Annotated in this window: 209 protein-coding genes, 1 tRNA gene, 2 other RNA genes, 3 pseudogenes and 1 riboswitch (2 of these 216 cut by a window edge); of the genes and pseudogenes, 90 read left to right on the top strand and 125 right to left on the bottom strand. The window is 62.0% G+C overall.

Features of this window, described 5'->3' with window-relative positions; genetic code table 11:
• On the top strand, positions 1–299 hold the 3' portion of the coding sequence (locus VH564_RS11055; RefSeq protein ID WP_423339869.1) for a CASTOR/POLLUX-related putative ion channel. The gene continues 1,600 nt to the left of window position 1, outside the view; the window shows 299 of its 1,899 coding nt (coding positions 1,601–1,899); its start codon lies off the left edge, out of view; its stop codon occupies positions 297–299.
• Between the two features lie 160 nt (positions 300–459).
• On the opposite strand, the gene VH564_RS11050 is transcribed toward VH564_RS11055, so the two are convergent.
• Positions 460–1,689, bottom strand: a complete 1,230-nt coding sequence (locus VH564_RS11050) for a PLP-dependent aminotransferase family protein (protein ID WP_423339868.1) — start codon at positions 1,687–1,689, stop codon at positions 460–462.
• A 210-nt stretch (positions 1,690–1,899) separates the two neighbouring features.
• Between VH564_RS11050 and VH564_RS11045 the strand changes: the two genes are divergently transcribed.
• The gene (locus VH564_RS11045; RefSeq protein WP_423339867.1) at positions 1,900–2,109 is read left to right on the top strand and encodes an AbrB/MazE/SpoVT family DNA-binding domain-containing protein; all 210 of its coding nucleotides are present in this window, start codon (positions 1,900–1,902) and stop codon (positions 2,107–2,109) included.
• Positions 2,109–2,486 (top strand): type II toxin-antitoxin system VapC family toxin, encoded by a 378-nt coding sequence (locus VH564_RS11040; RefSeq protein ID WP_423339866.1) that lies wholly within the window; start codon positions 2,109–2,111, stop codon positions 2,484–2,486. The genes VH564_RS11045 and VH564_RS11040 overlap by 1 nt, the downstream gene beginning before the upstream one ends.
• Positions 2,487–2,574: 88 nt before the next feature.
• Here the strand turns inward: VH564_RS11040 and ilvC are convergent, their stop codons facing one another.
• From ilvC to VH564_RS11025, 3 genes are all read right to left on the bottom strand, one after another.
• Entirely contained in the window at positions 2,575–3,594 is a 1,020-nt protein-coding gene (ilvC, locus tag VH564_RS11035) for a ketol-acid reductoisomerase (protein ID WP_423339865.1), read from the bottom strand.
• Positions 3,595–3,637: 43 nt separating this feature from the next.
• Entirely contained in the window at positions 3,638–4,303 is a 666-nt protein-coding gene (locus tag VH564_RS11030; protein WP_423339864.1) for a TetR/AcrR family transcriptional regulator, read from the bottom strand.
• A 120-nt stretch (positions 4,304–4,423) separates the two neighbouring features.
• The gene (locus VH564_RS11025) at positions 4,424–5,332 is read right to left on the bottom strand and encodes an AraC family transcriptional regulator N-terminal domain-containing protein (RefSeq protein ID WP_423339863.1); all 909 of its coding nucleotides are present in this window, start codon (positions 5,330–5,332) and stop codon (positions 4,424–4,426) included.
• 194 nt (positions 5,333–5,526) lie between these two features.
• Here VH564_RS11025 and VH564_RS11020 point away from each other — a divergent pair, with 194 nt between their 5' ends.
• A complete protein-coding gene (locus VH564_RS11020; RefSeq protein ID WP_423339862.1) occupies positions 5,527–6,573 on the top strand; it encodes an NAD(P)-dependent alcohol dehydrogenase in 1,047 nt (348 codons plus the stop codon).
• 328 nt (positions 6,574–6,901) lie between these two features.
• Here the strand turns inward: VH564_RS11020 and VH564_RS11015 are convergent, their stop codons facing one another.
• Positions 6,902–8,164, bottom strand: coding sequence for an NAD(P)/FAD-dependent oxidoreductase (locus VH564_RS11015; protein WP_423339861.1), 1,263 nt, complete (start codon positions 8,162–8,164; stop codon positions 6,902–6,904).
• 318 nt (positions 8,165–8,482) lie between these two features.
• Between VH564_RS11015 and VH564_RS11010 the strand changes: the two genes are divergently transcribed.
• From VH564_RS11010 to VH564_RS11000, 3 genes are all read left to right on the top strand, one after another.
• On the top strand, positions 8,483–8,740 hold the full coding sequence (locus VH564_RS11010; protein ID WP_423339995.1) for a hypothetical protein: 258 nt from the start codon (positions 8,483–8,485) through the stop codon (positions 8,738–8,740).
• Between the two features lie 228 nt (positions 8,741–8,968).
• Positions 8,969–9,586 (top strand): TetR/AcrR family transcriptional regulator, encoded by a 618-nt coding sequence (locus VH564_RS11005; RefSeq protein ID WP_423339860.1) that lies wholly within the window; start codon positions 8,969–8,971, stop codon positions 9,584–9,586.
• Positions 9,587–9,636: 50 nt separating this feature from the next.
• Positions 9,637–10,854, top strand: coding sequence for an MFS transporter (locus tag VH564_RS11000; RefSeq protein WP_423339859.1), 1,218 nt, complete (start codon positions 9,637–9,639; stop codon positions 10,852–10,854).
• Positions 10,855–10,869: 15 nt separating this feature from the next.
• On the opposite strand, the gene VH564_RS10995 is transcribed toward VH564_RS11000, so the two are convergent.
• A complete protein-coding gene (locus tag VH564_RS10995; protein WP_423339858.1) occupies positions 10,870–11,289 on the bottom strand; it encodes a winged helix-turn-helix transcriptional regulator in 420 nt (139 codons plus the stop codon).
• A 138-nt stretch (positions 11,290–11,427) separates the two neighbouring features.
• On the opposite strand from VH564_RS10995, the gene VH564_RS10990 reads away from it, so the two are divergent.
• Entirely contained in the window at positions 11,428–12,309 is an 882-nt protein-coding gene (locus VH564_RS10990) for an SDR family oxidoreductase (protein WP_423339857.1), read from the top strand.
• A 192-nt stretch (positions 12,310–12,501) separates the two neighbouring features.
• Here VH564_RS10990 and VH564_RS10985 read toward each other — a convergent pair whose 3' ends face one another.
• The 3 genes from VH564_RS10985 to VH564_RS10975 form a co-directional block, all read right to left on the bottom strand.
• Positions 12,502–13,254 (bottom strand): pyridoxine 5'-phosphate synthase, encoded by a 753-nt coding sequence (locus VH564_RS10985; protein ID WP_423339856.1) that lies wholly within the window; start codon positions 13,252–13,254, stop codon positions 12,502–12,504.
• Positions 13,255–13,369: 115 nt separating this feature from the next.
• The gene (locus tag VH564_RS10980) at positions 13,370–14,497 is read right to left on the bottom strand and encodes an ATP-dependent DNA helicase (protein ID WP_423339855.1); all 1,128 of its coding nucleotides are present in this window, start codon (positions 14,495–14,497) and stop codon (positions 13,370–13,372) included.
• A gap of 117 nt (positions 14,498–14,614) precedes the next feature.
• A complete protein-coding gene (locus VH564_RS10975; protein WP_423339854.1) occupies positions 14,615–15,208 on the bottom strand; it encodes a LysE family translocator in 594 nt (197 codons plus the stop codon).
• Positions 15,209–15,582: 374 nt separating this feature from the next.
• Here VH564_RS10975 and VH564_RS10970 point away from each other — a divergent pair, with 374 nt between their 5' ends.
• On the top strand, positions 15,583–16,428 hold the full coding sequence (locus VH564_RS10970) for an aldo/keto reductase (RefSeq protein WP_423339853.1): 846 nt from the start codon (positions 15,583–15,585) through the stop codon (positions 16,426–16,428).
• Between the two features lie 20 nt (positions 16,429–16,448).
• Here the strand turns inward: VH564_RS10970 and ilvN are convergent, their stop codons facing one another.
• Together ilvN and VH564_RS10960 are read right to left on the bottom strand one after the other, a co-directional pair.
• Positions 16,449–17,021: an acetolactate synthase small subunit gene (ilvN, locus tag VH564_RS10965; RefSeq protein ID WP_423339852.1), complete on the bottom strand. Its 573-nt coding sequence runs from the start codon at positions 17,019–17,021 to the stop codon at positions 16,449–16,451.
• 91 nt (positions 17,022–17,112) lie between these two features.
• Positions 17,113–18,906, bottom strand: coding sequence for an acetolactate synthase 3 large subunit (locus VH564_RS10960; protein ID WP_423339851.1), 1,794 nt, complete (start codon positions 18,904–18,906; stop codon positions 17,113–17,115).
• 326 nt (positions 18,907–19,232) lie between these two features.
• On the opposite strand from VH564_RS10960, the gene VH564_RS10955 reads away from it, so the two are divergent.
• Positions 19,233–21,272, top strand: a complete 2,040-nt coding sequence (locus VH564_RS10955) for an ATP-binding protein (protein ID WP_423339850.1) — start codon at positions 19,233–19,235, stop codon at positions 21,270–21,272.
• 12 nt (positions 21,273–21,284) lie between these two features.
• On the opposite strand, the gene miaA is transcribed toward VH564_RS10955, so the two are convergent.
• Positions 21,285–22,178: a tRNA (adenosine(37)-N6)-dimethylallyltransferase MiaA gene (gene miaA, locus VH564_RS10950; RefSeq protein WP_423339849.1), complete on the bottom strand. Its 894-nt coding sequence runs from the start codon at positions 22,176–22,178 to the stop codon at positions 21,285–21,287.
• Here miaA and serB point away from each other — a divergent pair.
• Together serB and VH564_RS10940 are read left to right on the top strand one after the other, a co-directional pair.
• The gene (gene serB / locus VH564_RS10945) at positions 22,177–23,067 is read left to right on the top strand and encodes a phosphoserine phosphatase SerB (RefSeq protein ID WP_423339994.1); all 891 of its coding nucleotides are present in this window, start codon (positions 22,177–22,179) and stop codon (positions 23,065–23,067) included. The two genes, miaA and serB, sit on opposite strands and share 2 nt — an antisense overlap.
• A gap of 34 nt (positions 23,068–23,101) precedes the next feature.
• On the top strand, positions 23,102–23,671 hold the full coding sequence (locus VH564_RS10940) for a GNAT family N-acetyltransferase (protein WP_423339848.1): 570 nt from the start codon (positions 23,102–23,104) through the stop codon (positions 23,669–23,671).
• Between the two features lie 3 nt (positions 23,672–23,674).
• Here VH564_RS10940 and VH564_RS10935 read toward each other — a convergent pair whose 3' ends face one another.
• The 4 genes from VH564_RS10935 to VH564_RS10920 all read right to left on the bottom strand — a co-directional run bounded on the left by VH564_RS10935 (position 23,675) and on the right by VH564_RS10920 (position 28,420).
• Positions 23,675–25,402: a Do family serine endopeptidase gene (locus VH564_RS10935; protein WP_423339847.1), complete on the bottom strand. Its 1,728-nt coding sequence runs from the start codon at positions 25,400–25,402 to the stop codon at positions 23,675–23,677.
• A 191-nt stretch (positions 25,403–25,593) separates the two neighbouring features.
• Complete coding sequence (hflC, locus tag VH564_RS10930; protein ID WP_423339993.1) at positions 25,594–26,565, bottom strand: protease modulator HflC; 972 nt, start codon at positions 26,563–26,565, stop codon at positions 25,594–25,596.
• Positions 26,566–26,567: 2 nt separating this feature from the next.
• On the bottom strand, positions 26,568–27,671 hold the full coding sequence (gene hflK, locus VH564_RS10925) for an FtsH protease activity modulator HflK (protein WP_423339846.1): 1,104 nt from the start codon (positions 27,669–27,671) through the stop codon (positions 26,568–26,570).
• Positions 27,672–27,904: 233 nt separating this feature from the next.
• Positions 27,905–28,420: a dihydrofolate reductase gene (locus VH564_RS10920; protein ID WP_423339845.1), complete on the bottom strand. Its 516-nt coding sequence runs from the start codon at positions 28,418–28,420 to the stop codon at positions 27,905–27,907.
• A 250-nt stretch (positions 28,421–28,670) separates the two neighbouring features.
• On the opposite strand from VH564_RS10920, the gene yghU reads away from it, so the two are divergent.
• The gene (yghU, locus tag VH564_RS10915) at positions 28,671–29,540 is read left to right on the top strand and encodes a glutathione-dependent disulfide-bond oxidoreductase (RefSeq protein ID WP_423339844.1); all 870 of its coding nucleotides are present in this window, start codon (positions 28,671–28,673) and stop codon (positions 29,538–29,540) included.
• A 66-nt stretch (positions 29,541–29,606) separates the two neighbouring features.
• Here the strand turns inward: yghU and VH564_RS10910 are convergent, their stop codons facing one another.
• Complete coding sequence (locus VH564_RS10910; RefSeq protein WP_423339843.1) at positions 29,607–29,990, bottom strand: c-type cytochrome; 384 nt, start codon at positions 29,988–29,990, stop codon at positions 29,607–29,609.
• A gap of 130 nt (positions 29,991–30,120) precedes the next feature.
• Here VH564_RS10910 and VH564_RS10905 point away from each other — a divergent pair, with 130 nt between their 5' ends.
• The 3 genes from VH564_RS10905 (at position 30,121) to VH564_RS10895 (ending at position 32,751) form a co-directional block, all read left to right on the top strand.
• Positions 30,121–30,690 (top strand): type 1 glutamine amidotransferase domain-containing protein, encoded by a 570-nt coding sequence (locus tag VH564_RS10905; protein ID WP_423339842.1) that lies wholly within the window; start codon positions 30,121–30,123, stop codon positions 30,688–30,690.
• Between the two features lie 144 nt (positions 30,691–30,834).
• A complete protein-coding gene (gene nhaA, locus VH564_RS10900) occupies positions 30,835–32,049 on the top strand; it encodes a Na+/H+ antiporter NhaA (RefSeq protein WP_423339841.1) in 1,215 nt (404 codons plus the stop codon).
• Between the two features lie 228 nt (positions 32,050–32,277).
• The gene (locus VH564_RS10895) at positions 32,278–32,751 is read left to right on the top strand and encodes an NUDIX hydrolase (protein ID WP_423339840.1); all 474 of its coding nucleotides are present in this window, start codon (positions 32,278–32,280) and stop codon (positions 32,749–32,751) included.
• 60 nt (positions 32,752–32,811) lie between these two features.
• On the opposite strand, the gene VH564_RS10890 is transcribed toward VH564_RS10895, so the two are convergent.
• Complete coding sequence (locus VH564_RS10890; protein ID WP_423339839.1) at positions 32,812–33,756, bottom strand: thymidylate synthase; 945 nt, start codon at positions 33,754–33,756, stop codon at positions 32,812–32,814.
• Positions 33,757–34,001: 245 nt separating this feature from the next.
• Between VH564_RS10890 and ssrA the strand changes: the two genes are divergently transcribed.
• The 4 genes from ssrA to VH564_RS10870 all read left to right on the top strand — a co-directional run bounded on the left by ssrA (position 34,002) and on the right by VH564_RS10870 (position 35,529).
• Positions 34,002–34,363: a transfer-messenger RNA gene (ssrA, locus tag VH564_RS10885) on the top strand.
• A gap of 119 nt (positions 34,364–34,482) precedes the next feature.
• Positions 34,483–34,989, top strand: a complete 507-nt coding sequence (locus tag VH564_RS10880) for an SspB family protein (protein WP_423339838.1) — start codon at positions 34,483–34,485, stop codon at positions 34,987–34,989.
• A 39-nt stretch (positions 34,990–35,028) separates the two neighbouring features.
• Positions 35,029–35,220, top strand: coding sequence for a DUF4169 family protein (locus VH564_RS10875; protein ID WP_423339837.1), 192 nt, complete (start codon positions 35,029–35,031; stop codon positions 35,218–35,220).
• Positions 35,221–35,307: 87 nt separating this feature from the next.
• Positions 35,308–35,529, top strand: a complete 222-nt coding sequence (locus VH564_RS10870) for a ribbon-helix-helix domain-containing protein (RefSeq protein ID WP_423339836.1) — start codon at positions 35,308–35,310, stop codon at positions 35,527–35,529.
• Between the two features lie 225 nt (positions 35,530–35,754).
• Here VH564_RS10870 and VH564_RS10865 read toward each other — a convergent pair whose 3' ends face one another.
• Entirely contained in the window at positions 35,755–39,669 is a 3,915-nt protein-coding gene (locus tag VH564_RS10865; RefSeq protein ID WP_423339835.1) for an AsmA family protein, read from the bottom strand.
• Between the two features lie 88 nt (positions 39,670–39,757).
• Positions 39,758–41,170 (bottom strand): FAD-binding oxidoreductase, encoded by a 1,413-nt coding sequence (locus tag VH564_RS10860; protein WP_423339834.1) that lies wholly within the window; start codon positions 41,168–41,170, stop codon positions 39,758–39,760.
• A gap of 319 nt (positions 41,171–41,489) precedes the next feature.
• Here VH564_RS10860 and VH564_RS10855 point away from each other — a divergent pair, with 319 nt between their 5' ends.
• The 4 genes from VH564_RS10855 (at position 41,490) to VH564_RS10840 (ending at position 44,381) form a co-directional block, all read left to right on the top strand.
• Entirely contained in the window at positions 41,490–42,284 is a 795-nt protein-coding gene (locus tag VH564_RS10855; RefSeq protein WP_423339833.1) for a transporter substrate-binding domain-containing protein, read from the top strand.
• 66 nt (positions 42,285–42,350) lie between these two features.
• Entirely contained in the window at positions 42,351–43,022 is a 672-nt protein-coding gene (locus tag VH564_RS10850) for an amino acid ABC transporter permease (RefSeq protein WP_423339832.1), read from the top strand.
• On the top strand, positions 43,019–43,678 hold the full coding sequence (locus VH564_RS10845; RefSeq protein WP_423339831.1) for an amino acid ABC transporter permease: 660 nt from the start codon (positions 43,019–43,021) through the stop codon (positions 43,676–43,678). The genes VH564_RS10850 and VH564_RS10845 overlap by 4 nt, the downstream gene beginning before the upstream one ends.
• The gene (locus VH564_RS10840; protein WP_423339830.1) at positions 43,656–44,381 is read left to right on the top strand and encodes an amino acid ABC transporter ATP-binding protein; all 726 of its coding nucleotides are present in this window, start codon (positions 43,656–43,658) and stop codon (positions 44,379–44,381) included. Before VH564_RS10845 ends, VH564_RS10840 begins: the two co-directional genes overlap by 23 nt.
• Positions 44,382–44,395: 14 nt before the next feature.
• On the opposite strand, the gene VH564_RS10835 is transcribed toward VH564_RS10840, so the two are convergent.
• The gene (locus tag VH564_RS10835; protein ID WP_423339829.1) at positions 44,396–45,430 is read right to left on the bottom strand and encodes an aldo/keto reductase; all 1,035 of its coding nucleotides are present in this window, start codon (positions 45,428–45,430) and stop codon (positions 44,396–44,398) included.
• 91 nt (positions 45,431–45,521) lie between these two features.
• On the opposite strand from VH564_RS10835, the gene VH564_RS10830 reads away from it, so the two are divergent.
• Positions 45,522–46,427: a LysR family transcriptional regulator gene (locus tag VH564_RS10830; protein ID WP_423339828.1), complete on the top strand. Its 906-nt coding sequence runs from the start codon at positions 45,522–45,524 to the stop codon at positions 46,425–46,427.
• On the opposite strand, the gene VH564_RS10825 is transcribed toward VH564_RS10830, so the two are convergent.
• Positions 46,424–47,308, bottom strand: a complete 885-nt coding sequence (locus VH564_RS10825) for an AraC family transcriptional regulator (protein WP_423339827.1) — start codon at positions 47,306–47,308, stop codon at positions 46,424–46,426. The genes VH564_RS10830 and VH564_RS10825 overlap by 4 nt on opposite strands.
• A gap of 35 nt (positions 47,309–47,343) precedes the next feature.
• On the opposite strand from VH564_RS10825, the gene VH564_RS10820 reads away from it, so the two are divergent.
• Positions 47,344–47,751 carry a DUF2000 family protein gene (locus VH564_RS10820; protein ID WP_423339826.1) on the top strand — a complete coding sequence of 136 codons (408 nt, stop codon included), beginning with the start codon at positions 47,344–47,346 and terminating at the stop codon, positions 47,749–47,751.
• A 181-nt stretch (positions 47,752–47,932) separates the two neighbouring features.
• A complete protein-coding gene (locus VH564_RS10815; RefSeq protein ID WP_423339825.1) occupies positions 47,933–48,637 on the top strand; it encodes an SDR family oxidoreductase in 705 nt (234 codons plus the stop codon).
• A gap of 219 nt (positions 48,638–48,856) precedes the next feature.
• Here VH564_RS10815 and VH564_RS10810 read toward each other — a convergent pair whose 3' ends face one another.
• Together VH564_RS10810 and VH564_RS10805 are read right to left on the bottom strand one after the other, a co-directional pair.
• Positions 48,857–49,003, bottom strand: a complete 147-nt coding sequence (locus tag VH564_RS10810; protein ID WP_423339824.1) for a hypothetical protein — start codon at positions 49,001–49,003, stop codon at positions 48,857–48,859.
• Between the two features lie 118 nt (positions 49,004–49,121).
• Positions 49,122–50,405, bottom strand: coding sequence for an MFS transporter (locus VH564_RS10805; RefSeq protein WP_423339823.1), 1,284 nt, complete (start codon positions 50,403–50,405; stop codon positions 49,122–49,124).
• A 100-nt stretch (positions 50,406–50,505) separates the two neighbouring features.
• Here VH564_RS10805 and VH564_RS10800 point away from each other — a divergent pair.
• Positions 50,506–50,718, top strand: a pseudogene (locus VH564_RS10800) (IS66 family transposase); the annotation flags it as partial.
• Positions 50,719–50,788: 70 nt separating this feature from the next.
• Entirely contained in the window at positions 50,789–51,199 is a 411-nt protein-coding gene (locus tag VH564_RS10795; protein WP_423339822.1) for a hypothetical protein, read from the top strand.
• Between the two features lie 210 nt (positions 51,200–51,409).
• Here the strand turns inward: VH564_RS10795 and VH564_RS10790 are convergent, their stop codons facing one another.
• Positions 51,410–52,078, bottom strand: coding sequence for an OmpA family protein (locus VH564_RS10790; RefSeq protein ID WP_111222878.1), 669 nt, complete (start codon positions 52,076–52,078; stop codon positions 51,410–51,412).
• Between the two features lie 330 nt (positions 52,079–52,408).
• On the opposite strand from VH564_RS10790, the gene VH564_RS10785 reads away from it, so the two are divergent.
• Both VH564_RS10785 and VH564_RS10780 read left to right on the top strand, forming a co-directional pair.
• Positions 52,409–54,880, top strand: coding sequence for an ATP-dependent helicase (locus VH564_RS10785; protein ID WP_423339821.1), 2,472 nt, complete (start codon positions 52,409–52,411; stop codon positions 54,878–54,880).
• Positions 54,881–54,970: 90 nt separating this feature from the next.
• On the top strand, positions 54,971–55,351 hold the full coding sequence (locus tag VH564_RS10780) for a hypothetical protein (protein WP_423339820.1): 381 nt from the start codon (positions 54,971–54,973) through the stop codon (positions 55,349–55,351).
• A 908-nt stretch (positions 55,352–56,259) separates the two neighbouring features.
• Here VH564_RS10780 and VH564_RS10775 read toward each other — a convergent pair.
• The 3 genes from VH564_RS10775 to VH564_RS10765 all read right to left on the bottom strand — a co-directional run bounded on the left by VH564_RS10775 (position 56,260) and on the right by VH564_RS10765 (position 58,460).
• A complete protein-coding gene (locus VH564_RS10775; protein WP_423339819.1) occupies positions 56,260–57,042 on the bottom strand; it encodes a class I SAM-dependent methyltransferase in 783 nt (260 codons plus the stop codon).
• Between the two features lie 237 nt (positions 57,043–57,279).
• Positions 57,280–57,819 (bottom strand): AAA family ATPase, encoded by a 540-nt coding sequence (locus VH564_RS10770; protein WP_423339818.1) that lies wholly within the window; start codon positions 57,817–57,819, stop codon positions 57,280–57,282.
• Positions 57,820–58,040: 221 nt separating this feature from the next.
• Positions 58,041–58,460, bottom strand: coding sequence for a GNAT family N-acetyltransferase (locus VH564_RS10765; protein ID WP_423339817.1), 420 nt, complete (start codon positions 58,458–58,460; stop codon positions 58,041–58,043).
• A 355-nt stretch (positions 58,461–58,815) separates the two neighbouring features.
• Here VH564_RS10765 and VH564_RS10760 point away from each other — a divergent pair, with 355 nt between their 5' ends.
• The 4 genes from VH564_RS10760 (at position 58,816) to VH564_RS10745 (ending at position 62,523) form a co-directional block, all read left to right on the top strand.
• Positions 58,816–60,093: a sugar MFS transporter gene (locus tag VH564_RS10760; RefSeq protein WP_423339816.1), complete on the top strand. Its 1,278-nt coding sequence runs from the start codon at positions 58,816–58,818 to the stop codon at positions 60,091–60,093.
• A gap of 106 nt (positions 60,094–60,199) precedes the next feature.
• Entirely contained in the window at positions 60,200–60,826 is a 627-nt protein-coding gene (pncA, locus tag VH564_RS10755; protein WP_423339815.1) for a bifunctional nicotinamidase/pyrazinamidase, read from the top strand.
• A 74-nt stretch (positions 60,827–60,900) separates the two neighbouring features.
• Positions 60,901–61,986 (top strand): glycosyltransferase family 4 protein, encoded by a 1,086-nt coding sequence (locus tag VH564_RS10750; protein WP_423339814.1) that lies wholly within the window; start codon positions 60,901–60,903, stop codon positions 61,984–61,986.
• Positions 61,987–62,022: 36 nt separating this feature from the next.
• The gene (locus VH564_RS10745; RefSeq protein WP_423339813.1) at positions 62,023–62,523 is read left to right on the top strand and encodes a DUF3617 domain-containing protein; all 501 of its coding nucleotides are present in this window, start codon (positions 62,023–62,025) and stop codon (positions 62,521–62,523) included.
• A gap of 48 nt (positions 62,524–62,571) precedes the next feature.
• On the opposite strand, the gene VH564_RS10740 is transcribed toward VH564_RS10745, so the two are convergent.
• Complete coding sequence (locus tag VH564_RS10740) at positions 62,572–63,972, bottom strand: hypothetical protein (RefSeq protein ID WP_423339812.1); 1,401 nt, start codon at positions 63,970–63,972, stop codon at positions 62,572–62,574.
• Between the two features lie 466 nt (positions 63,973–64,438).
• Here VH564_RS10740 and panC point away from each other — a divergent pair, with 466 nt between their 5' ends.
• Both panC and panB read left to right on the top strand, forming a co-directional pair.
• Complete coding sequence (panC, locus tag VH564_RS10735; protein WP_423339811.1) at positions 64,439–65,314, top strand: pantoate--beta-alanine ligase; 876 nt, start codon at positions 64,439–64,441, stop codon at positions 65,312–65,314.
• A gap of 1 nt (position 65,315) precedes the next feature.
• Complete coding sequence (gene panB, locus VH564_RS10730; protein ID WP_423339810.1) at positions 65,316–66,137, top strand: 3-methyl-2-oxobutanoate hydroxymethyltransferase; 822 nt, start codon at positions 65,316–65,318, stop codon at positions 66,135–66,137.
• Positions 66,138–66,146: 9 nt separating this feature from the next.
• On the opposite strand, the gene VH564_RS10725 is transcribed toward panB, so the two are convergent.
• Positions 66,147–66,401 carry a DUF2164 domain-containing protein gene (locus VH564_RS10725; protein ID WP_423339809.1) on the bottom strand — a complete coding sequence of 85 codons (255 nt, stop codon included), beginning with the start codon at positions 66,399–66,401 and terminating at the stop codon, positions 66,147–66,149.
• Between the two features lie 123 nt (positions 66,402–66,524).
• Here VH564_RS10725 and VH564_RS10720 point away from each other — a divergent pair, with 123 nt between their 5' ends.
• Both VH564_RS10720 and VH564_RS10715 read left to right on the top strand, forming a co-directional pair.
• Entirely contained in the window at positions 66,525–67,247 is a 723-nt protein-coding gene (locus tag VH564_RS10720; RefSeq protein ID WP_423339808.1) for an AzlC family ABC transporter permease, read from the top strand.
• Between the two features lie 2 nt (positions 67,248–67,249).
• A complete protein-coding gene (locus VH564_RS10715) occupies positions 67,250–67,561 on the top strand; it encodes an AzlD family protein (RefSeq protein WP_423339807.1) in 312 nt (103 codons plus the stop codon).
• A gap of 23 nt (positions 67,562–67,584) precedes the next feature.
• Here VH564_RS10715 and VH564_RS10710 read toward each other — a convergent pair whose 3' ends face one another.
• Positions 67,585–69,420, bottom strand: coding sequence for an aminopeptidase P family protein (locus VH564_RS10710; protein ID WP_423339806.1), 1,836 nt, complete (start codon positions 69,418–69,420; stop codon positions 67,585–67,587).
• A 285-nt stretch (positions 69,421–69,705) separates the two neighbouring features.
• On the opposite strand from VH564_RS10710, the gene VH564_RS10705 reads away from it, so the two are divergent.
• Positions 69,706–69,870, top strand: a complete 165-nt coding sequence (locus VH564_RS10705) for a hypothetical protein (RefSeq protein WP_423339805.1) — start codon at positions 69,706–69,708, stop codon at positions 69,868–69,870.
• A gap of 193 nt (positions 69,871–70,063) precedes the next feature.
• On the opposite strand, the gene VH564_RS10700 is transcribed toward VH564_RS10705, so the two are convergent.
• From VH564_RS10700 to VH564_RS10690, 3 genes are read right to left on the bottom strand one after another with little or no spacing between them, the layout of a single operon-like run.
• Positions 70,064–70,942, bottom strand: coding sequence for a 50S ribosomal protein L11 methyltransferase (locus VH564_RS10700; RefSeq protein WP_423339804.1), 879 nt, complete (start codon positions 70,940–70,942; stop codon positions 70,064–70,066).
• Between the two features lie 18 nt (positions 70,943–70,960).
• Positions 70,961–72,088, bottom strand: a complete 1,128-nt coding sequence (locus VH564_RS10695) for an FAD-dependent oxidoreductase (RefSeq protein WP_423339803.1) — start codon at positions 72,086–72,088, stop codon at positions 70,961–70,963.
• Between the two features lie 7 nt (positions 72,089–72,095).
• Complete coding sequence (locus VH564_RS10690; RefSeq protein WP_423339802.1) at positions 72,096–72,701, bottom strand: SCO family protein; 606 nt, start codon at positions 72,699–72,701, stop codon at positions 72,096–72,098.
• Between the two features lie 225 nt (positions 72,702–72,926).
• Between VH564_RS10690 and VH564_RS10685 the strand changes: the two genes are divergently transcribed.
• Positions 72,927–73,391, top strand: a complete 465-nt coding sequence (locus VH564_RS10685) for a chemotaxis protein CheW (protein ID WP_423339801.1) — start codon at positions 72,927–72,929, stop codon at positions 73,389–73,391.
• A 358-nt stretch (positions 73,392–73,749) separates the two neighbouring features.
• Here the strand turns inward: VH564_RS10685 and VH564_RS10680 are convergent, their stop codons facing one another.
• Both VH564_RS10680 and VH564_RS10675 read right to left on the bottom strand, forming a co-directional pair.
• Positions 73,750–74,238: a CreA family protein gene (locus tag VH564_RS10680; protein WP_423339800.1), complete on the bottom strand. Its 489-nt coding sequence runs from the start codon at positions 74,236–74,238 to the stop codon at positions 73,750–73,752.
• 64 nt (positions 74,239–74,302) lie between these two features.
• On the bottom strand, positions 74,303–74,893 hold the full coding sequence (locus VH564_RS10675; RefSeq protein WP_423339799.1) for a 3'-5' exonuclease: 591 nt from the start codon (positions 74,891–74,893) through the stop codon (positions 74,303–74,305).
• A 269-nt stretch (positions 74,894–75,162) separates the two neighbouring features.
• Between VH564_RS10675 and VH564_RS10670 the strand changes: the two genes are divergently transcribed.
• Positions 75,163–75,693, top strand: a complete 531-nt coding sequence (locus tag VH564_RS10670) for a GNAT family N-acetyltransferase (RefSeq protein WP_423339798.1) — start codon at positions 75,163–75,165, stop codon at positions 75,691–75,693.
• Between the two features lie 23 nt (positions 75,694–75,716).
• On the opposite strand, the gene ligA is transcribed toward VH564_RS10670, so the two are convergent.
• The 8 genes from ligA to VH564_RS10630 all read right to left on the bottom strand — a co-directional run bounded on the left by ligA (position 75,717) and on the right by VH564_RS10630 (position 87,248).
• Complete coding sequence (gene ligA, locus VH564_RS10665) at positions 75,717–77,867, bottom strand: NAD-dependent DNA ligase LigA (protein ID WP_423339797.1); 2,151 nt, start codon at positions 77,865–77,867, stop codon at positions 75,717–75,719.
• 329 nt (positions 77,868–78,196) lie between these two features.
• The gene (gene recN, locus VH564_RS10660; RefSeq protein WP_423339796.1) at positions 78,197–79,870 is read right to left on the bottom strand and encodes a DNA repair protein RecN; all 1,674 of its coding nucleotides are present in this window, start codon (positions 79,868–79,870) and stop codon (positions 78,197–78,199) included.
• A gap of 13 nt (positions 79,871–79,883) precedes the next feature.
• Positions 79,884–80,756, bottom strand: coding sequence for an outer membrane protein assembly factor BamD (locus VH564_RS10655; RefSeq protein WP_423339795.1), 873 nt, complete (start codon positions 80,754–80,756; stop codon positions 79,884–79,886).
• A gap of 222 nt (positions 80,757–80,978) precedes the next feature.
• Positions 80,979–81,935, bottom strand: a complete 957-nt coding sequence (gene lpxC, locus VH564_RS10650) for a UDP-3-O-acyl-N-acetylglucosamine deacetylase (RefSeq protein ID WP_423339794.1) — start codon at positions 81,933–81,935, stop codon at positions 80,979–80,981.
• A 297-nt stretch (positions 81,936–82,232) separates the two neighbouring features.
• On the bottom strand, positions 82,233–83,975 hold the full coding sequence (gene ftsZ / locus VH564_RS10645) for a cell division protein FtsZ (RefSeq protein WP_423339793.1): 1,743 nt from the start codon (positions 83,973–83,975) through the stop codon (positions 82,233–82,235).
• 98 nt (positions 83,976–84,073) lie between these two features.
• On the bottom strand, positions 84,074–85,405 hold the full coding sequence (ftsA, locus tag VH564_RS10640) for a cell division protein FtsA (protein WP_423339792.1): 1,332 nt from the start codon (positions 85,403–85,405) through the stop codon (positions 84,074–84,076).
• Positions 85,402–86,334 (bottom strand): cell division protein FtsQ/DivIB, encoded by a 933-nt coding sequence (locus VH564_RS10635; RefSeq protein WP_423339791.1) that lies wholly within the window; start codon positions 86,332–86,334, stop codon positions 85,402–85,404. The genes ftsA and VH564_RS10635 overlap by 4 nt, the downstream gene beginning before the upstream one ends.
• On the bottom strand, positions 86,322–87,248 hold the full coding sequence (locus VH564_RS10630; RefSeq protein WP_423339790.1) for a D-alanine--D-alanine ligase: 927 nt from the start codon (positions 87,246–87,248) through the stop codon (positions 86,322–86,324). The genes VH564_RS10635 and VH564_RS10630 overlap by 13 nt, the downstream gene beginning before the upstream one ends.
• Positions 87,249–87,753: 505 nt before the next feature.
• Between VH564_RS10630 and VH564_RS10625 the strand changes: the two genes are divergently transcribed.
• The gene (locus VH564_RS10625; RefSeq protein WP_423339789.1) at positions 87,754–89,058 is read left to right on the top strand and encodes an MFS transporter; all 1,305 of its coding nucleotides are present in this window, start codon (positions 87,754–87,756) and stop codon (positions 89,056–89,058) included.
• Positions 89,059–89,497: 439 nt separating this feature from the next.
• Here VH564_RS10625 and murB read toward each other — a convergent pair whose 3' ends face one another.
• From murB to VH564_RS10540, 17 genes are all read right to left on the bottom strand, one after another.
• Positions 89,498–90,472: a UDP-N-acetylmuramate dehydrogenase gene (murB, locus tag VH564_RS10620; RefSeq protein ID WP_423339788.1), complete on the bottom strand. Its 975-nt coding sequence runs from the start codon at positions 90,470–90,472 to the stop codon at positions 89,498–89,500.
• Positions 90,469–91,884, bottom strand: coding sequence for a UDP-N-acetylmuramate--L-alanine ligase (gene murC, locus VH564_RS10615; protein ID WP_423339787.1), 1,416 nt, complete (start codon positions 91,882–91,884; stop codon positions 90,469–90,471). The genes murB and murC overlap by 4 nt, the downstream gene beginning before the upstream one ends.
• The gene (gene murG, locus VH564_RS10610) at positions 91,881–93,005 is read right to left on the bottom strand and encodes an undecaprenyldiphospho-muramoylpentapeptide beta-N-acetylglucosaminyltransferase (protein WP_423339786.1); all 1,125 of its coding nucleotides are present in this window, start codon (positions 93,003–93,005) and stop codon (positions 91,881–91,883) included. The genes murC and murG overlap by 4 nt, the downstream gene beginning before the upstream one ends.
• 4 nt (positions 93,006–93,009) lie before the next feature.
• Positions 93,010–94,164 (bottom strand): putative lipid II flippase FtsW, encoded by a 1,155-nt coding sequence (gene ftsW / locus VH564_RS10605; RefSeq protein WP_423339785.1) that lies wholly within the window; start codon positions 94,162–94,164, stop codon positions 93,010–93,012.
• 1 nt (position 94,165) lies between these two features.
• Entirely contained in the window at positions 94,166–95,578 is a 1,413-nt protein-coding gene (gene murD, locus VH564_RS10600) for a UDP-N-acetylmuramoyl-L-alanine--D-glutamate ligase (RefSeq protein ID WP_423339784.1), read from the bottom strand.
• A gap of 6 nt (positions 95,579–95,584) precedes the next feature.
• A complete protein-coding gene (gene mraY / locus VH564_RS10595) occupies positions 95,585–96,685 on the bottom strand; it encodes a phospho-N-acetylmuramoyl-pentapeptide-transferase (protein WP_423339783.1) in 1,101 nt (366 codons plus the stop codon).
• 29 nt (positions 96,686–96,714) lie between these two features.
• Positions 96,715–98,148: a UDP-N-acetylmuramoylalanyl-D-glutamyl-2,6-diaminopimelate--D-alanyl-D-alanine ligase gene (locus VH564_RS10590; protein ID WP_423339782.1), complete on the bottom strand. Its 1,434-nt coding sequence runs from the start codon at positions 98,146–98,148 to the stop codon at positions 96,715–96,717.
• Positions 98,145–99,608 (bottom strand): UDP-N-acetylmuramoyl-L-alanyl-D-glutamate--2,6-diaminopimelate ligase, encoded by a 1,464-nt coding sequence (locus tag VH564_RS10585; protein WP_423339781.1) that lies wholly within the window; start codon positions 99,606–99,608, stop codon positions 98,145–98,147. The genes VH564_RS10590 and VH564_RS10585 overlap by 4 nt, the downstream gene beginning before the upstream one ends.
• A 66-nt stretch (positions 99,609–99,674) precedes the next feature.
• Entirely contained in the window at positions 99,675–101,426 is a 1,752-nt protein-coding gene (locus VH564_RS10580; protein ID WP_423339780.1) for a peptidoglycan D,D-transpeptidase FtsI family protein, read from the bottom strand.
• Positions 101,426–101,917 (bottom strand): cell division protein FtsL, encoded by a 492-nt coding sequence (ftsL, locus tag VH564_RS10575; protein WP_423339779.1) that lies wholly within the window; start codon positions 101,915–101,917, stop codon positions 101,426–101,428. The genes VH564_RS10580 and ftsL overlap by 1 nt, the downstream gene beginning before the upstream one ends.
• A gap of 1 nt (position 101,918) precedes the next feature.
• The gene (rsmH, locus tag VH564_RS10570) at positions 101,919–102,944 is read right to left on the bottom strand and encodes a 16S rRNA (cytosine(1402)-N(4))-methyltransferase RsmH (protein WP_423339778.1); all 1,026 of its coding nucleotides are present in this window, start codon (positions 102,942–102,944) and stop codon (positions 101,919–101,921) included.
• A gap of 17 nt (positions 102,945–102,961) precedes the next feature.
• The gene (gene mraZ / locus VH564_RS10565) at positions 102,962–103,399 is read right to left on the bottom strand and encodes a division/cell wall cluster transcriptional repressor MraZ (RefSeq protein WP_423339777.1); all 438 of its coding nucleotides are present in this window, start codon (positions 103,397–103,399) and stop codon (positions 102,962–102,964) included.
• 396 nt (positions 103,400–103,795) lie between these two features.
• Positions 103,796–104,192: RNase P RNA component class A (rnpB, locus tag VH564_RS10560), an RNA gene on the bottom strand.
• 67 nt (positions 104,193–104,259) lie between these two features.
• Positions 104,260–105,453 carry an NAD(P)/FAD-dependent oxidoreductase gene (locus VH564_RS10555; protein ID WP_423339776.1) on the bottom strand — a complete coding sequence of 398 codons (1,194 nt, stop codon included), beginning with the start codon at positions 105,451–105,453 and terminating at the stop codon, positions 104,260–104,262.
• A 98-nt stretch (positions 105,454–105,551) separates the two neighbouring features.
• A complete protein-coding gene (locus VH564_RS10550; RefSeq protein WP_423339775.1) occupies positions 105,552–106,109 on the bottom strand; it encodes a lytic transglycosylase domain-containing protein in 558 nt (185 codons plus the stop codon).
• Positions 106,110–106,390: 281 nt separating this feature from the next.
• Positions 106,391–107,152 (bottom strand): N-acetylmuramoyl-L-alanine amidase, encoded by a 762-nt coding sequence (locus VH564_RS10545; protein WP_423339774.1) that lies wholly within the window; start codon positions 107,150–107,152, stop codon positions 106,391–106,393.
• A complete protein-coding gene (locus VH564_RS10540) occupies positions 107,149–107,856 on the bottom strand; it encodes a TerB family tellurite resistance protein (RefSeq protein ID WP_423339773.1) in 708 nt (235 codons plus the stop codon). Before VH564_RS10540 ends, VH564_RS10545 begins: the two co-directional genes overlap by 4 nt.
• A 226-nt stretch (positions 107,857–108,082) precedes the next feature.
• Between VH564_RS10540 and VH564_RS10535 the strand changes: the two genes are divergently transcribed.
• From VH564_RS10535 to VH564_RS10520, 4 genes are all read left to right on the top strand, one after another.
• Entirely contained in the window at positions 108,083–108,958 is an 876-nt protein-coding gene (locus tag VH564_RS10535; RefSeq protein ID WP_423339772.1) for a DMT family transporter, read from the top strand.
• An 83-nt stretch (positions 108,959–109,041) separates the two neighbouring features.
• Positions 109,042–110,253, top strand: coding sequence for a pyrophosphate--fructose-6-phosphate 1-phosphotransferase (locus tag VH564_RS10530; RefSeq protein WP_423339771.1), 1,212 nt, complete (start codon positions 109,042–109,044; stop codon positions 110,251–110,253).
• Between the two features lie 57 nt (positions 110,254–110,310).
• Positions 110,311–110,946 carry a LysE family translocator gene (locus VH564_RS10525; RefSeq protein WP_423339770.1) on the top strand — a complete coding sequence of 212 codons (636 nt, stop codon included), beginning with the start codon at positions 110,311–110,313 and terminating at the stop codon, positions 110,944–110,946.
• A gap of 112 nt (positions 110,947–111,058) precedes the next feature.
• Complete coding sequence (locus tag VH564_RS10520; protein ID WP_423339769.1) at positions 111,059–112,204, top strand: transglycosylase SLT domain-containing protein; 1,146 nt, start codon at positions 111,059–111,061, stop codon at positions 112,202–112,204.
• Positions 112,205–112,379: 175 nt separating this feature from the next.
• On the opposite strand, the gene VH564_RS10515 is transcribed toward VH564_RS10520, so the two are convergent.
• Positions 112,380–113,759, bottom strand: coding sequence for a serine hydrolase domain-containing protein (locus VH564_RS10515; RefSeq protein ID WP_423339768.1), 1,380 nt, complete (start codon positions 113,757–113,759; stop codon positions 112,380–112,382).
• A gap of 176 nt (positions 113,760–113,935) precedes the next feature.
• Between VH564_RS10515 and VH564_RS10510 the strand changes: the two genes are divergently transcribed.
• From VH564_RS10510 to VH564_RS10490, 5 genes are all read left to right on the top strand, one after another.
• Positions 113,936–115,183, top strand: a complete 1,248-nt coding sequence (locus VH564_RS10510; protein WP_423339767.1) for a DUF3419 family protein — start codon at positions 113,936–113,938, stop codon at positions 115,181–115,183.
• Entirely contained in the window at positions 115,180–115,851 is a 672-nt protein-coding gene (locus VH564_RS10505; protein ID WP_423339766.1) for a class I SAM-dependent methyltransferase, read from the top strand. The genes VH564_RS10510 and VH564_RS10505 overlap by 4 nt, the downstream gene beginning before the upstream one ends.
• 137 nt (positions 115,852–115,988) lie before the next feature.
• Positions 115,989–116,780, top strand: a complete 792-nt coding sequence (locus VH564_RS10500; protein ID WP_423339765.1) for a GH25 family lysozyme — start codon at positions 115,989–115,991, stop codon at positions 116,778–116,780.
• Positions 116,781–116,858: 78 nt separating this feature from the next.
• Positions 116,859–118,088 carry a lytic murein transglycosylase gene (locus VH564_RS10495; RefSeq protein ID WP_423339764.1) on the top strand — a complete coding sequence of 410 codons (1,230 nt, stop codon included), beginning with the start codon at positions 116,859–116,861 and terminating at the stop codon, positions 118,086–118,088.
• A gap of 159 nt (positions 118,089–118,247) precedes the next feature.
• Complete coding sequence (locus tag VH564_RS10490) at positions 118,248–119,168, top strand: DMT family transporter (RefSeq protein WP_423339992.1); 921 nt, start codon at positions 118,248–118,250, stop codon at positions 119,166–119,168.
• 407 nt (positions 119,169–119,575) lie between these two features.
• Here the strand turns inward: VH564_RS10490 and metF are convergent, their stop codons facing one another.
• The 4 genes from metF to VH564_RS10470 form a co-directional block, all read right to left on the bottom strand.
• Positions 119,576–120,481 (bottom strand): methylenetetrahydrofolate reductase [NAD(P)H], encoded by a 906-nt coding sequence (gene metF / locus VH564_RS10485; RefSeq protein ID WP_423339763.1) that lies wholly within the window; start codon positions 120,479–120,481, stop codon positions 119,576–119,578.
• 1 nt (position 120,482) lies between these two features.
• A complete protein-coding gene (locus VH564_RS10480; protein WP_423339762.1) occupies positions 120,483–121,508 on the bottom strand; it encodes an ArsR/SmtB family transcription factor in 1,026 nt (341 codons plus the stop codon).
• 193 nt (positions 121,509–121,701) lie between these two features.
• Entirely contained in the window at positions 121,702–123,351 is a 1,650-nt protein-coding gene (gene ettA / locus VH564_RS10475; protein WP_423339761.1) for an energy-dependent translational throttle protein EttA, read from the bottom strand.
• Between the two features lie 209 nt (positions 123,352–123,560).
• A complete protein-coding gene (locus tag VH564_RS10470) occupies positions 123,561–124,301 on the bottom strand; it encodes a ribonuclease T2 family protein (protein ID WP_423339760.1) in 741 nt (246 codons plus the stop codon).
• A 166-nt stretch (positions 124,302–124,467) separates the two neighbouring features.
• Between VH564_RS10470 and VH564_RS10465 the strand changes: the two genes are divergently transcribed.
• From VH564_RS10465 to VH564_RS10450, 4 genes are read left to right on the top strand one after another with little or no spacing between them, the layout of a single operon-like run.
• The gene (locus VH564_RS10465; protein WP_423339759.1) at positions 124,468–125,400 is read left to right on the top strand and encodes an alpha/beta fold hydrolase; all 933 of its coding nucleotides are present in this window, start codon (positions 124,468–124,470) and stop codon (positions 125,398–125,400) included.
• Between the two features lie 15 nt (positions 125,401–125,415).
• Positions 125,416–126,375, top strand: a complete 960-nt coding sequence (locus VH564_RS10460) for a DMT family transporter (protein ID WP_423339758.1) — start codon at positions 125,416–125,418, stop codon at positions 126,373–126,375.
• 17 nt (positions 126,376–126,392) lie between these two features.
• The gene (locus tag VH564_RS10455) at positions 126,393–127,595 is read left to right on the top strand and encodes a CaiB/BaiF CoA transferase family protein (protein WP_423339757.1); all 1,203 of its coding nucleotides are present in this window, start codon (positions 126,393–126,395) and stop codon (positions 127,593–127,595) included.
• Positions 127,592–129,244, top strand: coding sequence for a thiamine pyrophosphate-binding protein (locus tag VH564_RS10450; protein WP_423339756.1), 1,653 nt, complete (start codon positions 127,592–127,594; stop codon positions 129,242–129,244). The genes VH564_RS10455 and VH564_RS10450 overlap by 4 nt, the downstream gene beginning before the upstream one ends.
• A 62-nt stretch (positions 129,245–129,306) precedes the next feature.
• On the opposite strand, the gene VH564_RS10445 is transcribed toward VH564_RS10450, so the two are convergent.
• The 4 genes from VH564_RS10445 to VH564_RS10430 form a co-directional block, all read right to left on the bottom strand.
• Positions 129,307–131,028 carry a peptidoglycan D,D-transpeptidase FtsI family protein gene (locus VH564_RS10445; RefSeq protein WP_423339755.1) on the bottom strand — a complete coding sequence of 574 codons (1,722 nt, stop codon included), beginning with the start codon at positions 131,026–131,028 and terminating at the stop codon, positions 129,307–129,309.
• Positions 131,029–131,216: 188 nt separating this feature from the next.
• Positions 131,217–131,561: a RidA family protein gene (locus VH564_RS10440; RefSeq protein WP_423339754.1), complete on the bottom strand. Its 345-nt coding sequence runs from the start codon at positions 131,559–131,561 to the stop codon at positions 131,217–131,219.
• A gap of 79 nt (positions 131,562–131,640) precedes the next feature.
• Entirely contained in the window at positions 131,641–131,979 is a 339-nt protein-coding gene (locus VH564_RS10435) for a TIGR01244 family sulfur transferase (protein ID WP_423339753.1), read from the bottom strand.
• A gap of 49 nt (positions 131,980–132,028) precedes the next feature.
• The gene (locus tag VH564_RS10430) at positions 132,029–132,907 is read right to left on the bottom strand and encodes a DUF4432 family protein (RefSeq protein WP_423339752.1); all 879 of its coding nucleotides are present in this window, start codon (positions 132,905–132,907) and stop codon (positions 132,029–132,031) included.
• A gap of 248 nt (positions 132,908–133,155) precedes the next feature.
• Between VH564_RS10430 and VH564_RS10425 the strand changes: the two genes are divergently transcribed.
• A complete protein-coding gene (locus VH564_RS10425; protein ID WP_423339751.1) occupies positions 133,156–134,604 on the top strand; it encodes a L,D-transpeptidase in 1,449 nt (482 codons plus the stop codon).
• Positions 134,605–134,685: 81 nt separating this feature from the next.
• Here the strand turns inward: VH564_RS10425 and VH564_RS10420 are convergent, their stop codons facing one another.
• From VH564_RS10420 to VH564_RS10390, 7 genes are all read right to left on the bottom strand, one after another.
• Positions 134,686–135,402: an AAA family ATPase gene (locus VH564_RS10420; RefSeq protein WP_423339750.1), complete on the bottom strand. Its 717-nt coding sequence runs from the start codon at positions 135,400–135,402 to the stop codon at positions 134,686–134,688.
• 210 nt (positions 135,403–135,612) lie between these two features.
• A complete protein-coding gene (locus tag VH564_RS10415; protein ID WP_423339749.1) occupies positions 135,613–136,761 on the bottom strand; it encodes an iron-containing alcohol dehydrogenase in 1,149 nt (382 codons plus the stop codon).
• Positions 136,758–138,143 carry an aldehyde dehydrogenase family protein gene (locus VH564_RS10410; protein ID WP_423339748.1) on the bottom strand — a complete coding sequence of 462 codons (1,386 nt, stop codon included), beginning with the start codon at positions 138,141–138,143 and terminating at the stop codon, positions 136,758–136,760. Before VH564_RS10410 ends, VH564_RS10415 begins: the two co-directional genes overlap by 4 nt.
• A 20-nt stretch (positions 138,144–138,163) precedes the next feature.
• Positions 138,164–138,406 carry a PIN domain-containing protein gene (locus VH564_RS10405; RefSeq protein ID WP_423339747.1) on the bottom strand — a complete coding sequence of 81 codons (243 nt, stop codon included), beginning with the start codon at positions 138,404–138,406 and terminating at the stop codon, positions 138,164–138,166.
• A 76-nt stretch (positions 138,407–138,482) separates the two neighbouring features.
• Complete coding sequence (locus tag VH564_RS10400; RefSeq protein WP_423339746.1) at positions 138,483–139,853, bottom strand: glutamine synthetase family protein; 1,371 nt, start codon at positions 139,851–139,853, stop codon at positions 138,483–138,485.
• Between the two features lie 115 nt (positions 139,854–139,968).
• Positions 139,969–141,540 (bottom strand): amino acid permease, encoded by a 1,572-nt coding sequence (locus VH564_RS10395; RefSeq protein WP_423339745.1) that lies wholly within the window; start codon positions 141,538–141,540, stop codon positions 139,969–139,971.
• A 117-nt stretch (positions 141,541–141,657) separates the two neighbouring features.
• The gene (locus VH564_RS10390; protein WP_423339744.1) at positions 141,658–142,425 is read right to left on the bottom strand and encodes an N-formylglutamate amidohydrolase; all 768 of its coding nucleotides are present in this window, start codon (positions 142,423–142,425) and stop codon (positions 141,658–141,660) included.
• A gap of 178 nt (positions 142,426–142,603) precedes the next feature.
• Here VH564_RS10390 and VH564_RS10385 point away from each other — a divergent pair, with 178 nt between their 5' ends.
• From VH564_RS10385 to VH564_RS10350, 8 genes are all read left to right on the top strand, one after another.
• Entirely contained in the window at positions 142,604–143,476 is an 873-nt protein-coding gene (locus VH564_RS10385; RefSeq protein ID WP_423339743.1) for a MurR/RpiR family transcriptional regulator, read from the top strand.
• A gap of 236 nt (positions 143,477–143,712) precedes the next feature.
• Positions 143,713–144,768: an ABC transporter substrate-binding protein gene (locus VH564_RS10380; RefSeq protein WP_423339991.1), complete on the top strand. Its 1,056-nt coding sequence runs from the start codon at positions 143,713–143,715 to the stop codon at positions 144,766–144,768.
• A gap of 77 nt (positions 144,769–144,845) precedes the next feature.
• Complete coding sequence (locus tag VH564_RS10375; RefSeq protein ID WP_423339742.1) at positions 144,846–145,742, top strand: ABC transporter permease; 897 nt, start codon at positions 144,846–144,848, stop codon at positions 145,740–145,742.
• Positions 145,739–146,527 carry an ABC transporter permease gene (locus VH564_RS10370; protein WP_423339741.1) on the top strand — a complete coding sequence of 263 codons (789 nt, stop codon included), beginning with the start codon at positions 145,739–145,741 and terminating at the stop codon, positions 146,525–146,527. Before VH564_RS10375 ends, VH564_RS10370 begins: the two co-directional genes overlap by 4 nt.
• Positions 146,528–146,538: 11 nt before the next feature.
• Positions 146,539–147,600 carry an ABC transporter ATP-binding protein gene (locus tag VH564_RS10365; RefSeq protein ID WP_423339740.1) on the top strand — a complete coding sequence of 354 codons (1,062 nt, stop codon included), beginning with the start codon at positions 146,539–146,541 and terminating at the stop codon, positions 147,598–147,600.
• An 87-nt stretch (positions 147,601–147,687) separates the two neighbouring features.
• Positions 147,688–147,850: riboswitch (FMN riboswitch) on the top strand.
• Between the two features lie 91 nt (positions 147,851–147,941).
• Positions 147,942–148,421 (top strand): 6,7-dimethyl-8-ribityllumazine synthase, encoded by a 480-nt coding sequence (locus tag VH564_RS10360; RefSeq protein WP_423339739.1) that lies wholly within the window; start codon positions 147,942–147,944, stop codon positions 148,419–148,421.
• 138 nt (positions 148,422–148,559) lie between these two features.
• The gene (locus VH564_RS10355) at positions 148,560–149,903 is read left to right on the top strand and encodes an MFS transporter (RefSeq protein ID WP_423339738.1); all 1,344 of its coding nucleotides are present in this window, start codon (positions 148,560–148,562) and stop codon (positions 149,901–149,903) included.
• A gap of 31 nt (positions 149,904–149,934) precedes the next feature.
• Positions 149,935–150,240, top strand: coding sequence for an NIPSNAP family protein (locus VH564_RS10350; protein WP_423339737.1), 306 nt, complete (start codon positions 149,935–149,937; stop codon positions 150,238–150,240).
• Positions 150,241–150,402: 162 nt separating this feature from the next.
• Here the strand turns inward: VH564_RS10350 and VH564_RS10345 are convergent, their stop codons facing one another.
• Positions 150,403–150,636 carry a hypothetical protein gene (locus VH564_RS10345; RefSeq protein WP_423339736.1) on the bottom strand — a complete coding sequence of 78 codons (234 nt, stop codon included), beginning with the start codon at positions 150,634–150,636 and terminating at the stop codon, positions 150,403–150,405.
• 102 nt (positions 150,637–150,738) lie between these two features.
• On the opposite strand from VH564_RS10345, the gene VH564_RS10340 reads away from it, so the two are divergent.
• Positions 150,739–151,602: a LysR substrate-binding domain-containing protein gene (locus tag VH564_RS10340; RefSeq protein ID WP_423339735.1), complete on the top strand. Its 864-nt coding sequence runs from the start codon at positions 150,739–150,741 to the stop codon at positions 151,600–151,602.
• A gap of 25 nt (positions 151,603–151,627) precedes the next feature.
• Here VH564_RS10340 and VH564_RS10335 read toward each other — a convergent pair whose 3' ends face one another.
• The 5 genes from VH564_RS10335 to VH564_RS10315 all read right to left on the bottom strand — a co-directional run bounded on the left by VH564_RS10335 (position 151,628) and on the right by VH564_RS10315 (position 156,990).
• On the bottom strand, positions 151,628–152,650 hold the full coding sequence (locus VH564_RS10335) for an ABC transporter ATP-binding protein (RefSeq protein WP_423339734.1): 1,023 nt from the start codon (positions 152,648–152,650) through the stop codon (positions 151,628–151,630).
• A 12-nt stretch (positions 152,651–152,662) separates the two neighbouring features.
• Complete coding sequence (locus VH564_RS10330; protein WP_423339733.1) at positions 152,663–153,727, bottom strand: Gfo/Idh/MocA family protein; 1,065 nt, start codon at positions 153,725–153,727, stop codon at positions 152,663–152,665.
• Entirely contained in the window at positions 153,724–154,563 is an 840-nt protein-coding gene (locus VH564_RS10325) for a carbohydrate ABC transporter permease (RefSeq protein WP_423339732.1), read from the bottom strand. The genes VH564_RS10330 and VH564_RS10325 overlap by 4 nt, the downstream gene beginning before the upstream one ends.
• Positions 154,564–154,573: 10 nt before the next feature.
• Positions 154,574–155,527, bottom strand: coding sequence for a carbohydrate ABC transporter permease (locus VH564_RS10320; RefSeq protein WP_423339731.1), 954 nt, complete (start codon positions 155,525–155,527; stop codon positions 154,574–154,576).
• A gap of 203 nt (positions 155,528–155,730) precedes the next feature.
• Entirely contained in the window at positions 155,731–156,990 is a 1,260-nt protein-coding gene (locus VH564_RS10315; protein ID WP_423339730.1) for an ABC transporter substrate-binding protein, read from the bottom strand.
• A 461-nt stretch (positions 156,991–157,451) separates the two neighbouring features.
• Between VH564_RS10315 and VH564_RS10310 the strand changes: the two genes are divergently transcribed.
• From VH564_RS10310 to VH564_RS10300, 3 genes are read left to right on the top strand one after another with little or no spacing between them, the layout of a single operon-like run.
• Positions 157,452–158,336, top strand: a complete 885-nt coding sequence (locus VH564_RS10310; RefSeq protein ID WP_423339729.1) for a BadF/BadG/BcrA/BcrD ATPase family protein — start codon at positions 157,452–157,454, stop codon at positions 158,334–158,336.
• A complete protein-coding gene (locus tag VH564_RS10305) occupies positions 158,333–159,097 on the top strand; it encodes a GntR family transcriptional regulator (RefSeq protein WP_423339728.1) in 765 nt (254 codons plus the stop codon). Before VH564_RS10310 ends, VH564_RS10305 begins: the two co-directional genes overlap by 4 nt.
• A gap of 59 nt (positions 159,098–159,156) precedes the next feature.
• A complete protein-coding gene (locus tag VH564_RS10300) occupies positions 159,157–159,411 on the top strand; it encodes a type II toxin-antitoxin system prevent-host-death family antitoxin (protein WP_423339727.1) in 255 nt (84 codons plus the stop codon).
• 538 nt (positions 159,412–159,949) lie between these two features.
• Here VH564_RS10300 and metH read toward each other — a convergent pair.
• The gene (metH, locus tag VH564_RS10295; protein ID WP_423339726.1) at positions 159,950–163,726 is read right to left on the bottom strand and encodes a methionine synthase; all 3,777 of its coding nucleotides are present in this window, start codon (positions 163,724–163,726) and stop codon (positions 159,950–159,952) included.
• Between the two features lie 219 nt (positions 163,727–163,945).
• Between metH and VH564_RS10290 the strand changes: the two genes are divergently transcribed.
• The 3 genes from VH564_RS10290 (at position 163,946) to VH564_RS10280 (ending at position 167,497) form a co-directional block, all read left to right on the top strand.
• Positions 163,946–165,052, top strand: coding sequence for a cache domain-containing protein (locus VH564_RS10290; RefSeq protein ID WP_423339725.1), 1,107 nt, complete (start codon positions 163,946–163,948; stop codon positions 165,050–165,052).
• A 3-nt stretch (positions 165,053–165,055) separates the two neighbouring features.
• Positions 165,056–166,126, top strand: a complete 1,071-nt coding sequence (locus VH564_RS10285; protein WP_423339724.1) for a neurotransmitter-gated ion-channel ligand-binding protein — start codon at positions 165,056–165,058, stop codon at positions 166,124–166,126.
• A gap of 120 nt (positions 166,127–166,246) precedes the next feature.
• Entirely contained in the window at positions 166,247–167,497 is a 1,251-nt protein-coding gene (locus VH564_RS10280; protein ID WP_423339723.1) for an AGE family epimerase/isomerase, read from the top strand.
• A gap of 46 nt (positions 167,498–167,543) precedes the next feature.
• Here the strand turns inward: VH564_RS10280 and VH564_RS10275 are convergent, their stop codons facing one another.
• The gene (locus tag VH564_RS10275) at positions 167,544–168,038 is read right to left on the bottom strand and encodes a heme-degrading domain-containing protein (protein WP_423339722.1); all 495 of its coding nucleotides are present in this window, start codon (positions 168,036–168,038) and stop codon (positions 167,544–167,546) included.
• Positions 168,039–168,218: 180 nt separating this feature from the next.
• Between VH564_RS10275 and VH564_RS10270 the strand changes: the two genes are divergently transcribed.
• From VH564_RS10270 to VH564_RS10255, 4 genes are all read left to right on the top strand, one after another.
• A complete protein-coding gene (locus tag VH564_RS10270) occupies positions 168,219–169,184 on the top strand; it encodes a polysaccharide lyase (RefSeq protein WP_423339721.1) in 966 nt (321 codons plus the stop codon).
• A 159-nt stretch (positions 169,185–169,343) separates the two neighbouring features.
• The gene (locus VH564_RS10265) at positions 169,344–169,562 is read left to right on the top strand and encodes a hypothetical protein (protein WP_423339720.1); all 219 of its coding nucleotides are present in this window, start codon (positions 169,344–169,346) and stop codon (positions 169,560–169,562) included.
• Positions 169,559–169,702, top strand: coding sequence for a hypothetical protein (locus tag VH564_RS10260; RefSeq protein WP_423339719.1), 144 nt, complete (start codon positions 169,559–169,561; stop codon positions 169,700–169,702). Before VH564_RS10265 ends, VH564_RS10260 begins: the two co-directional genes overlap by 4 nt.
• A 146-nt stretch (positions 169,703–169,848) precedes the next feature.
• Complete coding sequence (locus tag VH564_RS10255; RefSeq protein ID WP_423339718.1) at positions 169,849–170,055, top strand: hypothetical protein; 207 nt, start codon at positions 169,849–169,851, stop codon at positions 170,053–170,055.
• 90 nt (positions 170,056–170,145) lie between these two features.
• Here the strand turns inward: VH564_RS10255 and VH564_RS10250 are convergent, their stop codons facing one another.
• From VH564_RS10250 to VH564_RS10230, 5 genes are all read right to left on the bottom strand, one after another.
• Positions 170,146–170,508 (bottom strand): hypothetical protein, encoded by a 363-nt coding sequence (locus tag VH564_RS10250; RefSeq protein WP_423339717.1) that lies wholly within the window; start codon positions 170,506–170,508, stop codon positions 170,146–170,148.
• Positions 170,509–170,655: 147 nt separating this feature from the next.
• A complete protein-coding gene (locus VH564_RS10245) occupies positions 170,656–171,078 on the bottom strand; it encodes a pyridoxamine 5'-phosphate oxidase family protein (protein WP_423339716.1) in 423 nt (140 codons plus the stop codon).
• A gap of 113 nt (positions 171,079–171,191) precedes the next feature.
• Positions 171,192–171,542 (bottom strand): CAP-Gly domain protein, encoded by a 351-nt coding sequence (locus VH564_RS10240; protein WP_423339715.1) that lies wholly within the window; start codon positions 171,540–171,542, stop codon positions 171,192–171,194.
• A 140-nt stretch (positions 171,543–171,682) separates the two neighbouring features.
• Complete coding sequence (locus tag VH564_RS10235; RefSeq protein ID WP_423339714.1) at positions 171,683–171,844, bottom strand: hypothetical protein; 162 nt, start codon at positions 171,842–171,844, stop codon at positions 171,683–171,685.
• A gap of 95 nt (positions 171,845–171,939) precedes the next feature.
• Complete coding sequence (locus tag VH564_RS10230) at positions 171,940–172,356, bottom strand: hypothetical protein (RefSeq protein WP_423339713.1); 417 nt, start codon at positions 172,354–172,356, stop codon at positions 171,940–171,942.
• A gap of 341 nt (positions 172,357–172,697) precedes the next feature.
• Between VH564_RS10230 and VH564_RS10225 the strand changes: the two genes are divergently transcribed.
• Both VH564_RS10225 and VH564_RS10220 read left to right on the top strand, forming a co-directional pair.
• A complete protein-coding gene (locus tag VH564_RS10225) occupies positions 172,698–174,236 on the top strand; it encodes a tlde1 domain-containing protein (protein ID WP_423339712.1) in 1,539 nt (512 codons plus the stop codon).
• A 196-nt stretch (positions 174,237–174,432) separates the two neighbouring features.
• Positions 174,433–174,801 (top strand): response regulator, encoded by a 369-nt coding sequence (locus VH564_RS10220; RefSeq protein WP_423339711.1) that lies wholly within the window; start codon positions 174,433–174,435, stop codon positions 174,799–174,801.
• 162 nt (positions 174,802–174,963) lie between these two features.
• Here VH564_RS10220 and VH564_RS10215 read toward each other — a convergent pair whose 3' ends face one another.
• From VH564_RS10215 to VH564_RS10180, 8 genes are all read right to left on the bottom strand, one after another.
• Positions 174,964–176,820 carry a methyl-accepting chemotaxis protein gene (locus VH564_RS10215; protein WP_423339710.1) on the bottom strand — a complete coding sequence of 619 codons (1,857 nt, stop codon included), beginning with the start codon at positions 176,818–176,820 and terminating at the stop codon, positions 174,964–174,966.
• 55 nt (positions 176,821–176,875) lie between these two features.
• Positions 176,876–177,931 (bottom strand): HD domain-containing phosphohydrolase, encoded by a 1,056-nt coding sequence (locus VH564_RS10210; RefSeq protein WP_423339709.1) that lies wholly within the window; start codon positions 177,929–177,931, stop codon positions 176,876–176,878.
• A gap of 10 nt (positions 177,932–177,941) precedes the next feature.
• On the bottom strand, positions 177,942–180,146 hold the full coding sequence (locus VH564_RS10205) for an ATP-binding protein (RefSeq protein ID WP_423339708.1): 2,205 nt from the start codon (positions 180,144–180,146) through the stop codon (positions 177,942–177,944).
• On the bottom strand, positions 180,143–180,646 hold the full coding sequence (locus VH564_RS10200; protein ID WP_423339707.1) for a molybdopterin-dependent oxidoreductase: 504 nt from the start codon (positions 180,644–180,646) through the stop codon (positions 180,143–180,145). The genes VH564_RS10205 and VH564_RS10200 overlap by 4 nt, the downstream gene beginning before the upstream one ends.
• A gap of 252 nt (positions 180,647–180,898) precedes the next feature.
• Entirely contained in the window at positions 180,899–181,960 is a 1,062-nt protein-coding gene (locus VH564_RS10195; protein ID WP_423339706.1) for a PAS domain-containing protein, read from the bottom strand.
• Between the two features lie 172 nt (positions 181,961–182,132).
• Entirely contained in the window at positions 182,133–184,064 is a 1,932-nt protein-coding gene (locus VH564_RS10190; RefSeq protein WP_423339705.1) for a HAMP domain-containing methyl-accepting chemotaxis protein, read from the bottom strand.
• 189 nt (positions 184,065–184,253) lie between these two features.
• On the bottom strand, positions 184,254–185,054 hold the full coding sequence (locus VH564_RS10185; RefSeq protein ID WP_423339704.1) for an NYN domain-containing protein: 801 nt from the start codon (positions 185,052–185,054) through the stop codon (positions 184,254–184,256).
• A gap of 212 nt (positions 185,055–185,266) precedes the next feature.
• Positions 185,267–185,342 (bottom strand) — tRNA-Ile (locus tag VH564_RS10180).
• A 216-nt stretch (positions 185,343–185,558) separates the two neighbouring features.
• Between VH564_RS10180 and VH564_RS10175 the strand changes: the two genes are divergently transcribed.
• Positions 185,559–186,236: an SIMPL domain-containing protein gene (locus tag VH564_RS10175; RefSeq protein WP_423339990.1), complete on the top strand. Its 678-nt coding sequence runs from the start codon at positions 185,559–185,561 to the stop codon at positions 186,234–186,236.
• Between the two features lie 92 nt (positions 186,237–186,328).
• Here the strand turns inward: VH564_RS10175 and VH564_RS10170 are convergent, their stop codons facing one another.
• From VH564_RS10170 to VH564_RS10140, 7 genes are all read right to left on the bottom strand, one after another.
• Positions 186,329–186,679: a hypothetical protein gene (locus tag VH564_RS10170; protein ID WP_423339703.1), complete on the bottom strand. Its 351-nt coding sequence runs from the start codon at positions 186,677–186,679 to the stop codon at positions 186,329–186,331.
• 283 nt (positions 186,680–186,962) lie between these two features.
• Positions 186,963–187,268 (bottom strand): hypothetical protein, encoded by a 306-nt coding sequence (locus VH564_RS10165; RefSeq protein ID WP_423339702.1) that lies wholly within the window; start codon positions 187,266–187,268, stop codon positions 186,963–186,965.
• Between the two features lie 123 nt (positions 187,269–187,391).
• Positions 187,392–187,814 carry a secondary thiamine-phosphate synthase enzyme YjbQ gene (locus VH564_RS10160; protein WP_423339701.1) on the bottom strand — a complete coding sequence of 141 codons (423 nt, stop codon included), beginning with the start codon at positions 187,812–187,814 and terminating at the stop codon, positions 187,392–187,394.
• Between the two features lie 139 nt (positions 187,815–187,953).
• Entirely contained in the window at positions 187,954–188,766 is an 813-nt protein-coding gene (locus VH564_RS10155; protein WP_423339700.1) for a siderophore-interacting protein, read from the bottom strand.
• Positions 188,767–188,777: 11 nt separating this feature from the next.
• Positions 188,778–189,419: a PadR family transcriptional regulator gene (locus VH564_RS10150; RefSeq protein WP_423339699.1), complete on the bottom strand. Its 642-nt coding sequence runs from the start codon at positions 189,417–189,419 to the stop codon at positions 188,778–188,780.
• A 458-nt stretch (positions 189,420–189,877) separates the two neighbouring features.
• On the bottom strand, positions 189,878–190,906 hold the full coding sequence (ftsZ, locus tag VH564_RS10145) for a cell division protein FtsZ (protein WP_423339698.1): 1,029 nt from the start codon (positions 190,904–190,906) through the stop codon (positions 189,878–189,880).
• A gap of 259 nt (positions 190,907–191,165) precedes the next feature.
• Positions 191,166–192,266: a branched-chain amino acid aminotransferase gene (locus VH564_RS10140; protein ID WP_423339697.1), complete on the bottom strand. Its 1,101-nt coding sequence runs from the start codon at positions 192,264–192,266 to the stop codon at positions 191,166–191,168.
• Positions 192,267–192,484: 218 nt separating this feature from the next.
• On the opposite strand from VH564_RS10140, the gene VH564_RS10135 reads away from it, so the two are divergent.
• Positions 192,485–193,255 carry a pyrroline-5-carboxylate reductase gene (locus VH564_RS10135; RefSeq protein WP_423339696.1) on the top strand — a complete coding sequence of 257 codons (771 nt, stop codon included), beginning with the start codon at positions 192,485–192,487 and terminating at the stop codon, positions 193,253–193,255.
• Between the two features lie 22 nt (positions 193,256–193,277).
• On the opposite strand, the gene VH564_RS10130 is transcribed toward VH564_RS10135, so the two are convergent.
• The 3 genes from VH564_RS10130 to VH564_RS10120 all read right to left on the bottom strand — a co-directional run bounded on the left by VH564_RS10130 (position 193,278) and on the right by VH564_RS10120 (position 195,550).
• On the bottom strand, positions 193,278–193,820 hold the full coding sequence (locus tag VH564_RS10130) for a GNAT family N-acetyltransferase (protein WP_423339695.1): 543 nt from the start codon (positions 193,818–193,820) through the stop codon (positions 193,278–193,280).
• Complete coding sequence (locus VH564_RS10125; RefSeq protein ID WP_423339694.1) at positions 193,813–195,039, bottom strand: MFS transporter; 1,227 nt, start codon at positions 195,037–195,039, stop codon at positions 193,813–193,815. The genes VH564_RS10130 and VH564_RS10125 overlap by 8 nt, the downstream gene beginning before the upstream one ends.
• A gap of 202 nt (positions 195,040–195,241) precedes the next feature.
• Complete coding sequence (locus VH564_RS10120; RefSeq protein WP_423339693.1) at positions 195,242–195,550, bottom strand: ArsR/SmtB family transcription factor; 309 nt, start codon at positions 195,548–195,550, stop codon at positions 195,242–195,244.
• 420 nt (positions 195,551–195,970) lie between these two features.
• Here VH564_RS10120 and VH564_RS10115 point away from each other — a divergent pair, with 420 nt between their 5' ends.
• A complete protein-coding gene (locus VH564_RS10115) occupies positions 195,971–197,815 on the top strand; it encodes a methyl-accepting chemotaxis protein (RefSeq protein WP_423339692.1) in 1,845 nt (614 codons plus the stop codon).
• Positions 197,816–197,854: 39 nt separating this feature from the next.
• On the opposite strand, the pseudogene VH564_RS10110 reads toward VH564_RS10115, so the two are convergent.
• Positions 197,855–198,372, bottom strand: a pseudogene (locus tag VH564_RS10110) (GNAT family N-acetyltransferase).
• A 151-nt stretch (positions 198,373–198,523) separates the two neighbouring features.
• Positions 198,524–199,861 (bottom strand): DUF930 domain-containing protein, encoded by a 1,338-nt coding sequence (locus tag VH564_RS10105; RefSeq protein WP_423339691.1) that lies wholly within the window; start codon positions 199,859–199,861, stop codon positions 198,524–198,526.
• A 388-nt stretch (positions 199,862–200,249) separates the two neighbouring features.
• Between VH564_RS10105 and VH564_RS10100 the strand changes: the two genes are divergently transcribed.
• A complete protein-coding gene (locus VH564_RS10100) occupies positions 200,250–201,092 on the top strand; it encodes a hypothetical protein (protein ID WP_423339690.1) in 843 nt (280 codons plus the stop codon).
• Positions 201,093–201,181: 89 nt separating this feature from the next.
• On the opposite strand, the gene rpoD is transcribed toward VH564_RS10100, so the two are convergent.
• From rpoD to dnaG, 9 genes and pseudogenes are all read right to left on the bottom strand, one after another.
• A complete protein-coding gene (rpoD, locus tag VH564_RS10095; RefSeq protein ID WP_423339689.1) occupies positions 201,182–203,236 on the bottom strand; it encodes an RNA polymerase sigma factor RpoD in 2,055 nt (684 codons plus the stop codon).
• A 449-nt stretch (positions 203,237–203,685) separates the two neighbouring features.
• On the bottom strand, positions 203,686–204,777 hold the full coding sequence (locus VH564_RS10090) for a ComEC/Rec2 family competence protein (protein ID WP_423339688.1): 1,092 nt from the start codon (positions 204,775–204,777) through the stop codon (positions 203,686–203,688).
• Between the two features lie 70 nt (positions 204,778–204,847).
• Complete coding sequence (locus VH564_RS10085) at positions 204,848–205,339, bottom strand: hypothetical protein (protein WP_423339687.1); 492 nt, start codon at positions 205,337–205,339, stop codon at positions 204,848–204,850.
• 179 nt (positions 205,340–205,518) lie between these two features.
• Positions 205,519–205,914: pseudogene (locus VH564_RS10080) on the bottom strand (HRDC domain-containing protein); the annotation flags it as partial.
• Positions 205,896–206,186 (bottom strand): type II toxin-antitoxin system RelE/ParE family toxin, encoded by a 291-nt coding sequence (locus tag VH564_RS10075; RefSeq protein ID WP_423339686.1) that lies wholly within the window; start codon positions 206,184–206,186, stop codon positions 205,896–205,898. The pseudogene VH564_RS10080 and the gene VH564_RS10075, both read right to left, overlap by 19 nt.
• Positions 206,183–206,428, bottom strand: coding sequence for a CopG family ribbon-helix-helix protein (locus tag VH564_RS10070; RefSeq protein ID WP_423339685.1), 246 nt, complete (start codon positions 206,426–206,428; stop codon positions 206,183–206,185). Before VH564_RS10070 ends, VH564_RS10075 begins: the two co-directional genes overlap by 4 nt.
• A 297-nt stretch (positions 206,429–206,725) precedes the next feature.
• Positions 206,726–208,582, bottom strand: coding sequence for a DNA helicase RecQ (gene recQ / locus VH564_RS10065; RefSeq protein WP_423339989.1), 1,857 nt, complete (start codon positions 208,580–208,582; stop codon positions 206,726–206,728).
• A 417-nt stretch (positions 208,583–208,999) separates the two neighbouring features.
• The gene (locus VH564_RS10060) at positions 209,000–210,388 is read right to left on the bottom strand and encodes a GntP family permease (protein ID WP_423339684.1); all 1,389 of its coding nucleotides are present in this window, start codon (positions 210,386–210,388) and stop codon (positions 209,000–209,002) included.
• Between the two features lie 553 nt (positions 210,389–210,941).
• Positions 210,942–212,948, bottom strand: a complete 2,007-nt coding sequence (gene dnaG, locus VH564_RS10055; RefSeq protein WP_423339683.1) for a DNA primase — start codon at positions 212,946–212,948, stop codon at positions 210,942–210,944.
• A 183-nt stretch (positions 212,949–213,131) separates the two neighbouring features.
• Here dnaG and VH564_RS10050 point away from each other — a divergent pair, with 183 nt between their 5' ends.
• The 3 genes from VH564_RS10050 to VH564_RS10040 all read left to right on the top strand — a co-directional run bounded on the left by VH564_RS10050 (position 213,132) and on the right by VH564_RS10040 (position 214,149).
• On the top strand, positions 213,132–213,425 hold the full coding sequence (locus VH564_RS10050; protein WP_423339682.1) for a BrnT family toxin: 294 nt from the start codon (positions 213,132–213,134) through the stop codon (positions 213,423–213,425).
• A complete protein-coding gene (locus tag VH564_RS10045; protein ID WP_423339681.1) occupies positions 213,388–213,720 on the top strand; it encodes a BrnA antitoxin family protein in 333 nt (110 codons plus the stop codon). Before VH564_RS10050 ends, VH564_RS10045 begins: the two co-directional genes overlap by 38 nt.
• A gap of 252 nt (positions 213,721–213,972) precedes the next feature.
• Complete coding sequence (locus VH564_RS10040) at positions 213,973–214,149, top strand: hypothetical protein (protein WP_423339680.1); 177 nt, start codon at positions 213,973–213,975, stop codon at positions 214,147–214,149.
• A gap of 180 nt (positions 214,150–214,329) precedes the next feature.
• Here VH564_RS10040 and VH564_RS10035 read toward each other — a convergent pair whose 3' ends face one another.
• Positions 214,330–214,782 carry a GatB/YqeY domain-containing protein gene (locus tag VH564_RS10035; protein ID WP_423339679.1) on the bottom strand — a complete coding sequence of 151 codons (453 nt, stop codon included), beginning with the start codon at positions 214,780–214,782 and terminating at the stop codon, positions 214,330–214,332.
• Positions 214,783–215,069: 287 nt separating this feature from the next.
• Between VH564_RS10035 and carA the strand changes: the two genes are divergently transcribed.
• Entirely contained in the window at positions 215,070–216,275 is a 1,206-nt protein-coding gene (carA, locus tag VH564_RS10030) for a glutamine-hydrolyzing carbamoyl-phosphate synthase small subunit (protein WP_423339678.1), read from the top strand.
• A 167-nt stretch (positions 216,276–216,442) separates the two neighbouring features.
• Here carA and VH564_RS10025 read toward each other — a convergent pair whose 3' ends face one another.
• Together VH564_RS10025 and VH564_RS10020 are read right to left on the bottom strand one after the other, a co-directional pair.
• Positions 216,443–217,849, bottom strand: coding sequence for an MATE family efflux transporter (locus VH564_RS10025; RefSeq protein WP_423339677.1), 1,407 nt, complete (start codon positions 217,847–217,849; stop codon positions 216,443–216,445).
• Between the two features lie 218 nt (positions 217,850–218,067).
• Positions 218,068–218,979, bottom strand: coding sequence for a LysR family transcriptional regulator (locus tag VH564_RS10020; protein ID WP_423339676.1), 912 nt, complete (start codon positions 218,977–218,979; stop codon positions 218,068–218,070).
• Between the two features lie 158 nt (positions 218,980–219,137).
• Here VH564_RS10020 and VH564_RS10015 point away from each other — a divergent pair, with 158 nt between their 5' ends.
• Complete coding sequence (locus VH564_RS10015) at positions 219,138–220,985, top strand: tetratricopeptide repeat protein (protein ID WP_423339675.1); 1,848 nt, start codon at positions 219,138–219,140, stop codon at positions 220,983–220,985.
• Here VH564_RS10015 and VH564_RS10010 read toward each other — a convergent pair.
• Positions 220,982–221,836, bottom strand: coding sequence for a helix-turn-helix transcriptional regulator (locus VH564_RS10010; protein ID WP_423339674.1), 855 nt, complete (start codon positions 221,834–221,836; stop codon positions 220,982–220,984). The genes VH564_RS10015 and VH564_RS10010 overlap by 4 nt on opposite strands.
• A gap of 93 nt (positions 221,837–221,929) precedes the next feature.
• On the opposite strand from VH564_RS10010, the gene VH564_RS10005 reads away from it, so the two are divergent.
• A complete protein-coding gene (locus VH564_RS10005) occupies positions 221,930–222,820 on the top strand; it encodes an SDR family oxidoreductase (protein ID WP_423339673.1) in 891 nt (296 codons plus the stop codon).
• A gap of 91 nt (positions 222,821–222,911) precedes the next feature.
• On the opposite strand, the gene ypfJ is transcribed toward VH564_RS10005, so the two are convergent.
• Entirely contained in the window at positions 222,912–223,835 is a 924-nt protein-coding gene (ypfJ, locus tag VH564_RS10000) for a KPN_02809 family neutral zinc metallopeptidase (protein ID WP_423339672.1), read from the bottom strand.
• Between the two features lie 93 nt (positions 223,836–223,928).
• On the bottom strand, positions 223,929–224,414 hold the full coding sequence (locus tag VH564_RS09995) for a DUF2306 domain-containing protein (protein ID WP_423339671.1): 486 nt from the start codon (positions 224,412–224,414) through the stop codon (positions 223,929–223,931).
• 182 nt (positions 224,415–224,596) lie between these two features.
• Here VH564_RS09995 and VH564_RS09990 point away from each other — a divergent pair, with 182 nt between their 5' ends.
• Complete coding sequence (locus VH564_RS09990) at positions 224,597–225,631, top strand: zinc-dependent alcohol dehydrogenase family protein (protein WP_423339670.1); 1,035 nt, start codon at positions 224,597–224,599, stop codon at positions 225,629–225,631.
• A gap of 161 nt (positions 225,632–225,792) precedes the next feature.
• Positions 225,793–229,062: the 5' portion of a carbamoyl-phosphate synthase large subunit gene (gene carB, locus VH564_RS09985; RefSeq protein ID WP_423339669.1), read on the top strand. The gene runs 219 nt beyond the window's last position; 3,270 of the gene's 3,489 nt are visible here — the first part of the coding sequence; it begins with the start codon at positions 225,793–225,795; its stop codon lies beyond the right edge, outside the window.

Raw genomic sequence — 229,062 nt, 5'->3', positions numbered from 1 at the left:
TGCTCGCCCAGGCCTCCGAGAACCCCTACATGGCGGCGATCTTCGGAGAGCTTCTCGACGAGGACGGCTCCGAGATCTACATGCGCCCGATCACCGACTATGTCGCGATCGACAATCCCGTCACCTTCTACACGATCTGCCTGGCGGCGCTCCGGCGCGGCGAGATCGCCATCGGCTACCGCCAGCAGGCCGACAAACCCGATCCGCGCAACCTCGGCGGCGTCATCGTCAACCCGAACAAGGCGCAGCCGATCAGCTTCACGCCGGAAGACCGACTGATCATCCTTGCCCGGGAGTGAGAAGGCGACCATAGGCCGCTGGCCGTCCGCATTTCGCAAGGCCTGAGCTTGTCTCGGGCTGCGACAACGGCTTGATACCGGCGGGTATCACGGACCCCCGGCCGGAGGCCGGGGATGACACTCAGCGCGAGTCGCCGGGCCAGAGCGGCTCAGGTGCCGTTCAAGCAGCTCGGGAGATCATTTCGCCGGCAATCAGCCCGCCGAGACGGCGAATGCCTTCCTCAATCGACTGGTCGTCGGCGCGCGAAAAGCTCATGCGGAAGGTATTGGCGCCCGAGCCGTCGGCGAAGAAGGCCTGGCCGGGCACGAAGGCGACCTTGGCCGTCTCCAGCGATTTCGCCAGTAGCGCGGCGCCGTCCATGCCCTCCGGCAGCGTCACCCAGATAAACATCCCGCCCTGCGGTTTGGTCCAGCTCGTTCCCTCCGGCATGTATCGCGCAAGGGCCGCCAGCATGCAGTCGCGGCGACGACTGTAGACCTTGCCGATCTTGGCAACCTGGGCATCGAAACCGGCTTCGGCGACCCTGTGCGTGGCCATCTGGTTGATGGTGGAGGAATGCAGATCGGCGGCCTGCTTCATCAGCACCAGCTTGCGAATGACGGGCGCATTGGCGACGACGAAGCCGACCCGGAGACCGGGCGCCATAGTCTTGGAAAAGCTGCCGCAATAGATCGTCCGCGTTGCTCCGATGTCGCCCTTGCGGGCGATCTCCAGCGAAAGGATCGGCGGGATGGCATCGCCGTCGTAGCGCAGCGACTGGTAGGCGGCATCCTCGATGATGGCGATGTCGAGATCGTCGGCGAGGTCGATCAGCCTCTCGCGCGCCGCAAGATCGATCGTCTCGCCGGTCGGGTTGGCGAAATCCGGCGACAGATAGGCGAACTTCACCCGCCCGCCGGCCTGCTCGGCCGTTGCGCGGTAAGCCTCCGGCGTGCGGTTGCCATTCGGCGTCAGCCGATCGTAGCTGGGCTCGTAGGCATTGAACGCCTGCAGCGCACCGAGATAGGTCGGCGCCGTCACCAGCGCGGTATCATTCGGCGACAGCATCAGCTTGCCAAGATAGTCGAGCGCCTGCTGCGAGCCGGAGACGATGAACACATTGTCGAGTTCGCAGGGAACGCCAAGGCCGGCCATCTGCTTGACCAGCCACTCGCGCAGCGGCTTATAGCCCTCGCTGACGGAATATTGCAGCGCCGCGTCGACGCTGGAGCCATCGAAGATATCGGCATAGGCCTGCTTGAACGCTTCCTTCGGAAACAGCTCCGGATCGGGAATGCCACCGGCAAACGAGATGATGTCAGGACGGTCTAGCAGCTTCAGCAATTCACGGATTTCGGAGGCGCGCATTCGGCTGGAGCGCGTCGCAAAGATGTTTTCCCAATTGAACATGGGGCTTCCTCGTAATTTTTGGTCTTTAGAGGAGATAACCACGCAACAAATGATAAGTCAACAATGCTGACCTATTTTCCTTGCCAGTCGCAGTTCTGCCAAGTGCCATGGGAACAGGACTGCCGCCTTACCGACTTTATAAATCCTGTTTCGACTGGCGCAGTCGATGTGTTACTCTTACCTAGTAGAGATCGATGAGGTAATGGTAAGATGGCGACCGCGACACTATCCTCGAAATTCCAGATTTCCATCCCCAAGGAAGTCCGCGACCAGCAAGATTGGGCTGCGGGTCAGGAGTTTGTCTTCATCCCGAAAGGCAAGGCGGTGCTGCTAATGCCGGTGCCGACACTCGAGGGCCTTAGGGGGATTGCAGCCGGGGCAGATTCGGAAGGCTATCGCGACCGCGACGATCGCCGCTGATGCGGATCGTCGACAGCTCGGCCTGGATCGAGTGGCTCCTCGACAGCCCAACCGGGCAGAGCTTAAGCAGCCGGATGCCCGAGCGGCATCAATGCGTCGTCCCGACCATCGTACAGCTCGAACTTGCCAAATGGTTGGGTCGCGAAAAAGGTGAGGACGCGGTCGACCAGTTCTTCGCATTCACAGCCACATGCATCGTCGTACCTCTGGATACGACGATAGCGCGCCTCGCGGCCGAAACGGCCACCCGTCACAAGCTTGCCATGGCAGATGCGATCATCCATGCAAGCGCCGAGCTATACGACGCAGACATTTTGACCTGCGACGCTCATTTCAAAGGCCTGGAGCGTGCAGTCTACATCGAGAAAATCGGCTAGCCGACGCTGGTGTCCGCTCCAAGCTGCAAGCCCGAAAAAAGGCCGGAGCTCTCGCCCCGGCCTCCTAAAATCAAACAATCAAGCAAGCTTAGTTGACGCTCTTGTCGACCAGCTTGTTCTTGCCGATCCAGGGCATCATGCCGCGCAGCTTGGCGCCGACTTCCTCGATCTGGTGGTTGTCGTTCATGCGGCGGATGCCCTTGAAGCGCGAGCCGCCGGCGCGGTATTCCTGCATCCAATCCGAGGTGAACTTGCCGGTCTGGATGTCGGTGAGGACGCGCCTCATTTCAGCCTTGGTTTCGGCCGTGATGATGCGCGGTCCGGTGACGTATTCGCCCCATTCGGCCGTGTTCGAGATCGAGTAGTTCATGTTGGCGATACCGCCTTCATAGATCAGGTCGACGATCAGCTTCACTTCGTGCAGGCATTCGAAATAGGCCATCTCAGGTGCATAACCGGCTTCCGTCAGGGTCTCGAAACCGGCGCGGATAAGTTCGACCAGACCGCCGCAGAGGACGACCTGCTCGCCGAACAGGTCGGTTTCGCATTCTTCTCGGAAATTGGTTTCGATGATGCCCGAACGGCCGCCGCCGACGCCGCAGGCGTAGGAGAGCGCGAGTTCAAGCGCGTTGCCCGAAGCGTTCTGGTGAACGGCAACGAGGCAAGGCACGCCGCCGCCCTTCTGGTATTCGCCGCGAACCGTGTGGCCCGGGCCCTTCGGTGCGATCATGACGATGTCGACGGAAGCCTTCGGCTCGATCAGGCCGAAATGGATGTTGAGGCCGTGCGCGAAGGCGATGGCAGCGCCGTCGCGGATGTTGGCGGCGATGTCGGCCTTCCAGATGTCGGCCTGCAGTTCGTCTGGGGTCGCCATCATCATCAGGTCGGCCCAGGCGGCCGCTTCGGCAACGGTCATGACCTTGAAACCGTCGGCTTCGGCCTTCTTCACGGTCGGCGAGCCGGCCTTCAGCGCGATGACCAGGTTCTGGGCGCCGCTGTCCTTGAGGTTCAGCGCATGGGCACGGCCCTGGGAGCCGTAACCGATGATGGCGACCTTCTTGGCCTTGATGAGATTGAGATCGGCATCACGATCGTAATAGACGCGCATTTGATTTGTCCTTCCCTTGTTTGTCGATTTTCGTTTGAAACCATCAAACGGATGCGGCAGCATCCGCTGAAACTTTTTCCGTGCCGTACAGCCGCAGGAAGGCACTGACCGCCCTCTCCGCCTGCTGGGCACCATTCTTGATGCTCGGCTCGCCGAGCAGCATGCGCACGTGCAGGTCGGAAACGACCAACCCGTATAGCGTATGGTAGGCCTCGTCGGCGTCGCCGAAGCGCAACAGTCCGGCCCGCTTGCCGGCGTCGATCAGGCCGCTTGCACGCCGGTCGATCTGGCGCCGTCCGCGCTCGAGCAACAGCTTGCCGAGCTTCGAGCCATCCCGGTTCGACTGGCCGATCGCCAGCCGGTTCAGCGCCAGCGACACGTCGCCTGCCAAGACTTCTAGAAGGTCGCGGGCAAAGATCACCAGATGATCGTGCAGGCTGGTCGCCGTCAGCCGCTCGCCGTTGCGCTCGAAGGTGCGCACCTTGCTCGCCTGATGGGCAATCATCGCCGACAGCAGCCCGTCGCGATCGCCGAACCACTTGTAGAGGCTTTCTTTGGAACAATTGGCAGCGCGCGCCACGCCCGATGTCGTCAGCGCCTTCTCGCCGCCGTCCACCAGCAATCGCAGCGCCTGCTCCAGAACAGCGTTCTGGCGCGGCGAAAACTCCGATGTCTGCAGTGCGTCGCTCGGCACAATGGCCACTCCCATTTGCGTACCGTACGGTACGGTTCGCATGCTTTATGCAGCAGGGCGACAGGCGCGTCAAGTATCTTGGAAGGGGTCTCCGGAGATTTTTTAGCAGCCCGCTCGCCGTCGATGGGGCAAGCGCTACTCGGCAGCGATGGGCGCGCGCATACCTTCGACATCTCGCAGCGGCGACAGGCCGTAGAGCCGACTGTACTCGCGGCTGAACTGCGACGGACTCTGGTAGCCGACCCTGTGGCCGGCGGTGCCGACATCGAGCCGCTCGATCAGCATCAGCCGGCGCGCCTCGTGCAGCCGCAGCTGCTTCTGGTACTGCACCGGCGTCATCGCCGTGATCGTCTTGAAGTGATGGTGAAACGAGGAAACGCTCATGTTGACGTGCTCCGCCAGATCCTCGATGCGCAGCGGCCGCGCGAAATTCTCCCGGAGCCAGGCGATGGCGCGGGCGATGCGATGGCCGTGATTGTCGGCGACGGCGATGTTGATGAGCTGGCCGCCGGCTGGGCCGGTCAGGATGCGATAGAGGATCTCCTGCTCGACCAGTGGCGCCATGGCCGCGATATCGTTCGGATTATCGAGCAAGCGAAGCAGTCGGACAGCAGCATCCATCAGCTCGGGCGTTGCGATATTGACGACCATCCCTCGCTGCCCGGAGGCCGGCTCGACCGGACGAGGAAGATCGACGCGACCGAGCAGATCGAGAAGCTTTTCCGGGCTTATGGCCAGCGTGATGCAGAGGTGCGGCACCTCGGGGCTCGCCTCCACCACGCGCCAGGCCACCGGCAGATCGAGCGAGGTCAGAAGATAGTCGCCGGCGCCATAGTTGATTGTGTCGGTTCCGAGTTGCAGGCTTTTCGCACCCTGGATGACCATCGCGAAACAGGGGCGATAGCTGCTGTGACAGGGTGCGCTCGGCGTCGAACGGCGGCTGATGCCTAGACTTTCGATCTCTGTCTGGAACGCTCCATCGCCCGGCGCGTAACGGGCTGCGATCGATGCGATTTCGTGATATTCGTTAAACAGCAGGGTCATGCGGCACTCTGGATGAAGGGGCGAGACTGTCGCGCCGGATCGCTTCTATTTAAGCTACATTGCGCTTTCGGCAAACTGCAGCCCGGCAGATTTTTGCAGGATCGGGCAAAAAGCCAAGAGGATCGCTCTAACGCCGGTGACAGGATCCGGGGCATAAAAGAGCATCACTTCGCAGACCGGAAAAGGAACATCCCATGACAATCGCAAAAGGCTACGCCGCGACGGACGCGTCCAAACCCCTCACCCCCTTCACCTTCGAGCGGCGCGAGCCGAATGCGGACGACGTCGTCATCGACATCAAGTTCGCCGGCATCTGCCACTCCGACATCCACACCGTACGCAACGAATGGAAGAATGCGGTTTTCCCGATCGTACCCGGCCATGAGATCGCCGGCATTGTGTCCGCCGTCGGCGCCAATGTGACGAAGTTCAAGGTCGGCGACCATGTCGGCGTCGGCTGCTTTGTCGACAGCTGCGTCGGCTGCGCCAGCCGCGATGTCGACAACGAACAGTACATGCCGGGCCTCGTCCAGACCTACAACAGCGTCGAAGCCGACGGCAAGACGGCGACACAGGGCGGCTACTCCGACCATATCGTCGTCAAGGAAGGCTACGTCCTGTCGATCCCGGACAACCTTCCGCTCGACGGCGCCGCTCCCCTGCTCTGCGCCGGCATCACGCTCTATTCGCCGCTGCACCACTGGAAGGCCGGCCCCGGCAAGAAGGTTGCCATCGTCGGAATGGGCGGCCTCGGCCACATGGGCGTGAAGATCGGCGCGGCGATGGGTGCCGACGTCACCGTTCTCTCGCAGACCCTTTCGAAGAAGGAAGACGGCCTGCGTCTCGGCGCCAAGGAATACTACGCCACGTCTGACGCCTCGACCTTCGAAAAGCTCGCCGGCACCTTCGACCTGATCATCTGCACGGCCGGCGTTGCGATCGACTGGAACGCCTATCTCGGCCTGCTCAAGGTCAATGGCTCGATGGTCATCGTCGGCGCGCCGGAACATGCGATCCCGGTTCATGCCTTCTCGCTGATCCCGGGCCGCAAGAGCCTGTCGGGCTCGATGATCGGCTCGATCAAGGAAACGCAGGAAATGCTCGACTTCTGCGGCAAGCACAACATCGTCTCGGAAATCGAGAAGATCAACATCCAGGACGTCAACGAAGCCTATGAACGCGTCCTGAAAAGCGACGTCCGCTACCGCTTCGTCATCGACATCGCCTCGCTCGCAGCCTGAGATTTTTACGCGAGACGAATAAGGAAAGGCGGCTCCTCGGGGCCGCCTTTCTGCTTACTGCCGCCACCCAGGGACCGTTCGTCATACTCGGGCCTGTCCCGAGCATCCAACCCGGCGTATTGGTTGGCCAGGCAGATCCTCGGCACAAGGCCGAGGAAGACGACGGAGAGCGCTCAGTCTGCCGACTTATAGGCGCCCCTTTAGCCCACCCGAGCGCGCGGCTCGAAGCCCTCAAGCCGTTTGATGGCAAAAGAGGCGCTTCGCGGGTTACTCTGCGCTTTTCGCACTATCCCACGAGTGCCACCCGGCATCGCGCCAAGTACCAGCTTCACTCCTCGCGCGGCACTTCCTTCTGCGTAATCAGCCGGGCGCTGTGCTGTCGGCTAAGGTAGATCCATAGCCAGCTCCAGGCGACGCTGAAGCGTGACCGTGTGCCGATCAGGAAGTAGATGTGGGCGAGCCCCCAGATCCACCAGGCGAGCCTGCCCTTGAGCTTGAGCCAGCCGAAATCGATGATCGCCGCCCCCTTGCCGATCGTCGCGAGGTCCCCCTGGTGGCGATAGCGGAACGCGGCAGGCGCGGCATTGCCCGAGAGGCGGGCCTTGATGACCTTGGCGACGAACGCGCCCTGCTGCTTGGCGGCGGGTGCCACGCCCGGCACGGGCCTGCCATCCTCCCGCTGGACCGACGCCGTATCGCCCACGACAAAAATGTTCTCATCGCCCGGCACCGTCAGATTGCTCTCGACAACGGCACGACCGGCGCGGTCGGCCGGTATCCCCAGCCAGGCGGCGGCCCCCGAGGCCTGGACGCCGGCGGCCCAGACGACCGTCCGGCATGGAATGAAGGTATCGCCGACGACAACGCCGTCTGCCGTGCAGGAGGTCACCGCCTGCCCGGTGCGGATATCGACACCGCCGCTCTCGAGCCTGCGATGGGCGTAGGCCGACAGGTCTTCGACGAAGGCGGACAGAATGCGCGGCCCTGCTTCGACGAGGATGACGCGGGCTTTCGTGGTATCGATCCGGCGAAATTCCTTTGCCAGCGTCTCATGCGCGAGTTCGGCGATGATGCCGGCAAGCTCGACGCCGGTCGGCCCGGCCCCGACGATGACGAAGGTCAGCAGCGCCTCCTGCACAGCAGGATCGGTCTCCATCTCGGCGCGCTCGAAGGCCAGCAGCAGGCGGCGGCGGATCGTCGTGGCATCCTCGAGGGTCTTCAACCCGGGGGCGACCGGCTCCCATTCGTCATGACCGAAATAGGCGTGCGTTGCACCGGTCGCCAGCACCAGCGTGTCGTAGGGAACCGTCTGGCCACCGGCGAGAGCGACCGTGTTTGTCTGCCTGTCGATACCAACGACCTCGGCCAGCAGCGTCGTCACATCAGGTCTTTCCCGGAAGAGGCCGCGAATCGGCCAGGCGATCTCGGAGGTCGACAGGAGCGTCGTGGCCACCTGATAGAGCAGAGGCTGGAACAGGTGGTGATTGCGACGGTCGATCAGGGTGATGCTGACCGGCGCTCCCTTGAGGTCGTTGACGATTTGCAGACCGGCGAAGCCGCCGCCGACCACGACGACACGATGTTGCCCCATGACAATACTCCTTCAACGCGCCTCCCATCCCCTCAACTGGGCCTATCTTGCGCATGCAACAAACGCTGTTTGCGCATGGCTCCCTTGCACATCCTCAATTTCGTGGGTTGCGAGGCGCTGACATTGCGGCGGGGGTTCTGCGCTGGCCTGTTGCGACAGTTATGGATAGGATGGCTGTTCCGCATCACGGACGGGATATCGATGGCATCCGGCACCAGTCGTATTGAAAGAGAAACAACAGTGGTCGCCTCTTCAAAAAAGGACCTGTCGTCAGCACCGAAGGCCCTCGCCCAGCACATCCTGCCAACGTCCGGAACGATGATTGGCATCTGCACGACGCTGATCGGCTTGGTGAAGGTCGTCGAAGGCCGAATCGGGCCAAGCCACGTTGACGAATATGCGGCCTGCGCATCGCTGCTGTTTCTCGCCAGCGCCCTCACCTCCTATCTGTCGATCCGCTATTCGCACAGGCAATGGTTAAGCCGGCGGCTGGAGACGGTTGCCGACCAATGCTTCCTTGTGGGTTTGTTGGCGATCACGGCAATTGGCCTGCTCTTCGCTTATGAGGCGATCTGAAGATCACGGCAGAGAACGCGCACCTGTGGAGCCTCCACCCGGTGCGGACGTCGATCCAATGCCTTGGGAAGACAACGATCTTAGGCGCCAGTCTCTCCCGGATCGGTTTCTCCAACTGCTGCCGGTTCGCAACCGCTTGCTCGCCGACTGCTCCATTGCAACGATCAACGAATTGTGCGTCGCAAAATAACACTTGATTTGGAAACGATCATTTCCTAATTAGCGGAAATGGAAAACGCTACTCTCCCGGATTCAAACCGCCCACGCGGCAGACCGCGCGAATTCGACATGGACGAAACGCTCGACAAGGCGTTGGCAGTCTTCACCGCACGCGGCTACCACGCAACCTCAATCAGCGACCTGACGGACGCGATGGGTCTGACGGCAGGCAGCGTCTACAAGGCCTTCAAGGATAAGCGCGGTGTCTTTCTGGCCGCCTTCGATCGCTACCGCCTGCTCGGCCGGAGGCGATTGAAGCAGGAAATCGCCAAGGGCGACAACGGTCGCGACAAGGTCCACCGCGTGCTGATGTACTACATCGACCGCTCCTATGGCGAACCTGGGCGCAGTGGCTGCCTCGTCGTCAGCGGCGCCAATGACCTGGCAGTTCTCGACGATGAAGCCGCGGCACGGGTGGCGGCCGCTTTCGAGGCCGACCAGAGCCTCATAGCCGACCTCATCCGCCTCGGTCAGTCTGACGGGACGATCAGCACCACCGTCGATCCGGACGCAGGCGCCTTGACGCTGCTCTGCCTGACCAAGGGTGCCCGGGTGATCGGCAAGACCGGCCGCCGACGCGAGGAGATGACCGCCGTCGCTGACATGGCCATGACAATGCTGCGCTGACACAGCCCGCCGCGCCACAACTTAGCATTCCAAGCCTTCAGGAAATCCCGATGAGCACCCAAGCACTTGCCACCGAGGACCGTGTCCTCCCGCAATCGACCATATCTCCCTGGATGACCTTCACCTTCGCCGCCGCCTGCGGTCTGGTGGCGGCCAATCTCTACTATGGCCAGCCTCTCGCCGGACCGATCAGCGCGGCGCTCGGCTTTTCGCCTTCGGCTACTGGGTTGATCGTCACGATGACGCAGATCGGCTACGGCCTCGGCCTGCTGCTGGTGGTGCCACTCGGAGATCTCCTGGAAAATCGGCGGCTCGTCCTGTCGCTGATCATCGTGGCCGCCGTTGCCCTGCTCGCAGGCGCTTCTTCTTGGTCGCCGTCGCTGTTTCTGCTGGCGTCGCTCTGCATCGGCATCGGCTCCGTCGCAGTCCAGGTTCTAGTTCCCTTCGCAGCCCACATGGCCCCGGATGCCAGTAGGGGACAGGTGGTGGGCAACGTCATGAGCGGTCTGCTCTGCGGCATCATGCTGGCTCGACCGGTCGCCAGTGTCATCGCCGAATATTCGTCCTGGCACGTGGTCTACATCATGTCGGCTCTTCTGATGGTGGCCCTCGCCATCGGGCTGCGCATGCTCCTGCCGACCCGTGTTCCGCAGACGAGCTTGCGCTACGGCCAGCTACTCGCCTCCATGGGCCATCTCGCCCTTCACACACGGCTGCTGCAACGGCGGGCGATCTATCAGGCCTGCATGTTCGGCGCCTTCAGCCTGTTCTGGACCACAACGCCACTACTTCTGGCAAGCCCGGTCTTCGGCCTCAGCCAGAACGGCATCGCCCTCTTCGCGCTCGCCGGTGCGGCCGGCGCCATCGCCTCGCCGATCGCCGGACGGTTGGCCGACCGGGGGATGTCCCAAGCCGCCACGGCTGCGGCCATGCTGCTTGCCATCGGCGCACTGTTGCTGGCGCACTGGTCGAGCAGCGGCTCGACGATGGCGCTGGCAATGTTGACGCTCTCCGGGGTCCTGCTCGACTTCGGCGTCCAGACCAATCTGGTCATCGGCCAGCGGTCGATCTACGCCCTGAGTGCTGCCCACCGCAGCCGCCTGAACGGCCTCTACATGGCAACCTTCTTCTGTGGCGGCGCTATCGGATCGGCTCTCGGCGGATGGGCCTATGCGACCGGCGGCTGGGGGCTGACCTCCTGGATCGGGATCTGCTTCCCGGTGGCCGCCCTGCTCATCTTCGCCACCGAGCGCCGCACGAACGGATAACGCCGCGTCAAGGCCTCAGCTGGCGGCATCATCGAAGCGCGACCGCGCGGCTCTCACCTTCTCATGATTGGCATCGGCCCAGTTCAAAAGCTGGGCCAGCGGCTCGAAAAGCGAGCGACCGAGATCCGTCATGCGGTATTCGACGCTCGGCGGCTTTGTGGGAAAGACTTCGCGATCGATATAGCCGTCGCGCTGTAGTTCGCGCAGCGTCTGCGTCAACATCCGCTGAGAGATGTCGGGCACGAGGCGCTTGAGCTCCCCGAACCGATAGGGGCGCTGCGACAACGCATCCAGCAACAGCGTCGACCATTTTCCATTGATCTGCTGCATCACGTCGCGGACGGGGCAATTGCTGAAGTCCAGCTTGGTCAGGTTGACAGCCCGGCCTTTTTCGCTACTATTCTTGTTGCGCAATTGCACGACAGTGCCACTCATGGGCGGTTCCTTTTCGGTAACGTAGGGTGGAAAAACTGCCTCCTTTACTTCGGCCTGTCAATCTCTATTCTAGCCTAAGTCTCTTTTTGAGACTGCGATGCCGGTCGTTCAACCCGGCCCATGATTAGAGGAACGTTCATGACAATTCTCGTCACCGGCGCGGCCGGTCAACTCGGCCAGCGCGTCATTCATCATCTGCTCGAAACCTACAAGATCGCGCCCGCCGATATCGTCGCCGCAACTCGCAGTCCCGACAAGCTCGCGGAGCTTTCCGCCAAGGGCGTCGTCACCCGCAAGGCTGACTTCGATGACGCAGCGAACCTGGCGCAGGCCTTCGCCGGTGTCGATCGCCTGCTGATCATCAGCACAGATTCGCTCGACACGCCGGGCAAGCGCCTTGCTCAGCATATGGCAGCCATCGATGCTGCCAAGGCTGCCGGCGTCAAGCATATCTTCTACACCTCCATGCCGAACCCCGACAAATCGCTGGTCACCTTCGCGCCAGACCATCTCGGCACCGAAGCTGCCATCAAGGCCAGCGGTCTCGGCTACACGATCCTGCGCGATGCCTGGTACATGGACAATTTCATGATGTCGCTGCCGCACAACCTGCAGGGTGGCAAATGGTATACCGCGACAGCAGGCGGCAAGGCGCCCTACATCTCCCGCGAAGACTGCGCACTGGCAATTGCCGCAGCCCTCGCCTCCAGCAATACGGACAGCACGACCTACACGCTGACCGGCTCCACATCCTACTCCATTACCGACATCGCCTCGACGGTGTCAGCCATCACCGGTCGTCCGCTGGAGGTTGTCGATGTCACCGACGAACAGCTGGCCGGTGGCATGACTGGCGCAGGTTTGCCGCCTTTCGTCGTGGATATGCTGGTCTCCGCCGACGCCAATATCCGGGCCGGTAACTTCGATCAGCTCACCGCCGACTTCACGACACTGACCGGCAAAGAGCCGCAGACGCTGAGAAGCTTCTTCGAGGAAAGAAAAGCGGCCCTGGCCGGCTGATGCTGCGTCGTCACTCCTATTTCTGGGAGCGATGGGATCACGAATGCAAGGGCGCGCAATTAACGGGAAGTCACGCAGGCTCCACGGTAGCGCGCCCTCGTCGACAAGGCGACATAGCCTCGGATAGCAAGTCTCCAGGGTACGGTACCGAGTACCGTCACCCTGGCCTCATTGTCACGCAGCAGACCGGTGTCAGATCGACTGGCCGCAGGCGCGTCGGAAGCGGCGGACGGTTTCCGCCATCCCGAATTCAAGCGCTTCGGCTGTCAGAGCATGGCCGATCGAGGCCTCTGCCAGTTGCGGAATGCGTCGAAGCAAGGCCGGCAGATTGCTGACGGTGAGATCGTGGCCGGCATTGACACCGAGCCCGAGTGCGGTTGCGGCATCGGCCGTCTTGCCGAGCCCGTCGAGCACGACAGCGGCCTGCTCCGGCGCATCGTAGCAACCGCCATAGGGGCCGGTGTAAAGCTCGATGCGATCGGCTCCGATGGCTTTTGCGATCGCCACAGCTTCGGCATCACCGTCGCCATCGGCAAATAGCGAAACGCGGCAGCCCATCTTCTTGTAGGGCCCGATCACCCCGGCGAGGAAGTCCTGGTGCTTGCGGAAATCCCAACCGTGATCCGAAGTCGCCTGCGACGGATCGTCCGGCACCAGCGTCACCTGGTCAGGCTCGACGCCGGCACAAAGGTCGAAGAATTCCTGGGTCGGGTATCCCTCGATATTGAACTCCGCATCCGGAAACTCATCGTCGAGGAGCGCGCGGATGACCGGCAAGTCGGAGAAGCGGACGTGGCGCTGGTCGGGCCGCGGATGCACCGTCAACCCGGATGCCCCCGCTTTGAGCGCGATCCGACCCAGCGCCTCGACACTCGGCCACGGCAGGTCGCGGCGATTGCGTAGCATGGCGATGGCATTGACATTCACGGAAAGCTTTGCGGGCATCTGTCGGATCCAGGTTCACGAACAACGTGCCTGCGCTTTTAATCCCATCGCACGCCCAAGGCCAATGACATTCGCATGGGAGAGTCATGCAAAATATTGATGGGAGTGAGGGCTGTCAGCGAACGATGGTCAGCGTCTCGGCAGCGCGGGTGATCGCCGTGTAAAGCCAGCGTTCGCGCGTGTCGCGGAAGGCCCAGCTTTCATCGAACAGGACCACCTTGTTCCACTGCGAACCCTGCGCCTTGTGCACGGTCAGCGCATAGCCGTAGTCGAACTCGTCATAGCGCTTGCGGGTCGTCCAGGGAATTTCCCCCTGAACCTCTTCGAAGGCGGTCTTCAACAGCTTGATCTTGGCCGCACCCCGATCCATGTCGTCGTCTTCCGGCCGCACGAGCAAGTTGATGCCGGGCTTGGTGGTCTCCTTCGACGAGGTCATCACCTGCCACAGAGAGCCATTCAGCAAACCCTTGGCCGGATCGTTGCGCAGGCAGACGAGCTTGTCGCCGGACTGCGGATAATCGGTATTGAAGCCCTTCAGTTCCCGCAGACGCTGGTTGTAGCGCTTGCGCGTCTTGTTGGTGCCGACCAGCACCTGATCGGCGTCAAGCACAAGCGGCTGCGTGACCTCGCCCTTGGAGATCACCTGCACTGTGCCGTAATCGCCGTGCATGATCTCCTTGCCTTCGCGCACCTGCATGGCGAGCTGGATGATCGGGTTGTCGCGCGCCTGCCGGTGGATGTCGGTGAGCAGGTAATCCGGCTCTTCGTTGGTGAAGAAACCACCGCCTGATATCGGCGGCAGCTGGCCGGGATCGCCGAGCACCAGGATCGGCGTGCCGAAACTCATCAGGTCCTTGCCGAGCGCCTCGTCGACCATCGAGCATTCGTCGACGACGATCAGCGCCGCCTTGGACACGGGGCTCTGCCGGTTGACGGTGAACATCGGCGTCATCGAACTCTTGCCGGTCTCCTCGTCCTCGACCGCCTCCTCGCCGCGCGGGCGATAGATCAGCGAGTGGATGGTCCGGGCGTTGCTGGCACCGCGCGAGCGCAAAACCTGAGCCGCCTTGCCGGTGAAGGCGGCAAACAGCACTTCTCCATCGACATTTTCGGCGAAGTGGCGGGCAAGCGTCGTCTTGCCGGTTCCGGCATAGCCGAACAGGCGAAACAGCGGCGACCGCCCGTCCTTCAGCCATTTGGAAACAGCCTTCAGCGCTTCGTCTTGTTGTGGGGCAAATTGCATGGCCGGACTTGGCAGGATTCGTGTCTTAGAGGCAACCGTAAAAATCTGCGGATACCGGGAATAAAGCCGCAGACGCAGCGCGTCGCCGGCGGATCGATGCCGGCAAGGCCCTATCCTCTATTTCAGCATCGGCCACAAGCTGAGCACGAGCAGGACGGCCATGGTGATGTTAAACCACTTCAGCCGCACCGGCACGGCGAGCCAGTCGCGAAGGACCGAGCCGAAACCTGCCCAGGTGGACACGCTGGGAAAATTGACGGCGGCGAAAGCCACGCCAACCATGACGACGCTGGCGTAGTACATATCCGGAGTGGTGTAGGTCGCCATCGCCGAGACAGCCATCACCCACGCCTTCGGGTTGATCCACTGGAAGGCGGCGGCAGAAAGGAGCGACATCGGCTCCGCGCCGCCTTGCCGCTCGCTGATCGTGCGCGCCGAGCCGATCTTCCAGGCGACCCACAGCAGGTAGGCGCCCCCGGCAAACTTCAGCGTCGTATAAAGCACCGGCACGGTGTGCAGGATTGCGCCGAGCCCGAGGCCGACGCCCAGCAGCAGCGACAGGAAACCGGCGCCGATGCCGATCATATGCGGAATGGTGCGGCGGAAACCGAAGTTCACGCCCGACGCGAACAGCATCATGTTGTTCGGCCCCGGCGTGATCGATGTGGTAAAGGCAAACAGCAGCAGAGTCAGGAATGTGTCCAGCGGCATGATATTCTCCTCCGATATCGACCATCGCTCTCTGCAGCGGGATCATATCCTCCGCCGGCAGCGCCTGCACGCTATGAACGACCTAACCCCGGGACGCGACCCCGCGATTGTGCCGGTGACAAGAATGTCCGGGCGCTCCCAGGCTAGCACTTAAGCGAACATCCGGCTGCTCGACTCTATGCCTCATGCCGGAGGTGGCCGGCCCGCGGGAATTGGAGCCGCCGCTCACCCGCGGGCTTCACCACGCCAGGCCGAAAACAGGTCGCCATTCTGTCCACCCACTTGGAAACATCGGCCTGCGCCATACTTTCTCTCGCGAAAACCGGCATATAGCTTCCCCCTGAAGCACAGCAATGATGCGGAAAGGCAGACCCATGATCGACGACATTCCCACCATCAGCCTGAAGCACGGCCCAGCGGTGCCAGCCCTAGGCCAGGGCAGCTGGAACATGGGCGAGAAGGCATCCGAGGCGAAAGCCGAAATCGAAAGCCTGCGGGCCGGCCTCGACCTCGGCATGACACTGATCGACACCGCCGAAATGTACGCCGACGGCGGCTCGGAGCGGATCGTCGGCCGGGCGATCGAAGGCCGTCGAGACGAGGTGTTCCTGGTCAGCAAGGTCTATCCCCACAATGCCAGCAGCGAAGGCACGATCGCCGCCTGCGAGCGCAGCCTCCAGCGACTGGGGACCGACCGTCTCGATCTCTACCTGCTGCACTGGCGCGGCAGCTACCCCCTGGCCGAGACAGTCGCGGCGTTCGAGAGGCTGAAGGCAGACGGCAAGATCGGCGCCTGGGGCGTGTCGAACTTCGACGTCGACGACATGGAAGAGCTGCTGGGCGTCCCGTCGGGCGAAAACGTCGCCACCAACCAGGTGCTGTACAATCTCAGCCGGCGCGGCATCGAGTTCGATCTCCTGCCCTTCTGCCAAAAGCACCGCATTCCGGTCATGGCCTATTCGCCGATCGAACAGGGACGCCTGCTCCGCCAGCCCGCAGTCGTCAGGATCGCCAAGACCTATCAGGCAACGCCGGCACAGGTGGCGCTTGCCTTCGTCCTCGAACGCGACGGCGTCATCGCCATTCCGAAGACCTCGCAGGCGGCGCGCGTAAAGGAAAACCGCGACGCCGTGTCTCTCGACATCGCCGACGAGGACTGGGCGGAACTGGACGCCGCCTTCCCGCCACCCTCGAGAAAAACGCCGCTGGAGATGCTGTAGCCCCGGCGGCGCGAGACTTCCTACATGCCCTGCGGGCCGCGGTTCATGGCGGCGATGCCGGTACGGCAGACCTCGATCAGCCCGAGCGGCCGCATGATCGCCACGAACTGGTCGATCTTCGACGACTTGCCGGTAATTTCCAGAATGAAGTGCTCGACGGTCGCATCGACCACTTTGGCATGGAAGGCATCGGCCAGCCGCAGCGTTTCGGCGCGCGTCTCGCCGGTGCCGCCGATCTTGATCAGGGCGACCTCGCGCTCGATCGGCCGCTCTTGGCCGAGTTCGCGGGCCCGCACCGTCAGGTCGACGACCCGGTGGACAGGAACGATGCGCTCCAGCTGAGCCTTGATCTGCTCCAGCACCTGCGGCGTGCCGCGGGTGACGATGGTGATGCGCGACAGATGGGCCTGGTGCTCGGTTTCCGAGACAGTCAGGCTCTCGATATTGTAGCCGCGCCCTGAGAACAGGCCGATGACGCGCGCCAGCGTGCCGGGCTCGTTGTCGACCAGAACCGAAAGCGTATGATTCTCGGCAGTCGCTGTCTCCGGCGAGATGAAATAGGCGGAGCCGGTGGGTTGTAGGTGTGCATTCATGATCTTGGATCCGTTTCCTGACAATCTTGTTGAGCTCGACCGCTGATCGAGCCTTTGGTCGAGGCGGCAGACCTGCCGCCTCCGGCCCAGATCAAACCAGCGCCCGCCCCTTGGCGTCGATAGCGTCGGCGACGGCTTCGTCGGTTGCTTCGTCCGGCAGCAGCATCTCGTTATGTGCCTTGCCCGATGGGATCATCGGGAAGCAGTTGGCGAGATTGGCGACGCGGCAGTCGACGATGACGGGACGCTTGACGTCGATCATCTCCTGGATGGTCGCATCGAGATCGCCGGGCTTTTCGACGCGCAGGCCGACGCCGCCATAGGCGTCCGCGAGCTTGACGAAATCAGGCATCGCCTCGGTGTAGGAGTTCGACAGGCGGTTGCCGTGCAGCAGCTGCTGCCACTGGCGGACCATCCCCATGTACTGGTTGTTGAGGATGAAGATCTTGATCGGCGCATTGTGCTGCACCGCCGCCGACATTTCCTGGATGCACATCTGGATCGAGGCATCGCCGGCGATGTCGATGACCAGTGCGTCCGGATGGGCGATCTGGACGCCGAGTGCTGCCGGCAGGCCATAACCCATCGTGCCGAGGCCGCCCGAGGTCATCCAGCGGTTCGGCTGCTCGAAGCCATAGAACTGGGCTGCCCACATCTGGTGCTGGCCGACTTCGGTCGTGATGTAGGTATCGCGATGCTTCGTCAGCTCATAGAGCCGCTGGATCGCATATTGCGGCATGATGACGTCGTTGCTGGTCTTGTAGGCGAAGGAATTGCGGGCCCGCCAGCGGTTGATGTCGGTCCACCAGTCGGACAGTTGCGCCGGCTCCGGCTTTTTCGGCAAGGCGCGCCACAGGCGGACCATGTCTTCCAGGACATTGCCGACATCGCCGACGATGCCGATATCGACAGGCACGGTCTTGTTGATCGACGACGGATCGATGTCGATGTGGATCTTCTTCGAGTTCGGGGCAAAGGCATTCAGGCGGCCGGTGATGCGGTCGTCGAAGCGGGCGCCGATACAGACCATGACGTCGCAATCGTGCATCGCCATGTTCGCCTCGTAGGAGCCGTGCATGCCGAGCATCTTCAGCCAGTTCTTGCCTGAAGCCGGATAGGAGCCGAGGCCCATCAGCGTCGAGGTGATCGGGAAGTTGGTCAATTCGACCAGCTCGCGCAGCAATTTGGAGGCTTCCGGCCCCGCATTGACGACGCCGCCGCCGGAATAGATGACGGGACGGCGGGCGGTCGCCATCAGCTCGATGGCCTGCTTGATCCGGTTGATGTCGCCCTGGACCTGCGGCTGGTAGCTCTTCTGGACGGCATGCGCTTCCGGCGGCGTGTAGGTGCCTGTCGCGAACTGGACGTCCTTCGGGATGTCGACGACAACAGGACCGGGACGGCCGGTCTGGGCGATGCGGAAGGCCTCGTGGATGACGGCCGCCAGCTTGTTGACGTCCTTGACCAGCCAGTTGTGCTTGGTGCAGGGCCGGGTGATGCCGACGGTATCGCATTCCTGGAAAGCGTCCGAGCCGATCAGCGTCGTCGGGACCTGGCCGGTCAGGCAGACAAGCGGGATCGAATCCATCAGCGCGTCCTGCAGCGGCGTGACGGCATTGGTGGCGCCCGGTCCTGACGTGACCAGCATTACGCCGACCTTGCCGGTCGAGCGGGCATAGCCTTCGGCCGCGTGGCCGGCGCCCTGCTCGTGGCGCACGAGGATGTGCTTGATGTCATCCTGCTGGAAGATCTCGTCATAGATCGGCAGGATCGCGCCGCCCGGATAGCCGAAGATGTGCTCGACGCCGTTGTCCTTCAGCGCCTGCAAGACGATTTCCGCGCCGGTCATCCTGTTGTCGGTGGTCTGCTTGTCTGTGCCCGTCATTGCTAAATTCCGTTGTCTGCTTGAGTGTCTTGGAAGCGGGGCGCCCGATTTTGGGCATAAAAAAAGGCTCCTTGGGGAGCCTGTTGTCTAGCGCATGGGTGGCTATCGCCGGATGGTTACACCATCCTGCCCATGCGCTGTCCCACCACAATAAGAATTGCCGCTATCTTCATGACCAAAATTGATAGACAGAAAATTTCGTAGCGTCAACGCTTTCGGCAACAAAAACTCAACAGCCAAGGCAGCACCTCAAAAGAATCAACCAAATCAAGAGGATTTTATTAAGTCTCCCGTTCTATCCTCTGTCCGTATTAGGAGCACTCCCTTTGCTGAACAACGATTTGCAAACCTCCGGCAAGGCAGGCGAACAGGAACGTCGCGACACCTTGGCTCCCGGGAACAGGTTCCTCGGTCGAGTCGTCGCCTGTAGCGGCGCCCACGTCACGATTGCCGCCACGGCAGCCGACGGTGGCACCGACCTCACCGAGCTTTGGTCCGTCGGCAGCCTCGTCTCGATCAGCGTCGGCAGCAACCGGGTGGCCGCCCTTGTCTACTCGATGGACACCGGCAGCAAGGCGTGGGGTGAAGGCCAGGACAACCTGTTCCGCATCGAGGCCGAGCTACTTGGTGAAGTGCGCGTCGATGCCGACGGGCGCGAGGAATTTTCCTCCGGCATATCGCGCTATCCCTATCTCGGCGCCATCGCCCATCGCATCCGCGCCCGCGATCTCATGCGCATTTTTGATTCCGGAAAGGATAGCAGCTGCGTCATCGGCAAGTTGACGCAGGACGAGACGCTGGACGCCACCATCCATATCCCCTCGATGCTGTCGAAGCATTTCGCCGTGGTCGGTTCGACCGGTGTCGGCAAGTCGACGGCCGTATCGCTGCTGCTACACAAGGCTATTGCGACAGATCCGAAACTGCGGGTCCTCATCCTCGATCCGCACAATGAGTTCGCCGCAGCCTTTCCCAATGACTCGGTCGTCATCGACACCGACACGCTCGACCTGCCCTTCTGGCTGATGCGGCTGGAGGAGTTCGCCGAAGTCGTCTTTCGCGGTCGCCCGCCGGTGCCGGAAGAGCTCGACATGTTGCGCGACATCATCCCCGATGCCAAGCGCGCCTTCCGGGGCAGCGATTCGCCGTTGATGCGACGGCAGACGGAAAAGAGCTCGATGACGGCGGACACGCCGGTTCCCTACCGCATGGCCGACTTGCTGGCGCTGATCGACGAGCGCATCGGCAAGCTCGAGGGCCGGCACGAAAAACCGCATCTGCGCTCGCTGAAGATCCGCGTGATCTCGGCGATCAACGATCCGCGCTATCATTTCATGTTCTCCAACAACACGATCAGCGACACGATCATGGAGACCATCGCCGAAATTTTCCGCATTCCCGGCAACGACCGGCCGATCTGCACCTTTCAGCTGGCGGGCATCCCTTCGGAAGTGGTCAACTCCGTTGCCTCGGTGCTTTGCCGTATGGCCTTCGAAATCGCTCTGTGGAGCGATGGGGCGATCCATATGCTGGTCGTCTGCGAGGAAGCGCACCGCTATATCCCCGCCGACCCCAACCTCGGCTTCGTGCCCACCCGCCAGGCGATCTCACGCATCGCCAAGGAAGGGCGCAAATACGGCGTTTCGCTGGGCATCATTACCCAGCGCCCAGGCGAACTCGACCAGACCATCCTCTCGCAGTGCTCGACACTGTTTGCCATGCGGCTTGCCAATGACCGCGACCAGGAAATCATCCGATCGGCCATCCCCAATTCGTCGATGTCGACCACCAGCTTCCTGTCGTCGATCGGCAATGGCGAGGCAATTGCTTTCGGCGAGGCGATCGCCGTGCCGATGCGCATGCGCTTTACCCGTGTCGCGGAAAACCTCATTCCAAAGGCCAACGGGCTGGCCGAGCATCCCGATGAGACAACACCAGACAATGTCGACCTGCGCACCATCGTCGGCCGCATGCGCTCGATCTCCGGCCCCGATCTTTCCGCCTTCCAGGAAAGCTATGCCACCGGCGTGCAGAAAGCCGGGACCGAGGAGCGCGACGCATATATGCAGGACGAGGGTGATGCGCGATATCCGCAGGCCGCCGGTCGGCCTGCCACCACGCCGATCGAGCCCTACCGGCCGGACATGCTGTCGGGCCTCGGAGCGCCCAGCCGTCCGGCAGCGCCACCACCGCAGACCTCCATCGACAGCAAGCTTGCCGACCTGCGCCGCGACTACAGGCGCGAGGATGCGAGCCGCGCCAACCTCGGCCAGGAGGGCATCTCGTCACTTCGCCGCGAACCGGGACCGTCGCTGCGCGAGAGCGTGTTGAAAAAGCCGTTGGGCTCGCTGTTCAATAGGGACTGACGGCCACCGTCGTCAGCCGATCCGTTCCCAGCTCTCGTCCATCTGGTTGCGGAACCAGGTCATCTGTCGTTTGGCATATTGCCGTGTGGCGGCGGCTCCGAGCGCAAGGACATCGGAACGGCTGATGTCGCCCCGCAGCATCGCCGCGATCTGCGAGACGCCGATCGCCTTCATGACAGGCTGCTCAGGCGCCAGATCGAGCGCCAGCAGATCCACGACTTCCTGCTCGGCGCTGGCTGCCAGCATCTTTTCAAAACGGCCGTCGATGCGCTCGTGCAAGACCCGCCGCTCCGGCAGCACGACGATCTTCCGCGCGCGGGCGGGATCGACGATGACAGGCCCGGCAAGCCCCTGCAGGGTTGTCAGCGACTGGCCTGTCGCATCGAGCACCTCCAGCGCCCGCACGATGCGCTGTCCATCCTGCGGCTTCAGGCTGGCCGCCATGGGCGGGTCACGGAGCGCCAGCTCGCGGTACAAGGGCTCCGCGCCCTCCGCGATCAGGCGTTGTCGAAGCCCGTCGCGAATCTCGGCGGGCACGTCGGGCATTGGTGAAAGCCCGCCCGTCAAAGCCTTGAAATAGAGCCCTGTTCCGCCCACGATCACCGGCATCGCTCGTTGCTGGCGCAGCTGCTCGAGCAACCTGGAAATCTCTCTGAGCCAAATCCCGGTGGAATAGGCAGCCTTGGCAGCCACATGCCCATAGAGATGGTGGGGAATGCCCTTCATCTCTTCCTGCGACGGTCGTGCCGTCAGGATCTGCAGGGTGTCATAAACCTGCATGCTGTCGGCGTTGATGACGACGCCGCCATGTCGGCTCGCAAGCTCCACCGCCAGCGCGGACTTGCCGCTGGCGGTTGGCCCGGTTATCAGGATCGCGTCGATGTCGTTCACAGGGTTTCCCATCATGGCCTTCGTTGCCACGCTTATTGCCAATACGTCAAACCCCGTTCTTGGTCCGAGCCTTGCGGAAAGAGCAGCGGACGCGGTTGCGGCCTCCGGCCTCTACTGGCTGGCGGACGGCATTGCCTGCGATATCGCGCTACGCGACGGCACGGATTTACCGGCTGCAGAAGCGAGGCTCCGCGCGCTGATCGGCGGCACCGCGATCGACCTGGTGATCCAGGAGGCGGAGAGCCGGCGCAAGAAATTGCTGATCGCAGACATGGATTCGACGATGATCGCGCAGGAATGCATTGACGAACTGGCAGCTGAAGTCGGCCTCAAGGATCATGTCGCGGCAATCACCGCCCAGGCGATGAACGGCGAAATCGCCTTCGAGCCGGCCCTGCGCGCCCGCGTCGCCTTGCTGAAGGGCCTGCCGGTGTCGGTCGTCGACGAGGTGATCGCCAAGCGCATTACGCTGACGCCGGGCGGCCCCCAACTGATTGCCACCATGAAGTCGAAGAGCTTCCATACCGCGCTCGTCTCCGGTGGCTTCACCGTCTTTACCAGCCGCATCGGCGCCACTCTCGGCTTCCATGAAAACCGCGCCAATATTCTCCTGGAGGAGAATGGACTGCTGACCGGTCTTGTCGCCGAGCCTATCCTCGGCAAACAGGCCAAGGTCGACGCCCTCACGGAGATTGCTTCGACCCTCGGAATATCGACCGCTGACGCCTTGGCTGTCGGCGACGGAGCCAATGATCTCGGCATGCTGCAGGCGGCCGGCAGTGGTGTGGCGCTGCATGCCAAGCCGGCAGTTGCCGCGCAGGCAAAGATGCGCATCGACCATGGCGACCTGACGGCACTGCTTTACATTCAGGGCTACCGGAAGACGGATTTCATCGACGCCTGAGACGGGGCGGAGAACCAACAGGAGGTGGAACGCCATGATCATTCTCGAAACCGACCGCCTCATCGTCCGCAACTGGCGGGAAGCTGATCGGGACCTGTTCTACGAGATCAATTCGGACGAAACGGTGATGACCTTCTTTCCCTTTCGCAGGGACCGGGAGAGTTCGGATACGTTCTTCAACCACGCCCGGACGATGATCACGGAGACGGGGCTCGGCTTCTACGCGCTCGAAGTGAAGGCGAGCGGTGAGACGATTGGCTTCTGCGGACTGGTTGCCACCGACCACGAGCCCGCTATTCCGAAAGGCACCATCGAGATCGGCTGGCGCCTGGCAGCGCGGTACTGGGGCAAAGGCTTTGTCACCGAAGCGGCCACGGCACTGCTGCGCCATGGTTTTGAAACGCTTGGGCTGAACGAAATCGTCTCCTTCGCTGTCCATGACAACCATCGCTCAACCGCCGTCATGCGGCGCATCGGCATGCATCGCAACCCCGACGACGATTTCGATCATCCCCGCGTTCCCGACAGCATGCCGGCCCTGAAGCGCCACGTGCTCTACCGCCTGACGGCGAAGGAATGGCGCGCCGCCGAGGGGCTGAAGTAAGCGCTACTCCAGCGGCACAGCAATGAAGCGCAGGTCGCCGTTCGGCGCGGCGATCATCATCTGCGCGTTGCGACGTCCGTCTTTCTTCAGCGAAGCCACCTTCGTCGAGACGGAAACCGCGCTCTTCATGAATTCCTGCGCCACCTCGACGATCACGTCGCCCGGCTTCAGCCCCTTTTCGAGGGCCGCCGATCCCGGCGTCAGCTGCAGGACCACGACGCCGTCGACGCTGTCGGCGATCCCAAAGGTCTTGCGATTCTCCGCATTCAGCCCGGCCAGCTGCATGCCGAGCACGGTCTGGACGGTATCGGCATCCGGCGCCGGCACCTGCGTTGGATCGCCCTGCTCTTCCTGATCGTCCATGCCGTCGTCATCCCCGGCGCCGTCGCCGTCAGGATTGATGATGCCCTTGTCGGTTTCGCCGCCCGGGGCAGCGCCTGGCGCAGGAGCCTTGCTCGCCTCGGCAGCGGCCGTATCATCGAGCTTGCCGAGCGTCACCTTCACCGTCTGCTCCTTGCCGCCCCGCATCACAACCACGTCGACGGCCTTGCCAACCGGGCTTTCGGCAACCACGCGCGGTAGGTCGCGCATTTCGTTGACGGCCTTGCCATCGAAGGTCAGAATGACGTCACCGGCCTGGATCGAGCCGTTGTCGACCGGACCGCCCTTGATCACCCCCGCCACAAGCGCGCCCTTGGCTGCCGGCAGACCCAGGCTTTCCGAAACGTCGTCGGTAACCGGCTGAATGCGAACACCGAGCCAGCCGCGACGAGTCTCGCCAAAATCCATCAGCTGCTTGACGACGCCGCCGGCAATTTCGGAGGGCACCGAGAAGCCGATGCCGATCGATCCGCCGCTCGGCGAGATGATCGCCGTGTTGATGCCGATGACTTCACCATGCATGTTGAACAGCGGCCCACCGGAATTTCCCTTGTTGATCGCCGCATCGGTCTGGATGAAGTTGTCGTAGGGCCCGGCATTGATATTGCGCCCCCGGGCCGACACGATGCCGACGGTCACCGAGCCGCCGAGGCCGAAGGGATTGCCGACCGCCATGACCCAGTCGCCGATGCGCATCTGGCTGGAATCGCCGAAATGGACGGATTTCAGCGGCTGCTTGGACTCGACCTTGAGAACCGACAGGTCGGTCTTGGTATCGGTACCGACCAGCTTGGCCTTCAATTTGGTGCCATTCGGGAAGATCACTTCGATATCGTCGGCGCCTTCGATCACATGGTTGTTGGTAACGACATAGCCCTTGGGATCGATCACGAAGCCGGAGCCGAGCGAACTGACCTTGTGGTTGTTGCTCTGGCCGGGCTTGTCCTTGAAGAAATCATTGAACAGGTCCTGGAAGGGCGAGCCATCCGGCATCTTCGGCGTCGCCACCGTCCCCTCGCCCTTGACCTTCTGCGAGGTTGAGATGTTGACGACGGCATCGAGCAGCCCGGCGGCGAGATCCGCGACCGACGCCGGACCGGCAGCACCGGTCATCGGCGCGGGGCTGGCACCTGCGGCCGGCGGCATGACTGCAGGCGGAACCGGTGCGGCAACAGGCGGCACCGGTGCGACCGGAGCCGCGGGCACGGCGCCCTGGACGCCGGACAGGACATTCGTCGCGCCTTCCGCATAAGCGCGCTCGAAGCCGTTAAGGGTGGAGCCGGCAACAATGGCCGCGCCAGCCAGAAGGGCAAGCGAACGTCGAAGGGTCGGGCATGCGGTCGAGGCCATCAGGCATCCTCATCAAGTGTGCAGGTCGTCTATTGCACCATCAGCATAGGGCGGAATGATGGAGGGTGGAATCGTCTTTTTCGCTAATCCCCGCCCGTGATGGTCGCAGGCCTGGCGGCTGCCATAAAAAAATCGGGCCTCCCTGGGGAGGCCCGACCTTTTGGATCGATTGTCTTCTGCTCAGCGGTCCGTCAGTTGGCGGCCGGTGCTCCCGGAAGCGACAACGGCGCATTGGCCGATGGCGCCGCCAGCGCAGGCGCGCCCGGCTGCGGCGCCGGAGGCGTGCCGTTAGGGCTCTGGAAATAGCGGAAGAAATCCGAGGTCGGCGACAGCACCATCGTGGTGGAGCCGGAGCCAAGCGCATTGTTGTAGGCTGCCATCGACCGATAGAATTGGAAGAAGGCAGGATCGCGCGAGAACGCATCGGCAAAAACGCGGGCCCGTTCGGCATCGCCCTCACCGCGCAGAACTTCGGAATCCCTGCTGGCATTGGCGAGGATTTCGACGACCTGGCGGTCGGCGACAGCGCGGCGACGCTGGCCCTCTTCGGTACCGTCGGCGCGCAGCAGCTCGGCCTCAGCCAGACGTTCGGCCCGCATGCGGTCGTAGGTCTTCTGCGAAACGTCCTGCGTCAGGTCGGTGCGGCGGATGCGGACGTCGTCGATCTGAAGGCCGAGCGTTTCGGCGTCGCGATGCAGGTCATTGCGGACCTCGAGCATCATCGAGACACGCTCGTCTGACAGCGCAGCGTCGAATTCACGCAGACCATAGACACGCCGCAGCGACGAATCGAGGCGCGTGCGCAGCCGGGATTCGGCGGCCGTGCGGTCGCCGGAGACGGTTTCGCGGAACTTGCGTGCATCGGCGATCTTGTAGACGACGAAGGCGTCGACGTCGAAGGTGGCGCCGCCCTTCACCTGCACACGGATATTGTCGAGATCGAAGCGCAGGGCCTGCTTCTCGACATACTGGACGCGGTCCGCGTCGGCAAAGGCAAACGGCAGCTTGAAGTAGATGCCGGGCTCTGACTTGACGGACTGGATCTGACCGAAGCGGACGACGATCGCCTGCTGACGGGCATTGACCACGAACACCGACGAATAGACGATGAACAGGATCACGGCGACGGCGATGACGATCGCCGGCAGACGGCTGGAGGACATGTTCATTTCACTTCCTCCGCCTTGGGCAGCGGCGGAACCGCGGCCGTGCCGACACCATTCAGCGGAAGGTAGGGCAGCACGCCCTGCTTCTGGTCGATGATGACCTTGTTCGAATTCTTCAAGACGGATTCCATGGTTTCAAGGAACAGGCGTTCGCGCGTAACGTCGGGTGCCTTCACATACTGGTCGTAGACAGAGACGAAGCGCTGGGCCTCACCTTCGGCTTCCTTGACGACACGGTCCTTGTAGGCCGCCGCTTCTTCGCGGTTCTGTGCCGCCTGACCGCGTGCGCCACCGAGCTTCTGGTTGGCGTACTGGTTGGCTTCCTCGACGAGGCGCTGCTTATCCTGGTCGGCGCGCTGCACTTCTTCGAAGGCATCGGCCACTTCACGCGGAGGCGCGACGTTCTCGATGTTGACGCTGTTGATGCCGATACCGGCACCATAGCGGTCCATTGTCCCCTGAATGATGTTCTGGACTTCGCTGGCAATCGCCTGGCGGTTGTCGCGGAACGCATCCTGTGCAGGACGACGGCCGACAACTTCACGCATCGCGCTCTCGGAGACCTGCTGCAGCGTTTCCGCCGGGTTCTCGAGGTTGAACAGGTAGGCCTTCGGATCGGTGACAGTGAACAGAACGGTGAACTGGACGTTCAGGATGTTCTGGTCGCCCGACAGCATCAAGCCAGCGGTAGCATTCGCATTGCCACGCCCGCCGATGCTCTGCAATTGCTCGGTGACCTTGACGATATTGATCTGGTCCATCGGCCAGACGTGGAAGTGCAGGCCAGGAAGAGAAATCTCTTCCTTCGGCTTGCCGAAGCGCAGCTCGACGCCCCGCTCATCGGGCTGGACGGTGTAGATGCACTGGATGAGCCAGAAGACGACGAGGACCGCCGCGATAATCAGAAAAATGCCGCTGTTGAAGCCGCCGGGAATGAAACCCTTCATGCGCTCCTGACCGCGTCGGATGATCTCTTCCAGATCGGGAGGTCCGCCGCCGCCATTGCCGCGCGGACGTTGTGGTCCCTTGCCCCAAGGCCCTGGTTTGTTTCCATCGCCGCCGCCCCCCCAGGGACCGCCGCCATTCTGATTACTCCAGGGCATTAAAACCTCATCGTTCGTGGAAATATTGACACATCGTCCGGCACTGGCTCCCCCGCGCGGCAACGATTGTCCTCGTTATAGGTATCGCCGATGTCGCTTTCAACGCAACCTGCAGAAGTTGGGCACCATTATTGGAAAAATAGTTGATTTTTGAGGGGATTTTCCGTCGTTGGAAGTCAAAAGGCAGCTTTTCGAAACTATCCCTGCTAAGGCTTCGTAAGCATCATGCTTCGCTATTGACGGCGCTTGTAGGTCACGAAACGGGTGGGCAAGCTGTCACGCTCGCCTGCCGGCACCAGCATCTCGGTATCCGCACTCCATATCGAAGGATCGATTTCTGGAAAGGCTGTATCGCCTTCCACATCCGCCTCGACATGCGTGACATGCAGAATATCGGCGCCTTCGATCGCCTGCCGATAGATCTCGCCACCACCGATAATGCAGATTTCGTCCAGACCATCGCCAAGCGCGACCTCGGAAGCCTGCGCGATGGCGTCATCCAGAGAGTTGGCAACCGCGACATCGCCCGGATGGTAACTTGTGTCGCGGGTAATGATGACATTCGTCCGTCCCGGTAGCGGCTTGCCGATCGACTGGAAAGTCTTGCGGCCCATGATCACCGGCTTGCCGAGCGTCAATGCCTTGAAGCGCTTGAGGTCAGTGGAAAGCCGCCAAGGCATATCGCCGTCGCGACCGATGATGCCGTTGCGCGAGACGGCAACGACGATGACCTTCCTGACTGCGGACAAGGTAACCTCCACTCATGCAACCTCTGACAAGGAAGCTCCGCGAAGATCTGCTTGCCACGCGAACCATTGTCATTGAAGGGTCGCGAGCGTCAAGCATCGTTGAGGCCTGATGACGTCTTCGTGCTTCCATGCCAATAACGGCATGGCTTGAAATCGGCTGTGCTTTCGGCAAGTTGGATCTTGCATCGAAGTTGTGCCAACCCATTTCCGATGCCTGGCCAACGTCGCCACCCCTACCTGGAGTTTACCAATGACCGAGACTACCGAATACAAGCCAGCCAGCGTCTGGACCTGGGACAAGGAGAGCGGCGGACGGTTCGCCAACATCAACCGGCCGATCGCCGGCGCCACCCACGACAAGGCGCTGCCGGTCGGCAAGCATCCGCTGCAACTCTACTCGCTGGCCACGCCCAACGGCGTCAAGGTCACGGTCATGCTCGAGGAACTTCTGGCCCTCGGCCACGAAGGCGCCGAATACGACGCCTGGCTGATCCGCATCAACGAAGGCGATCAGTTCGGCAGCGACTTCGTCGACATCAATCCGAATTCGAAGATCCCTGCCCTGATGGACCGCAGCGGCGAAACGCCGGTGCGTGTGTTCGAATCGGGCTCGATCCTCTTCTATCTCGCGGAAAAGTTCGGCTCCTTCCTGCCCACGGAACAGCCGGCCCGTACGGAATGCATGTCATGGCTCTTCTGGCAGATGGGCAGCGCGCCCTATCTCGGCGGCGGCTTCGGACATTTCTACGCCTACGCCCCGACCAAGATGGAATATCCCATCAACCGGTTCGCCATGGAAACCAAGCGTCAGCTCGATGTTCTCGATCGCCGGCTTGCCGACAACGAATATCTGGCCGGCAACAGCTATACCATCGCCGACATCGCCGTCTGGCCCTGGTACGGCGCCCTCGCGAAGGGCTGGCTCTACGAGGCAGCCGAATTCCTGCAGGTGAAGGAGTACAAGAATCTGCAGCGCTGGACGGACCATATCGGCGAGCGGACTCCCGTGCAGCGCGGCCGGATGGTCAACCGCGTCTTTGGCGAGCCCGCAAGCCAGCTGCACGAACGCCACGACGCCAGCGACTTCGATACAAAGACGGCCGACAAGACACCGGCCTAGGATCCTCGGATCGGCGCGTCGGCCATTACCCGATCACGGTCATCGTCCTGTGGCGCTCGGTCGTTCCTACGGATTGGCGCGCAGGTAGGCGATGACGTCTTTAATTTCCGACTGGCTCCACAGTCCCCAGAACGACATGCTCGTTCCGGGGATTTTTTTCTTCGGGCTGTAGAGAAATTCCGACAGCGCTTCGTCGTTCCAGACCAGCCCGGCAGCCCCTGCATCCGTCATTGCCTTGGAATAGCGATAGCCGGGCACGCTGCCGGCGGGTCGGCCGACGACGCCCTTGAGATAGGGACCGAAGCCGTTCGTCTCGCGGTCCAGCACATGGCACTGCGTACAGAGTTGGAAGACGCGCTTGCCATGCTGAAGGTCTTCGGCCGACCCCGAAGCGGCCATCAAGAGCCATGACAAGACAGCGAACAGCACCTTCAAGTTAGTCTGCGACATGATGGATTTCGGGCGCTCCAGATGAGATGACGGTCTTCGACTTAGCACATAGAGCAGGAACTTCGATAACCGTTGGTCGTTAACGGGTGGCAGCCGAGTGCTGCGGCTCACAACAAAGACGGAGACTAAAATGAACCTCGCCGGCAAGAAAATCGCCATTCTGATCGCCCCGCGCGGTACCGAAGAACCCGAATTCGCAAAGCCCAAGCAAGCCGTCGAAGGCGCCGGCGCGACGGTCACGGTCATCGGACTGGAAGCCGGACAGGCGCAGACGGTCAACAATGATCTCGACCCGGGCGCGAGCTACACCGTCGATAAGACGGTCGCGGATTGCTCCGCCGATCAGTTCGACGGCCTCGTCATTCCGGGCGGTACCGTCGGCGCCGACAAGCTGCGTGCCGACGAGGCGACGGTGTCCTTCGTCCGCTCGTTCTTTTCGCAGGCAAAGCCCGTCGGCGTCATCTGCCACGGTCCCTGGGTGCTCGCCGAAGCCGGCGTGCTCGAGGGCCGGACGGTGACTTCCTTCGCATCGATAAAGACCGACCTTGAAAATGCCGGCGCCAGCTGGGTCGACAAGGAAGTGGTGGTCGACAAGGGTCTGGTGACCAGCCGCAGCCCGAAGGATCTGCCGGCATTCTGCGCCAAGATCGTCGAGGAATTTGCCGAGGGCAAGCATCCTGAACAGGCCCGCAGCGCCTGACCCGAAAGCCTGGTCGCAGCCACGCCTGCGGCCAGCCCCCTCCTGCGGCGCCCGATGCCGCCATTCACGCTCAAAGCACACAGAAGTTTGTGAAATCCCCTGTTTTGGCTGGATTCGGCGGCGCCGATGGTTCAAAAACGAGGGATGAAAACAACCAAAGATTCCCTTTTGCCAAGGCGCCCGATCTCATTCCTGCGGCATTTCCTGCAGAGTTCGTCGGCCGGCGGCATTGTCCTCATGGCCTCTGCGGTGATTGCGCTGCTGGTGGCCAACTCTCCGCTCTACCCGGTTTACGCCGATATCCTCCACCGCTACGTGGCCGGCCTCTCGGTGCTGCACTGGGTCAATGACGGCCTGATGGCAATCTTCTTCCTGATGGTCGGCCTCGAGATCAAGCGCGAGGTGCTCGACGGCCAGCTCTCGACCTGGTCGCGACGGGTCCTTCCGGGAGTAGCCGCGCTTGGCGGGATGATCGTCCCCGCGCTTATCTACCTCGCCTTCAATCTCGGAGAATCCGGACATCCGAATGGCTGGGCCATCCCGTCGGCGACCGACATTGCCTTTGCCCTCGGTGTCCTGTCGCTGCTCGGGCCCCGGGTGCCGCCATCGCTGCGCATCTTCCTGACGGCCCTGGCGATCATCGACGATCTCGGTGCCGTATTGATCATCGCCTTCTTCTATTCTGGCGACCTCAACGTCTATGCCTTGGGTGGCGCCGCCGTTGTCCTCATCGCGCTTGTCGCCCTTAACCGGCTTGGGGTCTCCCGCCTGCTGCCCTATCTGCTGCTCGGCGCGATCCTCTGGTTCCTGACGCTGCAGTCCGGCATCCATGCAACCCTTGCCGGTGTTGCGCTCGCCTTTACCATTCCGCTCAGCGCCTTCAGCGTCAAAGCGGAAACCGAAGTCTCGCCTTTGCTGAAACTCGAACATGGGCTCCAGCCTTGGGTGAACTTCATGGTCGTACCGGTGTTCGGCTTTGCCAATGCCGGCGTCTCCTTCGCGGGGCTATCGCTCGCCGCCTTCGTCGACCCGGTGCCCCTGGGCGTGGCGCTTGGCCTGTTTCTTGGCAAGCAGCTCGGCGTCTTCGCCTTTTCGGCTGCCGTCATCCGCATGGGCTGGGCCGAGCTTCCCAAGCATGCCAGCTGGCTGCAGCTCTATGGGGTGGGGCTTCTCTGTGGCATCGGCTTTACCATGAGCCTGTTCATCGGCCTTCTAGCCTTCGCCTCAGACCCGCTCCTGCAGGACGAAACGAAGCTCGGCGTGCTCCTGGGCTCGCTGCTGTCGGCGCTCGCAGGTGCTATCGTGATCAAGAGAGCCTGCCGCGACCCCTCGCCGCCGGCCAGCGGAGATGCCGCCTGAGATTAAGCGGCAGCGGTCGTCCAGACCGCCGCCGCAACGACTGGCCGACGCGGGACGAGGACTGGCATCGCTCCGCACGATCTTTCCCACACAGCGTGCAGAGAACGGCCTCCCACCCTCGTCATCATCGTGTCGTTGCCGTAAAGCATAAGCGCAACAACCCACTCCATGGAAGGCGAGCGATACACGCAGTGCCCCATTCTAACGCCGGATCAGGAGGTGGCTCCCATGCGTGAAGCTACGCCGAAAACATCTGAAGCCGACCTCAATGCAAAGGCGGCAGGCGGCGTCTTCGTCGAGCAGGCCGGCGCAATCTGCTATCGCAAGATATCTAGGGAAGTGCTACTGATCACCAGCCGCCGCAGCGGCCGCTGGGGAATTCCAAAGGGTAACATCGAGGTTGGGGAGACCTCACTCCAGGCGGCGGAACGTGAGGCCTTCGAGGAGGCCGGAATACGTGGCGCCTGCGCTGTCGATAGGCTCGGCACCTTCCGCTATCGTAAGGATGGCGCGAGCGCCGTTTACCGCGTCTCGGTGCACGTCCTCGACGTCCAGCTGGCATTGACCGAATTCCCGGAAACGGACCAGCGCCTGTCGAAATGGGTCGGTATCGGCGACGCCGCCGACGCCGTCTACCAGCCGGAACTGAAAGAGCTTCTTCAAATCCTCGCCACGCTTGAAGCGACCGCCGACACTTTCTGACGGCGGCGAAACCGTGCTGGCGCGTGGACCTGACGGCAAAACTCTGGAAGCGTTGGGGCGCTAGACCGCGACAGGCGCATCGATGGCCGGATGCGGATCGTAACCCGTCACTTCAAAATCCTCGATCCGGTAATCGTCGATGCTGTCCGGGTGCCGCAGGAGGCGAAGCTTCGGAAAGGGGCGCGGCTCGCGGCTGAGGATGGTGCGCGCCAGATCCATGTGGTTGAGATAGAGGTGGACATCGCCGCCGACCCAGATGAGCTCGCCCGGCGTCATGTCCACCTGCTGCGCCACCATGTGAACCAGTGCCGCCTGCTGCGCGAGGTTGAAAGGATTGCCGAGACCGACATCGCAGGATCTCTGCCCGACCAGCAGCGACAGCTTCCCGCGCTTGCCCGATCCCTTCACCGCTTCTGCGTTCTCCCCATCGGCGATGTTGCTGACATAAAACTGGTAGGTCATGTGGCAAGGGCTGAGCGCCATCCGGTCGAGTTCGCCGACATTCCAGGCGTGGAACAGCATGCGGCGGCTGGCCGGATTGGACTTCAGCGTCTCGATGACGTTGGCAATCTGATCGTGCTCCTGGCCATCCGCATCCAACCAGCGACGCCACTGTTTGCCGTAGACGGGTCCGAGATCGCCCCATTCAAGGGCGAAGGCGTCGTCCGCCAGCACCCGCTCTTCGAAAGCCTCCTGGGAGATGGCGTCGCCGGTCGCCTTGCGATACTTGTCGAGCGGCCAGTCGGTCCAGATCCGGACGTTTTCGCGCAGCAACGACTGGATGTTGGTCTGCCCCGTCAGGAACCACAGCATCTCCTTGACGGCCGTTTTCCAGAACACCCGTTTGGTGGTGTAGACCGGGAAACTTCCATCGGACAGATCGAAACGCATCATCGCGCCGAAGGTCGACAGTGTGCCGACGCCCGTCCGGTCGATGCGGCGATCGCCCTTTTCGAGCAGGTGCTCCAGCAGGTCCAGATATTGATATTCGGGATGACGGGCCATTTCCAAATCCTTCTGCTGCCGACCGCGCGGGCGCTCCAGTGACGGTCCTGCCCAAGGTCTGCCCTGTGAGCCTGCGGCACCGCAGGCGCCTCAGGCGTCGAGAGAGTGGCCTCGGCCTTAGCCGATTCTTGCCTCCAGTTCCTTACGGACAAGATGCGGCAAAACCAACGTTTTGCTGGCGGCCTTCCTGAATTCTCCCCCGCTTTCACAGGCGCGTTGGAAATTGCTGGCGAAATTTGCGCTTCGCTCTTCCCTCCGCGATCGGAAGACACTATATCGGTGTTGCCGGTTTTCGGACCGGCTATGGCGATAAATGAGCGATGTAATAAACCTATTGGACCCGGGGGCGGTACCCGGCGCCTCCACCAAAAACCGGCCTGGCTAAGACCGGCTTTTGATGGGGGCGAAACAGGATCGACAAGGGTGTAAAGATCTACTTTTTGCTCGGCATTGTACCACCGTTATCGGACTAAATCTGTAGTTGCAAACACCAACTATGCGGAAGCTCGTCTCGCTGCTTAATCGCAGTGTGACACTTCAAATCAAGTCCTAAAGGTTCGCACCTGAAGGCGGGGTTCGGAGGTACCTGGCAACAGAAACCTCCACTTTCTCCCTTTTTTTGCTATGATCTATGGTCACGGGACATAACTCTGATGTCGGGGGGTTTTCCGAATCCGCCTGCCGTGGCATACAGCCTCGACGAGAGACAATGAAAGACGAGAAAGCATGGGGCAGGATCATATCCGCTACGATATTCTGGCACAGGACGCGCTGCGCGGAGTTATCCGTAAGGTATTGACCGAGGTCGGAACGACCGGCCGCCTGCCCGGCGACCATCATTTCTTCATCACCTTCCTGACCGGCGCCGCTGGCGTGCGCATTTCCCAGCATCTCAAATCCAAGTATCCGGAGCAGATGACCATCGTCATCCAGCATCAGTTCTGGGAACTCAAGATCACCGAAACCCATTTCGAGATCGGCCTGTCCTTCTCGGACGTGCCGGAAAAGCTGGTCGTCCCCTTCAACGCCATTCGCGGCTTCTATGATCCCTCGGTGAATTTCGAGCTGGAATTCGATGTTCCGCTCAGCGACGAGGAAGAACTGCCGAGCGGCGAGATCACCGCATACCCCGTCAATACGGACCTGCCGGGTCAGCCGGCCGTAATCGTCGAGGGTGAAGAGAAAAAGCCCGGATCTGTCATCTCGCTCGACTCTTTCCGCAAGAAGCAATGAGGTCGGCGGGTTAGGCGGAACAGCAACGCGAGCGGATCCATGGCGGACATCGTCAACCTGAAACAGTTCCGAAAGAAGCAGGCCCGCTCCGAGAAGGAGAAACAGGCCGAGCAGAACCGTTTGACCTTCGGCCGCACCAAGATCGAGAAGCAACAAACCACCAAGCTCAATGACAAGGCTGCCAAGGCTCTGGACGACGGCCATATCGAGCCCAAGCCCGTTGATGAATGAAGCCTGCCGCTCGTTCGCGCTAACCCCGGCACTGAAAGACAAACGCGCTCGACACGGGTGTTGCCCCGACCATCAGGCCATCCGCCCATGATCCGCAAGCACTCGGCCACGCTGCACGGACACCGCACAAGCTTCACGCTGGAAGACGGCTTCTGGGATGAACTTAAGGCGATTGCCGCAGCGCGCGGCCTGTCGCAAGCCGCCCTCATTGCTGAAATCGACGACGCCCGACCGCCAGAGAGCAACCTCTCCTCGGCACTCCGCCTGTACGTCCTCCAATGGCTGAAGGACGCTCGCCTGCCATCCTGATCCGGCGCAGGCCAGATCGCTGGCCAACACATCCCCACGAACCTTCCCGCGCAAGGGCGTATCTTACCGCGGGACGGCCGACAGCCTGCCACCCGAGCCATTCTCAGCCTTGCGGGGCATTGCCCTAATTAGGGAATGTCGGCTTGTCGTGGGGATACTGTAACCTCTTTGCCGAATAGGGTGGCGGCTAAACCGTGTCGAAACAGGCCTTAGCCCGCCGGCCCATCAGAACTTGGGCGGCGCGCTGAAATCTGGCACTGTCAGGGGCGGCACCGGCGGTGAGCTGGCGGGAGGCGCCGCCTCCTGTGCTTTGGCCTTCGCATCGGCATCGGCCTTTGCCTTGGCGTCAGTTGCAGCCTGCGCGCGCGCCGCTTCATTGGCCTGGAAACGGGCCAAGGCTTCCGCCCTCGCCTTGATCGCCGCGTCGATCTTCGCCTTCAGTGCGGCATCCGCCTTGGCTTTTGCTTCGGCTGCGGCCTGGGCGTCGGCCTCCGCTTTTGCAGCTGCCTCGGCCTGAGCCTTTGCCGCCGCGTCCGCCTCGGCCTTCTGCTTTGCCTTCTCTGCCGCCTCGACCTGACGTTGCGCCTCGGCCTGCTGAGCCAATTGCCTGAGGCGCTCTTCCTCCGCCTTGCGTTGCTGCTCGATGACGGCATCGCGCTGGCGCTGGATCTCGCGCTCGCCGGCAGCATATTTGGAGAGGGACACCTCGCGTCGCAGCCGCTGCTTCTCGAGTACTGCCGATTGCAGCCGCTCGACCCGCCGCCGCTCGCGCTCGAAGGCCCGCAAGGATAGGAAGCTGGTGATGTCGCTGGCGTCGAGGCTGCGTGTCGGGGTCGCGAGCGGCCCGGTAAAGCTCAAGCGCAGTGCCGGTTCGGCACCGCTGACGGCATCGGCCCCGGCGTTGAGGTTTATGCCGAGCGTTCCCCGCACCGCTTCGCTGGAGAGATTGATCTCACCGTTGGCGGCAATTTGCGCCATATCCGTAGTCGCCTTGACATTGTCGAAGCGCACCCTGCCGCTGGCAATATTGAGCGGAATGGTCATCGGCTTCAGCACCGCCTCGCCGTTGTTCAGCAGCGTCCGGACGATCGGTTCGATCTTGTCGACCGTGACCTCTCCCTGGATCTGGTCGGTAGCTGACAGAAGCGAAGGGAGGATGCCGAGGTTGAGACCGCGAATCCGGGTCTCTCCCAGCGTCACTTGTCCGGACCCGGTGGCCGTGCTCGCGAGATCGCTGGCACTTTGCCCGCTGGCCTCGAGGCTGAGCGCCAGTCCGGCGCGGCCTGACGCGACAGGCGCGCCGTCGCGCTGCCATCCGACGACGGCAAGATCGGTATTCGCCAGGTCGAGCTTCGTCTGCAAAAGCGCCGTGCCGTCATTGTTTGCGAGGAGCAGGCGCCCGCCGATTGTACCGCCGCTCCAGCCGCCAGCCATGTCGGTGAGCTGCAACGCATCGCCTTTGTAGGCGAGGTTCGTGGTAAAGTCGGACACGGGCCCGAAGACGCCGGGCCACAGCTGTTTGGCCGAGAGCTTGACGTTGATATCCGTGCCCGTGAACATCGGCAGGCCAAGCTTGGCCTTGGTCAGCCCGCCTGTGATCGGGTCCATCATCGGCCCGTAGATAGCTTCGCCGAGCCATCCGAGATCGACCTCGCTCAAGGCGAGTTCGCCGTTGGCCTTGATGGTGGGCGCCTTGCGATCGAAGGTTAGCTTGCCGGTCATGCCGTTGTTGGCGAGCTGGGCCTTGATATCGGACAAGGCCACCTTGTCGGCATCGATGGTCGCCGTCGTCTGGAACTTGACCGGCAGGCCGGTGCCCATCTGCGGCATGCCGATGCCGTTCATGACCAGATACGGATCGAGATCGGCGCTTTCGAGCGACAGCGCCATGGTGCCGTTGAGGAAGTTCGCGGGCCGCACATCGATCTTGCCGTTTGCCGTGAACGAGGTCTTGTCGGTCGCAAATGTCAGCGCCGCATCCGCCGGATCGTTGTCGGTTGCCGAGACCTTGAGCGTCAGGCGGCCATTCGCATCCGCTTCGACCGGCAGCGGGTCCAGCCCTGCCTGGCCGAACAGGATGGAGGTCACCGAGTTTTCAAGCGTTCCCTCGAGCGTCGTCGTGCCCTTGCCTGTCAGCGCCAGAAGATCCGACATGCGGTAGTCGAGATTGACACGGCTGCCGTTCGACACGCCGGCAAGTGTCAGCGACAGACCATTGCCTTGATCGCCGCCGAGCGCCAGCGCCCCGCGCAGCGCCGTGTTTCCGTACCAGGCAGCATTGCGCACCAGCCGATCGACCACGGGATGATGCGGCAGGTGCTGGCTGAGCATGGTGAAGAACGGCCCCGGATCGGCCGCCTTGAAGGTGATCTCGCCCGAGCCCTTGTATTCGAGCATCGAGCCGGAAGCCCGTCCCGTCGCCGTTATCTCGGCGCCGGCGACATCGCGGACGAAGAGCTTGTCGAGCTTCAGGGACCCGTCGGCAATGCCGAAGGTCGTCTCGACATTGCTGGCCGCAATGCCATTGGCCGAAAAGCTGTCGGCTTTCAGATGGGCGTTGATCTTGTGGTCGAGAATGTTCTCGCCGGGCTCCTGTCCGGTAAAGAGACCGGTGAGCGCGCGCAGAGCATCGAGGTCGAGCGCGTCGCCGGTCAGATCGACCGCCAGCGTCGGCGCCTGGTTCTCCGTCAGGGTCCTGTCCAACCTGCCCTTCAGGGTCGCGCTGCCGATGGCGATCTCGAGATTGTCGAAGCGCTGGCGGAGATGCGTCAGATTGACGTCGGCCGAAAAGCCCGCCGCCTTCAGCTCGCGGATGGACGGATCGACCGTGCCCGATAGCCATGCAGCGAGCCCCGAAGGCTGGCTGGAGGCGACGATGAGACTGCCGGTGAATTTGGTGTCGCCCTGAAGCAGCAGGCCACCCTTGGCTTCCACCTGGGTGCGGCCCGGCAGTGTGCCGACTGCCTTGTCCACCGTCCAGCCGGCGCCCGCCGGTTCAAGGTCGAGCTGCACGTCACGCAGCGTCGTGTCGCCGGCGACGATCGCCGGCAGTCGCACCGTTGCCTTGCCTGGCACCTGCGGCACCGGGATTTCGGCGGCGATGGCAATCAGGCTGCTGAGCCGCTGGCGGGCCGATACGGACGGATTGCGCGTCGTCTTGCCTTCGCTGCCCTGGTTGCCCAGACGGTTGACATCGATCTGCTGACCGTCCGCCGTCAGCAGGAACTCGGGCTTCGGACCCGTGTCGAGCGTCGCCTCGCCGGTAATGACATAGGGATCGTCGATGGCGCCGAGTTCAAGACGATATTCCGGTATGCGAATGCGGTCGTTGGTCAGCTCGAACTTGCCCTTGGAGCGCGGCGCGGTGGATTTTGCGTCGCCCGAAAGCCTGCGCGCCTGGCTTGTCTCGATGCCAGCCGAGAAGGTGCCAAGGTAGACCGGCTTGCTGCTGACCAGCTTCAATTCGCCATCGAGATCGACGCTGACGGGATGGCTCTGCGGCGCCAGGCGGGTATGGACCCGGAGCACGCCGTCGTCGTCGGGCTGGCTGCTAGTCACGGTGAAGTTGCCCCGCTCGCCATCAAGCGCACCATCGCCCTCGACGCGCCATGGGCCGGCCAGGGACTTTGCCGACATCTCCGCGTTGAGATCGGTGACATGCCGGGTGCGGCCCGACTGTTCGTCGATGAACTCGACCTGGCCGCCCTCGACATGAACGTTTTCCAGCACCACCGACTTCGCCGTAATTTCCGAGCGGCTGCCGCGCATCCAGTCGAGCGTTCCATCCTTCAGCAACCGCAGGCGCACCTTCGGCTGCGAGATGCGCATGTCGAAGATCAGCGCTTCGCCGGAGAGAAACGGCGCCAGCTCGGCGTCCATGGCGAATTCGGAGATCTGCACCTGCGGCGTCCCGTCCGGCTCCTGCCCGACCCGCACATCGTGCATCGTGACGGAGGGAAAGGGCAGCAGGCGCGCATCGACAGACCCGTAGACGGTGACCTTCTTGCCGATGATGCGGCTGGCCTGATCTTCAAAGCTCTGCCGGAATCCGGTCCAGTCGATGAAGAGCGGCGCCAGCAGTGCCACGAACAGCACCACCACCAGGACGCCACCCAGAAAGACCAGGACCTTACCTAACAACGCGTTGACTCTCCATTCCGCATGCCTGTCACGACACTAGCGCCATTCAGGCCGGGGGCAAGGCAAACTCATGGTAATATTCCATTTTTCAGTCAGCATGGAAGATTTTGCCGGGGTTGAATATGCCATCGGGATCGAGACCGCGCTTGACTTGCCGCATCAGCTCGACGGCGCCGCCGAGTTCCTGCTCGAGAAAGCTCATCTTGCCCTGGCCGATCCCATGCTCGCCGGTGCAGGTGCCATCCATCGACAGCGCCCGGGCATTGAGGCGCGCCACGAAACTCTCGGCCGTGGCTATGCCTTCGGGCGTCTTGTCGTCGAACAGCAGCAGAACGTGGAAATTGCCATCGCCGGCATGTCCGACAATTGGACCCAGCAGACCATGCGCCTCGATATCGGCCTGGGTCTCGACCACGCATTCCGCCAGCCGCGAGATCGGCACGCAGACATCGGTCGACAGGGCTGCCATGTCAGGCGCGAGCGCCCGGCAAGCCCAATAGGCGTCGTGGCGGGCCTTCCAGAGCTTGTTGCGCTCCTCCAGGTTTACAGTCCAATGGAACTCGCCGCCGCCGCACTCGGCGGCAATCTCGCCGAAGTCGACCGACTGCAGCGCCACCGTCTCCTCCGTTCCGTGAAATTCCAGGAACAATGTCGGCTGCTCGGCCAGGGACAGTCCGGAATAGCGATTGCAGGCGCGCACCTGCATGCCGTCGAGCAATTCGATGCGGGCAACCGGAATGCCCATCTGGATGGTCATGATGACAGCATCACAGGCGGCCTTGATCGTCGGAAAGGCGCAGACGCCGCCGGCAATCTTCTGCGGGATTCCCTGCAGCCGGAGCGTGATCGACGTCAGGATGCCGAGCGTGCCCTCGGCGCCGACGAACAACCGCGTCAGGTCGTAGCCGGCCGACGACTTGCGCGCCCGGCGGGCCGTGCTGATCTCTTCGCCCGATGCCGTCACGGCGGAGACCGCAAGCACATTATCTTTCATCGTCCCGTAGCGAACGGCATTGGTACCGGAGGCGCGGGTCGAGGTCATGCCGCCGATCGAGGCATTGGCGCCGGGATCGATCGGGAAGAACAGGCCGGTGTCGCGGAGATAGACATTGAGTTCCTCCCGCGTAATGCCGGGCTCGACGACGCAGTCGAGATCCTCGGCATTCACCGCAAGAACCTTGTTCATCCGGCTGAAATCGATCGATATTCCACCACTTGGCGCATTGACCTGCCCTTCGAGCGAAGAGCCCGTGCCGAAGGCGATGACCGGCACCTTGTGCGCGACGCAGACCTTGACCGCCGCCTTCACATCTTCGCTGCTTTCGGCAAACAGGACGCCATCGGGGAGTTGCGCGGGGATATAGGTGGTTGTGTGTGCGTGCTGGGCACGAAAGGCTTCGCCGGTCTGGAAGCGCTCGCCAAATGCCTGCTTCAGGATGTCGAGCACGGCAAGCACGCCGACCTCGTTCCGCAGTCCCGCCTTTGCATCCGCCAACGCCATTCGCGCAATCTCCCCTGCGATTCTGGCCAAGGCCAATCAAGGCCCGGCGGGTTTCTATGAGACAAGCCAACCCTCCTGTCCAGCCAAAGAGTGGATGTCCGGTGACCTGATCGAAGCAGCGTGCTTAGGGTCGACCCATGCGCTGTCAGTCGGCCTGTGGCCGAACGCACCAACGTGTTGCACAAAATGACGGCAGATGCGTGACCGGGAGGGATCGGGCGACGGATTGATGGCTTCCGGAGCGACTTCTGTCGCAGTCAGGGCTTGGCATGCAACTTGCGTCGACCGGTGGAAGTCTTCGAATGAAAAGGATCCACAAATGATACGCAGACAGTTCCTCGCGATGGCCGGCATTGCGGCAATGGCCATGGGGACGATGGCAGCACCCCACGCCGCCCGCGCCGACGCCCTCGCCGACATCACTGCCCGCGGCTCGATCCGCGTTGCCGTCCCGCAGGACGCCCCGCCCTTCGGCACCGTCGGCCCGGACATGGAACTGCAGGGCCTCGACATCGACATGGCCAAGCTCATCGCCGAAAAGCTCGGCGTCAAGGCTGAGCTGGTGCCGGTGACGCTGCCGAACCGCATCCCCTACCTGCAGACCAACAAGGCCGACATCGTCATCTCCAGCCTCGGCAAGAACCCGGACCGCGAGAAGGTGATTGATTTCACCTCGCCTTATGCACCCTTTTTCAACGGTGCCTTTGCCCCGGCCGACATCAAGATCGCGTCGGCCGCCGATCTGTCCGGCAAGACGGTTGCCGTGGCGCGCGGCGCCATCGAGGACCTGGCGCTCACCAAGATCGCCCCGCCCGATGCCATCATCAAGCGCTTCGAGGACAATAACGGCACCATCTCGGCCTTCCTCTCCGGCCAGGTCCAGGTCATCGTGACGGGCAACGTCATTGCTGCGGCGATCCTCGAGAAGAACCCGCCGAACCGTCCGGAACTGAAATTCCTGATGAACAAGTCGCCCTGCTACATCGGCCTCAACAAGGGCGAGGATGCGCTGAAGGGCAAGATCAACGAGATCATCGCGGCCGGCAGGGCCGACGGCTCGATGAACAAGATCACCCAGAAATGGCTGCACCAGGACATCCCGGCCGATCTCTAGGCCCTCTCTCGCCCCGGCTGGCGCCTCACCGGCGCCGGCCTTCCGGTGGATAGCAAAGGAACCTGAATGCGCTATCATTTCGATTTCGCCTGGCTCGGCGAATACTACCCGATGCTGATCAAAGGTGTCGGCATCACGCTGGAGCTGACGGCGGTCGGCGCAGTCTTCGGCATCGCACTCGCCATCGCCTGCGCCTGGGCCCGCGCGCTCGGCCCCCGCTGGCTGAGGCTCCTGATCGTTCCCTATGTCGAACTGATCCGCAACACGCCCTTCATCGTCCAGCTGTTCTTCATCTTCTTCGGCCTCCCCGGCATCGGCATCAAGCTCGGCGAAATGCCGGCGGCCAATCTCGCCATGGTCATCAATCTCGGCGCCTACGGCTGCGAGATCATCCGCGCGGGCATCCAGGCGACGCCGCGCGGCCAGTTCGAGGCCGGCGCGAGCCTCGCCATGACGCCGTTCCAGACATTTTGGCATGTCATCCTGGTGCCGTCGCTGCAGCGCATCTGGCCGGCCCTGTCGTCGCAGATCATTATCGTCACGCTCGGATCGGCCGTCGTCTCGCAGATCGCCGCCGAAGACCTGACCTTTGCCGCCAATTTCATCCAGTCGCGCTCCTTCCGCGCCTTCGAGGCCTATTTCGTCTCAACGACCATCTACCTGTTGCTGGCCATCATCCTGCGCCAGCTCCTCTCTGGCCTTGGCCGCGTCCTCTTTCCGCGCAGGAGCGTCCGATGATCCAGTTCACCACCTGGGATATTCTTCGCAACCTGCTCTACGCTACCCGCTGGACCATCCTCCTCTCGCTGGTGTCCTTCATCGGCGGCGGCCTGCTCGGCATGGTGCTGCTTTACTTGCGTACCGGCAGGCGGCGGGCGGCACGGATTTTCGTCAAGTACTACGTCGAGCTGTTCCAGGGCACACCGCTGCTGATGCAGCTGTTTCTCGCCTTCTTCGGCCTCGGCCTGTTCGGCATCGACGTGCCGGCCTGGCTTGCGGCCGGCACCGCGCTCATCCTCTGGTCCGCCGCCTTCCTCACGGAAATCTGGCGCGGCTGCGTCGAATCGGTCGTCAAGGGCCAGTGGGAGGCCTCCGCCAGCCTCGGCATGGGCTATGCCCAGCAGATGCGCCACGTCATCCTGCCGCAGGCGATGCGGGTGGCCGTGCCGCCGACGGTCGGCTTCTCCGTGCAGGTGGTAAAGGGCACGGCGCTGACCTCGATCATCGGCTTCGTCGAGCTGTCGAAGGCCGGCACCGCCATTACCAACGCCACCTTCGAGCCCTTTACTGTCTACGGCTTCGTCGCCCTCATCTATTTCGCCCTCTGCTGGCCGCTGTCGAAAAGCAGCCAGATGCTTGAAAGGAAGCTGAATGTCGCTCATCGAAATCACTGAGGTGCGCAAGAGCTTCGGCAGCAATGAGGTCCTGAAGGGCATCACCCTCAACGTCGAGCCGGGCGAGGTCATCGCCATCATTGGCAAGAGCGGCTCCGGAAAATCCACTCTGCTGCGCTGCATCAACGGCCTGGAAGTGATCGACGACGGAGCGATCTCCGTTGCCGGCGCGCAGTTCCTGCCCGATGAACTGCACCTGAAGGCGTTGCGGCTGAAGGTCGGCATGATCTTCCAGCAGTTCAACCTGTTTCCACACCTGACGGCCGGCGGCAATGTCATGCTCTCCCAGAAGGTGGTGCGCAAAACGCCGAAGGCCGAGGCCGAAGCCATGGCGCGAAAAATGCTGGAGCGCGTCGGCCTTGCCCACAAGTTCGACGCCTATCCCGACGAGCTCTCCGGCGGCCAGCAGCAGCGTGTTGCCATCGCCCGGGCGCTGGCGATGCAGCCGATCGCGCTGCTCTGCGACGAGATCACCTCGGCGCTGGACCCTGAACTCGTTGCCGAGGTGCTGGCCGTGGTGCGCGAACTGGCCGCCGAAGGGATGACGCTGCTGATGGTCACCCACGAGATGAAGTTCGCCCGCGACGTCTGCTCCCGCGTTGTCTTCATGCACGAAGGCCGCGTCCACGAGATCGGTCCGCCCGAACAGTTCTTCAGCAACCCCAGAACGCCCGAGCTGAAGCAGTTCCTGGGGATGCTGTAGGGTCGAATGCTGGCTCAGACCAGCGGCGGATTGAGGCGCGCGAATCCCTCCTGTCGGCGGTAGGGATAGTACGGATAGGGAGCCGACACCGCGCTCGCAGCATCGAGTCGGGCGACCTGCTCCGGCGTCAGGCTCCAGCCGACGGCGCCGAGATTCTGCCTGAGCTGCGCCTCGTTGCGCGCACCGATGATGACACTGGCAACGGTCGGCCGGCGCAGCAGCCAGTTGATGGCGATCTGCGGCACGGAATGTCCCGTTTCTTCGGCCAGAGCATCCAGCACGTCGACAATATCAAAAAGCTTGTCATCGTCGACCGGCGGCCCGAACTCGGCCGTCTGGTGTAGCCGGCTGCCTTCCGGCAAGGGCTGGCCACGGCGGATCTTGCCTGTCAGCCGCCCCCAGCCGAGCGGGCTCCAGACCAGGGCGCCGACGCCCTGATCTGCACCAAGTGGCATCAGCTCCCACTCGTAGTCCCTCCCGACCAGCGAATAGTAGACCTGATGGGCAACATAGCGCGGATGGCTGCCACGGTCGGCGGCGGCAAGCGATTTCATCATTTCCCAGCCGGCAAAGTTGGACGCACCGATGTAGCGGACCTTCCCCGACGAGACCAACTGGTCCATCGTTGCCAGCACCTCTTCCACCGGCGTATGGGCGTCGAAGGCGTGCAACTGCAGGAGGTCGATATAATCCGTTCCCAGGCGGCGCAGCGCATCTTCCGTCGACCGGATCAGGCGGGACCGGGAACTGCCCGCCTCGTTCGGCCCCTCGCCCATCGGCAGCGACATTTTGGTCGAGATCAATACCGCGTCCCGACGCCCGCGGATCGCCTCGCCAAGCACCTCTTCCGAGGCGCCAGCCGAGTAGACGTCGGCCGTATCGAAAAGATTGAGGCCCGCCTCGAGGCAGATGTCGATAAGGCGACGAGCCTCTGTGACATCCGTCGTTCCCCATGCACCGAAGAGCGGGCCGGTGCCGCCGAAGGTCGCCGCACCGAAGCTGAGAGCCGGAACCTTGAGGCCGGACCTGCCGAGATATCTGTATTCCATTGTCGATCTCCTGTTGTGCACCAAGGGTAGATCGCCGTTGAAGGATGAACTAGACCATTACAAAGAACAGCTTTCATGAGTTGAATTCACAATGAGCAGACAAGACGTCAACCGATCCGGGGAAATGGACGTGTTCGTGCGGGTCGTCGATCTCGGCGGTTTCTCCGCTGCCGCCCGTGCCTGCCGGATGACACCGTCAGCGGTCAGCAAGCTCCTGACCCGGCTCGAGGCGCGGCTAGGCACCCGGCTTCTCAACCGCTCCACCCGACGGTTGCAACTGACATTGGAAGGGGCGGCGTTCTACGAGCGCAGCAAACGGATCCTGTCCGACATAGCCGAAGCCGAACGCTCGGTTTCCACAGGCGAAGCGCCTTCCGGCCGCATCCGCATCAACACCAGCGCCTCCTTCGCCCACCAAATTCTCGCCCCGCTCGTTGCCAATTTCCTCCAGCGCTTTCCCGCCGTAACGCTCGATATCACTGTTACCGACGCTGTCGTCGACCTGATGTCCGAGAAGGCCGATGTGGCCATCCGCGCTGGCCCGATGAAGGATTCGCAGCTGGTCGCCCGCAAGCTCGGCGGCACCCGCATGGCGATCGTCGCAGCACCCTCCTATATCGAAGCGCATGGCCGGCCGTCCTCGCCCGATGACCTCGCCCATCACCGCAAGATCGCCTTCTCCTACCAGCGGGCGGTGTCCGGATGGCCGCTGCTGATCGATGGGAAGCGGGTCGCCAGGAAGCCGGACAATGCCCTGGAAGCCAGCGACGGCGAGACCATCCGGCAACTCTGCCTCGGCGGCGCGGGCCTGGCCCGGCTGGCTGGCTTCACCATCCGCGACGATCTTGCCGCCGGACGTTTGGTTCCGGTCCTCGAAGACTTCAATCCCGGCGACATCGAGGAATTCCGCGCCGTCCATATCGGTCGCGGCGGTCCCGTCCCCGCCCGCATCCGGGCGCTTCTCGACTTCCTGGCCGAGACCGTTGAACTGTCCTAGGTCGTAAAACCCGCACTGCGCAAACCACGTCCTTGCCCGAGCATCGACGCCCAGGCGCCGGGCGCCATGCCGAAGGTCTTCTTGAAGTGGCGGGTCAGGTGGCTCTGGTCGGAAAAACCGGTGGCAGCGGCGGCATCGGCGAGAGGGCTGCCCTCGGCAATCAGGGTACGGGCCATCTGCAACCGGCGCATCAGCAGGAAGCGATGCGGACTGGTGGCGAAGGCGGCGCGAAAATGGCGCGAGAGGGCAAAGCGGTCGAGGCCCGTCAGCCGCTCCAGTTCCTCCGAGCGCACAACCCGGGTCGCATGGGCCGCGAGATAGTCGCGAGCGACATCGACCTGGTGGCGAGCGATTGTGCCGAGCGGCTTTGTCGGCTGCGTTGCATGGCGAGCAAGGCTTGGCGCCAGCCGTGCGAGAAAATCATCGACAAACAGCTCCTCCAGCATACCGTCGAGCGCACCGAAAGCCTCGAGCAGCAGCGCCGCAAGCCTATCATCGGAGACGACGGGATCATCGACAAAGGGCAGCCCCAGGCGCGTCACACCGAGCAGCATCGACGGCTCCAGATAGAGCATGCGATAGATGAGCCCCTCCTCCGTCGCCGCCCCACCGTCGTGCAACTCGTCCGGATGAAGGACGATCACCCGCCCCGGCAGGCTGTAGCGCCGCTCGCCGCGATAGTGAAATGTCTGCACACCGCCGAGCGTGAGGCCGAGCCCATAGGTATCGTGCCGATGCGGCTCGAAGACATCGCCGCGAAACCGGGCCTGAATGCGCTCGATGCCCGGATAGCCGGGCGCCGCGATGATCCCGTCGCCACCGGGCGCCGCGCACAAACGTTCAAGACCGAGGTGAAGCGGGCTGGCAATGGTCTGGCCCATGGAAGTCCTTGAGTGCAGTTTGAAAGAGACCGAGCATGTTTGATACCAAAATCGCCGTCGTCCTGCGCGACAATCTTGCCTCGTGGCAGGCACTCAATGTGACCGCCTTCATGGTCAGCGGCATCGTCGGACAACATCCCGGCATCATCGGCGCCCCCTATCGCGACCACGCGGGCAATCTCTACAACCCCTTGTCGGTGCAGCCGATCATTGTCCTTTCCGCCGATGCGGCAACACTCGGCATGATCCACCGCCGCTCGCTGGAGCGCGGCGTCACAACCTCGCTCTTCATCGAGGAGATGTTCACGACCGGCCACGACGAAGCCAACCGAGAAATCTTCGCGCATTTCGCCCCCGAGGACGCCAGCGTCGTCGGCATCGCCTTGCGGGCAGACAAGAAGATCGTCGACAAGATCACCCGGGGCGCAAGGATGCATGGGTGACCTTCCCGCCCCAGTGAGGCCTTCCAAATCCCCTCCCCGGCGGTTGCCGGTGGCGACAGCCATGGTCGACCTGCCTAGACAAGATTTCGCGCAGGAAACGCTTCAATATCGCTCGGAAAAAATGCTATCTCAGGTGCGAAGCCGTCCATCTCAGGCATGACGCAGTTAGCGAGGATTGATCATGACGCCCGATAAAGTAGCCATCGTCACGGCAGGCGGAAGCGGCATGGGTGCCGAATGCGCCAGACGCCTCGCCGCCGACGGATACAAGGTCGCCATCCTGTCGTCCTCCGGCAAGGGCGAGGCGCTTGCGCAGGAACTGGACGGTATCGGCATTACCGGCTCCAACCAGTCGAACGACGATCTCAAGCGCCTTGTCGATGCCACGGTCGAAAAATGGGGCCGCATCGATGTGCTGGTCAACAGCGCCGGACATGGCCCGCGCGCGCAGATCATCGAGATTACCGACGAGCAATGGCATGCCGGAATGGACGTCTACCTGATGAACGTCATTCGCCCCGTGCGCCTCGTCACGCCGATCATGCAGAAGCAGAAATCCGGCGCGATCGTCAACATCTCCACCGCCTGGGCCTTCGAGCCATCCGCGATGTTCCCGACCTCGGCCGTCTTCCGCGCCGGTCTGGCCGCCTACACGAAGATTTTCGCCGATACCTATGCGGCCGATAATATCCGGATCAACAACGTCCTGCCGGGCTGGATCGACAGCCTGCCCGCGACCGAAGAGCGCCGCGATGCCGTGCCGATGAAACGCTACGGCACCAGCGCCGAAGTCGCCGCCACCGTCGCCTTCCTTGCCTCCGATGGGGCGGCCTACATCACCGGACAGAACATCAAGGTAGACGGCGGTCTCACCCGTTCGATTTGAGCGGAACTCCGGGAGCCCGCACCGTATTATCAGGTCGCGGGTTCCTAACGAAAGCGACGTATCAGCCCTCTCAAGTCACCGACGGCGGATGCCGACGATCTGACCCAGCGTCAGTGCGTTGACGGGATATCTCCCCCTCAAGAGACCGACGATCTGGCCGGACAGGGCCAAAGAGCCCTGATTGTTGACAAGGCCGCAAACCTGACCGCGTACCTCGGCCTACCCGCCTTCGTCGATGGTGAGTGTGCCGACGATCTGGCCGGCTGACAAGAGAAGACGCCCACCGCTCGCGACGTGCACCTTGCCGAGGATCTGGCCCTTCAGCTCTTTGCGGTCGTTGATAAGAATATGTCGGAAATTCTGCATGGAGATCGCCCATTGGACTGTCAGCGCGATCGACAAGTTTACAGCCGAAAATGATGTCAGCCTGAACGGCAGCCACTCGGCATGGGCCGACCGACTGTCGCAGCGGGCTAGCGTCGTCCTATTCCGGGCGCTGCGGTACGGTTCGGGCAAGCATCCGGCCGACGACGATCACCAAAACCCCGGCAATGGCAAGGCAAGCCGCGAGGAAGAACATCGGCACGATCTTGCTCCCGCTGACGTCGTTGATCCAGGGCACCACGTTCTGCGCGATGAAACCGCCGAGATTGCCCACCGAGTTGATGGCCGCAAGGCCGGCTGCGGCGCCGGCGCCCTTCAGGAAGCGGGATGGCAGGCTCCAGAACACCGGCTGACCGGCGAAAATCCCGGCTGCGGCAACGCAAAGGAACACGAACTGCAGCAGCGGCGACGTCACCAGCGCCGAGAGCGTCAGGGCGATCGCGCCGACAAAGGCCGGACCGACGATATAGGGTGTCTTCGACTCCGTCTTGTCGGCGGCGGCAGGCACCACCCATAGGGCGACGGCGACGATCACCCACGGAATGATGTTGATGAAACCATTGGTGGTGTTCGACACACCGAACCCCTTGACGATGGTCGGCAGCCAGTAGCTGAGGCCGTAGGCCGCCAGCGGAAAGCCGATGTAGCAGAGCGCCAGCAGTAACACGCGCGGATTGACAAGCGCCTTGAAGCCGTTGTCAGCCGTTGCATCCATGTGCTGGTTTTCCTGCGCCAGCCGGTCCTTCAACCAGAGCTTTTCCTCATCGCTGAGGAAGGACGCCTTTTCAGGCGTATCGTCGAGATAGAAGAAGGTCGCGATGCCGGCGAGCACGCCGGGAATACCGGTGGCGAGGAACACCCATTCCCAACCGGCAAAGCCGAGCAGGCCATCGAGATCGAGGAGCACGCCGCCGAGTGGCGCGCCAACGGCATTGGCAACGGCGCTGAAGATCATGAACAGCCCGACCATCCGGCCGCGATAGTCCTTTGGAAACCACAGCGTTAGCAGATAAAGCACGCCGGGGAAAAAGCCGGCTTCCGCCACGCCCAGAAGAAAGCGCAGGACGTAGAACATCGTGACGTTCTGCGTGAAGGCCAGTGCGATTGTGACCAGACCCCAGGTCACCATGATGCGGGCGAACCAGACATGGGCACCAAACCGTGTCAGAAAGATATTCGCCGGCACCTCGAAAAGAAAATAGCCGACGAAGAACAGCGAGGCGCCAAGCCCATAGGCGTACTCGCTCATGCCGAGCGCATCGACCATCTGCAGCTTGGCGAAACTGACATTTTGCCGATCGATATAGGCAATAAGATAGAGAAACCCGAGGAAAGGCATCAGCCGCCAGGTGATTTTCGAGATAATTGCCTTTTCAGAAACCATGCCGCTTCTCCCCGTCGTGTATCTTGAGCTTCCGTCACCTAGTGCTGTGACGGAAACTGGCAAGATGGCAGGGCAGACTTACAGTTGTCTTGAGCATGCCGCGGCGGGCAATACGAATGCGCTCTTTGCTGGTCACGACATCGGGGCCGAGAACTGGGCGACCGTCGCCTGGCTGGTCGAGATGTCCAAACTCACCGCGCTAAATCCACTCGCCTGCTTGATCGCCGCGCTCACCGCCACCGTCAACGGTCAAAAACAAAACCGGATCGACGATCTGATGCCGTGGAATTATTCGGGGCGAACAAACGGCTGAAGTCTGCTTCCGGCCATTGCGGACATCGGGGATAGGCTGGCAAGGTAGAATCATTTCGATGGGACAACGCATGACGATCATCCCGAAGTTGATTTCGCCCATTTCCTCGTCTGTAGTTGCGGTCGTTGCGCTATTCGCTGTCGATAGCGCCTACGACAGAGAAAATCTGTTCCAAACGCATAAGATGGGCGTCTCCCTGGATGCAGGTGTTCGGGCGGTAGTAATGATGAATAAGCTGCAAACCAGTCCAGGCCAACTGAGGTACGAACATCCGGCCTGCTGCAAAGTATACCCTTTTGTTCGCGGTGTCGCTCCATCTACAGGCGACCGCCGATCGATAGCGTCGGTGATGGCGGATAGGTTGTCTTCTTTGCTTTGGCTTGATGCCTATCTTGTCAGGGTTTCTCTTACAACAGAGGGACGCGTGATTGACGCTTCGGTAGTCACCACGGCTTCGGGCGCCATTATCGATTATCTCTGAGCAATCCGAAAAAGCAAATGACCGCTTCTCGCGCGCTCCTGCAATCAATGTCAAAGCGGTAGTTTTTTAGGAACGGTCCTTCGCACTACTTCGATGTGGGAAGAAGACAGCGCTTACTGCAGTACCGCAAGATCGATCATGCGGTACTGCTCAGCGTTCTCAAAGGTGGGCAGCAAGGCCCGAGCGTTATGACCCGGCCCGCGCGTCCGATCAGCCGTTCTGGGTGATCGGCGCGATCTGGATTTCGACGCGGCGGTTCTGGGCGCGACCGGCTTCGGACGCATTGCTGGCGACAGGCTGGGTCGGGCCGAAGCCGACGGCGGAGACGCGGCGGGGATCGATGCCCTGGGTGCCGAGATAGCCGGCCACCGAATCGGCGCGGCGCTCGGAGAGCTCCTGGTTATGCTGCATGCTGCCGGTCGAATCCGTGTGGCCGTTGACGTCGATCAGCGTCTTGTTGAACTTGCGCAGCACGATCGCCACGGAATTCAGCGTCTGGTCGAACTCGGGCTTGACGAAATACTGGTCGGTATCGAAGGTGATGGCCGACGGCATGTTGAGGATGATCCGGTCGCCGGTGCGGGTGACCGATACGCCGGTGCCCTGCAACTGCTGGCGCAGCTCCGATTCCTGCTGGTCCATGTAGTTGCCGATCGAGCCGCCGGCGAGCGCACCGATGCCGGCACCAATCAGGGCCGCATTGCGCCGGCCGACCGGCGAGCCGCCGACAGCCAGACCCGCAATCGCGCCGAGACCAGCGCCGATCGCCGCGCCACCGGCCGTATTCGAAACCTTCTGCTCGCCCGTATAAGGATCGGTGGTCGTGCAGGCGTTGAGGAAAGCAGCCGAAACGGCGAGAAGGACGAATTTTTTGATCATGGACGGGAGGCCTCTGGTTCGATGACGAGACGTGTATCAAGGAATACGGCATTATCATGAAATAAATGGCAGGCGCTCTTGTCTGCGGCAAATTTCGCCCTAGGGCGCGAAATTCTTATGCCTGCTCCGCAGCCGCGCGTGAGCAGCCGCTTTCCACCGGGCCGGACGAGCTCAGGTCAGAGGCTAGAGCGCCCATCCGCGCCGACAACCTCCGCAAGACAGCATCATCCGCCGGGCCGAGCAGCCGGCGCAAGCGTCCCCGCAAACCGCAGGAATGAAAGCAGAACATCTTTTCTGGCCTTTCGATTCCGAATCACTACATTACGCGACATGACGATAGGACATGACGACATTCCCTTCTTCGACGAAGAGCCCGACCACGCCGAGACGCGGCGACCGGAGCCAGCCGCGCCGCGCCCGCAGGCTACCGGCGGTATCGCCGCCCGCGCCATGGCCGCGCGCGATGTCGGTCGCACGCCGGATTATCTCGCCGGCCTGAACCCCGAGCAGACCGAAGCCGTCGAGACGCTCGAGGGGCCTCTGCTGGTGCTGGCCGGCGCCGGCACCGGCAAGACCCGCGTGCTCACCACCCGCATCGCCCATATCCTGTCGACCAACCGCGCCTTCCCCAGCCAGATCCTGTCGGTGACCTTCACCAACAAGGCGGCCCGCGAGATGAAGGAGCGCGTGGCGCTGCTGGTCGGCGGCGCTGTCGAAGGCATGCCCTGGCTCGGCACCTTCCATTCCATCGGCGTCAAGCTGCTCCGCCGCCACGCAGAGCTGGTCGGCCTCACCTCGGATTTCTCCATCCTCGATACCGACGATGTCGTGCGGCTCATCAAGCAGCTGATCCAGGCCGAAGGCCTGGACGACAAGCGCTGGCCGGCAAAACAGTTCGCCGGCATGATCGACGGCTGGAAGAACAAGGGGCTGACGCCGCCCGATATCGCCGAGGGCGACGCCCGCGCTTTCGCAAATGGAAAAGGCCGCGAGCTCTATGCCGCCTACCAGGCCCGGCTGAAGACGCTGAATGCCTGCGATTTTGGCGACCTGCTGCTGCATCCGATCACCATGTTCCGCAAGAACCCGGATGTGCTGAAGGAGTATCACCAGCGCTTCCGCTATATCCTCGTCGACGAATATCAGGACACCAACACCGCCCAGTACATGTGGCTGCGGCTCTTGGCCCAGCGGCCGAAGGGCGAAATGCAGAATGTCTGCTGCGTCGGCGACGACGACCAGTCGATCTATGGCTGGCGCGGCGCCGAGGTCGACAACATCCTGCGCTTCGAGAAGGATTTTCCGGGCGCCAAGGTGATCAAGCTGGAGCGCAACTACCGCTCGACCGAACACATCCTCGGCGCCGCCGCCCACCTGATTTCCCACAACGAGGGCCGGCTCGGCAAGACCCTGTTCACCGAGCGCAGAGACCCGGACGATGCCAAGGTGCAGGTCCACGCCGCCTGGGATTCGGAAGAGGAAGCCCGCGCGCTCGGCGAAGAAATCGAGCAACTGCAGCGCGGCGGCCATGCGCTGAACGACATGGCGATCCTCGTGCGTGCCTCGTTCCAGATGCGCGAGTTCGAAGACCGCTTCGTCACCCTCGGCCTCAACTACCGCGTCATCGGCGGCCCGCGCTTCTACGAGCGCATGGAAATCCGCGATGCCATGGCCTATTTCCGCCTCGTCTGCCAGCCGGCCGACGACCTCGCCTTCGAGCGCATCGTCAATACACCCAAGCGCGGCCTCGGCGACACCACGGTGCGCGCCCTGCACGACTACGCCCGCGCCCGCAACATTCCGATGCTGGCAGCAGCCGGCGACATCGTTGAGACCGACGAGATGAAGCCGAAGCCGCGCAAGGCGCTCTACGACGTGGTGATGTCGTTCCGCCGCTGGCAGGAGCGGCTGGAAAACACGCCCCACACGGAACTCGCCGAGCAGATTCTCGAGGAATCCGGCTATACCGACATGTGGAAGAACGACAAGTCGGCGGAAGCGCCGGGCCGCCTCGACAACCTGAAGGAACTGATCCGCTCGATGGACAGTTTCGAGAGCATGCGCGGCTTTCTCGAGCATGTCTCGCTGGTCATGGATGCCGAAACCAACGAGAACCTCGACGCGGTGTCGATCATGACGCTGCATTCCGCCAAGGGTCTGGAATTCAAGACCGTCTTCCTGCCCGGCTGGGAAGAAGGCCTGTTCCCGCACCAGCGCTCCCTCGACGAAACAGGCCGCGCCGGCCTCGAGGAAGAGCGCCGGCTTGCCTATGTCGGCCTGACCCGGGCAAAGCGCCTCTGCCACATCTGGTTCGTCTCGAACCGCCGCATCCACGGCCTCTGGCAATCCACCCTGCCCTCGCGCTTCCTCGACGAGCTACCGAACGACCACGTGTCCGTTGCCGAGACCGAGCAATCCTATGGCGGCTACGGCAGAAGTGGCTACGGCCAGTCCCGCTTCGACAAGGCCGAGCCCTTCTCCAACAGCTATTCCACGCCCGGCTGGAAGCGCGCCCAGGCCAACAAGACGGATGCGACGCGCGACAACTGGGGCTCCCGCTCCGGCCACGCAGTCGAGCGCATCGGCTACGGCGAAAGCGGCCCGAAGGCCCGGACCATCGACGGCGAACTGGTGGCGAAATCGACGACGGACACGCCCTCGCGCTTTGCCATCGGCGAACGCATCTTCCACATCAAGTTCGGCAACGGCAATATTTCGGCTATCGAGGGCAACAAGCTGACGATTGAATTCGACCGGGCTGGGCAGAAGCGGGTTTTGGATGGGTTTGTGGAGAGGGTGTGAGGGCGGGAGGTTTTTGTGGGGCATCTATCTTTTGGCCGCTCTCGGCCCTAAGCGGCCATGCCACTTATTGCCACGTTTGACACATAAGCCGTGTTTGAAGAGGTGGGCGTTATTAAACTGACAGTCGCTGCAATCATGGTTGGAACTCTTGCGACGCCTGCCTATGGGCAAGGCTCGGTCGGACAGGTGCCCGAAGTCGATGATCGTTTATTTCAATGCGGGGCAGCTTTTGCGATTATGTCGGAGGTCTATAAAGCGGCTGGCAATGCTGAGCTTTCGACATCTTACGCGTTACAATTCAATAGGCTTGCGGAACAGGCCGAGGGCATTTTTGCCCGGTCGAACCGATCCAAAAGCGACGCGCAAGCCTATATGCAACGACACGTACAGACCCTTTCTGCGGTAGCTGATAAGGACGCTAAGCTAGTGATTGGGTTAGCTCAGGTGTGTGAACAACGCTACCGGAGCTAATGACCGCTCAACGGGCCGTGGCCGCTGTCGGCCTTGGTGCTAACGCCTTCTCTGGCGGCGCTTCCGGAACCATAAGCTTTAAGATCATCTGAACGCCCTGACCGCTGTTTGCGCCTGCTGGCACAACAATGATGTATAGGCGACCATCCTGCTTACCAACACTCACGGCTGCAGGCGCTAGTCTCGCATCGAACGTCCACATTCCTTCTCCGTTAGCCAAGAAACCTGCTCCCCGAGGGTCTAACGCTCCTGCGGACCATCCGTCTTTGCTGAAGACGAATACCGTTCGGCCGAACTGGATGACACCGACGGAATTAGCGCCGTCCCCCCACCGTCCAGAAAGCCGATGTTCGGCAGCGGCGGCGGTGTTGGTCCACACCAGTGCGGTCGCAAGGACGGCTTTTCCATAAATGCTTGCTATCAACGACAGCGGATCCAACCTCGATAGATCTAATCTTCTACGTCGATTGCGTTTTTATGATAAGATCGCGATGTCCCCCATCGGCCCTTTGCGGACTGCGATCATGCAACCGCAAAAAATCTAACGAAAAGGACTGTCCAAGGGATCAATCCGATCCATCCAGCCATTGGGGCTTGGCACAGAAAGCAACCTTTTCGTCACGCTTGAAGCCCGCCCAGTTGAAACCCGTTTCATTCGACGAAACCAGTTCAACTTGCACATTTCCTAGAGCTATTATTGGGAGCAAAATCCGTGCTGTCGCGTACCCAGTGACTTCAAGAACAAAATCTACAAGCAGCGTGTTAGGTCCCTCGCGGTAGACGGATAGAATATTGGGACTCAATGCCGATGCTGCAACATAAGTTTTTCTTGTTCTCGACACTTTCGTCGCGTTTCAATGGATGTCCGGTGTCGGCGGAAGACGAAGACCGCCAGTGGCGCTAAGGGATCATGCTCGCCTAGCCATAACCAGCAAGAGAAAGCCTCCCAGGTCGCGCCAACGCGAGAGACGTGGGAGGGCTTCGCAAGCGGCGGGAGACGGTTGAGGCTCTCCGATGTACGTTATGACGAAACCAGCCGAGGCTACGGCGTTCAGGTAGTCGCTTATCGTGCGTGGGAACCTTGGAACTGAAAAAGAGAGAACTTCTTCGTCCTTGGGACGATTTCCAAAGCGCCAGCGCTCTGTAAAAGGCGATCTATCGAAATAGCGAGCTACCCGAAGGCCACTTGTTCTTCCTTCAGCGTCTTTTTCCCAGCCTAGGCCAGGGGTGATGAAACAGGGATGCAGGACACTGAAGAGTATGAAGCCGCCAGGTCGCAGAAGCCGGTACGCCTCCGACATGGCACCAGGTAAATCCGGTCCATCCATCAGTGCCATGGTCGAGAGAACCGCGTCGAAGGATGCATCTGGCATCCCACAGTGGTCGCTATAAGAGGTCAAATGGTAACGGACGCCAAGCGGTTCGGCTTCCTCCACGCTCTTCGCATGCTCGATCATCCGACTTGACAGATCGATCCCAGTCACACGTGCGCCCAACCGAGCGAAGGCACGCGTGTTCGTTCCCTCACCGCATCCGAAATCGATGACATCGTGTCCGTTGATTGGCGGCAGCGCGCCAAGGAAAGCTTGGAACGTGAAATGGTCCCGGTAAACATCGAAACCAGCGCGAACGTCTTGCGTCCACTGGTCCGCATTGTCGTTCCAATGCTTCGCGACATCGATACTAGGCATGTCACCTTCCATGAGCTAGACCTCCGCAGCCTGTCGTAAAGCTCCGACCATAACGCCATCGTTCGGAATGCGGCAATGACTGCTCTCGGCCCAAAGCAGACAAGCGAATGTAAACTGACTCGGCGTCCATCCCGCGACAAACTTTTCAAAATGACTGGCTACGATACCGCAGTGTCTGAGCCGAGACATTCATCTAGCCGGCCATGTCCAAATCCGGAAAATTGGCGAGGCTTATGCTTACTGAATGCGGTGGAGATTTGACTGCAGCGCCGCAATCACCATTTGAAGGCTTCCCTGCTGATCTTTACCGCTGACGGAGAGCACCTTGGACTCATAAGACCCGAGATCAGCGAACTGTGCGTGAAGGTCAGCAACTACCTGCGGATCGCTCAAACTATCTCCACCACGAGCAGCACAACGCCTGACAGCTTCGGAGGCCGTGGTGCGGAGCAGGATATAGTGAAGAGGCAGACCATGAGCCTGGAACGCCGGGAGCCAATTTGGTCGGACAACGCCATCAAGAACGACGAAGTAACCGTGGCTGGCATAGTGGGCCGAGACATCGGCCGCGATCTGCATGATAATTCGGTTTTGGTGATCGGATTCGGGAAGCCATGGATCGATATGTCCATGCTTGATGTAGCCCCAGAAATCGTCTGAATGGATATGCACCTTCGGCAACCCTGGCAAATGCGCTAGCGCTTCGGCGATAGTGGTCTTGCCTGAACCCGGAGGTCCCGAAAGAATGACAATATGTCCTGCAAGATCATCCATCATCACCTCCATGCTGCTTTTAGCAGAGGGCCAGTTGGGCTGTCACTACCGTGATGAGGTAAAAGCGCTAACTGCAATTAACGTAGTTGGCGCAATCCGGCCAGGACTGCAACCGGCCCATTCCGACCATCACCACCACGCAGAGTCAGGTTTACCGATCATCATCCATTGGACCTGTCCCGCGTTCAGCGGCCCTGCTGCAGAACGGCGAGATGAGACACCGATCACAGCATCTTGCGCAAGAAAAACCGCTGCGTTTCGCCGGGGTAGTGATCGAGCACCCCGAAGACCGAATAGCCTTGCTTCTCGTAGAAGCCCGGCGCCTGAAAGCTGAAGGTATCCAGCCATACGCCAACGCAGCCTTGCTCTTTTGCCCAGCGTTCCGCCTGCTGCAGCATTCGGGCACCAAGACCTTGGCCACGCGCCGCCTCGGGGACCACGAGCAACTCCACGAAAAGCCAATCATAGCAGTAGCTGGCCCACAGACCACCCTGCACTGCGCCATCCTCGCCGCGCAGCAGGATGGCGAGCGGCCCCCAGGGGCCATCCACCTTCGACGCGTTGTAGTCGATCAGCGGCTGGCGAATGGCGTTGTGATCGTCATCGCTGGGCTGGGTAACAAGCTCTAGCTCAAGGGCAGACATGTCGTTCTCCTGTCGGTCAGCATAGGCGATACACGCCCACATTTGCTGGCCCGATGCAATTCCGGCTGGCGCATTCCCCAAGGCCCAGCCAACTGTCATAGGGCCGGATACCAGAGTCGATCCCGTCTCCCCGCCCGCCCTCCACCACCCCCAAGCCTCAATCCCAACGCTATGCTGCAATGCAAAAAACACAATGCTGCGGTGCTACCAAATGTCGCTGGCTGGTTTATATCGTCCCCCTGCGGCCCATGCCTTCCGCTTTCCCTGCGGTTTCCATGCGGGGCCGTTGCCGAACTGCCTCCCGGCAGGGCCCCCTTTTCGGGCGCGGCGATAACAGTTTTGAGGATCAAATAAAGTGGCTGGGATAACAACAAGCAGCTCTGCCCCGGCAGGCGCAAAAGCGCCCGCAGGACAGAACCATCAATTCGCGCTCATCGCGCTCACCTCACTCTTTTTCATGTGGGGCTTCATCACCTGCCTGAACGACATTCTGGTGCCCCACCTGAAGAATGTCTTTCAGCTGAACTACACGCAGTCGATGCTGATCCAGTTCTGCTTCTTCGGCGCCTATTTCATCGTCTCGCTGCCGGCAGGCGCGCTGGTCAAGCGCATCAGCTACAAGTGGGGCATCGTCGTCGGCCTCGCCATCTGCGCCGTCGGCTGCGTGATGTTCATCCCGGCTGCCAGCTACCGTGTCTATGCGCTCTTCCTCGCAGCCCTCTTCGTGCTCGCGGCCGGCGTCACCATCCTGCAAGTCGCCGCCAACCCCTATGTGACCGTGCTCGGCCCGCCGGACACGGCCGCCAGCCGCCTGACGCTGACCCAGGCTTTCAACTCGCTCGGCACCACCATCGCGCCGATCTTCGGCGCGCTACTCATTCTCTCCGCAGCCACCGTTGCCGTCACCAACGCAACGCCTGAGCAGCTCGACGCGATCCATGCCGCCGAAGCGGCGACGGTAAAATTCCCCTATCTGATCCTGGCAGCCGCCTTCCTGGTGCTCGCCGTGATTTTTGCGGCGCTCAAGCTTCCCGATGTCGACGACGAAGAAGATCTCGACCCGATGCATGGCGGCGGCTCTGCCTGGCAGTACCGCCATCTCGTGCTCGGCATGATCGGCATCTTCGTCTATGTCGGCGCTGAAGTCAGCATCGGCAGCTTCCTGGTCAACTTCCTCAGCCAGCCCGATATCGGCGGCCTGCAGGAATCAGAGGCAGCCCACTACGTGGCCTATTTCTGGGGTGGCGCCATGGTCGGCCGGTTCATCGGCGCCGTGGTCATGCGCTACGTCGACGATGGCAAGGCGCTGGCCTTCAATGCCCTCATCGTCGCGATCCTGCTTGTGGTGACCGTGATGACCACAGGCCATGTCGCCATGTGGGCCATCCTTGCGGTCGGTCTCTTCAACTCGATCATGTTCCCGACGATCTTCTCGCTGGCGCTGCACGGCCTCGGCCGCTTCACCAGCCAGGGCTCCGGCATCCTTTGCCTCGGCATCGTCGGCGGCGCGCTGCTGCCGGTTCTGCAAGGCGTGCTGGCCGATACGATCGGCATCCACCTCGCCTTCCTGATGCCGATCCTGTGCTACGCCTACATCGCCTATTACGGCATCAAGGGCCACAAGCTCCGCTAACCCCATGAACGCCTTGCGCCCCGCGACCACTGCGGGGCGCAAAAGACTTGATCCTTTCGCCCCGGCTTGGCATCGTGCGCCCGGACACGGATGAAAGGACATGCCGATGAAGGCCCTGTTGCTGATCGATATCCAGACCGGCTTCTGCCCGGGCGGAAACCTGGCGGTGCCCGAAGGCGACCGGATCGTTCCCATTGCCAACCGGCTGATCGACAGTGGCCAGTACGACCTCATCGTCGCCTCGCAGGACTGGCATCCCGAAGGCCACGGCAGCTTTGCCTCCTCCCATCCCGGCAAAAAACCCTTCGACATGGGCGAGCTCTCCGGCAAGCCGCAGATGATGTGGCCCGACCATTGCGTTCAGAACACATCCGACGCCGCCCTCCATCCCGATCTCCACACTGATGCCATCGACTTCATCCAGCAGAAGGGCCAGAACCCGGCCGTCGACAGCTACTCCGCCTTCCGCGACAACGACCAGTCCGCGCTGACCGGCCTTGCGGACTATCTGCGCAACCGCGAGGTCACCGAGCTCGATCTCTGCGGTCTTGCCACCGACTATTGCGTGAAATTTTCCGCCATCGATGCGGTCGAGATGCTTCCCGGCGTCAAAGTGCGTTTCATCGCGGACGCCAGCCGCGGCATCGATCCGGCAGGTGTCGCGGCGGCGATCGACGAGATGCGCTCGCGGGGCGTCGCGATCATCGACAGCGCCGAGGCGCTCGCGGGCTGAGCGCGTTCCCCATGCGCTAAGCCTTCCTTCACGAAAATCACGGATGGTGCCCGAAACGCCATGGGGCCATTGCCGTGCAGACCATCACCATCAACGGCCGCTTTCTCACCCAGCCCCTGTCCGGCGTGCAGCGCTTCGCCCGTGAACTGACGATGGCACTCGACGCCCGGATTGCCGCCGGCACCGTGCCGGACGGGCTGAAAGACGTGACTTGGCAGCTGGCGGTTCCGAACGGCACCACGGTCGACCTAAACCTCAAGGTGATCGGCGTCGACAGCTTCGGCTCCGGGCCCGGCCATCTCTGGGAGCAGACCGCACTCTACGCCCACGCCCGAGGCAGACGTCTCCTCGGCTTTGGCGGCAGCGGGCCGCTGCTGCACCGGCGCCAGGCCGTCGTCATCCACGACGTGACGATCTTCCGCCATCCCGGCTCCTTCAAGCGCAGCTACCGCATGCTGCACGGCGCCCTCGGCTTTGCCCTGACGCGGACCGCCAAGATCGCCACCGTCTCCGAGTTTTCACGACAGGAGCTCGCCTCGGTCTTCAAGGTGCCGGCTACAGGCATCGACGTGGTCTATAACGCCGTCGACCACTTCGCAGCTATCGCGCCGGACGAGCGGATCATCGACCGCCTCGGCCTTTCGACCAACGGCTTCTTCCTGCTGGTCGGCACGATGAAGCCCAACAAGAACCTCGACTTCGCCATTTGCGCCTTCGAAGCGCTGGGCGACACCGGTCGCAAGCTGGTGGTGGTCGGCGGCAGCGCCCCGACGGTCTTCAAGTCCAAGGACACGGCCTCGACCGGCAGCATCCTCTATCCCGGCCGGCTGACCGACGCCGAGATCGTCGCCCTCGAACGCCATGCCACCGCCTTCGTCTTTCCGAGCCTCTACGAGGGTTTTGGCATCCCGCCGCTGGAAGCGATGACGCAAGGCTGCCCGGTGCTAGCCTCCGACATCCCGGCAGTGCGCGAGGCCTGCGGCACGGCGGCCCTCTATTTCGACCCGACCCGACAGGCTGAACTCACCGCCGCCATCAGGCGCATCTGCGACGAGCCAGCGTTGCGGCAATCGCTGAAGGATGAAGGCCGGCTCAATGTCGGTCGCTTCTCCTGGGACCGAAGCGCGGTTAGCATCCTCGACATGCTCGCAGCACTCTGAGCTGGCGCACCGCAGCTACCCAACAGGAGACGATCTATGACGGCAAGACGGGCGATGGCGGCACTCTTACGGATGGCACTGTGGACCACAGTCGCATTTTCCGGCTTCACAGCCGCCATGGCCGAAGAACCGGTCCAGCGGCTGCAACGGGCAACCGGATTGTGGAAGATCACGCCGGAGACATCGCCTTTTTCATGGGACATCTGCGTCGATCATGCAAAGGATCGCCTTATCGACGACGACCTCTGGAGCGACTTCGAGAAGGAATGCAGGATCGGCTCGCAACAGCGCGACGGTGACCGATACAGTTTCACCGCCAGTTGCCCCGGCGCCGAACTGACGGGCAAATATGCTGGCAATCTCGACAAGGCCTATACCCTGACAGGCGACGTCACCTTTCAGGTGAATGGCAAGACCGAGGTCCAGCACCATGTCCTGAAGGCCAGCTTCGAAGGCGAATGTCCGGCAGACCTGCGTCCGGGAGAGAAGAAAATGCGCGGCGGCATGGTGATGAAGTCCCTCTACGAAAACCGGTAGGCGGAGGGAACGCCTGGCATCAGGGGCTCCTGGACGCTTTCACCGCAGTCAAAGCATCTCGTTTTCGAGCGCAACCGGACTGCGGAAAAGCCGGATGAAATAGCTGTACAGCCCAGCCACGCAAAATGCGCCGCCGCCGACGATGCCGATGGTGACGGAGAGCCACAGCGCATGACCGAACCCTGACGTCGCCAAGACCGGGATGGCAAGCCCGACGGCTGCGAAAGCCACCGGCTGCCAGACGAAATCGAAGGGCAAGGTCATCAGCACCCTCACCCCGTAGAGCATCGCCAGCAGCGCGCCGACCATGGCGCCGACCATCAGGCTGGCGCTCGCCAGCCCGAACAGCGTCCCGGCCGCCACCGCACAGCCGTTCAGGAGCAGGCAGTCCACCGCCGACAACAGAAAGATCGAGCGCAGCCGGTGGCGCAGATGCGCAGGCGTCGGCAGCATGTTGAGCGTCAGGGCCCGGCACACGGACAGGCCGACGACGAAGGGCGCGGCATCGAGAAAGCCCACGCGCAACGCCGGTGCGATGACGAACAGGCCGACAGGCTGCAGCAGGGCAAAGATGCCGGCGGCCGTCATCAGCGTGAAACCCGTCAGCAGCGAGTAATAGGCGCCAAGCCGCGCCCGCAGCGCCGCAGTCTCGCCGTCGCGGTCGAAGAGCGACACAACGTCGGGATACTGGATGGCCTGCAGCGCCGAGACGATCAGCACGAAGGGCCGCTGCAGCAGGTCCAGCGCCAGCAGCGCGCCGGCGGCACCACCGGCACCCAGAGCGGCCGTGAGAATAGACTTCAGCCCGAGCGGCGCCAGCAAGCCGACGACCGAGGCACCGGCAGCGACGCTGCCGTAGACGAAGTGCTTGCGGACAACGGCAGCATCGAAGCGCCCCTCCGACACCCCGGCCCCACTGCGGCTGATTGCTATGGCCAGAAGCGTATAGACGGCGTAGCCGGCCAGCAGGCCACCGACGGTGGCAAGGAATGTCGGGTAGACAAGCGCGCCGCCGAGCGTGCCCAGCGCCAGGATCGTCGCCCGTGAGCCCTGTAGCCGCGAGAAGCTGCGAAACTCCTGGCGGAAGCGCAGCATCGTCAGGTGAAGGTCGCTGGCACCCTGGAAGATCGCCACCAGGCTGCCAACCAGCGCCACCGGCCACGGCACGCCGAACGGGATGGCAACGCAAGCGGCCGCGATGCAGAGGAGTGCGCAGGCCGCAAATTCCCGCTTCAGTGCCGCCCGCTCCGCCGCCTCGCTGCCGGGCAGGCCGGGATAGAAGCGGCTGCAGGCAAAGCGGATCCATTCGAAGCCGAAGATTGCGACAAACTGGCTGATGGAGATGAACAGCGAATAGGCGGAATAATCGGCCGGCGCCAGCCAATGGGCAACGACGACGAGAAGCCCGAACGCCACCGCCGCCTGATAGAAATATGCCGCCAAAGCCACGATCTTCGCCATCAGACGAGATAAGCGCAAAAAGCTGACGAAAATGCTAAGTCAGCGCCATCCGGCGCCCAGACTGCTGGCAAAGGTATTATCTCAAAACTCTGCAGGTCACTTGGGAAACTGATCCGCTTACCAAACTCCCCTCGTCCTCGCCCTTATGGCGGGAATCCAGTCACGCCAAGTCCTTCAGCCGAAAGATCCTTTGACCCGACAGACGTCGTGTCGCTGGATCTCCGCCACAGGGGCGAGGATGTGTATGGCCTCGCTCTCTTCAAACAAGCTTCCTCAGGGTTCGTCAGCAGTCTGAGCGCCATATCGCGCCAAACGCAATGGGTGCCTCGTAAGAATAGCTGCCGAATTGCCTTTGGCTGCGCGGCGCGTTAGGAGAGCCTGCCGTTTTGGGGATGGGACGAAGGGTGGCCTGGGTGCGGTTGCAGCACGGCCGCCATCCGTCGGGAGATAAACTATGGACGTGACCAGCACTATCGCCGACCTGCGTGCCAGACTCGCGCCCGGCATCCGCGCCGGACGCCGCATCGGCCTCGTGCCGACCATGGGCTACCTGCATGCCGGGCACCTGGAACTGGTGCGCCGCGCCCGCAGCGAAAACGACATCGTCGTCACCTCGATCTTCGTCAATCCGCTGCAGTTCGCCGCCGGCGAAGACCTGTCCAGCTATCCCCGCGATTTCGAGCGCGACAGCGCCATGCTGCGAACGGCTGGCGTCGACCATCTCTTCGCCCCCACCCCGTCGGATATGTATCCGCGTCCGATGCAGGCCGTCGTCGATGTGCCTGCGCTGGGCGCCGAACTCGAGGGTTCCGTGCGCCCCGGCCATTTCGCCGGCGTCGCCACCGTGGTCACCAAGCTCTTCAACATCGTCCAGCCCGACAACGCTTATTTCGGCGAGAAGGATTTCCAGCAGGTCACCCTGATCCGCCGCATGGTCGAGGATCTGGCCCAACCGGTTACCGTCGTCGCCGTGCCGACCGTGCGCGACAGCGACGGCCTGGCGCTCTCCTCGCGCAACAGCTACCTGACACCCCAGGAGCGCGCGGCTGCCGTGATCGTGCCTCAGGCACTGGCGGAAGCCGAGCGGCTTTACGACACCGGCCTGCGGGACCCCGCCGCGCTGGAGCGCGCTCTTACCGACTTCATCGCGCGCGAGCCTCTGGCCACCGCCGAGGTCGTTGCCGTGCGCGATCCGCAGAGCCTGAAGCCCTTGCAGGCCATCGGCGAAAGCCCGATCCTTGTGGCCCTGTTCGTACGGATCGGCGCCACCCGCCTGCTCGACAACCGGATCATCGGGCAAAGCAGCGCTCGCATTGAAGAGGCCGCCTGATATGAGTGCCACAACCCCTGCCAAGCGCACCACCCCTGCCCGGATCGAAGCGATGAAGGGCACACGCCCGATCGTGGCGCTGACCGCCTACACGACGCCGATGGCCCGGCTGCTTGATCCCCATTGCGACCTGCTGCTGGTCGGCGATTCGCTCGGGATGGTGCTTTACGGCCTACCAACGACGGTCGGCGTGACCATGGAAATGATGATCGCCCATGGCCAGGCCGTAATGCGCGGCGTTTCCCATGCCTGTGTCATCGTCGACCTGCCGTTCGGCTCTTACCAGGCATCGAAAGAGCAGGCCTTCACCAGCGCCGCTCGCATCATGAAGGAAACCGGCTGCGATGGCGTCAAGCTGGAGGGCGGCGCGGAAATGGCCGAAACGGTCGCTTTCCTGACGGCGCGGGGCATCCCGGTCTTCGGCCATGTCGGACTGATGCCGCAACTGGTCAACACGAACGGCGGCTACCGCGCACTTGGCCGCTCCGACCGGGAGGCCGACAAGATCCGCGCCGATGCGGCCGCGATCGGCAAGGCCGGCGCCTTTGCCATCGTCATCGAAGGCACGGTAGAGCCGCTCGCCCGCGAGATCACCGCGAGCCTGTCGATCCCGACGATCGGCATCGGCGCCTCGCCTGCCTGCGACGGTCAGGTCCTCGTGTCCGACGACATGCTCGGCCTGTTCAGCGACTTCAAGCCGCGCTTCGTCAAGCATTTCGCCAACCTCGCGCCGCTGATCTCGGAGGCGGCTTCGGCCTATGCTGAAGACGTGAAGTCGCGCTCCTTTCCCGGGCCGGAACATACCTTTCTGCCGAAAAGCTGATTCGATACTTCAGCCCTGGTCGATGCGCTCACGCTCGAGCAGGTAGATAGCCTCGCCGAAATCTTCCATTTGCCGGGTCAACGCCGCATGCGCATCGCGCAGGCCCTGATTGTAGAAAAAGGCACCGATATCCCTGGCGAAGAAGTCGAGCAGGAACTCCGCCGGCAACGCGCCGATCGTCTGATCCAGCTCATCGGAAAAATACTGCCGGATGCGGGCGATGGCGGCGGCCTTCTCCTCCTTCGGCAACACGATCTTTTTCATGCTTTGTCTCCTGTCTCGTGGGTTAAGTTCAGCGAAATCGATGCTCCCATCAAGGGAATTGAGTTGCCGCTTCCATGCCTTCGCCCTAAACGGGAGCCGGGAATCGATAAACAAAGGCTTGCCATGAATCGCGCGGATTTTCTTCAAGGGTTGCGCGGCGGAATTTTGGTGGGCCTGGCCTCCGTTCCATTCGGAGCCTTGTTTGGTGCCGTTGCGCAAAGTCATGGCCTGTCGCTCGGGGAACTGACCCTGATGAGCGGCATCGTCTATGCCGGCGCCAGCCAGCTGGTCGGCCTCGATCTCTTCGGCCACGACGTGGCCGCCTGGATCATCGTCCTGTCGATCCTGGCCGTCAATTTTCGCCACATCCTCTATTCGGCAGCCATCGCTCGCTATATCAGGCACTTCAGTGGCGTCCAGAAAGCTTTCGCCTTCTTCCTGCTCGTCGACCCGCAGTTTGCAGAGACCGTCAAACGCGGCGAAGCCGGGAAGACCGTAAGTTTCTCCTGGTACATGGGCCTCGGCGTAGTGATCTACATTCCCTGGGTTCTGGCCAGCCTTATGGGTGGCATGCTCGGCAGCCTGATCGGCGATCCCCGCACGATTGGCCTCGATGTCCTCCTGCCCGTCTATTTTCTCGGCATCGTCATCGGCTTCCGCAAGCGCGACAACTTCCTGCCGGTCGTCGTTGCCAGCGCTGTCGTCGCCATCGTCGCCTACCGGATCGTCGGCTCGCCCTGGCATGTCAGCATCGGCGCGCTCGCCGGCGTGGCGCTGGCGGCACTGCTGCCGCCGGCAAAGAGCAACCGCAAACCCGACCTTGCAGTCGAAAACCACGAGGTCTGACGATGACGACTTTCGACCCGCATATGCTGCTGCTGATCTTTTCCGCTGCCGTCGTCACCTACCTCACGCGCATCGGCGGCTATGTGCTGATCACGAGAATGACACGCATTCCACCGCGCATGGAGGCAGCGCTCAACGCTGTGCCTGCGGCCGTGCTCACCGCATTGATGGCGCCGACCTTTTTCAGCGGCGGCATCGACCTCAAGGTAGCGCTGGTGGCCGCCGCTGTGGTCGGCCTCTACCTGCCGGCCAGCGCTATGCTGGTCACCGGCTGGCTCGTCGTGATGGCCTGGCGCCACCTGCTGGTGGGTTGAATCCCGGCAGGAAACAATGCCGCTCAATGGACGAGCGGCAGCGTCGCATTCTCAAGCCAGGCGCGCACCTCGGCGTCGTGGATCAACGGCATCAACGCCTCGCGGGTGCGCAGATGATAATCGTTTAGCCAATGCAGCTCGTCATGGGTCAGAAGCTCGGCAATGATCAGGCTGCGATCGATCGGGCAAAAGGTCAGCGTCTCGAAGCCGAGCATATCGAGGTCTCCGCCGTCGACGGGCTCGGCGTCGCGAACATAGACGAGATTCTCGATACGAATGCCGAACGAGCCCGGGCGATAGTAGCCTGGCTCGTTGGAGAGGATCATGCCGGGCAGCAGCTCCTGCATCGACATCCGTGAAATACGCTGTGGCCCTTCATGCACCGACAGGAACGAGCCGACGCCGTGGCCGGTGCCGTGGGCGTAGTCAGCCCCGGCATTCCACAGGGCGATGCGGGCCAAGGGGTCGAGATCGCAGCCACGGGTCCCGACCGGGAAGCGGGCCATGCTGATGGCGATCATTCCCTTCAGAACCAGCGTGAAGAACCGCCGCTGCTCTTCGGGCACGGCACCGATGGCAACGGTGCGGGTGATGTCGGTGGTACCGTTGATGTACTGCGCACCGGAATCGATCAGGTAGAGTTCGCCCGCCTGCAGCAGCCGGTCGCTCTCGGTGGTGACGCGGTAATGGATGATGGCGCCATGCTCACCCGCCCCCGAGATCGTATCGAAGGAAAGGTCCTTCAACGGGTTCTGCATCGCCTGTCCGACCTCAGCGCGGATCGCCTCCAGCCGCTCGGCCGCCGCAATCTCCGAGACGGTCGCAGGCTTGCGGGTCTCGAGCCAATGCAGGAAGGCCACCATCGCCGCGCCATCCTGAAGGTGCGCCGCCGCCGAGCCGTTGAGCTCGGCCTGGTTCTTCCGCGCGCGCGGCAGCTTGGCGGGGTCGCTACCCTCGACGACCTCGCCACCGGCATTGCGAATGATGTCCGTCAGCGCCTGCGATGCGAGGTCGGGGTCGACCATGACGCGCGCGCCATTAGCGGAGACTGCGGCCAGCCTGTCGGCAAGATCGGCCGGCGACAGTTGCGTGCAGAGCTGCGCCAGATAGGCTTCCGCCTCGATATCGGTCTTGCGGTTGTCGAGAAACAGCTCCGCCCTTCCGCCGGCGTGGATGATCGCGCGGGCAAGTGGATGCGGGGTGTGCGGCACGTCGTTGCCACGGATATTGAAGATCCAGGCAATGGACGAGGGATCCGTCACCAGCAGTGCTGCGCAGTTTTTCTCCACGAGATGCGTGGCGATGGCGCCAATCTTTTCGCTGGCAAGGACACCGGCCTGGGCCACGGTCTGGATCGTCACCGCACCGAGCGGCGCCTCCGGACGGTCAGTCCACAGGCGGTCGAGCGGGTTGTGCGGCAAGAGCACCAGCGCGCCGCCGATCTCGGCAAGCGCCTTTTCCAGCCTGCGTACTTCCGCCCCGCTGTGCAGCCACGGATCGATACCCAGCCGCATGCCCTTGGGACCATGCTTGCCAAGCCACTGATGCGGCGGCTCGCCGACAAGATCGCCGCCGGAAAACACCGATGTGTCGACCTGGTCGAGAAGCTGCGTCGTATAGCGACCGTCGACGAAGACGATCGCCTGTGACCGCGTTACCAGCGCAATGCCGGCCGACCCCGTGAAACCGCTGAGCCAGGCCAGCCGCTCCGCGTAGGCAGGCACATATTCGCCCTGGAACTCATCGGCCCGAGGCACCAAAAATGCATCGATCGCGAGCGCGTCGAACGCCGCCCGCAGGGCCATCACCCGTTCGTGGCCGAATTGCGGTGTGGAGGTGACTTCAAAAGACTGGAACATGAGATATCCGAATGCTGAAAGGCGAATCCGCCTTGGGTCATGGCTGCATGTTAGCGCAATTTGCTCCTATTGCGAGCCAGGGCGTCTTATTAATGACCATTAACGGCAATTAACGACTGCGCCTAATTCGTGGGCAAAAAATCCGCATTATGACTCAATCACGACAATACCCATATCATTAATGCATAGCTCCCATTCGACATTAAATCTGTGCTGCAGTGCGGGATAGTTTATAAGAGGTTCATCAAAAGGGTTCAAACGGACCCACCGAAAAGGAATACGACTATGGCAACTCCCCGTTTCGCATACAGCAGCCCGATGCAGGCTGGCGAACGCCGGACCGTCCGTCACGTTATCGGCGCCCTGCGCTCGGTCGAGACTGAAGCATCGCGGATCATCGGCGTCAGCCGTGGCGACGTTCGCAACATCAACACCAGCTACGCATTCTAAGATCGCTCGATCCGGCTTCTCCTCCCGGCCGGTCCGCGACGAATGCGCTTAGTCCGCTTGAGCAACTCCTCCCCTCGGCTCGCGGGCACAATGATCAGGTAATACTGATCTGCAAGGCGGCACCCCTGGTGTCGCCTTTTGCATTTTTTGTGAAATCAATGACTTGGTGAAAAGCCCGGATTCGGTTTGACAGCTATGGCCGATCGAGGTGAATCGTGACCCAGCCATTGCGCCAGATGGTGCGCACATGGCGCAGGCGTGCGCCGTTATAGGCTGCAATCACTTTCCAGCGTTGTGCGGCCAGGATGCCAGACAGAATGACGGAGCCGCCCGGCGCCAGATGATTGGCCAACTGCGGCGCCATGCGGATCAGCGGGCGCGCCAGAATGTTGGCGATGATCAGGTCGAAGGGGCCATGCCGCGAAAAAGCCGTCGAATGAAAGCCCGGAGCGGTCTCGAGGCTGATTCCCGACACAATGCCGTTGCGTACGACGTTTTCGCGGGCGACCCTCACGGCAATGGGATCGATGTCGGTGGCCAGCACCGGAATGTTCTTCAATTTGCGCACGGCGATGGCAAGGACGCCGCTGCCGGTGCCGAGGTCAAGTGCGTTGCGGACGCGGCGGCTGCGCACGACCGTTTCGATGGTTTCCAGGCAGCCTGCGGTGGTGCCATGATGGCCGGTGCCGAAGGCCTGGCCGGCGTCGATCTCGATGGCGATCTCGCTGGCACGAATCTTGTCACGGTCATGCGATCCATGCACGACGAAGCGACCGGCATGGACGGGTTTCAGGCCATCCAGCGACCGGGCGATCCAGTCGACGTCGGGAATGATCTCCTTGTCGATCGCAAGGCCCGGATAGGCTTCGGCCAACAGCGCCTCGAAGCGCGGCCGGACATCCTCTTCCTGCTCGGCGTAGAGATAGATGGAGGCTTCCCAGATGTCTTTCTTCTCGTCGATCTCGGACGTTGCGATCGGCAGTTCCTCGTCCTCGAAGACAGGCGTCATCAGGTCGAGGATCCGCTCGGCGTCGCGCTCGGTCGTCGTCACGTAAAGGCGAATCTCATTCAACGCTTTGGTCTCTCATCGTCAGAAGGCCCCGCTGATCCACGGCGGCTTTGCCGTGTCGTACCCCGCGATGCTGCGCAAAAGCAAGCGGCGGACGGCCGGAACCCGAAAAAGCAGTGGCACCAACCGGTCCCGCACCGCTGTTGCCAGCGGCTGCTGCATCGTGACCAGGCGCGTCAAGCGACGGGTCTGCTTCAGCACCTGCCGGACGGCGGGCATGCGCAGGTCCGAATAATCCCGTTCGCGGCCCTCGGAAATGAGGTGGGCGAGCCAGCAGGCGTCCTCGATGCCGAGGTTCATGCCGCGCGCCCCGGCCGGCGAATGGATATGGGCGGCATCGCCCGCGAGAAAGACATTGCCCTTCGACATCGCAGCAACATGGCGGAAATGGATCTGGAACTGCGACGACCAGGTCTTTGCGAGAATGGCGTCCGGATGCACGATCCGACGCTCGAAATCCGGCAGCGTCGATATGAAGCGCAACGTATCCGCTGAAACCGGAAGCCGCCCGATCATGCCGGGATCGTAAAGGCTGATCTCGGCGAAATGCGAATCGACCGGCTGCCCATAGCGGAAATCGGCGAGATAGAAATGCGCCTCGAGCGCCTGGCCCGGAAAGCCGAGGCCGATCGCCTTGCGCACTGCCGAATGGGCTCCGTCGGCGCCAATGAGGATGTCGACGGAGAGGGCCTGCTCAGTGCCGTCGTGGTGACGCAGCCGCACACCGGGCCGGATCGCATCCGGCGCCGTCACTGAAACGCGCGTCTGCCACTCCGGCACGATGCCATAGCCTGCAAGTGCCGACAGGAGAATCCGCTCGGTGGCACCCTGCGACAGTCCGCGGATCGCGGAAAAGCGGCCCTTGATGACATGGGTGTCGACCTCGGCCAGCAGTCGGGTTCGTGAGCGCACCCGGAAGTGGGCGATGTCCTGCGCCTCAGCCAGGATCCGATCCGCCACACCAGACGGCGACAGAAGCGTCAGCGTGCGCGCATTGATCCCGAGGGCACGGCTTTCCGCGAGCGGCGTCGGCCCTTCGCCATCATCGACCAGCCGCGGCGAAAATCCGCGCCGCGCCAACTCCAGCGCTACTGCCAGACCGACCGGCCCGGCACCGACGACAAGAATGTCCCTGCTTCCCCCGGCCATGGCGCCCCTATCCCTTCTTGATCAGGTTCTCCAGCTTCTTCACCGCCGTTGCCGGGTCCTCCTGGTAGGAGATGGTCCCGGCAAAACGTCCCTGCCCGTCGAGCAGATAGACCGAGGCGGAATGATCCATGGTGTAGTCGCCGCCGGGATCCTTGTCGTCGGCCGGCACCTTGACCGCATAGACGCGGAAACCGTGCACCATGTCAGTAACCTTGTCGACTGGGCCCGAAATCCCGGTGATCCGCTTGGAGACGTTGGAAACATACTCATTCATGATAGCAGGCGTGTCGCGCTCGGGATCGACGGTGACAAAATAGGCGCCAAGCCTGGAGCCGTCCGGATCGACCTTCTTCAGCCAGCCATCCATCTCGAACAGCGTTGTCGGGCATACATCGGGGCAATGGGTGTATCCGAAGAACACCGCCGACGGACGGCCGCGAAACGCCTGCTCGGTGATCGGCTTGCCATCCTGCGCCACCAGGGTGAACGGCACGCCGAACGGACCGCCGGAGTTCGCCGTTTCCGGAGATCTGGTGAAATAGAAGGAGCCGGCGCCGAGGAAGGCGGCCATCAGCACGACCAGAACCCAAACAGCAATCCGCAATTTCTTCATACCAGTCTCCGATGCCGATCCGCCGCGCACGAGATGCTCGCCTTGACAGTCCGCGTCATACCGTTTGGTACGGAATGCCGCAATTCAACTTCAAGTATGAAATATTGAATTAGGGAGGGGTAATAGACTTAAGCAATGTTAAGCTGTTCGTAATATCTATCGGTCAACATCCTCGGCAAAGGCTTAATGCCACGAATCACATCCGTCGCTCTGGAAAGAACGCACATGTCGAACGCCATCAAACAATCGGGTGCTTACCTGGAAATCGTCTCCTTCCACCTCGCCGATCAAGAGTTCTGCATCGACATCATGGCGATCCGCGAAATCCGCGGCTGGGCGCCAGTCACCCCGATGCCGCATACGCCGAGCTATGTCCTCGGCCTGATCAACCTGCGTGGCGCCGTCATTCCCGTCATCGACATGTCCTGCCGCCTCGGCATGAAGATGACCGAGCCGTCCGAGCGCTCCGCCATCATCGTCACCGACATCGCCGGCAAGCTGGTCGGCCTGCTTGTCGAGCAGGTGTCGGACATGATGACCATCAAGAGCGAAGACCTGCAGCCGGCCCCGGAAATCATCCCGGAAGCCCAGCGCGCCTTCTGCCGCGGCATCGTCGCTCTGGAAAAGACCATGGTCTGCTTCCTCAACCTCGACACCGTCATCGCCGACGAACTGGCCCAGGCCGCCTGAGCCAGTCATCTGGCGCGACGCGAATCATGCGCACCGATCGTCTCTGGCGCACCGATCGTCGCTTCCCCGCCGATCGTCATCCTCGGGCTTGACCCGAGGAACTATCCCGCTCCCTTTCGTCGACCTGCAGATCCTCAGCACAAGGCCGAGGATGACGGCGGCTGACTGTTGTCGGCCACGCGCCTGCGCAGCCGGGCGCCTTGGCAATCTCACGTCCCGTCATCCTCGGGCTTGACCCGAGGATCTATCCCAATCCCTTTTCGTCGACCTGCAGATCCTCGGCACAAGGCCGAGGATGACGTGCGGATTGCGGCCGGTCCTTAGCTAAGGCCGAGACCAATACCGTTTTCCCAAGGACTCACGGAGCTGGCTTGCCCTTCGTCCACGTCACCTGCTGGCCATAAAGCGGGATGGTCGAGATCGACATCTTGGCCGAGCCGTCCGTCAGTTCGCGGCTATGGGCGAGATAGATCAGCGTGTCGTTCTTCTTGTCATAGATGCGGTTGACGACGAGCTTCTTCCAAATGAGCGACATGCCCGACTTGTAGACCTCCTCGCCGCCCTGCGAGAGATTAATGTCGCCGACCTGGATCGGCCCGGTCTGGCGGCAGGCAATCGAATTGTTGGACGGGTCTTCGAACCACTTGCCCTTGCGCAACCGGTCGATGACGCCCCGGTCGAAATAGGTGACATGGCAGGTGACGCCGGTCACTTCCGGATCGGCGACGGCATCGACGAGAATGTCGTTGCCCGTCCAGTCGACGCCGACCTTGCCGACGACCTCGGCCGATGCCGAGCCGGCGATGAGCGTGAAAACGGAAACGGCGGCAAGAGCAAAGCGGCGCATGGAAAACTCCCTGTTGTTCCGTCGCCGAAGATAAGTCTCAGGCGCAGCTTTGCAAGGAGAGAGGTCAGCGCTTGCGGCAGGTGCAGGGCTCGTAGCCGCGAGACGTCAGGCGGCCAATCTTCATGCCGATCGCAGCTGGGATGCCGCCGACGTCGATAGCCTTGACAGCCCTTGCCATCTCGATGGCCGCCGACGCGCAGATGGCGGCGTCTTCGGCGGCATTGTGGTGCTTGAAACGCAGGGCCAGATGCTCGGCGATGACATTCAGCCGGTGCGAGAGCAGCTGCGGCCAGATCCGCTGCGCCATCTTCAGGCTGCAGAGATAGGAGAGCTCCGGATAGGACTGGCGGTAATGATCGAGGCTCGCCCGCCAGACGCTGAAATCGAAGGAGGCATTGTGGGCGATCATCGTCGCGCCGCGAAAATCGTCCTGGAACTCTTCCATCACTTCCGGAAAGGACGGTGCATCCTCGACATGCTCCGGCCGGATGCCGTGGATGGCGATGTTGAAGCCGGAAAAGCGCATCTCCTTCGGCCGGATGAGCCGCTCCTCGACCCGGCTCACCCGCCCGTCCTCGATCCACGCGAGCCCGACCGAACAGGCACTGCCGCGCTGCTCGTTGGCCGTTTCAAAGTCGATGGCGATGGTTTTCAAGGGGTGGTTCCGATTCGTCCGATGCCCGCTTGTAGCGGGGCTCAACCTCTGAATCAATTTGACAGTATCATTGACATTCGCCGGCGGATGTCGAAAACTTTCCGCATGATCGGTTCGCTCAAAATCACCATGCTTCACATCACCACCACCACCCACCCAGGGTGTGGGGATGCGTTGCCGGGCTAGAACCCGACCGATTGTCCCGACAACCCTGCCCGAGGCGAGCAGGGTTTGGGAACCGGCTCTCCTCTTTTCAAATGGAGAGAACCGTGAACGATATCGAGAAACAAGACCCCACAAAAACGCCGCCCGCCGGCCTGTGTATCCGTGCCGCAGAGGTCGGTGATGCCGAGGGCATCGCCGCGATCGCCAACCTTCCCGGCTACCGCGCCGGAACGCTGCGTCTTCCCTATCAGACGATAGAAGATACACGGCGCTGGCTGTCAAAAGCCCAGTCCAACTCACCAAATCTGGTTGCCGTGCTTGAGGGAAATATCGTTGGAAACGCCGGACTGCGCCGGCTCGAGGGGCGAAGGCAGCACGTCGCCGGCATCGGCATGGGGGTGCATGATGCGTTTACCGGCCGACGTATTGGCAGTGCGCTTCTGGCTGCCCTGACCGACATGGCCGACAACTGGCTGAATATCCGCCGCCTGGAACTGACGGTATATACCGACAACGATGTGGCCATCGCGCTCTACCGCCGATTCGGATTTGTCGAGGAAGGCCGGTGCAAGGATTTCGCCTTCCGCAATGGCTCTTATATCGACGCCCTGTCGATGGCGCGCCTGCGCGGTTGAGGAGGGACGAGGGGCTCGTCCCCTCACCCGATCAGCGCCAGCCATTCGTCCTCGTCCATCGTCTGGACTCCGAGTTCGCTGGCCTTGTCGAGCTTGGAGCCGGCGCCGGGGCCGGCGACGACGATGTCGGTCTTCTTGGAGACCGAGCCGGACACCTTGGCACCGAGGCTTTCGGCGGTGGCCTTGGCCTCGTCGCGTGTCATCTTTTCCAAGGTTCCGGTGAAGACGACAGTCTTGCCAGCGACCGGGCTGTTGGACGCCCTCGGCTGTTCGGCAGCCTGCGGGCGGACTTCCCTCAGCAGGCGGGCGATCACCTCGCTGTTGCGCGGCTCCTTGTAGAACTCGACGATGGCGCGGGCCACCACCTCGCCAATGCCCTCGATGGCGTTGAGATCGTTCCAGGCGTCGCCGGAGAGTGGCGCCGCCTCGCGCATCGCCTCGCCGAAGGCCTCGTAGGTGCAGTAGGAGCGCGCCAGCAGCTTGGCATTGGTCTCGCCGACATGGCGGATGCCGAGCGCGTAGATGAAACGCTGCAGGGCGATCTCGCGGCGCCCGTTGATGGCGGCATAGAGCTTGCCGACGCTGACCTTGCCGAAGCCGTCGATGTTCTCGAGCTTGGTAAGCGATGCCTTCTGGCGTTCCTCCAGCGTGAAGATGTCGGGCGCCGTGCGGATCTGCAGCGCGGGGTCGTCGCTTTCGAAGAAGAAATCGATCTGCTTGGCACCGAGCCCCTCGATGTCATAGGCATTGCGCGAGACGAAATGCTTGAGGTGCTCCTTGGCCTGCGCCTGGCAGGCAAAGCCGCCGGTGCACCGGGTGACGGAATCGAGCTTGCCGGTCTTCTCGTTGAGTTCCCGCACCGCGTGGCTGCCGCAGACAGGGCAGACCTTCGGAAACTCGTAAGGAACGCTCGACGCATCCCGCTTCTCCAGCACCACGTCGACGATCTGCGGGATCACGTCGCCTGCCCGCTGGACGATGACGATATCGTTGATCCGGATGTCCCGCCCCTCGCGCAACATCTCGCCGCCATTGCCGATACCCTTGATATAGTCCTCGTTGTGCAGCGTCGCGTTGGTGACGACGACGCCGCCGACGGTGATCGGCTCGAGCCGCGCCACAGGCGTCAGCGCCCCGGTCCGGCCGACCTGGATGTCGATGGCCGTCAGCCGCGTGAACGCCTGCTCGGCCGGAAACTTGTGCGCAGTTGCCCAGCGGGGCGAGCGCGAGCGAAACCCGAGCCGGGCCTGCAGGGCCAGTTCGTCGACCTTGTAGACGACGCCGTCGATATCGTAGTCGAGGTCGGCACGTTTGAGGCCGATCTCGTCGTAGTGGCTGAGGATATCGGCGACCGATTCCAGCCGCTTCATCAGCGGATTGACCGGAAAGCCCCAGCGCCCGAAGGTCTCGACCATGCCGAATTGCGTATCGGCCGGCATCTCAGACATCTCGCCCCAGGCATAGGCGAAGAAGCGCAGCTTGCGGCTTGCCGTCACCTTGGCGTCGAGCTGGCGGAGCGAGCCTGCAGCCGTGTTGCGCGGGTTCACATAGGTCTGCTTGCCCTCCGCCTCCATCTGGGCGTTCAGTGCCAGGAAGTCGCTCTTGGCCATATAGACCTCGCCGCGCACCTCGACGATATCTGGCGCGTCCTCCGGCAGCGTATTTGGAATTTCCTTGATGGTGCGGATATTGGCCGTGACGTTCTCGCCGGTCGTCCCGTCGCCGCGCGTCGCGGCACTGACCATCCGGCGATTCTCGTAGCGGATAGACATCGACAGCCCGTCGATCTTCGGCTCGGCGGTGAAGGCGATCGACTGGTCCGGCAGACGTCCGAGGAAGCGGTAGATACCGGCCACGAAATCCTGCACGTCCTCTTGCGAAAACGTGTTGTCGAGCGACAGCATCGGCCGGGCATGGGTGATCTGGGCGAAGGTTTCGGACGGGGCAGCCCCCACATGCCGCGACGGACTGTCCATGCGCACCAGCGCCGGAAAGCGCGCCTCGATGGCATCGTTGCGCCGCTTCAGCGCATCGTAGTCGGCATCAGAAATCTCCGGCGCGTCCTTGCCATGATACAGCGCGTCGTGATGGGCGATCGCTTGTGCCAGCCGCTCCAGCTCAGCGGCTGCATCGGCCTCGGTCAGGTCCTCGACGGATAAAACTTCGCTCGGCATCGATATCACTCCACAGATTCTGCGGATCTTTTTAGAGCAATTTCACGCGATGGAAAGATGCACTGCGACAGCAGCACTCAGACTGCTGACAAACCCTGAAGAAGCTTGTTTGACGAGAGCGATACCCTACTCTCCCTCATTCTCACCCTTGTTGCGGAGATCCAGCGACACGACGTCTGCCGGGTCAAAGACGCTTTCAGCTCAACGACTTGAGTAGACCGGATCTCCGCAACAAGGGTGAGGATGAGCGGAGTTTGCCAACCGGCTCAATGTCCCGAGTGACCTGATATTACCTTTGTCCGCAGTCTGATGCCCTGCGACAGCAGCGCTCAGCCGTTTCCTGATATCAGCCGGGCAGCGGCCGCCCTCGCCTCATCCGTGATCGATGCGCCGGCCAGCATGCGGGCGATTTCTTCGGTCCGGTCCTCCGGCGCCATGGTCGCCACTCGCGTCGCAATCTTTTCCGAACCGTCGGCTGACGGCCCCTTGGAGATCAAAAGGTGCGTCGCCGCCCGTGCTGCCACCTGCGGCGCGTGGGTGACGGACAGAACCTGCACCTTCTCCGACAGCCGCTTCAGCCGCTGGCCGATGGCATCGGCCACGGCACCGCCGACGCCAGTGTCGATTTCGTCGAAGACCAGCGTCGGTGCCGAGCCCCGGTCGGCCAGCGCCACCTTCAGCGCCAGCAGGAATCGCGACAGCTCGCCGCCGGAGGCAACCTTCATGATCGGTCCAGGACGGGTCCCAGGATTGGTCTGGACATGGAATTCAACGACATCGATGCCCTCGGCCGTGGCCGTCCCCGTGTCGCTGGTGATTTCGACCATGAAGCGGGCCCGCTCGAGCTTCAGAGCCGGCAGTTCCGCCATGACGGCGTCGCTGAGCGCTGACGCCGCGTTGTGGCGCTTGGCCGACAGCTGGCCTGACGCCGCGTCGAAATGGCCCTTTGCAACCGTCAGCTCGGCATCGAGCTTGGCGAGCTTCTCCTCGCCGGCATCGACCTCGGCCAGATCGGCCATCATCTTTTCGGCAAGGTCCGGCAAACCGGTGACCGGCACCGAATATTTGCGTGCCGCGCCGCGCAGCGCAAACAGCCGCTCCTCGACGCGCTCCAGCTCGCGCGGATCGTATTCCGTCTTGCGCAGTGCCGTCTCGACTTCCATCTGGGCGTTCGACAGCTGGTCGAGGGCCGCATCCAGCAGCGCCACGGTATCTTCCAGCAGGCCGGGCGCCTCCTGGCTCTTGCGCTCGAGACGGCGCACCAGCGAAGCGATATGCGGCACCGGCGAGGCATTGCCGTTCAGGAATTCGGAGGCTTCCGAAATATCGCCGGCGATTCGCTCGGCCTTCATCATCTTCGAGCGCCGTTCGGCGAGATCGTCCTCTTCCCCATCCTGCGGTGACAGGGCTTCCAGTTCCTCCACAGAAGCGCGCAGGTAATCGGCCTCGCGGGCGGCAGCCTCGATCTTCTCGCGGTGCCTCTTGAGCGCCCGCTCGCTGTCTCGCCAGATGCGGTAGAGGCCGGAGACAGTCTGAACCTCTTCGGTGAGACCGGCAAAGGCATCGAGCAGCGTGCGGTGGGCATTGGTGTCGACCAGCGCGCGGTCGTCGTGCTGGCCGTGGATCTCGACCAGCAGCTGTCCGGCCTGGCGCATCAGCTGGACGCTGAGCGGCTGGTCGTTGACATAGGCCTTGGTGCGGCCGTCGGCGGATTGGGTGCGGCGGAAAATGAGGTCGCCATCGTCGTCGATGCCGTTTTCGCGGAGCAGCTTGCGGGCACCGTGGTCCATGGCGACGTCGAAGACGGCAGTGATCTGGCCGCGTTCCTCGCCATGACGCACAAGCCCGCCGTCACCACGGCCGCCCATGGCCAGCGACAGGCTGTCGAGCAGGATCGATTTGCCGGCGCCTGTCTCTCCGGTCAGGACAGACAGGCCCTTTTCAAAGGCAAGGTCCAGCCGTTCGATCAGGACGATATCGCGGATCGAAAGCTGGACAAGCATCTCTTCTTAAATCTCAACTGCTGCCAAGAACAAGCTTCTTGCCGGCGCGCGCAATCCACGATCCGCCATTTTCGCGGGGCTCGACACCGCCGCTCTTCAGCAGCTTGAAGGAGTCTGCGTACCACTGGCTGTCCGGGTAATTGTGACCGAGCACGGCGGCGGCTGTCTGCGCTTCCTCGACGATACCCATCGCATAATAGGCTTCGACGAGACGCGCCAGCGCTTCCTCGATCTGGTTTGTTGTCGGATAGTTTTCGACGACGACCCGGAAGCGCGAGATGGCGGCCAGATAATCCTTGCGCTCCAGATAATAGCGCCCGATCTGCATTTCCTTGCCGGCGAGCTGATCCTTCGCGAAACGGATCTTCGTCTGCGCGTCGTCGACATATTCGGACTTCGGATAGTTGTCGACCACCTTCTGCATCGCCTCGATGGTCTGCTGCGAAGCGCGCTGATCCTGGGTGACGCTGACGATCTGCTTGGCGTAGGACGCGCCGATCAGATACTGCACATAGGCGGCATCGTCCGAGCGCGGGTATTGTTTCATGTAGGTGTTGCCGGTGGTCACGGCATCGTCGTAGTTGGCGGTGCGATACTTGACGAAGGTGCTCATAACCAGGGCCTTGCGGCCCCAGTCGGAAAACGGCTCCTGGCGGGTGATGGCATCGAATTTCTTGCCGGCCTCGCCCATGTTGCCCGCCTTGATGTTGGCAAGCCCCTGATTGTACAGCTGCTCCGGCGGATCGAGATCGACGCCGAGCTTGGTGATGTCGATGTCCTTGTCGGACTGGCAACCGGAAACGAACGCGCTGGTCCCTGCGAGGAGAAGCGTGACGAGCAGAGCCCGCGCTGTAATCTTCATGCTTTCAGATCCTGCAAAACCCATTCGGAAAATCCCAATTACCGCCAAGACAAAAAACGAGTGCTACCGGCCCGCGTTTCTATCCACAAAAGCGTCGTCAGGGCAACGCAATGATGAACCATTAATGCATTTTTGTGGCGCGCAAGCGATATAAAAGCACTTCCCTCACCTGCCCGTTTGGTTCACCCCAAGAAAAAGCCGCCCCCTTTCGGAGGCGGCCGCCTTGGTCAAAACATTATCTGGAGGTCATGCGGACCAAGGCGCAAATTCGGGGGCGTTGACGGTGACAAAGTCACGCGCGGCCGGCTTGCGGCGCGGTGCCGACGTCTCGACAACTTCGTAGGCCGAGGTGTCGTTGAGCAACGCCTTCAGGGCATTGGCATTCATCTTGTGGCCACCGCGATAGGAGCGGTAGCAGCCAATGAACTGCGTCCCGGCCAGCGCCAGGTCGCCGACGGCATCGAGCGTCTTGTGGCGCACGAACTCGTCCTTGGCATAGCGCAGGCCTTCGACGTTGATGACGGTGTTGTCGTCGGAAATCACGACCGAATTCTCGAGCGAAGAGCCGAGCGCGTGGCCGGATGCCCAGAGGCGTTCGACATCGCTCATGAAGCCGAAGGTGCGGGCCCGCGAAAGTTCGGCCTTGAACGTCTTGGCGTTCATGTCGCCTTCCCACTTCTGGCGACCGATCAGCGGGCAATCGAAGTCGATCTCGACTTCGAAGCGCGTGCCGTCATAGGGGCGGAATTCGCACCAGGAGCCACCGGATTCGATACGCACGGGCTTGACGATGCGGATGTAGCGGCGCTTGACGCCGAGCGGCACGATGCCGGTCTGCTCGAAGGCTTCGACGAAAGGATAGGAGCTGCCGTCCATGATCGGCATTTCGGCGCCATTCACTTCGATCAGCACGTTGTCGAGACCCATGGCATAGATCGCAGCCATGACGTGCTCGACGGTCGCTACCGAACGGGCGGCGGAAAAACCGAGAACGGTGCAGAGATCGGTGTTGCCGACCTGCGAGGACACGGCGCGGAGCTCGGTCACATCACCATTGTCGTGCATGCGCTGGAAGACGACGCCGGTATCGGCCTCGGCGGGCAGGAACGTGATCGACACGTTGGCGCCCGAGTGAACGCCGATTCCGGACAGTGTCAGGGGGGCTGCAATAGTCGTCTGAAAGCCCAGCAATCCAATTGCCATTTACGTTCTGCCTTATCTTACGGTACCTAACGCACATCCAAGTAGAGGCTGGTTATGTGTCTGCCCGGTCAATTAGTGCATGAAATCGAAATGCTATCCGTCTGCAGATTCGATTACATGCGTCTCATGGCACCTACATACGCGCCACGCCGCACCATTCCAAATCACTGTTTCTTTCGCTGTGTAACGGAATCAGGTCACTGAAATGAATGGGGAATTGGGAAGAGTCCGGCCTCCAAAAAAAAGTACCCGGCGCGAAGATTCACGCCGGGTGCCAATGGCTGCTAGCCTGTTCGCTTAGTTAGACTGCCGACGAAGGAAGGCAGGGATTTCGAGCTGGTCGTCCTCATTGCTGACCCGCGCCTGCGGCTGCTGACGGCCGTGATCGTCGAGTTGGCCACGACGCGGTGCGTAGAGGCTGGCTTCGGCCGACAGCGGACGACGCTGCTGGGAAGCAGCCGTCGGAGCCGGCGCCGTCATGTCGGCGGAGACATCGTCCTCGTCGCGGCGGCCGAGCGAATTGGTGATTCGCTTCAGCAGGCCCATCGGACCACGCTCTTCCGGGGCAACCGGATGCGGCTGGGCGCGATGGTCCATCTCGGCTTTGACGACCGGCGAGAAGTCCTCGACCTTCGGCATGCGGACCGGCTCAGGCGCCTGACGGATTGTCGGCTCCTGGCGCATCGGTGCCGGCTGCGGAGCCTGCATGACAGGCTGCTGCATCACCGGAGCCGGCTGCGGAGCCGCTGCCGGCTGGCGCAGGACGGGGGCTGCCTCAGGGGCCGCGGCAAACAGACGGCTCTGCGGACGGAAGGTTTCTTCCTGCACGACCGGCTGATGGGCGACCGGCTGCTGAGCCGGGGCCGGCTGACGGGCGGAGAGCATTTCCAGCTCGCGTTCCATGTCTGCTTCAGCCATGCGAATGGTCTGGGCGATCGGATCGGCGGCCTTCGGTGCCTGCGCGACAAAGGCAGGCTGAGCAGCGGCCGGTGCCGGAGCAACGGCCGCGGAAGGACGGACAATCGGCTTCGGCATGGAGCGCAGCTCCATGTTGCGTTCGGCCGCCATGTTCATCGCGCGGTCGATGCCGGTGGCCACGACGGAGACGCGGATGATGCCCTCAAGCGATTCGTCGAAGGTCGCGCCGAGGATGATGTTGGCGTCCGGATCGACTTCCTCGCGGATGCGGGTCGCGGCTTCGTCGACTTCGAACAGCGTCAGGTCGCGACCGCCGGTGATCGAGATCAGCAGGCCCTGCGCGCCCTTCATCGAGGTTTCGTCGAGCAGCGGGTTGGCGATCGCAGCTTCGGCGGCCTGCATGGCGCGGCCGTTGCCGGATGCTTCGCCGGTGCCCATCATCGCACGGCCCATTTCGCGCATGACGGAGCGAACGTCGGCGAAGTCGAGGTTGATGAGGCCTTCCTTGACCATCAGGTCGGTGATGCAGGCAACGCCCGAGTAGAGAACCTGGTCGGCCATGGCGAACGCATCGGCGAAGGTCGTCTTGTCGTTGGCGATGCGGAACAGGTTCTGGTTCGGGATGACGATCAGCGTGTCGACCGACTTCTGCAGTTCCTGGATGCCCATTTCGGCCAGACGCATGCGGCGACCGCCTTCGAAGTGGAACGGCTTGGTGACGACGCCAACGGTCAGGATGCCCTTGTTGCGGGCGGCCTGGGCGACGACGGGAGCAGCACCGGTGCCGGTGCCGCCGCCCATGCCGGCGGTGACGAAGCACATATGCGTGCCCTGCAGGTGGTCGACGATCTCGTCGATGCACTCTTCAGCGGCAGCGCGACCGACTTCCGGCTGCGAGCCGGCGCCGAGACCTTCCGTGACGTTGACGCCGAGCTGGATGATCCGCTCAGCCTTCGTCATGGTCAGCGCCTGGGCGTCCGTGTTGGCAACCACGAAGTCGACGCCCTGGAGGCCGGCCGTGATCATGTTGTTGACGGCATTGCCGCCACCGCCACCAACACCGAACACGGTGATGCGGGGCTTGAGCTCGGTGATGTCTGGCTTCTGCAGCTTGATCGTCATGGTACCGTTCCTTCTTGTCTATGACCGCGTCGCCACGCCAGCCAATTCACTCAATGTGCTCACCCGTGCCGGAAGGCGCTGCCGCCCGGCCCGGAAATTCAAAAACTTTCCTTCAGCCACTGCCCTACCCGGGCAATGCGGCTGTTGTTGCCGCCGAGCGACGAAAGCAGTCCGCTGCCGCCCATGTGGGTTTCAAGATCCGCCACCTGCGGGTAGATCATCAGGCCCACTGCCGTCGAAAAGGCCGGTCCCTTGGCTGCCGTCGGCAGGCCGGAGACGCCCATCGGGCGGCCGATGCGAACGTTGCGCGCCAGGATATGCCGGGCCACCTCAGGCAGGCCGGTCAGCTGGCTGGCACCGCCGGTCAGAACGACGCGCTTGCCGACGATCGGGCTGAAGCCCGAGCGCTGGATGCGGTCGCGGATCAGCTCCAGCGTTTCCTCGATACGGGCGCTGACGATGCGCGACACCAGCGCACGCGGCACCTGGGTCGGCTGGTCGCGGTCATCTTCGCCGATCGGCGGGATGGAAATCATTTCGCGGTCGTCGCCCGGATTGGGCAGCGCCGAGGCGTGCACGACCTTCAGCCGTTCCGCATCCTCGATGCGCGTCGACAGGCCGCGGGCCAGATCGGTGGTGACGTGATGGCCGCCGATGCTGACGGCATCCGTGTGCACCAGCTTGCCTTCGGCGAAAACCGAGATCGTTGTCGTACCGCCGCCCATGTCGATGGCGGCGCAGCCGAGTTCGACCTCGTCGTCGACCAGAGCCGCAAGACCGCTGGCATAAGGCGTCGCCACCATGCCCTCGACCGAGAGATGGGCGCGGTTGACGCTGAGCTCGAGGTTGCGCAACGCCGAGCGTTCGGCCGTTACCACATGCATGTCGACACCGAGCGCATCGCCGAACATCGACAGCGGATCGCGCACGCCGCGCTCGCCGTCGAGCGAATAACCGGTTGCCAGCGAGTGCAGGATGGCACGGTCCTGGCGCAGCGACTGCTGGCAGGCGGCCGTCAGAACCTTCTTCAAATCGTTGGCTTCGACTTCCTGGCCGCCGAGATCGATGGTGGCGGTATAGATGTCGCTGCCGAGGCGCCCGGCCGAGACGTTCACGATCAGGCTTTCGACCGTCAGGCCAGCCATGCGCTCCGCAGCGTCGACGGCGAGACGAATGACGCCTTCGACCGCGTCGAGATCGGCGATGACGCCGGTCTTGATGCCGCGCGAGCGCTGATGACCTATACCGATGACCTCTACGTTATGCGTGCGGCCGGGAAGTACCTGCGTCTCCTCGCGCGGCGTCAGCCGCCCGATCATGCAGACGATCTTGGTCGAGCCGATGTCCAGCACCGAAACGATATGCGACCGCTTCGACGAAAGCGGCTTCAGACGCGGCAGACCGAAATGGGACGAACCGAATAAGCTCATGTGTCTTGTCCCGCCTTTTTCAGAGCCTTGGTTCTCAAATCCAGCGCCGCCTGGCGACGCACCATTGCATCCGGCGTCAACTCGACCGTCGTGCGATCTTCCAATCGAAGATCGACAGCGGCGATGTCGCGCGCCAGCAGATTTTGCTCCTTGTCGAGCTTCGCGAGCTTGGCCAGCGCCTGCGAGAGGCCGTCTTCCGGCAGCTTGATGACGATGCCGCTGTCGAGATAGAGATCCCAGCGGCGACCGGCGACGCGCACGAACGCCTTGACGTGGCTGCGAAGATCCGGCCAGGCGGCAAACATGTCACCAACCGAGGTCGCGGCCGTTTCCGCATCGCGGCCGACGAACAACGGCAGGGTCGCAAACTTGTTGTCGCGAAGCGGCGCGATCACGGTGCCGTTCTGCTCGATCAGAGACAGTTCGGCTCCATGCTGCCAGATGCCGTAAGCGGCCTTTTCCTTGAGCTTCACTTCGATCGTCTTCGGGTAAACCTTGCGGACCTCGACGTTCTCGACCCATGGCAGGCTGGCAATCTTCTGGCGGGCAGCATCGACATCGAGCGCCACGAGCGAGGTTGTGCCATCGAGGCCGAGCAGCTGCAGGATCTCGATTTCCGAGGTCTGATCATTGCCGGAAACCTTGACATCTTCGATGGCAAAGCCGGCAGCAGCGGTCGTCGCCTGGGCAACCGTCTGGGTGTGACCACCGAGCGACATGCCGTAGAGACCGGTCGCCGCAAAGAATGCCAGCGCCGAGACAGTACCGAGGTGCGCCGGCACATAGATGCGCCCTGAACCGAGACTCACCAAGAAACGCACGGCGCGGCGGAGCGGCCGCGGCAGGACGAACAGGTCCTCCGGCAAATCCGTCACCACCGGAGCGCGGTGGCGCGAATGCTTCATCCTCTTGACCGTCAGCGCAAACATGACGCGTCCTCCACCATCCACCGGAGAAATTCGCCAAACGAGTAGCCGGCGTGGCCGGCCATTTCCGGCACAAGTGAAGTCGGGGTCATTCCGGGCTGCGTGTTGATCTCCAGCCAGATAAGCTCACCATCTTCGGAAAAGCGCTCGTCGTAGCGGAAATCTGATCGTGTGACCCCGCGGCAGCCGATTGCTTGATGCGCCGTTAACGCTAATCTTTGTATTTTTTGGTAAATATTTGGTGAAATTTCCGCCGGAATTACGTGCTTCGATCCCCCGGCGGCGTATTTCGAGTCATAATCATAGAAGCTGTGACCCTGCGGCACGATCTCGGTGACCCCGAGCGCGACATCGCCCATGACGCCACAGGTGAACTCGCGGCCGCCGATGTAACGCTCCACCAGAACCTCATCGCCGTAGCGCCATTCCGACGACGTGATAACCTGCGGCGGATGCGCCTGACCCTCCTGAACGATGACCACACCGAAGCTCGACCCTTCGCGGACCGGCTTGACGACATAGGGCGCCGGCATCGGATGTTCGGACCCGAACGCGAAGCGGTTCATGACAAGCGATTCGGCCACAGGAACGCCCGCGTCCCTGGCGACCAGCTTGGCGCGCGCCTTGTCCATCGCCAACGCCGAGGCGGCAACGCCGGAGTGTGTATAAGGAATTTGCAGATATTCGAGGACGCCCTGAATGGTCCCGTCTTCGCCGAATGGCCCATGCAGCGCATTGAAGACGACATCGGGGGCAAGCTCAGCCAGACGGGCGGAGATGTCGCGCTCGACGTCGACGAGCGAAACCTTGTAGCCCTGCCCTTCTAGAGCTGCAGCGCATGCCTTCCCCGAGGAAAGGCTCACCGGCCGCTCCGAGGAAAAACCGCCGAACAGGACGGCAACATGCTTCTGGCTCATCAATACACCCCAAAGAAAACATCAGTCCCTAGGCCGGGACGCTTGCCCGAAGCTTTTACCGGGCGACTCCACCCGCTTCGTTACAGCCCCATTAGAGCCCGATTATAGTTAACGAAGCGTTTACTTTCGTTAACCTCCTGCATCTTTCGGCCTCTCCAGCACAAAAGAATCAAATCGAAGCACCCGATTTCCCCTCTTGGAATCAGAGGTTTAAGCCTGTGGCAAGAGCGACTTATCAATTTTCCGGAAATGAGACTGCCCGCGTTCAGCTCATCCGGGGCTTGGGGCCGATGGCGCCGGTGCCGGCCTTCGACAAAAATGCAGATCGGTTTCTCCCCGCGCTTATCGCGGAAAGCACCGCGGCCATGCAAACAAACCAGACGCGACATTTTTGTGCGGCGCACCAACGATTTCGGCCGGAAAATTGCCACTTTTGCGTTTGCGCGGACCTTAAATTGCGTTATGGGCCGTTAAGTTGAACTTAGCATTCCGGATTGGTTAGAACATGACACAAGCGATATCGCCGCTATCGCCGGCTCCCTCGTCGCAAAACAAGACTGCCTTGAATTCGCCCGCGCGCGTCCTGCTGGCGAGCCTGATCGGTACCACGATCGAATTCTTCGACTTCTATGTCTATGCGACAGCTGCTGTCCTGGTGTTCCCGACGCTGTTCTTCCCGAGCAGCGACCCGACCTCGGCGGTGCTCCAGTCCTTCGCTACCTTCTCGATAGCCTTCTTCGCACGGCCAATCGGCGCCATCGTCTTCGGCCATTTCGGTGACCGCATCGGCCGCAAGGTGACCCTTGTCGCCGCCTTGATGACCATGGGCGTTTCGACCGTACTTATCGGCTTTCTTCCGTCTTACGCCTCGATCGGCGTCGCAGCACCGCTGCTGCTGGCGCTCTGCCGGTTCGGCCAGGGCTTTGGCCTCGGTGGCGAGTGGGGCGGCGCGGTGTTGCTGGCGACTGAGAATGCCCCTGAAGGCAAGCGGTCCTGGTACGGCATGTTCCCGCAGCTTGGCGCACCGGTCGGCCTGTTTCTGTCATCCTCGGTCTTCTGGCTGCTGCTGCACTTCATCTCCCAGGAGGACTTCATCACCTGGGGCTGGCGCGTCCCGTTCATCGCCTCGATCGTCCTCATCGGCATCGGCATGTGGGTCCGCCTGTCGATTACCGAGACGGCGGAATTCAGCGAGGCTGTCGCCAAGCACGAACGCGTCGCCGTTCCCGTGGTCGAGATTTTCAAGAACCACAAGCGCAGCCTGATACTCGGCACCTTCGTGGCGCTGGCAACCTTCGTGCTATTCTACATCGGCACCGCCTATCTCCTCTCCTATAACGTCAAGGTCCTGAAGATCAGCTTCCTCGATGCCCTGCTGGTGCAGATCGTTGCCTCGGTGTTCTTCGGCATATTCTGCCCGATCGCCGGCAAACTGTCGGATATCTTCGGTCGCCGGACGGTGCTGGTCGCAACGACTGTCGGCATTGGCCTGTTCTCGTTCTTCCTGCCAACGCTCCTGACCGGCGGCATCACCGAGATCTACATCTTCGCTGCTCTCAGCATGGCCCTGATGGGCATGACCTACGGACCGATCGGCACGGCGCTCGCCGCGCCGTTCCCGACCGCCGTGCGTTACACCGGCGCTTCCATCACCTTCAACTTCGCCGGCATCTTCGGCGCCTCGCTGGCCCCCTACATCGCCACCTGGCTCGCCAGCACCTACGGCTTGGCCTATGTCGGCTACTACATGGCAGTCGCGGCCCTGATCACGCTGGTCTGCATCCTCTTGTCGGGCAACGAAGAAATCTGACAACGCCGAGCTTCAACGAAAAAGGCCGCGAAACTCAGGTTTCGCGGCCTTTTTTGTTGAAGGAATTAAAGCCTAATTCCCAGTCGGCGGGCGCTTGTTTGTATCTTGGCGAGGCTCTGTAATAAGAACAGCCGCCCATACACTGCCGGCAATGACCACAGGCAAGATATACAGGAAGAAAAACGTCGCTGAATTCATGGCTGCAACCTCCCGAGTAGGTGTCTTCCACACAAATGTAGGATCACAGCCATAAAAAGCCAAGTGATCGTTGAGATGACGATCGGCCATGACAGCGCGGGAAATGCTCCACCATTAGACAATGATACGGCTGGCGCAACGAAGCCTGCCGCAGCACAGGCTGTAGACAAACGATCGATTGCCTGCGCCGAAAGCTTTATACGCTCATTGTATACCAAGGCCATGAACGCCCCCGCTGTCGCTACTCCGCCGTAACACCCTGAAACGGGCGCACCTCCCGGCCATCCATGAAGGTGCCGAGGCGCTTGATTTCCCATTCGAGCTTGACGCCCGACTTCTCGAACACCTCGCGGCGCACCTGCTCGCCGAGATATTCAAGGTCATAGCCGGTCGCCTGGCCCATGTTGATCATGAAATTGCAATGCAGCGACGACATCTGCGCACCGCCGATGACCAGGCCACGGCAGCCCGCCTCGTCGATCACTTCCCAGGCCGAAAGCCCAGGAGGGTTCTTGAAGGTCGAACCGCCTGTCTTTTCACGAACCGGCTGCACCGTCTCGCGGTGACTGCGGACGGCGTCCATGTCGGCCCGGATTTTCGCCTTGTCCTCGGCATAGCCCTCGAACACCACGTCGGTAAAGATCAGGTCCTTCGGCGCCGAGGAATGCCGATAGGTATAGCCCATCTCGGCGTTGGTGAGCACATGCCTGTCGCCGTTGCGGTCGACCGCGTGCACCTCGACCAACCGGTCGCGGGTCTCGACACCATTGGCGCCGGCATTCATGCGCGCTGCGCCGCCGATCGATCCGGGTATGCCATAGAAAAAGTGAAAGCCACCAATGCCGTGGTCCATGGCCATCGCCGCGACATGCTTGTCGGGGCAGATGGCGCCAGCCTTGATCCTGTTCTCGCCGACCAGCTCCACGCCACCAAAACCCTTGGCGGAAAGCCGCAGCACCACGCCGGGTATGCCGCCGTCGCGCACCAGGATATTGGAGCCGACGCCCACGACCGTGAGCGGAACATCCCCCGGCAGGATCTTCAGGAAGGTGACCAGGTCGTCGGCATCATGCGGCTGGAACATCAGTTCCGCCAGGCCGCCGGCGCGAAACCAGGTGACGCGATCCATCGGCGCGTCGGGCGTCAGCCGTCCACGGATATCCTTGATGCCCTCGCCCAGAGACGCGAGGAGCTTTTCACCATTCACCTGTTTCATGCGGATTGACCCGAAATGCTTTCCAATTCCTGCGGCAATGCTGCTGCCCAGTAGGTTATGCTGCCAGCCCCTAACAAAACCACAAAATCGCCCGGCTTTGCAATCTCTGCGACCATTCCAGCGAGACGATCGGGCGATTGCAGGTAGCGGGCGTCGCGATGGCCGCCGGCCTTGATGCGCGACACAAGCGCTTCGGAATCGATCCCCTCGATCGGTTCCTCGCCGGCGGAATAGACGGGCGCCAGGAAGATGCTGTCGGCATCGTTGAAGCAGGCTGCGAATTCCTCGAAAAGGCTCGACAGGCGCGAGAATCGGTGCGGCTGGTGGACGGCAATGATGCGCCCGGAGCAGGATTCGCGCGCCGCCTTCAGCACGGCCTTGATCTCGACGGGATGATGACCGTAGTCGTCGAAGATCCGTACGCCATTCCATTCGCCCGTCAGCGTGAAGCGCCGCTTGACGCCGCCGAATGCAGCGAGGCCTTTGGCGATATCGGCACTGGAGATGCCCAAACGATTGGCGACCGCAATGGCCGCCGTCGCATTGGCAATGTTATGGCGACCGGGCATCGGCAGCACGAGGTCCTTGATCGAAATGACCTGGCCTGTCCGCCGACGACGGATTTCGATATCGAACAGCGAGCGGGTCCCGTCGATGCGGACATTCATGAACCGCACGTCGGCCTGCGGGTTTTCACCATAGGTGATCACCTTGCGATCCTCGATGCGACCGACCAGCGTCTGGACTTCCGGGTGATCGAGGCAAAGCACGCCGAAACCGTAAAAAGGCACATTTTCAACGAATTGCCGGAAGGCGTTGCGAACCGCGTCAAAGGTGCCGTAGTGATCGAGATGCTCGGGATCGATATTGGTGATGACGGCGACATCGGCCGGCAGTTTCAGGAAGGTGCCGTCCGATTCGTCGGCCTCGACGACCATCCATTCGCCCTCACCCATGCGGGCGTTGGTGCCGTAGGCATTGATGATGCCGCCGTTGATGACGGTCGGGTCGAGCCCGCCGGCTTCCAGCAGCGTTGCCACCATGGAGGTCGTTGTCGTCTTGCCATGCGTCCCGCCGATGGCGATGGCATTGCGGAAGCGCATCAGCTCGGCCAGCATTTCGGCGCGACGAACCACCGGCAGCAGCTTTTCGCGGGCGGCGATGAGTTCCGGGTTGCTCTTTTTGATGGCCGTCGACACGACCACCACCTCGGCCTCGCCGAGATTTTCCGCCTTGTGGCCGACGAAGACCTCGATGCCCTTGGCGCGCAACCGCTGGACATTGGCGCTCTCAGCCTGGTCCGAGCCCTGAACTTTGTGGCCGAGATTGTGCAGCACCTCGGCAATGCCGCTCATGCCGATGCCGCCGATACCGATGAAATGTACGAGGCCAATGGCCTTAGGCAGCTTCATGCGCCTGCCCCCTTGAATTCTGCAATTGAACGTTTGTCGGCAATAGCCTCTACCAGGTCGGCGAGCAAGTTTGCCGCATCGGGCTTACCCGTCAATTTCGCAGCAGCCGCCATCTTGGCGAGCTTCTCAGGCGAATTCAGCGAGCCGCGCAGGATTGCCGACAGTTTTTCGGCCGACAGTTCGGACTGGGCAATGACCTTGGCACCGCCATTGGCGGCAAGGGCTGCAGCGTTTGCCGCCTGGTCGTGATCGAGCGCGTAGGGATAGGGCACCAGGATGGCCGGACGGCCGATGACCGCGATCTCCGAGACAGTGGAAGCGCCGGAGCGGCAGATCACCAGATGCGCCGCGCCGATCCGATCGGCCATGTCATTGAAGAACGGCGCGATCTCGGCTCCCATCTGCAGGTGAACGACACAATTGTTGACGGTCGCCATGTCCTCGACCCGCACCTGCTGCGTGATCCGCAGCCGATTGCGCAAGGGCTCCTCCAGCAGGCTGACGGCCGTCGGGATCGCCTTGGAAAAGAACTGCGCGCCCTGACTGCCGCCGAACACGACGAGGTTGAACGGCTCGTCCGGACCGGAGGGAACATAGGGACGCTTCGCCGCCTCGAGGACCGCCGGTCGCACCGGATTGCCTGTCGTGACCGTCTTCTCGGGATAGGCGCCACCGTTTTCGGGAAGAAATCCGCCAGCAATCGCCTGCACGCGCCCGGCGAGCGCCTTGTTGGCGCGGCCCATGACGGCGTTCTGTTCGTGGATGACGGACGGGATGCCCATGCGTGTCGCGGCCAGCAGGGGCGGAATGGTCGGGTAGCCGCCAAAGCCGACAACGCAGGACGGGCGGATATTGCGGATCAGTTTGCGCGCGGCGCGCATCCCGCTCCAAAGCGTCAAGAGCGAGCGGGCGAGCTTGACGGGATTTTTGGAACCGATGGTCGCCGAGGGGACCACGTGGATCTCGTCTGCCGGAAAGGAGCCGGCATAGCGCTCGGCACGGCTATCGGTCACGAGATGGACTGAGTAGCCACGGTCGCGCAGCTTGTAGGCCAGCGCCTCGGCCGGAAAGAGATGGCCGCCGGTGCCGCCGGCGGCGAGAAAAATGATACCTTTGCTCATCGCATCACTCCGCCGGAATTCCGTGGGTCACACGGAACAGGCTGCGTTCCTGCATGCGCTTTTCCGGCCGATGACGGGTCAGCGCCAGGATGAAGCCGGCCGTGACGCAAATGGCGATCATCGACGAGCCACCGTAGGAGATCAGCGGCAGCGTCATGCCCTTGGCCGGCAGCAGCTGCAGGTTCACGCCGACATTGATGATCGACTGGATACCGATCTGCAGCACCAGGCCGGCAACCGCGAACCGGTTGAAGTCGTTCTTTTCGCGATAAGCATGCGACAGGCCGCGCAGCACCAGAACCGCGAAGATAAAGACCAGGGCCATGCAGAAGATGATGCCGAATTCCTCGGCCGCAACCGAGAAGATGAAGTCGGTATGGGCGTCGGGAATGATGCGCTTGACGATGCCCTCGCCGGGACCGACGCCGAACCAATCGCCGCGCACGATCGCCTCGCGCGCCGTGTCGACCTGGAAGGTATCGCCCTCGCCGGTCAGGAACTTGTCGATACGCAACGCCACGTGCGGGAAGACATAGTAGGCGCTGAAAAGACCGCCCACGCCCATGCCACCGAGCACGAAGATCCACAGCCAGGGCATGCCGGCCATGAAGAACATGCCGGCCCAGACGGCGGACGTCAGGATGGTTTGGCCAAGGTCAGGCTGGGCAACCAATAGCGAGGCGACGATGCCGAACAGGATGATGGCAAACAGGTTGCCCGGAATTTCCGGCTGGCGGGCATGCTCGGCGAACAGCCAGGCGCAGACGACGACGAAGGCCGGCTTCATGAATTCGGACGGCTGGATCGACAGGCTGGCCAGATTGACCCAGCGGCGCGATCCCTTGACCTCGACGCCGAAGAACAGCGCAAACAGCATCATCGCCAATGACACGACGAGGATGATGACAGCCGTCCGGCGCACCTGGCGCGGCGTCAGGAACGAGATACCGATCATCACGGCGATCGCCGGGATCAGGAAGGCGGCATGGCGCTTGACGAAGTGGAAGGGCTCGAGCCCGATGCGCGTCGCCACCGCCGGCGATGCGGCAAAGGACAGCATGAAGCCGATGCCCAGCAGCAGGATGAAAATTCCGAGGAAAAAACGATCGATGGTCCAGAACCAATCGGCCAGGGCCCCACGGTCTACGCGGCTTACCATCTCATGCGCCTCCTGTTGGCGAACCGATCAGCATGGTGATCCCTTCCAGCGCCGACACATGTCCGACGAAGGAATCCCCTCTGACCTCGAAGTTCTTGTATTGATCGAAACTTGCGCAAGCCGGTGATAGCATGACGGCAGCCGTTTCGCCCGGATCCAGCGCCGCGTCGGCAGCCGCATGCAGGACGGCACGGTCGAGCGTGCCGGAAATTTCGTAAGGGACGGCCTCGCCGAGCGTCGCCGCAAAGGCCGGTGCCGCTTCGCCGATGAGATAGGCCTTGGCGATGCGGGAAAACAGCGGCGCGAGCGAGGTGATGCCTCCCTCCTTCGGCAGACCACCGGCAATCCAGTAGATCCGGTCGTAGCTCGACAAGGCGGGCGCCGCCGCATCGGCATTGGTCGCCTTGGAATCGTTGACGAAGACCACCTTGCCGCGACGTGCGACCGGCTGCATGCGATGCTTGAGCCCCGGGAAGGATGTAAGACCGGCCTGGATGTCCGCGACCGAAACCCCGACAGCGAGGCAGGCGGCGATGGCCGCGGCTGCGTTCTGGGCGTTGTGGCCGCCGCGCAGCGTCTGGATGCCGTCGAGCTCGGCGACATCGGACGTCGCTGCCGTCGAGGCCTGGACGATGCGGCTGCCCTCGGCATAGAGACCGTCCGCCAGCACCTGGCGCCGCGAGATGCGCACGACCTTGCTTCCGGCCCGCTCGATGCGGTCGGCAATGAGGGTCGAGTGACTGTCGTCGACGCCGACGATGGCCGTACCGCTGCCGGCAACCAGCCGCTCCTTGATGTCGGCGTAATGCTGCATCGTTCCGTGCCGGTCGAGGTGATCGGGGGTCAAATTGAGCAGGATTCCGGCCGTCGGGTTCAGCGTCGGTGCCAGATCGATCTGGTAGGAGGAGCACTCAACGACGTAGTAGCGCTCTGCCCGCGGCGGATCGAGCGTCAGGATGGCGGTGCCGATATTGCCGCCCATCTGGGTGTCGCGGCCGCTGGACTTCAGGATATGGGCGATCAGCGCCGTCGTCGTCGACTTGCCGTTGGTGCCCGTTATGGCGATGAACGGGCAATCCGGCGAGTGGGCACGACGCTCGCGCACAAACAGTTCGACATCGCCGATGATCTCGACACCTGCGGATCGGGCGAGGTCAACCGTCCAATGCGGTTTAGGATGGGTCAGCGGCACGCCCGGCGAGAGGATGAAGCTCGAGAGCCCCGCCCAGTCGATGGTTCTGAGGTCGGCCGTTGGAACGCCGGCGCTGGCTGCCTTGGCAACGCTGTCTGGATTGTCGTCCCAGGCGGTGACGATGGCGCCACCCGCCACCAGCGCAAGGGCGGTCGCAAGGCCAGAGCCCCCGAGCCCGAACAGCGCAACTTTTTTCCCCTTGAGCGTGGTGACCGGGATCATCTCTGTTTACCGCAGCTTCAGGGTTGAGAGGCCGACCATGGCGAGCACGACGGCGATGATCCAGAAGCGGATCACGACCTGACTTTCCGTCCAGCCCTTTTTCTCGAAATGGTGATGGATCGGCGCCATCAGGAAGACGCGGCGGCCAGTCATCTTGAAGAAGCCCACCTGGATGATGACGGACAGGGTTTCCATCACGAACAGCCCGCCGATGATGGCCATGACGATCTCATGCTTGGTGGCGACGGCAACCGTGCCGATCATGCCGCCCAGCGCCAGCGATCCGGTGTCGCCCATGAAGATGGCGGCCGGCGGCGCGTTGAACCACAGGAAGCCGAGCCCTGCCCCAATCATCGCCCCGAGCACGACCGACAATTCGCCGGTGCCCGGCACGAAGTTGATCTGCAGGTAGTTGGCAAACACGGCATTGCCGGCGAGATAGGCGATGACGCCGAACGACGCGGCCGCGATCATCACAGGCACGATGGCAAGGCCGTCGAGCCCGTCCGTCAGGTTGACCGAGTTACCGGCCGCGACGATGACGAAACCGCCGAACAGCACGAAGAAGATGCCGAGATTGATCATGAAGTCCTTGAAGAAAGGAAAGGCGATCGACGAGCCGAAGGTCGAGCCGGCCGGTCCGGAGGCAATCGCCGAACGCATCATGAAGTAGACGGCAATGCAGGCAATGACGAATTCGATGAACAGGCGCTTGCGGCCCGAAAAGCCCTTGTCGCTCTGCTTGGTCACCTTCAGATAATCGTCATAGAATCCGATGGCGCCGAAACCGAGCGTGACCAGCAGAACGGCCACGACATAGACGCTGGAAAGATCGGCCCAAAGCAGGCAGGAGCCGACGACGCCGGCAATGATCATCAGCCCGCCCATGGTCGGCGTGCCGGCCTTCTTGAAATGCGTCTGCGGCCCGTCGGCACGGATCGGCTGTCCCTTGCCCTGACGCAGGCGCAGCGAAGCAATGATTCTCGGCCCGAACAGGAAGACGATCAGGGCCGAGGTAAACAAGGCGCCGCCGGTGCGAAACGTGATGTATCTGAACAAATTGAAGAATTTTATATGTTCAGAGATGTCGACGAGCCAGATCAGCATCAGGGGACCTTTCTAGGGTCAAAATTCGTTTAGGTTTGCGGCTTCGTGTCGGCAAATGCAGGAAATTTGTCAAGCAAAGCCGCGACAATCTTGCCGAAGCCGGTCCCCAGCGACGACTTCACCATCAGCGTGTCGCCCGAGGTGACAGCCTTGAGGACGAAGTCCACGAGGGCCGCCGTCGTCTCGCGATATTCGACATGGACGGTGTCGGGAAGCGCCTCTTTCAGCGCCAGCATTTCCGGCCCCGCCAGCCAGACATACTCGATGCCGGCGGCCAGAAGCGGCACTGCGAGATCGGCGTGCACCTTGCGCGCATGATCGCCCATTTCAAGCATGTCGCCGAGCACGGCGATGCGCCGACCGCCGCTTTCGCCTGCACCGGCAGCCAGGAGCGCAATCGCCGCCCGCATGGAGGCTGGGTTGGCATTGTAGCTTTCATCGATCAGCGTGAAGCTGCCGTTGTCGATCGAGAGCTTGTAGCGCTTGCCGCGGCCCTTCTCGGGCTGCAGGGTTGCAAGAGCTTCGATCGCCCTGTCGAGATCCGCACCAACCAAGGTCACCGCGCCGAGCACCGCCAGCGCATTTTCGGCGATGTGGCGACCGGGAGCGCCGATGGCGATTTCGAAGGTCTCGTTGCCGAGCGTCAGCCAGAGCGCCGAGCGCTCCTGCGAGCCGTTGAACTCGGCCATGCGGAAGTCGGCCTTGGCGTGCTGGCCGAAGCTGTAGATGCGACCGATGCCGAGCGCCTGCGCCTGGCGTTCCAGGAAGGAGAACTGATCGCTGTCGCGGTTAAGGATGACATCGCCGTCGGGCTCAAGCCCCTCGAAGATTTCCGCCTTGGCCGCCGCGATTTCCTTGATGTTCTTGAAATTGCCGAGATGGGCGGCAGCGACGGTGGTGATGATCGCCACATGGGGCCTCACCATCTTCACAAGCGGACGGATCTCATCGGGATGGTTCATGCCGACTTCGAAGACGCCAAAGTCGCTGTCGAGCGGCATCCGCGCCAGCGTCAGCGGCACGCCCCAGTGATTGTTGTAGGAGGCGACGGACGCATGCACCTTGCCGGATGGCGACAGCACATGCCGCAGCATTTCCTTGGTCGTCGTCTTGCCGACCGAGCCGGTGACCGCGACGATCTTCGCCCGCGAGCGATTGCGCCCGGCAATCCCGAGCGTCGTCAGTGCGGCCAGCACATCCTCGACGACGATCATCGGCACCGTCAGGCGGCCGAGCGCCGGCAGCCGCGCTTCGCTGACGACCAGCAACGACGCACCATTGGCCATCGCCATGCTGGCAAAGTCATGGCCGTCGACGCGGTCACCCTTGATGGCAAAGAACGCCTCGCCCGCGCCGATAGAGCGGCTGTCGATCGAAATTCCAGTGATCCCCGCAGGCAGCGAGCCGATCGGCCGGCCATGCATGATGTTGATCAGGTCTTCGCTTGTCCAGAGCCAGCTCAAGATGTCATCTCCTCCAATGCCCGGCGCACTTCGGCATGATCCGAGAACGGCAAGGTGACACCGGCGACCGTCTGGCCCTCCTCATGTCCCTTGCCGGCTACGATCAGCGTATCGCCGGCCTGCAGCATGCCGACAGCGGCCCGTATCGCCTCGGCACGATCTGCGATCTCGGTGGCGCAGGTGGCGGCTGCCATGATCTCAGCGCGGATGGTGGCCGGTTGCTCGGAGCGCGGATTGTCGTCGGTCACGATAACCACGTCGGCCAAGCGGCAGGCGATCTCGCCCATGATCGGCCTCTTGCCCCGGTCACGGTCGCCGCCGCAGCCAAAGACCACGATGACACGCCCGGTCGTGAATGGCCGTACTGCCGCAAGCACATTTTCCAGCGCATCCGGCTTATGGGCGTAATCGACATAGGCGAGCGCGCCGCTACGTGTCTGGCCGATCAGCTCGAGCCTGCCGGATGCCCCCTGCAGCTTTTCAAGGGCCGCCATGGCGACCGAGGCTGGAACGCCGGTCGAGATCGCAAGGCCTGCGGCAACCAGCGCATTGGCGATCTGGAAGTCGCCGGCGAGCGGAATATGCACTTCGAAGATGTCGGTGCCGACATGCACTTCGGCGACCTGTTTGTGGCGCGAATGTTCGACCCGCTTCAGCGTCAGAAAATCGCCCTTGCGCCCGACCGTGCGAATGTCGTGGCCAGCCTTACGGGCCGCGGCAATCGCCTGATCCGACCAGGCGTCGTCGGCGAAGATGACGGCCGGCGATCCGGGCGGCAGCAAGGCTTCGAACAAACGCATCTTGGCGGCCATGTAGGCTTCGACGGTCGGATGGTAATCCATGTGATCGCGGCCGAGATTGGTAAAGCCGGCCGCCTTGAGGCGCACGCCGTCCAGGCGGAACTGGTCGAGCCCGTGGCTCGATGCTTCCATTGCCGCATGGGTCACGCCCTCGTCGGCGAGTTCGGCCAGGAGCTTGTGCAACGAAACCGGATCGGGCGTGGTCAGCGAACCATAATCATTGCGACTGGGCGAGATGACGCCCGTCGTGCCGATCATCGCCGCAAGCTGGCCGGCATGGGCCCAGATCTGGCGCGTGAAGGAAGCAACGGACGTCTTGCCGGCCGTACCCGTCACCGCCACCATGGTCTCCGGCTGCCGCCCGTAGAAACGCGCGGCGGCCAAGGCCAGAAGGCGGCGTGGCTCGGACACGGCGAGAACGGGAACAGGACCCGCATCGGCGACGTGCTGGGCGAAAATGACCGATGCACCGCGCGCAGCCGCGTCAGCCACGAAACCGGCGCCGTCGGCCTTGGTGCCGGCAACCGCCACGAAGGCCATCCCCGGCTCGATCTTGCGGCTGTCGGCGGACAAACCCGTTATCTCGAGGTCGCCCAGACCGCCGTCGATCGGTCCGCTCAATTCGGAAAATTCTGTCCCGATGAGATCACGCAATTTCATAGCGTCTACTTCTTTTGTTCAAGGCCTGCCCGCCCCACGCGAATCGACCGCGATATCCATTCAATCTCAATAAGACACCAGCAAGGCGGAGCCACCCTCACCGAATTTCGGTTGTACACCGAGAATTGCCGCCGAACGGGCGATGATGTCACGTGCGATCGGTGCTGCCGTAAAGGCGGAAATCGTGCCGCCATGTTCCCCGGTCTGCGGCTCGTCGCAGAAACTCATGACAACATAGCGTGGATTGTCGATCGGAAAAGCCGCGAGGAAGGTATTGAAGTTGGCGGTGTGTGAATAGCGGCCATTGACGACCTTGTCGGCCGTGCCGGTTTTGCTGCCGACATCATAGCCTGGGACGCGTGCCGTACGACCGGAGCCCTTCGAGCCGTTGAAGTCGAGCAGGAAGCGGACGTCGTCGCTGGTGCTCTTCTTGATGACGGTGGTCGACGCCAGAGCCGCCTGCTCGATCGTCCGTGGCAGGAAGGTCGGCTCGATCAGCTTGCCGCCATTGACCAGCGCCGCGCCGGCAACCGCCGTCTGCAGCGGCGTCGTCGAGACGCCGTGACCGAAGGAGATCGTAATGGAATTGATCTTCTTCCAGACCTTTGGCTGGCTGGGCGACTTCACCTCAGGCAATTCGGTCGGCATCTTGGTGAGCAGGCCGAGGCGGGTGAGGAACTCCTTGTGCGCGTCGATGCCGACAAGGTCGGCGATCTTCGCCGTGCCGATGTTGGACGAATACTGGAAGATCTCAGGCACGGTCAGGACGCGGCCCTGGCCGTGGAAGTCGTGGATGACGAAGCCGCCGATGCGGATCGGGGCGCTGGCGTCGAAAGCATCGCGCAGCGTCACCTTTCCGGAATCCAGCGCCATCGCCATGGTGAAGGTCTTGAAGGTCGAGCCCATCTCGAAGGTGCCGTTCGACATGCGGTTCAGCCAGCCTTCAGCGGCGCTCGCATTCGGATCGTTCGGATCGAAATCCGGCGCCGACGCCATGGCAATGACTTCGCCGGTCTCGACATCGAGCACGATCGCACCGCCACCCTTGGCCTTGAAGTTGACAACGGCATTGGCCACCACGTCGCGCGCAATCGCCTGGACGCGGACGTCGATCGAGAGCTTGACGGGCTCGAGCGGCCCGCTGCTGGTCATGCCGAGTGCAGTCAGATCGGCGAGCCCCTGGTCGTCGATATACTTTTCCATGCCCATCACGCCGCGGTTGTCGATGTTGACATAGCCGAGGATGTGCGAGGCGGTGGCGCCGCCGGGATAGAAGCGGCGCTTTTCGGGACGAAAGCCGATGCCGGGAATGCCGAGCGCCAGGATCTGGCTCTGCTGCTTCGGTGTCAGCTGACGCTTCAGCCAGGCGAAATGCGAGGTAGACGTCGAGAGCTTCTTGTAGGTACCCTTGAGGTCGAGGTCCGGAAGGACGGTCGAGAGCTTCTCGACGGCATCGTCGACGTCAACGATCTTGTTGGGTTCGGCAAACAACGAAACGGTGCGGATGTCGGTTGCGAGCAATGCGCCGTTGCGGTCGACGATATCGGGGCGAGATGCCATCAGTCGATCAGGCGGCAGGATGCTCGACACGGTATCCGGATGGGCGGCACCATATTCCACCAACCGCGCAGCGATGACGCAGTAGACGACGCCAAAGCTGGCGATCAGAAGAACGACGCGGCTCTTGGCCTGCCCCGCCTTGCGCTTGCGCGATCCTTCGATGACCGAGCTCGCATAGGTGTCGGTCGGACGATCATTGGCGCCGGTGGAGAAATGGGCCCTGCTCTTCAAGACCATGATGCGGGAGAGAAAGGACATCAGCGCTTCACCGATCCCGTTTTGATATCATCGATACCGGATTTGCTGTGCTTGGACGGCACCAGTTTGGCGACCGGCTTCGGCGCCGGCTTGGCGGCGACATCGGCAATGACCTTGCGGATATCGGCATCGGTGTCGGTGCCCTTGGCGCCGGGCTTGGTGCTCGGCTTGCCGTCGACGATATCGGGTGGCGTCGGCAGCTGGCTGCGCAGCATCGGCAGCTCGTTCGGCTGCACGAGCGAGGTCGACAGCGTCGGGGCCAGCTTCAGTTCGGTATTGTAGTTGGCAACCAGCCGCTCCAGCCGGTTCGGCTGGACGACCAGCGCCCAGTCGGCCTTCAACAGCTCGATCGTATCCCTCTCAAGCTTGATCTCTGCCTCGAGGTGATGCACCTCCTCCAGCTTCATCTCCGCCCGATGCTTGATGGTGTAGGTGACGGCCGCTGCCGTCGTCATGACGCCGATGAGGATGACATCGAATGTTTTCAGCATCTCAACCTCCAAGCTTTGCGAGAGTGGCGAGACTGGGGAGCTCGAAAATCGACATGTCAGCCGGTTCCGCCGCCGCCATCGTCCGCACGGCAGCCCTAAGCTTTGCCGAGCGTGCCCGCGGATTGAGTTCAGCCTCGGCTTCGCCCGCAGATACCACCGACTTGCCGATAGCATCGAACGTCGCTGCCCGCTCGTGCACGACGGGCATGTGGCGCGAACCGGTGGATTTGCCGGACCGGTCTGTGAGGAATTTCTTGACGATCCGGTCTTCCAGCGAATGGAAGGTGACGACGACGAGCCGTCCGCCGGGCTTCAACGCCCGCTCGGCTGCAAACAGCGCTTCCGCCAGCTCGCCCAGCTCGTCGTTGACGAAGATGCGCAGCGACTGGAAGACGCGGGTGGCGGGATGGATCTTGTCCTTGGCCTTGCGCGGCGTCACCAGCTCGATAAGGCCTGCAAGATCGCGGGTGGTCTCGAACGGCTTTTCAGCACGACGCTTCTCGATGGCGTGGGCGATGCGTGGCGCCTGCTTTTCCTCGCCGAGGAAGACGAAGATACGGATGAGATCGGCGAGCTTGGCATTGTTGATGACATCGGCCGCCGATACGCCGCTGGCCGACATGCGCATGTCGAGCGGACCGTTCTTCTGGAAGGAGAAACCGCGTTCGGCTTCGTCTATCTGCATCGAGGATACGCCGATATCGAGAACGATGCCGTCGAGCCCGCCTTCCGGCGCATGCTCGGCGAGCTTCGAAAATTGTGAGTGGACGAGCGTCAGATGACCTGCATGCGCATCGACCAGCGACTGACCCGCGGCGATCGCCGTCGGGTCGCGGTCGAGCGCGATGACGTCGGCCCCAGCAGCAAGGAGTGCAGACGTATAACCACCTGCCCCGAAGGTGCCGTCGAGAATGACCTTGCCGGGCTCGGGCACGAGGGCCTTGACGACCTCGGCCAGAAGAACCGGAATGTGACGAACCGGCCCACCGTCGGCTTCTGCTGAATCTCCGCCTGGATTCGTCACCATTCCGTTCCCTCGTTTTGTCAGGAACGCATGCCCGCCAGCTTGCGCTCCTCCCGTGCGGTCGCCTGCAGGGCCAGGAAGGCCCGAGGTTCCCAAAGCTGAAAATAGTCCGCCCGACCCACGAAGGTCACCTCGTCGGTGATTCCGGTGAAATCGCGGATGAAATCCGTGACCATCAACCGCCCCTCGGCATCGAGCTTCATGAAGACCCCGCCCCCGTGAATGAGGAGCGACATCTGATTCGCTTGCGACGAAAACGGATCTTCCGCCGCGATCTGCTGCTCGAATCGGTCGAGCAAATCCAGGCCGCCAATGCTGATCGCCGGGAACACAAAATCCTGGAAGCAATACAACTCCGGGATATTGCGCTCCGACAGCACGGATCGAAACGCCGAAGGCACGGAAACCCGCCCCTTGGCATCGATCCTGTTCGTCGCATTCGACAGGAAGCGTTTCATGACGCGAAACACCCGTTTCCATTGGTCGCACGGCAATCATTTGCCGGCCCGCACTACCCTCATCGGACAAAGCTATGCCGGCCGGAAAGGCGGAAACCCTCCCGGTCTCCTCGACAAGAGGACGACCAATGCTTTGCGATGAATGGGCTCCGAATTGCCCTTGTGCAGTGCGATTTTGGGATACCATGGGACCATATGGGCGTCAATGGGATGCGACCTGCCGGGGTGGGTCGCAATGCCCGATATTCATAGCCCGTTAAGCTTAACGAAAGGTTAGGAAAGACGGCCGCAGGCGCTCCGGCCTGGTCGCCCGGCCTTGATAAATCGGCAGTTTTGAAGCTCGATTAGCGGCTTGAAATAAACGGCGCGGCGGCCTGCGCGAGGCGCGGAAAAAAAATTACCAGTTGGCCTGTAAGCCGGGTTCTGTAAGGCCCCGACCGAAGCCGGAACGTGGCAGCCATTCATCTGGGACGACACTTGCATGCCGCCTCGTGCAACCCACCCGGATGACCGGCCCGGAAACAGGCTGGCGCGCTCGCGCGCACCGCGTCATCCCTATTCGGTTTTGCTCCCGGTGGGGTTTACCATGCCGTCGCTGTCACCAGAGACGCGGTGGGCTCTTACCCCACCCTTTCACCCTTACCCGGTCGGAACCGGGCGGTTTACTTTCTGTGGCACTTTCCCTGAGGTCGCCCTCGCCGGACGTTATCCGGCACCGTGTTTCCGTGGAGCCCGGACTTTCCTCACCCCACCATCTTTCGACATTGTGAAGCGCGGCTGCCCGGCCAACTGGTAGGCGCTCATTAGCCGAGCCCGACCGCAATTGCCACCGGAAATCAGGGGCAAGGTCGCAATTCGTCCTAGCGGAGGAAATGTGCTGCAAAATCCGTCGTATAGGCGTCGTCGTTTATTCGCCCGTCAAGCAGCAGCTCGGCACCCAAGCGGCCGATTTCGTCGGAACTCTTGGCAGAAGTACCGCTGCAACCGGTCATGACGGCAATGTTCGGCGATGCCGTATAATCGATCATCGGATAGTTCGATGGCGAATAGGAGGTGACGCAGGCGGCCGATGAAACGGAGAGCGGACGCAGATCGGGTATCAGTCGGTGAATGATCCGCGTCAGATGCTCGCGGACCGAGGCCCTGCCGTCGGTGCGGAACCAGGCGCGCATCTCCGCGTCGCCGCGGATATCGTAATCGTCGGGGTCGCCGCCGATCTTGATGTAGTACTTGCCATCGGGATAGCGGATCGGCGGCAGCAGGTAGATGCTCTCGACGTCTCCGGGGCTTTTGTAGATCAGCGACGGCATGGCCCCGAAAGACATCGCGTCGGCCTCGCTGATTTCGAAAAAGACGACCGTCCGGCCCCGAACCTTCATGTCAACCGGCGTAGCTAACAGACTCTGGGTTATAGAAAATCCTCCCGCCGCCAGCAGCGCCTTCTCCGCCCGGTAGACGTTGCCATCGGACGTCTTCACGACGGCCAGCCCATCCTCCTCGCGGATGGAGATCACCGTCTCCTTGAGCACCTTGGCCCCGACCTTTTCGGCAAGCAGCGACTGCGCCCGCACGAGCCTGCGCGGACTGATGTGGCCGGCCCCCTGTGGCTCGTGGATGCCCTCACTGCCGGCGGGAAAGGCGAAAAACGGAAACCGCGCCCTGAGACCATCGTCGTCGAGCAAAGTCGTCTTGACCCGCAGCGTTTCGGCGGCGGCCGCGACATCGGCGATATAAGGCTCTTCTCCGCCGCGCTTCGGCCCGACCACCAGGCAACCGACCTGCGAGTAGAAGGCAATGCCGCTCTCCCGCTCCAGTTCGCGGTAGCGGGCGATCGAGCGATTGGCGAACCGCGCCCAGTTTGGATCGGGATCGATGGTGCGGGTGATGCGCCCCTCGTCGTAATGGCTGGCAAACACGCCTTCATGCGTCTTGCGCTGTTCGGGCTCGTCCGGACCGATCACCGCCACGCCGTTGGTCTGGCGGGCGAGATGGCGGGCTGCCGCCGCGCCCATCATGCCACGGCCGATGACGATGAACTTGAAATCCGCTGTCATGTAAGATCTCCATCGGGAATGGGGATCGATAGCATGACAATCGGCAGCCTTTCCAGACAAGTTACGCGCGCAAACAATTCTCTCTCAAGCGGTTGCCCCTAGTCGAGCATCGCCAGCACCTTGCCGCAGTAGCGCTTCGAGATCGGGTTCATGCGCTTGGCGCCATGGCCGGCATTGTATTTCAGGATGGTGTTGCAGGTCGATCCGTCGCCCAAGGATTGGGCCAGCGCCAGGTACTTCATGCCGATGCGGATGTTGGTGTCGGGATCGGCCAGCCCCTTGATCGAGCCGGAATAACCCATCATCCGCGCCGTTGCCGGCTTGACCTGCATCAGCCCGACTTCGCCATGGCTGCCCCGCATACGCGGATTGAAGTTGCTTTCGATCTTGATGACCGCCGTTGCCAGGGCGACGTCGACGCCGTTCTGCTTGGCGTATTTGGTGATGATCTGCGAATAGCGATTGTCGCTGGCATCAGGGGCATCCGCGTCGCTGGTGCTGGCAGTGGCGTCCGCCTTGGCGTAGCCGACGCTGCGGCTGACTGTCTTGATCGACCGGGTCTCGACCTTGACCCGGTGCTGGCCGGCAAATGCGCAATCGTACCCCGTCAGCAACACGCTTGCGCATGTCGCCGTTACAACAATCAGATTTTTCATTCAGTCTCTCGTCTCCGGATGGGATCGCGGCGGTGGCGCATGGCAAAGCGCTGCCGTCGTGACGGCCATCTCGTGGCCGATCACCCGCTGGGATCCCCGTTTTCGTCTACGGCCGCTGTTCCAAGACGGAACGGTTCAAAGCCGCGTTTCAATGGGGCCCTTAGACCATCGCAATGCGCAGATATTAGGGAAATGCTGTGGCAGAGCCTTGCGTCGCAGCGGTTTCGCATCGCAAGGGACGATCTCCGGGGTCGCGCCCCGACATCTGGAGGGAACCGCCCTCAGGCGAAATGCGGCAAGGCGCGCAGCAGGCGATGGAGCGTATCGATGGTCGAGAAGTCGGCGATGCCGTCGACCCGCTCCTGGCGGAAATGGCGCTGGAAAGCCTCGACGTCGCCAGCCATGGCGGCGGAAAAATCGCCATTGATTTCCGTACTGTAACCGTAAAGCGAGAGCATCGACTGCAGCGCTTCAACCGGCTGGCCGCTGTCGCCCATCTGGAAGAAGCGACCGCCCGAAATCGGTGTCGGTTCCACCCAGTGGCCGACCCCCTCGGCGTGGAGCCGCGCCCAGGGAAAACGCTCGCCCGGATCAACCTTGCGGATAGGCGCGACATCCGAGTGTCCGAGCACTCTTTCCGACGCAATCGACCACCGGTTGCCGCAATCGAGACACAAAGCGATCACCGCATCGATCTGCGCGGCGGGGAAATGTGGCAGGCCGCCGGGATGCCCGGCATTGGCAATCTCGATGCCGATGGACTGGGAGTTGATATCCTCCTGCTTGCGCCAGGACCCCTTGCCGGCATGCCAGGCACGCCGGGCCTCGGGCACCAGCTGCAGCACCCTGCCGTCCTCATGGACGAAGTAATGGCTCGAGACCTGACTCTCCGCCCGACACAGCCAATCAAGCGCGCCGTCCGGGCTCCCCATGCCGGTGTAGTGAAGAATGATCATGTCAGGCTGGCGTCCACCGGCCCTCTCGCCATGGTTCGGCGAGGGCTGCACGACGGCGCCGCTGTAATCGGCCGCAAACGACGTCATGCGGCGCGACGTTCCTTCTCGATCGCCTCATAGGCCGCATTCAACGCCGCCATGCGTTCGTTGGCGATCACATGGAACTCCTCTGGCACGCCGCGCGATACCAGGCGGTCGGGGTGATGCTCGTAGACAAGGCCATGATAGCGTTTGCGAATCGTCGGAAAATCGTCCGATGGCTTGACGCCGAGCACCTTGTAGGGGTCGCGTCCATTGCCGGAGACGTGCCGCGCCATGATCTGCTCGAAGCGCTCTTCGCTCATCTGGAAGATCTCGGCCACATGCGCGAGGAAGGAGATCTCCTTCTCGTGGATCAAGCCGTCGGCCTTGGCGATATGGAACAGGCCGTCGAGCACGTCCTCGAGGACAGGGCAATTCTCGCTGCAACTGATGCAGAGCGAGGCCAGTTTCTCCGCATAGGCCTCGTAGCCGGCGACATCCTGGCGGGCGAGATTGTAGAGACGCGCGACGTTCTTCGCCTGGTCATCCGGAAATTCAAAGATTTCCCGGAACGCATTGACTTCCTTTTCGGTGACGACGCCATCGGCCTTCGCCATCTTCGCCGAAAGTGCAATGATGGCGACCGAGAAGGCCACCTTTCGGCGCGTTTCGGGGTCGCCCTCGAACAACGTTCGGATGGCTTCAACCACGCCTGACAGGGCATTGCCGGCGGTGCCGACGGCATTCAGCAGCTTTTCCCAGAAAGACATGACAATCCCGATTGGCTTCAAGAAGACCAAACACGTTGATCAAAGAACTGTTGCGAAAGCAAGCTGACCATTGGCCGCAGCGTTGAAAACACCTTTCACAAATCGGTAATGATGGAGTGATCGCGTACAACCATCGCTTTCGGTGCTCGCCGCATCAGGGAAATGAATTGGACAGGATCGCAACCGCCTGCGAGCCCCTTCCGACGCTTTCACGTCTGGAGTCTCCATGTCCCTTGCCGACCGTCCGCAGTTATTCGGCCTTGCCCTCGGCTTGGTCGGCGTCCTGATCTTCAGCGCCACTTTGCCGATGACCCATATCGCACTCAATGGCTTCTCGCCCGCCTTCATCACCTTCGGTCGGGCGCTTGTCGCCTCGGTCGCAGCCATTATGACGCTGCTAATCCTCCGCCGCCCCCTGCCGCGCGGCCACTTCGCCCAGCTGTTTGCCGCCGGCCTCTGCGTCGTCTTCGCCTTCCCGGGATTCTCGTCGATCGCCATGCAGACCATTCCGGCCAGCCACGGCGCGGTCGTCCTCGGCCTTCTGCCGCTGCTGACCGCGATCTTTGCCGCCATCGTCGATGGCGAACGGCCCGGGATCCTCTTCTGGATATGCGGTATCATCGGAGCGGCGCTCGTGATCGGCTTCTCGGTGCGGCAGAACGGCTTCACGCTGGAGGCTGGCGACCTCTGGCTGTTTGCCGCGGCCGTCATCGTCGCCCTTGGCTATGTCCTGCTCGGACGCCTGTCGCGCAGCCTTTCGGGATGGGAAGCCATCTGCTGGGCTCTGGTCGTGACCCTGCCGATATCGCTGATCGGAACGGCGCTAACGATCTCGAGCGGCATCCAAGCGCCGACGCCAGCAGCGCTCGGTGCCTTCGCCTATCTCGGGCTGATGTCGATGTTCGGCGGCTTCATCTTCTGGAATGCCGGCCTCGCGATCGGCGGAATCGGCCGCGTGGCCCAGGTGCAGCTGATGCAGACATTCTTCACGCTCGGCATCTCGGCGATGCTGCTCGGCGAGCACATCGGTCTCGAGACCATTGCCTTCGCGTTGCTCGTCGCCTTCGTCGTCTGGCTCGGCCGCAAAGCGCGCCATTCTTAAATTCTTTACTTTACACCCCTGCCGACCTGTCGCATCCATTCGGGCATACCGAGTTGACGCACTGACCTTGCAAGGAGGCATCCATGGCCAAACAGAAAGTCGCAATGCTCACCGCCGGCGGGCTCGCGCCCTGCCTGTCGTCTGCCGTCGGCGGGCTGATCGAGCGCTACACCGACATTGCGCCTGATATCGAGATGATCGCCTATCGCTCCGGCTACCAGGGCGTACTGATGGCCGACCGGATCGAGATCACCCCGGCCATGCGCGAAAAGGCCCACCTGCTGCACCGCTACGGCGGCTCGCCGATCGGCAACAGCCGCGTCAAACTCACCAACGCAGCCGATCTCGTCAAGCGCGGCATGGTCAAGGAGGGTGAGAACCCGCTGCGGGTCGCCGCCGAACGGCTGGCCTCCGACGGCGTCACCATTCTCCACACCATCGGCGGCGACGACACCAATACCACGGCAGCCGATCTCGCCGCCTATCTCGGCGCCAACGGCTATAACCTGACAGTCGTCGGCCTGCCGAAGACGGTGGACAACGACGTCGTGCCGATCCGCCAGTCGCTCGGTGCCTGGACGGCGGCAGAGGTAGGCGCGAACTTCTTCGACAATGTCAGCAACGAGCAGACGGCCGCCCCGCGCTCGCTCGTCATCCACGAAGTGATGGGCCGCAGCTGCGGCTGGCTGACGGCAGCAACCGCGCGTGCCTATATCCAGAAGAGCAGCGCCAACGAATATGTCGACGGCATGATGACAAACGCCGCGATGAAAGGCATCGACGGCCTCTATCTCCCGGAAATGGCCTTCGACGTGCAGTCGGAAGCCGCACGTCTGAAGGAGCTGATGGACAAGAACGGCCATGTGACGCTGTTCGTCTCGGAAGGCGCCTGCGTCGACGCCATCATCGCCGAGCGGGAAGCCGCCGGCGAAAACATCAAGCGCGATGCCTTCGGCCATGTGAAGCTCGACAGCATCAATGTCGGCAACTGGTTCCAGAAGCAGTTCGCAGCCCTTCTCGGCGCCGAGCGCTCGATGGTGCAGAAATCCGGCTACTATGCCCGCTCGGCAGCTGCCAATATCGACGACCTTCGGCTGATCCAGGGCATGGTCGATATGGCCGTCGAGAGCGCACTCAACAAGGTCTCCGGCGTCACCGGCCATGACGAGGGCCAGGGCGGCAAGCTGCGCACCATCGAGTTCCCGCGCATCAAGGGCGGCAAGAAGTTCGACATGTCGGCAAAGTGGTTTGGCGAAGTCATGGAGCATATCGGCCAGCAATACCGCGAGGGATGATTGACGGCGGTCGAAGACAGTGTCTTCGCTGGCGGCGAATGGGATGAGGATGATTCGATGTCCGTTGAAACCTGGCTTGCCTTCGCCGCCACGTCTGCCGTCATGCTGGCCATTCCCGGCCCGACCATCCTGCTGGTCATATCCTATGCGCTCGGTCATAGCCGGCGCACGGCATTGGCAACGGTCACCGGGGTAACGCTCGGTGACTTCACCGCGATGACAGCATCGCTGGCTGGCCTCGGCGCGCTGCTCGCAACGTCGGCTTTCCTCTTCACCATACTCAAGCTGATCGGCGCGGCATACCTGATGTTTCTGGGCATCAAGCTGTGGAGGGCGCCGATCGTCACCGGTCCGATGGGGGACAACGATAATCTTCCGCAGGAGCGATCGCTGAAGATTTTCATGCACGCCTATGTTGTGACGGCACTCAATCCGAAGAGCATTGTCTTCTTCATCGCTTTCGTTCCGCAATTCCTCGATCTCGGCAAACCCTTCCTTCCGCAGACCCTTATTCTGGAGGCAACTTTTCTCTGCCTCGCAGCGCTCAACGCCTTCCTTTACGGACTGCTTGCGGGCGCCGCGCGCGGCTACATCCGCAAGGCCAGCGTGCAGCGGGTCGTTAACAAAACGGGCGGAACTTTGTTGATCGCAGCCGGTGCGGTAACCGCCGGATACCGCAGAATGGCGGCTTGAAGCGCTTCCCACCTTGCGGGGCTGTCACGAATAGGTTAATTGGCGTTCATAATTTAATTCTCCTGTGACTGAATTGCATCGCAGGTGGAACGCAAATTTCGAAAGAGACAGCATGATAGCCAGCGGATTTACGAGCCTGAAGCGCAGCGTCGCCGTCTCGGCAATCCTTTGCAGTGGCCTCGCAGGCTGCGCCACGCAGCAGCAGAACGCCCAGGCCAATCTTTCGCATAACAACGTTCCGCAGCCGACGACGACGACGGCAGTCGCACAGACGACAATCCCGACAGAGCCGAACGGCAGCACCAGCACTGTCGCGCAGACGCCGCAGCCAACGGCATCTTCCCCGACGCTTTCCAAGACAGACCGTGTCACCCAGACCGCCATGGCAACAGGCCCCCGCCTGCCGGAAGCGCAACCAGCGTCGGTAACCGACCGCATGGGCCAGCCAGCGGCACAGCCCGGCAAAGCCAATGAGGCGCAGGTCGCCATCGCTTCGATGACCGGCCAGCCCAGCACAACACCATCTGCATCGGCAGCTTATGCCTCTCCCGATGAGGGCCTGGTACCCTCCGTTGTCGCCATCCCGACACCGAACCCGGCGCGTCCCGGCGACCTGTCGATGGCGCCGGCCGCGCAATCGATGCTGGTGACCACGGACAACGCGCTGCCGTTGACGCCCGAGATGGTTGCCATCCAGGCGGTAATCCCGACGCCGCGTCCGGGCGAAGCCAGCGCCTTCACCACAACGCAGGTGGCCTATGCCGCCCCCTCCCCCCAGCTTGCCAGCCTGAGCTATGCCGACAACCGTCTGCATTACGACTTCAACTTCGATACGACTGGTCCAAGTGTTGTGGCGGCCGTGATGGAGGACACCACCGAGGACAATGTACCTCCTGAGCAAAAGGGCAATATCACCAAGCTCATTGAGAAATACGCAAAGCTTTACCAAGTCCCCGCAGCACTCATCCACCGCGTCGTCCATCGCGAGAGCCGTTACGATCCGAAAGCCTTCAACAATCGCGGCTATTTCGGCCTGATGCAGATCAAGTACAACACGGCAAAATCCATGGGCTACGAAGGCCCAGCCTCCGGCCTGTTCGACGCCGAAACCAACATCAAATATGCGGCCAAATATCTGCGTGGCGCCTGGATGGTGGCTGACAACAAGCCCGACACAGCCGTTTCCCTCTACGCTCGTGGCTATTATTACGATGCCAAGAACAAGGGCATGACAAACATCGCCAACGGCAACTACTGATACCTTCCCCCACGACAAGCTAATGGCATCGAGATCCAGCGAACCTGGCAGTAGCTCTGCGCGGGCTCTGGCGATCCTATAGGCTTGCCGCTGGCGTTCCGCGAATTATGCGATGCGCCTTGAACGGCAGTACCCAAGCAGACCGATTGCCGCCGCCGGACGGAGGCCGCCAGGCTCAGGTCTTCACCGGCGTCATCGCCTCGATGATCTTCTTCACCAGGATTTGCGGTCGATAGTTGCGCTGCCCCGGGGTAAGCCCGAGGCGGACGACGACGAGATTGGCGGAGGGAACGATGGCGACACTCTGTCCGTCATGACCGAGCATCCAGAACGTATCGTTGGGCAAGCCGAACTGGGCGTTCGATCCACCAGGCGCCGAGACCCAGGCCTGCACCTGCGTATAAAGGCCATTGGACGCCTTCGTCGGCGTCCGCATCGCGCCGACGAAGCCCTCCGGCAGCAGGCGCTCTCCATGCCACACCCCATCGCGCCTAAGGAATTCGCCGAACCTCGCCCAGTCCCGACCTGTCGCATAGAGATAGGAACTGCCGACGAACGTACCCTGCTCGTCCGCCTCCAAAACGGCGCTTGCCATGCCGAGCGGTGCGAACAGTGCATCGCGCGGATAGGCAAGCGCCGCATGCATATTGTCGAACCGGTTCATCCAGATGCGCGACAACAGCACGGCCGTTCCCGAGGAATAGGAAAACCGTTCCTTGGGCGCATAGCCCTGCGGCGCCGCAGAAGCCATCTCGGCCATGTCGGGTTTCAGGAACAGCATCTTCGTGACGTCGGTGACGGCGCCATAGTCTTCGTTGAAGACAAGCCCGCTCTCCATCGCCAGCAGATCGCTGAGGCGGATGTTTGCCCGGCTGTCGCCATGCCAGGCCGGCAGCAGGTCCTTGTCGTCGAAGGACATGCGCCGCGCCTGCATCAACCGGCCGATAATGGCCGCGTTGACGGTCTTGGTCATCGACCATCCAAGCAGCGGTGTCGCCGCATCGAAACCCTTGCCATAGGCTTCCGCCACCAACTGACCGTCCTTGATGACGACCACGGCACGCATGCCGGGACCGGCAAGTGCGGGATCCTTGATGAGCTGCGAAAGTGGGCTTGAAGCATCGACGGTGACATTGTCGCCATCCGGCCAGTTCGCATCCCGCCCCTTGACGACGGGGATGCGCGGCATCGACAGGTGCGCCGCGGCGTTGAGGTCGCCATCTGGGACCGTGGCGCAACCGAGCGGCCCGCGATAGACGGCGTAGCTCGGCGCAAACAATCCGAGGATACGGGCACCGACGACACCCTCGCCGGGGCCTGACGAGAGGCGGATCAGCTTCAGGACGGGATTGCCCGGTGCCTGCACGTCATCGGCCAGCACCGCCTGCGGATCACGTCCGGAGACGAAGCTGCTGGAGCAGACGATCTTGGCTGCATAGCCATCGGCGATCCGCAGCAGATCCGGTGGCGCCACCGCGAGCCACACCGCAACACCGGCCACCGCCAAGCCCGCCATGGCTACCACACCCAAACCAATCTTCGACATTAAACGCATTGCAAGGTCTCCGGCTGCTCGCAAACACCACAAGCAGCAAAGCCGACTTAGATCAAGCTCGGCGCCGACCGGCAACCGGTGAGCCCGGTCGTCCCGGCGGAGCACCGAAGCCCTCCTGTCACGTGGCTGTAGCACTGCCGCGTTACATGCCGCGAACCGCAACGGGGTGACGAATCATGACGGAATTCGCTTCGGACAGCAGCCTTGCCAAAAACCGCAAGATCAAGGACGCCGTCCTCCAGCATAAGGCGTTGTCAAAGGCCGGTTTTTCGGAACGGCTGTTCGGGCTGATGTTTTCCGGCCTGGTCTATCCGCAGATTTGGGAAGACCCAGATGTCGACATGCAGGCCATGGAGCTTAAGCCGCATCACCGCATCGTCACAATCGGCTCGGGCGGCTGCAACATGCTCGCCTACCTCTCGCAGAACCCGGCCTCCATCGATGTCGTCGATCTCAACCCCCACCATATAGCGCTGAACAGGCTGAAGCTTGCCGCCTTCCGGCTGCTGCCCGGTCACAGCGACGTCGTCCGCTTCTTCGGCACCCCTGACGCAGGCGTCAATAGCAAGGCTTTCGATCGCTTCATTTCGCCTGACCTGGACGCCGCAACGGGCGCCTACTGGAACGGCCGCGACATGCTCGGACGGCGGCGCGTCACGGTTTTCGACCGCAACATCTATCGCACCGGGCTGCTCGGCCGTTTCATCGGCGCCGCCCATCTGCTCGGCCGGATGCACGGGGTGAAATTCACCAAGCTGACCGAGGCGCGGACGCTGCGCGAACAGCGGCAATTCTTTGAAACCGAGATTTCCCCCGTCTTCGAGCGCCGCATGGTCCGCTGGCTGCTCGGCCGCAAGAGCTCGCTGTTCGGTCTCGGCATTCCACCGCAGCAATATGACGAACTGGCCAGCCTTGCCGGCGACGGCTCGATTGCCGCTGTGCTGAAATACCGGCTGGAAAAGCTCACCTGCCACTTCCCGATGAGCGAAAACTATTTTGCCTGGCAGGCTTTCGCCCGCCGCTATGCCGAGACCGGCAAGGGCCCGCTGCCGACCTATCTGAAGCCGGAACACTATTCGTCCATCCGCGCCAACGCCGAGCGCGTGACGGTACACCACCTGAACTTCACCGAGCTTCTGGCGACCAAGCAAGCTGCATCGATGGACCGCTACGTGCTGCTCGACGCGCAGGACTGGATGAACGATGGCCAGCTCAACGAACTCTGGGCCGAGATCAGCCGCACCGCAGCCCCCGGCGCGCGCGTCATCTTCCGCACCGCCGCCGAAAAGAGCATCATCGAGGGCCGACTGTCCCCCGCCATCAGAGATCAGTGGGACTATCAGGAGGAGCGCTCGCAGGCGCTCAATGCCCGCGACCGTTCAGCGATCTATGGCGGCTTTCACATCTACGGTAAGAAGCCATGAGCGGCGCCGACAGCCAGGTGGGACACACCAGCGAAAGCCATGCCGGACTGATGGACGGCATGTATCGCTACCAGCGGCACATCTACGACCTGACGCGGAAATACTATCTGTTCGGGCGCGACCGGACGATCAATCACCTGAACGTCCCGTTTTGCGGTTCGCTTCTCGAGGTTGGCTGCGGCACCGGACGCAACCTGCTCTATGCCCACCGACGCTTTCCCTCTGCCCGTCTCTTCGGTCTCGATATCTCGCAGGAAATGCTGACCAGCGCCCGCGCCAGCTTTCGCGGCTTGCCGTCGATGCCTGACTTCAAGGTCGCCGACGCCACCACCTTCACCGCGAGCGACTTCGGGACCGATGGTTTCGACCGGATCATGATCTCCTACGCGCTGTCGATGATCCCCGACTGGCGGGGGGCGATCGACGCGGCACTGGACGCACTTAACCCCGGTGGCGAGCTTCATATCGTCGATTTCGGCCAGCAGCAGCGCCTGCCCGGCTGGTTTGCCAAGGGCCTGCAATCATGGCTGCGCAGCTTCCACGTGACGCCGCGCGCCGAACTGCAAGGCGTCCTCGAAGAGCGCTGCAGCAGGCTCGACGCGAAGCTTCTGGTCGAGGATATGGGCCGTGGCTACGCCTTCCGCGCGGTGATTGTGACAAAGCGCTGACATTTCGCTTGAAGATAACGTATTTTTTACGTTGATATGGTGAAAAAGGTATTATTGCCTCTCTGTCCGCAAATCAGCGTCCGGCCTTTGATGCCTGATTTGCGCAGCACGATTACTCACCTCGATACGGGATGCCCATGCGCCGGCTTATGTTGTGTCTACTGCCGCTCGCCCTCCTGCTCAGCGGCTGCAATTCCGGCTATGACTTCATGGAAACGAAGTCGCTCCCGAAAGCACGTTTTCACGACACAAAGCCCCAGGACTTCGGCGCCGACCATCCGCAGCTGCGACCGATCCATGGCATCGACATTTCCAAGTGGCAGGGCGACATCGACTGGCGGACGGTGAAAAGCTCGGGCGTCGCCTTTGCCTTCATCAAGGCGACCGAAGGCAAGGATCGTGTCGACGCCAAGTTCGACGAATATTCCAGCGAGGCCCGCGCCGCCGGCATCCCGAGCGCGCCCTACCATTTCTATTATTTCTGCTCCTCGGCCGACGAGCAGGCCGACTGGTTCATTCGCAACGTTCCGAAATCCGCGATGATCCTGCCGCCGGTCCTTGACGTCGAGTGGAACGCCGAATCCAAGACCTGCCGCCTGCGCCCCGATGCAGTCACCGTGCGCGCCGAACTCAAGCGCTTTATGGACCGCCTCGAAGCCTATTATCACATGCGGCCGATCATCTACACGTCGGTGGATTTCCACCGCGACAATCTCGTCGGCTACTTCAAGGACTATCACTTCTGGGTGCGCTCCGTCGCCAAGCATCCGGGCGTCACCTATGCGGACCGCCGCTGGGCCTTCTGGCAATACACCTCGACGGGCGTCATTCCGGGCATCAAGGGCCCGACGGACATCAACGTCTTTGCCGGTAACGAGAAGAACTGGCAGAACTGGGTCGCGGCGGTGACGAAGCTCAGGAATTCTTGACCACTCAGCCATTTCCTTCTTGCATCGAAGCTCATGTTCTGGGAAAGCGACCTCATCCGTAAGCAACGAGGACCGCCCATGGACCGCTTCATCGCTCGACGCACCGCACTCGCGATCGTTTTCGCATCGACAATGGCAGGTGCTGCCGCGGCCCAGACGAGCGCCCCGGCCCCGCAAAATCCAGCACAGACCGCTGCCTGCGGTGGAGACCTTTCCACCTTCCTCCAGGGCGTCAAGGCCGACGCTATCAAGGCTGGCGCCACGGCCGAGGCGGTCGACAAGACCCTGGCCGGCGCGCAGATCGACCAGAAGGTGCTTGCCCGGGACCGAGCCCAGGGCGTCTTCAAGCAGACCTTCCTGGAGTTCTCGCAGCGTACCGTCAGCCAGGCCCGGCTCGACATCGGCCGTAAGAAGATGACGCAATATGCCGACGTCTTTGCCCGCGCCGAAAAAGAGCATGGCGTTCCAGCCGGCGTGATCACCGCCTTCTGGGCGATGGAAACCGATTTTGGCGCCGTCCAGGGTGACTTCAACACCCGTAACGCACTGGTGACGCTCGCCCATGACTGCCGCCGCCCGGATCGTTTCCGCGAGCAGCTGATCGCCCTCACGGAACTTGTCCAGCGCAACGATGTCGATCCGGCCACCACGGCAGGCGCCTGGGCCGGCGAGATCGGCCAGACTCAGCTGCTGCCGAAGACCATCATCGCCTTCGGCGAGGACGGCGACGGCGATGGCCTGGTGAAGCTGCGCGAGAGCGCGCCTGATGTCATTCTGACGACCGCCAACTTCCTCCAGTCGCTGGGCTTCCAGCGCGGCCAGCCCTGGCTTCAGGAAGTTACGCTTCCAGCCAGCCTGCCCTATGAGAAGTCCGGCATCGGCGGCACCATGACGGCGGCCGAATGGTTTGCCCTCGGGGTCAAGCCGCGTGACGGCGACACCTCCTTCGGCAACCTGCCCTCGGCCCTGATCCTGCCGCAGGGACGCTTGGGCCCGGCCTTCCTCACCTATCCCAATTTCAACGTCTATCTCGCCTGGAACCAGTCGTTCATCTACACGACCTCGGCCGCCTATTTCGCCACCCGCCTCAGCGGCGCCCCGACCTACAACAAGGGCACGCCTGAGAAGGGTCTGAGCGACACCGACATGCGCGCCTTGCAGACCAAGCTGAAGGCCCATGGCTACGATGTCGGCGAGATCGACGGCATCCTCGGCTCCGGCACCCGCATCGCCATCCAGAAGGAACAGGCGCGCCTCGGCATGCCCGCAGACGGCTGGGCAACGGAAGCGCTGCTCAACGCGCTCTGAGAAAACCCGGGGAAACATGCAATGAGTGGGGGGCGGCCGAGAGGTCGCCCTTTGCTTTTCCGGCTTGCTGATAACAATCCTTGCAGCCGGCGCGGGAATCGGGTGGAAGCAGGCTCAAAGGCTGCGATGGTCGTCTGACGCTGAGGAGAGCCTATGATGATTGAAAATCGCATGAACGCCCTGACCTGGGGCCTGCTCGTCCTGCTCGGCCTGATCTGGGGTGGTTCTTTCTTCTTCGCCCGCATTGCCGTGCACGACGTGCCGCCCTTCACCCTCGTCTTCCTTCGGCTGATCCTCGCAGCCGTCGCGCTGCACCTGTACATCGCCGGCCGCTATGGCATCTACGGCCTCCTGCGTAGCCACTGGCGTTCGTTCCTGCTGCTCGGGCTGATCAACAATGCAATCCCCCACGCGATGATCTTTCTCGGCGAAACGGAGATCGGGGCCGGGCTCGCTTCGGTGCTGAATGCCACGACACCGATCTGGACGGTCATCGTCGCCCATTACGCGACACAGGACGAAAAGCCCGGCCGGGCGAAGATCTTGGGTTGCCTCGTTGGTCTCGTCGGCACCGTGGTGCTGGTGGGACCAGGCGCTATGGACGCTGCCGGCGCGCCGCTCTGGGCCTTGCTGCTGCCGATCGTTGCCGCCATCTCCTACGGCTTCGCCGGCGTCTATTCCAAGCGTTTCAAGGCCATCCCGGCACCGGTCACGGCGGCTGGCCAGCTGACCGGCTCATCGCTGCTCATGCTGCCGGTCTCCATGCTGGTCGACCGGCCATGGACGCTCGCCATGCCGCCTGCATCCACCATCCTGGCCATTGTTGCCCTGGCGCTGCTTTCGACCGCCTTTGCCTACATCCTCTATTTCCGCATCATGACGCTTGCCGGTGCCACCAATACCTCGCTCGTCACCCTGCTCGTGCCACCGAGCGCCATTCTGTTGGGCTTTGTCTTTCTCGGCGAGCGGCTCGGGCCGATGCAGATCGCCGGCATGCTGCTCATAGGGCTGGGCCTGGTGATCCTCGACGGCCGGATCTTTGCCCGCCGAAAAACGGAAGTCGCGACGAAGACGTCCTGAAGGCAGAATAGGCAGTCTGCTCCAGGCCCGCTTCCCATGCGGTCACCTTAACGCCCTCTTAAACTTCGTAAATGAATTCACACTTTTATTTTGACGTGAAATCAATGACTAAAGCCGGAAACTGCCGTATTTGGCACTTTGTCGCTGCAGCGCAATATGGAATTCGCTTCCGGGCGACATATTTGTGACATAGGCTTTAATTGTTAACGGAGGAGACAGGCCATGGGACTGACGCAATCCATCAACGTCCTCTTGATCAGTGCAGCATTTATGTTCGTCGTGACGATGCTTTTCATCTGACACGCCGTTCGCGGTTCCATCGCGGCCGGAATGCAGGCTTCTCTAAGCTTAACATGGGTTAAAAAAAGCGCTGATCCGAAGGGGTCGGCGCTTTTTTCGTGTGAGCCTCAGGCAGCGGCGCCGGTCGCCTGCGCCACCTTGGCGCGTTTCAGGCCCAGCCTGTCGAGCACAGCGCCGACCAGCGGAGCGCGGTTCATCGTGTAGAGGTGAAATTCCTTGTGTCCACGCCGCACCAGATCCTCAATCTGCTCGGCCGCGACATCGGCCGCGACCTTCGCCCGATCTTCCGGCTTATCGTCGAGGCCAGCGAAGCGCTCGTCGAGCCGCGCCGGAATGGTGGTGCCGCACATGCCGGCAAAGCGTTTCAGCTGCGTCAGGTTCTGGATCGGCATGATGCCGGGCAGCACCGGAATGGTGATGCCGGCGCCGCGCACGCGTTCCATGTAGCGCTCAAACACGTCGTTATCGAAGAAGAACTGCGTCAGCGCCCTGTTGGCGCCGTTATCGGCCTTGCGCTTCAGCATAGCCACATCGGCAGCCGTATCGGCGCTCTCCGGGTGCTTCTCCGGATAGGCGGAAACGGAGATTTCGAAGTCGCCGATCTCGCGCAGGCCGGCGACCAGTGCCGCAGCGTTCTCGTAGCCGCCGGGGTGCGGCTGATAGGCGGTACCGATGCCCCCCGCAGGATCGCCACGCAGGGCAACGAAGTGCTTGACGCCGGCGGACCGCATTTCCTGGACGACCCGGTGCGTTTCCTCGCGCGTTGCGCTTACGCAGGTCAGATGCGACGCCGTCGGTAGCGGCGTCTCGGCGATCATCCGCCGGACGGTGTTCAGCGTCGGCGCCTTTGTCGAGCCGCCGGCCCCATAGGTCACCGAAACAAATTCAGGCTGCCATTCGGTAAGCTCGGTGATCGCGGCCCAGAGCTGCCCCTCCATGTCCGGCGTCTTCGGCGGAAAGAACTCGAAGGAGATGGCAAGGTCGCTGCGACCGGTGTTTGGTGTCGAAGCCATGTCAGGCCCTTTCGGCTGAAATTGAAGATGCCTGGCGCGTTTCCGCAGCCGCAATGAGCAGCCGTGGATCGCGCGCCACCCAGATCGTGACCGTCAGATCCTGACCGCTGGGCTTGCCGGAATGAAGGTCGCGCACCTCCTCGACCTCGAGCCCGACCTTCCTCAGCCACTCCTCCATCATCGCATGGGAGAAGCCGAGCCTCAGATGGGCATGTTCGTCGCGCAGATATTCGAGGGCATGCGGAGCAAGATCGACGATGACCAGCCGCCCGCCCGGCCGCAGCATGCGCGCCGCCTCGCCGATCGCCAGCTCCGGCTGGTACAGGAAGTGCAGAACCTGGTGGATGGTGATGAGGTCGAAATCCTGCGCATCGAGCGGCAGGTTGAAGATGTCGCCGTGCCGCACCGAAGCGGTGCTGATATTGGCCTTGTCGAGATTGGCGCGGGCGACCGCCAGCATGTCGCGGCTGGCATCGACGCCGATCGCGCGGCGGTAGACGCCGGACAACAGCTGCAGCATGCGCCCCGTGCCCGTGCCGAGATCGAGAAAGCGGTCGATCGGCTGCGTACCGATCAACTGCTTCAATGCGCTGTCGACATCCTCGTCGGCGACGTGCAGCCGCCGCAGTTCGTCCCACTCAGCTGCGTTATGGCTGAAATAGACCTGCGCACGCTCGGCCCGCACTTGCTTCACCGCCGCCAGCCGCTCTCCGTCGCGCAAGAGCACCGGATCGTTTTCCGACGCATGGCGCAATAGCGTGCGGGCGAGATGGACGGCATGGCCATCTTGCTTGAGGCGGAAATAAGCCCAGGCGCCCTCCTGGTAGCGATCGATCAGCCCAGCTTCGCCGAGAAGCTTCAGATGGCGCGAGATGCGGGGTTGGGATTGCCCGAGAATTTCGGTAAGATCGGTCACTGTTAGATCGCCGGCAGCCAGCAGCGCCAACAGCCGAAGCCGCGTCGGTTCACCCGCCGCCTTCAACACGTCTACCAGCCCTTCGAGGCCGAATTTCACCAGTTCCGCCATTCCACCTCGCCCAATCAAGACATAAACATATCTTTATGTGATTGCGGCACTTGGCGCAAGAGGGAAATCGCAAGTCGCTATTGGAGTTGGTTAAACCTCCCACTCGCTCGCGCACCGAGACACCTATCGGATAAACGTAAAAACCCTGCGGCGAGCCGCAGGGTTTCTGATGTCAGATCGCGACAGACGAGCCTTAGCGGGTCAGGCGCTTGTAGGTCTGGCTGCCCGGGTTGAGCGCGTCGGCGCCGAGACGGCGGACCTTGTCCTGCTCGTAGTCTTCGAAGTTGCCTTCGAACCATTCGACATGGCCGTCGCCTTCGAAGGCGAGGATATGCGTCGCCAGGCGGTCGAGGAACATGCGATCATGGCTGATGATGATGGCGCAGCCGGCAAAATTCTCAAGTGCCGTTTCCAGCGCGCCGAGCGTTTCGGTATCCAGGTCGTTGGTCGGTTCGTCGAGGAGGAGAACGTTGCCGCCGGCCTTCAGCATCTTGGCAAGATGGACGCGGTTACGCTGACCACCCGAGAGATTGCCGACCTTCTGCTGCTGATCGCCGCCCTTGAAGTTGAAGGCGCCGCAGTAAGCGCGCGAGTTCATGTCGAACTTGCCGAGCTTGATGATTTCGGCGCCGCCCGAGATTTCCTCCCAGACGGTCTTCGAACCATCCAGCGCGTCGCGGCTCTGGTCTACATAGCCGAGATGCACGGTGTCGCCGATGCGAACCGAACCGGCATCCGGCTGTTCCTGGCCGGTGATCATCTTGAACAGCGTCGTCTTGCCGGCGCCGTTGGGGCCGATGATGCCGACGATGCCACCCGGCGGCAGCTTGATCGACAGGTCGTTGATCAGCGTCCGGCCTTCGAAGCCCTTGGTGATCCCTTCCATCTCGATGACCACCTGACCCAGGCGTTCCGAGACCGGAATGATGATCTGCGCGTCGCCAGGACGCTGCTTTTCGGCCGCATCGACCAGCTGCTCGTAGGACTTGATTCGGGCCTTTGACTTGGCCTGACGCGCCTTCGGGCTGGAGGCGATCCATTCCTGTTCGCGGCTGATGGCCTTCTGGCGGCCGGCGTCTTCGCGCGCTTCCTGCTGCATGCGCTTGGCTTTCGCCGTCAGGTAGGCAGAGTAGTTGCCCTCATAGGGAATACCGCGGCCGCGGTCGAGTTCGAGGATCCAGCCGGTGACGTTGTCGAGGAAGTAGCGATCGTGGGTGATCATCATCACGGCGCCCGGATAGGCTCGCAGGTGCTTTTCCAGCCAGGCGATGGTCTCGGCGTCCAGATGGTTGGTCGGTTCGTCGAGGAGCAGAAGATCAGGCTGCGACAAGAGCAGGCGGCAGAGCGCGATACGACGACGCTCACCACCCGACAGCAAAGTGACGTCGGATTCCTTCGGCGGGCAGCGAAGAGCCTCCATCGCCATCTCGACCTGCTGCTCGAGGTCCCAGAGATTTTGGCTGTCGATGATGTCCTGGAGCTTGGCGCCTTCGTCGGCGGTCTCGTCGGAATAGTTCATCATCAATTCGTTGTAGCGCTCGAGCACGGCAGTCTTGTCGGCAACGCCGACCATGACGTTCTCGAAGGCCGTCTTGGTCTCGTCGAGATGCGGCTCCTGCTCGAGATAGCCGACGGTGGCGCCTTCGGCGAGCCAGGCCTCCCCGGTGAATTCCTTGTCCTGGCCGGCGATGATGCGCAGCACGGTCGACTTACCCGCACCGTTCGGACCGAGGATACCGATCTTGGCATCCGGGTAGAACGACAGGTTGACGTTTTCGAGGATCTTCTTCGCACCGTAGGCCTTGTTGAGGCCTGACATGTGATAGATGAACTGACGTGCCATTGCTGGGCTTCTCCTAGGCGCAAGAGATTGGGGTTTGTGCCGCTATGTAAGGGAAAGCACGCCGCGCGGCAACGCCGAAACCGGCCCGGACCCTGATTTGTCCAGGCACTCCCCGTCACATCGCACAAAAATCGGAGCCACCATCGCAATCAGGCCGCTCGCCTGTTGCCAATCCAGCGACCCAGTCGCGGTCGCGCTCAGGCCGCCAGTTAGTGCGTGACGGCCTGCACCAGCCCCTCGTCGCAACCAAAGTCCGTGCTGCCGGCGCCCTGGATCAGCTTGGCGAGCCGTGGTCCGCTTGTTGATGGCGAGACTGCGTCTTGCGAGAGGCCAATGGTCAACTCGGAAATCACCCGCACACTTCCGGCGCGGCGGCAGCTCATCTTGACGCGGGCACTGGCGCCTTCGCCGAAGCTCTTGTCGAAGGCCGCCTTGATCCGTCCGGCATCCAGCGTCTTGCCGACGTTCTCGGCAAACAAGGCGCCGACAGCTGAAGCATTCAATTCGTCGATCAACGATACAGCCGTGCCGAAATAGGCCTCGGCGGTGAGCTTGGTGCAGGTTCCGTGCTTCAGCCACTCGTGGCGCTCGAGACCGGACTGGGTGCCCGGCATCGCCTTGTCGAGAGCTGCCTTGGTCGGCGCCGAAAGCTCAACCGCGGGAAGGCTGTCCCAGCCATGGCTGCGATCGGCCTGCTGCAATTCATCCGACACGCCGCAATAGTTCTGCCGCATTGGCCAGAGGCCGTGCAGCGACAGGCGCGTCGCATCGAAACTCGCAGCTGTTTCGCTCCGGCATTCCGCTTTCTTCGCATTGGTGGCGCAGAAGGCCGGCTCCCAGCTGGCAGCAAGGATGAACCGCGTCTGCCCGTCCCTCGCCTGCGCTATCGATCCCAACAACACCGGGAGACACATCAATGCAGACAGAAGCCACAACGACCGAAATTGCATGACCCACCCCCATCAATAAGAACATTTGAAGAACAAATAAGCAGATCGTCAGGCGTCCCGCAAGCCATAATCGCGGGTTTTGGCGCATATTTCTGTGCGCTGCATTGAAGTTGCATTGCAAAGGCTTGCGCATTGCCTTTTGTTGCCGCCAACGCAAGGAAATCCCATGTTCGAAGAGATCAGGCGTCTTCAAAGCCCCACCGGCGCCACGCTGGCCTACCGCCAACAGGCCGCATCGGACCGGCCACGCGGAATTCTCCTGGTACTGCATGGGCTTGCCGAGCATTCGGGCCGATACCGGCGTTTCGCCGAGGCGATGGCCCTGCGCGGCTATCACGTCTACGCCCATGACCACCGGGGCCATGGCCGGACCAAGGCGCCGGACGCGCCGCTCGGCCAGTTTTCCCGTCGCGACGGCGTCGCCCGCGTCCTGGAGGACGTGCTTGCCATGCGCAGCCTGGCGACGTCGGCCCATCCGGGCCTGCCGGTCATTCTCTTCGGCCATTCGATGGGAGGGCTGATCAGCCTCAATGCGGCCATCGCCTATCCGACGCTGTTTGACGCCGTCGCCGTCTGGAACGCCAATTTCCGGCCTGGCCTTGCCGGACGTGCGGGACAACTGATCCTGGGGATCGAGCGCATGCTGAAGGGTTCGGACGTGCCGAGCGCCCTGCTGCCGCGGCTGACGTTCGGCGCCTGGGGACAGTCTATCCCCAATCACCGAACCCCATTCGACTGGCTGTCGACCGATCCGGCCGAAGTCGATGCCTATATGGAAGATCCTTTGTCGGGCTTCGATGCCTGCGTTTCGCAGTGGCGAGATCTGCTGGCGATGAGCTATGCGGGAGCCGAGCAGAGCCGGCTTGCACGCCTGCGACGCGACATCCCGATCCATCTGGTCGGCGGCGGCAAGGACCCGGCGACAGACCTCGGCAAAGCCGTGGAATGGCTGGCAAAGCGTTTGAAACACTTCGGCTTTTCGCATATCACCTGCAAACTCTACCAGGAGATGCGGCACGAGACGCTGCATGAAATCGATGCCGCCCGTGCCATGGCAGACTTTGCCGACTGGTGCGACCGCGCATTGCAGAAGGCCTGACGCCCGAGGATATCGATGCAGAGCTTGAAAGATGCCCCCGCCTCGAGGCACCAGGCGGAACTGACCATGGGCCTCGCCTTGATGTTTGTGTCCGTGCTGATGTCGCCGCTCATCGACATCTTCTCGAAGCTTGCGGCCGTCACCGTTCCACCGATCGAAGTCACCGCCGCGCGCTTTGCCTTCCAATGCCTGTTCGCCCTGCCGATCGTCTTCTGGAAGCGCAATTGGGTGACCGGCACATGGCGGCAAGCCGGCCTCCATGCCATCCGCGGCGGGCTGCTGGCGCTGTCGATGATCTCCTTCGTCACCACGCTGCAAGTCATGGAGGTGGCCGATGCCATCGCCATCTTCTTCGTCGAGCCGATCATCCTGACGATCCTCAGCAGCATATTCCTGAAGGAGACGATCGGCTGGCGGCGCTACACCGCCTGCGCCGTCGGCTTCGGCGGGGCGTTGCTGATCATCCAGCCGAGCTTCCAGCAGGTCGGCGTCGTCGCCCTCTTGCCTGTGGTCACCGCTTTTTGCGTTGCCATCCACGTCATGCTGACGCGGATCGTGGCTCTGCGGGAGGAGGCCTGGTCGATGCAGCTGAAGACGGGCCTCTGGGGCCTGCTGTTCAGTCTGCTCGCCATGGAGATAGGCAGGCGTCTGGGCGCATCGTCCTTCGTGCCCGTCATCCCGAGCCCCGTCGCGATGCTGCACCTGCTCGGCGTTGGCGTCGGTGCCGCTGTTTCCGGCATCCTGTCCGTCCATGCCTATCGCGCCGTCAAAGCCTCGACGCTGGCGCCGCTGCAGTACTTCGAGATCGTCTCGGCGACGTTGTTCGGCTGGCTGGTGTTCGACAATTTCCCCGATCTCCTGAAATGGGTTGGCATCGTCATCATCATCGCCTCCGGCCTCTACATCCTTTGGCGTGAGCGGCGCTTTGCATCCAAGCCCGTATCCGATACATCTCAAGCGCTCCGCGCACCCTGATCGAGAGCTGTAAGGCCATGACTGACCAACAGACGAAAAAGCCACCCCTCGCCGGCATCCGCGTCATCGAGCTTGCCCGGGTCCTCGCCGGCCCCTGGGCCGGGCAGATGCTGGCCGACCTCGGCGCCGACGTCATCAAGGTGGAAAATCCGGATGGCGGCGATGACACGCGCCAATGGGGTCCGCCCTTCGTCGAGGGGAAGGACGGGCAAAACCTGTCCGCCGCCTACTATCATTCCACCAATCGCGGCAAGCGTTCCATTGTTGCCGACCTAAAGACGCCTGAAGGCCAGGATCTGGTGCGCAGGCTGGCGATGAGCGCCGATGTGCTGATCGAGAATTTCAAGCTTGGCGGCCTCGTCAAGTACGGGCTCGACTACGAGAGCCTACGCAAGCTCAATCCGAAGCTGGTCTATTGCTCGATCACCGGCTTCGGCCAGACCGGCCCCTACGCGAATTTCGCCGGCTACGACTACATCGTCCAGGGCATGTCCGGCTTCATGTCGATCACGGGCGAGCCGGACGGACAGCCGATGAAGGCTGGCGTCGCCATCGCCGACATCTTCACCGGCATCTACGCCGTCTCGGCCATCGAGGCCGCCTTGATCCACGCCCTCAAATCCGGAGAGGGCCAACTGGTCGACATGGCACTTCTCGACGTCCAGGCGGCGGTGCTCGCCAACCAGAACATGAACTACCTCATTTCGGGCAAGGCACCGGAGCGGCTTGGAAACGCCCATCCGAACATCTCGCCTTACGAGGTCGTGCCTGTTGCCGACGGCTTCCTCATTCTCGCCATCGGCAATGACGGCCAGTTCCGTCGCCTCTGCGGGCTGCTCGGCATCGACGAGATCGCCGGCGATCAGCGCTTTGCCACCAATCAGGCCCGTGTCGCCAACCGCATCGAAGTCCGCCGCCTCGTCTCGACCGAGACGCTGAAATGGACCAAGGCCGCCCTGCTTTCGCGTTGCGAGCAGAATGCCGTGCCGGCCGGCGCGATCAATACCATTGAGGAGATGTTCGCGGATCCGCAGATTGCTGCGCGCGGCCTGCGGATCGATCTGGAGGATACGGCCGGCAACCCTATCCCCGGCGTCCGCTCGCCGGTCGTCCTCTCTGAAACCCCCCTCCACTACAAACGGCCAAGCCCTCGGCTCGGCGAGCATCAGGACGAGGTGCTGGCGGAACTCGTAGCCCTCGAAAGAAAGGCAGACACATGAAGCGTACCGGCGGACACCTCATCGTCGAGGCCCTCAAGGCCAATGGCGTCAAGCGTATTTCCTGCGTCCCCGGCGAAAGCTTCCTTGCCGTGCTCGACGCGCTGCACGATAGCGATATCGACGTCATCGTCTGCCGCCAGGAAGGCGGCGCCGCGATGATGGCCGACGCCTGGGGGCGGCTCACCGGCGAACCCGGCATCTGCATGGTGACGCGCGGTCCCGGCGCCACCAATGCCTCGGCCGGCCTGCACATCGCCCGCCAGGATTCCATCCCGATGATCCTGTTCATCGGCCAGGTGCAGCGCGATGCCCGCGAACGCGAGGCCTTTCAGGAGGTGGAATATCGCCGCGCCTTCACCGAATTTGCAAAATGGGTCGGCGAGATCGACGATGCCGCCCGCATTCCGGAGTTCGTCACCCGCGCCTTCGCCGTCGCCACGTCGGGCCGCCCCGGCCCTGTGGTGCTGACGCTGCCGGAAGACATGCTGCGCGATCTGGTCGAAGCACCGGAGGCCAAGGCCTACATGCCGGTTGCAAGCCATCCCGGCAAGAGCCAGATCGACGAACTCCAAAGCCGCCTGCGTGCTGCAAAGCGGCCGCTGGTGATCGTCGGCGGCACCCGCTGGAACAACGAGGCGGTAGCGGCACTGCAGAGCTTCGCCGAGCGCTTCAAACTGCCGGTCGGCTGCTCGTTCCGCCGGCAGATGCTGTTCGACCATCTGCACCCCTCCTATGCCGGTGATGTCGGCATCGGCATCAACCCGGCTCTGGCGAAGGAAGTGAAGGAAGCCGACCTCCTCATCCTCATCGGCGGCCGTTTTTCGGAAATGCCATCGTCCGGCTATACGCTGATGGACATTCCCTATCCCGCCCAGGCGCTGGTGCATGTCCACCCCGATCCGTCCGAACTCGGTCGCGTCTACAGGCCGGACCTCGCCATCGCCGCCAGCCCCGCCGATTTCGTCGCCGCTCTTGCCGATCTGGAAGCTCCAGCAGAACCCGTCTGGGCCGACCGCACCGCCCGCATGCATGCCGCCTACCTGACGTGGTCGACACCCCCCGAAACCAGCCCCGGCGCGGTCCATATGGGCCGGATCATGGACTGGATCGAAGCCAACACGGCTGATGACACGATTTTCACCAATGGCGCCGGCAACTACGCCACCTGGCTGCACCGCTTCCACCGCTTCCGCCGCTTCAACACTCAGGCCGCCCCCGCCTCGGGCTCGATGGGCTATGGCTTGCCGGCGGCCGTTGCCGCCAAGAAGCTCTTTCCGGAGCGCGAAGTCATCTGCTTTGCCGGCGACGGCTGTTTCATGATGCATGGTCAGGAGTTCGCCACCGGCGTCCAATACGGACTGCCGTTGATTACCCTCGTCATTAACAACGGCATGTACGGCACCATCCGCATGCACCAGGAGCGCGACTATCCCGGCCGAGTCAGTGGCACGGCCCTCACCAACCCCGACTTCGCGGCCTTTGCTCGCGCCTATGGCGGCCATGGCGAGACGGTGAAGACAACGGCAGAATTCGCACCGGCCTTCGAGCGGGCGAGAGCTAGCGGCAAGCCGGCGATCATAGAGGTCGTACTCGATCCGCAGGCGATCACGCCAACGCGAACGCTCGATCAGATTTCGGGGGTGAAGTAGCAGCGGCCGAGATGGTAGGAAGGCGCCTCGCAGGATGGGGCGCCCCATCGAGCAAGCGCAGCTCAGTAGGACGCCACCAGGGCGCTGCCGAAGTCGGGTTGGACGCCCAGCAGCGGTGCGGCCCTGGCGACAATGTCATGCACCATCGGCGCCGCAGTCTCGGCTGCAAGGTTCAGGTTGTGAACGCCCGTCAACGGCTGGTCGATGAAGGATAGCACCACATATTTCGGGTGATCGATCGGAAAGGCGGCCAGGAACGAGTTGAAGCTCAGCTTGTGCGAGTAGACGCCGTGAATGACCTTGTTGGCCGTGCCGGTCTTGCCGCCCACGTGATAGCCAGCGACGTCGGCGAACTTGCCGGAGCCCTGCTCTCCGTTCAGCTTGAAGAGAAATTTGATGACGTCGCTGGTGCTCTGCTTGACGACGATCTTCTCGGTACTTTCCGCCTGCTCCTGCGTGCGCGGCAGGAAGGTCGGCTCGATCAGCTTGCCGTCGTCGATGAGGGCAGCGCCGGCGACCGCCGTCTGCATCGGCGTCGTCGCAACGCCGTGACCGAAGGCTGCCGTCAGCGAGTTAATCATCTTCCAGACCTTCGGCTGGCTCGGCATCTTCACTTCCGGCAATTCCGTGGTCATCTTCGACAACAGGCCGAAGCGCGTCAGATAGGCGCGCTGGTTTGCCATGCCGACCTTTTCCATCATCTTCGCGGTGCCGACATTCGACGAATAGCGGAAGATTTCCGGTACCGTCAGCACCCGGCGTGGAACGTCGCGGTCGTCATGGATGGTGAAGCCGCCGTAGTGAAGCGGGGTGCCGGCATCGAAGGTGTCGGTGAGTTTCACCGTATCCGTGTCGAAGGCCATTGCCATCGAGAAGGTCTTGAACACCGATCCCATTTCGTCGGTGCCGTTCGTCATCCGGTTCAGCCAGCCTTTGACGTCGGACTGAGGGTCATTCGGATCGAAGTCCGGCGCCGATGCCATGGCCAGCACCTCGCCGGTGTGAACGTCGAGGATGACGGCGCCGGCCGACTGCGCCTCGTAGGTCGCCGGCGCTGCCGCAACCACGTCATGGACGATATTCTGCACGCGCAGATCGATGGAAAGCTTGACCGGCTCCAGCGGCTCGCTGCTGGCCAGACCGGCGGCAGTCAGGTCCGACAGACCCTGCGTGTCGAGATACTTCTCCATGCCGGCAACGCCGCGATTGTCGATGTCGACATAGCCGAGAATATGGGCCGCGGTGCGCCCGCCCGGGTAAAAGCGCTTGACCTCCGGCCGGAAGCCGATGGCCGGCAGCCCGAGCGCCAGGATCTCGCCCTGCTGCTTCGGCGTCAGCTGGCGCTCGAGCCAGACAAAATGCGACCGCTTGTCGGAGAGCTTCCGATAGGTCGATTTGCGGTCGAGATTGGGAAATACCTTGGTCAGCTTCTCGATGGTATCGTCGACATCGACCATTTTTATCGGCTCGGCATACATGGAGAACGTCCGGATGTCGGTCGCCAGTAGCTCGCCGTTGCGGTCGAGGATATCGGGACGCGACGCCATGGCCGGGCCGGCCGGGATGCTCGTCGTGTCGACCTGCGGCTGCAGGCCAAGGAAAATGAGCTTGCCGAACACCACGCAGTAGACGACGCACAGCGTTCCGGCGAGCACGCCAAGGCGCGACCTGCTCTGGCGCGACTTGCGGCCGTTCTGCTTCTTGAACTCCTTACCGCGCGGAGCGCCAAGGCTGAGCCTGATCAGACGATCGCTGCGAAGTGTGAGGGCGTGGATAAGAGACATCGGCCAACTTTATTGCGGGCGCCGGACAGCTGACGACGGCGGCCTTTAGCAAATTTATCTAGCGTTAACAGGGTTAACGAAGGGTGAAGCATCAGGCGACGCATGCCGCCCATGGCGTGGCCGAAGCTTTCCACAAAAAAGCCGGCGAGGATAAGGCACCCGCCGGCTATCGATCGAAAAGGGCGAGATCAGATGATCGCGGCGGTAACCGTGAACTCAACCTTGTACTTCGGTGCAGCGAGCTTCGCTTCGCTGGTGGCGCGAGCCGGCGTGTTGGACGGATCGACCCAAGCTTCCCAGGCGGCATTCATTTCGGCGAAGTAGGACATGTCCGAAAGATAGATCAGCGTCTGCAGGATGTTGGCCTTGCTCGTACCGGCCGCCGCCAGCAGGCGATCCACTTCGGCGAGCGCAAACTTGCACTGTTCGGTGACGGTCTCGCCTTCGCCGACCTGGCCGGCCAGGTAAACGGTGTTGCCGTGAACCACGGCGCCGCTCATGCGGGCGCCTGCGTCGATGCGCTTGATGCTCATGTTAGTCTCCTGGGTGCTTGGAAAAGGAGGGGACGATGCCACGGGCGCGGCACCGCAGGGTAAATAGCAGGCGCAGAAATTACATGCGCATATGCTTGGTCTTTTCGTAGATTGCCGTCGAACGGGCACCGGAGCGGCAATAGCCGAGCATCGGACGTGGAAACTCGTCGAGCGCATCCACCATGCTGCTGACGGCATCCTCGGTGACGCCCATCGGGCCGACCGGTACATGGGCGACGATGAAACCGAGCTCTTCCGCGCGGGAAGCGATATCGTCGAACAGCGGCTGATCGGGACTTTCGTGATCCGGGCGATGGCAGACGATCGACTGAAAGCCCAAGGCTTTGATTTCATCGAGATCATCGAGCGAGATCTGTCCGGTGACCGAGTATTCGTCGTCGATCTTACGGATATCCATAGCACATTCCTCCTTGAGGCAGGGCTCTTTTTGAAGCAGTACCGCTGATCTACGACGCGACAGCGGAAGCGTCAACCTTGGACGGGGCCGCGACAAAAGCAAAACACAAGGCGAAATCCCGCCCCTCGCCCGGCTGCAGGATGTCGAATTCTCCTGCCTCTTCCAGCTCCACGCGCGGCACCCAGCGATGTGACACGGGCTCTATGCCAAGCACATGCGCGGGCGCCTTCTGGTTGCGCCAGACCTGCAGAAACGGCAGGGTTTCCGCGCTCACCCGCACCCGAAGCGTCTTGCCACCGATGGCGGCGATCGGGCCAAGCGAGACTTCGGAATAGCCATGCTCGGTGGCCGGCGCGGGCACGCAGAAAATGCCTCCATGCTCCTCGCCGAAGGTCCAGGGAAAACCGCCTCCTTCCAGCATCGAACCCGTCAGGCGGACGCTGTCGTCAAACCACTTCCCGCCAATGTTCATGTGATACATCAGGAAAACCGGCATTGGCTCGCCGCTGGTATTCACCAGGCGGTCCCTGAGGAAGACCTCGCCGGTCGACCCGTCGATACGCCATAGCCTTTCCAGCCGCGCCGTCAGTCGCTCGGCGGTCACCACGTCGACGTCGGCACGACATTCGGCATTGCCCATCTCGTGGCGCAGCCACTGGACCTTGGCAGGCGTGGCGGAAAAAGAACCGTGCAGCGGATAGCTTCTATCCCCGAAGGCGCCGCCCATCGGTTGGCGATGGCGAATATGATCCGGACCGCAGGTAAAGAGAAAGCCCTCGACCGAGTGGGATATCCTGGCGTCACCGTCGTCGGGAACGGCCTTGCCGGGCGAGAGATCGACGCCATCGACCACGCAGGCCCCGATGTCGAGCACCGAGCCCTCGTCGAGCAGGAGCCTCGGACCAGCGTCGGCGGAAAATTCGATCATGAGTGTTCACCCCCCTGTTTTTTGGTCGCGCTTGCGACCTGCGCGTCTTATCAGTTCGTTAACCATACATGGCCCCTTGCGGATCACGATAGAGAGACCACGAAACCAATCTTGCCACGCGGCGTTGATCGGTAACCTTGCTGTGAGAAATTTTTATCTTTTATTCAGCATGATGGCGAAAGATTCCATACTGGCGTCAAGATTACAGTGTGTGTGGCGGCCGATGACCGATCAAGGACCCGAGTGACGTGAACCGATTCTTGCAAACAAGCCTGTCGCTAGCCGTTGCGCTTGCGACGTCAGCAGCAATGCTCTCGCCTGTCGAGGCCCAGCAATATTATGGACGGCGCAACAGCGACGTCGTGCTCGTGGCTCCCGATGGTCGAATCCTTGACCAGATCCCCGAAGACGGCGACGTGGTGATGACGCGGGACCGCCGCGGCAATCGCGTGCTCGTCGATCGCTATGGCACGATCCTTGCCACGGAAATGCGCGCCAGCACATATTATCCGAAGGCCCCAAGCCGGAACGGGTACGGCGGTGCCGACACCAACCGCTACGGCGACACGGAATTCAGCAGCAACCGTGGCTACGGCAATCGCGGCTATGGCGGCAATGATTACGGCAATGACGGCCAGCCCGACGACTTCTACGGCCAGCAGGAGCCTGGCGCCGTCACCGGCGGGATTCCGGGCGCAGGTTCGATCGAGCGCATGCCGCTCGACAACCAGGGACTGCCGGACACGGCATCGCAAGGCAATGGCGATGACAACTACGCATCGCTGAACCAAGCGCCCGATCTCGGCCAGACCAAACCGCGCGTGGCAGAGCCTGTCATCACGCTGAAGAACAAGTCTAAGATGGAAATCACCGCACTGGAGGTGTTCCTCGATCGCCAAGGCATTTCACCTGGCGCCATCGACGGACGCATCGGCGGCAATGTCACCAAGGCCATCTATGCCTACCAGCAGATGACCGGGCAGCAGCTCGATCCGAACAACACCGACGCCATTCTGGAGGAACTGCGCAACTCCGGCGGCATGCCGATCGTCAATTACACGATCACGCCCGCCGATGCCGCAGGCCCCTACGTCGCCGAAATCCCCGAGGACTATGCCAAAAAGGCGAGCCTGACATCCTTGGGCTACACCTCGACTACGGAAATGCTGGCCGAGAAATTCCATATGGATGAGGGCTACCTGAAGGAGATCAACCCCGGGGTCGACTTCACCGTGCCCGGCTCGACCATCAAGGTCGTCAACATCGGCCCGCCGAAAACAGGCGAAGTCAGCCGTATTCTCGCCGACAAGGGCCGCAAGCAGGTTTTCGCCTACGATGCGAGCGGTAAACTGATCTCGGCCTACCCGGCCTCGATCGGCTCCAACGACACGCCCTCCCCTTCGGGCACGGTGACGGTCGAGCGCGTGGCCTTCAATCCGGGCTACACCTATAATCCGAAGATCAACTTCAAGCAGGGGGCCAACGACAAGGTCCTCGACATCCCGCCTGGCCCAAATGGCCCCGTCGGCACCGTCTGGATGGCTTTGTCCAAGCCGACCTACGGTATCCACGGCACGCCCGAGCCGTCGAAGATCGGCAAGTCCCAGAGCCACGGCTGCGTTCGCCTGACGAATTGGGATGCCACCGAGCTCGCAAAGATGGTCAAGCCTGGCACCGTCGTCGAATTCGTCGACTGAACACCGCCAATACAATCAAGAAAGCCGCCGGAACACGTCCCGGCGGCTTTTTTGTATCCAGTTATTTGGACGGCGCCCCGGTCAGGCGGCGCGGGACATTAGCCGGTGGGCAGCGATTCGGGCGGAGTCCATCAGGCGCATCGGCAACTTGCGCAGCATCTCTTCGGCAAAGGCGCTGGCATTGTCGCGCGCCTTGTCGAGGTTGCTGACGCGGTTGGGGTCCAGCGTCTGCAGCGTGCCGCCGACGTCGAAGATGTCGCGGAAGGCCGAGCGCTCGACGATCGGCGTTTCGAGCACGGAGACCTGCCGCTCGTTGAGGAGCGTCTTGACCGTCTGGAGCGCCCGCGTCGTCACCATCGAATTGACCCGGGTAAGCACCACGGAATGGTCGATATGGATGCCGCCCTTCTGCGCGAGATACTGCAGCAATTCCAGCACCTGAGCTCCGCCGCGCGCATCCATGGCGCAGCCCTGGATCGGGATCAAGACGTGGTCGGAAAGGCCGATGGCGGTTGCCAGAAGCGGCGTGCGCGTGCCGGGCAGGTCGACGATGAAATAATCGGTGGACGCCTTGTTCTCACTGATGTGCAGCGGCAGCGACGTGCTCGTGACGAAATCGATGACGGAGATATTCGGCACCGGGCCGGACATCTCGCTCCAATGGGAAATCCAATGTTGCGGATCGGCATCGAGGATCGTGACGCGATAGCCGCGGCGGGCCAGTTCGGTCGAAAGCAGCAATACTGCGGTTGTCTTCCCAGCGCCGCCCTTGGTATTGGCAAATGTGATGACTGGCATGGTACGTCCTACGGCAAGAGGAGCTTCACCATCGCTCCGACATGCACCGAGGGTCATGGTGCGTCCGGCCATCCTTCCGGATTATGGTTAACAAATTCCAAACAAATTAACCTTAAATATTTCTAATATTCTTATAAGGACGCTGTTTCGGGCCGTTAGGGGATAGAAACCGGGGATTTTCCATGATCCCCGGCTTTCTCTGTTAAGAAATTAGAAGCAGTCGCGGAACAGCGCCTTGGTGTTTTCCAGGGTCATGGGCACTGGATTACCCCCGGCGCTGGGGTCCTCGATCGCCATTGCCGCCATGTCATCGATTCGATCGTCGGCAATTCCCATCTTGCTCAGCGTATCGGGAACGCCGAGGTCAGCGCGCAGTTGCAACACGTAATCGTAGAACCCATCAAAGCCGCCGGAGATGCCGAGATAGGCGGCGGCCCGGGCGATCTTTTCCTCGATGGGCTTGCGGTTGAAGCGAAGCACCGCCGGCATGACAACGGCATTCGTCATGCCGTGATGGGTGTTGTAGACCGCGCCGATCGGGTGCGACAGCGCATGAATGGCGCCAAGCCCCTTCTGGAAGGCGACGGCCCCCATGGCGGCGGCCGCCATCATGTTGGCGCGGGCTTCCAGATCCGTGCCTTCCTTGAAGGCGCGCGGCAGGAACTCCTTGACCAGCCGCATGCCCTCCAGCGCGATGCCGGCCGACATCGGATGGTAGAACGGCGAGGAGTAGGCTTCCAGGCAATGGGCAAAGGCATCCATGCCGGTTCCGGCGGTGATGACCTTCGGCATGCCGACCGTCAGTTCAGGGTCGGAGATCACGACACCCGGCAGGAATTTCGGATGGAAGATGATCTTCTTCACATGCGTCACCGAATTGGTGATGACGCTGGCGCGCCCGACTTCCGAGCCCGTCCCGGCCGTCGTCGGCACGGCGACGATCGGCGCGATGCCGTCGACATTGGCGCGGGTCCACCAGTCGCCGATATCCTCGAAGTCCCAGACCGGCCGCGTCTGCGCCACCATGAAGGCCACGCATTTGCCGAGGTCGAGGCCCGAGCCGCCGCCGAAAGCCACGACACCGTCATGGCCGCCATCCTTGAAGGCCCTGACACCTGCTTCGAGGTTCTTCTCGTTGGGGTTGGGATCGACATCGGCAAACATTGCCCGGCCGAGGCCGGCGTCTTCCAGGACATCGAGTGCCGTCTTGGTGATCACCATCGTCGCAAGGCCACGGTCGGTGATCAGCAGCGGCTTTTTCATACCGAGGCTCTTGCAGGCGTCGGCCAGTTCCGAAATGCGGCCGCGGCCGAGCTTGACGGAGGTCGGATAGCTCCAGTTGGCGGTAATCGTGCTCATGCTGTCACCTTCTTCAGATGGTAGGATTTCGGACGGGTCAGATTGTGGAAGCCGAGCACGGAGAGAGAGCCGCCGCGACCGGTATTCTTGACACCGGTCCAGCACAGCGCCGGATCGAGATAATCCGCCCGGTTCATGAACACGGTGCCGGTTTCGATCTCGCGGCCGAGCCGGGCGGCGCGATCCGCATCCTTGGTCCAGAGCGAGACCGTCAGCCCGTACTGGCTGTCGTTCATCAGCTCCAGCGCTTGAGCGTCGCTCTTCACCTTCATGATGCCGACGGCCGGGCCAAAAGTTTCCTCGCGCATGAAGGTCATGGAGTGATCGACGTCGACGAGGATTTGCGGCGCCAGATAGGCGCCACCGTCGTCTGCCGGAAACAGTTTCGGATCGACCAGCGCCTTCGCACCGTTGCCGACCGCATCGGCAATCTGTTCGCGCACGACTCTCGCAAAGCGCTTGTGCGCCATAGGCCCGAGCGTCGTTTCCGGATCGAGCGGGTTGCCGAGCTTGTAGTTCGACACCCAGGCGACGGACTTCTCGACGAAGGCATCATAGAGGGATTCGTTGACATAGATGCGCTCGATGCCGCAGCAGCACTGGCCCGAATTGAAGGTCGCACCATCCATCAGCGTGTCGACGGCGGCATCGAGGTCGGCGTCCTCCATCACATAGCCGGGGTCCTTGCCGCCCAGTTCGAGCCCGAGGCCGGTGAAGGTCCCTGCCGCAGCGCGCTCTACAGCACGACCGCCCGCGACCGAGCCGGTGAAATTGATGAAGTTGAAGCTGCCCTCGGAGATCAGCGCATCGGCGACCTCGTGGTCGAGGAAGACGTTCTGGAAGACGTCACCCGGCACGCCCGCCTCGACGAAGGCCTGTACCATCCGTTCACCGACGAGCAAAGTCTGGGCCGCATGCTTGAGGACGATGACGTTGCCCGCCATGAGCGCCGGGGCGATGGTGTTGATCGCCGTCATGTAGGGGTAGTTCCAGGGCGCGATGACGAAGACAACGCCATGCGGCTCGCGCTCGATGCGGCGCTCGAAGCTGGCGCTGTCCTCGACGACGAGAGGCGCCAAGGCATCGGCGGCAATAGCGGCGACATAATTGGAGCGCTCGTTGAAGCCGCGAAATTCTCCGCCGTATTTCACCGGCCGCCCCATCTGCCAGGCAAGTTCCGGCACGACGACGTCAGTCATCTCGTTCAGCCGCGCCACGCCCTTCATCACGAGCTGCACACGATCTTCGAGCGGACGGCGTGCCCAGTCCTTCTGCGCCTTGCGGGCACGCGCCACGGCGTCCCTCGCCGCCTCCAGCGACAGGCCGGGGCGCTCGGCATAGACCTCACCGTTGACCGGCGAAATGCATTGAATCATGCTCATTCTCTTCTGCTCCAAAAGGCTCAACAAGCCAGTGTCTTGACGTGACCCGCGGCGCCATAGGCAAGGATCGCACGGTCACGGGTAATGATGGTCAGGTCGTGTTCGCGGGCGGTCGCGATCAGGATGCGGTCGATTGGGTCCTTGTGTACGGGTCGAGGCAGGGCGCAGGAGGTAATGAAGATAGTGGCGGTCACCGGCTGCTCTTCGAGTTCGGTCTCATGCTTGAAATCATAATACCACCAAGCGCTCTCGATTTTTCCCATGGCGGCCTACAAAGGTCTGCGGAAAGCTACCACGATGCGTCGATAGCAACAACATCGCACAACCATTGCGATTATCTCAAGCTCGTTCGAACCCCCGCGCCACCTCCCAATCCGTGACGCGCCTGTCGAAATCTTCCTGCTCCCATTCGCCGGCCCGTGTGTAGTGATCGATGACGTCGTCGCCGAAGGCCGCCCGCAGCATCGTCGATTGCGTCATGGCAACAGTCGCGTCGCGCAATGTCCTCGGCACTTCGCGCACGTCGCGGGCGCCATAGGCGTCGCCGACGAAGGCCGGTTCCAGCGCCATCTTCTTCTCGATGCCGTCGATGCCTGCCGCCAGCAACGCCGCGAAAGCCAGATAGGGATTAAGGTCCGAGCCGCCGACGCGGCATTCGATGCGGATGGCCTTGCTGTCGGCGCCGCAGAGACGGTAGCCGGCCGTGCGGTTGTCGCTGCTCCAGACCGCCTTGGTCGGTGCGAAAGTACCGGCCACGAAACGCTTGTAGGAATTGATGTAGGGCGCCAGGAAATAGGTGATCTCGCCGGCATGGGCGAGCTGACCGGCGACATAGTGCTGCATCAGCTCAGACATGCCGTGCTCTGCCTTCTCGTCGAAGAACAGCGACGTCTTGCCGTCGGCGCTCCACAACGACTGGTGGACATGGGACGAACTGCCGGCCGCCGAGGCGCTCCACTTGGCGAGGAACGTGATGGCCTTGCCCTGCGACCAGGCGATCTCCTTGCAGCCGTTCTTGATGATGACGTGGCGGTCGGCCATGGTGAGCGCGTCGGCATAGCGGACGTTGATCTCTTCTTGGCCCGCCGATGCCTCGCCCTTGGAATTCTCGACCGGAATGCCGGCGCCCTGCAGCCCCTTGCGGATCGCCCGCATCACGCCCTCTTCCTTGGTCGTCTGGAAGATGTGGTAGTCCTCGTTGTAGCTGCTCGCGAGCGGCAGGTTGCGGTAGCCGGATGCCTGCGCCTGCGCGTAGCTCTGGTCGAACAGGAAGAACTCCAGCTCGGTTGCCATGAAGGCCTTCATTCCCATGGCTTCCAGCCGTGCCACCTGCTTCTTGAGGATGGCGCGCGGCGAATGCGGCACGTCCGCATGGGTGTGATGGTCGAGTACGTCGCAGAGCACCAGCGCTGTCCCCTCCAGCCAGGGAATGCGGCGCAGCGTCGAAAGATCCGGCTTCATCGTATAGTCGCCGTAGCCCTTTTCCCAGCTGGTCGCGGCATAGCCGGAGACGGTTTCCATCTCCATGTCGGTGGCGAGCAGATAGTTGCAGCTGTGGGTTTCCTTCCAGGCGCTCTCGACAAAGAATTCCGCCTGGAACCGCTTGCCCATCAACCGGCCCTGCATATCGACCTCGCAGGCGAGGACCGTGTCGATGCGCCCTTCGGCGACATCCTTCTTCAATTCGTCGAACGTGTAGATGCTACTCATGGGATCCGCCCTAACAATGAAAATCCTGCGACCGCGTCGGCGCACGCGTACCGACGCTCCTCCGATCGCCTTGCCCGGCGGGCCGCCCGGAGGCGGCCCGCCTCTTCGTTCACACTCAGGTTTCGCCGACGGCCTTTTCGGCTGCCGCGATGCTCGATGCACGGCGAGCCACTTCGTCGCCGATCGGCGGGCCCTTGAAGCGCCGGTTCTCGAACACCAGCCAGACGATGGCAGTCAGCACCAGGAAGCCGACGGTGATGTAAAGCGCCCAGTCGTTCGGCGGCTGCACGCCGATGACGAACATGACGACCATCGAGATCAGCGACAGCACCGCAACGATGCGGAAGACACCGGGGCCAAGGTTCCAAGGACCCATCTTCGACCATTTGGGCGTACCATAGGCCAGGAGGCCGAGGCCGATCGGAAGGGCGAAGGACAGGAACAGGAAGATGACGGTGCACGACACGACGATCGCATAGGCCGAGGATTCGCCGATGGTGATGACCGATGTCAGCCAGACGAACAGCACCGACAGGATCGACCCGGTCCAGATCGCGGCCACAGGCGTGCGGAACTTCGGGCTGACCTTGGCAAGCGCGCTGGAGCCCGGCAGGCCCTTGTCACGCGAGAAGGCGTAGATCATCCGCGACACCGACGTCACCGTCGCCAGGCCGCAGAGGAACTGCGAGATGAAGATGGCGATGTAGAGGATGATCTTGACGGTCGGGTTGACCTGGCTGTCCATCGCCCAGAAGAAGACGTTCCAGCCCTGCTTGGCCGCATCTTCCATGTTGGGCAGCACCAGCACGAAGGCGCACAGCATGATGTAGCCGATGACCGACGCCCAGACGGCAGCCGACACCATGCCCTTCGGCACGGAGACCGATGCCTTCACCGTTTCTTCCGAGGTGTGGGCGGACGCGTCATAGCCGGTGATGGTGTAGATCGGCAGCAGCAGGCCGAGCGCAAAGACCCAGGCACCAGAGACGGCAGGCCACACCGGCGGTCCGCTCTGGGTGCCGTCGGCGGCAATGGTCGCAAGGCCCGAATAGTTGGTGAAGGTGAAGAGCCGCGAGAACTCGTAGGATGGCGCGCAGATCAGGCACACCACGGTCAGCGCAACGGCAGCGCCGAGAATGAGATAGCCGGACATGTCCGTCAGCTTGGCGGTGAGCCCGATGCCCATATGGTTGACCAGCGCCATGACGGCGGTGATGACAGCGACGAAGCCGATGCGCACGACGACCGTGTCCTGCATGCCAAAATAGGTGCCGAAGGCACCGAAGAAGAAGTAGTAGGTACCGACATTGATGGCGCCGAGGACGGTGATCAGACCGAGCAGGTTGAGCCAGGCCGACAGCCAGCCGGTGAAGCGGTTGCCGAGGATCGATCCCCAGTGATAAAGCCCGCCGGCCGTCGGATAGGCGGACGAGATCTGGGCGAGCGCCAGCGCGAAGAAGATCGACATCAGGCAGCCGACCGGCCAGCCGATACCGATGGCGATGCCCCCCGCCCCCGAGGTGGCCTGGGCCAGTGAATTGATGCCACCCGACATGATGCAAATAATGGAAAATGAAATCGCAAAATTCGAGAACGAACTCATCCGTCTCTCGAGCTCCTGGGCATAGCCCATGGAGTGCAGGATGCTGACATCCTGCTTCTTATCCAATTCGGTATAATCCGACATGAAACGTCCCCTTCAACCGAAGGTCCGCGGAATTGCGAACCGTCCCCTTTTCTTATGGCGCGACCACGATGGGCCACGCCTGCCGCAGTTTGACTGCTCCCTGGGGTCTTTTTTTATTCAGGCGTCCAGACTTCGCTGGATTAACCCCGCCAGATAATCGGCCATGACCCCTTGGCCGACATCATCCACGATCAGGTCGTTGCGGACCTCGATCATGACATTCTTGAAACCGTTTTCCAGCCCATGCAGCTTCAGCGTATGGGTAACGCCGTCGGCCGGACCATAGGGTTGGTTGCGCTCGGTCCGATAGAGTGGCGCCTCGGCCGCCAGGTCGAGCATGCGGTTTGCCAGGCGGTCATCCGCATCATGCAAGATGCCGAGCTCGACGTCGCGCCGCTTACCGTCATAAACCGGCGTAAAACTGTGAATTGTGACAATGACGCTCGCCAGCCTGCGCGCCGTCCGACTGCGGATCAGATCGCGGATGCGCTGGTGAAACGGCAGATACAGCGCCTCCGTACGCGCCTGGCGTTCCGCCGCGTCGAGATGCTGGTTTCCGGGAATGGCGTAGATCTCGCTTGCCGCCGGCATAGCGGCGGGCGCCTCCGGCGGGCGATTGCAATCGTAGATCAGCCGCGAAAATCTCTGGTGGACGAGCGTCGCATCGAGACTGGCGGACAGCCCCCTTGCCACCGCCAGAGCCCCTGGATCCCAGGCAATGTGGCTGCTCAGCGCCTCCTCGGAGAGGCCGAGATTGCCGAACCGCACCGGCACCGAGCGCGATGCATGCTCGCAGATGACAAGCACCGGACTGCGGCCATCGGGCCGCTCGACCGCAACGCAATCCCCTTCCGTCTCGCTCAACACAGCCTGAGGCATCAGCATCCCGGGTCCCCACCCAAAGCTTAACAAAACCTTCAAAGAAAAGAATTCTTCAGCTCCGGACGAGTGTCAACCGGAAACTGAAATTATCTCTTCAAATTAGACATTGACTCGATATGTGACAGCGTTGTTTAAGTTGTCATGGAGATCGGCAAAGACCGTCCCGGGGAGCTAAAATCGAGTGATCAACGCGTCGAAAACCGTGTCGGACGTGATACATGCCCGTTTCGATGGGCTGACGCGGGCTGAGAAGCAGCTGGCCAAGAGCCTGCTCGACAACTACCCGGTCTCGGGGCTCGGCAGCATCACGACGGTTGCGGAAAACGCCCGTGTCTCGACCCCGACGGTCGCCCGCATGGTGCAGAAGCTGGGCTTCAAGGGCTATCCGGAATTCCAGTCGCATCTGCACCAGGAGGTCGAGGCGACGATCTCCAATCCGCTGACAAAGCGTGGCCGCTGGGCCAGCAACGCACCGGGCACCCACATCCTCAATCGCTTCGCCGATGCCATCAGCGCCAATCTGCGCCAGACGCTGACCGATCTCGACACATCAACCTTCGACAGCGTCGCCACCCTGCTTTCGGAAAGCCGGCGGGAACTGTATTTCGTCGGCGGTCGCATCACCGGCGCGCTGGCCGAGTACTTCTTTACTCATATGCAGGTGATCCGTGCCAACACGACGCTGCTGTCGGACAACTCCAGCTCCTGGCCGCAATATGTGCTGAACATGAACCCCGGCGACCTGCTCATCATTTTCGACATCAGGCGCTACGAGGTTGAGATGGTGAGCCTTGCCGCCGCTGCCCGGCGCCGCGGTGCCGAGATCATCGTCTTCACCGACCAATGGGCGTCGCCCGCCTCAAAACACGCGAAGCATACCTTCCGCGTGCACATCGAGGCCCCATCCGCCTGGGACTCGTCCGTTGTGACGCTGTTCATCGTCGAGGCACTGATCGAGGCCGTACAGAACTCGACCTGGGACGAAACCAGCGAGCGCATGAAAACCTTGGAGGGCCTGTTTGAGCAGAGCAAGCTCTTTCGCAAAATTGGTTAGGGGGAGACGCCATTCGGATCGGACGAGCGACTGCGTGTACCCCTTCCGGTTAGACAACTATGCCTTTGCAATTGATGTGCCAGAAAGCCCCGAGATCATCGGGCATACGGGCGGAAATCTCCGTCACACAAGCTTCACGTAATGTCATTAACAGCTTCGCCAGACACTGAAGATCAAGGAGAACAACAGTGACCACACATATACATCGCCTCCTTTCGCTTTCGACCGCAATCGTCATGGCATCTTCCGCCATCGCGTCTGCCGCACCGAGCGACGACCTCATCGCAGCCGCCAAGAAGGAAGGCTCGCTGACCACGATCGCCCTCCCGCACGACTGGTGCGGCTACGGCGACGTCATTGCCGGCTTCAAGGCAAAGTACGGCTTGACCGTCAACGAACTGAACCCGGACGCCGGCTCGGGCGACGAAGTCGAAGCCATCAAGGCCAACAAGGGCAACACCGGCCCGCAGGCACCTGACGTCATCGACGTCGGCCTGTCGTTCGGCCCGTCCGCCAAGAAGGACGGCCTGCTGCAGCCCTACAAGGTTTCGACCTGGGACTCGATCCCGGACAGCGCCAAGGATGCCGAAGGCTACTGGTACGGCGATTACTACGGCGTTCTCTCCTTCGTCGTGAACAACGACATCGTCAAGGAAAGCCCGAAGGATTGGGCCGACCTGAAGAAGCCTGAATTCGCCAACACCGTTGCCCTCGCCGGCGATCCGCGCACCGCCAACCAGGCCGTGCAGGGCGTTTACGCCGCTGGTCTCGCCACTGGCGAAAAGGATGCCACGAAGGCTGGCGAAGCCGGTCTGAAGTTCTTTGCCGAGCTTAACAAATCCGGCAACTTCGTTCCGGTCATCGGCAAGTCCGCACCGCTCGCCCAGGGCTCGACCCCGATCGTCGTTGCCTGGGACTATAACGGCCTTGCCTGGCGCGACAGCCTGAAGGGCAATCCTCCGGTCGACGTCGTCGTTCCGGCCACCGGCGTTGTTGCCGGCGTCTACGTCCAGGCGATCTCCGCTTTCGCCCCGCATCCGAACGCTGCCAAGCTCTGGATGGAATACCTCTATTCGGACGAAGGTCAGGTTCTCTGGCTGAAGGGCTATTGCCACCCGATCCGCTTCAACGATCTTGCCAAGAACAACAAGATCCCTGCCGACGTTCTGGCCAAGCTGCCGCCGGCTGCCGCCTATGAAAAGGCAATCTTCCCGACCCTGGAAGAACAGGCTGCCGGCAAGACCGCCATCACCACCGGCTGGGACAAGGTCGTCGGTTCCAACGTCAAGTAATCAGCGATCCACACCTCCCCGCCTGTCGAAGGCGGGGAGGTTTTTTATCTCCTCAGGCGCGGGACATTGCTGGCTTCATGAGCACTCTATCGACATCGGCGGTCAGTCCGCGCGCCCCGCTGGTCAGCCGGAAGACCCTGATCGACTGGCTGGGGATCGCCCCCTTTACCATTTTCGCGCTGCTGTTCCTGATCGTCCCGACGGTCTACCTCATGGTCGGCGCCTTCCTCACACCGGAAGGCACGTTCACGCTGAAGAACATCTATGATCTGTTCACGCCATCGATCATGGATGCCTACTGGATCTCCATCAAGATTTCCGTCGCCTCGTCGCTCGGCGGCGCGCTGATCGGCTTCTTTCTGGCTTGGGCGATCGTGCTCGGCGGACTGCCGGGCTGGATCCGCAACGCGCTTCTGACCTTTTCCGGCGTCGCCTCCAACTTCGCCGGCGTACCGCTGGCCTTCGCCTTCCTGGCGACCCTCGGCCGCACCGGCCTCGTCACCGTCTTCCTGCGCGAGTGGTTCGGCTTCAATCTGTATTCGACCGGCTTCAACCTGCTGAGCTTCTTCGGGCTCACCATCACCTACATGTTCTTCCAGATCCCCCTGATGCTGCTCATCCTGACGCCGGCGCTCGATGGCCTGAAGAAGGAATGGAAGGAAGCCGCCCAGATCCTCGGCGCCAGCAACGGCACATACTGGCGCATGGTCGCATTCCCGATCCTCTGGCCGAGCCTGCTCGGCACGACGCTGTTGCTCTTCGCCAACGCCTTCGGCGCGATCGCCACCGCCTATGCCCTGACCGGCTCCTCGCTCAACATCGTGCCGATCCTGCTCTACGCCCAGATCCGCGGTGACGTGCTGCACAATGCCAACCTCGGCTATGCGCTGGCACTCGGCATGATCGTCATCACCGGCGTGTCCAACGTCATCTACATCCTGCTGCGCATGCGCGCCGAACGGTGGCAAAAATGAAAACAGGTCGCTTCTTCGCCTGGCTGGCGATTGCCATCGGCTGCATCTATTTCTTCGTGCCGCTCATCGGCACCTTCGAATTTTCGCTGCGCGCCCGTCGTGGGGAATACAGTTTCGATGCCTACCAGTCGGTCTTTGCCGACGCCTCGTTCCGCGAGACCTTCGGCTATTCGATGCTGATGGCGCTGTTCACCATCATCTTCGGCATGCTGCTCGTTGTCCCGACCGCCTACTGGGTGCGATTGCGGCTGCCACAGATGCGCCCCGTCGTCGAATTCGTCACGCTGATGCCGCTGGTGATCCCGGCCATCGTCATCGTCTTCGGCTATCTGCGCATGTACAATTCCTCGTCGATCCTTCCGATGACGGGCTTTGAATCGACGACCAACATCCTGCTGGTCTGCTCCTACATCACACTGTCGCTGCCCTACATGTATCGCGCCGTCGACACCGCGATGCGCACCATCGATGTCAGGACCCTGACCGAAGCCGCCGAAAGCCTCGGCGCAAGCTGGACCACCATTCTCTTCAAGTGCATCTTCCCGAACGTCATGGGCGGCGTGCTGTCGGGCGCCTTCATCACCCTGGCCATCGTCATCGGCGAATTCACCATGGCCTCTCTGCTCGGCCGCCCCGCTTTCGGCCCCTACCTGCAGCTGGTCGGTGCCAACAAGGCCTATGAGCCTTCGGCGCTGGCGGTGATCGCGTTCGCCGTCACCTGGCTCTGCATGGGTCTGCTCCAACTCGTTTCCCGCTTCAATCGCGCCGCTCCGGCGAAGGCTTAAAGGTTTTCACGATGTCGTTTCTCGAACTTGTCAACATCAGGAAATCCTTCGGCCCGGTCCAGGTCGTGCACGATTTCAACATGCGCATCGAGAAGGGTGAGTTCGTCTCCTTCCTCGGGCCATCCGGCTGCGGCAAGACCACCGTGCTGCGCATGATCGCGGGCTTCGAGACCCCGACGTCAGGTTCGATCATGATCGGCGGCAAGGAGCAGCGCGACCTGAAGCCGAACAAGCGCAACATCGGCATGGTGTTCCAGGCCTATGCGCTGTTCCCGAACATGTCGGTCTTCGACAACGTCGCTTTCGGCCTGAAGGTCGCCGGCGCCCCGAAACCGGAGATCGAAAGCCGCGTCAAGGAGATGCTGTCGCTGATCAAGCTCGATCATCTGGCCGATCGCTATCCTTACCAGATGTCGGGCGGCCAGCAGCAGCGCGTGGCGCTCGCCCGTGCGCTCGCCGTCAAGCCGCAGGTGCTGCTGCTCGATGAACCGCTGTCGGCGCTGGACGCGAAGATCCGCGTCTCACTGCGCGAGGAAATCCGCGCGATCCAGCAGAAGCTCGGCATCACCACGGTCTTCGTCACCCACGACCAGGAAGAGGCGCTGTCCATTTCCGACCGTATCGTGGTGATGAACGCCGGCCGCGCCGACCAGATCGGCACGCCCTACGATATCTATAACCGCCCCGCCACGCGCTTCGTCGCCTCCTTCGTCGGCACGCTGAACCTGATCGAAGCGAAAGTCGTCGACCCCGCCACTAACCGCATCGCCATCGGCGATCAGAACGTAACGCTGAAGCAGTCGGTCAACACCTTCAAGGCCGGGGATACCGTGTCGCTGGCGCTGCGCCCAGAAGCTGGATCGCTATCGGAGGGTGCCAAGGGCGACACGGCATTGACCGGCGACGTCACCTCCGCCCACTTCCTCGGCTCGGTCATCCGCACCCGCATGAATGTCGGCGGCAACACCATATCCTTCGACATGTTCAACGCCCCCGGCAAGATGCCGCCGGCCGTCGGCGAGCGCGTCACTCTGCGCTTTGCCGCCGAAGACCTGCTGGTGATAACCGACTGATCACTCTGTCAAGATACACTGTTCACAAAGGCCGGATATTTTCCGGCCTTTTTGCTTTGATTTGTCTGCTGCAGCGCGTCATATTGACCATGTTCTCAGGGCGGGGTGAAAATCCCCACCGGCGGTATCAGGATCTGCGCGAATGCAGCGACTGGAGCCCGCGAGCGCCTTTCGCCTCCGGGCGGAAGGGTCAGCAGATCCGGTGCGATGCCGGAGCCGACGGTCATAGTCCGGATGGAAGAGAGCAAGTCTGATCGAGGGCCTTTCCACGCGGGAGGTCTCGCGGTCGGGCGTGTTCGCCCAAGGGATGTTTTCAAACCCTTGAAAGGCAAGACAGAACAATGACAATCTCCACACTGCCGCAAAAAGGCAAGATCGCCCTCGTCCGCGCCCGCTGGCACGCCGAAATCGTCGATCAGTGCATCAACAGCTTCACCACTGAATGGAGCCAATACGATGATCGCGGCGCTGCCGGCATCGAGGTCTTCGACGTCCCGGGCGCCCTCGAAATCCCGCTACACGCCCAGACGCTCGCGCGCACCGGCCGCTACGCCGCGGTTGTCGCCGCCGCCTTCGTGGTGGACGGCGGCATCTACCGCCACGACTTCGTCGCCGGCAGCGTGCTCGATGCCCTGATGCGCGTACAGCTCGACACCAACGTTCCCGTGCTGTCGGTCGTGCTCACGCCCCATCATTTCCAGGAGTCGGAGGCTCACCTGACCTTCTTCAAGGAGCATTTCCTGATCAAGGGACGGGAGGCGGCCAGCGCCTGCCACTATATCCTCAGCGAGCGCGCACGACTGATGACATTCGCTGCGTAACTTAGGCAGGCGGCGCAATGCGCGCCGCCTTGCCGAAGTCTGTGGCTGTCGGCGCGTAAAACAGCTTGAAATGCCAGCCTCTATCCCGCATGCAACCCATGGAGTTGAGGCCCGATCATTTCAGCAGAGCGCATTCTCATGTCATACCAGACGACGCCGACCGTAGCACCCCGCCGCCTGACCGCCCAGGATTTCAAGACGCTGGGCCTGGCGGCCCTCGGTGGTGCGCTTGAATTCTATGATTTCATCATCTTCGTGTTTTTCGCCACCGTCATCGGCAAGCTGTTCTTCCCGCCCGATCTGCCCGACTGGCTGGTGCTGATCCAGACCTTCGGCATCTTCGCCGCCGGCTATCTGGTACGCCCTATCGGTGGCATCGTGCTTGCCCATTTCGGCGACCTCTACGGCCGCAAGCGCGTCTTCGCCTTCTCGTTGCTGCTGATGGCGCTGTCGACGCTCGGCATGGCCGCCATGCCGACCTACGCCTCGATCGGCGTCGCCGCCCCCATCCTGCTCATCTGCTTGCGCATACTGCAGGGGGCTGCCATCGGCGGCGAGGTGCCGGGCGCCTGGACCTTCGTCGCCGAGCACGTGCCGTTCCGCCGCGTCGGCTTTGCCTGCGGCTTCCTCTGCTCCGGCCTGACGCTCGGCATCCTGCTGGGCTCCTTCATCGCCACCATCATCAACACCGTCTTCACACCCGACGAAGTCGTGGCCTATGCCTGGCGCATTCCCTTCCTGATCGGCGGCATCTTCGGCCTGATCGCCGTGTATCTCCGCCGCTGGTTGCAGGAGACGCCGATCTTTGCCGAAATGAAGACGAGCCGCTCGCTGGTCTCGGAACTGCCGTTGAAGGCAGTGCTGCGCGATTATCCGCGCGGTATCGTCATCTCGATGCTGCTGACCTGGATCCTGTCGGCCGGCATCGTCGTCACCACGCTGATGACAGCAACCTTCCTGCAGAAGCTCTATCACTACACCGCCCAGCAATCGCTGGCGGCGACCTCATTCGGCACCCTGTTCCTGATCGTCGGCACTGCGTCCGCCGGCGCCATCGTCGACCGCGTCGGCTCGGGAAAATTCTTCACCGTCGCCAGCCTGTTCTTCGGCGCCGCCACCTTCGCCTTCTACAGCTACGCCGCCACCTCGCTGACGGTCATGTTCGTCCTCTACGCCATCATGGGCCTGTCGGTCGGCATCGTCGGCGCCGTCCCCTACGTCATGGTCCGCGCCTTCCCGGCCCGCGTCCGCTTCACCGGCCTGTCCTTCTCCTACAACGTCGCCTACGCCATCTTCGGCGGCCTGACGCCGATCGCAGTCACGAGCCTGTTGGCCGTCAACCCGATGGCCCACGCTTACTACCTCCTCTTCATCGCCGCCCTCGCTTTCTGCCTCGGCCTCTATCTGATGGCCAAAGGCAACGAAATCGAAGCCGCCGCCGGCATCGAGGAACTGACGGAGAGACTGGGGGCAGAGGCTTGATTGCCACTACAGTCAATATCTGGAGACGGCCATGATCACCTGCCACCTGCGCTACATCATCGACGCCTACAAGATCGCGGAATTCGAGGAGTATGCACGCCGCTGGATACCGATCGTAAACCGCATGGGCGGCACCCATCACGGCTACTTCCTTCCCTCGGAAGGCGCCAGCAACGTCGCGATCGCGCTCTTCTCTTTCCCGAGCTTCGCCGCCTACGAGGACTACCGGGGCCGCATGGCAGCCGATGCCGAGTGCCAGGCGACACTGGCGCTGGAGGCGAAAAACCGCAGCATCGTGAGCTACGAACGCAGCTTCATGCGGCCGGTGCTCAACTGATTGTCGATTTCGATCATTTGATTTGATGAACGAGGTTGCGGCCACGCGATCCTCGACCAACTTTAACTCGCGAAGCAAGTCCCAGCCGGCGAGCTTGCTCTCGTCAACGCCATCGTCGTCCCACAGCGCAGAGAAACCGGCATCGCTGCCGGAAACTCATTGCTACTCACGGCCGCTGCGCGGCAACAACAACAGACCGACGATGCGCCAGGCGCGGAGGTCGCCGCGCGCCTGTTCGCGCGTCAGGCCGGCATCGCGCATCAAGTGATCGCTGCTTCTCGCGCTGATCGTTTCCAACTCGTAATAGCCAGCCAACCACAAGCCAAAGCGTGAGAACAGAGAAGCCGAGCCCTGGTCATACCGCTGTCCGACGTCGTCTTTCTCACCCTTGCCCATGCCGCGCTCCGATCTTGGAAAATCGCATCTTGACGGCGGATTGACATCACACAAACGAATAGTGCCAATAGCTGTCATCGGAAAATCTCATGGCGTGAAGCGATGCACCTGCCCCTCGACAGCGATCTGCTGCGCATGTTTCTGGTCGTCGCCGAAACAGGCAACGTCACGCGTGCTGCCCGCGATGTCGGCCGAACACAGTCGGCCGTTAGCTTGCAGTTGAGGCGGCTGGAGGAGAGCGTCGGGCAGCCGCTGTTCGACAGGGGCCCGCGCGGCGTGTCGCTGACGGAAAGCGGTCGACAGCTGCTACCCTATGCCCGCCGCATCGTGGGGTTGATGAACGAGACAACAGCGGCGATGCGCCGCAAGCCGCTGGATGGCGTGGTAAGGATCGGCATTCCCGAGGAATACGGCGACACCGTCCTGCCACGCGCGCTGGCCGCCTTTGCCGAAAGCCATCCGTCCGTCGATGTCAGCGTCCTATGCGGCTACACCGCACAGCAGATGGAGGCATTGGAAAAAGATCAGCTCGATCTTGCCGTCGTGTTCGACTGGAGCGCCCAGACCCAAGGGGAAGTTTTGTTCATCGACCCGACCGTCTGGGTGACCTCTGCCGTCCATCGGTTGCACGAGCGTGACCCCATTCCGGTGGCGATCTACGGGCGGTCAAACTGGTGTCGGGACTTCGCCATCCGCTCCCTGGAGCAGCACAATCTGCCTTTCCGCATCGCCTACAGCAGCGACACTTCGGGCGGACTGAAGATCGCCGTCACCGCCGGTCTCGGCATCGCCCCGCTCTCGCGCAGCAACATCCCGCCCGATTGCCGCGAGCTCGGTATCGGCGATGGCTTCCCACCGATCGACGCCTCGCGCGTCGTGCTGAGGCGCAACGCCTATCACTCCAACCCGGCGGTAGAGAGCATGGCGCAGGTAATCCACCAGGCCTTCCGGCCAATGACGCGGTAAATCCGTGTGAACTGAACAGGTGAATTTAGACAATAACCCTGTCGATAGCCTTATCTAAAACCTTGTCATCATCCCCAAACCGATGCATGTGCGCCAGATCCGGCGTCGCATAGACGATCTCATCCGGCGAGTACGGATGCTCGCCGAACAGGCGGACGGTCAGAAGGCCGGTCTTGTCGCTTTCGAGGTAGAGGATGGTGTCGGCGCCGAGATGCTCGACATGGACGACCTTGGACTTCCAGGTGCCGCTGTCGCGCGAGAGCGTGATGTGTTCCGGGCGGACGCCGATCGTCTTGGCGCTGTCGCCGAGCCTGTCGCCGGGGATCATGTTCATCTGCGGCGAGCCGATGAAGCTGCCGACGAAGACGTTGGCGGGGCGGTTGTAGAGTTCCATCGGGGTTCCGACCTGCTCGATGGCGCCGGCGTTCAGCACGACGATGCGGTCGGCGAGCGTCATCGCCTCGACCTGGTCGTGCGTCACGTAGATCATCGTCGCCTTCAGGCTGCGGTGCAGGCGGGCGATCTCGAGCCGGGTCTGGACGCGCAGCGCCGCATCGAGGTTCGACAGCGGCTCGTCGAACAGGAACAATGCCGGCTCGCGCACGATGGCCCGGCCGATGGCGACGCGCTGGCGCTGGCCGCCGGAGAGTTCCGCTGGACGACGGGCGAGATAGGGCTCGAGCGACAGCATGGCCGAGGCCTTAGAGACGCTGGCCTCGATGGCATCCTTCGGGGTGCCTGCCTGCTTGAGGCCGAGGCCCATATTGTCCTTGACCGTCAGGTGCGGATAGAGCGCGTAGGACTGGAACACCATGGCGATGCCGCGCTTGGCCGGCGGCGTGGTGGTGACGTCGACGCCGTTGATCAGCACGGTGCCATCGGTGACATCCTCGAGACCGGCAATGCTGCGCAGAAGGGTCGACTTGCCGCAGCCGGACGGGCCGACGAAGATGACGAACTCGCCGTCCTTGACCTCGAGGTCGATCCCCTTCAGCACCTGATGGTTGCCGTAGGCCTTGCGGATGGATTTCAGTTGAAGCGATCCCACAGACTTTGATCCTTACAAATAAACGGTCTTGCCGCTGCGCACGCTTTCGTCCGCGGCAAGGCAGATGCGAAGCGACTGCACGGCGTCGTGCATGTGCCGCGTCAGGTCGATATTTTCACTTATGGCTTTCAGCACATAGGCCTGCTCGAAATCGCAGAGCTCCTGATGGCCGGGCTCGCCGTCCATGTGCAGGTCCCGGTCGGGATGGATGAAGGTGCCGTTCGGCCCGGTCTCGGCGTTGTGCAGCCGGATGACCGATGTCTTGGTATGGGTGTCGATATCGTCGGACTTGGCGTTCGGGTCCATGACGATGGACACGGCGCCATTCGGCGACATCACGTCCTTGACGAAGAAGGCCGTCTCCGAGATCATCGGACCCCAGCCGGCTTCATACCAGCCGACCGAGCCATCCTCGAACTTCACCTGCAGATGGCCGTAATTGTACATGTCGGCCGCGATCTCGTCGGAGAGCCTAAGCCCCATGCCGCGCACCTCGACCGCCTTGGCATCGGTGATCTGGCACATGACGTCGACATAATGCACGCCGCAATCGACGATCGGGGAGGTCGTCTGCATCAGCGCCTTGTGGGTCTCCCAGGTCGGGCCGCTCGATTGCTGGTTGAGGTTCATGCGAAACACATAGGGACCGCCGAGATTGCGGGCCTCCGAGATCAGCCGCTGCCAGGACGGATGGTGGCGCAGGATATAGCCGACCACCAGCTTCTTGCCGGATGCCTCGGCCGCTGCCACCACGCGCTCGGCATCGGCCACCGTCGTTGCCAGCGGCTTTTCGATGAACACGTCGCAGCCGGCCGCAAACGCCATCACGGCATAATCGGCATGGCTGTCGGAATAGGTGCAGATGGAGCAGAGGTCGGGCTTCAGTTCCGCAAGTGCCGTCGCGAAATCCGGGTGGATCTGGTAGCCGTGCAGCTTCTCGTCGAGCACGGGCGCGGAGCGGTTGACGAGGCCGACGATCTCGAAGCCGGGATTGTTGTGATAGGCCAGCGCATGGCTGCGGCCCATATTGCCGAGACCGGCGACCAGCACGCGGATCGGCTTGTCCGACACACTCATTTGACGGCTCCCGCTGTGATGCCGCGGATCAGCTGCCGCGAGAAGATGACATAGAGGACCAGGATCGGCAGGATGGCGAGCGACAGGGCTGCCAGCACCGCATTCCAGTTGGTGACGAACTGGCCGATGAAGATCTGGCTGCCGAGCGTCACGGTCTTGGTCGATTCCCCGGGTGCGAGAATCAGCGGGAACCATAGGTCGTTCCAGATCGGGATCATCGTGAAGACCGCGACGGTGGCCATCGCCGGCCGGATCAGCGGCAGCACGAGACGGCCGAAGATAGCGTATTCGTTGAGCCCGTCGATGCGCCCGGCATTCTTCAGGTCATCCGACACCGTGCGCATGAACTCCGACAGGATGAAGATGGCAAGCGGCAGCCCTTGCGCGGTGTAGACGAGGATCAGCGCCGTCAGCGTGTTGACCAGCCCTGCGGCCACCATGCCCTGCAGGATGGCGACGGTGCCGAGACGGATCGGGATCATGATACCGATCGCCATGTAGAGGCCGACCACCATGTTGCCGCGAAAGCGATATTCGGACAGGGCAAAGGCGGCCATCGCCCCGAACAGCAGCACCAGCACGATCGAGACGATGGTGACGATAAAGCTGTTCTGGAAGTACATGGCGAAATTGCCCTGCCCCAGCACCGTCTGGTAGCCGATCAGGCTGAAGCTCGTGGGGGTCGGCACCATCATCGGCGAACGGAAAATCGCGCCGCGATCCTTGAACGAGTTGATGACGGTCAGGAAGACGGGAAACAGCGCGAGCAGCGTGTAGCTCAACAGAGCGAGGTGAACGAGACCGGTGCGGAAGGTGGATGAGCGTGCCTTGGACATCGGTGCCGCCTCAGAACTGGTAGCGGCGGATGCGCCGCTGGACGATGAACAGGTAGAAGGAGACGCCGGCAAGGATGATCAGGAACATCACGGTGGCAATCGTTGCCCCCATCGAGCGGTCGCCGAGCTGCAGCTGGAACCCGAAGAAGGTGCGGTAAAGCAGCGTACCCAGGATATCGGTCGAGCCATCGGGCCCGGCAAGCGCACCCTGCACGGTATAGACCAGGTCGAAGGCATTGAAATTGCCGACGAAAGTGAGGATCGAGATGATCCCGATCGCCGGCAGCACCAGCGGCAGCTTGATCTTCCAGAACTGGCTCCAGCCGGTGATGCCGTCGCATTCGGCGGCCTCGATCACCTCTTCCGGGATGTTCAGCAGCGCCGCATAGATGAGCATCATGGGAATGCCGACATATTGCCAGACGGAGATGAGCGCCACGGCGATCAGCGCCGAGCTCGGCTTGCCGAGCCATGGGCTGAAGAAGGCCTTCAGGCCGACGAGATCCATCATCCATGGGGTGACGCCCCAGAGCGGCGACAGGATCAGCTTCCAGATGAAACCGACGATGACGAAGGACAGCAGCGTCGGCAGGAAAATGGCGGTGCGATAGAAGGTGACGAAGCGCAGCTTCGGCAGGGACAGCATGGCGGCCAGCGCGACACCGATCGGATTCTGCACGCACATATGGATGGCGAAGAAGATCAGGTTGTTGCGCAGCGCATTCCAGAAATCATGGGCCCATCTGGCATCGCCGAACAGCACCTTGAAATTCGCAAGGCCGACGAAGGTCAATTGTCCATCGACAAGGTTATAAAAGGACTGCCGCAGGGTCTCGACCAGCGGCAGGATCATGACCGCCGTATAGACCAGGAAAGCCGGGAACAGGAATACGATGATGTGCCAGCGCCGGTGGCGCTTGATGGAGACTGGCTGCAGGGCCGCTGAAGTTGTGATGTCGCTCATGGCTTTGCCTATTTTTTTGCTGCGGGGCCTGATGCGACCGATCTCCCCCCTTGTGGGGAGATGTCACCGAAGGTGACAGAGGGGGGTGGGCCCGAATGCGTGGCGGCTTACCCCCTCTGTCGGCGGAGCCGACATCTCCCCCACAAGGGGGGAGATAAGAGCGGAGGGTGTGGCTCGCTCTCCCGAAAGGGAGAGCGGCGTTGTTACTTGGCAGGCTTGAACCAGCTGTCGAGGCCGGTCTGCAGCTTCTTGGCGGCGGCATCAGGCGTATCGGTGCCGTTGATGACGTTGGCCGATTCGACCCAGGTCTCGTTCTCGAGGTTCGGGGTTCCGCGCGACAGGATCTGGTAGGTGGAGCGAACCGTCGACTTGTACGGGCCGCGCCAGGACACGAATTCCTGCGCCAGCGGATCGCTCATCTTCACCGGTGTCGAGTTCAGGCTGAAGAAGCCCGGCAGCGAGTTGGCGTAGATGTCGGCGAACTCGGACGAGGCAACCCAGGACAGGAACTTCTTGGCTTCTTCCGGATGCGCCGACTTGGCGTTCAGGCCAACGCCGATATCAGGATGATCAGAGATGTAGCCCTGGTCGCCGGCCTTCGGCACCGGTGGCGGGAAAGCGCCCATCTTGAACTGGGCCTGGCTGGTGAACAGCGCGATTTCCCAGGAGCCGGCCGGATAGATGGCAGCGCGGCCGAGCGTGAAGAGGTTCTGGCTGTCGGCATAGGTCTGGGCTTCGAAGCCGTCGCCGAGGTAAGGCTTCCACTTGGCGAGCTGCTTGTAGGGCTCGACCCAGTCGGCGTCGGTCAGCTTCTGCTTGCCTTCCATCAGCGCAACGCGGCCTTCTTCGCCCTTCCAGTAGTTGGGACCGATGTTCTGGTAGCCCATGGTGGCTGCTTCCCAGAGATCCTTGGTGCCCATGGCCATCGGGATATAGGTGCCGTCGGCCTTGATCTTGTCGAGCGCGGCGTAGAATTCGTCGGTGGTCTTCGGAACAGAGATGCCGAGCTTTTCGAACGCATCCTTGTTGTAGATGAAGCCGTGGATGACCGAAGCCATCGGCACGCAGAAGGTCGACTTGCCGTCATCCGTGGACCAGGCGGCCTTGGCGACCGGCGAGAAGTTGTCCATGCCCGGCAGCGTCGTCAGGTCGGCGAGGTGCTTCTTGTTGAAGAGATCGAGCGACGCGTCGAAAGGACGGCAGGTGATGATGTCGCCCGCAGAGCCGGCATCGAGCTTGGCGTTCAGCGAAGCGTTGTATTCGGTCGGCGCCGTCGGCGAGAAGGTGATCTTGATGCCCGGGTTCTTGGCTTCGAAAGCCGGGATGATCTTGGTCTGCCAGATCGACAGATCGTCGTTGCGCCAGCTCTCGACGTTCAAGGTCACGTCGGCAGCATGGACGAACCCAGCCGAGCTCAAAAGGCTGGATGCGAGCAGCACGCTCTTCAGAATTTTCTGTGTCATTTTTTCCCTCTCCTGTTCCGGGCGCCTCAAGACGCCATTTTCGATCTGAAACGAGCACCGATCGGCCTTGAGGCCGGGCACCCCATCCCGTCTGAAACCACAGCCGGGACACATATCAATCAGGAAACGCTGCAATGCCCAGCTGCGGGTCTCGAAATTCGACCCGCTCCTCGTTCTGGCATTACCGACGATCGTTGCCATCCATATGGCGCCGGCTGTTTTTTTGCCGGTTCCGCCGATGTCTTCAACGCTGTTCCCTTGTTCGGAATTAAGTCCAAAAAAATACCAATTGTCCAGTCGAATTTAACTTTTGTGACCCGATATTTCCCTGAAACAGAAAATCATCAAACAAAACAACGAAATAAAAACAATTATCACCAGAACTCTTGGGACTTGGTAAATGGTATTTTTTTGGTATGGTACTCAAAAAGACGGAAACCAGATGGCGTCCGGAGGGGTACATGACCAAGTATGCAATCGGCATAGACGGCGGCGGGACAAGCTGCCGCGCCGCCGTGGCGGATGCGACAGGGACCATCGTGGGACGCGGCGTTGCCGGAGCTGCCAACATCATGAGCGATCCCGACGGCGCACTTGAAAACATCGTCCGTTCCAGCCGCGCCGCTTTCGAGGATGCCGGGCTCGATCCCTCGCTGGCCGAGCACAGCGCCGCCGTCCTCGGCGTTGCCGGTGCCAATGTCGGCCTGCACGGCGAAAAGATCCGGACGGCCCTGCCCTTTGCGAGAGCCGACGTCGTCACGGACTCGCTGATCGCCCTGCAAGGGGCGCTCGGACATTCGGACGGCGTCGTCGGCGCCTTCGGCACCGGTTCCGTCTATGGCGCGCGGCGCAACGGCAAGGTCACCGAGATCGGCGGCTGGGGCTTCGTCATCGGCGACCAGTCGAGCGGCGCACGCCTCGGCCGCGACCTTCTCGAGATCGCGCTGCTTGCCCATGACGGCGTCGAGACAGACACCCCGTTGACCCGCATCGTCATGGCCGAGTTCGCCAACAACCCGCAAGATGTCGTCGAATTCGCCCACGCCGCCAAGCCTCGGGAATTCGCCCGCTACGCCCCTGTTGTCTTCGAGCACGCCACCGCAGGCGATGCGGTTGCAACAAGGATCGTCGCCAAGGCCGCGTCCGACATCGACCGCAGCCTGGACGCGCTGCTCTGGCCGGAGTGCGACACCGTCTGCCTGCTGGGCGGCCTGTCCGGCGCCTATCGCTCTTGGCTGAGCCCGGCGCACCGAGCCTTGCTGGCCGAACCGAAAGGCGATGCGCTGCAGGGCGCCGTGTCCTTTGCGATAGCCCTCGCCGCAGAGGACGAAAGGTGCTGTGCATGACCGGCGACCTCAGCCTGATCTTTTCACCGGCCCGCATGCAGTCCGCCGGCACCGGCCCGCTCTACGTCAAGCTGCGCCGGACGCTGGAGGAGGCCGTCAGGGCCGGCACCCTGAAACAGGGCGACGCCCTGCCCCCTGAACGCGACATTGCGGAATATGCCGCCGTCAGCCGCGTGACAGTGCGCAAAGCGATCGACAACCTGGTGACCGACGGCCTGCTGGTGCGCCGCCACGGCTCCGGCACCTTCGTCAGCAAGCCGGTCTCCAAGGTCGAGCAGAAGCTGTCGCAGCTGACCTCGTTTACCGAGGACATGGCCCGGCGCGGCATGAAGGCGCGGTCGCAATGGTTGCACAAGGGCATCCACACGCCCTCGCCCGACGAAATGATGATCCTCGGCCTCGCAGCCGACACCAAGGTCTCGCGGCTCAGTCGCCTGCGCATCGCCGACGACCAGCCGCTGGCGATCGAGCATGCCAGCGTGTCAGGCGAATTCCTGCCGGACCCCTCCGTCGTCGCCGCCTCGCTCTATGCCGAACTGGAGAAGCGCCATGTGCGACCGGTGCGCGCCGTGCAACGGATCTCCGCCACCAACATGAAGGAGGCCGACGCGGAACTGCTCGGCGTCTCGGCCGGCGCCGCCGGCCTGTCGATCGAGCGCATCTCCTACCTCGCCTCCGGCCGCGCCGTGGAATTCACCCGCTCGCTCTACCGTGGCGACGCCTATGATTTCGTGGCGGAGCTGACGATCGGACCGAGTTGAAAGATTTCGACAATACTACTACGGTCCACGACAGAAAAATGGACAGGTGGAGAATTCCAATGTCGATGACAACTTCCGTTGAATTCAAGCGCAGATTCGAAGATTTCCAGAACGAGGCGCGGCGCGAACCCGTCGAGATCATGAGCGATGGTCAGCGAAATCTCGTTCTGATGTCCGCCGAACACTATGATTGGATGACCGCCGCTGCCAAACGGACCCATCGAACTGAAGATCTATCCGATGTCATCGTCAAGGCCGTCGAAATGGCAGAAATGGATCTCGTTCATTCTGATTTGGATCGGCTACTGAAATAGCGGTGTCCAATGACGCTGCCCGACCCAAGACCAGGCCTTGTCATCCGTTACGACTTCCCGTGGTCGGGCGATGCTCATGCCGGGCGAGATCAGGGAAAGGACCGCCCGGCTTGCATCGTTGTTGCGAGCCCGGCGTCAGCGAAACCCAGGTTCGTCGTTTTGCTTCCAATCACGCATACAGCACCAACGGACGGCACGGTTGGCGTTGAAATTCCCCTGAAAGTGAAACGATCGATCGGCTAGATGACGAGCCAAGCTGGATCGTTGTGTCCGAAAGCAATGTCGACATCTGGCCCAACGCTGGGATCTCTACCATCCCCGGCCGAGACGATGCGTTTTGCTACGGCTTCCTGCCGCCCGGCCTGTTCAAGATTGTCAAGGCGAAGTTCCTTGAGATCGCACGAAAGAACAAGGCCGCGATCACTCGCAGATGATGGATTTACAAACACTTACGGCCGAAAGGTGAATCACCTTCCGACCGTCTTGAATCATCACCTGAACTCGCGTTCACACCACCCCTTCGGGATCGACTAACCGATCAAGCCGCAGCGTCGATCTTTTCCTCGCGCTTGTTCGGCACATAGTTGAGGACAGGGCCAAGCCAGCGTTCGACTTCCTCGATCGGCATGCCCTTGCGCGCCGCATAGTCCTGCACCTGGTCCCGCTCCACCTTGGCGACGCCGAAATAGTAGGAGCCGGGGTGGCCGATGTAGACGCCTGAGACGGAGGAGCCCGGCCACATGGCGTAGCTCTCGGTCAGCTTCACGCCCGTTGCCGCTTCCGCGTCGAGCAACCGGAACAGCGTTTCCTTTTCGGTATGGTCCGGCTGGGCCGGATAGCCCGGTGCCGGACGGATACCGGCGTAGCTTTCGCCGATCATGTCTTCCGGCACCAGCGCCTCGTCGGTCGCATAGCCCCAGAACTCCCGGCGCACGCGCTCGTGCATGCGCTCGGCGAAAGCCTCGGCGAAGCGGTCGGCCAGCGCCTTGACGAGGATCGAGGAGTAATCGTCGTTGGCCGCAGCAAAGCGCTCGGAGATCGCCACTTCCTCGACACCCGCCGTCACCACGAAGCCGCCAACGTAATCCCGCGCACCGCTGTCGACAGGGGCGACAAAGTCCGACAGCGCGACGTTCGGCCGGCCGTCGCGCTTCGAGAGCTGCTGGCGGAGGGTGTAGAAGGTCTCGAGCTCGGCCGTCCGCGTCTCGTCGGCGAACAGCTTGATGTCGTCGCCGACAGCGCCGGCCGGCCAGAAGCCGATGACGGCGCGTGGATGAAACCACTTCTCGTCGATGATCGTCTTCAGCATCGCCTGCGCATCGGCAAACAGCTGCCTTGCCGCCTCGCCCTGCTTCTCGTCTTCGAGGATGGCGGGATAGCGGCCCTTCAACTCCCAGGTCTGGAAGAACGGCGTCCAGTCGATGTATTCAGCCAGTTCGGCAAGATCGTAATCCTCGAAGATCTTGGTGCCGAAGAAGGACGGCGTGGTCGGCGTATAGGCCGACCAGTCGAGCTTTTCCGGATTTTCGCGGGCCCGCGACAACGGCAGGCGAACCTTCTCAAGCTCATTACGCGCATGCGCGGCGGCGACCTTGGCATATTCCTCACGGATCGTGTTGAGATAGCCTTCTTTGCCCTCGGGCGACAGCAGCGCGGACACCACGCCGACCGCGCGCGACGCATCGGTGACATAGACGGCCTGGCCGGCGGAATAGCCGGGATGGATCTTGACAGCCGTGTGCACGCGGCTCGTCGTTGCCCCGCCGATCAGCAAGGGGATGTTGAACCCCTGACGCTCCATTTCGGCGGCGACATGCACCATCTCGTCGAGCGACGGCGTGATCAGCCCGGACAGGCCGATGATATCGACCTTCTCGCGGATCGCGGTTTCGAGAATCTTCGCCGCCGGCACCATGACGCCGAGGTCGATGATATCGTAGTTGTTGCAGGCGAGCACGACGCCGACGATGTTCTTGCCGATGTCGTGGACGTCGCCCTTGACGGTCGCCATCAGCACCTTGCCGGCCGCTTCCCGTTCGCCGTTGCCGCCATTGGCGAGCTTCTCGGCCTCCATGTAGGGCAGCAGGACGGCGACCGCCTGCTTCATGACGCGCGCGGACTTCACCACCTGCGGCAGGAACATCTTGCCCGATCCAAAGAGGTCACCGACGACGTTCATGCCGGACATCAGCGGTCCTTCGATGACGTGCAGCGGACGGGCGACGCCTTGGCGCGCCTCCTCCGTGTCGGCCTCGATGAATTCCGTGACGCCGTTGACCAGCGCATGCTCGATGCGCTTTTCGACCGACAGCTCGCGCCACGACATATCCTGCACGCGGGCTTCGCGCACGCCGGTGCCGAGATAGCGTTCGGCCACCTCGAGCAGGCGCTCGGTGCCATCAGGGCGGCGGTTGAGGACCACGTCCTCGCAGGCCTCGCGCAGGATGGGGTCAATGGTGTCGTAGACGACCAGCTGGCCGGCATTGACGATGCCCATGTCCATGCCCGCCTGGATGGCGTGATAGAGGAAGACCGAGTGCATGGCTTCGCGCACCGTCTCGTTGCCGCGGAACGAGAAGGAAAGGTTCGACACGCCGCCGGAGATGTGGACGAGCGGCATGGTCTGGCGGATGGTGCGGGTCGCCTCGATGAAGTCGACGCCGTAATTGTTGTGCTCCTCGATGCCGGTGGCGACGGCAAAGACGTTCGGATCGAAGATGATGTCTTCCGGCAAGATGCCGGCCTTTTCGGTCAGCAGCTTGTAGGCGCGGGTGCAGATGTCGACCTTGCGCTGGTAGGTGTCGGCCTGACCGGTCTCGTCGAAGGCCATGACGACGACGGCGGCGCCATAATGCTGCACCAGCCGCGCCTGCTCCAGAAACTTCTCCTCGCCTTCCTTCAGCGAGATCGAGTTGACGATCGACTTGCCCTGCACGCATTTCAGCCCGGCCTCGATGATCGACCATTTCGAACTATCGATCATGACGGGCACGCGGGCGATATCCGGCTCGGCGGCGATCAGGTTCAGGAACTCGACCATCGCCTTCTCGGAATCGATTAGGCCCTCGTCCATGTTGATGTCGATGACCTGTGCGCCGGCCTCCACCTGGTCGCGGGCGACGACCAGGGCTGCGTTGTAGTCGGCATTGGTGATGAGCTTGCGGAATTTCGCGGAGCCGGTGACGTTGGTGCGCTCGCCGACGTTGACGAAGGGAATGTCCTTGGTGAGCGCGAAGGGCTCGAGGCCCGACAGCGACATGAAGGGGCGATGTTCGGGGATGGCGCGCGGCTTGTACTTCGACACCGCCTTGGCGATCGCCGCGATGTGCTCCGGCGTCGAGCCGCAGCAGCCGCCGACGATGTTGACCAGACCTTCGGACGCAAAGCCCTCGATCTGCGCCGCCATCATCTCGGGCGTTTCATCGTACTGGCCGAATTCGTTGGGAAGACCGGCATTCGGATAGGCGCAGACGAAGGTATCGGCGGCGCTCGACAGTTCCTGCAGGTGCGGGCGCATGGCGTTGGCACCGAGCGCGCAGTTGAGACCGATGGTGAAGGGGTTGGAGTGGCGCACGGCATTCCAGAATGCCGTCGGCGTCTGGCCGGACAGCGTACGGCCGGACAGGTCAGTGATCGTCCCTGAAATCATCACGGGCAACCGCACGCCCTTGGCTTCGAACCGCTCCTCGCAGGCAAAGATCGCCGCCTTGGCGTTCAGCGTGTCGAAGATGGTCTCGATCAGGATGATGTCGGCACCGCCGTCGATCAGCCCGTCGATCTGCTCGCCATAGGCGATGCGCAGCTCGTCGAAGGACACGGCACGGAAACCGGGGTTGTTGACATCAGGAGAAATCGAGGCGGTGCGGTTGGTCGGGCCGATGGCGCCGGCGACGAAGCGGCGACGGCCGTCTTCCCGCTCGGCGCGGATGGCAGCGCGACGAACGACTGCGGCCCCTTCCTTGTTGAGGTCGTAGACGGCGCCTTCCATCTCGTAATCGGCCTGGGCAATGCGCGTCGAGGAGAAGGTATTGGTCTCCAGGATGTCGGCGCCGGCCATGGCGTAGCGATAGTGAATTTCCTCGATCGCGTCGGGCTGGCTCAGAATCAGAAGATCGTTGTTGCCCTGCTGGTGGCAGGCGCAGCCGATGAACCGGTCGCCGCGAAACTGGTCCTCGTTGAAGCCGAGACCCTGGATCTGTGTGCCCATGGCACCGTCGAGCACGAGGATGCGCTCGCTGGCTGCCTGCTTCAGGGCTGCGAACACATCGCTGCCATCCCGCTTTGCCGCTTCCGGACCGAAAAGATCATCAAACACCAGCCTACTCCTTTGGTCCCGACCGCGACTCTGCACCTAAATCACATAAAGATATCTTTATGTCAATATATGCATGCTAACTCAGTGATTTGCAATATAGCTATCCTTTCCGCCTAACACCAAAAAGATATTGCGAATGAGGCGTTTTGGCAGTTGTGGGAACAATCGTCAGACTATAGCTCTAGCGTATAATGAAGATCTTTAGAGCTGAGAGATAACATGACGATAGACCGTGCGCTTGCAACAGCAACAGCCCTCTCTATCGCCCTGGTGTTATTGATCGGCGGCTCACTGGTTATTACAGATGAGCGCTCGCTGTTATACGACGCGGAAAAACGGGAAATCGAAAAGACTGCGGTTGTTTTGACAACAGCCATGAATCAGGCAGCAACGCTGTCGGCGATCCATAGCGAACTCCTTTCGGTGGACCCGAACGTCATCCGAATGATGACGGCGGGCGCGCGCGACGAGCTTCAGGTCTACAGCCAGCCGATCTTCGACCGCCTCAGGGGCTTGGCGGGCATCGACGTCATGCATTTTCACGACGCGACGATGAAGTCCTTCTTGCGCGTCTGGGAGCCCGCCAATTTCGGGCAGGACCTCTCCTCGTTCCGCCCCATGGTCGTGGCCACCAACCATAGTCACCAGACGCAGAAAGGGCTCGAAGTCGGCATCAAGGGCCTCAGCCTGCGGGCGGTCTCGGCAATCATGGACGGTCCCCGGCTGGTCGGCACGGTGGAAACCGGCGTCCGCCTGCAGTCGCTCGCGGATCTCGCAAAGGCAGCGACCGGTGGCGACTATGCGCTGGTGCTCGACCCCCAATTGCTGAAGGGGGCGCAGCCATCTGCGACCGGCCCTTCAAACGGCCTGGTTCTGGATGCCGCCACCGACAGGCAGCTGTTTGAAAGAATTCTCGGCAGCGGCGTCGTCCACCTGTCCCATGACAGCTACCAGATTGCCTTCGACGACGGTAATCGCACGCTCGGGGTCCAGGGCAAACCGCTGATCGACTACAGCGGCAATGTCATCGGAACGATCCTGACGACCTGCGACTTCACCGCGCTGCGCACCTATGCCAACAGAAGCCTGGTGACGATCATCGGCGTTTCGCTCGCTGGCCTGATGCTGATGTTCGCCGTCATCATGGTCACGATCCGGGTGGCGGTGATCAGACCGCTGCGAGCGTCGAGCGAAAGCCTCGAGGCGGGGCAGCCCTTGCCGGCCTCGGCCGCGACGGCACTCTCAGACTTCCGCCGGCTCTTTGCGGCCGTCCACAACGCTGCCGGAACCCGTGGCGCCCAGAAACACGATCAAAGCGAGGCGTGAACGATGCGCCCTTTCGCGATGTCATCCTTGCGCACAGTTGTCCTTCTCCTGCTGATCGGCCTCGTTTCAACAGCGCTCGCGGCCAATGAAAACCACAGCGTGCCGCAGGGCGTCCAGCGTCCGCTCGACATTCATCTGGCTGTCCGGATTCTCAATGTCCTGAAGATAGACGAAACCGCCGGCGAGGCCGCCCTCGTCATCGAGGTTGAGCAACGGTGGCGTGACCCGTCGCTCGTCTTCGACGCCATTAAGGCCGGCGGAGAGCGGCAGGACTTTGCCGGCAGCGACGCCGCCACCAAACTGGCATCGATCTGGACTCCCGCGCTCGTCATCGAGAACCAGGTCAACGATCCCCGCCTGCAACTCGAGGCCGTTGCCATCCACGCCGATGGCGGCGTCGTCCTGACGCGGAGGCTGGAAGGCAGCTATCGGTTCTCCAAGGATCTGTCGGCATTTCCCTTCGACCGCCAGCGCCTGCCGCTGTCTTTCGTCTCGCAATATTTTTCAGCCGATGATCTGGTTTTCATCAACGATGACCGGGATCGCCAGCTGTCGCCGATGCCGGGTGCCCTCAGCGCGTCGGACTGGACTGCATCGGGCCTCAATTTCAAGACCCAGCAGTTCTATGGCTGGAGCGCCAAGCCTTTCGCTCGACTGACGGTGGAACTGGATGTGGCCCGCAAATGGCCCCGTTATTTCCTGCGGATATTCGTCCCCTTCATCGCCGTGCTGTCCGTGTCGCTCTTCATTCTCTGGGCACCGACGGGCCTGATCGGCGACAAGGCCGGAACGACCTATTCGGCACTGCTCGCGCTTGCCGCCCTCAGCTTCACCTTTGAAGCCAGCTTTCCCGGCAGCATGTCGGTGACCTCTCCCATCGCCTTCATGATCTCGATCGGCTATTTCTACCTGATACTGGCGCTGCTGATCGATCTCTTCATTGAAAGTCGCGGCTTGCCGGGACGGCAGCACTATCCCTATCTTTCCGCCGAGATTCGCAAATCCGTGCGGACGACCCTGCCTGCGCTGTTCTGCATCATCTGCATCTGCATCACGTTGCGATCGCTGGTGTAACTTTGAGCAGGCGCCCTGGCGCAGGCAGCCCTTCCAACCACTCGATTGACGGCGCCGTCGCCGTGACAGGGACATAAGGCGGCTCTATATGAGTACCCCTCGAAACCCGGAGGATAGCAGATGACAGACAACACCGAACACGCCACGCTGGGCCCCTGGAGCAGCCGCGCCTATCATCGCCGCTGGCTGCTCGATCAAGCCGATGGGCTGTTCGATTTCTTCCAGTATCATGCCGTCAATCCGCAGGGCGGCTTCTACGACATGGACGACGCCGGACAGCCGCTTGCCGAGAAAAATGCTGTCCGCGGCATCCATTCCGCCGCCCGCATGGTCCACTGCTTTTCCATCGCCACGCTGCTCGGCCGCCCCGGCGCCGAGGAGATCGTCGACCACGGCATGACCTATCTCTGGAACCATCATCGCGACCAGACCCATGGCGGCTATTTCTGGACGGTCGACGATGACGGCCCAGTCGACGCCAGCAAGCAGGGCTACGGCCACGCCTTCGTGCTGCTCGCCGCCTCTTCCGCCAAGACCATCGGCCATCCGCTGGCCGACGCGATGCTTTCCGATATCACCGGGATCATCAACGACAAGTTCTGGGAAGACGGCCACGGTGCCATCGCCGAGGAGTTCAACCGCGACTGGTCACCGATCGGTGACTACAGGGGCCAGAACTCCAACATGCACCTGACCGAGGCGCTGATGGCGGCATTCGAGGCAACGGGCGACAGGGCCTATCTCGACAAGGCCGAGCGTATCGCGGACCTCCTCATCCGCCGCCAGGCGGGCGCTGTCGGCTATCGGGTTCCCGAGCACTTCAATGAGAACTGGCAGCTCGACAAGACCTATCGCGGCAACGAGATGTTCCGACCGTCCGGCACGACGCCCGGCCACTGGCTGGAATGGGCAAGGCTGCTGCTGCAGCTCTGGGCCCTCGGCGGCAAGCGCCACGCCTGGATGCCGGAAGCGGCCCGGAGCCTGTTCTCGCAGTCGATGTCACTGGGTTGGGACAACGACAAGGGCGGCTTCTTCTATACGCTCGACTGGGACGATGTTCCGGCCAAGCGCAACAAGCTCTGGTGGCCGGCCTGCGAGGGCGCTGGTGCCGCCCACTATCTCAACCAGCACCTGCCGAGCGATTTCCATGAGGAAAGCTACCGCAAGATCTGGGGCATCATCGGCCAGGCCTTTATCGACCGGAAAAACGGCGGCTGGCATGAGGAACTGACCGAAAACCTCATCCCCGCCCACACGCTGTTTCCCGGCAAGGGCGACATCTACCACGCCCTGCAGGCCTGCCTGATCCCGCTGTTTCCGGCGACCGGCAGCCTCACGAAGGTGATCGCTGAAAGCGGCAGCAGACTTTGATCCGTTGAACAACGCTGGCAGCATTGCTGCCAGCGTTTGCCGGTCGCTATTCGGCAGACAGGGCGAGGTTGTGCATTTCATGCCCAAGCGTCAACGCCAGCGCCTCGACCACCAGATTGTGGTCTTCTCGCTGCGGCAGACCAGACACGGTCACGGCCCCGATGCATCCGGTGCCATGGACGTGGATCGGGAAGCTGCCCCCGTGCGGCGCATAATCGGCGGAAGACAGTCCGTTATTCTCGACCGTCTTGCCGGCCTTCTTCAACTCCAGCCCGCTCGCATAGCTGCTGCGGAAATAGCGCAGCACCATGGCGCGCTTGCGCCGGATCCAGTTTGCATTGTCAGGCGTCGAGCCGGGCAGCGCGACGTAGAACACAGGCATGGCATGCAGGGTGATGTCGATAGCAACGGCAAGATCGCGCTCGGTCGCCAGGTCGTGCAGCAGATTGCCGAGCACCCAGGCGGTCGACAGATCGAAGGAATCGAAACGCAGCATTTCTTCCTGCAGGGCGATGCGGCTGAGATCGTGGTCTATGGTCATCGGGTAAAACGCTCCTCGTTTCCGACGGATACAAAAGCCTCAAGCGTCGCATTTGTCCACCGCCTTGTGGATGCCCATCAACCTCGACGCGGCCGGCGACTTCGTGAGCCGGCACCCCTTGCCGCAAATCGCCGTTCGGTCCATTTATGACACCTCGCTAGCCATCGGAGCCCGCACTGCATGAGAGCTAAGATCATCCTTCTGGCCATCCTGACCGCCATCTCACGCATCGCGACTGCCCGGGCTGACGATGCCGGGCAGCAAATCCTGCGCGATGGCTTCGATGGCAAGGATTTCTCACCGAGCGGACATCTCTATTACCGAGAAAACGCCGAGCAGAAGGCGGGCACCTACGAGTTCCAGTCAGCGGTCACCCGCAATGGCGGCGGCGCATTGAAGCTGAGCATCAAGCCGAACTGCGCGCCCGGCAAGGAAGACTGCAGCGAGCGGGCCGAGATCTGGGAAAAAACTAAATACCGCGTCCCCTACAATCAGGGCGTCTGGTACGGTTTCGCCGTCAAGTTTGCCGATCCCATTCCTACGGGCGATCACCGCTATCTGATCGCCCAGTGGAAGCGAGAAATCGGACCGACCGCCAAGGGTGATTTCAGCCCCTTCCTGGCACTGCGACTAAACAACGGCAAACTCTTTGCGACCGTCGAGACCAACTATGTTGCGCCGCCGAAGGGCGCCACCGACGGCACAGCACGATCCTGCGGGGCTGGTGAAACCCCGGTCTGGTATCGCCCTGACACGAACCAGATGCGCGCCCTTGTTGCCACCGATTCGACATGGGGCAAGGATGACGGCGGTGAGTTCACAAGCTGTACCGACGCCATGACGGTCACCGATCGCGGCAACAAACTGCCGACGCCCAATTCCGGCTGGATCGACTTCGCGATCTACACCAAGCCCGGTCCCGACGGCACTGGCCGCATCGAGATCTTTGCGAACGACAAGTGGATCGTCACGGTAAAAGGCCACATAGGCCATGCCGACAAGGGCCTGGGCAAGAACCAGTACTTCAAGTTCGGCCCTTACCGCGACGCCGACAGCACCGAGTGGACCCTCTACTATGACGATTTCCGTCGCTCGCCCCATTGCAAGGACGTTCTGGGCGCTGCGGCGCTGTGCCCCAAGGAATAGCGATATTATTATTGCGCTCCACGGACGGAACTTTCATCATGGGCCGTCGTTAACGGGGGTTGTCATCAGGAGGCGATCGACATGCTCACCACAAACCGTGAATGCGCGCGAGACAGCGCAAGAAATGCGATCCCGTCCCTCGGCGAAATAGAAGGTCGCATGGCGGTGCTTGAAGTCCTAGCGCAATGCGCGCTGACCCATGCCCTGACAGAGGGCGACGATAATGTCGATCGCGCTTTGCTGGCCGATATCCGGCGCACGATGCACGCGAAATGCACAGAACTGAAGCTGGACTCCGACGAAGCCGAACTCGCCTACGGTTTCGCAGAGGAACTCATCGAGGCTGCACTGGACGCTTCGCGGCAAAATCGCCAATGATCGCCAAGCGTGCCAAGATCATCCTAGCCGCTATGGTGGCCTTGGTTGTCGTTCTCGCCCTGCTGCTCTTTCTGGTGCCGTCCGTTCCGGAAGTTCCGGGCACGAATACGCCCCAGACTGGCACGACTTTGTCCCGATAAGGGATTCTGTGCCATTTTGGACGGGCACCGCAGCGCATCTTCGGCGGGCATTAACAGCAGGCTGAAATGACCCTTGAATATCTAGGGATTTCCATCACTCTTCGGAGCCAGCCCATCCCGGCAGTCTTTGCGATCGAGGTGTGAACATGTCGATATTTGTACAGCCAGTTCTCGACACCGATGAAGTCGATGTCCTCGCAGGCGCGCTTTATGCCTGGTGCGCCGAGCGCAGCACCAAACTGAAAAGCCAGGCCGGCCTTGCCGCTGCCAGTAAAGCCATCGATCTCTACAATGCAGGCTACCGGTCGCAGGATCGCCTGCTGAGTGCGCTGCACGAAATGCACGCGCACTGAGCGCCATAGGCACCGGAAGCTCCAGAAAAACGCGTGACGAAAAAAGGCGACCCTATGGCCGCCTTCCCTCTCATCTCGTCGTAAGCAACCTTAGCGGATCTGGATCCGGAAGGCGCCCGACGGATACCAGAAGCCGTCACTATGGCGGCGGTAACCTGGGCGGCGCTGCTCGTAACCACGAAACCCATGCCAGTTCCCACGACGGTCGCGTGGCGGGCCACGGCGAAAGCCGGGACGGTCGTCATTGCGGTAGCCGGGACGAACATTGTCTCGGCCGCGGCGATCCATGCGGCGCGGTGGCGGTGCGTCTGGATTGTACTGCACCGGCACAACGCTGGAGCTGGCAACGATCGGGCTTGTCGACAGCGGCGCCGCAGAGGCCGGGGCCATTCCCGAGAAGCCGACGATGGCGGCCAAGGCGGCGGCAGCGAAACCCGTGAAAAACTTCTTCATTGAAACTCCCATTGGACTGCCGCCCGGAAATTGAACCGAACGGTCAGTACAAACGGAGATAGGGCGGAAACTCATTAGAGGAAGGCGGAAGCCGTCCGCTAAAGCCAAAACGTGTTCCAAGGAGAGTATCCACGCCTCTGTCAGTCGTTAGGCGGTCATGCTGACTTCGCCCTGGTCTTCGCCATCCCAATAATGAACGCGGCTGGCATGGACGTGGATCATCACCACACCTTCGGTGTCGATGCCATCGTCGAACCACTTGTCGAGGTCCGGTGTCCAGTGCTCGGCGAACTGCGCCTTGTCGCGGACCAGCTTGGCAACGCCCTCGACGGCAACGGCAAAGGTCTTCTCACCTTGAAAAGCCAAGGAGACCTTCGGATCGGCCTCGATATCGGAGACCATTTTCGCTTGCTCCCAGGTGAAGTAATAGCTGTCGCCATCATAGTCGACCTCGCCATTGTTGCTCATCGGCCGACCGGCGATCGTTCCGCCTTCGGCATGGGTAAGCAGCATGGCGATATCGATATCGCGCATCTTTTCAGCAAGGTCTTTCAGCGATTTGTTGCTCATGGAAGTTCTCCGGATGGATCGAGCAGTTTCAACGTGCCCGATCCCTGAAGGTTCAACCAGAGATCAAATCAGATAGCGTGCCGACGCTAAGGGGCGGCGGCGAAACGCAGATGTCAGACCTTCTCGGTCTTCTTGACGGGCGCCTTCTTTTCCGGCTCGACCGGAGCATCCGGCGTAGGGGCGAGCAGCTTGCGCAACGAACTCAGCTTGTCCTCGACAAGGGGGCGGAAGCGCGATGCGCGATAGGGCATGTCCGCAGCGCCATACCCTTCCGGGCCGTCATCGTCGCCGCGATGGATTTCCGCGACCTTGATGCCGAGGAACTCGCCGTCGATATAGTGGGAATACATCCCCACCCAGCGAATGGTGTAGATCTCGTCCTTGCGGATCAGCTGATCGATCGACACGTTTTTGAACTTGTCGTCGATGCAGACAACCTTCTGGCCGACGTAAAAATCGTTCATCTCATCCTCACGCAGGAAAAACTTCGTCCCGCTGTCGTGGTAACTTTGCCAGATCGACGGGAAACTCGACAGCTTCAAACTGTATTTTATGGCATTTTGCCGACTGGCGCAAACGTGGATGAAGAAAACAGCGGCTAGGCTCAGTGAAGCCGCTCAGGCTGGATGTCGTCACCGAGAATGCGAAAGGCTTCGCTCAGCGCTGCGACCAGGATATCGGTGAGCTTGTCGGCGTCATTTTCCATCAGGAAAAGAGCGACGGTGGAATCCTGAGGATCGCGATAGGTATCTGTTTCGTTCGACATTTCATTGTCCTCTTCATGCCGTGAGACATTCCGGCGTGTGATAAAGGTAGGCGATAGGCCTTGCGCAAAGCTTGTAGAGGTTGCGCTGCCTTTGATCAGTGTCTGCCGCCTGTCCAACCCGACAGCACGGTGTCGTTCACATCCAGATCGATCCAGCAATGGTAGTCCTCATCCCTGGAGGTGCCGGCGGCATTGATCTTGCGCTGGCACTCCGACGCACCCGTTCCGCTCTGACTGCCGAAGCGACGGGTGATCAGCATTGCACCGTTGGCAGCGCTGTCGCTGGTTTCCGCGCCCAGTGTTTCGAGAGCGTCGTAGAAATACTTGGCCCCGTCGTCGTCGCAGGCAATCTGCGCCACCGGTCGATCCTTGCCGAGCACCACCGGTCGGTTTTCCTCAGCCGCCTGGACGATACAGGCGGTAAGAGCCTTGCCAATGCTGTGGGGCTGCGCCGAAGCTTCCATAGGCAAAGCGAAAAGCACCGAAACCGCCCACAAAAGCGCTCTTCCCATTCTCTGTCCCTCATAATTCGGCCGCATGGAATGACTAGGTCCCATGTCATCGCATCGTCATATTAACCACCCGAGTCACCAGGGCGCAACGGACAACTCAGCCGAACTGTTCCAAAAATGGACACAGGGAGGCGTGGTTACAGGGGCATATGCATCAACATTCGACCACGCGCGACGCGAATATGCGTGACGTAAAGGGTTTAGTTACCAAGATTCTTCATGCTTTCACGCAAGCGGCAGGAAGCAGCCGGGACGGTCACCCATCCCCACTGCAACTGTGCGGGAACCGGATTTCCAGGCTGCCCGGCCGTCTGCGTGTGTATCAGTGTGGAACGAGTATCATGGCGTTTGCGATCGAGACGATTAGGGACGTCAGCCCCAAAGCAAGACAGGTCGGCCAAAAAAGCTCGTCTCGCGTCCTCACGGTCGGGACCATACTGATCGGCACCAGCGTCGTTGCCTTCGCCTGGGTGGTTGCCACGGCCTTCACGCTGCAAAGCGTCGTCGGGCTCTATGCCCCCGGAAGCTCAACGGCGCAAACACCCTCTCCACTCCTCGCTAAGCTGGCAGCTTCCTCGTCCACAGGCCACTCCAGTCTGAGGCTTGGCGCCGTCGATCTAGCCGGCAACAGGGCTCTCGCTCTTGCCAAGGCGCAGCGCTCGACTGTGGCCGCTGAAATGGCGGCCCTCGCCACGAGCTACTCCGTTATCGCCAAGAGCGATCGCACCATGCCTGTCGCCACCGAAGTCGCAGACGCCGGGAAATCGCTCCCTGCCCTCGGCAAATCCTCGCGACCGCTGCCTGCCGACGTCCTGTCGGCCTTGCGGCTTGCGCTGGCCGCGACGCCAAGCAAGATCAGCGATGCCGCCGCGACCGAAACCGCCAGCATCGACCTCAATCGCAACACCACATCACCAGTCGTTGCCTCCGTCGGCTTGGGCAATGGCAACTCCGCTGCTCCAGTGCCGATGTCAAATCCGGCTGTCGCCGCCACCACCTCCTCTGCCGATCGTCCAGTCCAGATGGCGATGATCGAGACGACCACGGCGTCGACGCGCAATGCCAGTGCCCTCGCCACGCAGCCGGCAAAGCCCGTCCGCGTCTCCACCCAGGCAAACCGCGACACAGTTCCGCGGCCTCGCCCCGACGATACCGGCAACAGTCTCCCCTCAAGCGCCGCAGCGATGGTCGAGCCTGAAGACCGGCGCGCCAACGTCGCCGTCGAACAGACCTTCGGCCTCGTCATGCCGACGGCCTCGGGCGACGCTGCAGGCAATGCCTCGGCGGACGACATGCTGATGTCTAGCATTCCCCTGCCGACCATGCGCCCGGCACCCTCTCCGGACGCCGCAACAACGCCAGCGGCCAAGCTCACCCGCCCATCGAAAGCTCTTCTCGCCTATGCGCGCCCGGACGACGCCGGCATGGACAACGAGCCGGTCTTCAGGGCTCCCGCCTCGCTGCCCAACGCCCGCACCCGTGTCGCCATCTACGACATTTCCGCGGCGCGCGTCTATCTGCCCAACGGCGAGCAGCTTGAGGCCCATTCGGGGCTCGGGCAGATGATCGACAACCCGCGTTACGTCAACCAGAAGAACCGGGGCCCAACACCACCCCACACCTATGACCTGACAATGCGCGAATCACTGTTCCATGGCGTAGAGGCGATCCGCCTCAACCCGGTCAATCCTGCCGCGATCTATGGCCGCGATGGATTGCTGGCGCACACCTACATGCTTGGCCGCCGTGGCGATTCGAATGGCTGCGTCTCGTTCAAGGATTACCGTCGCTTCCTGGCTGCCTTCAAGCGCGGTGAAGTCAACCGCCTGCTGGTGGTGCCGCACCTGTCTGTCGCCCCTGGTCGCATCGCCTCGCGATGACCCAACGGCGCCGGTTCGCGGAAGCGTAACGAAGCGTCCGCAACCCCACCTAGACGTGTGCCTCGGCGGGGAGCCTGTTTAGAGACGACTTAATTCGCATTTTATTAAACATGAAGCCATTTAGTGAATTCGAAGATGCGTCGGATTGCGTCCAGCGACGTTTAGCCTCCGACAGAACGTCAGGCAGGAGTTCAACATGGCAGGCGAAAGAACGACAGTCTTGGTAGTCGAGGACGAAGCGCTGATCCGGCTTGATATCGCCGACGCGCTGGAAGATGCCGGTTTTAACGTTCTCGAAGCCGCCAACGTCGACGAAGCGGTGACCGTCCTGGCAGCCCATCCCGAGATTCGGGCGGTCTTCACCGACATCGACATGCCGGGCTCGATGGATGGACTGAGACTGGCCGCCGTCGTCTGCGCCCGCTGGCCCCGCACCAAGATCATCGTCACATCGGGCCGCCCCAATGTCACACCCGCCGACCTCCCCTTCGCAAGCCGGTTTGTCAGCAAGCCGTATAATCCGGCCACTGTCGTTCGCAACCTCAGCCAGATGCTCACGGCCTAACGTTCCGGCGGGTCAGCCTGACAGCCCGTGAGGCTTGCCGGGCAGACCACCTTGTCGCAAAAAAGTGAGCCGCTGTTCCAGAGAATTTGGCTCAACGCCAGCAACGCCAAAAGGCGATGCCCCGGCTTATGCAACTGGGGCATCGTCTTTTCAGGGTGGCGATCAGGCTCGCTTGCGTTCCATTTCGACGCCCCAGCTTTGCTCGACAGAGGTAGCCTCGCCGCCCGGCTGGCGGATTGAGCTTCTCCGATTGAGCTTGAAGCGACCGACGAGCTCCGTCAGCACGGCGGAGCCGGTAAACAACTCGTTGCTGAGCGCCGTCGTCTCTTCGGCCATCGCGGCATTCCGCTGCGTCATCTGATCGATGGCGTTGACCGCCGCACTGATCTCCTGCAGGCCCGTTGCCTGTTCGACGCTTGACGTGGCGATGGCATCGACCTTCGTGTCGATATCGGAGACGAAGCCTTCGATCTTGCGCAAGGCTGTGCCGGTCTCGCCGACAAGCTTCACACCGGCGGACACCTCGGAGGATGAGTTGACGATCAGCGTCTTGATCTCTTTCGCAGCCTTTGCCGATCGCTGGGCCAGTTCTCGAACCTCCTGGGCGACAACGGCAAATCCCTTGCCGTGATCGCCTGCCCGCGCTGCCTCGACGCCGGCATTCAAGGCAAGGAGGTTGGTCTGGAAAGCAATCTCGTCAATAACGCCGATAATCTGGCTGATCTGACCCGATGCCGCCTGGATACGATTCATCGCCTCGACCGACTGCTGGACAGTCGCAATCGAATCTTTCGCACAGCGCTTGGCATCGGCGACAAGATTGCGGGTTTCGAGGCTTCGCTCCGAAGAGGAGCGTACGGTTGCTGTCACTTCCTCCAGTGCGGCTGACGTCTGCTCCAGTGCGGAGGCTTGTTCCTCGGTGCGCTTGGACAGCCCGTGTGCTGCCTCCTGCATCTCGGTGCCGTTGCCATGCAGCAGATGCGTCTTCATCAGCACCTCCTCCAGCGTCGCCTGGAAATTCGCCAGCGAATTGTTGAAGTCGGCCCGTAGAGGTTCGAACTGGTCGCTGAAGGGGTCGTCTATCGTCATGCGGATGTTGCAATCGGCAAGCCTTCCGAGACCTGCGCCGAGTGCGTCCACAACGGTCTTCAACTGCGCGGCCTGGATCTGGCGCTCGGCCTCGCGCACGCGCCTGTCGCTATCGGTCAGCGCCCGCGTCGCCTCGGCCTCTTCGTGGAGGGTGCGGTTTTCCAGGCCGGCGGTCCTGAAGACGTCGAGCGCTTCGGCCATTGCGCCGATCTCGTCGGCACGGTTGGCGTAGGGCGCGCGTTCGTCGAGCTTACCGCGCGCCATTTCAGACATGAAGGTTGTCATCCTGGTGATCGGTCGGATCGCTCTCTGGCGGATGGTGGCAAGGCCGGCGAGGAAGATCACAACTGACAGGCCGCCGGCGCCGAGCGCGAGCGATTCAAGCCTCAGCGACACTTGCGCGGTTTCCGTTTCCTGCGCCTTGGAAAAGGCGTCGGACATAGCAACCAGCTCGTTGACGGCCTTCTCGTGAACATGGAACGCGTTCTTGAGTTCGATCAGCGCGACCGCTCTGTCCGCAGCGGTGCCGGCCGGGAGGAAGCGCTCGCTCATATCGGTCCAAAACAGGTCGGCCTTGGCAAGGACGTCGTTGTCGAGCTCGGCCTTGATTTGGTCGGGCAGGCCCGATGCTTTCCAATAGGCACGACGCGCGTCGTAGTCCTTTTTCAAGGACAGGATCTTGTCGGCATTGACGCCAGCGAGATCGGGGTTGCTGACGATTTCGTTCGCCAGCATGTAGGACTCAATCAGATACAGCGGCGGCGGGAGAATATCGGCGACAAGATCCTTGCCTTCGATGATCGACTTGTAGACGGGTCCGTTCACCTTGAGATTTGCGAGGGTATACGTCTGCAGACCGATCGACATCATGAGCCCGACGACAACCACAAGCCCGAAAATGACGAGCGTGCGGGATATGCTGATATTCATCTGTAGGCCCTTTTGTTATTATTGAATTGGCATCAAAACTGAACAGCTGATGCAGCTAGGCGACAGCCTGCGGACATTCGCGTGCCCTGTGTTCTTGCATGATGCTGGCGAATGTGTCGGTGACCGTGAGGAAGGCAGCCACGCATTGCGGATCGAACTGCGTTCCAGCCCGCTCGGCGATATGGGAGACCGTTCTTTCGAACGACCATGCTTCCTTGTAGGGACGCTCCGTCGTCAGTGCGTCGAAGTTGTCCGCAATGGCAACGATGCGGCCGGGTAGCGGGATGTCATCGCCGCTCAGCCTTAGAGGATAGCCATTGCCATCCCAGCGCTCGTGATGGCTTCCGGCGATTTCGGCGGCGAGTTGCAGGAGGCTGGAAGGGGATTGACCGAGGATCTCGCAGCCGACGAGCGTGTGCCGCTGCATCTGGTTGAACTCTTCCTCGGTGAACTTGCCCTTTTTCAGGAGCACGGCATCGGGAATGCCGACCTTGCCAATGTCGTGCATGGGCGCGGCCAGCAGGATGTCGTGACAGAGTTTTTCATCAAGGCCGTAAGCCCTGGCGATCGCCTCCGAATAGAGGCCGACGCGCAATGTGTGGCGCGCGGTTTCCGGGTCCTTGTAGCTGGCGGCGATTGTCAGCCTGTCGATGATCTCGCGTTCCCGCTCGCGCAGGTCGGCGACGGCTTTTTCCACCTCCCGGCGAAGCCATTCGGCTTTGTTGGCGAGTTGAGCTCTCGCTTCGCTGAGCGCCACGAGATTGCGCATGCGCGCCTCGAATTCCAGCGGATTGACCGGCTTGTTGAGAAAGTCGATTGCACCGGCGTTCAGCGCCGTCATGCGCGTCTGCATGTCGGTGTCCACGGTGACCACGACAAAGGGCTTCTGCCGGTATTTTTCGAACTTGATGACCTCGGCCATCAACTCGATGCCATTATAGAGAGGCATCTGAAAGTCACATACGGCGATGTCGAACTCGAGTTCCGGCATCGCCATAAGTACCTCCTGCGGACTGCTGAAGGGGACGGCTTGGCAACCGTCGAGCTTTTCGACCAGCTTCGACAGGAAGAGCAGGTTGGTGTTGTTGTCGTCTACAAGTAGGATTCGCATTAAGTCCTCCTCAAGCAGCCAGCGTCGTGCGACGTTCGCGGATCGCGCTGGTGAGTTCATCAATATGGTCAACGGATGGGGCTTCCGCACTCAGCCGATGGGACACAGCAGCAATGTCGTTAAAACCGACATTCACGGCAGCCCCGTTCAGCGTATGCAGTATACGTTTGATCTGATGCGTCTCACCTCGCGCCATGGCCTCGTGCAGGTCGGCGAGTAGCCGCGTCGCGTCGGTGAAGAATGTCTGGAGAAGCTCCTGAAAGACCTCCTCGCCCAGCGCATCGACGATTTCCGCCTTCCGCTGATCGAACACGTCGGAGGGAGCGGATATGGCGGGCAAGGGCGTTCGATCGACGATAACGCCAGCGGACCTCGGCTCGCCGGGCGCAAATTCCGCAAGCAACGCCCGGAGCACGACGATCGACACTGGCTTGGAGCGGAATCCTGACATCCCGGCGTCGGCACAACGCCGCTGGTCGGCCTCCGAGGCATTCGCAGTCATGGCAATAATGGGCGTTTTCGACGCAGCGTCCCGTCTGCCCCTGATCAGGGCGGTAGCTTCGATGCCGTCCATGACAGGCATCTGCATGTCCATGAGAATAAGGTCGAACCGTTCCCGCGCGGTGATTTCGACTGCTTCCTGCCCGTCGCCCGCAACCACGACCTCCTGCCCGAGATGCTCGAGCATGCGGCCTGCTACCTGGCGGTTGACGGCATTGTCATCGACAAGCAGCACGCGCAGCTTCGGAAGTTTGCCAACTTCGGGGGCGGCAAGCTCAGGGGCAACCTCGCCGATGGCCGGCTGTACCGAAATTTCGAACCAGAAGGTGCTTCCCTTGCCGATGGTCGTTTCGACGCCGATTTTCCCACCGAGCCTCTCGACGATCCGCTTGCAGATCGTCAAGCCCAGCCCGGTACCGCCATATTTGCGGGTGATGCTCGCGTCGACCTGGGAAAACGGCTGGAACAGTTTTTCAACGCCCACGCGATCGATACCGATGCCGTTGTCCTCGATTTCTATGCGCAGCAGCGCCTGTGTCCCGACCTGGCTTTCTCGCAGGCGAAGGGTAACCGTCCCCTTGGATGTGAACTTCAGAGCGTTACTCATCAGATTGAGTATGATCTGCCTGATCCGCGTCGGATCGGACAGGATGCACGGCACCAAGAGCTCGGCCGGCATGTCCAGAAGGATCTCGTTGCCACTCTCGACGGCCCGACCCTGCATGATCTCAACGGCGCTCTCGGCCATGGCCCGGACATCGACGCGCCGGCACTCAAGTTCCAGATTGCCGTGCTCGATCTTCGAGAAGTCGAGGATCTCGTTGATGATGTCGAGCAGCGCTTCCCCCGACCGGTGAATGGTCTTGATGCCGGCTTCGACGTCGGGAGAAAGCGGTGAGAGCTCCAGAACCTCGACCATGCCGAGAATGGCGTTGAGCGGCGTCCTGATTTCATGGCCCATCGTCGCCATGAACTGCGACTTCGCACGATTGCCGTCCTCCGCCGCCTGGTAGGCCAGGTTGACGCGCTCGGCCATGCTTTCGAGGCTTTTCCCGGCGCTCCTGAGGCTACGCAATTGCAGGCGCAGCATCAGAATGAGAATGACGACTGAGAACACCAGCAAGCCGATGAGGATCAGAGACTTTCTTTCGAGATACAATATCTCGCTGCGCTCGTCCGCGCGATCCGAGGACAGCGTGCTGTTGGTATAGGCCAGAAGGTCGCCGCATTTCCTGACAAGGATGCCGATCTCATAATGGAGAATGGCAAGGCTTGCCGGTGATATCGGCTTGCCGGCATCGACATCGTCAAACAGCGGCGTCGCGCCGTGCACGGTGCGCTTGACGTCGGACATCAGGCCGACCACGCGCTGGTCGGCAGAGAACTTCTTTTCGAAATGGGAGTCTTCGAGGGTGGTGATCCGCGAGTACAGGATGTTGAAATTCAGCGCGAGGAAATTGAGTTTTTCGCGTTCGTACTTCTTCTGTCCGACGATGTCGTCCAACGTCTCTTTCAGCGTGCGCGCCTCGCGGTCGAGCTGATAGACCGACCACATCGCATTCTCGCGTACACCGTCCTGCAGCGCCGAGTATCGGCTCGAGATGTCGCCGTAGATGGACGCGAGAAGGACGATCAGCACCAAGGCAAAGACCTGGAGAACGGTCGTTGCCTTCCCTGCGGTGCGGATAATCTCGCGGTCGCCCCGTCTGATCACTCTGCGACCTCGATCGCCTTGATCTGCCATACAGAGCGCGAGAAATACTTCTCGTTATAGAGTTCGGGATTTATGTCGAAGGGATAGATCAGGAACAGCGGTCCCTTGTCGCGGACGGACATGGGCTTCCCGTTCATCCGGGTCGCAAGAATCGTCTTAATCGTTGTTACGTCTTCGGCCGGGATCTCGGCGGAGTATTGATTGAGCGCGACCACCTTGAATGTCTTGCCATGCGCCCCGACAGCATCCAGAACGGCACTCATCAACGGCCCCGAGAATGTCGTCTTCCCCTCGGTCCACGGCGTGGACATTGTCGCCGAACGGCTGGCCAGAGCCTCCAGCATGGGAAGGTCGAATTTGGCGTCCTTGCCGTCGTTTGGATGATCCAACGCCCCGCTAACCGTCAGAACGACCGGCCCAGAGGGCTTATCGAGAGCGAGCGCCATATTCGGTGCGGCGACTGCAGATGCCAGCAGGATCGCCAGATAGAGCTTGTTCATGGGACTGTCCTGGATAGAATTGGCCTAAGCCTGGAGCACGTCGTCATGACGTCGGGGTGCACTACGGCAGCTCCCATTGCTATCTGAAAGTCTCTGCGGATTCCTTTCGTACACCCGCGGTTCTCCAGTGTTTGAATGAGCATTTTCTGCTCAATCTCTGCAGCTGAGCAGAAAACATCCAGGAATCTTCAGCACGCTGAGCAGAAATTGCGAAGCGCGGAGTAGCTGGCAAGAGCCGCGCCGCTCGAACTTTTAGCCGTGCCTCTTGAGCGCACCGGCATCGTCCTCGGACGGCAGGGCTTCGTCATCTTCGAAAAAGCTCATTGTCCGCTTCCCCCGCGCGTCGACCGAGAACGTGATGCCGACTGAGGCGAAGGTGGAGCGGACGCGGACGAGACTTTCCTGGCGAACGGAAGATGCGTCCTGCTCCATGCGCCTTATCGTCGAAAAGGAAACGGCTGCCCGATCGGCGAGCTCCGGACCGGTCCAGTCGAGCAGCGCCCTGGCGGCTCTGATCTGGGCAGACGTCAGCAACGCCTCCTGCGCCGGTCTTTCCGATCGCTCCTGGATGGTGGTGGAATGACCGATCCACTGCTGGATCGAGCCGGTGCCGTCGAGGAGCGGATGCGCGCGGCACCGACGCCGCTGGAAGCTACCGTCCAACAACCGCACCCGGATCGTCACGTCGAGCGCGGTGCGCCCAACGATCGCATCACGCCAGGCCTGCCGGAACGCCCCCCTGTCGTCGGGATGGATTGCAGCCAGCCTGTCCCAGTCGCGGGCCTCCTGCGGTGTCTGCCCGGTAAGCTTCATCCAGTGGGTCGTCTCGATCAGTTTGCCGTCCGGATAGGCGCGCCACACCGTACCTTCGACCAGATGCGTCAACACCTTCGCCACCTCGCGCTGCGAGGCGAATTCACCCATCAGCGCCTGCTCTTCGGTGACGTCGCGGATCACGCCCATCAGCATGACCAGTGCGCCGTTCCTCTCGAAATGCGGCTCCGCCTTGCTATGGAGATAGCGCTGGGCACCATCCGGACGGATGACGCGAAAGATCCTGCTCTCGAGCTTGCGGGAGGACACGATGCCAATGGCATCGTTGAAATCCAGCTGATCCTCCGGATGACAAAGCGACTGGTAGAGCTCGATCGTGGGGACGACGGTGTGGGGATCGACCCCGAGGATCCGGCAAAGGCCGGGCGACCAGACGACTTCCGACGTCTCCAGATCCCAGGTCCATGTGCCAAAGCCGACCTTCTCCTCCGCCAACCTCAGCTTGGCGTCCGGACTCTTGAAAAGCTTGTGTGCCGCCATGGGTTTGCCTTCTAGAATTCAGTTGAGCCGGTGCTGAGACTGGCCAGGGCGAACCGCTCTCGGCGGCTCGCTACTGCTCGTGGGTCAGACTGGCAGCCGATCTCGATTGGAGGGATCGTCGCTGCCGGCACCGCCCGATCTTTGACCCCAGCTCAACCACAGGCTGCCAGCGCTAGAACTCTTCCCAGCTTACACCGGCGCTACCGCCGCCAGAGGCTGCGACCTTGCGGGCAGGCGTCGGTTGAGACATGTGCCGAGGCGCACGCGCGGGTGCCGCCATCGCCTGCGCCACGTGACGCAACGCTGCCGACGGCGCCCCCCTCGTCCCTGGCAGCTTGAACTGGCCGACAAGATCGAGAAGCCTGCTTGCTTCGTTGGCAAGCGTATTCGAAGCGGCCGTCGATTGCTCGACCATGGCTGCGTTCTGCTGCGTTGCCTGGTCCATCGAGTTGACCGCCTGGTTGACCTCGAGCAGCCCCGTCGACTGCTCCTTGGCCGATGTCGCGATCGCATCCATGTGGCCGTTGATCTCGACGATGAATTGCCCGATGGTCTTCAACGCGCCGCCGGCATCGCGCACCAGCTTGACGCCGTTCGCCACCTCCGAGGAGGAGGCCTGGATGAGGCCCTTGATTTCCTTGGCGGCCTGGGCCGAACGCTGGGCCAATTCGCGGACTTCCTGCGCAACAACGGCAAAGCCCTTGCCCGCCTCGCCGGCACGAGCAGCTTCAACGCCAGCATTCAGTGCCAGCAGATTGGTCTGGAAGGCGATTTCGTCGATGACGCCGATAATGTTCGAGATCTGCTGCGAAGACGTCTCGATCTTCTCCATCGCTTCTTCGGCGTGGGACACGACTTCAGCCGATTTTCCGGCGGACTGGTTGGCCAGCGACGCAACATCGCGTGCTTCCTCGGTCCGCTTGGCGGAATTGGCGACGTTGACGGTGATTTCGTCGACAGCAGCTGCGGTCTGCTCCAGCGAGGCGGCCTGCTGTTCGGTGCGCTTGGAGAGATCGTCCGCTCCAGCGGCGATCTCGCGGGTGCCGTTGCCCATGCCATCGACGCATTCGGCGATCGACGACAGCGCCGCGCCCAGTTGCTCGACCGACTGGTTGAAGTCATGGCGCAACCGGTCGAAGTCCGGCGAGAAAGGTTCGGTCAGCTGGAACGAAAGATCGCCAGCCGCCAGCCTCTTCAGGCCGTCCGCCAGGCCTGACGTCGCGACCCGCAGGCGCTCAGCCGCATCCTGTTCTGCCTGCTGCTGGGCTGCGATTCTGTTGGCTTCCACCTCACGACGGTTCTGCTCCGCCTCATGGACGAGCCGTTTGTTGACCATTGCCGCCTGACGGAACACCTCGACGGCATCCGCCATCTCGCCGATTTCATCGCTGCGGCTCGCATAGGGAATGGCCGCGTCGGTATCGCCGGCCGCCAGGTTGCGCATGGCCTTGTTGATGCCACCGATGGGGCGAGAGATATTGATGACGGCGAAGATTGCCGACAGGATGCCGATCAACAGCGCAACGGCAACGGCGGCGTAGGTGACGACGGCGGCCAACGCGACCGTCGAAGAAGCGGCACCACCCTCGTCCTTCGAATTCATGGCCAGGTCGTCGACAGCCGCCTGCACATTGTTGCCGGCTGCTTCATACTGGCCAAGCGCCTTGCCGAAGAAGAGCGCATTGGCATCCTCCCGCTTGCCTGCACCGACAAGCGCATCGATCTCGGCCCAGGATTTCAGCACGGTGGCCCAGTTGCGCTTGACCTCGGCAAAGATATCGATGTCTTCCTTGTCGACGAGCAGCGGCTCGTAGGCGCGAATATCTTCCTCCACCTTGGCGATCGTGGTTTTCAAGCTGGTCTGGAATGTCTGCCGCTGTTCGGCGGGTGCACCGAGGACCGCGCCCTGCGCGATACGAACGTCGCCGATGTCGGCGTTCATCTGACCAAGAAGAATGAAGCCAGGGACACGCTTGCCGACGATCACGTCGGTCTTGTCCTTGATCTCGAGAAGGGAGTAAATCCCGAAGATCCCGAGCCCTGCAGTCAATGCAACAGCGAGGGTAAATATACAAAGGAGTTTGGCTGCGACTGACAATCTCATAGTCTCGTGCTCCGCATGGCTTGCTGTCTATCAAGCGATTTGGAGTGATAATATTTTAGAATTCTTAATTATAATATAAACGGATTGAATCGGTCGGTTTGGGCCCACTTACACGCGGACGTATATCCTTTAACCGAAGACGCTGCAGTTCCGGAAATCGAGGGTTCAACACGTCCGGCCACTGCCGGCCTATGACGTCTTAAGTCTCACGGTCACCACCTTGTTCTGGTCGCCTACGCGCTCGACCACAAGAATGCCTGATGCGTCCGCAAGATCACTAAGCCGTGCATAGCCGTAATTTCTGGCCTCAAAGTCCGGCGATTGCTGCGCGAGATGCGCGCCGACCCGACCGAGATTGGCTCGGCCATCCTCCTCTGCCGTTGCCTTGACCGCCTTGCGAAGCATCTCCAAGGCGGCCTTGTTCAAATTACCCCCTGCCACTCCCCCCTGCGATGGACGAGCTTTCTCCGCATCGGGTTTTGCTGGCGCGGGAGCCGCTTTCGGCTTCGGTGCAGATTTCACAGGGACAGCTGGCTGCGGGACGCCGGCGTGGACGATGGGGCTGAGCACGTCGATATAGATGAACTTGTCGCATGCCGTGATGAAAGGCCGGGGGGTCTTCCTCTCGCCAAAGCCGTAGACCGTGATCCCCTGTTCGCGTATCCGCGACGCCAGTCTGGCAAAGTCGCTATCACTCGAGACGATGCAAAATGCCGAGAAGCGTCCCGTGTACAGCAGGTCCATGGCGTCGATAATCATTGCGCCATCCGTGGCGTTCTTGCCTGTTGTATAGGCGAACTGCTGGACGGGTTGAATCGAATGCTCCAGTAGGCATTCCTTCCAGCCGTTCAGGTTCGGTTTGGTCCAATCGCCGTAGATGCGCCTCACGCCCGCCGTGCCGTAGTTGGCGATCTCAGTCAGCAACCTGGGGATAATCTTCGGGGAAGCATTGTCGCCATCTATAAGGAGCGCAAGTGTATCGATCGTCATACGGCAACCCTCTGAGATACAATGAGCAAAACTACCGAATTTAAAGGCACACCACGACCAGCGCCGTCCCACCTTCGCAAACCAACCGTCCTATTGTCGCAAGTATAGGAGCCACTCATTTAAGAAATGCACAATCATTCGGGGCATGTCCTGGCATTGCACCGGAAGCGCGACCAAGCGGCGTAGCAGACTTGGGAAAAATTAGAAGAAATTGGTGGGCCCGGAGAGACTCGAACTCCCAACCAAGCGGTTATGAGCCGCCGGCTCTAACCATTGAGCTACAGGCCCGACCCTGCGCGCTGCGCAGCAGTGCCGAAGCAATGGTCCTTCGGCACGCCCAGCCTCTAACCCAAATCTTTGCTCGCGACAAGGGACTGCCGCATTGGCTACACAATCAATCGACACAAGGGATGTCGAAGTCCACAACGGAGGAAACGATTCATGGCCTGCAATCCTGTAGTCCCCACCCGCGCCGCGCTCGCCGGCCTTGCCTTGCTGACGCTGATGACGACGGCCGCCCGTGCCGAAGAGCCGCCGCGTCAGCCGCGGATCAGCGTATCAGGCGAAGGCCAGGCAGCCGTCGCCCCCGACATGGCGGTCGTCACGCTCTCGGTCGTCAAGCAGTCGAAGACCGCACAGGACGCGCTCGACCAGGACAACAAGGCGATGGGCGCCGTGCTGGCAACGCTGAAGAATGCCGGCATCGCCGAGCGCGACCTGCAGACTTCCGGCTTTGCCATCCAGCCGCAATACAATTATCCGCCAGCCAAGGACGGCCAGCAGGCGCCGCCGGAACTGGTCGGCTACCAGGTCACCAACGGCCTGACGGTACGCGTGCGGGACCTCGGCAAGCTCGGCGGCATCATCGACCAGGCCGTCGGCCTCGGTGTCAATCAGGGCGGTGACATCCAATTCGTCAACGACAAGCCGGAAGCGGTGCTGGAAGCGGCACGCAAGGATGCCATGGCCAATGCCAGCGCCAAGGCAAAGACACTCGCGGAAGCCGCCGGTGTCAAGGTTGGCCGGGTGATCGAGATCACCGAAAACGCCGTGCGCAACGCGCCCCAGCCCCTGATGCGCCCGATGATGCTGAAGCAGGCGTCGGACAGCGCAGTTCCGGTTGCTGCCGGTGAGAACAGCTACGATGTCACCGTCAACGTCACCTATGCGCTCGAGCAATAGGCTCATTCGGCCCTGAGCCCCTCAGCCTGATGAAAAAAGCCGCCCCTGATCGTCGAACGGGGGCGGCTTTGTTTGGCGACTTTATAAAAACTCTATCGGCCCATCATCGGGCAGCCACGCACATTGGCGAACATGATCGTGTCCGGGCCGCGGCGGCTGAAGCCGTTGACGACGACCCGGCGCGGGGTCACGTCGACAACGCGAGCCCGGCGCAGGCCGTAGTCGCGGGCGATGTCTTCCGCCTGGCGCAGGTCGCAACCGCGGCCGCGAAAGCCCGGAGGTGGCGGTGGCGGGCGACCGTAGTAATCAGGCGGTGGCGGCCGGTGATGGCCAGGGCCGACATAGATGTCGAGGTTCTGGGCCGACGCCGACGTCGCAGTGCCTGACAGGCCTCCGGCGATCAGTGCCGCCGCCACTGCGGCTTTGGCTAGAATGTGTTTCATGTCATCCTCCATGGATCAATACGCATCGTCATTGCCGGCCGAGCCTCCCGCCCGAACGGTGCTGGTCAACGGCGGAAGCGGCAGACAGTTCAGAATCAGCCATTGGCACTGTTCAGTTAAAAGCAAGTTCGGCGCGACGCCAGAGCTAAGATGATCGGCCTGCACGAAATTCCTGCCTGGAGAAACCCCGTCGGTATTGTCAGGTGGCTGCCATTCCGCTCGTGCGGTCTCCGCCTTTGTCCCGGCGCGATGAGCGCCGGGATATCGTGGCATCGCCTATCCGTTAGCGCCGCAGCATTGGGCATCCGCGCTGATTGGCAAAGACGATCCTGTCCATGCCGTGGCGGGTGCGCCCGGTGACGACGACGCGGCGCGGATTGATCCTGGAGATTTCGGCGTGACGCAGGCCATAGGCGCGAGCCTTGCGGACCGCGACCAGCGGTGAGCAACTGCGCGCGTCATGGTGGCGGTCGTAGCGAACGGTCTCGACAGTCGACGACAGACCGGCAGCGGAAACCGAAGGCGCCACCGCGGACAATGCGCCCAACGCGATGAGGCCGGCGGCACCGAGTTTGAAAAGCAGTTTCATCGTTTCACTCCCTTTTTGCTTATCCTGCCCGTGCGATCGGGCATGACCGCCAAGCTAGGGGAGCGAGCTTGAACGACAAGCCAACGGCGCATTCACGTATTGTTCAGAGCCACCACATCGCCCTCATTCGCCAAGGTGCAGCACCACCTCGCGGCGATGCGGTCGATCGCGGTGCTCGAAAAGATAGATCCCCTGCCAGGTACCAAGCATCATACGGCCATTGGCAACCGGGATCCCGATCGATGTCTGGGTTAGCGCCGCCTTGATATGTGCCGGCATATCGTCGGGTCCCTCGGCTGTGTGAATGACCCAGCGCATCGAAGCATCGGAGGAAGGTGGCACGAGCCGGCGGAAAAAGCCGTCCAGATCGGCCTTGACGTCGTCGTCGGCATTTTCCTGGATGAGCAGCGAGGCGGAGGTGTGACGCACGAAAACCGTCAGCAGCCCCTCGCCGCTGGGAGATCGGCGGACGAAGGCAGCCGCTTGGTCGGTAAATTCATAGAGCCCCTGGCCGTGGGTGGAGAGGGTGAGGACGGTCTGCGGCATGAAAGCTCCTTCGGTTCGGGCTGCCATTGAGGTCGGTCGCAGCTTTGCCAAAGTCAAGGGCAGCTATTTCGCTTGACCAAGCCCGGCTTCGGCACGTCTCCGATGAGATGGAGACGTGCCGGATAGCGCAGACGATCTCTCAGTCGCCATGGCTTTCGTGAAAGCCTTCGCTGCCATAGCGCCAGTATCCAACCGACTTGACCCAGCCGCGCGGGACGCCACGCTCTTCGACGAATACCCGGCGCAGAGCCTTGGCGACATTGGTTTCGCCGGCAATCCAGACATAGCCGTCACCGCTGGGCAGCGAAAGATCCGAGATGGCCGCAAGCCATGGGGCGACGTCGTTTGCGGTTGTCAGCGGCCGGTGCAGCCAGCGGACGTCGAGGGCTGCGCGGCTGGTGAAAGTCTGCTCCTCGGCGGGCCCAGCAACAGCGCCGATGACGATGGCGCGCGTATCCGCACGCAGTTCCTCCAGCCGCCGACCGATCGCAGGCAAAGCCGTTTCATCGCCGATCAGCAGGTACCAGTCGAAATCGTCGGCAACGACGAACGAACCGCGCGGACCTCCGACACCAACACGGCTGCCGGGGACCGCGGTTGCGGCCCAGTCGCTAGCGGCGCCGCCCTCGTGCAGGGCGAAATCGATCAACAACTCCCCGCGCTCTGCATCGTAACGCCGGGGCGTGAAATCACGCATTGGCGAGGCGACTGTGCCTTCCGGCAGCGGCACGACAGCGGGTCCGACAGCCGGCCACACCGGTATTTCCTCTCCCGCCTTGGGGAAGCACAATTTGACGTGGTCGTCGTAACCGGCGCTGACAAAGCCGGAGAGATCCTCGCCGGCAAGCGTGATACGCAGCATGTTGGGTGTCATGCGCTCAGTCGCCGTGACCGTCAGGAGTCGGCGACGCAGCTCGTGGCGAACGCGTCCGATCGAATGTTTTTCCGTCATGAAGTCTCCTGTCATGGAGGCGGCATCGAGCCGCGATTGATTTCGACGACGGCGCGGCGAAGGATGTCAGCCAGCCGGCCGGCCTCGTCGGGGGAACAGCCGCGCTTGTGAAACAGCGCAGTCTTGATTGCGATCCGTGCGACTTCCAGCGCCTCGTGCCCGTGGGCTTCCGGGTCCTCGCCAGGCTGTGGTCCCCGCCCCTCGATCACGTCGCGCACGGCCTCCATCTTCGCACCGATGCGGGCGAGGTCCTCGAGAATCCGCTCGGCCCCCGCCCGATCGGCGTCGAGCGCCGACAGCCCCGTATCCGTGATCCTAAACAGCTTCTTGTTGCCATCCGCTTCAGACACGGCATGGCCGATTTCGTCGAGGTAGGTCAGCGCCGGATAGATCATTCCCGGGCTCGGCGTATAGAAGCCGCCGGAGATCTCCTCGATTGTCTTGATCAGCTCGTAACCATGCGCCGGCTGGCGCGCGAGCAGCGCCAGGATCAGCAGTTGCAGATCGCTCGAGCTGAGCTTGCGTCCAGCGCGGAAGCCGCCGGGCGAGGCAAAGCCGCCCTCGAAACGCCCGGGCCCGTGACGTGGTCCATGTCCTGGCCCATGTCCGCTGCCGCCTCGTCCGTGTCTATCCCGTCCATCGTGACCGCGCATCGCCGATCCTTTCGAAAAATACAGCAAAAAACATATCTTAAGATATATCAAAATTGTGTTGTTCTGCAAGCGGGTGAACATCACGGCGGCGTGAAAAGCCGAGGACGAAACGTGGCCAGGCTTGAAGGATGAGACGATGACGACCGGGCAAAGACGTCGAGCAGCTGCAAGGACAAAACACAGCCAGGGGGTATAATTAGCAATTATCAATTTGCGCAAAAGTTAACATTAGAAGCCCCTAACTTTCGTGGGAATGAACAGAGAACATTTTGCATACAATCAGGGTCTGCACGGCACTGCAGCATAGCCACACAAGAAAGATGATTAAAATCAACTACTTTGACAGCAGATTCTCATCCTCCGGTAGATTATGACCTGTCGGGGAAACACAAAAAAAAGACCGCGGCCATTTAACGGGTCGCGGTCGGCCAAAAGGCAAATTTGACTGTCTTGACGACCTATTGCAGCGTGCGGCGCTGCATGTCGGCAGCCGCGTTGCTTGCTGCGATTTCGCTGTTGGTATGGCTGCGATCAAGGCCCGTGGCCACGACCGATACGCGGAAGGCGCCATCAAGATTGCGATCGAAAATCGCGCCGACGACGATATCGGCGTCCTCGTAGACTTCGTCGCGAATGCGGGTCGCTGCCTCGTCGACTTCAAACAGCGTCATATCCATGCCGCCCGAGATCGAAACCAGGACGCCCTTGGCACCCTTCAGTGAAACGTCGTCGAGCAGCGGATTGGCGATGGCGGCTTCTGCCGCCTTCATCGCGCGGCCCTCGCCCGAGGCTTCGCCGGTGCCCATCATCGCCCGGCCCATGCCCTGCATGACGGATTTGACGTCGGCAAAATCGAGGTTGATCAGGCCTTCCTTGACGATCAGGTCGGTGATGCAGCCCACACCAGAGTAGAGAACCCGGTCGGCAATGACGAAGGCATCGGCAAAGGTCGTCTTGGCATCGGCGATGCGGAAGAGGTTCTGGTTCGGAATGACGATGACGGTATCGGCCGCCTCGCGCAGCCGTTCGATGCCCTCTTCGGCAGCTTCCATGCGGCGCTTGCCTTCGAAGGTGAAGGGTTTGGTGACGACGGCGACCGTCAAGATGCCGGCAGCACGGGCGGCCGCTGCAATCACGGGAGCCGCACCGGTGCCGGTGCCGCCGCCCATGCCGGCGGTGACGAAGCACATATGGGTGCCCTGCAGATGATCCATGATTTCATCGATCGACTCTTCGGCCGCCGCACGGCCGATTTCCGGCAGCGAGCCGGCCCCGAGACCTTCCGTTACCTGGGCGCCGAGTTGGATCAGTCGTGTTGCCTTCGACATCGTCAGCGCTTGCGCGTCGGTGTTGGCGACCACGAACTCCGCGCCGCTCAAGCCCTCGGCAATCATGTTGTTGATTGCGTTGCCGCCGCCGCCGCCGACGCCGATGACCGTGATTTTCGGCCGCATCTCGGCAATATCAGGCTTTGTGATGATGGCCATGTGTCGTCTCCAGGGCCCACGGCGCCGTGGGCGTTCAATGTCTTTGCACGCGGTAAAGTGGTCGGGTTTGCCGACCGCCTCGAATCAATTGAGCTAATCTAGCGGGATAAAATGGCTAATAGCAGGCCTATATCCAAAAACAGGCGAAAGCGCGGTGAAAATGTCCCGACCGCCCGACCGGCTCGCTCAGGGAATTGCCGCAGCAAAAATGCTCTCGGCCCGGCCACGAGGGCCGGAGCCATTTGTTGGCGCGACGGTCTCAAGCCTCGACGGCGTGCGTCCAGCCATGCGGATCGTTGGTGGCGCCCTGCTGCATGCCGACAAGCGCGGTACGGAGTTCCGTGGTCAGCGCGCCCGTCTGGCCGTCGCCGATCGAAAATTCACCCTCGGGATGCTTGATCAGGCCGATGCCCGCCAGCACCGCCGCGGTACCACAGGCAAAGGCCTCACTCAGCCTGCCGCTGGCGGCATCCTGCTGCAGTTCCTCGAAGGAATACCGCTTTTCCTCGACCCGAAGGCCTTTTTCCTTGGCCATCGCGATCACCGACTTACGGGTAATGCCGGGCAGGATCGTGCCGCCGAGCGGCGGGGTGACCATGCTCCCGTCGTTCATCACGAAGAACACGTTCATGCCGCCCAGTTCCTCGATCCAGCGATGCTCGGCGGCATCGAGAAACACCACCTGGTCACAGCCTTGCTTGGCCGCTTCGGATTGCGCAACCAGGCTTGCTGCGTAGTTGCCGCCGCACTTGGCAGCCCCCGTGCCGCCATTGGCCGCGCGCGTATAATGGGTCTCGACCCAGACGGACACCGCCTTGCTGCCGCCCTTGAAATAGGAGCCGACCGGCGAAGCGATGATGCAGAAGATATAATCATGGGCCGGACGGACGCCGAGAAAGGCCTCGTTGGCGAACATGAAGGGGCGTAGGTAAAGGCTGGCGTCGCCAGACGGGATCCAGGCCTTGTCGACCCGCACCAGGGTCTCGACCGCCTTGATGAAAAGCTCTTCCGGAACTGGCGGCATCGCCATGCGCGTGGCAGACTCGGCAAAGCGCCGGGCGTTCTCTTCCGGGCGGAACAGCAGGATGCGGCCGTCGGCCGTCTTGTAGGCCTTCATGCCCTCGAAGATTTCCTGCGCATAATGCAGCACCGCGCTCGCCGGATCGATCGACAACGGCTGCCGGGCCGTCACCTTGGCGTCGTGCCAGCCTTTCTCGGTGGTCCAGCGGGCAAGCACCATGTGATCGGTAAACACCTTGCCGAAGCCAGGGGTCGCCAGCGCCAACGCCCGGTCCTCATCCGAGACCGGAGAGGTATGAAAATCTATCCTGATGTCGGCCATATCTGTCGTCGTGTTCATTCCATCCACCTTGGTAACGCAGCGCTCGTCCATTGCCGCCCGCCGATGATTCACCGGACAATAACGAGGAAATCAGCAAATGGGCAGTGCTGCAGCCTTCAAAAAACGTCGTCTTTTCGCTCTATCGGCGCCGCCGAGGCCTTTAATGCCAAACGCAGCAATTGCCTCGATCATCCCGGCACCGGTAGATGGTTCTTTCAGCCAGAAAGGAAGCAGCCATGCGTTTGGGATTTGTCGGCACCGGGGCCATCACCGAGGCGATCGTCAGCGGCCTGCTCGGCAGCGATTTGACGCTCGGCTCCATCCTCGTTTCTCCGCGCAACGCCGATGTCGCCGCCAGGCTCGCTGCCGCATCGCCACTCGTTGCCATCGCCGCCAACAACCAGGACGTGGTGGATGGCTCCGACATGGTGTTTCTCGCCATCCGTCCCCAGGTGGCGGAAGGTGTGGTGCGGGAACTGCGTTTCCGCCCCGATCAGCACATCGTCAGCCTGATCGCTGCAACCGACCATCGGGCTCTATCGGAATGGATCGGCGCCGACCTGCGCCTCACCCGGGCGATCCCTCTCCCCTTCGTCGCCGAACGGACGGGCGTGACGGCCCTCTATCCAGCCGATGCCGCAGTTTCTGCCCTTTTCAATGCCTTGGGATCGGCAATCGAGGCGAACTCCGAGGAGGAGTATCAGCTGCTTGGCGCCGCCAGTGCCCTGATGGGTACCTATTTCGGCATCCTCGAGATAAGCACCCGCTGGCTTGAAGCGAAGGGCATGCCCTACCCTCAAGCGAAGACCTATCTGGCGCCGCTGTTTGCCAGCTTGGCGCAGACGGCTGCCCGGCCGGATGCACCCGATTTCGCAACCTTGCGCTCCGAATTTTCGACCAAGGGCGGCCTGAACGAACAGGTATTCGTGGATTTCGCTGGAAAGGGCGGAGCGACGGCGTTGACCGAAGCGCTCGACGGCGTGCTTGCCCGCATCCAGGGCAGATAGGTCTCGGGTTCGAGACGGCTCGTCAGGATACGCCGGTCGACATCGGCCGGTACTCGGACTTCAGCACCCCCATCATCGCCATGTCCCAGCGCTCGTCGCCCACCCTCGCGCAGGCACGACGGACGCCCTCGTGGACAAAGCCCAGCTTCTCGTAGGTTCGGATCGCAGCTGTGTTGAAGGTGTAGACATTGAGCTCGAGGCGCTCCATCCCCTCGAGGGAGAAGGCGTGCTCGACGACAGCCGCCATCATCGAGAAGCCAAAGCCACGGCCGCGCATCTCAGGCGCAATGCCAATGCGCGCCGGCCGGCCGACACCGTTTCGCCAATCTAGCGCCAACTGCGCATGGCCGACAATTGTCCCGTCCCCGGCCTTCGCCATCCAGATCAGCCGCTGCGGTGCCAAGCCTTCGGTCTCCGCCAACATCGCCGCGCATTGCGCAGCATCGAGCGGAAACAGAAGCGTCGGCCCTGCCCACTGCACCAGATCGGCATCGCTGCCAAACCAGCCGATCAGCGCCGCGAAATGCTCCGGCGCGAAAGCTTCGAGCGTTACAGCCTCAGCCATTCAATGTCTCCACTTTGGTCAACGCCGGAAACAGCCGCATCCACAGCAGCACCACGACGATCGTCCCGACACCGCCGATAATCCCCGTCTCCACCGGCCCGACTAGGCCTGCAAGCATACCCGATTCGAACTCTCCGAGCTGATTTGAAGTGCCTATGAACAGCGAGTTCACGGCATTGACGCGGCCACGCATCGCATCCGGGGTCAGCAACTGCACCAGGGAACTGCGCACCACGACACTGACAGTATCAGCGGCGCCGACGACGAGCAGAGAAAGCACCGACAACGCGATATTGCCCGAGAGCGAAAAGACGATGGTGGCGACGCCGAAAACGGCAACGGCGAACAACATTTTGGCGCCGACGCGGCTCTGTAGCGGGTGCCGCGCCAGAACGATGGACATGACAAGCGCGCCAATGGCGGGCGCGGCGCGCAGCAATCCCAATCCCCACGGGCCCGCCAGTAGGATATCCCTTGCAAAGATCGGCAACAGGGCGGTGGCTCCGCCGAGAAGCACGGCAAACAGGTCGAGCGAGATGGTGCCGAGCATCAGCGGCCGGCTGCGGATGAAGGCCACCCCGGCAAAGACCGAACTCAGCGTCACCGGCGCCCGCGCAAGCGGTGCTCTGCGCGCCATGCGAATGGAAATGACGTTGAAGCTGGCAATGACAAAGAGCACTGCGGCCAGCATGAAAGGCGCGACCGCATCGACGCCATAGAGCAGTCCGCCGACGGAAGGACCGACGATGAGCGCGGTTTGCATCATCGATGTCGATGTGGCGATGGCCGCCTGCAGCATGGTGGTCGGTACGATATTCGGCAGCAGCGCCGCCATGGTGGGACGCTCGAAGGCCTGGACAGCACCCATCACTGCAACGGCCACAAGGATGCCCGGAGGCCCCAGCCATCCCCTCCACACCGCGACGGCCAGCAAAGCTGCCGTCAGTGCCTCGATAATCTGGCAGGCAAGGCCGATCCGACGGCGATCGAAGCGATCGGCGACGTGGCCGACGATGAAGGTTAGGATGACCATCGGCAGGAACTGGCAAAACCCAACGAGACCCAGCGCATAGGCACTGTGCGTCTGGTCATAGATCATCCAGCCGAGCGCCACCGTGACCGCCTGAAACGACAACTGCGAGCAGACCCTGGAGGCGGCAAAGGAGACATAGGCGGGATTGCGCAGCACGCTACCCCTTGCCGGTTGATCGCTGTCCATCGGTTGATCCTTGGATGACCGGCCGGCTGGGAAGGACACGGCGCGGAGAATGCTATGAGGAACTTACTTCCTCCTGCTCCCCTGCAATCTGCGCTTTGTCAATTCACGATTGCGGAACCCCTCAGCAAGCCATGCTCACCGGCAAGTGGCCTGCGGCTTCCGAGACGACATCGACCTCGGGACCCGTCTTCGCCCTCACGCCTCAGGCGCCCTTCTGTTCCATTTCATCCAATGCACCCAGCACCTTGTAGACCTTCTCCGACCGGCAGGAAAAATAGGCGGTGTCTCTTTCCACGCGCCGATGGACCAATCCCGCAGCCTGCAGCGTGGCAAGCTCCTGAGAGCAGAGAAGCCTGCCCAAACCCGTCAGCATGGAGAGGGCGTTAAGCGACATCTCGCCATCCACCAGGCTTCGCAGGATGACCAGTCGGTCTCGATCGGCCATGGCGGTCAGCAGCGCTGCGCCATAGGCGAAAAACGGAGAGCCGTCGGAAGGCAGGTCGGAAGGCATCTCGTCTCATTCCTATCAACTGATATCACGGGTCATAGCGGCTCCACACGACGCGGCTGGCCAAGCGTAAAAACGATACGAAAATTGTGCAGCGAAAGTTTCAGCAGTCCGAAATAACCGAACATGGGCAGAGACATAGTCTCTGTCGTGCCGGAGCATCAGTGGGAAGCAAGAGCTGTCTGCATTATCCGCAAGACGGACAAACTTGCTGCCAACGTGATGGAGGCGTACGCGCTCGTTGACGCCTCGCGTGGCGAGCAAGACGGCCTAGTCAGTCCGGCTATTCCGGAATAGTTTGGCGGCAAACTAGTGCGCGATCGGAGGACTTCAAGCAGCGCGACAAAGAAGTAAGCGCACATATTGTCACTTCATTAAGGAGAATTCCGAATATTGGCCGAGAACGCCCGTCGGAGTTGATCAATGCGCAGAATATTCCCCTCGACCATCGTCTCTCAGATCGTCTTAGTGACGATCTGCCTGATCTTTCTCGGCATAATTGCCGTCGGGGGCGCCACTTATCGCCAGTTGCGCGAGGGTGTTATGACCAATGCCACCACCGATATCCGTGCTGCCAGCCGAGCGATGGCGATCCTCTACAATCTGAAAGTCACCGGCACCACGATCGACATCAAGGACGGCGCGCTGCTAGGCGTCGTCGAGGAGGGCCTGCCCTCCCTGCCGGACCACGATCTTGTCGACAGGACCGCGGCGTCGATCGGCGGCGTTGCCACCGTCTTTCAGTTCAAGGACGGCGACTACCTGCGTATCTCCACCAATGTCAAAAAAGAGAACGGCGAGCGCGCCGTCGGCACCAAGCTGGCGGCAGACCACCCCGCCCGAGCGCAGCTTGGCGCTGGCAAGCCCTATTACGGCGAAGCCGTGCTGTTCGGAAAAGCGTACATGACCGGCTACTTCCCCATCCTTTCTTCCGCCGGCGTCACCACCGGCATGCTGTTTACCGGCATCCCGATGCAGGTCTACACCGATCATATCGCTGCGTTGCGGACCCTTATCCTCGCCGTCGGCCTATCCGCCATGGCGGCCGTAGGCCTGCTCGCCACCATCACCATCGGCCGCCTGATCCGCCCGCTGAAAGTGCTGAGGGGGTCGGTTCTTGCCATCTCGGCCGGCGCCCTCGATGCCGCCATTCCTTATGCCGACAAGCGCAACGAATTCGGCGAGATCGCCCGTGCGCTCGAAGTATTCCGCGACAATGCCCATGCCAAGCAGTTGATGGAAGCCGAAGGCGTGCGGGAACGTGCGCTTGTGGAAAGCGAGCGGGCTCGCCACGACAGTGACAAGCAGGCTTTCGACGGCCAGATCGACTTTGCCGTCGAGCAGCTCGCTGCGGGCCTCGCAAGGCTCGCGCAGGGAGATCTGTCGAACAACATCGAAACACCCTTCGTGGGCCGGCTCGAGCAGCTGCGCAATGACTTCAACGGCTCGCTGGTTCGCCTGACGCAGACGATGATGCAGATCCGCCAGAACACCCTGTCGATCCAGGAAAGCGGCGCCGACATGCGGCAATCGGCGACAGACCTTGCGAAACGCACCGAAGATCAGGCCGCCTCGCTGGAGGAAACGGCCGCCGCCGTGGAGGAAATCACCGTCACCGTGCGCTCTTCCGCCAATCGCGCCCGCGACGTCCAGCAGGTTGTCGGCCGCACGAAGAAGACCGCCGGCAGCTCGGAAGTCGTTGTCAACGATGCCATCGCTGCGATGGGGCGCATCGAGGCCGGCGCGCGGCAGATCGAGCAGATCATCGAGGTCATCGACAGCATCGCCTTCCAGACCAACCTTCTGGCGCTGAACGCCGGCATCGAGGCGGCGCGCGCCGGAGACGCAGGCAAGGGCTTTGCCGTCGTCGCCCAGGAGGTCCGTGAACTCGCCCAGCGGTCCGCCGACGCAGCCAGGCAGATCAAGGGCCTGATCGAGCGATCGACGGCGGAGGTCGGCACCGGCTCGCGGCTGGTGCGCGAGGCGGGCGAGGTTCTGACCAGCATCAGCAATGAGATCGTCGAGATCAGCAAACATATCGACACCATCGCCACCGCCGCGCAGGACCAGGCGTCGGCGCTGCAGGAGGTCAACGGCTCGGTCAACGCGATGGATCAGATGACCCAGAAAAACGCCGCCATGGTCGCCGACACGACTGCCGCCAGCACCGAGCTCGCCGATGAGGCAGATGCGCTGCTGCAGATCGTCCAGCAGTTCAGGATCGACGATGCCGGACAGCCAGAGCAGCGGATGAAGCGGGCAGCCTGAAGCGGCTCCCTGCGGCGCAGACCGGATCGTGGATGACGGTTAGGGGCGTGCTGCCGTATCGAGCAGGATGGCCATGCTGATTGTATCGAGGAAGCAGCCGTCGATGTAGACTGCTCGCTTGAGCACGCCCTCGGTGACGAAACCGACCTTCTCATACAGCGCGATGGCGGCAGCATTGTCCGCATGAACGGAAAGCTCGACGCGGAGAAACCCCGCTCGCGAGCTTGCCCCAGCGCCGCGTCGATCAGTCGTCTGCCCAAACCCCGGCCGCGAAATTCCGGGACCAGCCCCATGGCAAGGCTACCGCGATGGGCGTGGGCCGGAAAGAAATGCCGCGTGATGTCGCACCATCCGACCACGCGGTCGCCAGCGATCGCCACCATGTGTGGGTTCTTCCGCTCGATCATGTCGAGCACATGCGCCCGCGTCTCGGCCAGCGGAAAGGCCTCAAGCATCGTCAGATATTTTCGCTCCCGCGCGACCGCGTCGAGGGCGGCGTGAAAGCTGTCGCTATGCTCGGCTGACGTGGCGATGATCTCGACTTTTAGCCCATCCATCGTGGCGAGGCCTCCCCTGCTGAATGCGTTGGGTGGCAGCCTACGCTCCACGGTGGAGGCAGGCCAAGCATGTTCTGCCCGGGTGACCGGAAAATGGGGTACGGGAGCGCCGGACGCCGCGCGCTCCCTTCCCGGAGGAGCCTGAAGACGTCTAGTTGTCCGGAAAGCCGCGGCTCTTCCATTCGCTTCTCGGCACCGCATCGCCGATATCGAAAGAGAAGGACTCGACCCTCGTCGCCTCGGCATCCAGTTCGCAACGAAACCGCAGATTGTACCATTGCCCATCGGCACGGAACTGGCTGCGTTTCACATCCAGAACGTTGCCTGAGGGCAGTCGGTAGGCTGGCAGCAGTTCGGGCCGGTATACCGGGGCGACATGCCGCAACTGTTCGCGCAGCTCGCTCGCACACAACTCGCCTGCCCGAACTCCGCGCGGAATATTGCCCATGGCCCGCGTCGCCTCGGCATCGCCCGTCTCGCTGCGGGAAAACAGCGTCTTTGCCTTGGTGAGCGTGCCTTCCTTGGGCTTGGCTGCCGGCTTCGGCGGCGCCGGCTTGTCCTTGGGCAGGTCGGATGGCGGCGCCGGCGCCAGTTCAACCTTTGCGCTGTCAGGGCTATTCGACGGCGGGCCGTTCTTCTCGGCAGTGCTGTCAGGAACATCCGCCTCAGGCAGGTTGATGTCGGGTGGCAACGGCCCCGCCCCACCAGGCACGTCGACCGGCGGCGTTACGGGCGGCGGGGCATCGCTCGGCGGATTTGCGGCGGCAGCCTGATCGGCCGGCGGCGTGTCGGGCGCGTCGGGCGTGGCGGCTGGATCGGGCTTGGCGGCATCGGCTGCATCGGGCTTGGCGTCCGTCGCATCCGGCTTAGCCGCGTCGTCGGGCGTCGTCTCCGACTTGGTGTCGCCCTCGGCGCTGTCGCCGGCTTCCGACTTTTTCGGGCCTGCATCCTTATCGCCATAGCGGAACACCGGATCGAGCGCGCGGATACGCGACGGCTCGGCCTGCTCGGGCGGCTTGGGAGCTTCCTCAGGCGGCTTTTCGGCCGCTGGCGGAGGTGGTGCCGGCTTCTCCTCCGGCTGCCTTTCGGCCGGAGGTGGCGGCGGCGGTGGGGGTGGCGCCGGCTTTTCCTCCGGCGGCTTTTCAGGCGGCGGCGGTGGTGGTGGTGCCGGCGGCGGCTCGGGCGGGGCCGGCGGTTCCTCAGCCTTGGCCGGCTCCGGCGGCTTCTCGGGCTCCGGCGGCTTTTCCGGCTCGGGCATCTTCAGGGGTTCCGGCGGCTTCTCGGCCTCGGGCTTTTTTTCAGGCTCCGGCGGCTTCGGCTCTTCCGGCGGCGGCACCAGTTCGACGCTGACGCTATCCTCCTTGGCGGGCTCCGGCGGCTTCACGGCATCGGGCAGGAAGAACAGGGCGACGACAACGGCATGCACGACGAGCGAGGCCAGCACCAGCCAGAATGTTTTCCGCCACCGAACCAGCCGTTCGCTTACCATCGTTCAGAGCCGGTCCATCGGTGCGGCGACGCCCGAAAAATATGCCAGAATACCAATCATGCGAAATCCTTAACGCCTGGGGCAATGCGAAGATACCGGATTCTTGATCACCATCGCGTCAGCGCACAGGCTACCCTTCAGATGGGGATGACAGGATGCCCCGTCCAGCCATGACCGACCGATATCGCGCAATTGCAACCGGATTGCCGGCATCGCCCCGTGCGTCCGTGCAGATATTGTCTTTCGTCAAAAATTTGCTTACCGCTTGAGAAGGACGTCTCGAGGCCGGATACGCCTGCCGCGTCGGCACCAACGACGATTTTCGCAACGGCAGAGCAAAGCCGCTCAATCTCGGCAATAGCGGAAGCAGACAAATTGGGAAGCCTGCATGAAAACGGATATTCGCGGCATTTCGCATAATTCCGCGACATGGATTGTTGCCGTATCGCTGATGATGGCCTCGTCGGCCGAGGCCTCGAATGAGCGGGTGAATGCGTTTTTCGAGGCTCAAGGCTGCGCCATCGGTCCATCGACCATTGCCGCCGCAATCGTCGACGGTATCGACCTGCCGACAATCCAGGCCTATGCGAAAACCGTGCGCGCTGATCCGAAGACGGTTGTCACGGGAGACTGGCTGGTTCTCGCGCCGGACGCCTGCACGATCCGTCCGCCCGTCGTCAAAAGCGAAATCGCCATGAGCGATCCCGAGGTGATCCAGAACCTCAGTGCCATCGACGCCTACGCGAAAGACGGTGATATCGGGTGTTTCCTGAACGGCGATGGCCTCGTCGCATCGCTCGAGACGTCGCGCAAATGGACCAATGACGAGGCCCTTCTAAAATACCTGCGTTTTCTCAGCGCATCGATTTCCTCGGGCGAACTGTCGTTCTACTCCCCCGACCCGCTCCACACCCCACCGGGATTTATTGCGACGCGTGGAAAATGCGCAGAGACGCCTCGGATGCCCGACATCGTGCACAGTCACGATCTCCTTGTCAGACATTTCGATGCGCTCATTCGCGCCGACGCTGCCGGTGGAGCGTCCTGCGACGATGACACCGTGCCAAGCTGGAAGTTCAACGAGGTTGCGCAACGGATCTTCGGCTATAAACCGCTCAATGCATTTCTAGGCTCTGAGATCAGGTTCATGGCCATCGGCGGCGGCTGGTTTGACGGCACGACCGCCAGACGACAGGGCAGCCCGAGGCCGCCCTTGTGCCATTACAAATAGCGACATGACAGGTCTCGCCTGACCGCCCCATGAAAAAAACCGGCCAGTAAAAACTGACCGGGTTCCTGTTCGTCACACCGTAAGCGACCTCAGCTATCCAGGAACGACCGCAGCTTGCGGCTCCGGCTCGGGTGCTTCAGCTTGCGAAGGGCCTTGGCTTCGATCTGGCGGATACGTTCGCGGGTGACCGAGAACTGCTGGCCGACTTCTTCCAGCGTGTGGTCGGTGTTCATGCCGATGCCGAAGCGCATGCGCAGCACGCGCTCTTCGCGCGGGGTGAGCGAGGCCAGCACCCGCGTCGTCGTCTCGCGCAGGTTCGCCTGGATGGCGGCGTCGATCGGCAGCAGCGCGTTCTTGTCCTCGATGAAATCGCCGAGATGGCTGTCCTCTTCGTCGCCCACGGGGGTTTCGAGCGAGATCGGCTCCTTGGCGATCTTCAGGACCTTGCGGACCTTTTCGAGCGGCATGGCGAGCTTTTCGGCCAGTTCTTCCGGGGTCGGCTCGCGGCCGATCTCGTGCAGCATCTGGCGCGAGGTGCGCACGATCTTGTTGATCGTCTCGATCATGTGCACCGGGATACGGATGGTGCGGGCCTGGTCGGCGATCGAGCGGGTGATCGCCTGGCGGATCCACCAGGTGGCATAGGTCGAGAACTTGTAGCCGCGGCGATACTCGAACTTGTCGACCGCCTTCATCAGGCCGATATTGCCTTCCTGGATGAGATCGAGGAACTGCAGGCCGCGGTTCGTGTATTTCTTGGCGATCGAGATGACGAGGCGCAGGTTTGCCTCGACCATTTCCTTCTTGGCGATGCGCGCCTCGCGCTCGCCCTTCTGGACCATGTGGACGATGCGGCGGAATTCCGAGATCGAGATACCGGTTTCGGTCGCAAGGCTCTGGATGTCGCCCCTGATGTCGGTGATCGTCTTCGCTTCACCCTCGGCAAACTGCTTCCAGCCGCGACCGGTGAGGTTGGCGATGAAGGTCATCCAGTTCGGATCGAGCTCGGCGCCGGAATAGTGCTCGAGAAAGCTGTCGCGCTTGACGCCGTAGGATTCCGACAGGCGCAAGAGCTTGCCTTCGTTCTGCACGAGACGCTTGTTGATGTCGTAGAGCTGCTCGACCAGCGCATCGATGCGGTTCTGGTTGAGCGACAGCGATTTTACCGACTTGATGAGCTCGTCCTTGAGCTCCTTGTAGCGGCGCTCCTGGGCCGACGACAGGGCGCCGGCGGCAGCCAGACGCTGCTCGACCTGCTGGTCCTGCAGCTTGCGCAGCTTCTTGTAGGTCTCGGCAATGGTGTCGAGCGTCAGCATGACCTGCGGGCGCAGCTCGAATTCCATCGCGGCAAGCGAAAGGCTGGACTCGTCGTCCTCCTCTTCCTCTTCCTCGCGCTGGCCTTCGCCGCCGACATTGGTGATGTCGTCGTCGCCGAAGCGGGCCTTGCGGGTCTTTTCCTTCTCTTCCGCAAGCTTGCGGTCGGCCTCGATCTTCTCAGGGCTCTGGAACTGCGGAGCGGCCTTCGCTTCCGGGCCGGAATAGGTCGTTTCGAGATCGATGATCTCGCGCAGCAGCGTCGTGCCTTCGTTGAGCTCGTCGCGCCAGATGATCAGTGCCTGGAATGTCAGAGGGCTTTCGCAGAGGCCGCCGATCATGGTCTCGCGGCCGGCCTCGATGCGCTTGGCGATGGCGATTTCGCCTTCGCGCGACAGAAGCTCGACCGAGCCCATTTCGCGCAGGTACATGCGCACGGGATCGTCGGTGCGGTCGGTCGGCTCTTTCTTCTTGGCGGTGGCAAGCGCGGTGCCGGCGGAAGGGGCGAGCTCGCCGCCTTCGCTTTCTTCCTCGTTGTTGCTGTCCTCGTCGTCGGAAGAGGCCGGCGTGCCGGGCTCCTCGACGTCCTCGTCTTCCACGACGTTGATGCCCATGTCGGAGAGCATGGCCATCGTATCTTCGATCTGTTCCGAGGTGACTTCTTCGGACGGGAGGACGGCATTGAGCTCGTCCATCGTCACGTAGCCGCGCTTCTTGGCGGCCTTGATCATCTTTTTGACCGCGTCATCGGAAAGATCGAGAAGTGGGCCATCGGAGGCGCCGTCGCGTTCGACTTCAGCTTCTTCGTTTTCTTTGACTTTGGTTGCCATTTATATTTGCTTTCCCTGACGCTGCACTGCCTGCGGTCGGACCCTTTCGGGCCCCGGGCGAAAACCTGCCCGCCGCGACACATTCACGAACACCTACGGAATGATCTTTAATTCCGAATTAACCACGCGCGTCCCAAAGCTCAAGGCCAAGCCGTTCACCTGGCGAACTGCCGGACACGGTTGTCCCATGACGCGCGAGACCTTCTCTGCCTGAAATGGTGATTCCCACTATTTCCCTTCCCGTCAATCCCTTCCGCGAAGAATGATGCGGAAAACCCGGAAAAAGCCCGTCATACATGGGCAGACTTAGCCTGGAGGCCGGTATGGGTGGGATATGGGGAGGATTGGGGGGAAAGACAAGGGTGGGGGTTGGGACGCGCACAGCAGCCATTTATCTTTATCAGAGGAAACCCAATAACCTATTGTTGGCGACAAGCAATCACCTCGAATTAATCCTCTTGGTCTTCTGGGTATGGCATATTGGGAATTGATGACCAACCTTCACGCGGCGCGGCGTTTTGTTGGGTTGTAATTGCCTGCCCCTCTGTACTAACCACAAAGCCGCCACGATGATGCATAGCACGCACAACCGCTTTTCTGGGGTGATCCTCATCTTCCTTTGCAGAACTGATAAAAGCGGTGAACCTGATCGTACCGTCATTCGCTCTTTCTGCAAGTCTAGGGCCTAAAATTTGGTCCAGTAACTCGGTCGAAATGTTACGTCGTGATCCGTGATGCGGCACCTGAAACCTATCTATGCCAGGCAGCGTCAAACCAACCCACGGAGCGTAGTTTACAAACTCTTGCAAACCGTCACGCCCAGTATCCCCCGTAAGAAGGATTTTCTGGTCGCAAAGCTTTGCGTATTGGACGATGCTCATCTCATTTTCGGCGCTGGTCATCTCCTTTGAGAATGCTTCCCCGCCCCAAGCGGCCTGGACGAAGCTGACAACTTTACCCACCGCCTCCTTTATTATATCACTTAGCAATAATGTCACCGAGGCACCTGCAACCTCCGCAACGCGCCCCGTTTTCTCGGATTCCAGAACCTTATTAAGGTAGAGTTCCCGTGTTGGTGCCATTACCGTGAAAGCGCCAACAGACGCACCTTGGAATGTTTCGTGGATAGGGATATTGTTCGCCTTAGCAATATCCTCCAGAATGGCCGTATTCGGATAAGCCTTCTTTAGATCGCGTATTAAATTATCGCGATTTGTATATCTAGAAAAACGCTGGAGAAGCTCATCAACGTAGAGCCATGGTCTGTTCATCCAAAGATTTTTCACTTTGAAGCTCTCCAGAATTACTCGTAAACCCGCCGTGTGATCGCCGTCCGGATGAGTGGCAACCACGTGATCTATGTATGTCGGATTTCCGTAGTGCGTTCTGATATGGTTAGTGAGGCTTTCGCCGGTTTTAAGATAACCGCCGTCAACTACGTGAATATAAAGAGCGCCGTTGATCGTGTACCTCAATGCAATAGCGTCACCGCTTTTCTTGGCTTCCACATCCAAAAAATCAATTTCGAAGAAATCAGCCAAATCAAAAACCCCAAATATCGCGTCAATATAGATATTGATAATATCATTATGCAATTTTTGCGAGAATTATTTATTGTTTATTCTGGTATTCCACTCGTTTTTTAATGAAGCTCGTTTGCTTCCTATAAGCGAGCACGAATAGAACGGCCGTGCCGGCAACTAGCGAGACCTTAACCGTCTTGTCAGAAAACCCATAATACAAGACTGTATCGCGACCGAAATAAGAGGTTATTGTCACAAGCATCAAGGCGATGAATGTGCGATATTGATTATTGACCTCCAGCAACACGGCGATTTTTTCATCTTTTTGACTCGCTGCAATGAATGCAGAATATTCTGCGTATCGAACAAAATGCGAAACCCTTAAGATCGGCTCGCTAATCAGTGATCCTATGCGGCTAACGACAACGCCTAGAAAATAAAAAACCACTAGATCTACAACAATATTATTAGTGTCTATCGTGTATATCTCCAAAACCGCGAGCAAAAAAGCCAAAATAGCTCCCGGAACAAGATTATTGAAAATATCGTACGAAGAAATTTTCGCTAAAATTTCACTCATACCGCCCCCCCAAAGCCGAGCTATAAAAAAGATATTTATGTATCCTGGACGCAAGAGAGCATCACACAATTTAAAGATGCGATCTGTATCACGTTCAAGCAGCTAATTTAACGAAATATCGATAGTATTTGAATTATACAGTAGAGTGTTCGCGCCAGCGGAATTGGCAATCCCTCCCCTCACCCCCGCCCAATCACCGCCAAAAACGCATCCCCATAGCGCTCCAGCTTCGCCTGCCCCACCCCCGAAATCGCCAGCATCTCGTCCGCGCTGCCCGGCCGCTCATTGGCCATGGCGATCAGCGTCGTGTCCGGAAACACGACATAGGGCGGCACGCCCAGCGTCTTGGCTATCTTCATGCGCTCGGCCCGAAGGTCCTCGAACAGCGCCGCATCCGCCACCGACAGGCCGGCCGTCCTCGGCGCCCCGCCGCTTGCGCCGCTCGCACCGGCACCGCGCCTCGCGGACTTGGCCGTCGCCGGGCGGTCCTTGCGGAACTGGATGCTGCGCTCCTTCTTGAACACGGCCTTGGCATCCGGCGCCATCCGTGGCGAGCCTACAGCTCTAAAGGCCACCGTTGATGTGCGTGCATGACGGTCAGGATCTCGATGTCCTGCCCGACGCGATAGGGAATGATATAGGGAATATCTGCCAGCACCACTTCCCGTGTGCCCTTGATACGACCGGCACGTCCCGTCGCCGGAAACTCGGCCAGCCTATCCACAACCGCCACGATCCGCGCGATCACGCGCGCTGCGGCATTCGGATCGTCTTTCTGAATGGTCTCGCCAATCTGATCAAGCCGTCGCAACGCTCGCAGCGTCCAGCGAATACGCTTCCCGCTCATGATGGACGGGTAGAGCTGACATATTTGCCGACAATCTTCGCAACATCTTGGTCACTGGCGAATTCGCCCCGGTCGGCTTCCGCCAACCCGGCCTCGATCTCGGCAAGCTGCCATTCTTCGCGGGCAACATAATCCTCTATAGCCTGAGCGGCCATATAGGAGCGGGAACGGTCGAGCTTTTCCGCGATCTGGTCGAGCTTGCTGACGGTTTCGTCTGAGACACGAACGGTAAACGCGGTCATGGCACCTAAATTTCCCTGGTTCACCGTAATTATTGGTGAACCAACACGGTTCGTCAAGGTTCTGTTGAGAGAAGAGGGTTTTCGAGTGGTGATAGAGTCCGACCTTCGGGCTTTTTGGCCAGATGATCGGATAGGGATTTTTCCCTTCTGAGGCCGCCACGCAGGCTGACCGATCGGCATGCGGTTTGTGACGGAACCCGTTGCGGTCTCTTTATCGGAGCTTGCGGCCCCCCCGCTTTCATGGTCAGACGGCGGTCCGCCGTCCTTCTCCCAGCACTATCGACTTTCCGCCCCCAATCACCCCCGCCCAATCACAGCCAAAAACGCATCCCCATAGCGCTCCAGCTTCGCCTGCCCCACGCCTGAGATCGCCAGCATCTCATCCGCGCTGCCCGGCCGCTCGCTCGCCATGGCGATCAGCGTCGTGTCCGGAAACACGACATAGGGCGGCACGCCCAGCGTCTTGGCGATCTTCATGCGCTCGGCCCTCAGTTCCTCGAACAGCGCTGCATCCGCTGCCGACAGGCCGGCCGTCCTCGGCGCCCCGCCGCTTGCGCCGCTCGCACCGGCACCGCGCCGCGCGGACTTGCCGGTCGCCGGGCGGTCCTTGCGGAACTGGATGCTGCGTTCCTTCTTGAACACGGCCTTGGCATCCGGCGTCAGTTTCAGCGCGCCATAGGCTGCATGATCGACGCTGACGAGGCCGGCGGCGAGCAGCTGGCGGAAGACGGATTGCCAGGTGCGGACGGGGATGTCCTTGCCGACGCCGAAGACCGGCATGTCGGCATGGCCGAAGCGCTGGGTCTTCTCGTTGACATTGCCTGTGAGCACGTCGATGACGTGGCCGGCGCCAAAGCGTTCGCCGGTGCGGTAGATGGCGGCCAGCGCCTTGATCGCCGCCTCCGTGCCGTCCCAGGTTTCCACCGGCTTCAGGCAGGTGTCGCAATTGCCGCAGTTTCCGCCATGGCTCTCGCCGAAATGGGCAAGGATCGCCTGGCGGCGGCAGCCCGAGGTCTCGCAGATGGCGAGCAGCGCGTTGAGCTTGGCGCGCTCCACCCGCTTGATCTCTGGCGTCGCATTGCCCTCGTCGATCATCTTGCCGCGCTGGATGACGTCGGCCATGCCATAGGCCATCCAGACATTGGAAGCGAGGCCATCGCGGCCGGCGCGGCCGGTCTCCTGGTAATAGGCCTCGACGGAGCCTGGAATGTCGAGATGGGCGACATAGCGCACGTTCGGCTTGTCGATGCCCATGCCGAAGGCGACTGTGGCCACCAGGCAGAGGTCTTCCTCCTTGAGGAAAGCATCCTGGTTGGCATCGCGCACAGACCGGTCCATGCCGGCGTGATAGGCGAGCGCCCGGATCCCCTGCCCGTTCAGCCATTCGGCGGTGTCCTCGACCTTGGCGCGCGACAGGCAGTAGACGATGCCGCTGTCGCCCTTGTGGCCGGAGAGGAAGCGCAGCAGCTGCTGGCGCGGCTGGTCGCGCTCGACGATCTCATAGGCGATGTTGGGGCGGTCGAAGCTGGTGGTGAAGATCTTGGCCTTGCCCAGCTGCAGCCTCGCGATGATGTCGTCGCGGGTGTGCGGATCGGCCGTCGCCGTCAGCGCGATGCGCGGTACGCCCGGGAACTGCTCGGCGAGCTTGCCGAGTTCGCGGTATTCCGGCCGGAAATCATGGCCCCATTGCGAGACGCAATGGGCCTCGTCGATGGCAAATAGCGCGATCTTTGCGTCCCCGATCGTCTGGCGGAAATTGTCGGTGAGAATGCGCTCCGGCGTCATGTAGAGGAGGTCGAGCGTGCCGTTCCGGATATCGCGGTAGATCTGTTGCGCTTCTTCGCGCGTGATCGACGAATTCAGCGCCGCCGCATTGACGCCGAGCTGCTTCAGCGCCTGCACCTGGTCGCGCATCAGCGCGATCAGCGGCGAGACGACGACGCCGATGCCATCCCGGCAGAGCGCCGGGATCTGGAAGCACAACGACTTGCCGGCCCCGGTCGGAAACAGCACCACGGCATCGCCACCGGCCACAACCTGCTCGACCACCTCCGCCTGGCGGCCGCGAAAGGCCGGGTAGCCGTAGATGCGCTTCAGCACATCGAGGGGGGATTGGCCGACTGAGGACTGACGCGTCGGCGCGCTGAGGGGCATGCGCGCGGCTCCGCCCGCCGGCTCGAAATCGGGCTCCCATCCGGCCGCGTCATCCGGCTCGAAGACATCCCTCGGCGGCTCCAGGCCGAACAGCGCCTCGTCGGTGGAAAACCGTGGATCGTTCTTCTCCGGCTTCGACATGCTTTTCCCTGTTTCGGCGGGTCTTGATGCCCGCCCTCGCCCTTGAATGGGACGCTGTTTCATTTCTCGTTGTCGAGGAATCGGCAGCTTGGTTCCCGACCTCGACCGGCGCACCATGGCATGTTTCGAAGCCGACTGCACCCGCTGCACTCCCTTCTCCCCTCGGGGAGAAGTGCCGACCGACAGCAAGGCGATGAGGGGGGCTTCGCGCCATCCCCCTCATCCGCCCTTCGGGCACCTTCTCCCCGAGGGGAGAAGGGGAAACGTCCACCCCGATCAGATCAGCGGCGGCAGCAGGTTCATGATGAGCACCATCACCAGCCCGACCACCGAGACGATCGACTGGACGACGGAGATTGTTTTCGTCGCCTCGCCCATCGACATGCCGAAGGATTCCTTCACCAGCCAGAAGCCGGCATGGTTGGCATAGTTGAAGAACAGCGAGCCGCAGCCGATCGAGAGCGCCAGCAGCGGCACATTCAGCCCCTCGCCGCCCGCCAGCGGCCCGAGCAGGCCGGACGCTCCGACGATGCCGACGGTGGCCGAGCCTGTCGAGACAGACAACAGCATCGAGATGATCCAGCCGAGGATCAGCGGCGACAGGGAGAACTGCTGGCTGAGATGCATGATCGCGTCGCCGACCCGGGCGTCGGTCAGCACATGCTGGAAAGCCCCGCCGCCGGCGATGATCAGCAGCACGTTGGCCACCGGCTTGACGCTCGCCGACATTGAGCTGCGCAGCGTCTCGGTGTTGCCGTTTCTGATGTAGACGAGCATCAGGGCGGCAAACAGCACGCCGATCAGCATGGCAATGGCCGGATCGCCGAGAAACGCGGTGACATGGACGATGCCCGCATCCTTGGGAAAGACCAGCTCGGCAATCGCATTCGCCAGCATCAACAGCGCCGGCAACAGGGCGGTGAGCAGACTGATCGCAAGGCCGGGCGGCGCATGGTCCGGGCCGTCGTTGGAGCCTGCCGACGAGAACTGGTCGATGAGCGCCTGGTCGGGGCGAACCGACAGTCGCGGCGTGATGAAGGCGCCATAGATCGGGCCGCCCAGAATGATCGCAGGGATCGCGGCCAGAAAGCCATAGAGCATCGTCGCGCCGATATTGGTATGCAGCGAGGCGATGGCGGTGAGCGGTCCCGGATGCGGCGGCACCATGCCGTGCATGGCGGCCAGCGCCGCGATGACGGGAACGCCGACATAGACATAGGCCGAGCCGCGAACGCTGGAGGCGGCATCGAGCTTGCGCGCCACGCTGAAGATGAGCGGCAGAAGCACGACCAGCCCGACCTCGAAGAACATCGGAATGCCGATGACGAACGCCGCACCCGCCATGGCCCAGGAAAGCAGCCGAACCGAGGTCCTGCGGATAATGAGATCGGAGATGCCTTCGGTCACGCCGCCATCCGCCAGTATCTTGCCCAGCATCGCCCCCAGCGCCACGACGAGGCCGACGGCGCCGAGCGTATTGCCGGCCCCCGCCTCGATCGACTTCACCAGCTTCTCCGTCGGCATACCGGTCACAAGCCCGACGGCGATGGAGGTGATGATCAGCGCGATCAGCGGATGCAGACGTGCACGAGACACGATGAGCACGACGAGAAAGATGACGCCGCCAAGAGCGGTCAGCAGGAGCGCAATGTCCGAGTTCTGCATGGTCTGTTCCAGCGCCCCCACGGCCTCGGCGGCAATGCGCCCGGGCTCGGGAAGCGAATCCTTGATGCCTCGACGATAGTGTCGGCCCCTCTTCGCAGAGCGCCCGGTTTCTGTAAACCTTAGTTGAGCGAACGATCTATTTCGAGTTTGAGCCTCTGCATGGGAGGTGCCGCTGCGGAGGCTGCGGGGCAGAGGCTGTGTCAGCGCTGGTTAGGTGGGCGACAGACCGACCGGGATCCTGCGGTGATCGAAGGTAACGGGAGACGCATGACGAGGAAGCGCGTCCCCGCGTGGCTTCCCTCCGGCTCGGGTGGAGCACGGGACGGTTCTGGTGATCGAGAACTCTTGGGGGCGGTGACCGCAATGGATTACGTGTTTGCGGCGCCTACCCCCCTCTGTCCCTCCGGGACATCTCCCCCACAAGGGGGGAGATTGGCCGAGAGCCTTGAGCCCACAAGGGAAAAGAACGATCTCCCCCCTTGTGGGGGAGATCCCTTCTCCCCTCGGGGAGAAGGTGCCCGAAGGGCGGATGAGGGGGTAAGGCCCGCTGCCATCAGCCGCTGTGGTTGACGGCCGCCTTGACGCGGCCGGAGAGCAGGCCGAAGCCGTCGATGATGGCTTCCTGGTTTTCCATCCGGGAGATTTCCAGCTGGATCTCGTTGAGCGCCCGCATGAGCTGGTCGATGCCGTCCTCGGAGCCTGCCTCCGTGGCATCGGCGATCTCGCGCTCCAGTTCGATCTTCTGCCAGCGCAGCGCCTTGGTGCGCTTGTGCAGGCCGAGCGCCTGGCGGTAGCCCTCGCGGGCATCCTCGACGGCCGCCTCCTCGGTGGCGGTCCACAGCCGCGCATTGCGCACCTGCTGGTCCAGGCCCTTGATCAGTGCCGCAAAGCCCTGCGCTTCCAGCCGCTCGACCAGATGCTCGCGGGTCAGGTGCGGGCCGGCAAGCGCTGCCGCCGTGCCGAGCATGGCCGACCACAGGCGCTGCAGGTCGCGGTTGTCGTAGTCGATCGAGGCGATCTCGTCATATTCGTCCTGCAGCAGCAGGGGATGGTTGACGATGGTGAGCGCCAGCACGCTTTCGCGCAAGGCCGGCGTGGCGCTGTGGCCGCGCACCATGCCCGAGCCGGTCAAGCGGTTGGAAATGGCATTCGGCGCCTTGGTGCTGACGGGGCCGTTGCCGCGCGGATCGTTGCGTCCGGCCCGGCTGCCGCTGGCGTTGCCGCTCCTGAAATTGCGGCCCTGCTGGTTGCCGCCATTGCGAAACTGCGGCTGGAAGAACGCGTTCAGCCTGTCGCGGATGTCCTGCTGGTAATGGCGGCGGACATTTTCGTCGGCAATGACGGTCACCATCTGCTTCAGCCGCGCCTCGAGCTCGGCCCGGCTTTCCGGCGTGTCGAACTTGCCGCTCGAGACCTCGCGGCCCCAGACCATCTCGGCCAGCGGCCGCGCCTGCGCCATCACCTTGTCGAACGGCGCTCTTCCCTCGTGGCGCACCATGTCGTCGGGGTCCTTGCCATCCGGCAGCATGGCAAAGCGTACGGAATAGCCGGGCTTCAGCCGCGGCAAGGCGAGATCGACGCCCCGGTTGGCGGCGCGGATGCCGGCGGCATCGCCGTCGAAGCACAGCACCGGCTGCGGCGTCATGCGCCAGAGCAGCTCCAGCTGGTTCTCGGTGAGCGCCGTGCCGAGCGGCGCCACGGCATTCTCGACGCCCGCCTGGTGCAGCGCGATGACGTCCATGTAGCCTTCGACGGCAATGATCGTGCCGGTGCCATCGGCGCCCTGGCTGGCGCGCCGGGCGCGGTTGAAATTGTAGAGCACGTTGCCCTTGTGGAAGAGCTCGGTCTCGTTGGAGTTCAGGTATTTCGCCGGCGCATCCGGAGCCATGGCGCGGCCGCCAAAGGCAATCACCTTGTCGCGCGACGACAGGATCGGAAACATGATGCGATCGCGGAACCGGTCGTAGGCAACGGGGATGTCAGGGCCATGGACGACGAGCCCACAGGCCTCGATCTGGTCCTTGGGCACGTTCTTCGATGCCAGATATTCCTTCAGCGCATTGCGGCTGTCGAGCGCAAAGCCGAGCCGGAAGGTCTCGATGGTGCGGCCCGTCAGGCCACGGTCGCGCAGATAGGCCCGCGCCCGCGCACCGCTGGCCGTCTGCAGCTGATCCTGGAAATACTGGGTCGCCATCTCCATCACGTCGAGCAGCGAGGTCTGCTCGCGCTGGCGCTTCTCGGCCACCGGATCGGCCGCCGGCATGGCGATGCCGGCCATGTCCGCCACCTGCTGCACGGCCTCGGGAAAGCTCAAGCCCTCGAGGTCGGTGAGAAAACGGAAATGGTCGCCGGTGACGCCGCAGCCGAAGCAATGGTAGCGGCCCTTGCGGTCCTCGCAGTGGAAGCTCGGCGATTTCTCGCCATGGAAGGGGCAGCAGGCCCAGTAGTCGGCCCGCGACACGTTGGTCTTGCGCTTGTCCCAGCTGACGCGCCGCGCAATCACGTCCGATATCGGAACGCGGTCGCGGATCTCGTCAAGAAAGGTCGGGGAAAATCGCATGGACACCTCTGGCTGATGTTTCTCCTATAGTCCCTAACGTCCGCCATTGCCACGAAACTCGTGGGGGCCGGTCCAGATCCACAGGATTGACAAAGCGGGTGCTGTATATACAATTTGATTTACACGATCTTCGTGTCACCGGCGCATGGTTGGCTGGATGCCATCTGACTTCAGGTCAACGCGATGCAGCCAGTGCAAAGAGAGTTTGAGGGCTTTGAATGGGATGAGAGCAAGCGACTGCTCAACATCGCAAAGCACAGCATCGATTTCATTCGCGCGGCCAACGCCTTGGGACAACCGCACATCGAGATGCCATCCGACAAACAGGGAGAAGTCCGCACGCTTGCCATATGCCCGGATTCGCAGAGGTTGATCGCCGTCGTTTATACAATGCGGGGAAGCATCTGCCGGATCATATCGGCACGCGCGGCTCATAAAAATGAGCGAAGAGCGTATCGTCAGATATACGGCGGATGAGATCCGCAAAAAGATTAGCGATGGTGAGGACCGCACAGACTGGGCGCGCGTCGATGCCATGGCCGACGAGGACATCGAGCGGGCCATGCGCGACGATCCCGATTGGGCTGACTTCATCGACATCGACTGGTCGAAGGCCGAGTGGGTCGTTCCTGTCGCCAAGAAAGCCCTGTCGATCCGGCTCGATCAGGATATCGTCGATTTCTTCCAGGCCAGCGGCAAGGGCTACCAGACCCGGATCAACGCTGTCCTGCGTCACTACATGAGCGAGGAAAAAAAGCGGGGCGCCAAGTAGCTGCGGCACAGGCGCCGAGGCAAGCTTTTTAGGCGCGAAGCGGTTGCCCGCATCCCCGATCACGGCGCATTTACGACCGAAGTTCCCGCGCGAAACATTATTTTTTTGTAATTTGAAAATCGTGCTGCAGCGCAATAGCTTCATTTTACGGACTGGGACATGCCGGCAGAGAGAAACGCTTTGCGACGCGACATGTCCAGACAGCCCTGCCGAACCGGAAGCCGAGGAGAGCTTCCTGTTTAGGAGACTGGCATGCGCATACTGATCGTCCCCTTTGCCGCCGCCGCCATCTTTGCGATGGCCAATTACAGCGCCTCGGCCATGAACGACAGCCAGGCCAACGGCCTCAAATCCTTCGACCAGGCAGTCATGGCCTGGCAGATGGCGCATTACCCCGCGACACAAACGAAGGCCGATACCAACCACTGATTTTCGAATTCCCGTGTGAGACACCATCCCTACCCCCGGCGCGGTCTCACATGGGTGGCTTTGCGATAGACGTCTGATTTTTGGGCCCCACCCTGCGTCATCAGACGGCTGCAAAGTACAAAGGCAGGAGCTCCCCCCAGCTCCTGCCTTTTTTATTGCCTCCAGAACGGCGTGGAATGCCTATTTCAGCAGGTCCTTGAGAATCCCCGAAGCCTTGGCGAAGTCCATCTGGCCGGCATAGCGCTCCTTCAGCACGGCCATCGACTTGCCCATGTCCTTAATGCCGGCAGCGCCGATCTCGGCAATGACCCCGGCGATGATCTCTCGCGCCTTGTCGTCGGACAACTGCTCCGGCATGTAGCCCTGGATGACGGCGATTTCCTCGCGCTCCTTGGCTGCCAGTTCCGGGCGCTTGCCCTCGTCGTAGATCTTCGCCGATTCGTCGCGCTGCTTGATCATCTTGGCAAGGATCTGCAGGATCTCGTCGTCGCTCGCCGCTTCCTTGCCGGTGCCGCGATTGGCGATATCGCGATCCTTGATCGCCGACAGGATCAGCCGCACGGTCGACAGCCGCGCGGCATCCTTGGCGCGCATCGCATCTTTCTGGGCGTTGGCAAGCGTTTCGCGGATCATATTGTCACTCCTTCAACTGGGCCCGCCGCGAAAATCGGCCGGCCCTCATCTGTTTGCATGTCTCTTAGACCATCGGGTCGCGACCGATCAACGCAATTGCGCCGGATGAGCCAGAGATAGATTGACCCGCGGGGCACATTTGGCTATTGACCGGGACCTGCACACACATCGATATCAGGACCTGATAAAGCGCGACCCTTGTCGTGCGCTCCTGTCCGCGAACCAGAATGGCGATTGCGGCCGGCCTTTGCAAGGTTTGGCCAGCGCACGCCGGAAACGGGATGACAATGACCGCGACTGCCCCCTGGACGACCGAACTGCCGACCGCCATGCTGGTCCTTGCCGATGGTACCGTGATCGAGGGCAAGGGCATCGGCGCCACCGGCAAGGTGCAGGCCGAAGTCTGCTTCAATACGGCACTGACCGGCTATGAGGAAATCCTCACCGACCCCTCCTACCTCGGCCAGATCGTCACCTTCACCTTCCCGCACATCGGCAATGTCGGCGCGAACGACGAAGATGTCGAAGACCTGACGCCGGCTGCCCGGCACGGCGCCGTCGGCGTCATCTTCAAGGCCGACATCAGCGATCCGTCCAACTATCGCGCCCTCAAGCATCTCGACGCCTGGCTGAAGGGCCGCGGCATCATCGGCATGTGCGGCATCGATACAAGGGCGCTGACCGCCTGGATCCGCGAGCATGGCGCACCGAATGCCGTCATCGCCCACGATCCATCAGGCACGTTCGACATCGACCAGCTGAAGGCCGATGCCAAGGCCTGGAGCGGCCTCGAAGGCCTCGATCTCGCCAAGGTCGCGACGTCGGGCCAGTCGGCGCAATGGGCGCAGACCCCATGGGTGTGGAACGAAGGCTATGGCGAACTCAGCCCGGATGACGCGAAATACCACGTCGTCTGCCTCGACTACGGCGTCAAGCGCAACATCCTGAGACTGTTTGCGGGCCTCGACTGCAAGGTCACCATCCTGCCGGCCAATGCCTCGAGCGAAGACGTGCTCGGCCTGAAGCCTGATGGCGTCTTCCTGTCGAACGGCCCTGGCGACCCGGCGGCAACAGGCGAATATGCGGTTCCCGTCATCAAGGACCTAATCAAAAGCGACGTGCCGCTGTTCGGCATCTGCCTTGGCCACCAGATGCTCGGTTTGGCACTCGGCGCCAAGACAGAGAAGATGCATCAGGGACACCATGGCGCCAATCACCCGGTCAAGGATCACACGACAGGCAAGGTCGAGATCGTCTCGATGAACCACGGCTTTGCGGTCGACTCCAGCTCGCTGCCGGAAGGCGTTGAAGAGACTCACGTTTCGCTGTTCGACGGGTCGAACTGCGGCCTCAGGCTCTCTGGCAAGCCGGTGTTCTCCGTGCAGCACCACCCGGAAGCCTCCCCCGGCCCGCAGGACAGCCACTATCTCTTCCGCCGCTTCGTCAACATGGTGCGCGAGAAGAAGGGTGAACCGGCACTCGCCGAACGCTGATCAAGACCTAAATTCAACGATCGAAGCCCCGGCTGATAATCAGTCCGGGGCTTTTTCTATGTCGGCCAAAGGGATAGTCGCGTTTTCCCACCTGCAGCGCGGCATCAGCGAATGCCCAGCGCCAAAGCGTTGTGACGAGCCTTCCGTTATCAGCCTAAAGCCCGAAGTCAGGCCGGAATTTTCCTGGCGTCCTCTGCCCGCACCAACAGATAGAACCGCGCGCACAGCATGATCGCTGCGGCGGCCAGTCCGATGAGGAAGCCGAGCCAGATGCCGACCCCGCCGAGGCCCAACGGAAAGGCCAGCACCCAGGCCAGCAGGAAGCCGATCGGCCAGTAAGCAACGAGCGCGATGATCATCGGCACGCGCGCATCCTTCAGCCCGCGCAGCAGGCCGCTGGCAATCGCCTGCAATCCGTCGACCAGCTGGAAAATCCCGGCGACGACGATCAGCGGCGCAGCATAGGCCAGCACCTGCGGCGCTTCCGGGGAACGAATATCGAGAAACCAGCTGCCGAAGTATTCCGGCATGGTGGCGAACAGAATGCCGCCTGTGACGGAGAGCGAGCAGGCGAGAATGAGGACGGTGATCGCGGCGCGTACCACGCCGGCCCGGTCGCCGCGTCCCTGGGCGACACCGACCAGCACCGTCGCTGCCTGCGACAGACCGAGCGGAATCATGAAGGCGATCGAGGCCCATTGCAAAGCAATGCCGTGGGCAGCGAGTTCGATCGTACCGATCCGGCCCATCAGCAGCGAGGCTGCCGTAAACAGGCTGACTTCGGCAAGGATGGTGACGCTGATCGGCAGGCCGAGGCGCACGACATCCCACAGCGCATGCCAGTCCGGCCGCCAGAGACGCACGAAGATCTCGTAGCGGCGGGTCTCGACCTGGCTTTGGACGTAGCCGACGATGAATAGGAAGCCCGCCGTTTGTACCGCGACCGCCACGTATGCCGCTCCGCGCAGGCCCATCGCAGGAAGACCGAAATGGCCGAGCACCAGTCCGTAGGCGAGCAACGCATTCATGACGAGCATTGCGATGGTGACATAAAGTACGATACTGGCGCGCCCGATGGCGCTGACCAGCGAACGAATGACATTGTAGAGCGACGCCGGCAGCAGCGCAAAATGACCGATGGCGATGTAACCGGCGGCGAGCCTTGCCACATCCGGCTTCTGCCCGGCGGCCAGCAGGATGTCCTCAGAATAATAGAACGCCGGCTGCATGACCAGCCAATAGCCCAACGACACCCATAGCCCCATGCGCAGCGAACGGCGGACGCTGATCACGTCGTCGCGACCATAGGCCTGCGCCACCATCGGAATGACGGCGATGGAAAAACCGGAGCCGAAGATCAGGATGGTGAATAGGAACTGCGCAGACAGCACCATGGCCGCCAGCTGCTCGGCACCGAGCCTGCCGACGATCATCACATCCGTGGTGTTGATCCCGAGCTGTGCCAACTGGGCGCCGATGAGCGGCACGCCTAGCATCAACGCGGCGCGAAAATGGGCGGGCCAGGAATTGTCGTTGTCCTGCGCAAAGCGCTGCGCATTCAAAGGCGTATCCATGTCGAGGTCTCATTATTGAAGCGCCAAGGGGCCGGTATGGGCTATCAGGCGTCTGGCGCCTGTTACCTCTAAAATGCCCCGAAAGCCAGCCGGGATGGAAGTTTTGATGAAGATGACGGCAGTTCCGGCAAAATTTGAACAGGAAATAGGCAGATTCCGCGGCTTTTTCCCTTGGCCGCAGATGCCATCCTTCCGCACACGCGCATGCGAGTGCTGGTCTACCCCTGCCCGACCCGCCTTTGGTCCGCCTTCAGAAAATCAATGAAGGCGCGCAGTGGTGCCGGCATGTGCTTGCGGCTGGCGTAGTAGAGATAGGGGCCAGGAAAGCGGCTGACCCATTCATCGAGGATCAGCACCAGCGCGCCGCTTCTGACCGCTGGGGCCACGATCTCGTCGAAACACCGCAAAACGCCCAAGCCGCTGATCGCAGCACCAACCTCGATCTCCAGCGAATCCGTAATCAGCGATGCTGGAGGCGAAAGCTCTATTGTCTCGCTGCCGCGCTCGAACTCCCAGACGCTGATGGAGCGGCTGACAAAGCGATGGCGAATGCAGCGGTGCTCCAGGAGGTCTCTCGGATGCCGGGGCGTGCCCATGGCTTCAAGATAGGAAGGGGCTGCCGCGGTGACATATCGCTGCTCGCGCGGCCCGAGCGGCACGGCAATCATGTCCTGCTCCAGGCGCTCACCGTAGCGCACCCCGGCATCGAAGCCAGCTGCCAGAACATCGATAAAGCTGTCGTCGGCCGCCACCTCCAGACGGATATCCGGATAGAGCACCATGAAACGGCCAAGCAGATCAGGCAGAACATAGCGCGCAACGATCGATGGCACGTTCAGCTTCAGCGTACCGGCCGGATTGCTGTCCGAGGAGTTGATCTGGTCCAGTGCAGCTGCAACATCGTTGAAAGCGGGCGCCAGCCGATCCATCAGCCGCTCGCCGGCATCCGTCGGCGTCACGCTGCGGGTCGTGCGATTGAGCAGCCTCAGCCCGAGTTTCTCTTCGAGCCGACGCACCGCCTCGCTCAGGGCCGATGGAGAGACATTGCCCTTTCGGGCCGCAGCCCGGAAACTGCGCTCCCGCGCCACGGCATGGAAGGCAGCGAGATCACCCAGCGGCAGATCATCCATTGTGCAAAATTCCGTACTGCCTCTTTTCCCATATACGGATTATCGCACAATGGGACGGCGAGCAAATGGCGTGTATGCCGGCATGCAGCATCCAAGCGGACAGAGGTCAGCTTCAAACAAGACTCGGTTGGCATTGAGTTTGGGGGGCATGACCTTCCATGACAGCGTATTCTGAAAGCCTACTTATGAACCAGTACCTCGCCCCATCCGCCGCGCATCCGTCCCCCTTGCCGGCACTCCTCGGCCGGACGGCGGAACTGCTGGGTAGCGGTGCGTACGACACGGCGATCGACCTCCTCTTGTCGGAGCGACAGCTCGTTCGCGGCGAACCCATGGCCTGCAACACGCTGGCCTACCTCCTGATACAGGTCGAGCGGCCGCAAGAATCCATCGACTGGTTCGAGACATGCCTTCGCCTCCGCCCCGACGACATGCAGGCGTTGACGGGTCTTGCCATCGCATTGCGCTCGACCGGCGACGCCGAACAGGCGCTACGATGCTATGACCGCGCGATTGCCCTGCGGCCCGATGACGCGATGCTGTGGTATAAGCGCGGCGCGCTGCAGGCCGATCTGCGACGACTGCCGGAGGCTCTGTCGAGCCTGGACCGTTCGCTCGCCCTGAAGGGCGATCACGTCGAGGCTTTCGTCAAGCGCAGCCATGTTCTGGAAGCCCTGGGGGATATGCCGAGCGCGACCGATTCCGCCGCCCGTGCCTGCCTGCTTGAGCCAGGCGAAGCCTCCCACTGGTCGGCACTGGGCGACCTGCTGCAAAAGAACGGCGACCTCAACCAGTCCATCGCTGCTTACGAGCGGGCTTTGACGATATCATCCGAGGATGCCGCCTGCCTGGCGAACCTCGGCGGAGCGCTGAAACTGGCCGGACGGCCGGAGGAAGCGTTGGAGCGCGGTCGGGCGGCCCTTGCTATCGAACCCGGCAACCAGCAGGCCCTACTCCTCTGCGGCGGCCTCGAAATCCATTTTGGCCGCGCTGAGGCCGCCCGGGACAACTTCCTAGGTGCGGCGCAAGGCGGCATTGCTTGCAGCTATCCGGCAAAGGTTCAACCGGCGGATTTCAAGGCGTTGATGCTGTTTTCACCGTTCGCCGGAAACACGCCCTACGAGGACCTGATCAGCGATGCCCGTTTCGATTCAAACCTCGTCATCGTTCTAGAGAACCATCGGTATGACACGGCGGCCTTGACCGAAGCCGCGGACGTCGTCGTCAACCTGATCTCGGACGCCGATCTCGGCTTGCAGATGATCGGCTCTCTGGGCGAGCTCGTCGCCTCCCTGCGCAAGCCGGTCGTCAATCATCCATCCCTGATCATCGCGACGGACCGCCAGACGATGTCCAGACGGCTCGCAACTGTTCCGGGTGTCGTTATGCCAAAGACGCTGCGCATCGACGCGCCGGAATTGCTGCGAAGGTTGAATGGTGGCGAAAGTCACCCCTTCCCCCTGATCATCCGCCACGCCGGCACCCATGGCGGCGAAAAGATGGAGGTCGTATCTGGTCCGGATGAGATGCGCGACTTCGCCCAACAGGCAGGCGACCACCCGCTCTACCTCACGGATTTCGTCGATTACCGGTCGGCCGACGGCTTCTTCCGAAAATACCGGCTCATCTTCGTCGGCGCGGCAATCTTCCCCTACCACCTGGCGATCGGCGATAGCTGGAAAGTCCACCACATCTCGACCCGCATGGGCGAGTTGCAATGGATGCGCGACGAAGAGAAGGCCTTTCTCGAAGAGCCTGGCCGCTTCTTCAGCACAGAGGCCATGGCAGCCCTCGACATGATAAGGCGGATCGTCAATCTCGATTATTTCGGCATTGACTGCTCCGTCGACGCCAACGGCAAGGTCATCGTCTTCGAAGTCAACGCTACCATGCTGATTCACCTCCACAACGAAGGCTTCGAGTACAAGACGCCGCACGTCATCAAGATCAAGGCTGCCTTCGAGCAACTTTTGCGCAAGCGCGCGAGCGACGTTTCGGCAGCCTAGCCAGGCGCGCGATCGCTCTGTAGTTCGCTCTTGCGTTCCGCGACCAGGTCGCGGACGCGGTCCGCAATCTTAGGATCGACGGGATTGTAGACGAGCAGGCTCAGATCCGGCCGCCCTTCGACCGAGAAGGCCGAGTACTCCATCTCGAACGTGCCGAGAAGCGGATGATGCAGGCGCTTCAGGCCATCCCCATGAACCTTGACATCGTTTTCCAACCATAGCGCTTCGAATTCGGGGCTGGCGAGACGAAGCTCGGCAACCAGATCCGCCACCTCGGACACCGCTCCCGCCCGAGCCGCGTCGGCGCGAAATGCGGCGACGACAATGCGCGCCACGTCCTCCCATCCGTCCTGCCTCGCCCTGATGGCGGGGTTGCGGAATATCAGTCGCAGGATATTGCGCTGCTCTTCCGGCAAGGTGCCGTAGTCGGTGAGGACGACGGCCGCAGCCTGGTTCCAGGCGACCACCTGCCAGGTGGGCGTCCTGACGATGGCCGGACTGGATTCCAGTTTATCGAGCAGCCGTTGAAGACGGGGAGAGACACCATCGACCGGTTTGTAGCGCACCTCGGGCGGCCGTCCGAGGCCCAGCATGAACAGATGCTCGCGCTCCGGCTCCGTCAGCATCAACCCGCTGGCGATGCGGTTCAGCACGTCAGCCGAGGGCGCGCCACCGCGTCCCTGCTCCAGCCATGTGTACCATGTCGGGCTGATATTGGCCCGTTGCGCCACTTCCTCCCGGCGCAGGCCCGGCGTTCTCCGACGCCCCCCAAAACCGAAAGCAGTGGGATCGAGGCGGGTGCGGCGATCCTTCAAAAATGCGGCCAATGTGCCCGCGGCATTCATCGCCATGATGATCCTATTAGAGCTTATACCAGGATAAGGTCACTACTTTAACAGAATAGACGCTTGATCGATAGTGGGGTCTCAACAAGGAGAATGAAAATGCGTGTATTCCTCACCGGCGCGACCGGCTTCATCGGCTCGGCTGTGGTGCCCGAACTCCTCAAGGCAGGCCACGAGGTGGTCGGCATGACGCGATCCGATGCAGGCGCGGAAGCGCTCACCGCAGCGGGCGCCAGGGTGCACCGCGGCACGCTCGAGGACGTCGACAGCCTGCGTCGCGGGGCGGCAGAAGCAGATGGCGTCATCCACGTCGCCTTCGACCACGATTTCTCGCGGTTCGTTGAAAATTGCGAAAAAGACCGGCGCGCCATCGCCGCCCTGGGGTCGGCTCTCACCGGCTCGAACCGGCCGATGATCATCACCTCTGGCACCGGCATGGGCAGCCGGGGCCATGGTAAGCCCGCGACGGAGGATGTCTTCGATGCTAGCCATCCGAACCCGCGTATCGCCTCCGAGCTTGCCGGCCAGACGCTGCTCGAGATGGGCATCAATCTTTCGGTGGTGCGCCTGCCGCAGGTGCACAACACGCTTAAGCAGGGGCTGATCACCCCGCTGATCGACATCGCGCGGCAAAAGGGCGTATCGGCCTATCTCGGAGAGGGTCTCAACCGTTGGCCGGCTGGCCACCTGCTCGACGTGGCGCGCCTCTACCGACTGGCCCTTGAAAGGGCCGAGCCCGGCGCCCGCTACAATGCCGTTGGCGAAGAGGGCATCGAAAGCCGCGCCATTGCCGAAGCCCTCGGGCGAGGCCTCAACCTTCCCGTTGTCTCGGTCTCGCCGGAGCAGGCATCGGAACATTTCGGCTGGATGGCAATGTTTGTCGGCATGAACATGAGCGCCTCTAGCGCCGCCACCCAGACAAAGCTCGGCTGGCACCCGACAGGCCCGTCATTGCTCGCCGACCTAAATGCGATGAGTTACGCGATATAAGATAAAATGGCATTGCGGGCACAGCCCGCAATGCCACGAGAGTTGTCACAGCCGGGCTTGCAACAGAGCCCGGCCCCGCCGAGGAAGCTGATTAGACAGGGTTCGAGAACGTGTCACAGGATGTCAGCTTGCCACTGTCGAAGCCCTGCTTGAACCATTTGACGCGCTGCGCCGAGGTGCCATGGTTGAAGCTGTCGGGGACGACATAGCCCTGGCTCTTCTTCTGCAGCGTATCGTCGCCGATCTGCTGGGCGGCATTCAGCGCTTCTTCAAGATCGCCACTGTCGAGAATGCCCTTCTGCTGGGTAAACTTGCCCCAGATCCCGGCGAAGCAATCGGCTTGCAGTTCGATCCGGACCGACATCTTGTTGCTGTCGACCTCGTTCATCTGGCTGCGGGCCTGATCGGCCTTGGGCAGGATGCCAAGCAGGTTCTGCACGTGATGACCGACCTCGTGGGCCACCACATAGGCCTGGGCGAAATCGCCTGACGCGCTGAACTTGTCCTTCATCTCCTCGAAAAAGCCCATGTCGAGGTAGATCTTGCGGTCGCTCGGGCAATAGAAGGGTCCTGAAGCCGTCGATGCGAGACCGCAGCCGGAGTTCAGCCGGTTGGTGAACAGCACCAGTTTCGGATCCTCGTAGGTCTTGCCCATCGACTTGAAGATACCGCCCCAGGTGTCCTCCGTCTCGGCAAGCACCGTCGCCACGAAGGCCTTGGTTTCGTCATCGGCCGCATTGCGGGGCGCCGAACTGCTCTGCTCATAGTTGGAACCGGTATTGCCGCTGGTATCGCCCTGCCCAAGGATCTGCAGCATATCGATGCCCATCGCCTTGAGGATCAGGTAGAGCACCACCAGAACGACGATCGTTCCAATGCTGAGCCCGCCGCCGCCTCGCCGCATGCCGCCGCCCGGAAAATTGAAGCCGCCGCTGCCACCGAGCGGTCCCGTGCCGCCGGAAGAGCCACGCTCATCCTCGATATTGTCGGACTGTCGACGTCCCTTCCATTCCATGACCTGTCTCCCCGGCTGCGCTGGCGCATATTTCGTTAGACCCTATATATCCGCCGGAGCAACAATAACCAGTCGAGGGCGCAATATCGCCCGTCAGCTGGTGCCGCGCGGCTTTCCGCTGAAAAGAAACCAGCCGAGCAGCGCCGCCGTTGCAACCAGCAGCAGGAGCGGCAGGGTCTCACGGCCGGTGAAGATCACCTCATTCATGATCCGGTGCGGCAGTAGGGTAAAGCCGCCGGCAATGCCGATGCCGCCGAAGTAGAGCCCGGTGACGGCCCGTCGATGACGATCGATGTCGTGTCGGCGGGCGGCAAGGATTGCCTGGGCACAGGCTACCAACACAAAGATGGACAGAAGATGGATCGGGCTGAAGCCGTGAAAGACATTCAGCTCGTGGATAAAGAAACTCGAGATCGCCGTCACGACCATCAGCGCCAACCAGATCTTTCCGAGAAGCCGATGCACCGGCGTTCCCTTCGCACGCAGCAGCAGGTAGGCGCCGAGCAGTGCCGATGACAGCACGGCGACCACATGGATCTTGATGGCAGGCGATGCCGAGAGCAGCGGTTCGAGGGTCATGCACAACACCTGGATGGGGCACGCAGAGCCGGTGCCATCTCGCCGATCATACCGTCGATCGCGGCGGAGTCGAGAGCCGGCGCGAGGGCTGTTTCCGTTGAATACCGGATCGCGCGGCTTGACGCGAAGGCAGTTTTATCGCCCCTTGCATCCGAGCGAACAGACTCTGGGAGGAGACCGCAATGCAGGCCATACGCCTTGACGCAATCGGACAGCTTTCGGTCGGCGAGGTCGCCAAACCGGTGCCGGGATCAGGCGAGTTGCTCGTGCGCGTCGAATCCTGCGGCATCTGTGGTACCGACCGGCACATATTGCACGGTGAGTTTCCCTCGACTCCCCCGGTCACCCTCGGCCACGAATTCTCAGGCATCGTCGAGGCTGTGGGCCCGGATACATCGGGCTTCTCGGTCGGCATGCGCGTCACCTGCGATCCGAACATCTCCTGCGGCCTCTGCAGCCAGTGCCGCAGCGGCCGCGTCAACCTGTGCGAAAGGCTGCAGGCAATCGGCATTCATCGCGACGGCGGCTTTGCCGACTATGCGATCCTGCCGGTCACACAGGCCTTCGAACTCCCCCTCGACCTCGACCCCCTGCACGGTGCCTTCTGCGAGCCGCTCGCCTGCTGCCTGCATGGAGTCGACATGGCAAAGATTGAGACGGGCGCCTCGGTGGTCGTTCTCGGCGGCGGCGTCATCGGCCTGTTGGTCGTGCAGCTGGCGCGACTGGCCGGCGCGACGCGCGTCGTGCTCGTCACCCGCCAGGCCGAAAAGCGCGCGCTGGCCGAACGCCTCGGCGCGACCGCAACGCTCGATCCGGGCGCTGGCGAGCCTATTGCCGCGATTTGCGGACCCGACGGCCTGTTGCCTGGCGGTGCCGACGTGGTGTTCGAATGCGCCGGTGTCGCCGAGACCGTTCGGCAATCGCCGCGGATGGCAAAAAGCGGCGGCACTGTCGTCATTCTCGGCGTCATGCCGCAAGGCGAGACCGTCGCCATCGAACCCTTCGACCTCCTGTTCCGCGAATTGAAGTTCATCGGCTCCTTCATCAACCCCTTCACCCATCGCCGCGCCGCCGATCTGATCGCCTCCGGTGCCATCGATGTCGCCCCGCTGATCTCGCGCGTGGTTGGCCTAGACGAGGGTGCGCAATCCATTCGCCACCCTGCCCGTCCCGGCGAAATCCGCGTGCTTGTCGTCCCCCAATCGACAGCCCCCTGAAGAAGGACCGGGAATCCTGTCGATTGCGCGATTTATGGGGTTCCGTTTGCAAAAACATTTGCCTATAAGCCGCTTCTAGCCTTTTGAGATGCAGAGCGCGCGCCCGGCCGGTGGACACACCTGGCTGGCTATTGGCGCACGCGGAAAAATGGATAGTTGATATGCCGAAGCGCGAAGACATAAAATCGATCCTCATCATCGGCGCGGGGCCGATCGTCATCGGTCAGGCATGCGAGTTCGACTATTCCGGCACTCAGGCCTGCAAGGCGCTGAAGGAGGAAGGCTACCGCGTCATCCTCGTCAACTCCAATCCGGCCACCATCATGACCGACCCGGATCTGGCCGACGCCACCTATGTCGAGCCGATCACCCCTGAGGTCGTCGCCAAGATCATCGCCAAGGAGCGCCCCGATGCGCTGCTGCCGACCATGGGCGGCCAGACCGCGCTCAACACGGCCCTGTCGCTGAAGCGCATGGGCGTGCTCGACCGCTACAATGTCGAAATGATCGGCGCCAAGCCGGCTGCCATCGACATGGCCGAGGATCGCGCGCTGTTCCGCGAAGCCATGGCCCGCATCGGCCTCGAAACACCGAAATCGCTGCTGGCCAACGCCACCGACATCAAGGAACTCGACCGCAACAGCCATGAGACGGCCCGCGACGCAGTCAAGGCACGGCTTTCCGGCGCCGAGCTTGACACCGCGCTTGACGATCTCGAGAACACCTGGAACCTCGGCGAAACCGACCGCAAGCAGCGCTACATGAGCCACGCCATGGCGCTGGCAGCCCAGGCGATCGACGTCGTCGGCCTGCCCGCCATCATCCGCCCGTCCTTCACCATGGGCGGCACCGGCGGCGGCATTGCCTACAACCGCTCCGAATTCTTCGAGATCGTCGGCTCCGGCCTCGACGCCTCGCCGACCACGGAAGTGCTGATCGAGGAATCGGTGCTCGGCTGGAAGGAATATGAAATGGAAGTCGTCCGCGACAAGGCGGACAACTGCATCATCATCTGCTCGATCGAGAACATCGACCCGATGGGAGTCCACACCGGCGATTCGATCACCGTCGCGCCTGCCCTGACGCTGACCGACAAAGAATACCAGATGATGCGCAACGCCTCGATCGCCGTGCTGCGCGAGATCGGCGTCGAGACCGGCGGCTCGAACGTGCAGTTCGCCGTCAACCCGGCCGACGGTCGCCTCGTCGTCATCGAGATGAACCCGCGCGTGTCGCGCTCCTCGGCGCTGGCCTCCAAGGCGACCGGCTTCCCGATCGCCCGCGTCGCTGCCAAGCTTGCCGTCGGCTACACCCTCGACGAACTCGACAACGACATCACGGGCGGCGCGACGCCCGCGTCCTTCGAGCCGTCGATCGATTACGTCGTCACCAAGATCCCGCGCTTTGCCTTCGAGAAATTCCCCGGCGCCTCGCCCGTCCTGACGACCGCGATGAAGTCGGTCGGCGAAGTCATGGCAATCGGCCGTACCTTTGCCGAATCGCTGCAGAAGGCGCTGCGCGGCCTTGAAACCGGCCTCACCGGCCTCGACGAGATCGAGATCCCCGGTACCGAGGAAGGCGAAGGCAGCCGCAACGCCATCCGCGCCGCCATCGGCACGCCGACGCCGGACCGCCTGCGCATGGTCGCCCAGGCGCTCCGCATGGGCATGAGCGCCGAAGAGGTGCACGAAGGCTGCAAGATCGACCCCTGGTTCATCGCCCAGCTGAAGGCCATCGTCGACATGGAAGCCCGCGTCCGCGAACACGGCCTGCCGGACGATGCCGTCAACCTGCGCATGCTGAAGGCCATGGGCTTTTCCGACGCGCGTCTGGCCACCCTTTCCGGCAAGCGGCCGAAGGAAGTCGCGGAAAAGCGCAACGCTCTCAACGTCCGTCCGGTGTTCAAGCGGATCGACACCTGCGCCGCCGAATTCGCCTCGCCGACCGCCTACATGTATTCGAGCTACGAGACGCCCTTCGTCGGCGAAGCGCGCTCCGAAGCCAATGTGACGTCGGCCAAGAAGGTCGTCATCCTCGGCGGCGGTCCGAACCGCATCGGCCAGGGCATCGAGTTCGACTATTGCTGCTGCCACGCCGCCTTCGCGCTGCAGGATGCCGGCTATGAAGCGATCATGATCAACTGCAACCCGGAAACCGTGTCGACCGACTACGACACCTCGAACCGGCTCTATTTCGAGCCGCTGACGGCCGAGGACGTGATCGAAATCCTGCGCGCCGAGCAGGAAAGCGGCGAAGTCGTCGGCGTCATCGTCCAGTTCGGCGGCCAGACGCCGCTGAAGCTGGCCGAAGCGCTGGAAAAGAACGGCATCCCGATCCTGGGTACAGCACCTGACATGATCGATCTCGCCGAAGACCGCGACCGCTTCCAGAAGCTCTTGATGAAGCTCGACCTCAACCAGCCGAACAACGGCATCGCCTATTCGGTCGAGCAGGCCCGCGTCGTCGCTTCGGAAATCGGCTTCCCGCTGGTGGTCCGCCCGTCCTACGTGCTCGGCGGCCGCGCCATGCAGATCATCCATTCGGAATCGATGCTGCAGACCTACCTGCTCGACACCGTTCCGGGCCTGGTGCCCGAGGATATCAAGCAGCGCTATCCGAACGACAAGACCGGCCAGATCAACACGCTGCTCAGCAAGAACCCGCTGCTGTTCGACAGCTACCTGTCGAATGCCATCGAGATCGACGTCGATTGCCTGGCCGATGGCGAAAATGCCTTCATTGCCGGCATCATGGAACATATCGAGGAAGCCGGCATCCACTCCGGCGACAGCGCCTGCTCGCTGCCTCCACGTACGCTCTCCTCCGAAATGATCGACGAGCTGGAACGCCAGACCAAGGCGATGGCCAAGGCGCTGAACGTCGTCGGCCTGATGAACGTCCAGTTCGCCATCAAGGACGGCACCGTTTACGTGCTCGAAGTCAATCCGCGCGCCTCGCGCACCGTGCCCTTCGTCGCCAAGGCAATCGGCGCACCGATTGCCAAGGTCGCTGCCCGCGTCATGGCCGGCGAGAGCCTCGATGCCGCCTTCGCCGCCTATGGCAAGAAGCCCGACCCGCGCAACCTGAAGCACATCGCCGTCAAGGAAGCCGTGTTCCCCTTCGCCCGCTTCCCGGGCGTCGACACGCTGCTGGGCCCCGAAATGCGCTCGACCGGTGAAGTCATCGGCCTCGACACCGATTTCGCGCTCGCCTTCGCCAAGGCGCAGCTCGGCGCCGGCGTCGAGCTGCCGCGCGGCGGCACCGTCTTCGTGGCCGTGCGCGACGAAGACAAGCCGCGCGTCCTGCCGGCGATCAACATGCTGGTCGAACAGGGCTTCAAAGTCATGGCCACAGGCGGCACCGCCCGCTTCCTCGCCGAACACGGCATCGCCACGACCAAGATCAACAAGGTTCTGGAAGGCCGCCCCCAT

The organism is Rhizobium sp. HT1-10, assembly GCF_049472505.1.
Lineage (GTDB): Bacteria > Pseudomonadota > Alphaproteobacteria > Rhizobiales > Rhizobiaceae > Rhizobium.
Note: the sequence above shows the minus strand (reverse complement) of the source record. Positions and strands in the feature narration are given on the sequence as shown.

Excerpts from the sequence above, each read along its gene's own strand:
- VH564_RS11050 (WP_423339868.1), bottom strand. The coding sequence starts at position 1,689 with ATGTTCAATTGGGAAAACATCTTTGCGACGCGCTCCAGCCGAATGCGC.
- VH564_RS11045 (WP_423339867.1), top strand. The coding sequence starts at position 1,900 with ATGGCGACCGCGACACTATCCTCGAAATTCCAGATTTCCATCCCCAAG.
- VH564_RS11040 (WP_423339866.1), top strand. The coding sequence starts at position 2,109 with ATGCGGATCGTCGACAGCTCGGCCTGGATCGAGTGGCTCCTCGACAGC.
- ilvC (WP_423339865.1), bottom strand. The coding sequence starts at position 3,594 with ATGCGCGTCTATTACGATCGTGATGCCGATCTCAATCTCATCAAGGCC.
- VH564_RS11030 (WP_423339864.1), bottom strand. The coding sequence starts at position 4,303 with ATGGGAGTGGCCATTGTGCCGAGCGACGCACTGCAGACATCGGAGTTT.
- VH564_RS11025 (WP_423339863.1), bottom strand. The coding sequence starts at position 5,332 with ATGACCCTGCTGTTTAACGAATATCACGAAATCGCATCGATCGCAGCC.
- VH564_RS11020 (WP_423339862.1), top strand. The coding sequence starts at position 5,527 with ATGACAATCGCAAAAGGCTACGCCGCGACGGACGCGTCCAAACCCCTC.
- VH564_RS11015 (WP_423339861.1), bottom strand. The coding sequence starts at position 8,164 with ATGGGGCAACATCGTGTCGTCGTGGTCGGCGGCGGCTTCGCCGGTCTG.
- VH564_RS11010 (WP_423339995.1), top strand. The coding sequence starts at position 8,483 with ATGATTGGCATCTGCACGACGCTGATCGGCTTGGTGAAGGTCGTCGAA.
- VH564_RS11005 (WP_423339860.1), top strand. The coding sequence starts at position 8,969 with ATGGAAAACGCTACTCTCCCGGATTCAAACCGCCCACGCGGCAGACCG.
- VH564_RS11000 (WP_423339859.1), top strand. The coding sequence starts at position 9,637 with ATGAGCACCCAAGCACTTGCCACCGAGGACCGTGTCCTCCCGCAATCG.
- VH564_RS10995 (WP_423339858.1), bottom strand. The coding sequence starts at position 11,289 with ATGAGTGGCACTGTCGTGCAATTGCGCAACAAGAATAGTAGCGAAAAA.
- VH564_RS10990 (WP_423339857.1), top strand. The coding sequence starts at position 11,428 with ATGACAATTCTCGTCACCGGCGCGGCCGGTCAACTCGGCCAGCGCGTC.
- VH564_RS10985 (WP_423339856.1), bottom strand. The coding sequence starts at position 13,254 with ATGCCCGCAAAGCTTTCCGTGAATGTCAATGCCATCGCCATGCTACGC.
- VH564_RS10980 (WP_423339855.1), bottom strand. The coding sequence starts at position 14,497 with ATGCAATTTGCCCCACAACAAGACGAAGCGCTGAAGGCTGTTTCCAAA.
- VH564_RS10975 (WP_423339854.1), bottom strand. The coding sequence starts at position 15,208 with ATGCCGCTGGACACATTCCTGACTCTGCTGCTGTTTGCCTTTACCACA.
- VH564_RS10970 (WP_423339853.1), top strand. The coding sequence starts at position 15,583 with ATGATCGACGACATTCCCACCATCAGCCTGAAGCACGGCCCAGCGGTG.
- ilvN (WP_423339852.1), bottom strand. The coding sequence starts at position 17,021 with ATGAATGCACACCTACAACCCACCGGCTCCGCCTATTTCATCTCGCCG.
- VH564_RS10960 (WP_423339851.1), bottom strand. The coding sequence starts at position 18,906 with ATGACGGGCACAGACAAGCAGACCACCGACAACAGGATGACCGGCGCG.
- serB (WP_423339994.1), top strand. The coding sequence starts at position 22,177 with ATGGCCTTCGTTGCCACGCTTATTGCCAATACGTCAAACCCCGTTCTT.
- miaA (WP_423339849.1), bottom strand. The coding sequence starts at position 22,178 with ATGATGGGAAACCCTGTGAACGACATCGACGCGATCCTGATAACCGGG.
- VH564_RS10940 (WP_423339848.1), top strand. The coding sequence starts at position 23,102 with ATGATCATTCTCGAAACCGACCGCCTCATCGTCCGCAACTGGCGGGAA.
- VH564_RS10935 (WP_423339847.1), bottom strand. The coding sequence starts at position 25,402 with ATGGCCTCGACCGCATGCCCGACCCTTCGACGTTCGCTTGCCCTTCTG.
- hflC (WP_423339993.1), bottom strand. The coding sequence starts at position 26,565 with ATGTCCTCCAGCCGTCTGCCGGCGATCGTCATCGCCGTCGCCGTGATC.
- hflK (WP_423339846.1), bottom strand. The coding sequence starts at position 27,671 with ATGCCCTGGAGTAATCAGAATGGCGGCGGTCCCTGGGGGGGCGGCGGC.
- yghU (WP_423339844.1), top strand. The coding sequence starts at position 28,671 with ATGACCGAGACTACCGAATACAAGCCAGCCAGCGTCTGGACCTGGGAC.
- VH564_RS10910 (WP_423339843.1), bottom strand. The coding sequence starts at position 29,990 with ATGTCGCAGACTAACTTGAAGGTGCTGTTCGCTGTCTTGTCATGGCTC.
- VH564_RS10905 (WP_423339842.1), top strand. The coding sequence starts at position 30,121 with ATGAACCTCGCCGGCAAGAAAATCGCCATTCTGATCGCCCCGCGCGGT.
- nhaA (WP_423339841.1), top strand. The coding sequence starts at position 30,835 with ATGAAAACAACCAAAGATTCCCTTTTGCCAAGGCGCCCGATCTCATTC.
- VH564_RS10895 (WP_423339840.1), top strand. The coding sequence starts at position 32,278 with ATGCGTGAAGCTACGCCGAAAACATCTGAAGCCGACCTCAATGCAAAG.
- VH564_RS10890 (WP_423339839.1), bottom strand. The coding sequence starts at position 33,756 with ATGGCCCGTCATCCCGAATATCAATATCTGGACCTGCTGGAGCACCTG.
- VH564_RS10880 (WP_423339838.1), top strand. The coding sequence starts at position 34,483 with ATGGGGCAGGATCATATCCGCTACGATATTCTGGCACAGGACGCGCTG.
- VH564_RS10875 (WP_423339837.1), top strand. The coding sequence starts at position 35,029 with ATGGCGGACATCGTCAACCTGAAACAGTTCCGAAAGAAGCAGGCCCGC.
- VH564_RS10870 (WP_423339836.1), top strand. The coding sequence starts at position 35,308 with ATGATCCGCAAGCACTCGGCCACGCTGCACGGACACCGCACAAGCTTC.
- VH564_RS10860 (WP_423339834.1), bottom strand. The coding sequence starts at position 41,170 with ATGGCGTTGGCGGATGCAAAGGCGGGACTGCGGAACGAGGTCGGCGTG.
- VH564_RS10855 (WP_423339833.1), top strand. The coding sequence starts at position 41,490 with ATGATACGCAGACAGTTCCTCGCGATGGCCGGCATTGCGGCAATGGCC.
- VH564_RS10850 (WP_423339832.1), top strand. The coding sequence starts at position 42,351 with ATGCGCTATCATTTCGATTTCGCCTGGCTCGGCGAATACTACCCGATG.
- VH564_RS10845 (WP_423339831.1), top strand. The coding sequence starts at position 43,019 with ATGATCCAGTTCACCACCTGGGATATTCTTCGCAACCTGCTCTACGCT.
- VH564_RS10840 (WP_423339830.1), top strand. The coding sequence starts at position 43,656 with ATGTCGCTCATCGAAATCACTGAGGTGCGCAAGAGCTTCGGCAGCAAT.
- VH564_RS10835 (WP_423339829.1), bottom strand. The coding sequence starts at position 45,430 with ATGGAATACAGATATCTCGGCAGGTCCGGCCTCAAGGTTCCGGCTCTC.
- VH564_RS10830 (WP_423339828.1), top strand. The coding sequence starts at position 45,522 with ATGAGCAGACAAGACGTCAACCGATCCGGGGAAATGGACGTGTTCGTG.
- VH564_RS10825 (WP_423339827.1), bottom strand. The coding sequence starts at position 47,308 with ATGGGCCAGACCATTGCCAGCCCGCTTCACCTCGGTCTTGAACGTTTG.
- VH564_RS10820 (WP_423339826.1), top strand. The coding sequence starts at position 47,344 with ATGTTTGATACCAAAATCGCCGTCGTCCTGCGCGACAATCTTGCCTCG.
- VH564_RS10815 (WP_423339825.1), top strand. The coding sequence starts at position 47,933 with ATGACGCCCGATAAAGTAGCCATCGTCACGGCAGGCGGAAGCGGCATG.
- VH564_RS10810 (WP_423339824.1), bottom strand. The coding sequence starts at position 49,003 with ATGCAGAATTTCCGACATATTCTTATCAACGACCGCAAAGAGCTGAAG.
- VH564_RS10805 (WP_423339823.1), bottom strand. The coding sequence starts at position 50,405 with ATGGTTTCTGAAAAGGCAATTATCTCGAAAATCACCTGGCGGCTGATG.
- VH564_RS10795 (WP_423339822.1), top strand. The coding sequence starts at position 50,789 with ATGACGATCATCCCGAAGTTGATTTCGCCCATTTCCTCGTCTGTAGTT.
- VH564_RS10790 (WP_111222878.1), bottom strand. The coding sequence starts at position 52,078 with ATGATCAAAAAATTCGTCCTTCTCGCCGTTTCGGCTGCTTTCCTCAAC.
- VH564_RS10785 (WP_423339821.1), top strand. The coding sequence starts at position 52,409 with ATGACGATAGGACATGACGACATTCCCTTCTTCGACGAAGAGCCCGAC.
- VH564_RS10775 (WP_423339819.1), bottom strand. The coding sequence starts at position 57,042 with ATGCCTAGTATCGATGTCGCGAAGCATTGGAACGACAATGCGGACCAG.
- VH564_RS10770 (WP_423339818.1), bottom strand. The coding sequence starts at position 57,819 with ATGATGGATGATCTTGCAGGACATATTGTCATTCTTTCGGGACCTCCG.
- VH564_RS10765 (WP_423339817.1), bottom strand. The coding sequence starts at position 58,460 with ATGTCTGCCCTTGAGCTAGAGCTTGTTACCCAGCCCAGCGATGACGAT.
- pncA (WP_423339815.1), top strand. The coding sequence starts at position 60,200 with ATGAAGGCCCTGTTGCTGATCGATATCCAGACCGGCTTCTGCCCGGGC.
- VH564_RS10745 (WP_423339813.1), top strand. The coding sequence starts at position 62,023 with ATGACGGCAAGACGGGCGATGGCGGCACTCTTACGGATGGCACTGTGG.
- panC (WP_423339811.1), top strand. The coding sequence starts at position 64,439 with ATGGACGTGACCAGCACTATCGCCGACCTGCGTGCCAGACTCGCGCCC.
- panB (WP_423339810.1), top strand. The coding sequence starts at position 65,316 with ATGAGTGCCACAACCCCTGCCAAGCGCACCACCCCTGCCCGGATCGAA.
- VH564_RS10725 (WP_423339809.1), bottom strand. The coding sequence starts at position 66,401 with ATGAAAAAGATCGTGTTGCCGAAGGAGGAGAAGGCCGCCGCCATCGCC.
- VH564_RS10720 (WP_423339808.1), top strand. The coding sequence starts at position 66,525 with ATGAATCGCGCGGATTTTCTTCAAGGGTTGCGCGGCGGAATTTTGGTG.
- VH564_RS10715 (WP_423339807.1), top strand. The coding sequence starts at position 67,250 with ATGACGACTTTCGACCCGCATATGCTGCTGCTGATCTTTTCCGCTGCC.
- VH564_RS10710 (WP_423339806.1), bottom strand. The coding sequence starts at position 69,420 with ATGTTCCAGTCTTTTGAAGTCACCTCCACACCGCAATTCGGCCACGAA.
- VH564_RS10705 (WP_423339805.1), top strand. The coding sequence starts at position 69,706 with ATGGCAACTCCCCGTTTCGCATACAGCAGCCCGATGCAGGCTGGCGAA.
- VH564_RS10695 (WP_423339803.1), bottom strand. The coding sequence starts at position 72,088 with ATGGCCGGGGGAAGCAGGGACATTCTTGTCGTCGGTGCCGGGCCGGTC.
- VH564_RS10690 (WP_423339802.1), bottom strand. The coding sequence starts at position 72,701 with ATGAAGAAATTGCGGATTGCTGTTTGGGTTCTGGTCGTGCTGATGGCC.
- VH564_RS10685 (WP_423339801.1), top strand. The coding sequence starts at position 72,927 with ATGTCGAACGCCATCAAACAATCGGGTGCTTACCTGGAAATCGTCTCC.
- VH564_RS10680 (WP_423339800.1), bottom strand. The coding sequence starts at position 74,238 with ATGCGCCGCTTTGCTCTTGCCGCCGTTTCCGTTTTCACGCTCATCGCC.
- ligA (WP_423339797.1), bottom strand. The coding sequence starts at position 77,867 with ATGCCGAGCGAAGTTTTATCCGTCGAGGACCTGACCGAGGCCGATGCA.
- recN (WP_423339796.1), bottom strand. The coding sequence starts at position 79,870 with ATGCTTGTCCAGCTTTCGATCCGCGATATCGTCCTGATCGAACGGCTG.
- VH564_RS10655 (WP_423339795.1), bottom strand. The coding sequence starts at position 80,756 with ATGGGTTTTGCAGGATCTGAAAGCATGAAGATTACAGCGCGGGCTCTG.
- lpxC (WP_423339794.1), bottom strand. The coding sequence starts at position 81,935 with ATGGCAATTGGATTGCTGGGCTTTCAGACGACTATTGCAGCCCCCCTG.
- ftsZ (WP_423339793.1), bottom strand. The coding sequence starts at position 83,975 with ATGACGATCAAGCTGCAGAAGCCAGACATCACCGAGCTCAAGCCCCGC.
- ftsA (WP_423339792.1), bottom strand. The coding sequence starts at position 85,405 with ATGAGCTTATTCGGTTCGTCCCATTTCGGTCTGCCGCGTCTGAAGCCG.
- VH564_RS10635 (WP_423339791.1), bottom strand. The coding sequence starts at position 86,334 with ATGTTTGCGCTGACGGTCAAGAGGATGAAGCATTCGCGCCACCGCGCT.
- VH564_RS10630 (WP_423339790.1), bottom strand. The coding sequence starts at position 87,248 with ATGAGCCAGAAGCATGTTGCCGTCCTGTTCGGCGGTTTTTCCTCGGAG.
- VH564_RS10625 (WP_423339789.1), top strand. The coding sequence starts at position 87,754 with ATGACACAAGCGATATCGCCGCTATCGCCGGCTCCCTCGTCGCAAAAC.
- murB (WP_423339788.1), bottom strand. The coding sequence starts at position 90,472 with ATGAAACAGGTGAATGGTGAAAAGCTCCTCGCGTCTCTGGGCGAGGGC.
- murC (WP_423339787.1), bottom strand. The coding sequence starts at position 91,884 with ATGAAGCTGCCTAAGGCCATTGGCCTCGTACATTTCATCGGTATCGGC.
- murG (WP_423339786.1), bottom strand. The coding sequence starts at position 93,005 with ATGAGCAAAGGTATCATTTTTCTCGCCGCCGGCGGCACCGGCGGCCAT.
- ftsW (WP_423339785.1), bottom strand. The coding sequence starts at position 94,164 with ATGGTAAGCCGCGTAGACCGTGGGGCCCTGGCCGATTGGTTCTGGACC.
- murD (WP_423339784.1), bottom strand. The coding sequence starts at position 95,578 with ATGATCCCGGTCACCACGCTCAAGGGGAAAAAAGTTGCGCTGTTCGGG.
- mraY (WP_423339783.1), bottom strand. The coding sequence starts at position 96,685 with ATGCTGATCTGGCTCGTCGACATCTCTGAACATATAAAATTCTTCAAT.
- VH564_RS10585 (WP_423339781.1), bottom strand. The coding sequence starts at position 99,608 with ATGAAATTGCGTGATCTCATCGGGACAGAATTTTCCGAATTGAGCGGA.
- VH564_RS10580 (WP_423339780.1), bottom strand. The coding sequence starts at position 101,426 with ATGTCCTTTCTCTCCCGCATCATGGTCTTGAAGAGCAGGGCCCATTTC.
- ftsL (WP_423339779.1), bottom strand. The coding sequence starts at position 101,917 with ATGCTGAAAACATTCGATGTCATCCTCATCGGCGTCATGACGACGGCA.
- rsmH (WP_423339778.1), bottom strand. The coding sequence starts at position 102,944 with ATGGTGACGAATCCAGGCGGAGATTCAGCAGAAGCCGACGGTGGGCCG.
- mraZ (WP_423339777.1), bottom strand. The coding sequence starts at position 103,399 with ATGAAACGCTTCCTGTCGAATGCGACGAACAGGATCGATGCCAAGGGG.
- VH564_RS10555 (WP_423339776.1), bottom strand. The coding sequence starts at position 105,453 with ATGACAGCGGATTTCAAGTTCATCGTCATCGGCCGTGGCATGATGGGC.
- VH564_RS10550 (WP_423339775.1), bottom strand. The coding sequence starts at position 106,109 with ATGAAAAATCTGATTGTTGTAACGGCGACATGCGCAAGCGTGTTGCTG.
- VH564_RS10545 (WP_423339774.1), bottom strand. The coding sequence starts at position 107,152 with ATGACGTCGTTTGCGGCCGATTACAGCGGCGCCGTCGTGCAGCCCTCG.
- VH564_RS10540 (WP_423339773.1), bottom strand. The coding sequence starts at position 107,856 with ATGTCTTTCTGGGAAAAGCTGCTGAATGCCGTCGGCACCGCCGGCAAT.
- VH564_RS10535 (WP_423339772.1), top strand. The coding sequence starts at position 108,083 with ATGTCCCTTGCCGACCGTCCGCAGTTATTCGGCCTTGCCCTCGGCTTG.
- VH564_RS10530 (WP_423339771.1), top strand. The coding sequence starts at position 109,042 with ATGGCCAAACAGAAAGTCGCAATGCTCACCGCCGGCGGGCTCGCGCCC.
- VH564_RS10525 (WP_423339770.1), top strand. The coding sequence starts at position 110,311 with ATGTCCGTTGAAACCTGGCTTGCCTTCGCCGCCACGTCTGCCGTCATG.
- VH564_RS10520 (WP_423339769.1), top strand. The coding sequence starts at position 111,059 with ATGATAGCCAGCGGATTTACGAGCCTGAAGCGCAGCGTCGCCGTCTCG.
- VH564_RS10515 (WP_423339768.1), bottom strand. The coding sequence starts at position 113,759 with ATGCGTTTAATGTCGAAGATTGGTTTGGGTGTGGTAGCCATGGCGGGC.
- VH564_RS10510 (WP_423339767.1), top strand. The coding sequence starts at position 113,936 with ATGACGGAATTCGCTTCGGACAGCAGCCTTGCCAAAAACCGCAAGATC.
- VH564_RS10505 (WP_423339766.1), top strand. The coding sequence starts at position 115,180 with ATGAGCGGCGCCGACAGCCAGGTGGGACACACCAGCGAAAGCCATGCC.
- VH564_RS10500 (WP_423339765.1), top strand. The coding sequence starts at position 115,989 with ATGCGCCGGCTTATGTTGTGTCTACTGCCGCTCGCCCTCCTGCTCAGC.
- VH564_RS10495 (WP_423339764.1), top strand. The coding sequence starts at position 116,859 with ATGGACCGCTTCATCGCTCGACGCACCGCACTCGCGATCGTTTTCGCA.
- metF (WP_423339763.1), bottom strand. The coding sequence starts at position 120,481 with ATGGCTTCGACACCAAACACCGGTCGCAGCGACCTTGCCATCTCCTTC.
- VH564_RS10480 (WP_423339762.1), bottom strand. The coding sequence starts at position 121,508 with ATGGCGGAACTGGTGAAATTCGGCCTCGAAGGGCTGGTAGACGTGTTG.
- ettA (WP_423339761.1), bottom strand. The coding sequence starts at position 123,351 with ATGGCACGTCAGTTCATCTATCACATGTCAGGCCTCAACAAGGCCTAC.
- VH564_RS10470 (WP_423339760.1), bottom strand. The coding sequence starts at position 124,301 with ATGCAATTTCGGTCGTTGTGGCTTCTGTCTGCATTGATGTGTCTCCCG.
- VH564_RS10465 (WP_423339759.1), top strand. The coding sequence starts at position 124,468 with ATGTTCGAAGAGATCAGGCGTCTTCAAAGCCCCACCGGCGCCACGCTG.
- VH564_RS10460 (WP_423339758.1), top strand. The coding sequence starts at position 125,416 with ATGCAGAGCTTGAAAGATGCCCCCGCCTCGAGGCACCAGGCGGAACTG.
- VH564_RS10455 (WP_423339757.1), top strand. The coding sequence starts at position 126,393 with ATGACTGACCAACAGACGAAAAAGCCACCCCTCGCCGGCATCCGCGTC.
- VH564_RS10450 (WP_423339756.1), top strand. The coding sequence starts at position 127,592 with ATGAAGCGTACCGGCGGACACCTCATCGTCGAGGCCCTCAAGGCCAAT.
- VH564_RS10445 (WP_423339755.1), bottom strand. The coding sequence starts at position 131,028 with ATGTCTCTTATCCACGCCCTCACACTTCGCAGCGATCGTCTGATCAGG.
- VH564_RS10440 (WP_423339754.1), bottom strand. The coding sequence starts at position 131,561 with ATGAGCATCAAGCGCATCGACGCAGGCGCCCGCATGAGCGGCGCCGTG.
- VH564_RS10435 (WP_423339753.1), bottom strand. The coding sequence starts at position 131,979 with ATGGATATCCGTAAGATCGACGACGAATACTCGGTCACCGGACAGATC.
- VH564_RS10430 (WP_423339752.1), bottom strand. The coding sequence starts at position 132,907 with ATGATCGAATTTTCCGCCGACGCTGGTCCGAGGCTCCTGCTCGACGAG.
- VH564_RS10420 (WP_423339750.1), bottom strand. The coding sequence starts at position 135,402 with ATGCCAGTCATCACATTTGCCAATACCAAGGGCGGCGCTGGGAAGACA.
- VH564_RS10415 (WP_423339749.1), bottom strand. The coding sequence starts at position 136,761 with ATGAGCACGATTACCGCCAACTGGAGCTATCCGACCTCCGTCAAGCTC.
- VH564_RS10410 (WP_423339748.1), bottom strand. The coding sequence starts at position 138,143 with ATGAGCATGATTCAATGCATTTCGCCGGTCAACGGTGAGGTCTATGCC.
- VH564_RS10405 (WP_423339747.1), bottom strand. The coding sequence starts at position 138,406 with ATGGGAAAAATCGAGAGCGCTTGGTGGTATTATGATTTCAAGCATGAG.
- VH564_RS10400 (WP_423339746.1), bottom strand. The coding sequence starts at position 139,853 with ATGAGTAGCATCTACACGTTCGACGAATTGAAGAAGGATGTCGCCGAA.
- VH564_RS10395 (WP_423339745.1), bottom strand. The coding sequence starts at position 141,540 with ATGTCGGATTATACCGAATTGGATAAGAAGCAGGATGTCAGCATCCTG.
- VH564_RS10390 (WP_423339744.1), bottom strand. The coding sequence starts at position 142,425 with ATGCTGATGCCTCAGGCTGTGTTGAGCGAGACGGAAGGGGATTGCGTT.
- VH564_RS10380 (WP_423339991.1), top strand. The coding sequence starts at position 143,713 with ATGGCATCTTCCGCCATCGCGTCTGCCGCACCGAGCGACGACCTCATC.
- VH564_RS10375 (WP_423339742.1), top strand. The coding sequence starts at position 144,846 with ATGAGCACTCTATCGACATCGGCGGTCAGTCCGCGCGCCCCGCTGGTC.
- VH564_RS10370 (WP_423339741.1), top strand. The coding sequence starts at position 145,739 with ATGAAAACAGGTCGCTTCTTCGCCTGGCTGGCGATTGCCATCGGCTGC.
- VH564_RS10365 (WP_423339740.1), top strand. The coding sequence starts at position 146,539 with ATGTCGTTTCTCGAACTTGTCAACATCAGGAAATCCTTCGGCCCGGTC.
- VH564_RS10360 (WP_423339739.1), top strand. The coding sequence starts at position 147,942 with ATGACAATCTCCACACTGCCGCAAAAAGGCAAGATCGCCCTCGTCCGC.
- VH564_RS10355 (WP_423339738.1), top strand. The coding sequence starts at position 148,560 with ATGTCATACCAGACGACGCCGACCGTAGCACCCCGCCGCCTGACCGCC.
- VH564_RS10350 (WP_423339737.1), top strand. The coding sequence starts at position 149,935 with ATGATCACCTGCCACCTGCGCTACATCATCGACGCCTACAAGATCGCG.
- VH564_RS10345 (WP_423339736.1), bottom strand. The coding sequence starts at position 150,636 with ATGGGCAAGGGTGAGAAAGACGACGTCGGACAGCGGTATGACCAGGGC.
- VH564_RS10340 (WP_423339735.1), top strand. The coding sequence starts at position 150,739 with ATGCACCTGCCCCTCGACAGCGATCTGCTGCGCATGTTTCTGGTCGTC.
- VH564_RS10330 (WP_423339733.1), bottom strand. The coding sequence starts at position 153,727 with ATGAGTGTGTCGGACAAGCCGATCCGCGTGCTGGTCGCCGGTCTCGGC.
- VH564_RS10325 (WP_423339732.1), bottom strand. The coding sequence starts at position 154,563 with ATGTCCAAGGCACGCTCATCCACCTTCCGCACCGGTCTCGTTCACCTC.
- VH564_RS10320 (WP_423339731.1), bottom strand. The coding sequence starts at position 155,527 with ATGAGCGACATCACAACTTCAGCGGCCCTGCAGCCAGTCTCCATCAAG.
- VH564_RS10315 (WP_423339730.1), bottom strand. The coding sequence starts at position 156,990 with ATGACACAGAAAATTCTGAAGAGCGTGCTGCTCGCATCCAGCCTTTTG.
- VH564_RS10310 (WP_423339729.1), top strand. The coding sequence starts at position 157,452 with ATGACCAAGTATGCAATCGGCATAGACGGCGGCGGGACAAGCTGCCGC.
- VH564_RS10305 (WP_423339728.1), top strand. The coding sequence starts at position 158,333 with ATGACCGGCGACCTCAGCCTGATCTTTTCACCGGCCCGCATGCAGTCC.
- VH564_RS10300 (WP_423339727.1), top strand. The coding sequence starts at position 159,157 with ATGTCGATGACAACTTCCGTTGAATTCAAGCGCAGATTCGAAGATTTC.
- VH564_RS10290 (WP_423339725.1), top strand. The coding sequence starts at position 163,946 with ATGACGATAGACCGTGCGCTTGCAACAGCAACAGCCCTCTCTATCGCC.
- VH564_RS10285 (WP_423339724.1), top strand. The coding sequence starts at position 165,056 with ATGCGCCCTTTCGCGATGTCATCCTTGCGCACAGTTGTCCTTCTCCTG.
- VH564_RS10280 (WP_423339723.1), top strand. The coding sequence starts at position 166,247 with ATGACAGACAACACCGAACACGCCACGCTGGGCCCCTGGAGCAGCCGC.
- VH564_RS10275 (WP_423339722.1), bottom strand. The coding sequence starts at position 168,038 with ATGACCATAGACCACGATCTCAGCCGCATCGCCCTGCAGGAAGAAATG.
- VH564_RS10270 (WP_423339721.1), top strand. The coding sequence starts at position 168,219 with ATGAGAGCTAAGATCATCCTTCTGGCCATCCTGACCGCCATCTCACGC.
- VH564_RS10265 (WP_423339720.1), top strand. The coding sequence starts at position 169,344 with ATGGCGGTGCTTGAAGTCCTAGCGCAATGCGCGCTGACCCATGCCCTG.
- VH564_RS10260 (WP_423339719.1), top strand. The coding sequence starts at position 169,559 with ATGATCGCCAAGCGTGCCAAGATCATCCTAGCCGCTATGGTGGCCTTG.
- VH564_RS10255 (WP_423339718.1), top strand. The coding sequence starts at position 169,849 with ATGTCGATATTTGTACAGCCAGTTCTCGACACCGATGAAGTCGATGTC.
- VH564_RS10250 (WP_423339717.1), bottom strand. The coding sequence starts at position 170,508 with ATGAAGAAGTTTTTCACGGGTTTCGCTGCCGCCGCCTTGGCCGCCATC.
- VH564_RS10245 (WP_423339716.1), bottom strand. The coding sequence starts at position 171,078 with ATGAGCAACAAATCGCTGAAAGACCTTGCTGAAAAGATGCGCGATATC.
- VH564_RS10240 (WP_423339715.1), bottom strand. The coding sequence starts at position 171,542 with ATGAACGATTTTTACGTCGGCCAGAAGGTTGTCTGCATCGACGACAAG.
- VH564_RS10235 (WP_423339714.1), bottom strand. The coding sequence starts at position 171,844 with ATGTCGAACGAAACAGATACCTATCGCGATCCTCAGGATTCCACCGTC.
- VH564_RS10230 (WP_423339713.1), bottom strand. The coding sequence starts at position 172,356 with ATGGGAAGAGCGCTTTTGTGGGCGGTTTCGGTGCTTTTCGCTTTGCCT.
- VH564_RS10225 (WP_423339712.1), top strand. The coding sequence starts at position 172,698 with ATGGCGTTTGCGATCGAGACGATTAGGGACGTCAGCCCCAAAGCAAGA.
- VH564_RS10220 (WP_423339711.1), top strand. The coding sequence starts at position 174,433 with ATGGCAGGCGAAAGAACGACAGTCTTGGTAGTCGAGGACGAAGCGCTG.
- VH564_RS10215 (WP_423339710.1), bottom strand. The coding sequence starts at position 176,820 with ATGAATATCAGCATATCCCGCACGCTCGTCATTTTCGGGCTTGTGGTT.
- VH564_RS10210 (WP_423339709.1), bottom strand. The coding sequence starts at position 177,931 with ATGCGAATCCTACTTGTAGACGACAACAACACCAACCTGCTCTTCCTG.
- VH564_RS10200 (WP_423339707.1), bottom strand. The coding sequence starts at position 180,646 with ATGAACAAGCTCTATCTGGCGATCCTGCTGGCATCTGCAGTCGCCGCA.
- VH564_RS10195 (WP_423339706.1), bottom strand. The coding sequence starts at position 181,960 with ATGGCGGCACACAAGCTTTTCAAGAGTCCGGACGCCAAGCTGAGGTTG.
- VH564_RS10190 (WP_423339705.1), bottom strand. The coding sequence starts at position 184,064 with ATGAGATTGTCAGTCGCAGCCAAACTCCTTTGTATATTTACCCTCGCT.
- VH564_RS10185 (WP_423339704.1), bottom strand. The coding sequence starts at position 185,054 with ATGACGATCGATACACTTGCGCTCCTTATAGATGGCGACAATGCTTCC.
- VH564_RS10175 (WP_423339990.1), top strand. The coding sequence starts at position 185,559 with ATGACGACGGCCGCCCGTGCCGAAGAGCCGCCGCGTCAGCCGCGGATC.
- VH564_RS10170 (WP_423339703.1), bottom strand. The coding sequence starts at position 186,679 with ATGAAACACATTCTAGCCAAAGCCGCAGTGGCGGCGGCACTGATCGCC.
- VH564_RS10165 (WP_423339702.1), bottom strand. The coding sequence starts at position 187,268 with ATGAAACTGCTTTTCAAACTCGGTGCCGCCGGCCTCATCGCGTTGGGC.
- VH564_RS10160 (WP_423339701.1), bottom strand. The coding sequence starts at position 187,814 with ATGCCGCAGACCGTCCTCACCCTCTCCACCCACGGCCAGGGGCTCTAT.
- VH564_RS10155 (WP_423339700.1), bottom strand. The coding sequence starts at position 188,766 with ATGACGGAAAAACATTCGATCGGACGCGTTCGCCACGAGCTGCGTCGC.
- VH564_RS10150 (WP_423339699.1), bottom strand. The coding sequence starts at position 189,419 with ATGCGCGGTCACGATGGACGGGATAGACACGGACGAGGCGGCAGCGGA.
- ftsZ (WP_423339698.1), bottom strand. The coding sequence starts at position 190,906 with ATGGCCATCATCACAAAGCCTGATATTGCCGAGATGCGGCCGAAAATC.
- VH564_RS10140 (WP_423339697.1), bottom strand. The coding sequence starts at position 192,266 with ATGAACACGACGACAGATATGGCCGACATCAGGATAGATTTTCATACC.
- VH564_RS10135 (WP_423339696.1), top strand. The coding sequence starts at position 192,485 with ATGCGTTTGGGATTTGTCGGCACCGGGGCCATCACCGAGGCGATCGTC.
- VH564_RS10130 (WP_423339695.1), bottom strand. The coding sequence starts at position 193,820 with ATGGCTGAGGCTGTAACGCTCGAAGCTTTCGCGCCGGAGCATTTCGCG.
- VH564_RS10125 (WP_423339694.1), bottom strand. The coding sequence starts at position 195,039 with ATGGACAGCGATCAACCGGCAAGGGGTAGCGTGCTGCGCAATCCCGCC.
- VH564_RS10120 (WP_423339693.1), bottom strand. The coding sequence starts at position 195,550 with ATGCCTTCCGACCTGCCTTCCGACGGCTCTCCGTTTTTCGCCTATGGC.
- VH564_RS10115 (WP_423339692.1), top strand. The coding sequence starts at position 195,971 with ATGCGCAGAATATTCCCCTCGACCATCGTCTCTCAGATCGTCTTAGTG.
- VH564_RS10105 (WP_423339691.1), bottom strand. The coding sequence starts at position 199,861 with ATGGTAAGCGAACGGCTGGTTCGGTGGCGGAAAACATTCTGGCTGGTG.
- VH564_RS10100 (WP_423339690.1), top strand. The coding sequence starts at position 200,250 with ATGAAAACGGATATTCGCGGCATTTCGCATAATTCCGCGACATGGATT.
- rpoD (WP_423339689.1), bottom strand. The coding sequence starts at position 203,236 with ATGGCAACCAAAGTCAAAGAAAACGAAGAAGCTGAAGTCGAACGCGAC.
- VH564_RS10085 (WP_423339687.1), bottom strand. The coding sequence starts at position 205,339 with ATGAGTGAAATTTTAGCGAAAATTTCTTCGTACGATATTTTCAATAAT.
- VH564_RS10075 (WP_423339686.1), bottom strand. The coding sequence starts at position 206,186 with ATGAGCGGGAAGCGTATTCGCTGGACGCTGCGAGCGTTGCGACGGCTT.
- VH564_RS10070 (WP_423339685.1), bottom strand. The coding sequence starts at position 206,428 with ATGACCGCGTTTACCGTTCGTGTCTCAGACGAAACCGTCAGCAAGCTC.
- recQ (WP_423339989.1), bottom strand. The coding sequence starts at position 208,582 with ATGCCCCTCAGCGCGCCGACGCGTCAGTCCTCAGTCGGCCAATCCCCC.
- VH564_RS10060 (WP_423339684.1), bottom strand. The coding sequence starts at position 210,388 with ATGCAGAACTCGGACATTGCGCTCCTGCTGACCGCTCTTGGCGGCGTC.
- dnaG (WP_423339683.1), bottom strand. The coding sequence starts at position 212,948 with ATGCGATTTTCCCCGACCTTTCTTGACGAGATCCGCGACCGCGTTCCG.
- VH564_RS10050 (WP_423339682.1), top strand. The coding sequence starts at position 213,132 with ATGCAGCCAGTGCAAAGAGAGTTTGAGGGCTTTGAATGGGATGAGAGC.
- VH564_RS10045 (WP_423339681.1), top strand. The coding sequence starts at position 213,388 with ATGAGCGAAGAGCGTATCGTCAGATATACGGCGGATGAGATCCGCAAA.
- VH564_RS10040 (WP_423339680.1), top strand. The coding sequence starts at position 213,973 with ATGCGCATACTGATCGTCCCCTTTGCCGCCGCCGCCATCTTTGCGATG.
- VH564_RS10035 (WP_423339679.1), bottom strand. The coding sequence starts at position 214,782 with ATGATCCGCGAAACGCTTGCCAACGCCCAGAAAGATGCGATGCGCGCC.
- carA (WP_423339678.1), top strand. The coding sequence starts at position 215,070 with ATGACCGCGACTGCCCCCTGGACGACCGAACTGCCGACCGCCATGCTG.
- VH564_RS10025 (WP_423339677.1), bottom strand. The coding sequence starts at position 217,849 with ATGGATACGCCTTTGAATGCGCAGCGCTTTGCGCAGGACAACGACAAT.
- VH564_RS10020 (WP_423339676.1), bottom strand. The coding sequence starts at position 218,979 with ATGGATGATCTGCCGCTGGGTGATCTCGCTGCCTTCCATGCCGTGGCG.
- VH564_RS10015 (WP_423339675.1), top strand. The coding sequence starts at position 219,138 with ATGACAGCGTATTCTGAAAGCCTACTTATGAACCAGTACCTCGCCCCA.
- VH564_RS10010 (WP_423339674.1), bottom strand. The coding sequence starts at position 221,836 with ATGGCGATGAATGCCGCGGGCACATTGGCCGCATTTTTGAAGGATCGC.
- VH564_RS10005 (WP_423339673.1), top strand. The coding sequence starts at position 221,930 with ATGCGTGTATTCCTCACCGGCGCGACCGGCTTCATCGGCTCGGCTGTG.
- ypfJ (WP_423339672.1), bottom strand. The coding sequence starts at position 223,835 with ATGGAATGGAAGGGACGTCGACAGTCCGACAATATCGAGGATGAGCGT.
- VH564_RS09995 (WP_423339671.1), bottom strand. The coding sequence starts at position 224,414 with ATGACCCTCGAACCGCTGCTCTCGGCATCGCCTGCCATCAAGATCCAT.
- VH564_RS09990 (WP_423339670.1), top strand. The coding sequence starts at position 224,597 with ATGCAGGCCATACGCCTTGACGCAATCGGACAGCTTTCGGTCGGCGAG.